The organism is Paeniglutamicibacter selenitireducens, from assembly GCF_051550675.1.
Classification (GTDB): domain Bacteria; phylum Actinomycetota; class Actinomycetes; order Actinomycetales; family Micrococcaceae; genus Paeniglutamicibacter.
In genome coordinates this window covers 1-179,556 of the sequence record NZ_JBPULF010000010.1, presented here as the reverse complement: position 1 = coordinate 179,556, position 179,556 = coordinate 1, and the positions used below count along the sequence as shown (strand labels likewise).

The following is a 179,556-nucleotide window of genomic DNA, read 5'->3' as shown; positions in this document are numbered from 1 at the left end:
CACGCAGGGGGGGGGGGGGGGCCCCCAACCCGGCCCGGGGGCGGTGTGGGGCCCCACACCCGTCTCCGGGCCTGCCGGCAGCGCGCTCGACCGGCCCTGCCCGAACACCGGCAGCCGTGCCATGCCGACGCGGAGGCATTCGTCACCTTCACCGTGGGCCCCGGGAAACACCTGCGAGAATGGAAGGCGTGAAACTCAGCGCCTTTGCCGATGTGTGCCTGCGCATCATGATGCTGCTCGGGTCCCGCCGCGACGAACAAATCACCACACGGGACATTGCCGAGGAAATCGGCGTGCCCTACAACCACGTAGCAAAAGCCGTGCTGGAGTTGCGAAACCGCCAAGCCATCGAGGTGGCCCGCGGACGCTACGGCGGGTCGCAAATCACTCCCACCGGGCTGAAGCTCACCGTCGGAACGCTGATGCGCGAGCTGGATGTCAGAGACGACGTCGTCGACTGCGTATCCGAGGCCGGCGTACCCTGCCCGCTGATCGCCCAATGCACCCTTCGTTCAGCGCTGCGGCGCGCCCGCGAGGCGTTCTACGCGGAACTCGACCTCCTGCGCATCGAGGACCTCACCGGTTCAGTGGCCTCGAGACTCCTGCCTTTCCCCGTCGTGCGCTGAGGGGATTCCGGCGCACCCCGCCGCGGGTAAGTGCCTGCGCCCCCGCCCGGCGTGCATCGCCCTCCGCCCGGTCCTGGACCATTCTGCGCATCAAGCCTCCTCGGTAATCCGCGGAATCACGGTGCCGTACACCTCCGATTTGCATCATCCTTCTACCTGGCGTAGAACTTAACCATAAATCTTGCATATCAAATACAAGATAAGTACCTGCATGTTCATCAAGGAGCCACCTATGCTTTCCGAGAAGTCCCGCCCGGTCATCGAAGCCACCCTGCCGATCATCGGCGAACGGATCTCGCACATCACGCCGAAGTTCTACGCGCGGCTGTTTGCGGCCCACCCGGAGCTTCTTGACGGGCTCTTCTCCCGAGCGAACCAGACCAACGGCACGCAGCAGCAGGCCCTCGCCGGCTCCATCGCCGCCTTCGCCAGCCACTTGGTCAACAACCCGGGTACCTTGCCGGAGGCCGTGCTGGCCCGCATTGCCCACAAGCACACCTCGCTGGGTATCGTCGAGGAGCAGTACCCAATCGTGTACGAACACCTCTTCGCCGCGATCGTCGAGGACCTCGGAGAAGCAGTGACCCCGGAGGTCGCAGAGGCGTGGACCGAGGTCTACTGGCTCATGGCCGACGCCCTGATCAAGATCGAAAAGGGCCTCTACTCCAAGCAGGCGAACGACAGGATCTGGACCGACTGGAAGCTCGCTTCCAAGGAAGCGGCGGGCACCGGTTCGATAACCTTCCGCTTCGTCCCGACCGACGACACCCCGGTGACCGTCGCCGAACCCGGCCAGTTCGTCTCGGTCCGCGTCGCACTGGCGGACGGCCTGCGCCAGTGCCGCCAGTACACTCTCAGCGACGCCGTCACCTCCACCACCGAGCGCATCATCACCACCAAGTTCGACGAGGGCGGCGAGGTCTCCCCCTTCATGCACCGAAACCTGAACGTCGGGGACGTCATCGAGCTCTCCAACCCGTATGGCGACCTGACCATCGACACCACCGGAGCCCCGATCGTACTGGCCACCGCCGGCATCGGCTGCACCCCGAGCGCCTCCGCGCTGGCAACCCTCGCCGCGGCCGGATCCGACCGCCAGGTGCTGGTCCTGCACGCCGAGGCCACCGAGGACGCCTGGGCACTGAAGCAGCAGATGCGCGAATCCGTGGCAGCCCTGCCCAACGCGGAACTGAAGCTGTGGCTCGAGGACATCAACGCCAAGGCCGATGGCACCGAGGCAACCGAGGGCTACATGTCCCTGGAGGGCCTGGACCTGCCGGCCGATGCCCGCCTGTACCTGTGCGGCCCGTTGCCGTTCATGCGCGCCGTCCGCTCGCAGGCCATCGATGCGGGTATCCCCGCCACGAACATCCACTACGAGGTGTTCGGCCCCGACCTCTGGCTCGCGGCCTAACCAAGACACCGCCTGCCGCATGACCCGCTCGCGCGCGGCAGGCAGCAGGGAAAGGCACGAAGGGCTGCCGTCGGTTTCGACGGCAGCCCTTCGTGCCTTGGTGCTTCGAGCCCCGCTCCGTGCGGCGGGGCCCCGGAGGGTTCTAGGCCGGCGGTGCCTGCAGCCGCGGGTGGGCCACGCCCTTTTCAACCCAGGACCTGACGGCCGCGTTGAAGAGGATCGGGTCTTCGATGTTCCACTGGTGGTGCCTGCCGACGGCGGTCCTGAACTGCGCCTGCGGCAGCACCCGCTCCAGCACGGGGAAGGACTTTGCCACAAGCTTGGGTTCCCTGCCTCCGGCAACGACAAGCACCGGGCCCTTGTAGCCTCCCAGCTTCTCCGGCAGGCCGCCGGGATCGACCTCGTCCATGATGGCCCGCATGTTGTCGGTGCGCAGCTTGGTTCCGTGGTCGGTGAACATGTCCCGTTCGTCGGCCACCATGCCATAGGCGCCGGCCTGGAAGCGCCAGTACCACTCGCTGCTGAAGAGCTTGAGCTGCATCCGGCTCATGGCGCGCATCGAGGCGGAGACGCCGGCCGCCGGGACGCCGGAAATCATCAGGGACTCGACGAGCTCCGGGTGGCGCGCGGCGACGCGCAGGGCGATGGCGCCGCCCAGCGACAGCCCCACCAGGTGCGCCCCGCCGTTGGAGACCTCGTCCGCGATGACTGCCGCGACGTCGTCCGCCGCACTGTCCAGCCCGGCCCAGTCCTCCTCGGCACGGGCTCCGAAGCCCGGAAGGTGCGGGGTGAGCACCTCGTAGTCGCTGAAGGCCCGCACCTGCGGATCCCAGCTCCAGTTCGCGACGTTTCCGCCGTGCAGGAAGACGATGGTCTGGGCGGCCTTGCCGTCGCGCCGGGCCCGCGTGGGGGCGTGGAACTCCGGGTAGCCGCCCGGGTCGCGTGGCAGCTTCTGGGCCTCGGCAGGGGTTCCGGGAACCTCGGCGGCCGGTTCCGCGGGGGCTGCTGCGGGAGCTGCGGCCGGAGCCGCGGCCGGCTTCACGGCCGCCTTGGAAGTCTTCGGCGCCCGGTGCGGGCGGGCGGGCTTGTCGGTGGCGGCCGACGGGGACGGCTTCACAGGTTCGCCGGCCGGCTCCTTGGCGAGTTCCGTGGACTGCTCCGCTGTCGCGGCCTTCCGCGCCTCTGCGGCCTTGGCCTTGCCAGGGGCCCGGCGTCCGTGGCCGGCCGCCGGAGCCTCCGTGTGCACTGGGGCTTGTCCGGTGGATTCCTCGTCGGCGCCCGCGCCACCGGCGGGTGCAGGTCCATGGTGCCGGTTCATGGCAGGTGCTCCGAGACGGCATCGAGCCACTCGAGCTCCGCCACCGCATGGCGGATGCCGTTGTCGAGCGTTGCGGCCATCAGGAAACTTCGGCGGTCAGCCGCTGCACGCATGTCGATGTCCTCACGTTGGGAAAGGTACTCGTCGAGCAAATCGCGGGTGGCCCGGCGCCTGGCCTCGATCAACTCCACCACGCCGTCGCGCTCAAGCTCCGCCGCGAAGAAGACCCTCGCCAGGAACGGCTCTCGCGGGGTATGCGCCGTGACATCTTCCTCCAGCCACTGCACCAGCGTCTCGCGGCCGCGCTGCGTGATGTGGTGGACCTGCCGGTCGGGGTAGTTTGCCTGCGCGACCGTCACGACGGTGGCCTGGCCGTCGTTGACCAGCTGGGTCAGGGTCCGGTAGATCTGCGCCTTGTCCGCGTTCCAGAAGTGGTTGATCGAGGAGTCGAAGTGCTTCTTCAGCTCGTACCCGGTCATGGGTGCCAAGCTCAGGAGCCCGAGGATCAAACGCGCGAGAATCATGCTTTCATCCTGACACATCCAGCACGCGATTCAACTCGTAGCCACGCATCCCGGCCGTCACACCCCTTGCCAGTTCGACATGGCGGGGGTATACGCGGAAGGTACCGGTGCGCCGGGTGGCCAGAGCAACGGGACAAGGAACAACGCGACCACCGCGTAGAGCGCCATCACCGCCAGGCCGAACTTCCAGTAGTCCCCGAACCGGTACCCGGCCGGCTGCATGATCATCATGTTGGCCGGGGTCGCCACCGGTGTCAGCAGCGCCGCGGAAGACGCCACGGAAATACACATCAGGACGGTGATCGGGTTGATGCCCGACTCACCCGCGATCGAGAGTCCGATCGGGATGATGATCAGCGCGGTGGCGGTGTTGCTGATCAGCTGCCCAAGCACCGCCGTGACGGCGAAAATCGCGGCAAGCAGCGGCAGCGTGCCCGCGTCCCCGACGGCCGAGACCATGCCCTCGGCGATCATCGAGGCGGTGCCGGTGGAGGTGATCGCCAGGGAGAGCGGGATCATCCCGGCGACCAGGATCAGTGTCTGCCAGGCCATCGAGCGGTGCGCCTGCCCGGGGGTGATGACGCGCAGCAGCACCATGGCGATGGCGGCGAGCATGGCGGCCATCGGCGCGGGGATGAGGTTGGTGGTCAGCAGCAGCACCATCGCCCCGAGCACCGCCAGGGCAGGCACCGCCCCCGGGCCCAGCGGTACCGCCTGGCGCCGCACGGCATCGGGGGAATCGACGAGGATGACCTGCCGGTCGGCAGTGTGCTTGTCGAGGGCCGACCAGGTGCCCTGCAGCAACAGGGTGTCCCCCGCACTGATGCGGGCCCGGCCGGGCGACGATGGGCGGCCGGGCCGCTGGTGGGAGAGGACCACCAGGGTCCCGCTCTCCGTCACCATGCCCGGGTAGGCCTCGGTGCCCACCAGGCCCGAGCGCGGCGGCACCACCACCTCGGCAACGCCGAAGGAGCTGCTGATCAGCCCGCAGGTGGAATCCGCCGACTGGACAAGGCCGTGGCGTGCGGCGAACGCATCGATGGTCCCCTGCCGGCCGCGCACGATGACCTGGTCGCCCGCCGCCAGCAGCGGCGCACTTACGGGCTTTCCGGAGCGGTCTTGCACGCCGATCAGGTACAGTCCCTCCGGGTGGTCGGCGAGCGGGTCGATGCGCGGTTGCCCGATGAGGTCGGACCCGGCGGGAACCTCCAGCCGGCTGAGTCCGTCATCGCCCAGGTGGTGGCGCCGCAGCGTGTCCCCGTGGGAACTGAGGTCGCGCGGGAGCGTGTCGGGGTCGCGCCGCGGGATCAGCTTCGGTCCCAGCCAGAGCGCCAGGGCGATGGTGCCGACAAGCAGCGGCAGGCCCACCAGCCCGAATTCGAAGAAGCCGATGCCGTGGCCCGTGGAGTCCAGGGCCGCCTCGAGGATCAGGATGTTCACCGGCGACCCGGTGAGCACCAGCAGGGAACCTGCATGCGCGGCAAAGGCCATGGGCATCAGCAGCTGCGCGGGTTCGCGCCCCAGCCGCACGGCCAGCACCACGACCATCGGCAGCAGCGCCGCCACGGCGCCGTTGACGCTGATGAAGGCCGTGAGCAGCGCGGTGATGGCCATGGTGAGCACCATCAGGCGGGTGCGGCTGCTTCCGGAGAAGCGGATCAGCAACCCGCCCAGCCAGGTGGTGATGCCTGCGGCGTCGATGGCCTCGGCGACGACGAACAGCGAGGCGATCAGCACCACCGTCCCGCTGCCGAACCCCGAGTAGGCTTCCTCGGCGCTGACGATGCCGGTGCCGAAGAGCGCCAGCGCCACACCGAGCGCGACGACCTCCACCGGAAGCTTGTTCCAGATGAACGCGGCCACGGCCAAGGCCAAGATGACCAGTGTGGTTGTGACCTCGTCCATGGGGCAAACACTAGTGCACGCGGCCGGTTTTCCGGAGGGCCACTTCCGGCACCGGATGCACAAACGGCGGGCCGGGGCGCGGAATCCAATCCGCACCCCGGCCCGCCGGGTGATGCCTGTATGCCGGGGCTAGGCGCCCAGACGTTCCTTCAGTCCGTCGAGTTCGGCCTGCAGCGACGCGGGGAGGGCCTCGCCGAAGTTGGCGTACCATTCCTCGATGCTGGCCAGCTCGGCGGTCCATTCGTCCTTGTGGACTGCGACAGCGGCCTCGACCTCGGCCGCGGTCATGTCCAGGCCGGCGAGGTCCATGGAGTCACCGGTCGGAACGTAGCCGATCGGGGTCTCGCGGGCGTCGGCCTTGCCTTCGATGCGGTCGATGGCCCACTTCAGGACACGGGAGTTGTCCCCGAAGCCAGGCCAGGCGAATCCGCCCTCGGCGTTGCGGCGGAACCAGTTGACCAGGAAGATCTTGGGCAGGCGTGCCGGGTTGGCCTTGGACTCGATGGAATCCCAGTGGTTCAGGTAGTCGCCTGCGTTGTAGCCGATGAACGGCAGCATGGCCATCGGGTCGCGGCGGACAACACCCACGGCACCGGCTGCTGCAGCAGTGGTCTCCGAGGACAGGGTCGAGCCCATGAAGATGCCGTTGGTCCAGCTGCGTGCCTCGGTGACCAGCGGGATGGTGGTCTTGCGCCGGCCGCCGAAGAGGATTGCGTGGATTTCCACGCCTTCCGGGCTGTAGTACTCCGGGGAAAGCATGTCGATCTGGTCGATCGGCGTGCAGAAGCGGGAGTTCGGGTGTGCCGCAACGCGACCGGACTCCGGGGTCCAGTCGTTGCCCAGCCAGTCGGTCAGGTGCGCGGGAGCCTCGTCGGTCATGCCTTCCCACCACACGCCACCGTCATCGGTGAGGGCAACGTTCGTGAAGATGGAGTTGCCCTTGGTGATGGCACGCATGGCGTTCGGGTTGGTGGACCAGCCGGTGCCCGGCGCGACGCCGAACAGGCCGTATTCCGGGTTGATGCCGCGAAGCTCGCCTTCCTTGCCGATGCGCATCCAGTTGATGTCATCGCCCAGGGTCTCGGCCTTCCAGCCCTCGATGGTCGGGTCCAGCAGGGCCAGGTTGGTCTTGCCACAGGCCGACGGGAAGGCGGCGGCGACGTTGTAGCTCTTGCCTTCCGGGTTGGTCAGCTTCAGGATGAGCATGTGCTCGGCGAGCCATCCCTCGTCGCGCGCCATGACGGAGGCGATACGCAGGGCGTAGCACTTCTTGCCCAGCAGGGCGTTTCCGCCGTAGCCCGAACCGTAGGACCAGATGGAACGCTCTTCCGGGAAGTGCACGATCCACTTGTCCTCGTTGCACGGCCAGGCGACATCCTCGTCGCCCGGGGCCAAGGGGGCACCCACGGTGTGCAGGGCAGGAACGAAGAACGCGTCCTCGGCCTCCATCTTGCGCAGCACGTCGTTGCCGATGCGGGCCATGATGCGCATGGACGTGACAACGTAGGCCGAGTCGGAGATCTCAACGCCGTACTGCGGCTGCTCGGCGTCGAGCGGGCCCATCACGAACGGAATGACGTACATGGTGCGACCACGCATGGAGCCGGCGAAAAGCCCGTTGAGCTTTTCCTTCATGACGGCCGGGGCCATCCAGTTGTTGGTGAAGCCGGCGTCGTGCTCGTTCTCGGAGCAGATGAAGGTGCGCTCCTCGACGCGGGCAACGTCCTTGGGGTCGGAGAATGCGGCGAAGGAATTCGGGAACGATTCGTGCGTGAGCTTCTTCAGGGTGCCCGCGGCAACGAGCTCAGCGGTCAGCCGGTCGTTCTCTTCCTGCGTGCCATCTACCCAATAGACATGGTCAGGCTGCGTCAGTTGCGCGACTTCCTGCACCCAAGCTGCCAGCTTTGAATGCGTAGTCGGTGCTGCATCGATGACCTTCTGGTCCGAGCTCTCGCTCATGTCCATTCCCTCCATTGGGCTGAATTTGCAATAAGTCGATGCTAGGTTGCGGACCAAAATGAATCCTGTGACTCAGGTCGCGAAAATTCGCCTCGCCGGGTTAAGCTCAAACTAAAACCGCCATTTTTCGCGGCTTGAACCCGACGAAAGACACAACTTAAGTGACGAAGGTCACGTAGACCGGTATACCTCAATATTTGAGACACCGCGCAACCAGCGCCATCGACCCGGGCGATTTTGCATGGGCCCCGATCCTCTGTATAGTTGTTCGAGGTCGAGCCGCAAGGCACGGACCGAATTGAATATGCGCCCATAGCTCAGCTGGATAGAGCGTCTGTCTACGGAACAGAAGGTCAGGGGTTCGAATCCCTTTGGGCGCACCAACAAGAAAAGCCACGAGAAATCGTGGCTTTTCTGCTGTCCGGCGTCAGACTCGGGAATGGCCGGCACCTACGGCGGCGCCGCGCCCCGATGCGGGGCTCAATTCCCACCCCGGGCGGGCGGCGGCACCGCCGTGCCACGCTCCGACCTTAGTGCGAGCCGCGCTCGATCAGTACGGTATCGATGATGGTGCGTTCCGGAACCCGACCTCCGGCGATCAGCTCCACCAGCAGCCGGGCCATGACAGCACCCTGCCGTTCGGCGGGCTGTTCGATGGTTGTCAGGGGCGGGGAGGCACTCTGTGCATAGGAATCGTTGTCAACAGTCGTGATCGAGATATCCTCCGGGACCCGGATCCCACGTTCATGAAGGACCTTCAGGGCGCCGAAGGCCATTTGTGCACTGGCGATGAAGATCCCGTCGATCCCGTCGTTCCGTTCGAGCAAGGCAGCCATCGCCGACTCTCCCCCGGGCGGGGTGAAGTCTCCGTACTCAACGAGGTCCGTCTTCTGGCCCGCCGCCTCCAGGGCATCACGCCACCCCTGCAGGCGGTCCTGGCCAGCTCCCATGTTTTGCGGGCCGGCGATCGTGGCCACGCGGTGGCGCCCCGTACCAAGGATGGTCCGGGTTGCAGTGGCGGCCGCGGCGACGTTGTCCACGTCGACCACGTGCAGCTCTCCGCTTTCGTTGCTCATGGGCCGGCCGCCGAAGACCATCGGCAGGGAACCTGCCAGCTCCACGTACGAGCGGTCGTCGCTGTGGTGCGAAAGGATCAAGGCGCCGTCGACATTGCCTCCGCGCAGGTACCTGCTGGTCTTGGCAGGGTCGGCTTCGGTGGCAATGAGCAGCGTGAGGGTGAATTCCGTGTCGGCCAAGTACATGGCGGCACCTTGGATCACTGACGCGAAGTAGGGGTCCGCGAAGAACTTGGCAGTGTTTTCCGGGATCACCAAGGCTATGGAATTGGTCCGCCCGTTGGCCAGCGAACGCGCGGCCCGGTTCGGAACGTACTTGAGTTCGACGATGGCCCTGTTGACCTGTTCGATGACCTCGGCGCTGACCTTCGGGGAGCCGTTCACGACGCGTGAGACGGTTGCCCGCGAGACCCCTGCCCGGGCCGCCACCAGCTCGAGGGTCGGCTGTGGTTTGGCGCTCTCGTCCATTCGCTTTCCGGCTTTCCCTTTCGTGTGCGGATCATGTCCCCCGTCGCGGTGACGGAGAGGTGCCGCGGAACTCGAAGCGTTCCGCGGCACCCGGTTATGCCAGTGTACGGCTCGAGGAGATCAGCTTCGCGTAGGCGAGACCGCTGTCCTTGATGGTTCTCTCCTGCGTTTCGTAGTCGACCCTGACGATGCCGAAGCGCTTGGCGTAACCCCAAGCCCATTCGAAGTTGTCCAGCAGGGACCAGACGAAGTAGCCGCGCACATCCGCCCCGTCCGTGATGGCATCCGCGACGGCCGCGATGTGCCCCAGGATGTAGGCGGTGCGCTGAGTGTCGGCCACCGAGCCATCCGGTTCCACGGTGTCCTCGTAGGCCGCGCCGTTCTCGGTGATGTACAGCGGTGGCAGGTTTGTGTAGTCGGCGGTAAGCCGGTTCAGCAACGTGCGGAGGCCCGCGGGGTTCACTTCCCAGCCCATCGCGGTGAGCGGCAGGTCCCGCGCGGGGAAGCTGACATGCTCGCTGCCGACGAAGGGAGAACTCTTCGGGCTGTCCGTGGGCACGACCGCGGGCGCTGCGTCCGGTGCCGCCGGATGTCCGCTGACGTTGTCGTCGTGGTAGTGGTTCACGCCCAGGAAATCGATGGGCTGGTGGATGATCTCCAGGTCGCCGGGCTCGATGAGTTCGGCAAGCCCGTGGCCCTTGAGGTCCTCGAGCAGGTCGTCGGGATAGGACCCCCGCAGGATCGGGTCGAGGTACATGCGGTTCCACAAGGCGTCGATCCGCCTCGCTGCGTCCAGGTCCACCGGGTCGTCCGGGTCGTTGGGCACGGCATTCGTCAGGTTCAGCGTGATGCCGATGGTTTCGACCCCCAACTCGCGCAGCCTGCTCGTGGCCATGCCATGCGCCAAGTGCTGGTGGTGCATCGCGGCCAGCGCGGCGCGCGGTTCCCGGCGGCCCGGCGCATGCTCGCCCGCGGCGTATCCGATCAGCGAGGAGCACAGGGGTTCGTTGAAGGTCGTCCAGTGCGCAACCCTGTCGCCGAGCACCCGATGGACAGCCTCGGCGTACTCCACGAAACGGTGGGCCGTGTCCCTGTTGGCCCATCCGCCACGTTCCTCCAAGGCCTGTGGAAGGTCCCAGTGGTAGAGCGTCAGCCACGGCAGGATGTTTGCCTCGAGCAGTTCGTCAACCAGCCTGCTGTAGAAGTCCAGGCCCTTGGCATTGACGCTGCGGCCGCCGGGGACAACGCGGGCCCACGAGGTGGAGAACCTGTAGGAATCCAGCCCCAGGGTCTTCATGATGCCCACGTCCTCGGCGTAGCGGTTGTAGTGGTCGACCGCCACCTCCAGGTCGTGGCCCCCGGCGATCGCATTGGGTACCCGGGCGAAGGCATCCCAAATGGAGTCCTCCTTGCCGTCCGCGTGCGCGGCGCCCTCGATCTGGGCCGCCGCGGTGGCCGACCCCCAGAGGAAGCCCGATGGCCAGGAAAAGTCGTGAATTGTGTTGACGCCCATTAGCCTTTTACCGCTCCTGCCATGATTCCTGATACGAGTTGTTTTCCGGCCAGCACGAAGAGCAGCAACAAGGGGATGGTCGCCATTACTGCGCCCGCCATCACGATGGTGTGGTCAACGTACTTTGCCGACTGAAGCTGGCTCAGCGCCACCTGCAGCGTGGGGTTTTGCGGGGCCACCAGCAGTGGCCAGAGATAATCGGTCCAGGCGGTCATGAACGTGAACAGGCCAAGGATGGCCATGGCCGGACGCGCCGCTGGAACCCCCACGTGCCAGAAGGTCTGGATCATGCTGGCACCATCGACACGGGCCGCCTCGATGAGTTCGTCGGGGATGACATCGACCAGGTACTGGCGCATGAAGAACACCCCGAACGCGGTGACCAACGTGGGGACCATGATGGCTCCCAGGGAGCCGGTCCAGCCGAACTCCTTCATCATCATGAACAGCGGGATGATGCCGAGCTGGGTGGGTATGGCCAGGGTGGCGATGACGAAGACCATCAGTCCCTGCTTGCCTCGGAAGCGCAGCTTTGCGAAGGAGTACCCGGCGAGGGTGGAGAAGCCGACCACCGAAACGGTGATGACGCTGGAGACGACGATGCTGTTGCCCAGCGCTGCCCAGAAGTCGATCGTCGCGAACACCTCGGCTACATTGGAGAGGAAGGCCTCCCCGGGGAAGATCGGTGGCAGGGAGCCCTCGAAGGCAGCTCCGGAGCTGGAACCCACAACGAACGACCACCACAGCGGATAGGCGCCGCCGAGGAAGAATGCCAGAAGCAGGCCGTAGGTGAGGAACCCCGGGCGCCGATCGAGGCCCAGGGAACGCTTGCGGCCCCTGGGCGGGGAGACGGCCCCGCGTTCGGGTGCCGGGTGCGACGTGGTTTGCTGGTTCATGACCGGTCCTCCTTCGGGTTCTCCGGTGCGGCATCCCGGACGGGTTGCCGTGCTTTGACGCTTGCTGCCCTCCGAGCCGCGCGGCCGGGTTTTCCCCGGCCGTTCTCGCCGGATGATGCGATGGACCGGGAGATGAAGAAATTCAGGAGCCCCACGGCAACGATGATCAGGAAGAGCAGCCAGGCCACCGCCGAGGCCTTGCCGAAGTCCCCGCGGTTGAAGGCAAGGTCCCAGAGGTAGAGCACCGTGGTCTGGTACTCGCGGTTCGGCCCGCCGAGCGTCGAGCTGCTGGGGTTGAAAAGCTTGGGCTCGGTGAAGATCTGCAGGCCGCCGACGGTCGCGGTGATGATCACGAAGATCATGGACGGACGGATGCCCGGCAGGGTGATGGAGAAGAACCGGCGGAAGGCACCGGCACCATCCAGTGCGGCCGATTCGTGCAGTTCGCGGGGAACGGCCTGCATGGCTGCCAACAGGATCAGGGCGTTGTAGCCGGTCCAGCGCCAGTTCACCATGGAGGCGATGGCAAGGTGGGAGGGAAGGACCTCTGATTTCCAGGCAACGGGATCAAGGTTGAGCGTCTGGAGGAGGTTGTTGATCAGCCCGTATTTCTCGTCGAAGGCGCTGGAAAAGATCAGGGTCACCGCCACCGGGGTGACGACGTAGGGCAACAGGACGCCCATGCGCCAGAACGTCTTGGCCCGCAGGTTCTGGTCAAGGATGGCGGCGATGAAGGTTGCCGCGACAAGCTGCGGGATGGCCGATAGCAGGAAGATGCTGAAGGTGTTGAACAGCGAGTTCCAGAAGTAGGGGTCCTTGAGCTCTGCCGCGTAGTTCTCAAGGCCCACCCAGTCCCCCGGCCCCGCGAGCAGGTCCCAGTCGTTGATGGATACGACGAAGGTGTAAACCAGCGGGAAGAGTCCCACCAGGGCAAAGAGGATGAAGAACGGCGCGATGTACAGGTACGGGGATGCTTTGACATCGAGTGCGCCGAGCCTGGCCCGGAGCGGGAGACGCGGCCGGGCTCCCTGTCCGGGATGGCCGACGCTGCGGGAGGCTGGCTCCCCGCGTTCCTGCCGTGGCCCCGAGGGCGGGCTGATGGTGCTGGTCATTGTTTTCTTCTCCCGGTGGGAAGGGGCCCGGCTCGGCGAGCGTGCCGGGCCCCGAAACTGCTGGGTGGATTACTTGAGATCGAGGTTCTTCAGGGTGGTCAGCGCGTCGTTCCATGCGCTCTGCCCGTCGGTTCCCTTGTCCAGGGCGATGGTCGCCGGCCCGAAGACCTGCTCCTGGATCACCGAGTCGTTGGGGCCCTTGAACTGGGCCTTCACACCTTCGGAGCGCGAGGCCAGGATTTCGCCGACCGGTGCGTCATTGAAGAACTTGCTCAGCGCGTTGCTGCCGGTGACGCCGGGGTCGGTCTGGGCGGCCACCACGCTGGGGAAGGTTCCGGCTTCCTGGAATGCCGCGACCTGGGACTTCGCGTCGGTGAGCCATGCGGCGAGTTCCGCAGCCTCGGCCGGGTGCTTGGACTGGGTGGGAACTGTCAGGAAGGTTCCGCCCCAGTTCGTGGCGCCGCCCGGAAATACGTCCGCGAAGTCCCAACCGGAATCCGCCGTGCCGCCTGCGGCCTCGACCTGGCCTTGGACGACGCCGAGCATCCATCCCGGGCAAACGAACGTGGCGAAGGAGCCGTCGACAAAGGCTTTGCCCTTGCCCCAGTCCCACTGGGTCTGGCCCGAGGAAAGTCCCGCGGCCGCGGCGTCGGCCAGCTCTCCCCAACGCTCGGTCAAGGCGGTGTTCCCCTCGACGTTCAGGGTACCGTCTGCCTTGTAGTAGCCCTCGGGCAGCTGGTTGACCATGGAGTTCCAGACGAATCCGGACTGGTCGTACCAGGCTTTTCCGGTTGATTCCTTGTACTTCTTGCCGGCATCGAAGTAGTCGGCCCAGGTTGCGTCGTCGCCGCCGAGAGCGGTTGCGACCTCGGCGCGGTCGGTGGGAAGCCCGGCTTCCTTGAAGAGGTTCTTGTTGTAGCACAGGCCAACGGGCCCGATGTCGGTGCCGTAGCCGATGATCCGGTTCTTGGCATCCGTAGCCTGCGCGGTCTTCCACGGCACCCAACGGTCCTTGATATCGGCTGCTCCGTATTCGCCGAGATCGGCAAAGGAGTCCGAGACTGCCATGACTTGGCCGAGCCAGCCTTCTTCGACGGCCTGGACGTCGGGCAACCCGGCCCCTGCCGCCTGCTTCGTCTTCCAGTCGGTCAAGGCGTTTCCGCCGGTATCGATGTTCGTGGCCTTGATGGTGATGCCCGGGTGTTCGGCCTCGTACTGCTTGTAGAGTCCGTCAAGTCCCATGGTTCCGAAAGTCGTGACGGTCAGGGTTACCGGGTTGTCGCTCGAGGCCGGCTCCGCCGAAGTGGCTCCGGAAGAGCAACCTGCTGCCAAGAGCGCGAGGGCCGCGACTCCGGCGACGGCCGTGGCGGTCCTAGTCTGACGTGAGAGCTTCACGTTCACTCCTTTGTGTGCGTTGGTGGTGCTGCGTGTGATTTGAGTTGAACCAAAATGAGAGCGCTCTCATTTTGTGTCGACGAACACCCATTGCATAAATCTCCAGGGGGACCGCCTAGTGGCGTGATCGCGTTCACTTGGGTGTGTGAGCGCTCTCACAAGATCGCTGAATATAAGATTCCACGGCTCACCACAAATGTCAACACCACACACCTCGCGGAATTGGCCCTGTGGATCGCAACGCTGACGCATCGATCCGATCCGGCGGATCCAGCCGGATGAAGGCGTGCCGCTCTCGCGGAACGGAAGAAGCTGGGACCGACGAGCCCGCAGTGCGGACATGCGAAAGGGCCGCAGCAGGGCGGCCCTTTCGCATGCGGATAAAGGACGGGCCAACTTCAGGGGGTTGGCAGGACAACCAACCCGTCGATGATCTCCAGAGGGATCGGGCCGTAGTCACGGGAGTCGATGGACCGTTCCCGGTTATCCCCCATGACGAAGACGGTCCCGGCGGGAACCTCTGTGCGCGGATAGTAGGTGCCATCGATCGTCGACAGATCGACGAACGGCTCTGCCACCGGTGATGAATCGACGTACAACACCGCATCCTGGACTTCGACCTGCTGGCCACCGACAGCCACCACGCGCTTGATCACGGGGGTGCCGTCCGCCGGGGACGGGAAGACGACCACGTCCCCGGCATGAACGCCGGAGAGTCCTGGCCCCGGCTTGAAGACGAACACGAGGCCACCGGCACCGACTGTGGGTTCCATGCTGTCCGATTCCACGGCGACTGGTTCCAGGATCCAGAGCCGGCATGCCAGCGTCAGCAGCACGATGAGAATTGCAACCATGAACGCCGCCCTGCCCCGATACCGCTTCGAAGGAGGCAGCGTATCGGCCCGTTCCGCTCCGGACGCACTCACTCCGGCCCCGTTTCGGGATCCTTCTTGGCCGGCGCGGCAAGGATCGGGTCGTTGGGGTCGGGGTCATTGACGCCCAGGCCGACGCGGAACTGGAACATCATGGAGTGGTCTTCGTGGACGAGGTTGTGGCAGTGCACCATGTAGCGACCCTTGTGTGGCCCGAACTGCATGATGACCTGGATTTTCTCGTTCTCGCCGATGTACATCACGTCCTTCGGCCCGCGCTCCCAGGCCGCAGCGGGCTTTCCGTTGCGACTCAGGATCTGGAAATCGATCAAATGGATGTGGACAGGATGGAACCAGCCTCCCGACTTGTTCTCGATCTCCCAGATCTCGATGCCGTTGAGCTTGGGGTCTGCCCCGGCGAGCTTGAAGTTGCTCGCGATAACGTCTTCCCACGTCATGCCGCTGATGTTCCAGGGGCCGTCGGGATCTCCGCGCTGGACCCTGAACTGGCGCTTCTTCTCAGCGTCGTTCTTGGTCAACCGCATCACTGGGCTGTCCACCAGCGTGGTGGGGATGAAGTTCCACTTCGGATCCTGCTTCATCTCGGCTTCGCTCGGTGGCGCAACAACGTCGAAGGCCATGATCTTGTTGGTGTTGTCGAAGTCCCTGTTGTTTTCGTTCGACAGGTTCCGCAGCTCGATCCGCCGGCCAGGTGCGTACTTGCTGAAGTCGATCAGCACCTCGTACCGTTCGGCCGATCCGTGCCGCCAGTACCTGACAGCCTCGGCCCGCGGAACCAGGCCCCCATCGGTGGCGACCACGTAGACCGGGTCACCCGTGCTCAAGGTCGGACGGTACGAGCGGGAGACCGAGGCATTTAGAATCCGAAAACGGTACACCCGGGGCTGCACCTTCATCACCGGCCAGGGTCGGCCGTTGACTAAGACCACATCGCCCCAGAGTCCCGAATGGTCACGGTCGTCGTAGCCCAGGCTGCCGTCGGCCGCGAACATTGCGTCGCTCATGATCAGCGGCACGTCGAAGGCTCCCTGCGGCAGCAGCTCACGTTCGAATTCGTCGTGCAGGATATACATGCCAGCCAGGCCGGAGTACACGTTTTGGGCAGTGAAGTGCACGCCATGGTCGTGATACCAGAGCGTGCGGGCAACCTGGAAGTTCGGGTAGAAATAGTCCTTGTAGAAACCGGGCAGCGTCACGTCGCTGGCATATCCGTCGTACTGCGGCAGCGAGGCCGATCCGTGCAGGTGCGTGGAAGTTGCCAACAGGTGGCCGAGCGTCGGGTGGTTCTTCGGAAGCTGGTTGCGCATGTGCACCATGGAGCGGGTGCCTTGTTCCAGTTCGATGGTGGGACCGGGGAAGGTTCCGTTGAAGCCCAGGATGTTCGTCGTCTTGCGCGGCAGGATCTGCGCTGCGGCCTGGCGCATGGTGATCCGGTAGTGGTTCACCTTGGCACCGTCCGGATCAGTCGAGACGGAAAGTGGCGTCAAGACCGGTGGCCTGACGAAGGTGGCCGCGTACGGCCGCGGCATGTCGCTCGAGCGTAGTTGGCTCGCGGACTTCGCGGAGACAGTGGAAATCGGCACTGTCACCAGACCAGCGCCGATGAATCCAAGACCCCCCAAACCCCCAAGCTTGATCAGGTCCCGCCTAGTTACTGACATTTCGAGTCACCTCCCAATTGATGACTGGTGTTTCGTGAAATGCAGGCGTTCACCCACCGGCGTGGTGCTCCTTGCCGAGTGAGAGCCGACTGCCGGTAGGGCTTTCAAGGACCAATGAAATAGCTTTGTTCGGCAACTCGAAAACCATCGTGACGCTGACGGATTCGCCTTCCTCCACGACGGTGGAGTCGGGCGAGGACCACAGCGGCCCAGGGCGACCGGAACCCAACCCGTCGACGACGAACCCCGCCGGGTCCAAACTGATGCCACCCGGATCCATGGCAGTGAACTGCACCTCGATCCGAACCCTGTGGGCACCTTCCTGAACCTCCTGTTGGAGGACCGCAATGGTCGTTGGCGGCTGCCACCCATCCACTTCCAGCGGAACGATTCCCGTGATCATGGCAATGCCGCCGGGAATCTCGGCCGGAGCGCCCAACTGCGTGCTTGGCTTGGCCTTGGCCGTGAGAATCAAATAGCCGAGGCCGAGCGCGAGTATCAGCAAGAACGCAAGCGGAATGGCCAAGAAGCGTCGCCGCCGGCTCAATGCAGGCAGAGCCTTGCCCTTCACACCGGTTCCCATGCCCGTGATTTTCCGGGTAAGACCTTGGGAAAACCCTGTCACGCCCGGACCGAGGGCCTAAAGTCGGGCCCAGCGGCAAGTTTCCACAGGTCAAGCCCATGTGGCGAGTCTCGGCAACGACCCTGCCACCGTCGTCCGAACCTGGGTTTCCTTGCCTGGCGACGTGACTTCGAGCACTGTTGGCCTTCCCAGATCGACCAGGGAGCCAAAGCTATGTATAGTTGTTCGAGGTCGAGCCGCAAGGCGCGGACCGAATTGAATATGCGCCCATAGCTCAGCTGGATAGAGCGTCTGTCTACGGAACAGAAGGTCAGGGGTTCGAATCCCTTTGGGCGCACCAACAAGAAAAGCCGCGAGAAATCGTGGCTTTTCTGCTGTCCGGCGTCAGGCCCTGGAAGGGCCGGCAGCACATTCATGCGGAGGCCCTTCGTCAGGAACGACTTGCGCCCGGCCCATTGAAGCCAGCCAGTCGCCGCACCGACTCGTCAACAGCTTCCAACACCGTCCTGGAATGCAGGAGCCTGAAGTGACCGGATACCGGCACCTCGATGTTCAGTGCCCCGGCGAGCGCGCTGCCCCCAGGGATATGCGGATCGAACTCGGGATAGATGGACACCACCCGGCCGTTGAGGGTATCCCTCTCCATCAGCGAGAGCATCACGGCGTCGGTCGGGGAGAAATCGCGGATGGTGCGCGAGAGCATGTACCGGGCATAAATCGAACCGGAGAACGGGGTCCCTATGGCAACCATCCCCTCGATTTCCACCGGGTGGTCGCCACCGGCAGCGGCGTCAAGCATCAGGTGCTTGCCGACCAAACCGCCCTTGCTGTGTGCCAGAAGAATGCAGCGGTCGATGCCGTGTTCCGCGGAAAGTTCCGCAAGCCTTTGCCTCGCGATCTCCGCAGACTCCGGGATCGGGCGCCCGTTGATCCCCAGGCCGGGAACTGTGAACACCTTGTGCCCCGCATCGCTGAGTCGCTTCGAGGGCGGTTCCAGGAACAACCACGTCTCGTAAACCCCGGGTAGCAGGACGATGGCCGGAAGCGACGGGTCGCCGCCCTCGTACGAACCCGGGGCCCCGCGCCTGAAAACGGAGATCACCTGCCGCCGTCCCGCGTACAGGTAATCCAGCAGCCACCACCAGGGGCGGAGCGCCCGCTTCACGTCCGCCCCAGGTATTCCAGATGCTCCACAATGTAGCGGGCCACGCAAGCGCCGTCCTTGACCATGGTTTCGTGGCCGCGACCATCCACTTCCACCATCCGGGCGTCGGGAATCAACGCCGTGACCTCCTCGGCCCATCCATGCGGGCAGACGGGGTCGCGGCTCCCCCGGACCACGAGCGTGTGGGCCTTGATCTGCGGCAGGGTTTCCTCCACATCGTGGTCCATCATGCTTTTGAGCTTCTTTATGAACCAGCGCGGACCGGTCTTCGCGTAGTTTCTGATCCCGATAGCCCACACGCGAGGGTTTTCCCCGAACAGGTCCTGGACCATGCGCCAAGCCTGCTTGGGGATCGACCGCTCATGCAGGTTGACTGTCGGGGCAACCAGCACCACCTCGGGGAACAGGTCCGGACGCTGCGCCGCAGCCTCGGCGACGACTTGCGTACCCATTGAATGACCCACCAGCACGGGCCGACCCAGACCCTCGACCGATACGAAGTCGACGAGGACCCTTCCCATGTCGGCCATGGTCAACGAGTGCTCCGGCTCCGGGGCATCCCCGAACCCAGGGAGGTCTATCGCGACCACCCGGCCGTGCGATTCCAGTTCGTTACTCAGTTGGGCAAAGTACGAGATCCCCATGCCAATGCCATGCACCAGCAGGAACGTGCGCCCTTCTGCATTGTCCGTGTCCGTGGTGACCACCGTGTATCCGCCTGCTTGGACATGTCGCACCGTCATCGTCCCAGTATTGCCGAGATCCACCGAAATCCGCCTGAACACAGACCAGGGCGCGGCGCGGGCCGCCCCGTCCCTAGGGAAGTGCCTGGGCCGCCAAGCAGGTCGGGCTTTCGAGCTTCAAGGAACTCAACCGGCGGTCGGGTCGCCCGTCCTCGGCATTCAGGCCGAACGCCACGATCGTATTGGACAGCTGGTTTGCCACAAGCAACGCCTGCCCCGACTGCACGTGGTGGCGCGGCCAGTCGCCTTCGCACGAATCCTTGCCGATCGGCGTCGGCACACCGTCCCACCCGATCCCGAGCATGGCGATCGAACCGGCACCGCGCACCCCCACGTAGAGCCGGTTGGTGCGCGAATCAAGGGAGATCTCCGACGGGTAGTGCTCCCCCGGGACGAAGTCCTCACCGAGCGCGGTGCGCGAGCGGACCTCGTACCCACCCTCCGGGAGCGGTGCCAGCGCGATGACTTCGACACTGTGCTCGGTCACCACATATATCCAGCCCGAGGGGTGTTCCACGAGGTGGCGCGGGCCATCGCCCTTGTTCAGGACAATGCGTTGGCGCAACACCAGTTGCCCGGCCGCCAGGTCCCAGACACGCAGGCAGTCGTGTCCGAGGTCGGTGGTGATGATGCGCCCGTTGCGCAGTGTGGTGCTTTGGTGCGAGCGCGAGGCCCGCGGCGCGTGCCCGTCCCGCGCATATGGGTCTTCCGAGGGCTCGGCCAGGTACGGGGATCCCAGAGTGCCGTCCGCGGCGATCGGATAGGCCAAGACCCGGCCGTCTCCGTAGCAGCTGCCGATCAGCGTGCCGCCCACGGCGTCGAGGGTGAGGTGGCAGAGCAAGGCACCGGCGGGCACCGGACGCCCCAACGACTCGATCCGGTTGGAGGACACCACCCGGTAGGTCGCGATCTCTCCTCGGTGTTCCAGTGCCGCATAGATGACGGGCAGCCCGGGGTGCGCGGTGATCCACGACGGGGAATCGGCGGGGTGGGCCAATCCAAGATCGTGCAGCGATCCGTTGCGATACTCGATCGCACGGATTCCTTGGCTTGTTCCGCCGCCGTCGGGCGAGTAGGCGCCGACCCAGTACTGGTTACCCATACGGCAATCTTCCCGCTCCAAGCCCCCTCCTGACGTCATCCGTTGTCAATTGATACGTGATTGTGTCGCCGCGGCCAGTCGCATCACAAAAAAGTGTCAAAGCAGACATCGCCACTATTTGAACTGACCGGTCAGTTTGATTTACGCTGGTCTGGTGCTTATCGCAAACTCGCTGGCCATTGCCGGACGCCACCAACCACTGCTGGAACCAACCAGCCTCGCCGCTGCCCGCGGACAGCTCCTGTTGGTGCAGGCCGAGCCCCAGCCCACACGTACCGCACTGGCCCTGGGCCTGAGCGCGCGCATGCGCCCTTCTTCGGGCACGGTGGCCTGGTCGGGCAACGCCGCTCTGCGTGCCGTACGGCGGATCAGCGCCCTGGTCGACTCGCCGGAAATCAACGAGCCGGAGGCCCACCTCAAGGTCCGGGACCTGGTGGCCGAAGACCTCGCCCTGCAGCCCGGTCCGGTATGGCGGCGCAGCAGCATCGATTCGTGGATGGAACGCCACAAGATGGATCACCTGGCCGATGAGTGGCTCGACGTGATCGACCCCCTGGACCGGCTGGCGCTGCTGACGCACCTGGCACTCGAGGACCACCGCGTTGAGCTGGCCGTCTTCGATTCCCCCGACAGGCACGGCATGGCCGAGGAAGCCTGGATCGACTACCTGCAAACGGTGGCCGGCGGGCGCCGGGCTCCCGCCGTTGTTGCCATCGTGACCCGCATCCCCGGCTGGTGGGAGGGCCCGATTGCCTACGCCGGCACGGAGCAGCAGCAATCCGCGGTTGACGAGGCCGTGGTTGAAGCCACCGAACCTGCCACCGACGCCGAACCTTCCGATACCGAGCTCACCGCGGGGGGCGAAGCGGCCCCCGCCGACGCCCCTGCCCAGGATCCCGGGCCGGCACCGGAAACCACAGTCCTTCCACCAGTATCCGAGGAAAACCGATGACCACGCTGCGCCTGGCGCTCTCCGAACTCAAGCGCATGACCTCCGGCCGCCTGCCGCGGCTGGCAATCATCGCCATGTGCCTGGTCCCGCTGCTCTACGGCGCCCTGTACCTCTACGCCAACTGGGATCCGTACGCGCACCTGCACAACGTCAAGGCCGCTATCGTGAACCTCGACACCGGTGCCGAACAGGACGGCAAGAAGCTGCAGGTCGGTGACGACGTCACCGAGGAACTGCTCGACGACGGGACCTTCGGCTGGACCGTGGTGAACTCGGAAGAGGAAGCGGAAGCGGGGGTCTCCAGCGGCGACTACGCCTTCGCGATGACCATCCCCCAGGACTTCTCGGCAAACCTCGCCTCCCCCGGGGACTTCGAAAAGGCACAGCAGGCCATCCTGAAGATCACCACCAACGACGCGAACAACTACATGGTCGGCACCTTCGCCGACAAGCTCGCCGGCGAGGTGCACAACACCGTGGCCAAGGAGGTCGGCACGCAAACCGCCGATGCCCTGCTCACCGGCTTCTCCGACATCCACACCAACATGGTCAAGGCCGCCGACGGCGCCGGGGAACTGCACACCGGAACCGTGAAGCTCTCCGACGGCGTGGGGGCCCTCTCGGACGGCGTGGTCTCCCTCGACGACGGCGCCACCCAGCTGGACAACGGCGCCGGGGAACTGGGCGCCGGCGCGGGCACCCTGCACGAGGGCACCTCGTCGCTCGTCTCCGGGCAGCAGAAGCTGGCCAAGGGCGCCGGGGACCTCGCCGACGGTGCCGGCACCCTCGCCGGCGGCACCAAGGAACTGGACGCCGGCCTGGGCGAGCTCAAGTCCAAGACCAAGGAACTCCCGTCCAAGACCGGCCAGCTGGCCGACGGCGCAGACACCGCCTCCAAGGCCTCGAAGAAGCTCGCGGACGGCGCCGCACAGGTCGCCGCGGGCAACAAGGCCCTGAACGACAAGGTCACCCAGGCCGCGGACACCATCACCGCCCTGGAGCAGGACGCCGACGAGCGTCTCTCCGCCGCCAAGTCCGCACTCGACGCCCAAACCGCCAAGCTCATCAAGGACGGGGTCATCACCCAGGCGCAGGCGGACGACCTCGAGGCCGCGCTGAAGGATGCCGCGGCGTCCACAGGCATCGAATCCCAGGTGGCCGACACCAAGAAGAAGCTCTCCACCGCCCAGTCGCAGATCGCGGCACTCGCCGACGGTTCGGCGCAGGTGGCAGACGGCGCCAAGCAGCTCTCCGGCGGCCTGTCCACCCTGGCCGACGGGACCGGCCAGCTGGCCGGGGCGATGCCGGCCCTGAAGACCGGGATCTCCGATGCCGCGGCCGGCGCCTCGAAGCTGAACGACGGCGCGCAGGCCCTGGCCTCCGGTGCCGGAACGCTGGCCGCAGGCCAGAAAGACGCCCTGGCCGGCGCCAAGAAGCTCGATTCCGGTGCCGGCTCGCTGGCCGCCGGCGCCAACACCCTGCACGAGGGCACCAGCACCCTGGTGGCCGGCGTGAAGGACCTCGGCGACGGCGTCGGGGAACTCGGCTCGGGCGCCACGGAACTCAAGGACGGCGCGGGGGAACTATCCTCGGGCCTTGCCGAGGGCAGCGACGAGGTTCCGCACCCTGACGAATCACAGCGCGAACAGATCTCCACGGTCATGGGCGACCCGGTGGACATCTCGCGCACCGACCAGGCGAAGGCCAGCGTGTACGGCGAGGGCCTGGCCCCGTTCTTCATGACCCTTGCCATCTGGATCGGCGCGTTCATCCTGGTGCAGATCATGCGCCCGATCACCAAGCGTGCGCTGGCCTCCAACGCCTCGGACTGGAAAATCGCGATCGGCGGCTGGCTGCCGTTCCTGGGCATCTCGATGATCCAGGGCACGATCCTCTACGTGGTGGTGCTCTTCGGCCTCGGCCTGGACACCGCGCACCCGTGGATGACCTGGGGCCTGTTCCTGCTGGCCTCCATGGCGTTCACGGCGATGATCCAGGGGATCTGCGCGCTGCTGGGCACCCCCGGCAAGCTCGTGGTGCTGGTGCTCATGGTGCTCCAGCTTGTCTCCTCCGGCGGCACCTTCCCCTGGGAAACCACACCCGACGCCCTGCACGTGGCGCACCGCTGGCTGCCCATGGGGCACGTGGTCACGGGCCTGCGCCACCTGATGTACGGCGCGGACCTCTCGGTGCTCGGCCCGATCGTCCTGGGCCTGGTCGGCTACACGGTCCTTGGTCTGGTGGCCAGCACCATCGCGGTGCGCATGCACAAGACATGGACACTGAAAACCCTTCACCCGGAGCTGAGCGCATGACCCAGGCACCGAACCCGCGTACCCGCACACGGGTCACGGACTCCAAGCACCGGCTCTTCAGCGCCTCCATGGAGCTGATCGGCACCCGCGGGCACCGGGAGGTGAGCGTCGACGAGATCGCCAAGGCCGCGGGCGTCTCCAAGGGAACCGTGTACTACAACTTCGGGTCCAAGGGCGAGCTGATCGGCGAGCTGCTGGACTTCGGCGCGGCGATCCTCTTCGAGCGGCTCGCGGCCGGCGCCCGGGAGCCGGAGGCCGACCGCGGCCTGCGGCTGATGGTCACCGGGGCGCTCGAGTTCATTGCCGAGTACCCGTCGTTCGCGCAGCTGTGGAATTCCGAGCAGTGGCAGGCCCAAAGCGAATGGGCCGAATCGCTGGCCCAGCTGCGCCACGAGGTCATCTCCCTGGTGCGCACGGCGCTGGGGCGGATGGCCGCCGAGGCTCCGCCGGCACAGGGCTCCCCCGCGGTGGACCTCGACGCCCTGGCCATCGCCGTCTTCGGTGCCGCGCTGATCCTGGGCCGGGACCGGCAGGTCTTCCACCCGGAGCGCACCGTGGAAACCTGTGTGGAGGCCGTCATGGCCTTCACCGCGCCGCTGCGGCAGGCTCCGGCGCACTAGGTAGCGGCGTTTCCGGCGGGGTCCTTTCCGACGAGGTCCTTTCCGACGAGGTCCTTTCCGGCAGGGTCCACGGCCTGTAGCCGGAACACCAGTCGGCCTCCGAGCAGACGACGACCACTCCGGGGTATGCCGCGAGCATGTCCGCGAGCCGTTCGCGGCTCGCGGCGTCGAGCATCGAATCGATACCCTCCATCAACAGCAGCGGCGGGTTCCCCAGCATGGCCCGGGCCGCCAACAGCCCCGCCCGCTGGGACGCGGACAGCTGGATCCCGCCGCGGCGCAGCTGCGTGTGCTCGCCCTGCGGCAGCGTGCGGACATCGAGCCCCAGGGCCAGCGCCAGCTCCAGGGCCGCCGCCGGGTCCGCGCCCGGGCGCCTGTAGCGCAGGGCCCGCAGCACCGTGCCGCGCTCGGGCACCATCGACCCGAAGGCCGCCCCCACCAGCTTCCGGCGCTGCCGTTCCCCGAGCGCCCCGGGGATGTGCCCGCCCACCACCAGGTTCCGCTGCCGCAGGGTCACTGACGGCTCCAGCCCGCCCAGCACCGGGCCTTCCGCGGTGCGGGCCGTGGCCAGCGCGGCCAGCAGACCGGCGCGCATCCGCGCGTCGCCGCCCTCCAGCCGGATCCGTTCCCCAGGTTCGGCACGCAGTGCCGGGATGGCGGTGCCCTCGATCTCCAGCCCGTTCACCCACACCCCGGCAACCCGGCCGGCCTGGATCTCGGCGGCGGCCCGCGGTGCGGCGTCGGGGATCCCGGGCCCGGCGGACAGGGCCCGCCCCTCCTCCAGCAGGGGTGCGACGATCCGGGCGGCGGCGCGGTGGTTCTGCCGGTATTCCACGATGCGCCCCCATTCGCCCACGGGAGCCGCACACAGCCCCAGCACGGTCAGCGCCGTGGCGACCTGGCCGGCGTCGAGCGCCGCATGGCGGGCCACCAGCACCACGGAGGCGGTGGCGACCAGCGGCATCCCGAGCGAAAGCGCGCGCATCAGCGCGGCAGGTCTGGCCCGCGCCACGGCTGCATCCATGACCTTGGCGCCGCTGGCCCGGACCCGGGACATCTCGCGCGACACCCCTCCGGAGGCCACCACGGCGCTTCCCGCGGCCGCGGTGTCGGCGATGCGCGCGGCAAGGTTGCCGCGGTGCCGCCGCAGGATGCGCGCCCGCTCGTAGGCGGGCCCGGAGAGCGCCAGCAGCGCACCGGCCAACAGCAGCACCGGCACCGCCAGCGCCGGGACCAGCGCCGGGTGCAGCATCCAGAGGCCGATCCCGGAGACCAGCAGCAGCGGGATGCCCGCCAGCAGCGGGGCGATCCCCTGCGAGACCCAGTTGCGCACCGAGGAGAGATCGTTGCTGGCCCGGGCCACCGTGATGCCCACCGAGGGCGGCCTGCCGGCCAGCAACGCGTGGGAGACAAGACCCAGGCGCAGCTGCGCCACGTAGTGCTGGCCCAGCTTCTCGGCCAGCACCCGCTCCAGGTAGCGGCCCAGGACCAGCAGCGCGACAAGCGCGGCGATCCCCGCGGCCGTCGGCACCACGGCTCCCCCGGAAACCAGCGCGCCGGCCAGCATGGCCACGCCCACCCCGAGCAGGCCGCAGGCCAGGGCCAGCGCCAGCAGCGCGGCGAAGAGCACCCTGCGCCTTCCCGCGACAAGCCGGGGCAGCCGGGGCGGTCCGCCGGCTGCCTTCGCGCGGATCACGAGATGCCCGCGCGCACCGGCAGCAATCCGGTGGCAACCCCGGGGTCGCACAGCGAGTAGGTGTCGATGACCGGGACCTCGAGCTGCGCGGCCGCCTCCGCGGCCGCCAGCGGGGACGCGGTGAGCAGGCCGGAGACCGCGGCCACCGGGACCCCGGCTTCCTGCAGCACGTCGAGCCCGGCGCGGGCGCCCAGGGCGTCCTGGGCGGAGAACACCACGGAGTCCACGCACGCTGCGAAGAGCGGGTCGCGTAGCAGCCGGGAGGTCTCCCCCTGGTAGAGGCCGTCGGCGATCTCGATGACCACCACGTCAGCCCCGGAGGCGGCCTGTTCGTCGACCATGGCCCCGAGCAGGTCGCGGACCTGCTCGTAGGCGAGCTTGAAGGTGGTGGGATAGCCGAAGTCGGTGAAGTCGCAGACCGGGAAGGCGCCGGCGTCGGTGAAAAGGTTCGGGTCGTTGCCGGCACCGGTGCCCGTCGCCTTGCCGGCCGCCACATGCAGCCCGGCGTTGGCCAACCCGTTGACCAGGCAGCCCAGGGTGGTGGACTTTCCCGAGTTCATCGAGGTGCCAAGCACCGCCACGACCGGCGGCCGCGGGGTCCCCACGGCGCTCACGGCCGCCAGCGACGGGCTGCCCACCCGCAGGGGCGCGAAGTCGGCAAGGTTCACCACGCCGTCGGCCGTGGCCAGCAGCCCGACGGGCTCGATCCGCGTGGCGGCGTCGATCGAGGCGTGCATCTGCGTGACGTACCCGGCCACCCCGCCGCCTGCGACAAGGTGGCAGGGTTCCAGGGTGTCCGGCACGTGGGCCAGGAACTGGTCCGGGGCGTAGCGGTTGCCGTAGGCGACCATGATCTCCTGCCCGACGAACATCAGCTGGCGCCGGGAGACCGGGGATTCCAGGCGGGTGTGCTTGCCGATCTCGACGACCCGGGCGACCACCACGTCCCCAGGTCGCGGTGCGGCCTCGGCCCCGGCCAGCAGGTGGAAGTCCCCGGGGCGCTTGGCGAAGCCGGAGGCGACAAAGCGGGTCGTGTAGGCGGCGCGGATGCGCCGGGCCCGCCCGGGTTCGATCTCCAGCCGGCGCAGCGGGCCGGTGTCGGCGCCCGTGCGGGGCAGGAGGGTCTCGATCGCGGTGTCGGTGCTGGTGTCCATCTCGGAACTCCTTGTCCAGTGGTCGGGCGAACGCGGTGCCCGCGCTGCGCCCGGCAGCTCGGCGAGCTACCTTTCCACTAGTCAAGGTCGGAAACATGTCTTTTTGGTGAACGGCAGATGAGGCCGCTCTCATCTTCGGACGCGCGTTCTCATTTTCGCGCCCGGCACCTGCGGAACCCCGCGTTTTTACCTCCGGCAAACTCTCATGATTCGTCTCCCGCGACACGTCCCGACCGCGCTTCCCCGGCACCCTCCCGCCCGGAGGCATCCGGCGCGGGGCCTGCGACGGGGATCCCGGCCCTCCGCGGGCGCAGGGTGCCGACGGCCACGCCGAGCACCAACACCGCGCCCCCGGCGATTTCCAGCGCGTTGGGGTACTCGTGGAGCACCAGCGCGGCGCTGGCCATGCCGATCCCGGGGATCAGCAGCGTGAAGGGAACCACCTTGGCGGCGGGGTAGCGCCCCAGCAGGGTGTTCCAGATGCTGTAGCCCACCAGCGAGGCCACCAGCGCGGTGAAGGCCACGCCCCACCAGGTCTCCGGCCCCATGGTGGCCAGCGCGTCGCCCACTGCCGCGGGCCCGTCGAGCAGCAGCGAAAGCCCCAGCATCGGCAGCGGCACCCAGAGCGCCGAGTGCACCACCAGGCCCAGCCCGGAGGCGCCCGCGGCGGAACGCGAGATGACATTGCCGATGCCCCAGCTGAACCCCGCGGCGACGCAGATCAGCAGTGGGACCAGCACGCTGCCCAGGGCGGCTCCCTCGGGCAGCGAGGCCACCCGGCCGAGCCCCACCACTCCCAGGCCCGCAAGGCCCAGCGCCGTCCCGGCCAGCTGCCGGCGCGTCGGGTATTCATGCAGGAAGAGCGCCCCGAGCCCGATCGTGAAGAACATCTGCGACTGCAGGACCACCGGTGCCAGGCCGGCGGGCAGCCCCAGGTGCATGGCGGTGAAGAGCAGCCCGAACTGCCCCGCGCTCATGGCCAGGCCGATGCCCGCGATGACCTTCCAGCCGACGGCGGGCCGCGGAACGAAGAAGACCAGCGGGAAGGCGACGGCGGCGAAGCGCAGCGCCACGAAGACCAGCGGCAGGGTGTCGCGCAGCCCCAGGTCGATGAACAGGAAGTTCAGCCCCCACAGCAGGGCGACGAGCAGGGCCAGGAGCGTATCGCGCGGTTTCACACCTCCACTGTGGCACCCGCAGACCATGTAGCACCAGCTTCGAATCCTTCAGGGTTTCTTGTAGCATCGCTTCATGATCGATGTGCAGGCACTGCGTTCCCTGGTGGCCATCGAGCGCTACGGCTCGGTGGTGGCCGCCGCCGAAGCGCTCGGCTTCACCGCATCCGCCGTCTCCCAGCAGGTCAAGAAGCTCGAGCGCACCCTGGATGCCCCGCTGCTCGAGCGCCAGGGACGCGGCGTGCGGCTGACCGAGCGCGGCCGCCTGCTGGCCATGGAGGGCGGGCCGCTGCTGCGCGAGCTGGAGCGCGTGACGACGCTCGTCGAGTCCCCCGCGGTGGCCAGGCGCAGGCTGCGGGTCATCGCGTTCTCCACGGCGATGCGCGGCCTGGTGGCCCCGGCGCTGGCCCTCCACCGCGCGGGCGGGCCCGGCCGGGCCCCGCTCGACACCCGCCTGCGCGGCGTCGAGCCGGAGGCCGCCGTGCTGCAGGTCGCGCGCGGGGATGCAGACCTCGCCGTGGTCCACAACTGGAACTCGATCCCGCTGGCCATCCCGCCGGGCGTGCACACCGAAACCCTGGGGTACGACGAGGCGGACGTGGTGCTCCCCGCGGGCCACCGGCTGGCGCCCCTGCCCGCGCTGGAGCGCAGCGAGCTGCTCGGGGAGCCCTGGGCAGCAACGCCGGCCGGCGCCATCTGCCACGAGGCACTCATGCGGCTCTTTGCCGACCTGGGCGTGGTGCCGCGCGTGGTCGCCGAGGACCCGGAATTCGCAACACTCATCGCCCTGGCGTCCGCCGGGGTGGCCGTCGCACTTGTCCCGCGGCTGGGCCGCGGCCCCTTGGACCCCTCGGTGGTGGCCCGCCCGCTGCGCGACGTGCCGCAGCGGCGTGTCATCCAGGTGATCTACAGGGATTCGATGGCCGGCTCCCCGGCCATCGCCGAGCTCACCGCCCTGCTGCGCGAGGTGTTCGAAAGGACCGGCGGCATGCTCGGCGACCCCGGAACCGCCTAGTTAGCGCGGCACCACGAAGTTCGTCACCCGCATGTCGCGGCCGTCGACCTCGGCCCACGGCTTGTCGGTTTCCAGGACCGTGAGGCCCAGCGTCGGGTAGTCCATGGCCAGCTCGTAAACGGCCTCCTCGTCCGAGTCGACGCTGGCCAAGCGCATTGCGAGTTCCTGCAGGACCGGTTGGTGCCCGATCACCAGGAGCGTGGTGACGGTTTCAGGGGTTTCGTTGACGATCGCGCACAGCCTGGCGGCCGAGGCGCCGTAGACCCGCGAGTCCAGGTACGGGGTCGGGGCCTTTTCGCCCAGCTCGGAGATCACCCAGGCACAGGTAGAACGCGTGCGCAGGGCGTCGGAGGTGACGATGTAGTCCGGCACCACGCCGTGCTCACGCAGCCAGGCCCCGGCCGCCGGCGCCTCGCGGTTTCCGCGCGCCGCCAGCGGGCGGTCGTGGTCGCCCACCCCCATCGGGTAGTCGCTCTTGGCATGGCGCAGCAACACGAGCCGCTTCAGGTGGTGGTCACTCATGCTACCCAGCTTAGGCCGGTTAAACGCCGCGGGGCGCCGCATCCGATGATGCAGCGCCCCGCGGGATGGAACCTGGAACTAGATGGTGTATTCCGGGGCAGCCCAGACGACGACCTCGGGGTGCTCGTAGAAGCGGTATCCCTGGCCGCGCACGGTGCGCACGGTGTTGGCCAGACGACCCAGCTTCGAGCGAAGACGGCGGATGTGCACGTCGATGGTGCGCTCGTTGGGCACCTCTTCGGCGTTGCGCCACAGGTTGGTCAGCAGTTCGTCGCGGCCCACGGTGCGGGTGCCGTTCTCCACCAGGTAGTTCAGCAGCTCGAATTCCTTGAACGTGAGGTTCAGCGTCTCGCCATCAAGGTGGACCTCGCGGCGGGACAGGTCGATCAGCACGCCGGAGGGACGCGGTGCCGCGGGACGGGCGTCGGCACGCGGGCGGCGGTTGACCGTCGGGTCGCCCAGCGCGTGGCGGACCACGTCGATGTTCTCGCCCTGCGCACTGGCCGGGGCCAGGGCGACTGCCGCGTGGGTCTGCGCCTCAGGGGAGAGCGTGGCCAGGAAGGCGCGAACCTGGGTGGCCAGCTTGCCCAAGGAGGTTCCCTGAGCCTGCGCCACCGATTCGTCAAGGCCAACGTAGAGCACGAAGCCGCGGGCCGTGGTGTCGTTGGCCACCGGCTGAGGGCCCGGGGTGCCGGCCGGGGCAACGATCGGGGTCGGCGCCGTCATCGGTCGAGTTTCATGGGTAGCCGGGACCGCATGGAGCTGGCGATAGCCGGCCGGGGCGTAGCCGCCGGGAGTCGTCGTGCGCTGCGCTGCTGCGGCGCGGGACTGGGCGTTGCGGATGGAGACATGGACGTATCCGGACGTAACCGACATGCTGCTTTACCTCTAACTCGTGTGAATGCCACGGAATGGCGCGAATGCTTAGATGCCCCAGACCACCTGTGCGGAATCGGGGCGGATGCGAGTTTCACTGAGCGTCGAAATAGGTTCGACGCTCAGCTGGGCATTCGACAACAGCTGTGGAGGTGAGTGGTCACCTTGCCTCCGCGGAGGCCCCGAGTTGCTGTTGCTGCGCTATTCACAAGGTTCAGTTTCCTCGTAATAATCGGAACCCGCAAGTAACAAACTTCGGTAAGGTCCACATAGTGAGACAAAACGTACCGAAAGTGACGATCATCACATTGCACAGATAGGCAACGGGAGAGCTGCGCGTGGCACGGTATGCCCGGCCATTTGCAAAACCGTGCGCAAAGTGATCAATTAAGCGCATAACGTTGGAATCGTGGGCAGCCTTACACCCGGATGCTGATCCATACAACGGGCAATTCAACAGCCCGCGTGGGGAACGCCGCGCAAGCCCCGCCCGGCAGGCAATAAGCTGTAGTCAACATGGTTCACAGGCCGCTCACAGAGTGATCACAGTCGCGACCTACGCCCCGGATGGAAAGTAGAAACATGCCAGCCTCACGCTTTTCTCCCACCCAGCTGCCCCGACTCACCCACCCGGACGGAACCCCCATCCGGGTTCTGGTGGTCGACGACGAACCGTCGCTTGCCGAACTGGTCTCCATGGGCACCCGCATGCTCGGTTGGGAAGCAACGGTTGCGCACGACGGCCCCAGCGCCGTCGAATCGGCACGCGCCTCCGCGCCCGATGTCCTGGTGCTGGACTGGATGCTGCCCGGCTTCGAGGGCCCAGAGGTCCTGCGCAAGGTCCGCATGTTCCTTCCCGAAGTTCCGGTGCTGTTCCTGACCGCCAAGGACGCGGTCGAGGACCGCATCGAGGGTTTGGGCATCGGCGCCGACGACTACGTGGCCAAGCCCTTCAGTCTCGAGGAAGTCCTGCTGCGGCTGCACAAGCTGGTTGAGCGCTCCGGCGCCAGCGCCGCCGACACCGCCGAGCTCGTGGTCGGGGACCTGGTCCTGAACACCGACTCGCACGACGTCACCCGCGCCGGCGTTCCCATCAGCCTGACCGCCACCGAATTCGACCTGCTTTCCTACCTGATGCTCAACGCGCGACGCGTGGTCTCCAAGTCCCAGATCCTGGACAACGTGTGGCACTACGATTTCGGTGGCCAGGCCAACATCGTGGAACTGTACATCTCCTACCTGCGCAAGAAGATCGAGGCAGACTGGCCCCCGATGATCCACACGGTGCGCGGTGCTGGATACATGCTCAAGCCCGCATCATGAGCGAGAGCGCAGTACCCCGCCCGAACCGGGCCAGCGAGCCCGATTCCGCCGCCGGCCCAAGCACGGCGCCCCCTGCGGCTCCGCCGGCTCCGGCCCATCCCCCGGTGTTGCCCGGCGCAACGGCCGACCCCGGTGGGACCGTCGGGGAGACGACAGACCAGACATCCGGGGATGCCCCCCATGCGGCAGCCGACGAGGGGCGTTTTCGCTCAGGGCGCCTTGGGCACCTGACCCTGCAGCGCAGGCTGCTGCTGGCCCTCATCGGATCCCTCGCGATGATTTGCGCGGTGATAGGCCTGCTCCTGAACGCGGGCATGCGCCAAACCCTTTCCGTCCAGCTCAACGAACAGCTCAGCAACGCGGCAGACCGCGCCGAGGCCTACTCCCGCACGCAAGGCCACCCGACCAAGCCGGCACCCTTGTTCGCGCCAGGCCAGGCGTCGGGCACCCTCAACGCCAAGATCGTCTCCGGCTACCTCTTTGCCGCCGGCGTGCTGGATGAGAAGACCGGCGAGCGCAAGGACCTCGTCAGCACCGACGCGCTGCCGCTTTCGCAGCTGGAAGTCGACGCCCCTCCCGAGGTCAAGCACCTGAGCATCGGCGACTACCTGCTATCCGCCCAGTCGGATCCCGCCAACGGCGGCATCCTGATCACCGGGCTCCCCCTGGCACCCAACGAGCGGACCATCGCCTCCCTGACATGGCTGACGATCATCATCTCTGTGGCTGGGCTCGCCGCCACCGGGCTTGTCGGGTCGATCATCATCCGCCGCTCGCTCGCCCCCCTGAAGCGCGTTTCGGCGGTTGCCTCGTCGGTGGCCAATGCGGAGCTCGATTCGGGCACTGCGGCTCTGGAAGTCCGTGTCGCGCCCGAAGACTCGGTTCCCGGCACCGAGTCCGGCGATGTCGGCAACGCCCTGAACGCACTCCTGGACAACGTGGCCACCGCCTTTGCCGCCCGCGAGCAGTCGGAGGCACAGATGCGCCAGTTTGTTGCGGACGCCTCGCACGAGCTTCGCACCCCGCTCTCGGCCATCCGCGGCTACACCGAACTGATCAGCGCCACCGAGCATTTCAGCGACGACGGCCAGCGCTCGCTGGGCCGCGTGCTGGAGCAAAGCACCAGGATGAGCTCGCTGGTCGAGAACCTGCTGCTGCTGGCCCGGCTGGATGAGAAACACCAGCTCAAGAAGACCCCCGTGAACCTGGGCCAGCTGGCCTCGGAGATCACCGAGGATTTCCGCATCACCACCCCCGACCACCATTGGGTCACCCAGGTGCCGGACGAACCCGTCGTGGTCTCGGCGGACGCCGGCTCGCTGCGCCGGGTCATCACCAACCTGCTGGCCAATGCCCGCAAGCACACCTCGGCAGGAAACACTGTGACGGTGGCACTCGATCGCGACTCCGACGCCCGTGAGGCGGTTCTGCGGATCGAGGACACCGGCGAGGGCATCGATGCGGCGTTCCTGCCGCACGTCTTCAAGCGCTTCACCCGCGCCGACTCTGCCCGGTCAGGTGCAGACGGCACCACGGGGCTTGGCCTGCCGATTGCACAGGCCATTGCGGAGGCCCACGGAGGCACCATCGCCGTCGCATCCCGGCCCGGTCGCACGGTCTTTACCGTCCGCCTGCCATTGGCCTTGAAGGAACCATCCAAGCCGGTTGCTCCGCCCAAGCCCGCGAAATCCCCCAAAGCCCCCAAGGGATAAATCCCGCCAAGTGTGGGAGGACCACGGAATCGGCCACGAGCCCGAACTAGAATCCGGCCATGAGCGTAAATCTCCAGCCGATGTCCGCGTCCGACTCAGAGGACGTCATAGCGTTCCTGGCCTCAAACAGGTTTCCTTTCCATGTCCAGGCCGCGCCACAGGCCGACTCCGTGCGGTCGGGGGTGGAGAACGGCAGGTTCTGGAACGCGGAAACCCAGGGCTACTGGATACTCCGAAACGGCCAACGACTCGGCATCGCTGTCCTTGAAGACCTTCAGGATGCCGCCCCCTTGTTCGACTTGCGGCTGGACGAAGGGCAGCGCGGCATGGGCTTGGGAGTCGAGGTCCTCCGTGCGCTCTGCGACCTGGTCTTCACCACGATGCCCGGTGTCCTGCGCTTCGAGGGGCAAACCCGCGAAGACAACATCGCCATGCGCAAGACATTCCTCCGGTGTGGCTTCCTCAAGGAGGCCCACTACCGCATGGGCTGGCCGACCGAGGACGGCGGGCACGTGGCTTCCCTCGCCTACGCAATCCTGCGCCAGGACTGGCAGCACGGAACATTGACCACGTTCGATTGGGAAGAACCCCATATTCGACCGTCCTGAAGCAGGATCGCCGCTTAAGCACCGCGGCGTCCGTCCCTGCCCCCTGTCCGGGGAGCTGGAACGGACGCCACGGTCCAAAAACTGCGGTGTTAGTGGGCCACTCCGTACAGGCGGTCGCCGGCATCGCCAAGGCCCGGAACGATGTACGAGTTCTCGTCCAGCTTCTCGTCCAAGGACGCAAGCACCAGGTGGACCTTTTCGTTGTCTCCGTAGGCCTCTTCCAGGCGGGCCAGGCCCTCCGGTGCGGCGATCAGGCAGATGCACGTGACATCCTCGGCGCCTCGGTCAAAGAGGAACTTGATCGATTCGATCAGCGTTCCGCCGGTGGCCAGCATCGGATCAAGCACGAACACCTGGCGGCCGGTCAGGTCGGATGGAAGGCGTTCGGCGTAGGTGATGATGTCGAGGGTTTCCTCGTTGCGGGCCATGCCCAGGAAGCCGACCTCGGCGGTCGGAACCAGGCGGGTCATGCCTTCAAGCATGCCCAGGCCGGCGCGCAGGATCGGCACCACCAGAGGGGTCGGCTTGGCGAAGGCGATTCCCGTGGTCGTTGCCACGGGGGTCTCTACCTGTACCTCGACGGTCTTGACCTCGCGCGTTGCCTCGTAGGCCAGCAGGGTCACCAACTCGTCGGTCAGCTGCCGGAAGACCGGCGACGGGGTGTTCTTGTCTCGAAGGACCGATACCTTGTGTGCCACCAGCGGGTGGTCGACTACCTGTACGCGCATGAAGCAAAATCTACCAGCCGTGATGGTCCAAAAATCCGTTTTTGGGCCGATTTATCCCGTGATTCCCACCATTGACCGCCATTGGGACCGGACGGACAATGAGCTGGAAGCCTGTCTATCGAACCGGACACGAATCTAGGCGAATCTCATGGGCACACCCGAATTGCCGCAACCTTTCGAAGTCAAGGCGCTGGCTGACAAGATCCAAGGCTCCGTCCTCACGGCAACGGACCCCGGGTACGACGAAGCACGTTTGGTCTGGAATGCCATGATCGACCGAAGCCCGGCGCTCATTGTCAGGGCCACCGAGGTGTCGGACATCCCCGTTGCCCTGGCCTTCGCACGCGATCATTCCCTCCCTCTGGCTGTCCGCGCCGGAGGCCACAACGTTGCGGGTCATGGCACGGTGGAAGCCGGGCTCCTCCTGGACCTCAGGGCTTTCAACGACGTCACCGTGGATCCGGAGAGGCGGCTGGTGACCGTGGGCGGGGGCGCCACCCTCGGCGAGCTCGACAGGGCGACCAGCGCCCATGGTTTGGCTGTCCCCGTCGGTGTCATCTCGCAAACCGGCGTTGCGGGTCTTTGCCTCGGCGGTGGCTTCGGGTGGCTCACCCGAACCTGCGGGCTGACGGTGGACACGCTTGTTGCCGCCGATCTCATCACTGCCGAAGGCGAGGCCGTACGTGCGGACGCGGACACCAACCCTGAACTGCTGTGGGGCCTGAGCGGCGGAGGCGGCAATTTCGGTGTCGTCACCTCGTTCACGTTCAAGGCGCACCCCCTGCCGCCAACACTTTTTGCCGGCAACCTGATCTACCGCCGAGCCGGCTGGCACAGGGCCCTGGTGGCGCTACGAACCTGGGCAATCGACCTGCCCGATGAAATGACCGTCATCGCCAACGTCATGGTGCCGCCGCGCGAGTGGGAAATGGGCGATGACCCCCTCCTCATCGTCGGATTCCTCTGGGCGGATCCGGACCACGATGCCGGCGCCGCATGCGTGGGGCGATTCACCCACTTGGCGCCACCCGATGTCGAAGACGTTTCTGCGGTCACCTGGCCGGAGTGGCAATCCGTTTCCGATTCCATATTTCCCAAGGGAGTTCGCGCGTACTGGAAGAACACCGCATTCGACAGCCTCGACGAGGAGGTGATCAACGTCCTGGTCGCCCGGGGATCCGAACAGACGTGGCAGGGCACAGCATTCGACATCCACGTCATGGGCGGGGCCATGGGCCGGGTACCTCCCGATGCCTCCGCATTCCCCGATCGTTCCTCCGCGTTCTGGCTCAACATCTACGGTTTCTGGACAGATCCCCGCGAGGACGAACACCATGTGGCCTTCGTGCGTGGTTTCGCGCATCAAATGCAGCGCTTCGCCACCGGCGGGCAATACGTGAACTTTTCAAGCGCAGATGAGCGGGCCGCACACGGGTTTGACGCGTTGGGCGTATACGGCGCCGCGAAGCTGGCCCGGCTCACAGCGCTCAAACAGCGTTACGACCCGCGGAACCTTCTGCGGTTGAACCACAATATTATCGTCCCGGACACCGACGCCGACCAGGTTGTCCCCTGAGGAATGGGCTTCTTCCGATCGACCGAACTAAAGTTGGCATCGTGATCGCCCCAAATGCCGCCCACCATGCCCTGATGGGTATCGCCCTGGATGAAGCACATGCCGCCCTGGCCACGTCGGACGTCCCCATTGGCGCCGTCATCCTGGGCCCGGACGGGCAGGTCCTAGCCACCGGACGAAACGAACGCGAAGCACACGGGGATCCCACCGCCCACGCCGAAGTCATTGCGATCCGTGCCGCGGCCGAGGCACTGCGTGCTTCCGGAAACGACGACGGTTGGCGGCTCGAGGACTGCACGCTGGTGGTTACCCTTGAACCCTGCGCCATGTGCGCCGGGGCAATTGTCCTTTCCCGCATCCCGAAGGTCGTCTTCGGCGCTTGGGACGAGAAGGCCGGTGCCGTCGGTTCCGTCTTCGACATCCTTCGCGAGCCGCGTCTCAACCACTGGGTCGAGGTCTACCCCGGCGTGCGTGAAGAAGAATGCGCCAAGCTGCTCACCGATTTCTTCCGCGCCAAGCGCTAGGTATCCAAGCGTCCCGGCCCGCACCTGCGGGGCTCATGCCGTCCGCAGCCTGTCCAGCATGACGATGTTCTTTTCGCGTGATTTCGGCGAATCCAGGCTGAAGGACCGGAAGTCCCCCAGGTCCTCCGCGATCCAAGCCTGTACTTCGTGGATGCGCTTCAGGACCTTTTCGCTCGCCGGTTCGAAGGTCCACCAGGCGATTCGTTCTTTCTCCGGATCGTACTGCCACAACCCGATGATCCGCCCCCGGTCCACAATCGGGTGGTCCGACAAGTCTGCGGCCAAGGCCGATCCGCTCATTCCGGCGACCGCGGCCCGCCCAACAGCATCGAACGCGTCAGCCGAGTTCCGGCGGAGCAGCACCAAGGAATCCGACCCTGCCAGCAGTTGCACGTCTTCCTCGTCCGGAACCTCGAACGTCGACATGAAGGCCACGTCCCTGGGCATCATCCACAAAATATCTTCGCCCGCGGTACCCACTGCCACCGCACCGATCGCGGCCAACGCTGCCTTGGTCTGCGCCACGGTGAACGCGGTAAACCAACGGATCTGTCCCGTGGTCGCCCCTCCGGTCCAGCCCAGGAACCTCTCCACCATTCGCGCCCTCACAGTTGCATCGTTCTCCCCAGTCGCGGGAAGTTCCCATGCCACGTACGAGTACCGCTGTTGGTCCAATCGGCCGTTCACCGGGATCCTCCGGATTCGTCCGTGGGCCTGAAGCAAACCCAAAGCCGCGGGCAAGGTGGTGGTGGCACCCTTCTTCTTGCCCGCCTCGCCCAGGTTCCTGACTTGGTCGCCCACGACGTCCTTGAGCTCGCGGGGGTCCATTGGCGGTCGGCCCGATTCCTTGGCGTGCTGCAGGGCTTCCATCACGGATTCGGCCAGGCGCTCGACTTCTTCCCGCCCGACTCCCAATCGCAACAAGACTTTCACTGCGGCCTCTGCGGAGGCTCCGCCCAATTGTAGCCCCCAGGCGAAATCTCCGGCCGGCAGGACGTAGGTGCATCCTCGGGCCGTGGGCAACTCGTGGATCGCCTGCGTTGCCACCAACTGGTCGGCGGATTCACGCCCGATGCCGGCCCGGGCAAAGAGTGACAGGTAGGTATTGGCGCCTCCGATTGACCGCGCCCAGCCCGCGCGATCCAGCACCCTTGCGGCTCCCTGCCCCGCAAGCGATCCATCGAGCCCCTGCCGATGCCACGACCACGCGCGGAGGAACTCCGGGGTGAGCTGTTCGACGGGAATGGTCGGCACATCGGTCTTCGGCAACATGGCTTCATTCTGCCCCGCGGGCACCTCGTTTTTGTTGTACGCCATTCTTCCGATAGAGTATTCAGGTCTGGTGACGTGTCCGAGCGGCCGAAGGTGCAACACTCGAAATGTTGTGTACGGTAACCCCGTACCGAGGGTTCAAATCCCTCCGTCACCGCCAAATTGAAGGGTTCCAACTCCTTGCGGAGTTGGAACCCTTCAGTCGTTAAGGCTTCGATGCCATATCGGCCGCGTCCTTTAGAACTTTGTAGTGAAGATGCGCGACACCATTCGGGAATGTGCGTTGCCCCAGTAGCGCCAGGTTCAGCCGAATGTCGTGGGGCAAGGCACGCTTTCCTCCTCCGACCATCACCGGGGACACGAAGAATCGGACCTCATCGACCAGTCCGGCCTTCAGTGCCTGGCCGGCCAGATCAGCACCACCAATGCTGAGGTCGGCAGTCGCTTCGGCTTTCAATTGTTCGATTTCCCCGGGATCGAAGGTGGATTCAATCTTCGTCCGTTCGCTGTCGGTCTTCCGCAATGTCCTGGAATAGACGATCTTCTCGGTATCGTGCCAAATCTTGGCATATTCTTCGATGAATTCGGGCAGATCTGGTTGCCAGTGAAGCGGCTCCCAAAACAACATGACCTCGTAGAGTTTCCGTCCCAGGAGCTGCGTCCCGACGCCCCGTTCGAGGTCATTGATGAATGAATGAATCTCGGGGTCTGGCATGCTCCAGTCGAAGTTCCCTTCGGCATCGGCAATGTAGCCATCAAGGGAGGTTATTGCCGTATAGATGAGCCTGGCCATGGGACCTTCTTCGTTTGATTCGGGCTAACAACTACTCAAATATCGAGGCACATCCGGGACCTTCCGGTGTTGCCTGACAATTTTCGGCGACCAGCACCTTCTTGGTTCGCCACACGCTCATGGTCACCGACGTACTTGGCACATTGGCTATCCCGGGGATCGGGGTCCAAGGACCACCTTCGGTGGAATACTCGCCACGGAATCTCGTTGTGAGGCCGACACCAAAGTCTCCCGTTTCCTTGTAGACATGGCTGGTGGAAGTTGGGGAATCGAAACCACGGTTGGCTTGTGGCTCTCCGGGGAAGCTAAAAGTTCGAGACGAGCCATCTCCGTAGTTCCAAGCATAGGAAGTCGGAATGGCGCGCACCCGCACGTCTTGGTCGAAAATGACAATGTCGAAATCCTGGTTCTCCGACTCTGCATACAAATGTGCGTGACCATTTCGCAGTGAGAAGCTCTCTGGCTGGCTGATGATGGTCGAAGCCAAGATCGGGAGTTCACGGAAGCGTTCAGGAGTCACTTTCGCAACGTCTTGTTCAGCACCGGGAATATCGATCGCCGGTTCGACTGTGCAATAGGAGCTTGATCCCACGAGCTGGCCTTTGCGCGGTCCGTTAAGTGCGTAGATCATGCGAATAAGTGGGTAACTTCCGTCGGCGCAGGGTGGATCCACATTCGCGTCACAGCCCATGAGATCCACGAGCGACGGTTCACATTGTCGGAGGTACTCAACTTTGTATCTTAGTTTTGGGCCGTAGGATATTTGCTTTGCCTTCGACGGATCTTTGAAGTACCCGGGGCCAACCGCCGTCTGGTGGTCTTTGCATTCACCTTCATAGGTATGACCACTACTTCCCCCAAAAGTAACCTCTGACGAGCATGACGTTTGAGAAGCAGACGCCGGCTGAAATCCGGCACCTAGGAAAGCACCAATAAGGATGAGCGTGAGGAGCCCCGCCATTCGCGACATCCCGGCTACTTTCCGCCCGGATCGACAAACTCAACATCCGTGACTTTCCACCCATCCGCAAATTTCAACTGAAGAGTACCAGCAACAGGCTTTGAGACTTCCGGAATCGTTCCTTGAAGAACCTGATCTGGCCTGTAGACGGTTGTTTTTTCGCGTATGAACGTAAATCCGGCTACACCACTTTCCTTTACTAGCTTGGCAAAATTCACGGTCAAAGTAGTCTCTCCGCCGACGTGCCACCCGCCCTGTTTCCGATTCGCATCTGACGGATCAATAACCTGTTTGGCACATAAATAGCACGAACGCTCAGTCACTGCCTTGATAGGTTTCGTATCGTAAGTCAGCACCGTGTAGTCAACGAGCTCAAAGTAGTACTTGGTGAATGCGACAACTCCAGCCTCGGTTTTCTCCTTGGCAGTGTCCGGCATCTTGGGAACGGGCCAGTTTTGCGCCGGACCCTTCGAACTTGCCGGAACCGGTGTCGGAGTCGGCTTGGCGCTGGCGGTAGCCGATTGACTCGGTTGGCTTGCAGACGCAGTCGGCGGTGAAGTGGACGGCAGAGGGTCGGCCGAGGCGGTGCAGCCCGATGCCCCCAACACGAGGGCGCCCGCACAGACGATGAGAATGACACTTTTGGTTCTGCCGATCATGCCGGGCCTACGATTCAGGTCGGAGTCATTTGATCGACATCGTAGACCGGATCGACCGTGCATGGCAGTGGTTATCCACAACCCGGTTTACCTCAAGGGAAGAACTGACGCTCGGCACGCGACCGTCGCAAAGCACCGTCGCCCTGCCTGCATGCGGCCCACCGGCCGTGTGCCGCGGCTATGCGGTTCGCCCGTTGGCCAGCCATTCCTCGAACAAGGTCGGGTCCGTTGCGATCCCTGCTCCCGGCAGCAGCCCGCCGTTCAAGACCTTGAGTCCGGGCACCGGAACGGGGATTACCCGGGGATGCGCGGCGCCGTTGCGGAGCACAGCGTTGTTCCGGGCGACAAGGCGTGCCAGCTTCGCGAGGTCCCGGGTTTCCGGGCCCGCCAACTCGACGCCCGCGGGGGCATCGACCCCCAGTTCCACGACAGAAGCCACAAGCCGCGCTACGGCGTCGGCGGCCACGGGCTGGCTCATCATGCGCGGAACCACGGAAACGGGTCCGACCTTCATCTGGGCGATGAGCGTCTCCGCGAGTTCAAACCACTGGGTTGTACGGACGATCGTGGTGGGGATCCGGGCGTTCTGGTACATCGCTTCCTGCGCCGCCTTGCCGCGGTAGTAGCCCATGCGACGGTTGACCTCGGGGTTGCGCGCGTTCACGATCGACACGCACACCAGGTGCGCCACATGGGCCTCCTCGGCCGCCCGGATAACGTTCCGGGCGGTGGTCTCGTGGAAGTCGACGCAGGCGTCGGCCTTCATCGAGTCGATGTTCAGGCAGTCGACCACCGCACCGGCACGCTCGAACGCGCCTGCCAGCCCGGTTCCGGCATAGGCGTCGATGCCCGTCGACCGGCTGGCCGCAACGACCTCATGCCCCGCACGTTCCAGGAGCCGGACGACGCGGGTTCCCATCGTTCCGTTTCCGCCAAGCACCACGACCTTCATGCCCCGAGACTACCCGTGAAACGCCCACGGTTCGAGAGGCGGTGGCCGCTGCGCTCACCGCCGGCCTGGGCTGCCGGCTGCGGACCGGGCTACACCGCGATCCAGTGCGCGAACCGCCGGTTCTTCAGCACCGTGAAATGGTGCAGCACCATGACGATGGCGGCCCAGGCGCCGCCGATCAGCAGCCCCTCCAGCACATCGGTCAGCCAATGGTGGCCCAGGTAGATGCGGCTCCAGCCAATGGCCAGGACCAGTGCCCCGAGGGAGACCAGGAACGCGATGCGCGCCAGCCGGCTCCGCAGGACCAGGAACAGGAGGTAGCCGATGATCCCGAGGATCGCCGTGGCATTGAGCGTGTGGCCGCTGGGAAACGCGTACGAGGCCGGAGCCGGCTCGATGGCCTGCACCAGCGGCGGGCGGGCACGGGCCGTCAGGTTCTTCAGGAACACCGTCAGTGCCACGGAGCCGGCGGCGGTGACGGCGACCAGCAGCAGCGGCCAGTAGCTGCGGGTTCGCCAGACCAGCAGGCCGCAGGCGACAAGCGCGATGACCGTCATGCCCCACGTGCTGCCGAGGGCCGAGAAGAACCAGGCGGCATTCGTGGCGACGGGTGTCCGGTGCTCAACCATCCATTCGAGCACCGGGATGTCCCAGGCTCCGAGGCCGGCTCCCAGCGATGCCGAGACCCACACGCGCCGTGCCACGCCGAAGAGCCCCAGCAGCACGGCGAGGACCAGGAAGATGATGGAGCCGGTGCCCGGGGTGCGTCCGGATCCGCGGCGTTTGCTGGCGTTCATGCATCCCAGCGTATCTTCCGGACCTGTCGCCGGCTCGAAGCCCGCTGGGAGGACGCCCGGATGCGGCGGCGGACGGCGCATGCGGGAAGATGGATGCATGAGTATCCGCGTGCTGGCCATCGGCAAGAAACACGAGTCCTGGGTGATCGAGGGCATCGAGCGCTACGAGAAGCGCATGAAGAAGCCCTTCGACGTGAAGTGGCAGTTGCTGCCGCATTCTTCCCGCGACGGGGACGCCGCGCGCACCGAGGAATCCGAGCGCATCCTTGCGAAGGTCGACGCGAAGGACTTCCTGATCCTGCTCGACGAGCGCGGCAAGAACATCGACTCCCCCGCGCTTGCCGCCACGCTGCAGCGGCCGCTGGACACCTCGCGCAACATCACCGTGGTGATCGGCGGGGCGTACGGCGTCGATGCCTCGGTGCACCAGCGCGCCGACTTCACCTGGAGCCTGTCCAAGCTGGTCTTCCCGCACCAGCTGGTGCGCCTGATCCTCACCGAGCAGCTCTACCGCGCACAGGAGATCGCCGGCGGCGGCAAGTACCACCACGTCTGAGCCCGCCCGCCGGTGACGCCGCGGCGCATTTTGGCGGCGCCGGCGCTTAGGCTGGGAAGCGATGGCCACGCAACCCGATCCACGCACGGTCCTCGACCGGTTCACGCCCGCAACGCGGGCCTGGTTCGAGGGCGCCTTTGCCGCGCCGACCCCCGCCCAGGTCGGCGCCTGGGACGCGGTATCCACCGGGCGGCACGCCCTGGTCATCGCCCCGACGGGGTCCGGCAAGACGCTCTCCGCGTTCCTCTGGGCGCTGGATTCCTTTGCGCGCACCGCCACCGAAACCACGGCGCCGGCGCTGCCCGGGCTGGAGGACGGCGGCACCCGGGGCGGCCGGAAGCCCGGCACCCATTCCGCCGGGACCCGGGTGCTCTACATCTCGCCACTGAAGGCGCTGGGCGTCGACGTCGAACGCAACCTGCGCGCCCCGCTGGCCGGCATCAAGGCCACCGCGGCGCACCTGGGACTGGCCGTCCCGCAGGTCTCCGTGGGCGTGCGTTCCGGGGACACCCCGGCCAACGAGCGCCGCAAGCTGGTCACCAACCCGCCGGACATCCTGATCACCACCCCCGAGTCGCTCTACCTGATGCTCACCTCCCGGGCGCGCGAGTCCCTGGCGGGGGTGCACACCGTGATCCTCGACGAGGTGCACGCGGTGGCGGGCACCAAGCGCGGGGCGCACCTGGCGCTGTCCCTGGAGCGGCTCGACGCGCTGTTGGCCGCCCCGGTGCAGCGTATCGGGCTCTCGGCGACCGTCGAGCCGCGGGATGAGGTGGCGCGCTTTGTGGGCGGCGGCGCCCCGGTGTCGGTGATCGCCCCGCCGATCACCAAGACCTGGGAGCTGAGCGTGCGGGTGCCGGTGGAGGACATGACGGACCTGCCGGCCGCGGCCGCCGCGCACGACCTGGGTCCCGGGTCCGGGCTGGCGCCACAGGCGAGCATCTGGCCGCATGTCGAGGAGCAGATCGTCGATTTGATCGAGGCGAACCGTTCCACGATCGTGTTCGCCAATTCGCGCCGGCTGGCCGAGCGGCTGACCGGGCGGCTGAACGAGATCCACGAGTCTCGCGTGACGGGGATCGACGCCGCATCGGGATTCGCCCCGAACGGGATTGGCTCCACCGGCGCGGAGCTGACAGGCGGGACCCCCGCCAAACGCATCCAGCCGGGCAGCGGCATGCCGGCGGCGATGATGGCGCAGGCCGGCATGGTTTCCGGGGCCGGAGGGCGGGCCGACGGGGAGGAAGGCGCCGTGGTCCCGCTGGCCCGGGCCCACCACGGGTCGGTCTCCAAGGAGACCCGCGCCCAGATCGAGGACGACCTGAAGACCGGGGTGCTGCGCGCCGTGGTCGCCACCAGCTCCCTGGAACTGGGCATCGACATGGGCCTGGTGGACCTGGTGGTGCAGGTCGAGTCCCCGCCCTCGGTGGCCTCCGGCCTGCAGCGCGTGGGCCGCGCCGGGCACCAGGTCGGCGAGACCTCTATCGGCACCTTCTTCCCCAAGCACCGCGCCGACCTGCTCTCCACCGCGCTGACCGTCTCCCGCATGCGCGAGGGGAAGATCGAGAAGCTGCACATCCCCGCCAACCCGCTGGACGTGTTGGCCCAGCAGACGCTGGCCGCCTGCGCGCTGGAGGACCTGGACGTGGAGGCCTGGTACGACACCGTGCGCCGGGCCGCGCCCTACGCTTCGCTGCCGCGCGCCGCGTTCACCGCGACGCTGGAGATGCTCGCTGGCAAGTACCCGTCCGACGAATTTGCCCAGTTGCGCCCGCGCATCGTCTGGGACAGGGACAGCGGAACGCTCACCGGGCGCCCCGGCGCCCAGCGGCTGGCCGTCGTCAGCGGCGGCACCATCCCGGACCGCGGGCTCTTCGGCGTCTACCTGGCCGGGGCGGAGTCGGACTCCGGGGCCAAAGGCGGGCGCCGGGTGGGCGAGCTCGACGAGGAAATGGTCTACGAGTCCCGGGTCGGGGACGTGTTCGCGCTCGGGGCCACCAGCTGGAAGATCGAGGACATCACCCACGACCGCGTGCTGGTCTCCCCCGCGTTCGGCCAGCCGGGCAAGCTGCCGTTCTGGAAGGGCGACACCCAGGGCCGTCCCGTGGAGCTCGGCGCCGCGCTGGGGCGCTTCACCGACGAACTGGCCAAGCTGCCCGAGCCCCGGGCGCGCGAGCGGCTGGGCGAGATAGGGCTCGACGGCTTCGCCGCAGGCAACCTGCTGAACTACCTGGGTGCGCAGGCGGAGGCCACCTCCGTGGTGCCCAGCGACAAGACCATGGTGGTCGAGCGCTTCGTCGACGAGCTCGGCGACTGGCGCGTCATCCTTCACTCGCCCTTCGGCCTGCCCGTGCACGCGCCGTGGGCGCTGGCCGTCGGCGCCCGGCTGCACGAACGCTACGGGCTCGACGGCTCCGCGATGGCCGCCGACGACGGGATAGTGCTGCGCGTCCCGGCGATGGACGACACACCGCCGGGGGCCGAGCTCTTCGCGTTCGAGCCCGAGGAGATCGAGGACCTCGTCACGGCGCAGGTGGGCAACTCCGCGCTCTTCGCCTCCCGCTTCCGCGAATGCGCTGCCCGCGCCCTGCTGCTGCCGCGCACCAACCCGGCCAAGCGCACCCCGCTGTGGCAGCAGCGCCAGCGCAGCGCCCAGCTGCTGGACGTCGCGCGGAAGTACCCGGACTTCCCGATCATCCTGGAGACGGTCCGCGAGTGCCTCAACGACGTCTACGACCTGCCCTCGCTCAAGGACCTGTTGGCCCGGATGGGTTCGCGCGGCATCTCCGTGCGCGAGGTCCAGACCCGCCTGCCCTCCCCCTTCGCGCAGTCACTGCTCTTCGGCTACGTGGCCCAGTTCCTCTACGAGGGCGATTCGCCGCTGGCCGAGCGCCGAGCCGCCGCGCTGAGCCTGGATCCGGCACTGCTGAACGAGCTGCTGGGCCGCACCGAGCTGCGCGAGCTGCTTGATGCGCAGGTCATCGAGCGCACCGAGGCCGAGCTGCAGCGCCTGGCCCCGGGCCGGCAGCTGGCGGGGCTCGAGGGCGCCGCGGACCTGCTGCGCATGCTCGGACCGCTGTCGGCCGGGGAGGTGGCCGCGCGCCTGCGCGACGAGACCGCCGGGCCGGAGGATGCCGTGCCGGAGGATTCCCACCTGGCCCTGGTCGAGACGCACCTGCGGGGGCTGGTGCGCGCGAACCGGGCACTGGAGGTGAGGCTCGGCGGCCGGGTGGTCTTTGCCGCCATCGAGGACGCACCGAGGCTGCGCGACGGGCTGGGCGTGCCGCTTCCGCATGGGGTTCCGCTGGCCTTCATCGACCCGGTCGAGGACCCCGTCGGCGACCTGGTTTCGCGCTTCGCCCGCACCCACGGGCCCTTCACCGCCGCGGATGCCGCCGCGGCACTGGGCCTGGGTGTCGCCGTGGCCAGGGCCGCGCTGGACCGGCTGGTCTCCGAAAACCGCGTCATGACCGGCGCGTTCAGGCCCGCCGAGATGCTCGGCGAGAGCACCTCCGCGACCACCGGGATCGAATACTGCGAATCCGGGGTGCTGCGGATGATCCGCGGCCGCTCGCTCGCGGCCCTGCGGGCGGAGGTCGAGCCCGTCGACCAGCCGGCGTTCGCCAGGTTCCTGCCGGCCTGGCAGGGCATCGGCCAAGGGCTCTCGGGCATCGACGGGGCGCTGGCCGTCATCGAGCAGCTGGCCGGGGTACCGGTCCCGGCGTCGGCCCTCGAGTCATTCGTGCTGCCGGTGCGCGTGCGCAACTACGTCCCCGGCATGCTCGACGAGCTGATGAGCGCCGGGGAGGTCCTGGTCTCGGGCGCCGGCGCGCTGGCCGGCACCGACGGCTGGGTCGCGCTGCACACCGCGGAAAACTCGCCGCTGAGCCTGCCGCAGCCGGATACCGGAAACCTCGGGCCGCTGGCCCGCAGGCTGCTGGTGGTGCTCGAGGCCGGCGGGGCGTACTTCGTGCCGCAGCTGGTCCGGCTGGTGGCCGCGGTCCCGGGCCCGGCGGACGGCGGCGTGTACGCGGCCGAACCGCGGACCGAAGAGGTGCTTGAGGCCCTCTGGGAGCTGTTCTGGGCCGGCGCCGTCTCCCCCGACACGCTCGCCCCGCTGCGTGGGCTGCTCTCCGGCGGCAAGTCCGCACACCGCGCCCCGGCGCTGCCTGCCCGGGCCCGCACCGCACGGCTCGGGCGAATGGCCATGCTGCGCCAGGGACGCTCCGGCCTGGAACCCGCCGGTACCGGCGAATCAACGGTCATGCGCCTGCACGGGCGCGAGCTGGGGCCGCGCTCCGGCTTCGGCGGTGTCCCCGAATCCGGCACCGGGCGCTGGGCGGCCCTGCCGCACCCCGTCGCAGACCCGACGGTGCGGGCGCACGCGAGTGCCGAGTTCCTGCTCGAACGCTACGGCGTGGTGACGCGGGGCTCGGTCGCCGCCGAGTCGGTGCCCGGCGGATTCGGCCAGCTCTACCGCGTGCTCGGCCGCCTGGAGGAGGCCGGCCACGCCCGCCGTGGCTACTTCGTCGAGCGGCTCGGGGCCGCGCAGTTCTCCACCTCCGCCACGGTCGACAGGTTGCGCACCTTCGTGCGCGACGCGACAACCGAAGTCTCGGCCCCCGCCGCCCTTGCCCTGGCGGCCACCGACCCGGCCAACCCCTACGGGGCCGCGCTCGCCTGGCCGCAGGCACCGGGCGGGCACCGCCCGGGACGCAAAGCCGGGGCCATCGTCGTGCTGCTGGACGGGCGGCTGGCCCTGTACGTGGAGCGCGGCGGCAAGACAGTGCTCGACTTCACCGGGGCCTCGAGCGCCGGGCCGCCGCTTGAGACGGCGGCGGCGGAGCTCGTTGCCGCCCTGCGCCGGGCAGGCATCGAGAAGCTCGCGGTGCTCAAGGTCAACGGCGAACCGGTCTCGGATTCACCGTGGGGGGCCGCGTTACGTCGCGCCGGTTTCTATTCCACCCCAAGTGGATTGCGCTTTAGGAGCTAGCCACTGCAGATTTTCCCCCCACCCGTCGGAATCTCGGGCTAGTCTAGTGACCAGGGTCACCCGGCTATGGGGGTCGAGTGCCCGCCTGAGCGATTGGTGGTAAGACAATGCCCGAAGGGGATACGGTTTTTCGCACGGCACGTCGGTTGGAAGCAGCGCTGGCCGGCCGGCGCTTGAGCGTGAGCGACTTCCGGGTTCCGGAGCATGCGACGCTCTCCATTGTGGATTGGTTGGTCGAGTCCGTGGTCTCCCGCGGCAAGCACCTGCTGATCCGCGTCAAGCCACCGGCCAAGGTCGCCGCGCCGCCGCTGAGCATCCACTCGCACCTGCTCATGGACGGCCACTGGGATGTCTACGCCTCCGGCGAGCGCTGGCGCACCCCGGCCTTCAAGGCCCGTGCGGTGCTGGGCAATCCCGCCTTCACCGCCGTCGGCTTCGACCTGGGGTTCCTGCACGTGCTGCGTACCAGCGACGAGGTCGAGGTGATCGGGCACCTCGGGCCCGACCCGCTGGGCCACTCGTGGGATCCGGACGAGGCGGTGCGCCGCCTGAGGGGCAACCCTGAGCGGCCCATCGGCCTGGCGCTGCTTGACCAGCGGCTGATCAGCGGGCTGGGCAACGTCTACCGCTCGGAGCTGCTCTTTGTCACCCGCGTGCACCCGCGGACGCCGGTGGGCGCCGTTGAGGACCTGGGCCACCTGGTGGACATCGCACACCGCCTGCTGCACGCCAACAAGGACCGGGCACGCCGCGTGACCACCGGTACCGACGGCATGAACCCGTACTGGGTGTACGGCAGGGACGGCCAGCCGTGCATGCGCTGCGGCGGCCTGCTGCACAAGGACTCGCTGGCCGAATCCCCGCGCAGCGCCGAACGCGACGTGTATTTCTGCCCGGAATGCCAGCACGTCTACGTCCCGACGAGCGAAACGGCGCACTAGGCCGCGACGCCGTGCAACGGTGCGGCCCCGGTTCCCCCGTTGCGGGTTCCCGGGCTGCACCCTTCCGTTTCCGGGACGCACACCCGCGGCATGACAGACTTGGTTCCATGGCCATGCTCTCCCCCCTGCCCGTCCGCAACGGCGTCAACGCCACCCGTCTCCGCATCCCCTCCGCCGGGGAATGGGAGACCGTCTGCGACTACATGCTCCACCGCTTCGGGCACGTGGACGCCGCCGGCATCGTGCGGCGCTTCGAGTCCGGCGAGGTGGTTGGCTTGGGCGGGGTACCCCTTGAACGCTCCACGCCGCTGGGAGCGCACGAATTCATTTGGTACTACCGCAACCTGCCCGTCGAGCCGGAGATCCCGTTCACCGAATCGGTGCTGCACCACGACGAGCACCTGTTGGTCATCGACAAGCCCCACTTCCTGCCCACCACCCCCGGCGGGCGCTTCATCCAGCAATCGGCGCTCGTCCGCCTGCGCAACAAGCTGGGCAACCCCGATCTGATCCCCATGCACCGGTTGGACCGGGCGACCGCCGGCGTGCTGCTCTTCTCCACCAACCCGCAAACCCGCGGCGACTACCAGACCCTCTTCGAGCGCCGCGAGATCACCAAGACCTACGAGGCAGTCAGCGCCCTGGAAACCGTTGACGGACGCCCGGCGGGCGAGGTCATGGGCGTCGGCGGGCTCGGCGGGCGGGCGGAAGACCGCAGCGGCAATTTCGTCCCCGGCACCGCGGGCCCGGGCAATAGCCTGCTGGATGCCGCGGGGCTTGCCGCGGCGCTGGAGGGACTGCCACTGGTCTACCGGAACCGCATGAGCAAGATCAAGGGGCAGCTGCGCTCGCTGGTCGAGGCCGGGGAACCGAACGCGGAATCGCTGGTGGAGCTGCTGGCCACCGGTCCCTCCACGGGAACCTTCACGGGGCTGCAGGTCGCGAAGTTCCGCCTGAGCCCGCATTCGGGCAAGACCCACCAGTTGCGCGTGCACCTTGCCGCCTTGGGCCTGGGCATCCTGAACGACCCGTTCTACCCCACGCTGCTGGACCTGGCGCCGGACGACTACACCCGGCCGCTGCAGCTGCTGGCCCGCTCCATTTCCTTTGTCGATCCGATCAGCCAGGAACCCGTCACCTACACCTCCGGGCTTGAGCTCTCCGAGTCCCCGGCCGCGTAGCCGCGACCCGCGGAGGCACGGAGTCCACGACCGCCCGGCACGGGGAGCCCGGCACCGGGGTCCGGGATTTCCCTTTCGGGGATCCACCAACGCGGGCCCGATCTTCGGTACGCTGGTCGAAATCGTACTGGCCGGAATGCCACCGGCCGGGTCACTGGCTTTGCACAGGCGACGAAGGGGCTGAGCATGAGCACATCGGACACCCACACCACTGCCGCGTCCGCGGCCCTTGCCCGTCTTCGAAACGACACGTCCGGCGCCGAAGACGGGTCCACGGATCCGGCGTTTCCCTTGGCCGCGGGCTCCGGGGCACGTGGTCCCGCCGGAACCGCACCGGAACCGCCGTCCCCTGAAGCCCCGGCAGCGCCCGCACCGCCGGCCACGGCCCACCCCGCGCAGCCGCCTGCTGAGCACCTCTCCGAGCGCATCGCCCACCCCGTGCCGCGCCACCGCGGGGAAGAACCACGGGACCTCGACGAGCTGCTCCACCCCGACAGCCCGCAGCCGCGCACCGGCCCGCCCTTCAGGCACCTGGACAGCGAAGACTGGTCGGGTGCCGATCCCGCCGGCCAGCCTGAACCCCCGCGGGAACCATCCACCGCACGGGCCGCGGCGACTCCGCCCAAGCCCTCCACGGCTCCCCGGGTTCCCGGGGCACCGGCCGCATCCGTTGCAACTGCCGTTCCTGCAGCGGCAAGCACGGCAAGCACCGCCGCCCCGGCAGACGGGCTCGAATCTGTTGCCGTCTCCGGGGGTTTCCGGTCGGTCAATGGCTGGCTCGATGCCCTCCCCGAACCCGAATGGGAACGGATCGGCGACAAGATCTACTCATCCCCGGCCACATTCAAGGCCAGGATGCTCAGGGCGAGGGTCGAACGCGCACGGGCCGCCGAGACCCGCGAACGAACCCGTCTGGTGGAAGCCGCCCACACGGAGGCCCTGGCCGAGGCCGCCCAACGTGAGGAGGCCGAACACGCGGCCCGTTTCCGCGCCGAGCAGGAAGCCGTTGAACGCCAGCTCCTCGAGGAGGAGCGCCGGGAGCGGCTGCTGGAGCAACAGCGCTCCGCTGCGCGACCCACCGAACCACGCCGGCCCGCAAGCCCCGAGGCACTCGCAGCCCTGGTGGCAAGCGCCAAGGCCGCCATCGACCGCCAGCAGGCGCTGGCGGAACCCCTCTACGTCGCCCCCTACACCCTGCCGGACGACTCACCCAACCCGGAACCCACGGCCCAGGACACCATCCGGCGCTGGCTTTTCACCTTCGCCGCGGCCGCCCTCGGAATCGCGGTGATCCTCGGCCTCGACGCCCCGGCCTCCGGCGCCTTCCCCGGCCAAAGCACCACGTTGTCCCTGGCACCCGCGGCCTTCACGGTGGTTGCGGTGATGGCGGTTTGGGCGTTGGCCGGCTCGCTCTTCGCCTGGCATCCCGCGCAGGCCTCCGCGCTACGACAGCGCGCCGTGGGCCGCACCTTCCCGGCGGCGCTGCTCGCCTGCCTGCTGTGGCTGGTGTCCGTAAACGCGGGATCCCGGTTCCTTGCCTTTTGCACCGCGGCCGTGGCCGCCGGGTTGCTGTTGGCAACGGTACGCGAACTGAACAGGTACACGGCCCGGAACAGGCTCGAGCGCATGCTCACCGATGCGCCGGTGGGGCTGATGGCAGGGTTCTTCCCCATTGTGGCCGCCGCGTCGCTGGCGGAGCTGCTGCAGTCCTGGAACGTCTTCGCGTTCCCCGTGGTGCTGGCCTCTCTGGCGGTGCCGGGGCTGGGCTACCTCGCCCTCGCGTTCACGCGGACCGAACGAGGGCGCATCGTGCTGGCCCTGGGGTTCGTCTGGGGCATGTTCTGGTTGATGATGCCGCGGCTCGTGGGCCCGGAGCGCTCGGTCCTTGTGGCAGTGCTGGCCGCGATGACGGGGTTCGTGGTGCTGGTGGCCACGGAGAACCGGCGCTACCAGATCAACCACGCCGAGCACCGGGCGGCGCTGGGCAAGCGAACGGTCTTCTAACGCCGGGGTTCCGGCGCACGTGTTCCGCCCGCGGCGGCTAGCGCCGCAGCACCACCCAGCGGCCCTTGACCCGGCGCAGCACCACGAGCTTCTCGCTCACCGCCACGGACTCCACCGCCGCTCGCATCAGCGCGGCCGATTCGATGCCCGTGGCATCGGGCCTGCCGTCGTCGTCCACCGTGTAGCGCACCGTGATGCGCGGGACCCCGGCAATGACGTCAAGCTGGTTGGCATCCACGTGGTGGCGTTCGGCCAACGCCGCCACCGCGGAATCCATGACGGCTTCCGGGGCGTGTCCCGGGCGAAGGCCCATGATGTTCAGCTGCGCGCGGTAGGAAGGCATGCCTCCCAGCCTAGTGTGCGGGCCCGTCCGGGGCCCTGTCCCCCGGGCCGTCCACCCTGGCGTGGCAGACTGGATCCATGAGTGCACCAACGGAATTCGCCCTGTGGCGACGCATGCGCAACGAGGGCCTGGCCGTCGAGTTCGGCTGGCTGACGCTGAGCAGCTACCAGTGGCTGCCCGGCACGCCCGGGCCACTTGACCTGCTGCCGGGCCTCTGGAGCGCCGACGCCGACGCCGCCCGTGTCGTGTTTGCCCCCGGGGACGGTGTCACGGACACCGACGGCCTGCCGCTGTCCGGAACGCTGGAAAAGCGGCTGGACGAGGGCGAGTCGATCCACTGGGTGCGCTTCGGCGACGTCCTGGCCGAGCTGGGCGTGCGCGATGGGCGGTACATGGTCCGCACCCGCAACCGCAGCCACCCCACGCTGCGCGGGTTCACCGGTGTGCCGGTCTTCGAGTACGATCCGGCATACGTTCTCCGGGGCCGCTTCACAGCGTTCGAGACCCCGCGCACCGTGCCGATCGGCAGCTTCCGCGAGGACGCGAACTTCACCGCGGAGCTGGCGGGCGAGGTTGCCTTCGAGCTGGCCGGGCGGGCGCATCGCCTTGCGGCGACCCGGAACGACGACGGATCGCTGGTGCTGGCCTTCGGCGATTCCACGAACGGCGCGGGAACCGCGGCCTGGCGCTTCGTGGGCGTCCCGGCGCCGGCCGCCGACGGGTCGGTGGACATCAACTTCAACCGCACGCTGAACTACCCGATGGCCTTCTCCCCGTACGCGGTGTGCCCGGCGCCGGCGGCGGGGAACCGGCTGGATGTCCCGGTCCGGGCCGGGGAAAAGCAGCCGGAACAGCTGCCCGGGTAGCCGGTTCCCGGCCTGGCCCACACTTGTTCCCGGCCGGGCCGGTCGCCCTACTTCGGCCCCATGCGGATGGCGCCGTCGAGCCTGATGGTTTCCCCGTTGAGCATCTGGTTGGCCACGATATGGGTGACCAGGGACGCGTACTCCGCGGGCCTGCCCAGCCGGGCCGGGTGCGGCACCTGCGCGCCAAGCGAGGCCTGCGCCTCTGCGGAGAGCGAGGCCATCATCGGGGTCTCGAAGATGCCCGGGGCGATGGTCATGACGCGGATGAGGTGGCGGGCCAGCTCCCGGGCCAGCGGCAGCGTCATGGCGGCGACGGCGCCCTTGGAGGCCGAGTAGGCGGGCTGGCCGATCTGCCCGTCGAAGGCTGCCACCGAGGCGGTGTTGATGATGACGCCGCGTTCCTGCGTGCCGGTGACGGAATCGGTGAGTGCCTCCTGGGCGGCCATGGCCTCGGCGGCCAGCCGGATGACGTTGAAGGTGCCCGTCAGGTTGATGGCGATGACCCTCTCGAAGTTCGCCAGCGGCAATACGCCCTCGCGCCCCAGCACCTTGCCCGGGGTGGCGACGCCGGCGCAGTTCACCACCACGCGCAGCGGGCCCAGTTCCAGGGCCGCGGCTATCGCGGCACGCACGTCGTCCTCGTTGGTGACGTCCGCGGGCACGAAGCGGGCCCGTTCCCCCAGCGCCGCGGCGGTGTCGGCGCCCCTGGAGCCGGGCAGGTCCAGCAGGACCACCGAGGCTCCGGCGTCGTACAACGCCTTGGCCGTTGCCGCCCCCAGGCCGGAGGCCCCGCCGGTGACAAGCGCTACGGAATCGGTGATCAGCATGGGCCCTCCATCAGGGGTACGTTCCAGGGGTGCCCCGGGACGGCAATTTGAGTTAGAAGTTGTTAACTCATGCCAGCCTAGACCGGGAACCGCCCGGACAGAAGGGCACAGGGCCGAAGGGTGCCGGACATAGAATGTGGCCATGAAGCGCTTCATCCTTCTTTCCACCCGCGAACACGAGCTGGCCGCGGCCGACGAGGTGCGCGGGGTCCTGGCCGCCGGCGGACTGCGCGAGGAACAGCTCCGGGTTATCAGCCTGGCCAAGACCCCCCTGGGACCCATCGACGAACTTGATTTGGGGAACTGCTCGGGAGTGATCCTCGGCGGCAGCCCGTTCAACGCCTCCGACGACCGCGCGAGGAAATCCGACCTGCAGAAGCGCTGCGAAGCCGATCTCGACTCGCTGCTCGATGTGCTCGTCGCCGAGGACTTCCCGTTCCTCGGTGCCTGCTACGGGGTCGGCACCCTCGGGGTCCACCAGGGCGGGGTCATCGACAGGACGTTCGGCGAACCCGTGGGAACCTCCCGCATCAGGGTCCTGGAGGCCGGGCGCGGGGATCCGTTGCTCGCGGGGATCCCCAATGAATTCGATGCCTTCGTGGGACACAAGGAGGCGGTCTCGGTGCTGCCCGCGGCGGCAGTGCTGCTGGCGGATTCCGAGGCCTGCCCGGTGCAGATGTTCCGCATCGGGTCAAACCTCTATGCCACGCAGTTCCACCCGGAACTGGATCCCGCAGGCCTGGCCCAGCGCATCATGGTCTACCGGGATGCCGGGTACTTCCCGCCGCACGAGGCACAGGAACTGCATGACCGGGCCCTTGCCTCCCGGGTGGATTGGCCGGAGAAGATTCTCCGGAATTTCGTGGGGCGCTACGGGGAAGACGGGGCGGCACATCCCCCGGGCGGCAGCTAGAAGATTCCCTGGCCGGCATCCAGCTTCGCGATGAATTCGGCGATCTTCTTGCGCCGGGTTTCCTCGCGCTTGACGGTGTGCAGGCGGAAGTAGATCGCAAAGATTTCGCTGCGGCCCAGGGTCGCCAGCTTCTCCTGCGCCGCCGGGTGCCCCTCCAACGCGGCAACGAAGTCCTCCGGCAGTTGCGCGTCCTTCTGGCCCGCGTAGGCGCTGTCCCAGCGGCCGTCGGCCTTGGCCGAGTCGACGGCCGCCAGTCCGGCGGGCACCATCAATCCCGCCTCCGTCAGGCGCGCGATGGTCTCCACGTTCTTGGCCGACCAGGTGCTCCTGGTGGTGCGCGGGGTGAACCTGTTGCTGAAGCTCTCCGCGTCGCGGCCGTTGCGCCGGCCGTCGATCCAGCCGAAACACAGCGCCTGCTCGACGGCCTGGGCGTAGGTCAGTTCGGTGACGCTGCCGCCCTTCTTGTGCAGCACCAGCTGCACCCCCGGGTGCGAGGCATGGTTCTCATGCAGCCAGGACCGCCATGCGTCCTCGTCGGGCACCAGGAGTTCTTCGAGTTCAATCGCCATAGAACCATCCCACCACACCACGGGCCCGAAGCAACAGGGAATGCCGCCGGGCTGTGGGCGGGCTCCTGAACGCCTACAGCACCTGCATGCCCTGCATGAACCCCTGCCGCGCCCGCACGACCCGGCGGGGATCCCAGCCGGGGCCGGGCGTTGAGGCAACCAGCAACTCCGTGTACGGGTGCTGCGGGGTGGAGAGCACCTGCGAGGTCGGCCCCTGCTCCACGATGGCACCCCGGAACAGCACCAGCGAACGCTGGCACAATTCCTGGATCACCGCGAGGTCGTGACTGACGAACAGGTAGCTGACCCCGGAGTCGCGCTGGATCTCCCCCAGCAGCTCGAGCACCTGGGCCTGGACCGAGACATCCAAGGCCGAGACGGCCTCGTCGAGCACCACGAGCTTCGGCTCCAGCGCCAGGGCCCGCGCGATGGCGATGCGCTGGCGCTGACCGCCCGAAAGCTCGTGCGGCTTCGCGTTTCCCTGGTTCCCGGTCAACCGGACCCTGTCCAGCAGCTCCGCCACCCGCGCCGTTGCCTCGGCCCGGGTGGAGACCATGCGGTGGGCCGCAAGCGCACGGCGCAGTGTCTCACCGACCGTCAGGTGCCGGTCGAGCGTTCCGTTGGGGTCCTGGAACACCATCTGCACGGCGCGCGCCCGGCGCATCCGCTCGCGGCGTCCGCGGGCCGGGGACAGGCGGTCCTCGCCGTCGATGGACACCGAACCGGAATCGGCCCGCTCCAGGCCCATGAGGATGCGGGCGATCGTCGACTTGCCCGAGCCCGACTCGCCGACAAGGCCCACGGCCTCCCCCGCCTCGATGGTGAAGCCCACCTTGTTGACGGCGACAACGTCCCTGACGTCGGTCGCGCCGCGGCGCATGTGGAACACGCGGTGCAGGTCTTTTACTTCAACGAGGCTCACGAGTCGACCTTCTTCTTCATGACGGGCGCGGTCTCGATGAGGCTCCGCGTGTAGGGGTGGACGGCATCCGCGAACAGCCCCGGCGCACGCAGGGTTTCCACGATCTCGCCGCGCCTGAGCACATAGATCCTGTCGCAGATGGCGGCCGCCAGGTGCAGGTCGTGCGTGATGAACAGCATGCCCAGCCCGCGCTCGCGGATCTGTTGCTGGAAGATAGCGAGCACCTCGGCCTGGGTCGTGACATCCAGGGCGCTGGTCGCCTCGTCGGCGAGGACCAGGCTCGGGTCGGTGCTCAGAGCTGCCGCGATCACGACGCGCTGCAGCATGCCGCCGGAGAGCTCGTGCGGGTACTGGCGCACCCGCAGCTCCGGCTGCGTGATGCCCACGGAGCCGAGCAGTTCGACGATCCGGGCCATGGCCCGCTCCCGCTTCCAGCCGTGCACGCGCACGAGCCGTTCGGCGAGCGAGTCCCCGATGCGGCGCACCGGGTTCAGCGCGGCCCGCGGGTCCTGCTGCACGAGGGCCGCCTTGGCGGCACGCACCTCGCGCACGGTGCCGGGGTCCGCGCCCATCATCTCGGTGCCGTCCACGCGGATGCTGCCGGACAGGGCCACCTCGTCCCCGTAGAGGCCCAGGGCCGCACGGATGCTCGTCGACTTGCCCGAGCCCGATTCCCCGACCAGCCCGACGAGTTCGCCGGGTGCCACGGAGAGGCTGATCCCGTGCAGGATCTCGACGGGTTCGCCGTCGCGTTCGAAGGCGAGCCGCAGGTCGCTGATTTCCAAGAGCATGACGCTATCCCCTTGCCTGGAGCCGGTCGGCAATGCGCACCCCGACGATGTTGACGGCCACGACCACGAGTGCGATCGCGAGGCCCGGGACCAGCGTCGGCAGGAAGTACCCCTGCGCGATGCCGGCTTGCCCTTCCTGGACCATGAGGCCCCATTCCGAGCTTGGCGGCTGGGCGCCGAAGCCGAGGTAGCTCAGCGTCGCCAGGCCCATGAGCACCTCGCCGAACTGGACCACCAGGAACCCCACGAGCGCCGGAAGCAGGTTCGGGACCACGCCGCGCACGCAGATGGTGAAGCCTCCGAGCCCCTGGGAGCGGTACGCATCGATGTAGGGCCGCGCCATCTCGCTGAGCGCAATGCTGCGCGTGTACTTCGCGATCACCGGGGCGTAGGCCAGCGACAAGGCGATGATCGCCGTCCACTTGCCCTTCCCGAAGACCGCTATCACCAGGACGACGAACAGCAGTCCGGGGAACGCGAACATGACATCGGTCAGCCGGGCCAGCACGGTGTCGACCCATCCCCCGCGCCATGCGGCACCCACGCCGATGGCGACGCCCAGCACGGTGGCCAGCGCGAGCAGGAGCACCGGCCCCACCAGGGTCTCCCCGGCGCCGATCAGCAGCCTGGAGAAGAGGTCCCGGCCGAGTTGGTCGGTGCCCAGCAGGTGCCCAGGACCGGGCCCGGCCCAGATGGCGGAGAAGTCGATCTCGTCCGCGGCGTGCGGGGCTAGGAACGGGCCCGCGAGGGCCGCGAGCACCGCCAGGGCCAGGAAGCCCGCGGCGATCCAGAAGCCGGGCGGATTGCCCTTCCTTTTCCCCCGCCGCACCGGGGTGCGCGGGGCCATGGCCACGCTCATGATGTCACCGCCTGTTCCTTGATTCGGGGGTCCAGCAACGGCAGGCAGAGGTCCACGAGGGTCGTCACAGCCATGTAGGCGACCACCATGAAGAGCAGCACCGCCTGGACGAGTGGAAAGTCGTGGGTGTTGATGCCCTCGACGAGCAGCGACCCGATGCCCGAGATGCCGAAAACGGTCTCGACCGCGACCGTGCCGGCGATCATGCTCGCCGTCACCAGGGCGACCATCGTCAGGATCGGGCCCCAGGCACCGCGAAGCACGTGGTCCCGGACGATGTAGCGCTCGCGCAGGCCGGTGGCCCTCGCCGCCTCGACGTGCTCGGAATCGAACTGCTCCACCATCGACTGCCGGGTGACCCGGCTGATGATGGCCAGCGCCCCGAGCGAAAGCGTGATCGCCGGGAGCGTCAGGGCATGCAGCCGGTCAAGCCCGCCACTGCCGGCGCCCGCGACGGGGAACCATTGGAGTTCCACCGCGAAAAGCGCCACCAGGGCGATGCCCAGCACGAAGGCCGGGACACTCGCCGCGAGCGTCGTGCCACCGACGATCAGCGTGTCGGTGGTGCGCCGGCGCCTGACCGCGGCAAGGATTCCCAGGCCGATGCCGAAGACGCACATCAGCACCGCGGCATAGGCCACGAGCGAGAGCGTGACAGGCACGCGCGAGGCAAGGATCATCGCCACGGGCTGGCGGTACTTGAAGGAGTCGCCCAGGTCGCCGGTGAAGACGCCCGAGGCCCAGTGCCAGTACTGCGCAACCAGCGGCTCGTTGAGGTGGTACTGGGCCCTGACGCTCTCGATCCGCTCCGGGGTGACGTCCTCGGAGCTGCCGATGAGGAAGGTCACCGGGTCTCCGGGTGCCGCGAACATCGCGGCGAAGATCACGAAGGAGGCGATCACGAGGGTCAGCAGCAGCCCACCGGTTTTTCGGATCATGCGGGACATGGCCGGTTACCCCTTCTCGCTGCCGATGTCTGCGGCCCACGGGTAGTAGAGGTAGGCCGCGGAGGAGGGTGCGCCGGTGACCTGGTTGGACATCACCAGCGTGGCGGGTGTCGCGACGACCGGCAGCCAGACGGCGTTCTCCACCCACTTCTTCTCGAGCTCGACGGTGATCCCGGCGCGCTTGGCGTCGTCGGTCGCCGCGTAGCCCGCATCAACGAGGGCGTCGTACTCGGGGTCGTTGTAGCCGACGAAGTTCCGTGCCGAGTCGGACCGGCCGTTCTTGTAGAAGCCCAGCGGGTCTGCCTTGGAGATGTAGTAGACATCGGGCCACAGGTCCGCCGAGTTGCGCAGCTGCTCGTCGTTGTAGAAGTCGCCGTACTGCACCTCGGGCACCGCGAGGATGCCGGCCTCGAGGCCGATCTTCTTGGCGGCGTCCATCAGCGCACCGGCGATCACGTTGTGCACGGGCGACCCGTTCGACGCGATGACCAGCGGTTCCTGCGGGGCACCGGCCTCGGCCACCAGCTTCTTCGCCGCCTCGAGGTCCGCATCGCTTGGTTTCGCGGGGGCGCCCTGGAGCTGGTCGTACGCAGCCTTGAACGTCTCGAGCTCGTAGCCCCAGGCGCCGGATCCCACGGGGGTCTTCCACGGCTGTGCGAGCCCGCCGAAGGCGGCGTTCGCGATGCCCTCGCGGTCGATGGCCAGGGACAGGGCCCGGCGCAGGCGCACGTCCGTGAGCGCGCCCTTCGGCGTGGCCTCGGCAACCCACGCGTTCGTGGAGGGTCCCTGGAACACCGAGTTCGTGGTGCTGGAAACGAACGGCCGGGCGGCGGCGGGGTTTTCGAAGTACGCGCCCTGGACCTCGCCGGCAGTCAGGCTGTTGATTGTCGCTGCCTCGTCGGCCCAGCGCAGCACCACGCGGCCGGTCTTGCCGATCCGGTCCTTCTGCCAGTAGTCCTCGTTGCGCACCAGCGTCAGCTGCTGGCCGGGGGTCCATTCTTCCACCTCGTAGGGGCCGCCGCATGCGGAGGCCGAGGTCGGGCTGCCGAACTTGTCGCCCTCGGCCTCGATGACGCGCGGGTTCCAGACGATGCCGCCGTCCCCGGCCATCGCCTGCAGGAAGATCGCGTCGGGTTGCGTGGTGGTCACGGTGATCTGGTCGTCGGCCGTCTGGTCGATCGAGACGACGTTCTTGTATTCGTCCGATTCCCCGGCGCCCTCGGCCGCGTGGCGCTTCATGCTCCACAGGACGTCGGCGGTGGAGACCTTGCTGCCGTCGTGGAAGGTGGCGTCCTGGCGGATCGTCAGCAGCAGGTGCGTGTCGTCCTTCCACTGCGCGTCCGAGGCGACACCGTGGCCGAGCGACAGGTCAGGCCGGACCTGCATCAGCCTGTCGCAGGTGTTCGCCAGGATCATGTCATCGGGCGTCGTCGCGTCGATGTCGGAGTCCAGCGTCGTCGGCTCGCCCGGCAACATCCATGTCACTGTCTCGAGGGAACCCGCCGCCGTCGGCGACGAGGGGTTGAACGGGACCTTGAGTTCCTGGCCGGCGGAACCCCCGTTTGCGGGGTTTCCCGACGCGCAGGCGGTCAGGCCGAGGGAGGCAATTGCCGCCATGCCGAGCGCCGAGGCAAGCCATCGGTTCTTCGTGTTTGTCATCTGGATACGTCTCCTTGCGTTAATGGTGGGTTGTTGCAGGGAATACTGAAAGGGACAGGGAGTTATCGGCGCCGCCCGGGCCGTCGTAGATGTTCCAGGGGAGGCGGGTGTACGGGGTCTGGCACGGGTAGCCGGCGGCCACGTGGTACTCGCCGCTGGTCAGGTCGACACAGCTGGAAAGCAGGGTCGACCACTGCTTCAGCGGGTCGGCGGAGGGCACGGGGTGCGTGCAGACGCCCTCCGGGTATCCCAGGTGGTCGGACATCGCAGCGCGGACAAGTTCGCGGCCCTCCTCGGCGGTCGTCGCTGCAGCGACCTTGCGCAGCCCCGAGCTCACGCGCGGGAGGCGGATGAGCGAGTCGACGGAGGCGGGGCGGTAGCGGCCGGCGAGCTGCGGCGGAACCGACGCCTGGTAGTGGTTGGTGTGCGCGATCATGTCGCCCTCGGGGTAGATCCAGTCGATGCCGTGGGGCGTGGTCTCGATGTCGACCCCGAAGCCGCTGCGGTGCGCCAGCAGGGCGTTGCTGGCAATGTGGGGCTTTGTCTTCACGAGCGTCTTGAGTGCCGAGGCGAGATCGGACTGGTCCAGCACGAGGCGGCGGATGAGGGTCTGCGGCAGGCCGCGCTCCGAGCCGAAGGTTCCGCCCAGGCCGTTTGCGTTGAGGGCGATGCCTGCCGAGTTTGCGCCATGCCGGCCCACCTGGCCGGCTTCCACCTGCATCACGATGGTGGGCAGCGGATCCTGCTTGATGCGCAGCACCATTGTCGTTTCGGCGGTCAGTGTCCGCCAGTCCCAGTTCTGGCCGATCAGCGTGTGGCCGGTTCCGCTCGCGGCGCCGGTGAGGAAGAACGAGGTGCAGCCGTCGACCGAGCTGCGTTCCTCCTCGTCGATCTCGTGCGCGTCCAGTGCGGCGCCGTGGCCGGCCTGCCGGGCGCGGTGGCTGTGCACGAATTCACCGCGCAGGTTCAGCGCCAGGATTTCCTCGTAGGCGACGCCCGCTCCTTCGGCGATGCCGCGCATTTCTTCCACCAGGTGCGGTGCCAGCTGCTCGCACAGCTCCTGCCAGGCGAGAACCGAGCGGGTGATGTCCGGCCAGGCCATGCCTGTCTGCTCTCCCAGCGCGGCGGCGTAGTAGCCGATGGCCTTGCCAATGAGATCGCGTGCTTGCTCGCCGTACTGCTGGCCGCGCTGGCGCGGCGTGCCGCTGATCTCGACTAGTCGGATGGGTGTGGTGCTCACGCGAGCGTCCTCTCTATGTCCCGGCAAACCGGGTAGTGTATGGAACAACCATTACAGAAGTTCGTGAACATGAATGAGATCTTACACACATGGATGACTTTGTAACAACCGATACAGCAAATCCGTCGATCACGCGTCTGCGCGACAGGATCGCCCGGTCCTGGGACGGGCTTTCCCGCGCCGAACGCGCGGTTTGCCGGGCGCTCTCCGCCATGTCCGCCGAACACCTGCTGTACTCGAGCGCGGCGGACCTCGGCCAGCAGAGCAAGACCTCAAACGCCACCGTGGTCCGCACGCTCCAGTCCCTGGGCTACTCGGGGCTCTCCGAACTCAAGCAGGAGATCGCCGCACCCCTGACCTCGAGCGTTGCCCCGGCAGTGCGCCTGCAGCAGCGCATCGACCACCTGGGCCAGGACATCGGGCGGATCCAGCACGAGATCTGGTCCGAGGCCCAGGGGCTTGTCGAGCTGGGCCGAAGCGCGAATTCCGACGAGTCCCTGACGCAGGCCATCAACCTCCTGATCCGCTCACGCACGGTGTATTGCTACGGGCTCGGTTCCTCGGCCGCGGCATCCGACCACCTGGCGATCCGCCTGGGCCGCACGGGGATCAACACCCGGCGGCTCACCAGCGACGGATTCCGGCTGGCCGACGAGATCCTGCACTTCGAGGCCCAGGACACGCTCGTGGTCTTCTCGCCGGGCCGCAAGACCCGCGACATCGAGGCGCTGGTCGACCAGGCCCAGCTCGTGGGGGGAAACATCATCCTTGTCACCGACCACCTGCACGAGAAACTCCCGCAGAGCGTCTCGGTGGTGCTTCGCGCACCGCTGACGCCCACCGGCCTCACCTCCGACGGGTTCACGGCCATCCTCGTCAGCGACATCCTCGCCCAGGGGATCACGGCCGTCGGGCCGGACATCGCCCTGCGTTCCTCGCACGTGCTCAACGACATCCGGGCGCGCCTGGGCTACTGATCCCCGCCTTCCCGGTACCGCCGGACCACCACACAAAACCCCGCATTTCCCCCAGGAGGAACACCGATGTTGCGCGTCAGGCCGATCCTGCACACCCCGCATGCCACCGAATGGGCGGCGCTGCTCACCGCGCTGGGACTCCGGGAGCTCCGGGTTCCCGCCGGCGACCTCGCCTCAGGCCTCGGCGTGGCGGCGGGCCGGTGCCTGGCCGCCGATGCCGGACGCATCCTGCTGGTCGATGCGGACACGTTCGGCATCCGGCTGGGGTTCGAGGTGCGCGACGTGCTGAAGTTCGCGCAGTGGACCATCGGCGACGGGACCCCGGTGCGGATGCGCACCGAAGGGGTCGGCCACATGGCGGTGGAGGTTGCTGACATCGTGGCACCCGACGGGACAGCCTTCGACGCCCGCCCCGTCGACCCCCTGCACACCGACGGGACCCCGGGACCCGGGGGCCCGGCCGCGGGCGGCACCGCGGTGGTGGCGCACTGGGGCACCACGGACGTCGCCGGCGCCGAATCCACCCTGGCCAACATCGGGGCCAAAACCGAGGCCGCGCAGGCTTCGGGGGACGGAGAAACCAGCAGGTACCGGGCCAAGCACGGCGGATACGTCGAGGTGCGGGCAAGCGGCGAACCCACCCTCGGGCTGCACCTCGAATACGCCGGAACCGCCGCGGACCTGGAACGGCGGCTGGCCCTGGCGGGGTTCGACGTCCGGCTGCCCGGTGGCGGACGGCACGCGGTCCTGTCCGTGGCACACCCCGATTCGGGCCGGCTCCGGGTCACCTGCACAGGTCCCACGGGGAATAGCGCTCCCGGCGAACAGGTTGCCCACTGACATGAGCAAACTGTTTACCGCGGCCGTCCTGGGCACCCCCGACGGCGGCGGGCTGGAACTGCGCAACCGCACGGTGCTGGCACCCATGTGCCAGTACTCGATCACCCGGCACGACGGGGTGCCGCACGCCTGGCAGCTGGCCCACCTGGGTGCCCGGGCCGCCGGCGGGTTCGGGCTCGTGTACACCGAGGCCACGGCCATCACCGCCCAGGGACGCATCAGCGATGCTGACACCGGGATCTGGAACGACGAGCAGGCCGCGGCCTGGGCCCCCATCGTCGACTTCATCCACTCCCAGGGGGCCGCAGCCGGGATCCAGCTGGCCCACGCCGGCGGCAAGGCCTCGACCTACGCCTGGTTGCCGGCCCATGCGTCCGCCGGGCAACGCGGAAACCTCAGCGCCCGGGACGGCGGCTGGGAAACCATCGGCCCCTCCGCCACCGACGCGATGGGCCTGTCCCCGGCGACCCCCATGACGCAGGAAATGATCGACGCGTCCCTGGCCGACTGGGCCGAGGCCACCCGGAGGGCGGACGCCGCGGGGTTCGACGTCGTGCAGATCCATGCCGCCCACGGCTACCTGGTCCACCAGTTCCTCTCCCCGCTCACCAACAAGCGCACCGACGCCTACGGGGGCAGCTACGAAAACCGCACACGCTACCTCCGCCAGGTCATCGCCGAGGTGCGCGGGGCCTGGCCGGCGCACAAGCCGCTGGCCATCAGGCTTTCGGGCGACGACTGGGTCGAGGGAGGCTGGCGCATCGCCGACACCGTGCGTTTCGCCGCAGAGGCCTTCGCGCTGGGCGTTGGCGCCTTCGACCTCTCCAGCGCCGGGATCGGCGCCTACCGCGGGCCCGGCGGCCCCGGTTTCCAGGTGCCTTTGGCCGCCGCGGTCAAGGCCGTGGTTCCCGATGCGTTCGTCACGGCCGTGGGCCTGATCACCGAACCGGCCCAGGCCGAGCAGATCCTGGTGACAGGTGCCGCCGACGGGGTCTCGATCGGCCGCGCAGCCCTGAAGAACCCGAACTGGCCGGCGGTCGCCGCAGCCGAACTCGGCGAGCCGCACGAGAACATCCCGTTCCCCGCCCAGTACTGGCGCGCCAACTGGTAGGATCCCGCCCTGGCACAGCCAAACCGGGCCAACAAAAACCGGGCACCCACCCCCTGCGGGGTGGATGCCCGGTTTGCTGCCGTCGGGGGCCGGTGCCGGCGCACAATCAGGCGTGCAGCTCCTTGCCCGCCGATTCCGGCAGCCGGTAGGCGGTGAACGCACTGACCAGCAACAGGACCATGGCGTAAACGGAGAAGACCATCGCTCCGGCGGCCATGCCGAACCAGGCGGCGAAGCCGGCCTGCAGGAAGGCCGCGGTGCCGCCGAAGGCCGCCACGCAGATGGCGTACGGGATCGCCACGCCGACGGTGCGGATCGCTGTCGGGAACAGTTCGGCGTACACGGCCGGGACGATCGAGGCGGAGGCGGCGATGAAGATGAGCATGACCGACATCGAGATGAACAGCTGCCAGGCCTCGCCGCGGACAAACGCCGTCATCGGGATCTGCAGGGCTGCGGCGCCGACGCTGGAGATCACCAGCACCGGGCGGCGGCCGATGCGGTCCGAAAGCCTGCCCCAGAACGGCAGCGCCACCATGAAGACGATGTTCGCCGCCACCCCGGTCCACAGGGCCGCTGCCGGATCCATCTTCAGCGCGGAGATCGCGTAGGCGGGGGTGGACACCGACCAGATGTAGTAGACCACCGTGAGTCCCACGGTCAGGCCGATGACCTGCACCGCCTTGCGCCAGTTGGCGATGACCTGCGAGAACACCGAGGGTCCGCGGTCCCCCAGCTCGGCCTTGGCGGCCTTCTGCTCCTCGAACTGCGCGGTCTCCTTCAGCCGCGAGCGCATGATCAGGGTGTACAGGCCCATCAGGGCGCCGATGGCGAACGGGATGCGCCAGCCGAAGCCCGCCATCTGCTCCTTGCTCAGCGTCATGGTCAGGATCGCGCCGAGCAGTGTGCCCGCGACGATGCCTGCGGTTCCGGAGAAGTAGATCAGTGTGGAGTACAGCCCGCGCTGGCGGGCCGGCGCCATCTCGGCCAGGTAGGTCTGCGCGCTGGGCATCTCGCCGCCGTGTGCCAGCCCCTGGAGCAGGCGGGCCACCAGCAGGATCAGCGAGGCCGCGGCGCCGATGGAATCGTACGTCGGGGTGATGGCGATGATCAGCGACCCCACCGAGGCCAGCGCCACCGCGAAGGTCATGGCGGCCTTGCGCCCGACCTTGTCCCCGATCAGACCGAAGAACAGTCCGCCGAAGGGCCGTGCCACGAAGCCGACGGCGAAGATCGCCATGGTGGCCAGGAACGCCGATGTCGCATCGGCCTTGGAGAAGAGCTGTCCGGAAATGAAGGAGGCGAACGTCGCGTAGATGGCCCAGTCGAACCATTCCACGGCGTTGCCGGCGCCGATGCCCATCAGGGCCTTCGCCTTGGACTGCGGCGCCCCGCCGTGCGGGGACACGGGCTCGGCCGGGGCCGGGACGGCGGGGTCGGTGCCTACCCCGGTGGCCGGGGGAAAATTCTCTGTGACGCTCATGATGTGGGGTTCCTTCTGTGCTGGCCTGGGAGAAGCGGGAGGGTGCGGGCTAGTGCGCCGCGGATGCACGAAGTGCTTGAAGTCGGCTGACGGCCAGGTGCGTGTAGAGCGCGGTGCCGCTGGGGAGCACCGAGTCGTCGAACCTGGCGTAGGGCGAGTGGTTGTACTCGGCGGTGGCCGGATCCGCTCCGGGGGTCAGCGCGGAGAGGAAGAGGAAGGAGCCCGGAACCTCGTTCAGGACTCGGGAGAAGTCCTCGCTGCCGGCCAGCGGATCGCGCATGGCCTTGAACCTTGTGGCATCAAAGAGTTCCTCGACAGCGTTGCGCGCGAAGAGCGTCTCAGACTCGTCGTTGATGGTGGTGGGGTACTCGGTCCGGTAGTCGATAGCGACCTCGAGTCCGTGGGCCCGGGCGATGCCCTGCAGCAGCTGCGGGACGGAGGTCTGGAGCTTGTCGTGGGCCTCGGCGCTGAACGAGCGGATGGTCGCCTCGAAGTAGGCGGAGTCCGGGATGATGTTGCGCACCGTGCCGGCCCGCAGCACACCCACGGAGATCACCACCGGGTCGAAGATGTTGAACTGCCGGGTGACCATGGTCTGCAGCGCAGTGACCATTTCCGCCGCCGCTGTCACCGGGTCCTTGGCGGCGAATGGCGCCGAACCGTGGCCGCCGGCCCCGCGGACCGTGACATAGAGGCCGTCGCTGGCGCTCATGACGGGGCCGCCCTTGGCGGTAAACACGCCGGTTTCCTCCATGGCACTCATGACATGCAGGCCGAAGGCGGCATCGACCTTCTTGCCCGAGGCCTCGAGCACCCCCTCGCGCACCATGTAGGAAGCGCCGTCGTAGCCCTCCTCGCCGGGCTGGAACATGAGCACGACGTCCCCTGCCAGGGAATCACGGCGTTCGGCCAGCAGGGTTGCGGCGCCGGCAAGCATCGAGGTGTGCAGGTCGTGCCCGCAGGCGTGCATGGTGTCTCCGGTCTGCGACGAATACTCGATCCCGGACTTTTCCGTCAGCGGCAATCCATCCATGTCACCGCGCAAGAGCACCGCGGGGCGCTCGCCGACCGGGAGATCTGCCGCGGCACCGCCACGCAGGACCGCTGTCACCGAGGTCAGGTCCTGTCCCAGGGTGACTTCGTAGCCCAGCGGCTCCAGCCATTCCAGCACCCGTTCCTGGGTGCCGGGCAGCTGCAGCCCAACCTCGGGTGCCCGGTGCAACGCGTGGCGCAGCTCCGTGATTTCCGGAGCCAGTTCCAGCGCGTCCTGGAGGATTGAGGTTGATGTGTTGCTCATGCCGGGGTCGCTTCCTGTAGATCGGTGACGGCGGCCTACGCTTCGTGAGCCGCATCACTTTCGATAGTGGGGCACGTGCAGATCAATGGGGTAAAATTCGATAAAAATTGCGCAAGGTGGGCAGAAAACCGCGATCCTGTGCACGGAGAACCGAAAGGTGAGCATGGAACTGCCCGTCGAGGACCTGCAGCTTGTTAATGCGCTGCAAATCGCGCCGCGGGCCAGCTGGGCCGAGTTGGGTGCCGTCCTGGGCAGGCACCCCGCAACGCTCTCCGCGCGGTGGAACAAATTGCGCGAGGACCGCATGGCCTGGGTGCTGGGACACTTGGGAGGCTTTCCCGAACAGCATTGCACGGCCTTCGTCGAGGTGCAGGCGAACCCGGGACTCCTCGAGCAAGCCTGCAAGGACCTCTGCGCCATCTCCCAGGTGCTCACCGTCGACGATGCGAGCAGCGCCGCGGACTTCCGGCTCACCTGTCTGGCTGCGGACTGGGTCACCATGGCCCGCGAAGTCCTTCCCCAAATCCGCAACGCCACGGGAGTCCAACGCATCAAGGTCTCGCTGTGCACCAGGCTTTTCGCCACGGGAAACGTCTGGCGCCTGGATGTACTCTCCCCCGCCCAGACGGCGTCCCTGCAACGGCTGGTCCAACCACCCGTGGCCCGACCGACCCTCATCCCGGACACGTTCTGGCCCATGCTGCACGTGCTGATGCGCGACGGGCGGGCCACCGCATCCGAAATCGCCCAGACCACCGGGCAGCATCCCTCCACGACGGGACGCGCACTGAAAACGGCGCTTGAAACGGGCATGGTGACGCTGCGCTGCGAACTGGCGAGCCACTACACCGGGCACCCGCTGACCGTGCAGTGGTTCGCACGCGTGCCGGCGGGCTCCGAGGATGCGGTTGCCGCATTCCTTCTGGAACATCGCACACTGCGGTTGTGCGCCTCGACCACCGGGGCGGCGAACTTCACCTTCACCATGCAATTGCGCATACCCGCCGACATCGCCGACATCGAGGCCAAGCTTGCGGCCCGCGTCCCCGGTGTCGCCATCGTCGAATCATGCGTGGGGGTGCGCTCGTTCAAGCGCATGGGCTGGATGCTGGACGTGGAGGGACGCCCCACCGGGGAGGTCGTCGTCTGAGGGGTCCCCCGGCCCCGCCACGCCTTAACGCACCGATGCCCCGACCAGGAGGTCGGGGCATCGGCGGAACCACAGGTGTTGCCGTGCCGGCGGCTAGTGTACGTTCGCCTGTTCCGAGGGTTCCTCGGCCGAGACCTTGGTCAGGAACAGCGCCACGACGACCATGCCCAACGCGCACATCGCGGCCACGGTGAAGCCCGCGGAGAAACCGGAAATCTGCGCGGCGATCGGGTCGGTTCCGGCAGCGGCTCCCGCGGAAATCCGCGAAGCCAGCACGCCAACCAACAGGGCAGTGCCCGCGGCGCCGCCCAGCTGCTGCAGGGTGCTGAGCACCGCCGAACCGTGCGAGTGCAGCGAGTGCGGCAACGGGTTCAGCGCGGTGGTGAACGCCGGGGTGAAGATCAGCGCCAGGGACAGCGACATGGTCAGGTGCAGGCCGATGATCACGGGGATCGGGGTCTCGGCGCCGAGCAAGCGTGAGTATCCGAAAAGCACCAGGGACAGGATGACCGAGCCGGGAATCACCAGCGGGCGCGGGCCGACCTTGTCGTAGGCACGGCCCACGAACGGGGCCAGCAGGCCCATGAGCAGGCCGCCGGGCAGCAGCATCAGGCCGGTGGCCAGGGTGTCGAGGCCGCGCACGTTCTGCAGGTACATCGGCAGCAGGATGATGACGCCGAACATTGCCACCATGGCCAGCACCATCAGCACCAGCGAAAGCGTGAACGGGCGGTAGGTGAACGGACGCAGGTCCAACAGTGCGTGGTCCTTGCGCTGCAGCTTCAGCTGCAGCATCACGAAGCTCACCAGGGCCAGCACCGCAACCACCAGCACGGCCAGCGTGGTGGCATCCAGCCCGCTGGAGGAGAGCTTGCTCAGGCCGTAGACCAGGCCGCCGAAGGCCGGGACGGACAGGATGATCGAGGGGATCGAGAGCGGGGTGCCGGAGGCCTCCGCGTTCTTGTTCAGGCGCGGGGCGCCGATGAACAATGCGGCGATCGCGATCGGCGCGACGATCAGGAACATGAAGCGCCAGTTCAGGAACTGCAGGATCAGCCCGGAAAGGGTCGGCCCGATGGCCGGTGCCACAGAGATCACGATCGAGACGTTGCCCATGATCACGCCTCGGCGGTGCGCGGGCACCAGGTCGAGGATGGTGGTCATCAGCAGCGGCATCATGATCGCTGTGCCGGAAGCCTGGATCACGCGGGCACCAAGCAGTACCCCGAAGCTCGGGGCCGCCGCGGCCAGCAGCGTGCCTGTGGAGAACAGGCCCATGGCCAGCAGGAAGACCCCGCGGGTGCTGAAGCGCTGCAGCAGGAATCCCGTGGCGGGGATGACGACGGCCATGGTGAGCATGAAGATCGTTGCCAGCCACTGGATGGCTTCCTCGCTGACCTTGAACTCGTGCATCAGCACGGGCAGGGCAACGTTCATGATCGTCTCATTGAGGATCACGATGAAGGCGGAAATGATCAGCACCGTAATGGTGGCCAGGTCCTTGGGATTGAGCCGGGTATTGGTCTCGGTCACGTAGTGTGGCCTCTTCCATGAAGTGTTTGGTGGTTGGTGAACATCTGAGTCTAGCGTTCGGCACAGTCATTTCATTCCCGTACGGTGGTTAATTCTCGGCATCCTGCGGGACAACACGACGACACCGAGATCGCCATTGGGGCACCCATGCGCCAAGATGGAGAACATGAACGTACGCACTCCGGATCCACATCCCGGCTGGTTGTCCGACGAAGACCTCTACGAGGCTCGTGCCCGCCTGCCGATGCTCTACGTCGAGGCGATCCCGGTACGGCTGGATCCCCTCGGCTACGTCACCGAATTGGGGCTGCTGCTCACCGCAGACCCGGAGGGCAGGATGCTCCGCACCTTCGTTTCGGGCCGCGTCGTGTACCGCGAAACGATCCGTGCGGCGCTCATCCGCCACATCGAGAAGGACCTGGGTCCGATGGCCATGCCGCAGCTCCCGCCAAGCCCGGCCCCCTTCACCGTCGCCGAGTACTTCCCGTCCCCGTCCGAGACGGGTCTGACCGACGAGCGCCAGCATGCCGTGGCGATGGCCTACATCGTTCCGATGCGCGGCGAATGCTCCCCGCGCCAGGACGCGTTGGAGCTGACGTGGCTGACACCTGAAGAGGCGCTGAGCCCGAACATCCAGGACGAATTCGCCGGCGGTCGCGGGAACCTGGTGCGCCAGGCCCTCGCCCACGTGGGCTATATCCGCTAACGCTCCGGGTTCGCTGTTCGGCGCCTGTACCAGGTGCCGAACAGCGAACCCAGCAACACCACCGCGATGCCGACCGCCGAGCCGATCAGGGTTTCCAGCACCCTGTCGTAGAGCAGTCCGGTGCCCAGGCCCGTGCCGATCGAGGCCCCCATCAGGGCCAGCGGGGTCACGAAGATCTGCGCAATGAAGTAGTTCCGGGCGATGAACAGCTCGGCGCATACCTGCAGCAGGCCGACCAGGACCAGCAGCACCCATACCGGCGGCTGGAACGCGATGATCGCTGCCATCAGCACAATGCCGGTGAGTGTGCCGAGCACTCGGTGGATGCCCCTGCGCACCCGGTGCCGGGTGGTGTGCCCGACCAGCGGCACCACAGCAGCGACCATGGCCCAATAGCTGTGACCGGTCAGGAGTGCCGGGGCCAGCAGCGTGGCGATGCTTCCGGCCAGGCCCGCGGCAACCAGATAGAAGAACGCCTCCCACCAGATGGCCGTGCGCATGTTCCGGGACAGTGCGGGAGGCTGCGTGAGCCGTCCCCATCCCCCGGAACCGGGAACCAGCATGCCCGAGAACCCGATCACGATGGCCAGCAGCACCACGGCCAGTGCGGCGCCCAGCGACTGGGCCACCGGCGGCTGGTTCGGCATCGAGGCGATCGCCGCGAAGGCGAAGATGTGGAAGAGCGATCCGCCGGGACGCAACTGCAGCAGTCCCGCGGCCACCGCGCAGATGCCCGACACAGCGGTGGTCAGCAGGACAATCATCCAACCTGCGCGCACCGGATCCGAGTGGTCCACCAGGTGGGTCGAGCTCAGCGCGGCCGCCAGGATCACGGCCAGGAACAGCCCGCCAGCCTTGGATTGAGCGGCCAACCGGTTGGCATAGCCCGGCACCCGGCCGTAGACGCCGGTAAAGGCGCCGAACACCACGAACGGCACCAGGTCCAGCCGGCCCAGGGCCAGCAGCGCCAACAGGGGCACGAACACACCCATGCCGGTGCGCAAGGCAATCCAGTGGTCGTCCCGTGCCGGGCCCAGCGTCAGCAGGCCCCCGAACTTTTCGCCCATCTGGCAGCCCCGTTTCGAATCGCGGGCCCGCAGGAATCCGTTTCCGGGCCTCGGTTATCCACGCTACGCCCGCGGGAGGTGTCCGATGCACGATTGCGGCCCGGCGCCCGGGGTCGGGTCCGTCACGGTTGCCGCATTTTCCGGCTGCCTCGTGCCGGCCTCTGCGCACCATCACCCGGCGGCGGGGGCTTCGCCGCTAGACTCAAGCAACCTGCCGGCCACACAATGCGGCCGCGGATGCGTTGACTGGGGGACCGATGGGATACAAGATCTCGAAGGCCGACTTCTTTTCCGAGTCGGCGGTGTACGGGCTGGTCGTGGTTTCGGCCCTGCTGCTGGTCACCAACCAGTACGAGGCCACCTCGGGCCAGGTTTTCCTGAAGGTCGCCGGAACGGTCGTTGTCTTCTGGCTCGCTCACGTCTTCGCGATGGCCGTTTCCCGCATGGGTTCGGTCTCCGATGCCAAGTCGCCGTTCGGCGAGTCCCTCCGCTACGCCTTCGCCCACTCGGCGGGGCTGCTCTTCGCCGCTGTCGTTCCGCTGGCCATCGTGCTGCTGGGCGTGCTGAACCTTGTCAGCGACGACACCGCCCTGTGGACGGCCCTCTGGGTGGATGCGGGCCTGCTGGGGTTGCTCGGCTATTTCTCGGCCGGAACATGGACACGCAACACGTCGCTACGCCTGCGGGTGGGGCTCGGGACCGCGCTGCTGGGCGTGGGCGTCGTCTTGCTCAAGGCGTTCATGCACTAGTTGTCCCAGTCTCCCGCGAACGCGGTGAGCCAGCGCACTTCGGGTTTTTCAGCCGTTTCACGGAGCATGCGGCACACTAGATAGGTGCCCCACGATTCTTTTGACCCCACAGCGCCCCATCCACGCCAGAGCGATTTCTCCTTCGAGGTCGGGACCCGGCTGAAAAACGCCGACGGCTCCACGGCCCGCGGGCGCACCGGTGTCATCAAGACCCCGCACGGCGAGATCAAGACCCCCGCATTCATCGCCGTGGGCACCAAGGCGACGGTCAAGGCGATCCTCCCGGAGGCCGTGGCGGAGCTGGGCGCCCAGGCAGTCCTGGCCAACGCCTACCACCTGTACCTGCAGCCGGGTTCGGACCTGCTCGACGCCGCGGGCGGCCTTGGCAAGTTCATGAACTGGCCCGGCCCCACCTTCACCGACTCCGGCGGATTCCAGGTCATGAGCCTGGGCTCCGGGTTCAAGAAGGTCATCGACATGAACCTGGTGGACCAGTCCGGCCCGGACGACGCCGTGGCCCCGGGCAAGGAGCGCCTAGCCAACGTCGACGACGACGGGGTCTGGTTCAAGTCCCACCTCGATGGTTCCAAGCACCGTTTCTCCCCCGAGATCTCCATGAGAGTCCAGCACGAGATCGGCGCGGACATCATGTTTGCGTTCGACGAGCTGACCACGCTGCAGAACTCCCGCGGATACCAGGTCGAGTCGCTGGAACGCACCCGGCTGTGGGCCGAGCGCTGCGTCCGCGAACACTTCAACCTCACCGACGAGCGCACCGGCAAGGAATACCAGGCGCTCTTCGGCGTCATCCAGGGCGCCCAGTACGAGGACCTGCGCCGCAAGGCCTGCCAGGACCTCGGCGCCATGTCCTTCGACGGCTTCGGCATCGGCGGCGCGCTGGAGAAGGAGAACCTTGGCACCATCGTGGGCTGGTGCGCGGAGGAGCTTCCGGAGAACAAGCCGCGCCACCTGCTGGGCATTTCCGAGCCCGACGACATCTTCACCGCCATCGAGAACGGTGCGGACACCTTCGACTGTGTCTCCCCGACCCGCGTGGCCCGCAACTCGGCCTTCTACACCCCGTACGGCCGCTTCAACCTCTCGGGCCGCCGGTACAGGACGGACTTCACCCCGCTGGCCGAGGGCTGCGAATGCTACACGTGCAAGCACTACACACGCGCCTACATCCAGCACATGTTCAAGTCCAAGGAAATCCTCAGCCACACGCTGATTTCCATCCACAACGAGCACTTCGTGGTGAAGATGGTCGACGACGCACGCCAAGCCATCGAGGACGGAACCTTCCACGAGATGAAGGCCGACGTCATGGCCAAGTACTACGCGGGCCAGCCTGACCCGCAGGGCCTGCCGGACCCGGTCCCCGCAGCCTAGGTCAAAAACGGGGGGATGCCGCGCCGGAAACCCGGCGCGGCATCCCCCCGTGCTTTCCCTCCCGCCGGGAGGTCCTAGTCGTCGGACACCACGACCGTGACCTCGATGTTTCCGCGGGTGGCGTTGGAGTACGGGCAGACCAAGTGCGCCGCGTCGGCGAGCTCGCGGGCCTGTTCGTGCGGCATGTCCGGAATGACCACCTCGAGCACGACGGCCAGCTGGTAGCCGCCTTCCCCGTTGCTGCCGATCGAGACGCGGCCACCCACGCTCGAGTTCTCGACCTTGGTCTTCCTGCTACGCGCCACGGCATGCAGCGCCGAGTGGAAGCAGGCCGCGAATCCGGCGGCGAACAGCTGCTCGGGGTTGGTTCCGGTGCCCGCCCCGCCCAGCTCCTTGGGGGGAGTCATGGCCAGGTCGATGCTTCCGTCCGGGGTTGCGACGCGGCCCTCGCGCCCTTGTCCGGTGGAGAGGGCTTCGGCTGTGTACAGGGCGTTCATGGTGTATACCTTTCCAAGGTCGTGGGTGTGGCACTGTGGCGCCACGGTGAAAACGAAAATCAGGGGGCGTTTCCGCCCGGTTGGGCGGCGTCTAGCCGTTGTCCTTGCCCAGCCGGCCCATGGCCGCCGTCAGCTTCTGCAAGGTGTCGATGAGTTCCCTGGCCGTGGCCACGTCCGGCAGGCCCGTGGCGCAGGCGATGCTCATGGGGATGTGTCCCAGTTCCCCGCGCAACTTGCCGGCCTGCTCGGTCGGGGCAATGGTGACCACCCTGTTGTCCTCGTGGACCCGCTTGCGTTCGATCAGGAGCTTTGCCTCCATCCGGCGCAGCAGCGGCGACAGGGTTCCCGAATCAAGCTGGAGCATCTCGCCGAGTTCGTTCACCGATTTGTCGCCCTCAGACCAGAGGACCACCAGGACGAGGTACTGGGGATAGGTGAGGCCCCACGGGGCCAGCAGTTCGGCGTACGCCCTCGTGGTGGCCCGGGTGGCCGAGTACAACGAAAAGCAGACCATTTCATCGACGATTGACATGCTTAACATGGTTGCACACAACTTAGTTGTACACAACCAATTATCGAAATATGCCGGAAATCACCAGGGATCGGGGCCTGCACGTCGACGCTTACGTCGGGAACCGGCAGTGGCCCCTCGGGCGCCCTTCTACCGCTGCGCCGAAGGACGGCGCCGCATGACCAGATACACACCCAACGCCACGCAGGTGGCGTAGGTCAGCGCGACGGCGGCCCATCCGGCCGCGAAGCCTCCCGGCGATCCGACCAGCGCCCCCATGGCCAGCGGGCCGATCGTGAAGCCGCCGAACTGCCCGGCCGACACCCACCCGGTGGCAGATCCCATGGAGGAGGCCGGCACGCTGCGCAGCAGGGCGGCCATCAGCACCACCGACACGCCCAATGCCGAGGCCCCGTGCAGCGCCACGGCCAGCCAGAGAAGCGGGGCATGGCCCGTCGCGCCGGCGGCAAGGAACGCCACGGCGCCGCAGACGGCCATCGCCGCCAGAAGCAGCATCAGCTTGGGCGCGGCAACCCCGCGACTCATCATGCGGCCCCACCCCACGCGGGCACCGACGCCTATCGCCCCGGCAGCGGCCGCGGTGAGCCCACCCAGCACCAGCGAGAAGTCGAGTTCACGCACCGCAAAGAGCGGCAGGTACACGTTCGTTGCCTGCACGCCCATGCCGTTCACGAAGCCAAACACGGCAAGCGCGGCGATGATGAACCTCGTGCTGGCCACCGGGGAAGCCGGCTGGCCATGGGCTCGCGGGGCAGCCGAAGCGCCCGGCGCAGGCGCCGGGGGAAGGAGCGGGACGGCCGCGAGCGACCGCAGGGCGAGGAAGCCGAGCAACCCGGCAAGGACGGCACCCGCCGCGCTGGCACCGTGCCAGCCGATCCACGCGGCCAGCGCGGGAAACCCGAGGCTTGCCACCAGCTGGCTGACCTGGACGCCCGACTGCTTCACGCCGATCCACCCGATGCGGTACTCGGCGGGAACCCTCTCGGCGAGGATCCTGTTCGTCACCCCGTTGGGGAAGGACTGGGCGAGCCCGGCGAAGCCCGAGGCCACCAGCAACAGGATGTAGCCACCCGGGATCGCGGCCAGCAACAGGGCCATTGTCGCCAAGCCGAAAACCGCCAGCAACAGTGTCCGGTCCGGCTGCCTGTCGGCGAACCTCCCGAAGACCGCGTTGCCGATCGCCGCACAGGCAAAGCACACGGTGGCCAGCAGCCCGAACTGCGCGGTGCTGATGCCAAGATCGGAAATGACAAGGTCGCTTGTGGCACTCAGGCCGTAGGTCAGCAACGGGGCGATCCCCACTGCGGCCAGGAGCGTGCCCAGCAGGCTCAGTGGCGGGCGCTTGGCCGGGATCTCCACGGCGGTCCTTTCGGCTCATCCAACGGTGGCGTCCGGATCACGGCCGGCACATCCTCCAGCTTTGCACGCGCGGGCCGAAGCCCGGCGATAGGTGTCGCCCGTGTTAACCACCAGCGCACGTGGACTTCCTCCGCACCCTAAGCGGACTTTCCGTCAATCCCATGGACCTTCGAGTTCACGGCCACCGAGGTTCCGACACCCCAGCAGATGGCTGCCACGACCGCGGCAATAACCACCAACGTGGGCGGCAGCGGATCCAGGAAGAGCCCTGCGACAAGGGCGATCATTGAAACCACCATGACGTCGTACCCATGCGTGAAGTGCTGGATCATGGGACCTGTCGCATTCCCGAGTGTCGCAAGCAGCATCACCGACCCCCAGTCCAGGGGTGGCCGGTAGGCCAAGCGCACCGCGCCGGCGGCCAGTGAAGCTCCGGCGAGCGCACCCAAGCCCAGAAACACCGGCAGTGACGAGGCATCGACGGAAACCGCCCACGCCAACAGCGCAGCCAGCCCAACACCCCAGGGAACCAACAGCATTGCCGCCACCGCAGCATGGGTCTGCCGCATGGCACCGCGACCCAGCGGGATGATGGATTCGAGCGCCGGAACGTCGGAGGCCTGGGAGGCTGCCGCCGAAGCCGCCTTGGCTGCCACGCAGGAACCCACCAAAACCAGGGTCCCAAGGACCAGCGGCTGCCCGCCTTGGACGGCAAAGATCCCGGCCGCGGGGATTCCCCAACCAACCAGCAGGCCACGGCGAACCTTTGGCGCGCGCAGCAGTACCAAGGCATCGGCCCGGACCAGCGCGGAAAATGGGCCACGCACGAGGGACGCCGGGAGCATGCGTGAAAATGCATCGCCCCCTCGTTTGCGCATGCGCTCTCGCCGGGCTGCGCTTCGCCTGGTTTCGCGTTCCCCGGCCTGATCGATAGCGACCGACAAGGATTTGTCATCCATCAGCGCCAAGGCGGCACCGGCATGCGCGCTGGCGGCGCCCTTGGAAACCAGATCGCGGCTTGGGATGCGCTGAAGGTGTCCCCGTATGCCCATGGACGCAGCTGCGACAGTGGCCAGCAGGACCGCCGGAATCCACCAAGCCCCCTCCTGCACCGTGGCGGGAATGGCTGACGGCAACACCGCCCAGGTTTCCTCCAAGGAGCCGGTACCCGTGAGACGCAACAGGACATCGGCCCCGTAGGCAGCCGCAACGGCCAGGTAGAGGGCATTCACCACGCTATGGAACTGCGGTGCCCAGCCGCGGGTTTGCACCAGGGCCGCCAGCAACGACAGCAGCACAAAGAGCAACCCCAGACTCAGCGCCCCCAACAACACGCCCGCGGGACTTCCCTGCGAGAGACCTCCCAGCACCGAGCCATACCCGATGGGAAGCCACAAGAGCAGGCCGTAGAGGCAGGTGGCGATAAGCCGTTGGCGCAGCAGCCGCGAGAGGAACGGCGTCCGGTCCACGGGCAGGCCCAGCCACCAAAACCCCTGGGCACTGTCCACCGCCACCGGCCCCAGCCTGGACATCAGCGAAAGGCCGGCAAGCAGTCCCAGCAGAACCAGCGCGGAAGCCGCGGATTCACCGGGAACAACACCGATTCCGTCGCCGACCACCCCTCCTTCGGCACCCACCCGGAACGAGGCGGAAAACGCGTGTGCGATGCCTGCCGCGTAGGCCACGGCGATCCCCGCCGCGAGCATGGAAATGTAGGCATCCCCCATGCGCTCCCAGAAGTCTTCCCTGCGGATTTTCTTCTCCACGACCCGGTGCCGCTTCCACGGGTCGAAGTCGACAGGCACCCCGTCGGGCACGGCCACGGGGTCAGGCATGGGCGATCGCCGCCGCACCTTCGGCAACGGTGGACGCAATGACGCGCCCGTCGGAAACCACCAGGACGGAGTCGGCAACGCTTGAGAGGAATTCCGCGTCGTGGGTGACCACCAACATCGCTGTCCCGGAATCCACCTGCCGGCGCAGGCGCGAAGCCAACGCGGCACGCATCGTCGGGTCCAGCCGCTGTTCGGGCTCGTCCAGCACCAGCAGTTGGCACGGGCGCAGCAAGGCGGCCGCCAGAAGCAACCGCCGGCGCTGCCCGGAGGAGAGCCGCTTCGGAAGTTCTGTCCTGGCCGCGGCGAGGTCGAAGAATTCGAGTTCCCGGTCCACCGCGGCCTGCGGGTTGGCGACCGCATGCCCGCCGGCGATGAGCTGCAGGTGTTCCTCGACGCTGAGCGAGGGGAAGAAGGCGTCCTCGTCGAGGACCACCGAGACGGCCTTGCGGTAGATGAAGCTGGAGTCGTCGGTAAACGACCCCAGGATGACCGATTCCCCGCTCACGGGTTCCTGGTAGCCGACGAGGGTGCGCAGCAGCGTCGATTTGCCCGCGGCGTTGAACCCGACGATGCCCAGCGACTGGCCCGGCTCGACCAGCAGGCTGATGGGCCCACAGACGTCCTGCTGGCCGTATCCGGCCACCAGGTCGGTGGCCCTGAGCAATTCCCTCGAGGTGCTGTCCATATTCTCGAAGGTATCCCCAACCCGCGCCCGGGCCCTTCAGCACAATTGATGATTTTCGTCAGGCGACGCGGGTCCTCCACCGGAGGCAAAACCAAAAGGGGCGGCAGCATGCCCACCAGTGCTGTGGGTGTGCTGCCGCCCCGAGGCGTTGCCTGGCTATGCGGCCGCGGTTTCCTTCTGCCCCAGCGAGTAGCTTGGCTCGCGGCGCTTGAACCAGCGGATGACAAGTGCCGTCACGGGAACGAAGGCGAACTCGACAAGGGTCTTGTAGAGGAATCCGACAAGCACGTAGTTGATGAACGTTGGCACGTCGGCGATCCCGATGACCGACGCCGCGATGGAGCAGAAGATCAGGGTGTCTGCGAACTCGCCCACGCCCGTGGATCCCATCAAGCGTCCGACCAGGCCGCGTTCGCCGAAACGCTCCTTCATCTTCACCAGGACCAGGGAGTTCAGCGTCTGCCCGACCAGGAAGCCCAGCAGCGAGGCAAGCACGATGAGCCAGATCGGGCCGAGGGTGCGTTCAAGGGCTACCTGCCCGTCGTACCACTCGGCGGCGGGCAGCTCGATCATGATCCAGAAGCAGAGCGTGGAGAATGCCGCCAGCACAAAGGTCGTGATGATGGCCCTGCGTGCGACCTTGAATCCGTAGACCTCGGAAATGACGTCGCCCAGGATGTATGCCAGCGGAAAGAGGAAGAACCCTCCGTCGGTGACGATCGGACCGAAGGTGACGCCCTTGGTGGCACCGATATTGGAGAGGATCACGGTCACCGCCATCAGGGCCAGGACGGTGGAGAAATAGGGGCTTCCCGCAGCCGCGAAAACCGCGCGCGAAAGCTGTGGACGTTGTGATGTTGAGGCGGAGATTTCGCCCATGGTTATACCCAATCGAAGAAGTGGTTCGCCAAGTCACCCCCGGGCAGCATTCTCCCCCGCGATTCGAGCAACGATCGGCGGGTCGATTGCGGGCCTCAGGGAGCACTCGCTGTATTAGCACTTGAGGTTCAAGTATCCCACGGCGCTTTCCGGCGCCCACTGCGCTTTCCAGCCGCTGCGCGCAACTTTGGTCACGCTTGCCCCACTCGAACGTGATCCGGGCCACTAAATTCGCATGTTGAACATGTTCAAAAACCACTATGATGGTCTACATGCCTACTGATTCAAGGGCTCGCGTGGCTCAGCAAACCGCAAAGGGCGCCGAAACTCGCCAATTGCTGCTAAACACCGCACTGCGCCTCTTCGCGGAGGACGGCTTTTCCGGCACCACGATGCGCGCCATTGCAAGGGAATCCGGGCTTTCCTTGGGAAACGCGTACTACTACTTCGACTCAAAGGACGAGATCGTCCACGAGCTCTACCGGGGCCTGGCAGAGGAGCACCGGACAGCCACTTGGCCGCTGTTGGTCGAGGGCAACAACCTCGAGACGAATGTGCGCCTGGCGCTGGAGAAGAACCTCGAAATCCTGGCTCCGTTTCACGAGTTCGGGCCCTCGTTCATTCGCACGGCATTTTCCGGGCCGCAGGGCGAACCCGGGGACATCCACCGGTCGCAGGAGCTGGGGTTGTGGCGCCAGGTCGTGGCCGCTTCCCGACCGCTGCCCCCGCTGGCCATCAGGCAGGACCTTCCGCAGCTCCTCTGGCTGATCCAGCGCGGCGTTTTCCTGTTCTGGGCCCACGATTCATCCCCCGGGGCGAAACGCAGCTTCAGGTTGGTCAAGAACGTGGCACCTGTGGTGGCCCGCCTGACCGTTCTCTCGCGCATGCCGGTGGTCCGGACGATCCTTGATGACGTGCTGTCACTGGTGCGCACCGCGAACTAACCCGTGCGCACTTAGGGGGTGTGCCCGCGCCGGCGGGCGCCGCGACCTCGAGCCGATCCCGGGACTTCGGGCATGAGGCGTAGAGTCGGTCTTGACGACAGGCGGGGAAACCCTGAAATCGTATCCAGGGACCTCGGTTCGCTTCGGGGCCTTCGCCGGTTCCGCGGTTTGAGCAGATATCAGGAGGAGACGACAAATGCCATCCGAACACAAGAATCTTCCCAACTGGGTCCGCGAACTTGCGCCGCTGAAGGATCGCACGATCACCCACGAGAGCCCCTACGAACTGCACAGCGTGGGAACCACCAACGGCGACATCGAGGTCCTGCGCTGGTGGCCGACCAGCGACGAGGTTCCGTCCCTCGACAACCACCTGTCCGAAAGCGCCCAGGGACGGGCCGCCCACCTGACCTTGCTCGGAACCCCGGATCCAACCGTCGTCAGCGAACTGGAAACCCGCGGATGGAAGGCCCGGGGACACCACGTCCTGCTGGCGGCCACCACCGACGACGTCGAGCAGGTGGCCAGCATCCCGGAAACCGCAACGTTGTTCGAGGCCCCCATGGACGCATACGACGTCGTGGAAATCGCGGATTTCGATGCACCCGCCGGTCGCGGGCGCATCCGCTTCGCCGACGGTTTCGCACTGCTGAGCGAGCCCGAAATCATGGCCGCCACCGATGCGGAACAATTCCGGAACGCCGTCATCGCCAACCTGGCTGCATCGGCCTCGAGGCAGGGCCTGCCGTGGCTGTTCATGGTCGCGGAAGCCGACAATGCCGCAGGGACCCGCTCGCGTCGCGGTTCCGGCTGGTCCAACGCAACATTGATCACCACCTTCGCCCGCAACTGAACCCTGCTCGCCAGGGGATGGCGGCAGCTGCCGCGGATCCGGACGGATCCACGGATGAATTCGGCACCCGCGGATCGCCCTAAGCTTGAATCATGACTTCTGCCTCCAACGGGACCCGTCCCGCCATTACTTTGACCATCGCAGGCTCCGAGGCCACCGGCGGCGCCGGTGCGCAGGCCGACCTCAAGACCTTCCAGGAATTGGGCACCTACGGCATCACCGCCCTCACGTGCATCGTGTCGTTCGATCCCAAGGACAACTGGAACCACCGCTTCGTTCCAGTGGAAACCCAGGTCATCGCCGACCAGCTCGAGGCAATCCAGACCTGCTACGAGCAGGACCTCAAGACCGTCAAACTCGGCATGATGGGTTCCCCTGCGACCATCAACACCGTGGCCACCGCGCTGCGCAACCAGGATTGGGACAACATCGTCCTTGACCCCGTGTTGATCTGCAAGGGCCAGGAACCGGGCCACGCACTGGACACCGACGAGGCGCTCAAGGCCAACCTGCTGCCGCTGGCAACCTTCGTCACACCCAACCACTTCGAAGCCGAATCGCTCTCGGGCATCACCATCAACAACGTGGATGACCTGACCGCAGCCGCAAAGAAGATCCACGAACTCTCGGGTGCCGCAGTGCTGGCCAAGGGCGGCGTGCGCCTGTCCGGCAGCGAAGCCGTGGACGTTTACTACGACGGCGAGACCCTTGAGGTGCTGTCCGCACCCAAGGTCGGCGAGGTAGCAGTCTCGGGCGCCGGCTGCTCGCTTGCTGCGGCAATCACCGCCGAATTGGCCAAGGGCGCCACCCCGCTTGAAGCGGCGCGCAACGCCAAGGCCTTCGTCACCGAGGGCATCAAGAACCGGGTTTCCTCGGCCGCTCCGTTCGACGCCCTGTGGCAGGGTGGCGCACGCTAAATCCCGCGCCTCTAATCGAATACCCGGTTCCCCGGGAACCAATCGGCTTCGGCCTTTGGCGGTGGCCTCATTCAGAGAATGAGGCCACCGCTTCGTGTTTCCCCCAGTACGCACGGAACCGCCTGTCGCAGCCGGTGCCCTTGCCCGGTACCGCACGCGACGGGCAGCCCGCCCGGAGGGCGATTCCCCCAAGGAATGTGCCCCACCGCAGAGACTACTTATCAACTCCGATATTTTGCCCGCAGGATCCCTCCGCCGGTCTATCGGGTATGTACAAAAGTACATATTTCGAAAAGTTCTCAAACAACTCCTTGAGATATGGGCCAACTCACATAGGATTTCGCTAGTGACTTGCAGGCTCTCCGGCCACACGTCCCACTCATCACTCCCACTGGAATGAAGGAGCACCATGACCAACCCGCGTCGCCCCAAGATTGCGCGGACGATACTGGCATCGGCCACAGGGCTAGCCCTGGCCGTGACCATGTCCGTCCCCTCAATGGCGGCATTGCCCACTGCCGACCCGTCACCCGGGGGTGACGCCGCATCCCTTGGCGGTCTCACCACCGAAAACCTGAAGTCCCTCAAGGTCGCAGGTTCCCTGAAGAAGGCACAGGGAGAGGTGTCGGTCTTCGTCCAGTTCGAAGGCGAGGGCGCCTTCGAGGCCACCCAGCCCGCCGCCGCTGCAGAGTCGTCCAGCGCATTGGTCAAGGATCCCGCCAAGGTCAAAAAGATCCGCTCCGACATCAAGGCCAAGGGCAAGACCGTTGCCAAGGTCGCCGACGCCGAGGTCATCTACACGACCTCCAACTCGATCCCGGGCGTGGCGCTGCGCGGCGACGCCGAAGACCTTCGCGCACTCGCTGCCCGCAGCGACGTCAAGAAGATCACGGCCATCGTGCCCAAGACCCCTGACAACAAGAACGCCGACATCGACACCAAGGCGCTTGAAACCTGGAGCGCCCTGAAGCAGACGGGCAAGGGCGTCACCATTGCCGTGCTCGACACCGGCATCGACTACACCCATGCCGGGTTCGGCGGCCCCGGAACACTGGAAGGCTACGAGGCGGCGCAGTCCTCCTCGACGATTCCGGCCAAGGATTCGGGCCTGTACGACCCGAAGAAGTTCATCGGCGGATGGGACCTGGTCGGCGACGACTACAACGCCGATCCCCGCTCGCCGGGCTACCAGCCCGTCCCGAAGCCCGATGCGAACCCGCTTGACTGCTCCTCCGCCGGCCACGGTTCCCACGTTGCCGGATCGGCAGCCGGTTACGGCGTCAACGCCGACGGCAGCACCTTTAAAGGCGATTTCACCGGCCTGACCGCCGACGACGTTTCGGGCATGCGCATCGGACCGGGCAGCGCGCCGGAAGCCGCCTTGGTGGGCATCCGCGTTTTCGGCTGCGAAGGATCTTCCGACGTCGTCGGCCAGGCGCTCGACTACGTGCTGGACCCCAACAACGACGGCAACTTCGATGACCGTGCCCAGATCATCAACATGTCCCTGGGTTCGGACCAGTCCCCCGCCGATGATCCGGAAACCGACATCGTCAACTCGCTGGCCAAGCTCGGCATCCTCTCGGTGGTCTCCTCCGGAAACTCCGGGGACATCACCGATGTCGGTGGCGCCCCGGGCAACGCCCGCTCGGCCCTCACCGTGGCCAACTCGGTGGGCTCCAAGGTCACCCTCGACGGCATCACCGTCGAGGCACCGTCCGACGCCGCAGGCACCGCGGCCGGGCAGTACTCGTCCAACTTCAACTACGCCGCGGCGGACCCGGCCAAGCTCAGCGGCCAGGTGGTCATGGGCCCTGCGGGCAACCCGTTCGGCTGCTCCCCGTTCGCCCCCGGCTCGCTGGAGGGCAAGTGGGTCTGGCTCAAGTGGAGCGAGAACCAGGTCTTCCCGTGCGGTTCGGCAGTCCGCTTCAACAACGCGCAGGCCGCAGGCGCCACCGGCGTCATCCTCGACTCCGAGGTTTCGGTCTTCGAGGCCGGAATCGGTGGCAACACCACCCTCCCGGGCGCACAGTTCACCAAGGCATACTCGGATTCGCTGCGTCCGGCAGCCGAGGCGGGGACCCTGAAGGTCACGCTTGACCCGGCACTCGTGGGCACCGCGGCGGCCGAATCGGGGAAGGGCGACACCCTGAACTCAGGGTCTTCCCGTGGCGTCCACGGCTCGGAAGGCATCGTCAAGCCTGACGTTGCGGCTCCGGGCACCCTGATCGGCTCCGTCGGCGTCGGCACCGGCAACGGCCCGGCAGTCATGTCGGGCACCTCGATGGCCGCACCGCACGCGGCAGGCATCGCCGCCCTCGTGGCAGGCAGCGGCAAGTACAGCGCCTACGAGATCAAGTCGATCGTCATGAACACCGCCTCGGCGGATGTGCTGGCAGCCAACGGCAAGGCCTACGGCCCCAACCGCGTCGGCTCCGGCAGGGTCATCGCCTCCGCTGCAGTGGAGACCCCGGCCTACGCCTTCGCCACCGATGCACCGGACCTGACCTCGGTCGTCTTCGGAGTCATCGAACTGGACAAGAAGAAGTACAAGTCCACGAAGTCCATCACCGTTGTCAACAAGTCTTCCAAGACCCAGACCTACAACGTGAAGTACGTCCCGGCCACCGAGATCCCGGGTGCCAGCTACTCCTTGAGCGAGCGCAAGGTGACGCTCAAGGCCGGCAAGAGCACCAAGATCAAGGTGACGCTGAACATCGATTCCCGGAAGTTCGCAAAGACCCTGGACCCGACGATGGACCGCACCCAGCTGGGCGTCCCGCGCGCCTGGGTCAGCGATGTCTCGGGCCGCGTCGAATTGACCAGCTCCTCGGCACCGACGCTGCGCGTTCCCGTGCACGCCGCACCGAAGCTGGTCTCCGACATGGAAGTTGATGACGAGATCGAGTTCAAGAAGGGCGCAACCACCGCAAAGGTGGAGCTCGAGGGCAAGCACGTGCTGGCCGGCACGGGCGACTCCCGTGTCCTGTCGCTGGTCGCGGGCTTCGAGTTCGGTGCGGCATCCCCGCGCCAGGGCCAGGACCTTGACTCGACCCCGGGCGGTCGCGAGATGGACCTGCAGTACGTTGGTGCGGCCTCCACGGCCCCGACCAGCGGTGCCGCGGACGGCCTGGTGAACTTCGGCGTCAGCACCTGGGGCAACTGGGCGCACCTGGCCGGCGGAACCGAGATCGACATCGAGATCGACACGAACAACGACGGCCGCGCCGACTTCCTCGCGTACAACACCACGGCCGATGGCCTGGACCTGGACGTCGTGGCGACCTACGACCTGAGCACCGGCAAAATGGTTGACCAGCAGTTCCTCAACGGGCTGCCGGGCAGCGTCGATTCCAACACGTTCGACACCAACGTGGCCACCTTCCCGGTCTCGCTTGCGGCACTGGGCCTGAGCGGCTCCAGCGCCCCGATCAAGTACCGCGTGCTCACGTACTCGCAGTACAACACCGACGAGACCGGCGCGAACGTGCCGGTGGACGGAACCAAGTGGATCGGCTTCGACGCGATCGCCCCGGCCCTGTCCTTCGACGGCGACGGAACCGTGTTCGCCGACCTTGATGACACCAAGCTGACCGCCCGGTTGAAGGCAGGCACCAAGGAGGCCCAGGCATTGTTCCTGCACCTCCACAATGCCACCGGCGACCTCAGCGGCAAGAACAAGCACGCCACGGGCGACCGTGCCGAGCTGGTGAAGGTCGAGATCAGCAACAAGAAGTAGGTCCCCAGGGGACCTGGCCGGTGCGGGTGCAAACCCGCACCGGCAGCACGAATGCGGCGCGGCCGGATTCGCGGCGGAATCTTTCCGCAGCGGAGCCGGCCGCGCCTTTCGCGTTCCGCGCCGGCACCCTGGAGGCAACGCACGCGCTGGAACACCTGCGGGGATGGTCCCCGGAGGCCCTGTCGCAGCCGGGGCCTAGCCCTGCCGGTCAGCGTCCTTGGCGTTCAGGACCCTGAGGGCAGCCTGGTCGATCCGCCCGGCAAACCCCGGGTCCTTCGTGGCCTTGGCGGCCAGGGCCTCGGCCATCGTCGCGGTCTTGGCGGTGTCGACGCACAGCAGCATGGTTCCGCCGGCCTCGAAGAAGCGCACCGCCCGTTCCCCCACGCCCCAGGGCGAGAGCTGGTTTGCCTCGCACACGTCGTCGGACACGATGATGCCCTCGAACCCCAGGTCCTCCCGGAGCATGCCCTCCATGATGGCCGGGGAAAACGGTGCGATGTTCTTCGCGTCGATCCGCGAGTAGTAGGCGTTCGACACCATGACCCAGTCGTTCCCCGCCTCGATGGCGTCCCGGAACGGCAGCAGGTACGGGTCCTGCCGCGTCGTTTCGGTGTCCGTCACCCCGGAGGCGACATCGGTGTTTTGGGTGACCCGGCCCAGGCCGGGAAAGTGCTTGACGACCGGGTCGACGCCGGCCTCGAGCATTCCCGCGGAGAATGCCGACGACGAGTCCGAAACCGCTTGCGGGGTGAACCCGAATTGCCGGCCGAAATGGCCGATGGGCGCATTGGACGGCGCGAAAGCCGCACCCGGAACGGTGTCGGCAACCGGTGCCAGGTTGACGTTGATGCCGGCGCCGGCCAGCTGCCCGCCCCACGCTGTGGCCTTGGCCTTCAGCTCGTCCGGGTCCCAGCTACCCTGGACCTTCGCGGAGGGCATCGTGTCGAAACCGCTGCCCTTGAGCACCTGGACGAGGCCGCCCTCCTGGTCCGTGGCGACGTACGGGGCGATTGCTACGTCCTGGGACGCGGCAATCGTCTTTTTCACGCGGTCGACCTCGGCCTTGGTGGCTTTGGCGCCCTCGGTGCTGCGGCCCTTCAGGAAGACGTTCCCGAGGGAGTGCTCGGCGATCGCAGAGCGGTCCAGGGCACTGCTGCCGGTGGCCGGGAATCCCGCCATGAGGACCTGCCCGATCTTCTCCTCGAGGCTCATCCGCTGCAGCAGGGCCCGCGCGTTTCCGGGTGCCGGCGTTTCGCCGGTTCCGGACGCCGTTGCGGGTCCGGTCGGCACGGTGGGTGCAGGCGATCCGGCGGGCCCGGGCGACCCGCTTCCGGAGCCGGGAGCCTGGGACGCCCCGGGCTCCGGGGCCGGACTCGGGGTCTGTTCCGGGGGCATACCGGACGTGCAGCCCGACACCGCCAGACACGGGATGGCCAACCACAGCATCGCCCGGTGTTTTGCTGAAACCGTCCTGCTGAAACCCATCACTGCCTGTCTTCCGCTTGCATCCGTCTTCTTCCAGACTGCCAGATATTTGGCGGGATTGTTCCCCCGTGGTCGGGACCGGCGGGCAGGATCAGGCCCGTGCCACGGGAAGTTCCGCCCATTCGGTGGTGAATTTCGGCGAGGAGTACTCGCGCTTCATCGACCACTTCGGTTCCACGGCGAGTCCGCCGGACCCCAGCCCGATGGCCTTGTCCCCGAACTTCGCCTTGACCGCCCCCAGCACGTCGCCGACGTGGTGTGCCGGGGCATCGTCCTCGAAAATGCCGAATGCTTCCTGTCCCGGGTCCGGTTGGAGGCCGGAGAGCACGACGCCGCCACGCACGTAGGACGCCCCGGGGCTCATGATCTCGCGCATTGCCGCGCTGGCCAACCGGGTCAGCAGGATGGGGTCCTGGGTGGGCCGGGGCAGCTTGAGCGTCACCGAAGGGAAGGAGGCCTCGCCCGCGGCGAACCGGCTGGTTCCGGCCGTGACAGTGAGCAGCGTCGCCCACAACCCGTCGCCCATCAGCCGGGCCGCGCCGCGCTGGGCGTAGACCGACATGACTTCCTGCATGGCGTCCAGGGTGGTCACCGGGCTCGAGAACGAGCGCGAGTACATGACCTGCTGCTTGTCCGCGCGTTCCTCGTGGTGGGCGATGCACGGGGTGCCGTTCAGCTCCAGCACGGTGCGCTGAAGGACCACAGAGAACTTCTTGCGGATGGCGGCGGGATCGGCCCGCTTGAGGTCTGCGATGCTGTTGATGCCCAGGCCCGCCAGCTTGGTGCCGGTCTTCCCGCCCACGCCCCACAGGTCCGTCACCGGTACCCGGGACTGGATCCGCTCGACCACTTCCGGGTCCATGGAGTCCATCGAACAGACGCCGCTCAGGTGGGCGTTGTGCTTGGCCACGTGGTTGGCGAACTTGGCCAGCGTCTTGGTCGGTGCAACCCCCACGCACACCGGCACGCCGACGCTGCGGCCCACGGTGGCCCGGATGCGTGTGGCCAGTTCCCCGAGCTGGTCGGGACTGCCCTGCACGCCGAGGAAGGACTCGTCGATGGAGTACACCTCCTGCCAGGTGCCGAAACGCGAGAGCACCTCCATGACGCGGGCGCTCATGTCCCCGTAGAGCTCGTAGTTGCTGGAGCGGGCGACCATGCCGTGGCTGCGCATGAACTGCTTGACCTGGAAGAACGGTGCCCCGGTGGTGATGCCCAGGTCCTTGGCTTCCTGCGAGCGCGCCACCACGCAGCCGTCGTTGTTGGAGAGCACGACGACGGGGCGCCCGGCGAGCGCGGGGTCGAAGACGCGTTCGCAGGACACGTAGAAGTTGTTCACGTCGATCAGCGCGATGCGTTCGGGGCTCATGGAAGCCGCGATCCGCGGCCGGCCGTGCGCTGGAAGGGGGGTCGACATCCGCGGGCCTTCCGTTGGTGGGCAGGGACTCAAGCTTAACGGAGACGCCTCACGGGTTGCCCTCCGGGTGCCCGCCGCGGGTGCGGTTCAGCTTGCAGCGGTGGCCTGCGTCCCGAGGCCCACGGTTCCGGCATCGCCGTCCACGGTGATCATGTCCCCGGTGCGGATCCGCCGGGTTGCGACGCCGGTTCCCAGCACCGCGGGGATCCCGTATTCCCTGGCCACGATCGAGCTGTGGCTCAACGGTCCCCCGACGTCCGTGACCACCGCGGCGGCCATCGCAAAGAGGGGCGTCCAGGCCGGGGTGGTCATCCGGGCCACCAGCACTTCCCCGGGTTGCATCGTGGCGAAATCCTCCGGCCCGGCAAGCACCCGGGCCGGGGCGCGCACCGTCCCGAGGCTGGCACCCACCCCCTTGATCACGTCCCCGGTCTGCGTCTGCAGCCCGGCGGGCATCATCCCGGACAGCGCCTTGTCCGCCCAGCGGTAGGCCGGAAGCATCTGCGGGGCATCGGCCCGGCGTTGGGCTTTCCACAGGGCCCGGCGTTCGGCCACGGCGCCGGCCCGCACGGGGCCCGTCGTGCCGGTGATCCTGACCGGTGCGGGTGCGTCGCCGTCGGCTGCCGGGTCGGCCAGGCCGAAGCCGGCGGCGGCACGCAGCTCGCTGCCCCGCAGCCAAAAGACGTCCTCGGCCGAGCCCACGACACCTGCCGCAGTGAGGCGCTCCCCCAGTTCCAGGAGCATGGCCCGCAGCAGCGGCCAGGCCAAGCCGATGTCCCAGAGTGCGTCCTCGCGCATCGGCGCCGCCTTTTGCGCCCAGGCGAGCAGGCGCCTGAACGTGCGGGCCTTGCGTCCCGCAAGCCGGGCAGCAATCCGCGCGGTGCCCTCCTCGCGGCGCAGTGCCGAGTTTCGCTGGCGTTCGTGCGGGTTCCCGCCCTCGCCGCGCAGGTTGAATTTCAGGGTCTCCAGCAGCTGGGCGGGGGAATCGGCGGGCACTGGCGTCGCGAAGTCGAGGTTGTAGACAGTGTGCCCGAATCGTTGCAGGTGGGCACGGAAGCGCTCGAGGAACTCGGCGCGTTCGGCATCGGGCGACGGTTCACCCTCGTGTGCGCCGGGTTCCAGTACCTCGCCGGCGAGCGCCACGCTGTCCGTGGCCAGCAGGCGCTCGGCAAGGCCGGGCCGGCCCCGGGCCCAGGCGGCGAGGTCGTACAGCGAGTACTCCGCCCGGATCGGTTCGCTCTCGAATCCCAGCAGGAAGGTGTCGGCCGCGGGGTCCCCCGGGGCCCGGACCAGCTTGCCGTAGAACGCCCGGAAGGCGATCTCGCTCGCCGCGGACACCGGCACCACGGACTGCACCGCGGTGTAGTAGCGGGTCCCGGCGTCGAGCAACTCGATGGCAGCCCCCAGCAGCTCCTCTCCTGGCAGCGACTTCCAGTCCCGCGCTGCCCAAGCCTCGATGGCGGCTCGGTACGCGGGGTGGGACACGTTCTTCCAGCCCTCGAGCCCCATTCCCGCCCGCGCGCGACCCAACCTGGCCACGGCCAGCGGGGAGATTGCGAGCACCCGGAGGAACCCGGAGTTCCGGTAGAAGTAGTAGGCGTAGCCGTTCACCGTGGGCAATCCGATGTCCCCCTCCCGTATGACATTCCGGCCGAATGCCGTGGACATCAAGGACCCCAGGGATGCTGTCACGGACGGGTCGATCAGGTCGGCGAAGAGCGGGGTCAACGGGTCGGGCAGCTGCTCCACGATGCTGGCACGGAAGTAGAGTCCATGCTCGTGCGGAAGCGGCCAGGTCTCCGGCACGGCGATCCCGGCATCGGGCAATGCGGTGGCGGGGCGGGCCTGGAGGATGCGGAACACGCCGCCAGAGCGGGCCCATTCGATGTCCTGCGGGACCCCGAAGTGCCGTGCGATCCTCAGCCCCAGCACCGCCAGCCGTTGCGCTTCGCCGGTGCCCAGCACGGCCCGGTGACGCAGTTCTTCGGGAACGGCAACCTGCTTTGTCCGGTTGCCCGCGTTCACCGTCATCGTGTCCTTGGCGGCGATGCTGCTGGAGAGGACCTTCAAGGTCCCGGCATCCACTATCAGGTCGTCCGTGCTGACCAGGCCACCCACCACGGACTCCCCCAGCCCCCAGGCAGCGCCGATGGCCACTTCTCCCCGGTTGCCGGTGGCGGGGTTGGCCGTGAACATGACACCCGCGGCATCGGTGTCGACCATCTCCTGGATGACAACAGCCAGGGCGACATCCCTCGGTGAGATGCCCGCCCGCGCCCGGTAGGACATCGCCCGCTCGGTCCACAGCGATGCCCAGCAATCCTGGACGGCAACCACCAGCTCATCGGCGCCCACGACGTTCAGGTAGGTGTCCTGCTGGCCAGCGAAACTGGCTTCCGCCAGGTCCTCGGCCGTCGCGGAGGACCTGACCGCTACCGGAATCCCGGCCCCGGCCCCGGCGCCCATGAGCCTGTAGGCCTCGCGCACTTCCCAATCCATCTCCGCCGGGAGCGTGCCTGCGGAGAACAACCCGGCAATGGCCCCGGCGGAATTTGCGCCTTCACCAGGCAGCGTTGCGGCGAGCTCCAGGATCCTCTCTTCGAGGCCGTTCGCGGCGATGAAGGCCGTGTAGGCGTCGGTGGTGAGCACGTACCCGCGCGGCACCGGGAATCCCGCTGAGATGAGTTCGCCGAGGTTCGCCGCTTTTCCGCCGGCCAGATCGAGGTCCGATGCCCCGACGGTGTCCAGGTTCCTGACGTAGCGCATCCCGTATGCCCCTCTCGCGTTCCTCCTGTTGCCGCCGTCGCCCCGTGCGGCTGCTTGAAGTCTTGCACCGGGCGCGCACCGTGGCTAGGCGCATGGCGCCGGTTCACGGAATATTGCCGGGCACCGCCGCCGCTGCCGGATCGGTGCCACCGGTGGCCGGCGATGGGGGCGAGCTATGCCTCCGGGCCCTGTACGGCAGCGACCTGTTCGTAGTGCTCCACGGTGGGGAACGGCGAGTAGAAACGGTGCAACAGCCCGCGCCATTCCTGGTATTCGGCGGATCCCCGGAACCCCTGGGTGTGGTCTTCCAGGGTTCGCCATTCGACCAACAGCAGGTAGGTCGAGGGGCTCTCCATGGATCGCGAAAGAGTGAGCCCCTGAAAACCGGGCATGGACGAAATGATGGATTTCGCCTTGCCGAAGGCCATCTCGAATTCGCCTTCCAGACCCGGCCTGACCGGGAGCAACGCATGTTCTGTGATCATTCGGCCATTCTCCCCCGACACATCGGATCCGCCGCAATGTTCGGTGGACTCCGGACCATGGATAGGATGACCCCGGCAGTGAAACCGAAGTGGAATGACCTTCATTCCAGGCAGGAAGAATCAATGGTGGGTCCCGGGGATGACGCGGCACATGATTTTCGGGTGGTTTCATGGGAAGCGCTCACCGACCCCGTCAGCCGGCGCGAAGTCCGCGCCTACCTCCGGAACCAGCCGCGCATCCGCCGTTCCTCCTACATGTCGTGGTTTGAGATCAGCTGGGTTGCAACCATGTGTCTCGCCGTGGCCACACTGATCTTCTCCCTCGCCGCGGACGATGCCCAGGAAGCCGCTCGATCCGCGGTGTTGCAGGCCGCCTGCGCCGCCGTCGTCATGGTCATGGCGGTCTGGACCTACTTCCACCGCCGCAAGCCACACTTGGATTCCATCCGGCTTGCCCGTTTTGCGGCAGCGAATGGATTCACCTACTTGTTCGAAAACAAGGCCCCTGCCTTTCCTGCCACCGGGTTCGGCAATGGCCGCGACGGAATGACCTACGACGTGATCACGCGTGGGCCGCGGCAGGAGCTGGAGATCGGCAGCTACCGCGCATTGGTCGGCTCGGGTGACAATACCCGGACCCATACCTGGAGATACGCGCAGGTGCGCCTGCGTTCCGCACTGCCGCATATCGTTCTCGATGCCAAGGCCAACGGCTCGAATCTCCAGGAGGATTTCGTGCGTCGCGGACAGAAGCTGGACCTCGGAGGGAACTTAGGCAAGAACTTCGCCGTGTACTGCCCGACGGGCTATGAGGACGACGTACGGCGGCTCTTCACTCCGGAAACCTGCAGGCACCTCGCCGCGGAACTGCGCTCGTGGGACCTGGAAATTGTCGATGACCGGTTGTTCCTCTTTTCCGGCGCCCGCGCCGCGCAAGCCCCTTCCGCAGTTCGCGGCCTGTTGGAGGGTGTCACCGTGCTCGAGCGCTACGTGGAGGAGTGGGGCAGGTGGAGGGATCCACGACTAACGGCCACAACCGGCCCCTTCACGACGACAGCCAACGAGGCCATCCCCGGGATGCCGGCTGTGGCTCCGCAGGGGCGCAGGCTCAAATCCCGCATGGGTTGGGGGCCATGGATCATTCTTGCCATGTCGGCTGCCGGAATCGTGCTGGGCATACTCAAGTCCCTGGGTATCGTCGAATACTGAAAGCGGTCGACCGGCGATTCCGTCCTAGGCGTCGGGAAACCTTCCGGCCGGAAAAACACCGGTTACACGTGGTGCAGGCAGCGCGTGACGACACCCCAAATACTGGTTTCCTCAAGGACCGCTTCGGCGTCGGCTGCCGATTGCTCGTCGCTGCACAGCACCATGGAACCCTGGTGAAGGACCAGGCGCCGGATGACGAGTTCTCCCTCGTGGATCGCGATAACCACCGACCCGTCCTTGGGCGTCAGCGAGCGGTCCACGATGACCTCGTCCCCGTGGGTGATGCCCGCCGAAGCCATGGAGTTGCCTGAGACGCGCATCAGGAATGTCGAGGTGCGGTCGCGAATCAACAAGCGGTTCAGGTCGATGCCGCCGTTGTAGTAGTCGCGGGCTGGCGAAGGGAAGCCCATCGCCTCGACGGCGCCGACGGGCCCCTGCGAGTCGGGGCCGGGCGAAGGAGGTTGCGGCAAGTTGATCCCGAACACCACCGCACCTCCTAGAACACAGATTCGACCATCAGCCTAGCAGTGCTGCTATGCCAGCGTTACCCGTTGGCGTCGGCTCGGCCGCCCTCCAACGCGTTTGCGTCCTGTGCATCCTCCGGAATGCCTGCTTCACCGCTTCTGCGGATGGCCGCACGTAGCCACCACACCATGAGCAGGACACCCACCAGGAGTGTCCAGACCCAGGCCGGGACGAAGGAATCGATCCACTGGGCCGAGCTTTCCATGAAGGCGGTCCAGCTGGCGGGGAGCAGCTCGGGGACGGAGGCCATGCCGTTGGTGAAGATCATGAGGCAGCCGACAATAATTGTCACGGCGCCGATCAGCAGCGACGTGGTGTGGAATGTCAGCGGCCCGACAGAGAACCTGCGCCCGCGCATCCAGCGCACGGATCCGTGCCCGGTCTTGCGGATCAGCAAGGCGATGAGCAGGATCGGGATGACCATTCCCACCCCGTAGAGCCCCAGCAGCAGGCCCCCGCGGGCGGGACTTGCCGAGGTCAACGCGAGGGTCAGGATGGCGCCGAGCACCGGGCCGGTGCAGAACCCCGCAATGCCGGACACCGCGCCGAGGGCAAAGGTGCCGACCAGCGACCCGGCCGCCGGTGCCGGCCTGCCGCCGGGGATGAACCGGGAAAAATCGAACCCTCCGCCCAGCGCCGTGACAAGGCCCAAGCCGATCAGCACCCATCCGGCGCCGGTCAGCAGGACGCCGCGGTCGATGCTCAGCGTTCCGCCCAGCCAGCCCAGCCCCAAGCCCAACGGCACCAGGGTGACGAGCAGGCCCGTCAGGAAGACCGCCCCGAGGCTTAGAAGCCTGGCGCGCGACGCGGCGATGTTGGCAAAGAAGGCAGGCAGCAGCAGGGCGTTGCACGGGCTGAACACCCCGAGCATCCCGCCGACAACCGCGTAGGCAAACCCGACCTCCATGCGTTCGGCCTTCCCCTAGCCGGCGAGTTCGGCGTCGATGGCCTGGATGAACACCTCAAGCGGCTGCGCCCCCACCACGGGTGTGCCGTTGATGATGAACGTCGGGGTTCCGGTGACGCCGAGGTTCTTGGCCTCGTCGTGGTTCTTCTGGACCAAAGCGGAAGTTTCCTCCGATGCGGCATCTGCCACGAGCTGCTTGTGATCGACACCGATCTTCGCGGCGAGTTCCTTGACGCCCTCGGCGGAGAAGTCAGCATTCTTGGCCGTGGCCCCGTCCGCGAAGATCGCGTCGTGGAATTCCTGGTACTTGCCCTGCTTGCCCGCTGCGACAGCGAGCTCGGCGCTCTGGCGCGAGTTCTCGCCGAAGAACATGATGTCCCGGTACTCGATGCGCAGCTTGCCCGAGTCCACGTACTTCTGCACGATCGTCGGCAGGGAATCCGCTGCCCACTTGGCACAGTAGCCGCACTGGAAATCGGAGTAGGTGACCATGGTGACCGGGGCGTCGACGGCTCCGACGGCTGTCGGGTCGTTGGCCTCGCGGCGTTCGACATTGATCTTCTGTTGCGCGGCCCCTGCGTCCTGCGTTTTTTCGGGTGCCGGCGCGGTGGCCGACGGCGCCGCGGCCACGGAGTCCCCCGGGGTGGGGATCTGCATGCCGATGATGATGCCGATCAGCAACGCCACGGGGATCGGCATGATCCAGAACCAGGGCAGCTTGGGCTTGGCTGGTGTTTTGGTTGCTTCTGACATCACAGAGACGCAGGGTCCTTCCATCGGGGCATTCCCCGCCGGGCTTCGGCGACGCAGGTGGCCGGTGCGCGGCAGGAGGGTCTACCTAGAAACGTATCGGAGCCACCGGCACAAGGTGAAATCGCGGCCCCCTGGGCAGACGGAATCCGGTTGAACGACGGACGTCCTCGCGGGATCTCCCACTGGGTACAGATTTCCCCATGTCAAGTTCATTTTTCTGCAGACCGACGCTGATGCGGGACCCCGGCCACCCCTCCGGGTTTCCCCCCGGCGGGCTGTGGCCTCAGGCGTTCCCTTCGGGGGATCCCGGGGTGCCTCCCGGGAGGCCGTGGGACCGTCGGTGCAGCTCGCGCACCAGGTCCACGAGCTCATCCGCCGGGCCGTCAACCGCAACCCCGGGCACCACCACCCCCACCGGCAGCGGCGCCACCGGCGCGGGTGCCACGCCCCACTCCCGCAGCCAGCCATCGAGCATGGCGCCGGAGGCGGCAAACACGATCCGTCCCAGACCCGCCCAACCATGCGCCCCGGCGCACATGGGGCAGTGTTCCCCCGAGGTGTAGACGGTGCAGGCGGCCCGCCGGGCAGGGGTGAGGTTCCTGAAGGCCCACTGCGCGATGGCCAGCTCCGGGTGGGCTGTTCCGTCGCCCGATGCCACCTCGTTGTGCCCCTCGAATAGCATCGTCCCGGTCTCGTCGACGAGGATCGAACCGAATGGTTCGTCCCCTTCGTCCAGGGCCTGCCGCGCCAGGTCGATGCAGCGGCGCAGGTGTCCGATATCGGTCCCGTTGATTCCCATAGACCCATCATCCATCGGGAATCGCCCGTTGACCATGGACTTCCTGCAGCCCTGCACCCCCGTGGATCCGGTGAAACCCGCTCCCCGGCCAGCGGCGAATGCGCGGGCGGCACAATCGGCGTAGGCTCAGGGGTAGGGCGAAAGGTGAATAATGAGCCACTCCGAGTACTTTGAAGAACAGCTGGGCAAGGTGGAGGACGATTCCATCGCCGAACTCACAGCATTGTGTCGCAAGTTGCAGGAACAGCAGCCCGGGTCACGGGTCCCGCTGATAGACCCGGTTCACGACGTCGACGAGGCCAGGGTCATCTCCCTGCAGATCGCGCCGGGTCCGGGCACCTCTTCGGGGTTCCTCTCGCTGCGCAACGACGATCCGACGGCAGCCCGGCTCGCGGCGGTCTACGACGCTGCCGGGCTCGATCCGCGTTACGGCATCCCCTGGAATGTCTTCCCGTGGGAGCTGCCCGATGGCGGGACCAAGCTGACCCCGGAGCAGGTCAAGGCCGGCATCCGCCCGCTCAAGGAACTCATGCGCATTGCGTACCGGACCTCCGCGATCGTGGCCCACGGCACCGAGGCCAAGCGCCTGGTGCAGGCCTGGATCAAGGCCGGAGGCCAGCAGGTCGTCAGCCAGCGCGGCATCAAGGTCTACGAGGTGCGTTCCACCGCGGACCGCGCGTTCTTGGGCTCGGCCGAGAAGCAGCAGGCCTGGTTCGATGAAATGGTTGCCGCCTACACCGACGCCATGGCGCGCGCCGGGGTCCGGCCCACGGAAAAGTGAAGGTCCTGATCCTTGGTGCCGGAGACCTTGGCACCGAGGCAGGGCTTCGCCTGGTCGCCGCCGGGCACCAGGTCACCGCATGGCGCCGGCGCGCCGGGGTGCTGCCCGGTTCCTTCACCGCGGTGTCCGCCGACCTGGCCGATACCGGGGTGGAGCTTCCCACCATCGATCCGGACACCGGGCTCGTGGTGTTCACGCCCGCCGCGCCCGAGCGCAGCGCCGAGGCCTACCGGCGCACCTACCTGAGCGCCGCACAGCGGGTTGTTGAGGCGTTGGAACGCGATGGCGTGCACCCCGCACGCTTCATCATGGTTTCCTCCACCGCCGTCTACGGCGATGCCGCCGGCGGCCTTGTCGATGAGGCCACCCCGATCGACCCGCGCACCGAGACGGCGCAGATACTTGCCCAGACCGAGCAGCTGGTGCTGGGACAGGACGGGACCCCCGTCGTCCTGCGCCTGTCCGGGATCTACGGACCGGGCCGGAACCACCTGGTCAACCAGGTCAGGGACGGCAAGGCCCGCACCGCCTCGCGGGTGGTGTGGACCAACAGGATCCACCGCGACGACGCCGCGGCGGCGATCGTCCACCTGGGAACCATGGCAGCGACCCCCGAACCGCTCTACCTGGGGGTCGACCACGAGCCTGTCGACCTCGCCCGGGTCCAGGAGTTCCTGGCCGGGCAACTGGGCGTCACCTCTCCCCCGTCCGGCGAGGCGGCGGTGAACCGCGGCGGGGACCGCAGGCTGTCCAACGCCCGGCTGCTGGCCAGCGGCTTCGAGTTCACCTTCCCGACCTACCGGGAAGGCTACGCCAGCGTGCTGGCCGGCGAAGGCGTGCGGCACCCCTAGGCACCGGGGAACGCCGCGAGGTGTCTTCCGGCCTGGCACGGGGCCTGCCGGAAGACACCCCCGGGTGGAACGCGGCTAGTTGTTGACGTAGCCGTTCGGGTTCAGCACGTACTTCGTGGCGGCCCCGGCGTCGAACTCGGCGTAGCCGCGCGGCGCGTCAAGCAACGAGATCGCCTTGGCGTTGACGGCCTTGGCGATCTGGATCTTGTCGTGCAGGATCGCCATCATCAGCTGACGGTTGTACTTCATCACCGGGCACTGGCCCGTGGTGAAGGACAGCGACTTGGCCCAGCCCGTGCCCAGGCTCAGCGACAGGCTGCCGCGCTTTGCGGCATCGTCGACGGCCCCCGGGTCGCCGGTGACATAGAGCCCCGGGATGCCCAACGCGCCGCCCGCTGCGGTGATGTCCATCAGCGAGTTCAGCACCGTGGCCGGGGCCTCCTGCGCCCCCGTGCCGTGGCCGTGGCCGCGCGCCTCGAAGCCGACGGCGTCGATGCCGCAGTCGACTTCCCGCACGCCGAGGAGCTGCTCGATCTGGTCCGCCGGGTCGCCGTTTCCCACGTTGATGGTCTCGCAGCCGAAGCTGCGCGCCTGGGCCAGGCGTTCCTCGTTCAGGTCCCCGACGATCACCACCGCGGCCCCGAGCAGCTGGGCCCCTGCCGCAGCGGCCAGGCCCACGGGGCCGGCACCGGCCACGTAGACCGTCGAGCCAACACCCACGCCCGCGCTCACTGCGCCGTGGAACCCCGTGGGCAGGATGTCGGAGAGCATTGTCAGGTCCATGATTTTTTCCAGCGCTTGGTCCCGGTCCGGGAACTTCAGCAGGTTCCAGTCCGCGTAGGGCACCAGGACGTACTCGGCCTGGCCGCCGACCCAGCCTCCCATGTCCACGTAGCCGTAGGCGCTTCCGGGGCGGTCGGGATTGACGTTCAGGCAGATGCCGGTCTTTCGTTCCTTGCAGTTCCTGCAGCGGCCGCAGGAGATGTTGAAGGGAACCGAACAGATGTCGCCGACCTTGATGAATTCGACGTCCGGGCCCACCTCGATGACCTCGCCGGTGATCTCGTGCCCCAGGACCAGGTCCGCGGGGGCGGTGGTCCGGCCGCGGACCATGTGCTGGTCGGAGCCGCAGATGTTGGTGGTGACAGTGCGCAGGATGACCCCGTGCGGGACCTTCCTGCCGATGTTGGCCGGGTTTACGCCCGGCCCATCTTGTAGTTCGAAGGTGGGAAACGGCGTATCGATAACCTCGACGATTCCAGGCCCCTTGTACGCAACAGCTTTGTTACCTGACATGAGATTTCCTTCCTGTGACCAAAAGGCCGGGGCAAGCGCCTCGACCTCCGGACAGGCTATCGACGAATATGGCGATTGGCCATAGCTAATCAGTCAGGCCTGCCTGCCGATGCCACGGACGCTCCAACGGACGCCGTGGGCCACGAAAAAACCCGGCATCCCGAACGGAGTCTCTCCGTGGGGGATGCCGGGTTGTTCCAAGAAACACTGCCTAAGGTCAGAAACCCTTGCGCAGCGGGTTGAAGTGGCGGGCCACCGCAGGCTTGTCCTTGCCCACGATGCCGGCGGCAAGCAACTTGCCGGTCAGCGGGCCCAGGGCCACGCCCCACATGCCGTGTCCGCCGCCGACGTGTACGCGCGGGGACTTGGTGGCGCCGACCAGCGGCAGGCCATCGGCGGTGCAGGGACGCCCGCCAACCCACTCCTCCTTGCGGTTTTCCCAGTTGATGCCCTTGTAGACAGGAGTCGCCGCGGCCACGATGGCCTCGATGCGCTTGGGTTCCAGCGCGTGGTTCGCGTCGCGGAACTCCATCGTGCCGGCGATGCGGAAGCGGTCCCCGAGCGGGGTGCAGGCCACGCGCTGGGTCGGGAAGTAGATCGGGTGCGTCGGCATGACCTCGGGCTGCACGGTGAAGGAGTAGCCACGGCCCGCCTGGACCACGACGTTGACACCGAACTTCTTGGTCAGGTCGTTCAGCCATGCGCCGGTGGCCATCACCACGTGGTCGGCGGTGATCGAACGGCCCTCGGAACCGATGACGGTGACCGAGCTGCCGTTGTCGCGGATGTCGGTGACGTTGAACGCGCCAACGATGTCGCCGCCGCGGGCAATGACAGACTCCGCCAGGGAATCCATGTACTTCGGCGGGTTGAGGAAGCGCTGGTTCTTGATGGCTACGCCGGCCGCGACGCTGTCGGAGAGCGTCGGTTCGATGGCGCGCAGCTCGTCGCCGGTGAGCAGGTCGAACTCGACGTTGCCGCCGGTCTTGTGGATCATGTCGAACTCGTGGAGCAGCCCGTCGCGGTCCTTCAGAGACTTGAAGCCGGTGAGGAACGGATTGGCGGGCTTGGTCTTCTCGACCACGCCGGGGCCGGCGTTGGTGCCTTCCGCGATCTCGTCGAAGGCGTCCAGGCCGGTGGTGCCGATCTCAGAGTAGATCCGCATGGCTTCCTGCCACTTCTTCGGGGTGCTGTGCCAGGCGAAGCCCACCAGGAAGCGCAGAAGCTTCGGATCCGCCTTCAACGGAATGTAGAGCGGGGAAGCCGGGTCGATCATCATCTTCAGGCCGTTGGTGAAGACCGCGGGCTCGGCGATCGGAAGTGTCAGCGCCGGAGTCAGCCAGCCGGCGTTGCCCCACGAGGCACCCGATGCTACGCCGCCCCGGTCGACAACCGTAACCTTGACGCCCTCTTCCTGCAGGTACCAGGCAGCAGACAGCCCGACGAACCCGGCGCCGACGATTACAACATGCTCAGGCGTCGTTGCGCTGGCCATGGTTCACACTCCGATTCAAAAATTTCTTAACAGTTGACCTCAACTTTGACGCTGAAATGCGCACGAATCAACGGCATTTCGCATTTCATCGGTGACGCAGGCCACACGACCGTTTGAGCTGCAATAAATGCGGGTAAAAAGATATTCGGCAGTATTTTCTGCGGCCTGAATTGGCGTCCGCCATACTTCAAGCCGCCCGCTCCGGCAATACCCACTCCGGCCTGCCCGCATACCCGGTGCGTAGCCGATACGGCCGACCCAAGGTGTCCGGTTCCTGGCGTCTTTGGGCACGAATTCGGGGGGCGCAGGGCCGGGAGGTGGCGCCGCGGGGGATGGCTCCACCATCGCGGTCGGACGCCACGTGCCGCACGGCCCATCCCGCAGCTTCGCGTGGGCTCCCCCGCCTAGACTGGTTCCATGACTTCCGCTTTCCCCACGCTTCCTTCGAGCTCATTGATTGCCGAGCTCGTGGGCCCGACGAGCATGGACCGGGGCGCGGAATACGCCAGCACGGGTCGGGTCCTCGACACCACGTGGATTCCCCCCATGAGCATTGTGCGAGGCAGCGTCGTGGGGTCCGGAAACAAGATCTACCGCACCGCGATCCACTCACAGGTACGCAACGGGTACCTCTACCCGCAGCACGGCATCTGCACCTGCCCCGTCGCGAACAACTGCAAGCATGCCGCTGCAGTCCTGCTCGCCTTCATGTGGGAGGAATCCAACTTCGAAGAGCCAGATCCCCGCGCACCGTGGGAACGCTCCCTGCTGGCTTTGATGGGCGAAGGTGAACCCCGCAACGAAAAGAGGCAGGCACGAACCCTGGGCGTGCAGCTTGAACTGCGCCCCAAGGCCGCTCCGCGCTACTACGCAAGCGCCCTCGAAAAGATCAACGCCGGTGAAATCCCGCATACTTCCAAGCTCGAGCTCACCATGCGCCCGGTGCAGCTAAATGAGAAGGGCCGCTGGGTCTCGGGCAACCTCGCCTGGCAGCACTTTCGGTACACCAGAAGCGGCGAGGTCCCGACGCTCCCCTTCGACACCGAATACGAACCCTCGCAGGTCGAGTGGTTCTGCACGCTCCTGCAGCTGAATTCCTTTGCGGCATGGAACGGTTCGCACCTGCTCACCAGCGACTTCCTGAGCCCGATGGTGTGGAGCCATTTGGCCCAGGCAACCGCCCTCGGCATCGAGTTTCGTGCACTGTCGTCCAAGTCGAAAGTCACCGTGCACGACGCCGTGGGCGTCCGCGCGGACGTCGTTTCCGAGGGCAAAAAACTCCGTCTTCGACCCCTGATCGATGGAACCCCCGACGGATTCGACACCGACTTCGCAGGGACCGTTGCGGACCACGGGGTCTACTGGTGGGACAGCACGAGCACCCTCAAGAACGCGAACATCCACCTGGCACCGACCAAGGAGCGCCTATCGCCGATCCTCACCGGACTGCTGCGTTCGGACAAGAAGATTACGGTCCCCGCCAACGGCCGTGAGAACTTCGAACGGGAATACCTGCCAAAGATCGCACGCGCCACACCACTGGTCTCCTCGGACCACTCCATATCGGTTCCGGCCTCCGTCCTCCCGACGATGGTCCTGAAACTCACCCACCTCGCAGGGGACGCAGGAAAGACCCGGAAATCGAAACAGGACAATTCCGCCACACCCGGCGTGAAGCTGGCCTGGGGCTACGACTACGCCGGCACGTTCGTGCCCATGGGGCGTCCGGCAGTGGAACCCGACCACAAGGCCGAAGCAGCGCTGCGCCGCGCGGTGGCCGCAGCACTGGGCGACTTCCCGGAGGCATTCGCCGACCTGTTCACAGGCGCGAACCCAGCCGGGGAAGCACTGAATGACACCGCCACCCTGACGGGGGTCCCGGCCGCCCGGTTCGTTTCACTCGCACTGCCGGTGCTTGGGCGCCTTCCCTCACTGGACATCCGCGAGGAGGGCAGCGCCACAGAATTCGAGGAACTGACGGCCGACCCCCTGATCACTGTCTCGGCCCAGAACACCGAGACCAACGACTGGTTCGACCTGGGCGTCGAAGTCCAGATCGACGGGAACAAGGTTCCCTTCACTGACCTCTTCCAAGCCCTGGCTCACCACGAAAAGCACCTCATGCTGCCCAACGGCAAGTACTTCGAGCTCGACAGGCCCGAATACGAGCAGCTTCGCCGTCTCATCGAGGAAGCCCGCTCGCTCTCCGATGTGCGCGGCGAGGACACCGTCCGAATCTCAAAGCACCAGGCTTCACTCTGGGAAGACCTGAAGGACTTGGCAACGAATGCCGAGGCCACGGTGGAATGGAAGGCCTCGGCCGGGAGCTTGGCCAACATCTCCACCGTCGAGCATGCCCCGGTGCCCGCAGGTATCGACGCCACCCTCCGCCCCTACCAGCGTGAGGGCTTCGAATGGCTCTCGTTCCTCTTCGACCACTCACTCGGCGGCGTGCTGGCAGACGACATGGGGCTGGGCAAGACCCTGCAGACCTTGGCCCTCATCCAGCACGCCAAGGACCGCCACGATCCCTCGGCCGGGAAGATGCCCCCGTTCCTGGTAGTCGCACCCACCTCCGTCGTCTCGAACTGGGCGGCCGAGGCCAGGCGTTTCGCCCCCGGCCTCAACACCATCTACCTCACCGAAACCATCAAGCGCGGCGGTGTCCCGGTGCGCGAAGTGGCGCACGAGGCAGACATCGTCGTGACGTCCTACGGCCTCTTCCGCATCGACCAGGACGAGTACCGCGACGCCGAGTTCTCGGGGCTGGTACTGGACGAGGCCCAGTTCGTGAAGAACCCCGCAACGCAGGCCGCCAAGCAGGCCCGCGACTTCCCCACGACCTTCAAGCTGGCCATCACCGGCACACCGATGGAAAACAACCTCTCCGAACTGTGGTCGATGTTCGCCATTGCCGCACCCGGCTTGTTCGCCACGCTCAAGCGCTTCGACGAGACTTACCGGAAACCGATCGAGAAGGACGGCGACACCGAGGCCCTCACCCGTCTGCGCCGACGCATCCGCCCGCTGATGCTACGCAGGACCAAGGAACTTGTCGCCACGGACCTGCCCGAAAAGCAGGAGCAGGTCCTGGAGCTGGAGCTCAGCCCGAAGCACCGCACCATCTACCAGCGCCACCTGCAGCGCGAGCGGCAGAAGGTGCTGGGCATGCTCGAGGACATGGACAAGAACCGCTTTGCCGTGTTCTCCTCGCTCACCAAGCTGCGCCAGCTCTCGCTCGATGCGTCGCTGGTCGACGACCAATACCATTCGGTGCCCAGCAGCAAGCTCGAGGCCCTGCTGGAGCAGCTCGAGGACCTCACCTCAGAAGGACACAACGCCCTGGTCTTCAGCCAGTTCACCTCGTTCCTGGGCAAGGCCAGCACAATGCTCACCGAGGCCGGCATCGAGCACGCCTACCTGGACGGCTCGACCACCAACCGCGCCAAGGTCATCGAGTCCTTCACCTCCGGCAAGGTGCGGGTCTTCCTGATCTCACTGAAGGCCGGCGGCTTCGGGCTGAACCTCACGCAGGCCGACTACTGCTTCCTCATGGATCCGTGGTGGAACCCCGCATCCGAGAACCAGGCCGTCGACCGCGCCCACCGCATCGGCCAGAAGCGCAATGTCATGGTTTACCGCATGGTTTCGAAGAACACCATCGAGGAGAAGGTCATGGCGCTGAAGGAGAAGAAGGCCAAGCTCTTCACCGCCGTCCTGGACGACGATGCCGCCTTCGCATCAGCGATCAGCGCCGACGACGTCCGCTCCCTCTTCGAGGAATAGCCCGGCCACATGCGTGCCGCGGCAGGGAATCCTCTGCCGCCCGCCACAATTGTCAATAGCACCCAGCCCCCGTCGACCCCGAGGAAGCAACGCCATGTCGAAATCCAAGTCCAAGTCCACCGCCGGCAAGCCACGCGGTGGACACCCGGCACGCCGCGCAAGCGACGGGGCTTCCGCCTTTGAGCAGCCGGTCCGCCAAGCCATGGCTCGTTACGCCGCGCAGCTGCTGGCGTTCTTCAACGAACGCCACACCGCGGCGGACACCGAGGCCGGCATCGAGGGCCTTGCCACCCTGCTGACGGTGCACTCGCGACTGCGCAACCAGGTCTCGGTGACGGAGCTGGACCACGACGCCCTGGCCATCCAGTTCGGCGACTTGCGCGCCATCGGCGAGGACGTCGCCATTGCCTGCGCCAGCATCCTTAAGGAGTTTGTCCTCTTCCTGGCCGAGACCGGCTTGTGGAGCGGAACGGTGGAAGGCTTCAAGGCCGTGTTCGACCTGATTTCCGCCCAGAGCGGCGAGTCGCCCATCGTGGTCCCCGAACTCGACGAGGCGACGGCCGACGAGAAGTGGTCGAAGGTACCCATGGTCGCCACGGCCCGCCAACTCCTGGGTTGGGTCGGCGAGGGCCGGGCGGTCCAGCCGAACGGTCTGCTCCTGGAATCCGAGCTCGTTTCGGCGGCAGCTGCCATTGGCATCGATGTCGTTTTCGACGCCGATGCCCAGCCCGGGTCGCTCCGCTGGGTGCCGGAACCCGGGACCTCAGTGGGATCCCTGGCCCACCTCCCCAAGCTCGGGGCCTACTGGGATGCTTTGCTGCGTGCGGGCATGCTCACCAAGCAGGACGACAAGGCCGTCCCCACGCCCGTGGTGGCCGAGGCGCTGGCAGCCGACGCGGGGTTCAGCGCCCGCGGTATCAAAGACATCATTGCGGAGGGCATCTACGCCCACGTACTGCTCAACGCGATAGGTCCGGACAACGACCACACGGTCACCCAGATGGCTGCGGCACTGATGAGCAAGGCCGGGTCGAACAACCCGCCGCGCACCGAAATCGCTTTCCAGGTGCCGGCCGTCGGTGATCTTGAACCCGAGCAGGCCCACCTGCAGCCGCTGTTCGCGAAGACCATCCCGGGCGCAGAGTCGATCCTGCGCGCCCTGGAGTCCGAGGGAATGGTCCGGATCGGCAAGCACCTGCGAGTGCCCCGCATTCTCCGCGCGCCGCTGGAACGGGCGCTGACGCGCGTCGCCGAAGAAGTCCTCGGCTAGTTCCCCCCTGCCAAGACAATGGGGCCGTGCCCGCCTTCGTCGGCGGGCACGGCCCCATTGCATTGCGGCTTCAGGTTCGAAGCCATGAACCGCCTAGAGGCTGTTGGTGGCGATCTCCGCACCGAGACGCGGCAGGCGGTCGAACCAGGGGTTCTCGCCCGGGGTTCCGACGTTGACGATCAGGAACGAGTGGTGGGCCTTGTCGACGTTGACCACGGTGTCGACACCTGCGGCGTTGAAGCCGCCCATTGGTCCGGCGTGCAGGCCGGCGGCGCGAACGGCCATGATGAAGTAGCCTGCCTGCATCCAAGCGTTGTTCTTGGCGATCTCGGCGCGCATCACGGCGTCACCATCGAACATGGCCTTGCGCTCCGGTGCGTGCGGGAAGAATTCCGCAAACTTCTCGTGCCAGTCGGCGTCGTAGCTGAGGACGGCCAGCGCCGGGGCGGTCAGCGACTTTGCGCGGTTGCCTTCCATCATGTGAGCCACAACCGCTTCGCGGGCTTCCTGGCTCTTGATCCAGGTGATGCGCAGCGGCTGGTTGTTCATCATGGTCGGGCCCATCTTGGTGAGCTCGTAGATGGTCTCCAGTGCTGCGTCTGAAACAGCTTCGTCGGAGAAGGTGTTGGCCGTGCGCCCCTCGAGGAACAGCTTGTCGGCGGTTTCGCTGTCGATCGCCAGGTTCGAGTAGATGGATTCGGTGGTTTCCAGGCTCACGGAAATTCTCCTTGTGATTCGTTTGGGGTTTCCCTTAGATGAACCCGCGCAACAGCCCGAATCATTCCCGCTCACAATGTGAGGCCCGTCACTCGATCGACACTGGGTCGAGAGTGCCCATTAAAGTCATCAGCACGCCTGACGACGCCGTGGGCTGCTGCACTTGGGGTTGCAGCAACCCGGGGAATCATTCGCAAAAGTACTGCTTGGGGGAAAGTACTTGTGCGTATCCCGGGTGCGAACCAGCTTGGGGGAATGGTTCGCAGTTTGGCGTCGTCTGGCGTGCTGGATAAAAAGTCTTTGGAACGCCACTCGCAAAACGTTCCTGAGACTTCCTAAGACCAACCGTTCCGTCGATCTACACATAACTTTATAGATTGGTCCCGCGTTGCACATTGGACTTTTGACTATAGTTGCTGAGGTTGCCTCAGCTATTTCGGGTGGTCGGCATCACGTCGGTAAATCCGGCGCGCTCGAGGTCGATAATGTCTGCCGGAAGTTCGGCCCTGACGACCCAGTCGCCCCGTTGGCGCCGGGCCGTCAGGGTACCTCCGAAGGCCGCCATGCGGTCCGTCATTCCGACGATCCCGGAGCTGTGTTCGCTGCGTGCGCGCCCGTCGAACGTCGTGTTGCTGGGCAGCTTGTTGGCGACTTCAAGCCAGACGCGACCGTCGGCGATGAGCGCTTCAATGCGGCACACCGAATTGCGCTCGGCATGCTTGACGATGTTCGTCGTCGACTCCTGGAGGATCCGGTACAGCGCGGCCTGCGCCGACTGCGGCAACCCGGAGAGCCTTGGGTCCACCGCGGTCGTCGTCGGATGACCGAGGTCAACAAGGCGTTCCGCGAAGATTTCGACGCCAATAAGAATTTCGAGACTGCTGGCGGCATTGCCGGCGGAGTCAACAAGGGAGCCATCAACCCGGGTCGCGGTGCCGTCGCTGCGCAACACGTTGAGCATCACGCGGAGGTCCTGGAGCGCTTCCTTCGAGGTGGCACCAATGACCTTGAGCGCGGCCTGCGCCACCAGCGGATCCCCGGAGAATTCCGCGGCCTTGGCCTGCATGGAAATGACGGTGATGTCGTGAGCGACGATGTCGTGAAGGTCCCGCGCGATCGCCTTGCGTTCGGCCTCCACCGCTTCCTGCTGTTTGCGGCGCAATTCTGCCATGCGAACCCTGTCGGCTTCGCGCTGGGCTTGGATCTTCCGTGAAAAGTAGGCAATTGAGTAGGCAAGAGCAAGCAACGGCAGGATCAGGATCAAGAAGCCTACGTCTTTCGGCCTGACCACAACCACCGAAGCCGTCCATGCCACTGCCACACCCAAATATCTCAACGAATATTTGCGATCGGCGGAGAGAGTGATCATGCCCACGAGGAACGGGACCACCAATACCGCAAAGAGATACGAGCCTGCCCAAACACTGGCGACCATGGCTATGACGGAGGCGATTGCAGCATAGGTTGTTCGGACCCACAGGAGGCCCATAGAAGCAACATACAAAGCACTGACTAGCACTGCAATACCGGCACGCTGACCCACCACGGGATCAGTGGCACCCAAGAAAGTGACGAAATCAGTACCCAGGAGAAGCACAGCTATGCCGCTCGCAACCAAAAGGATCTTTCGTCCGATGGGATACGTCGAAGCAGCTTCTGCAGGTCCGGACAGGAAGGGCAACGAAAGTTTCACCCCTCCATTGTCGCCGAGTTGGGAGCCCAAACTAGAGGGCTCCCAACTGAAGAGTCGTTAGCGGCACAAAGCCCCAAGGTTGCGGCAAACCCAATCGTTGAATGCATCCGTCATTCCAAGGGTGCTAACACCTGGGTTGTTGGCGCCCTGCGAGATCGGACCCGAAACCACCAAATTGGAGATCGGAGCGGCCTGGGCAGGGATAGCTGCTGGAATCAGCAGGGCAGCGGACATGGCTACAGCGGCGAATATGCGAGTTTTATGCGTCATGTGCCCCATTGTTCCAGCTATTTTCCGCTGTCAATAGGTACTTTTGTACACATTTTCATGCCAATTTCGCGTCTGCGCAGATGGAGTCTGAGTTCCTTACTAAACTCGGAAATGTGACGGATATACAAGTTCTAGTTGTCGACAACGAACCATTGATGCGGCAGGCCATCCGGATCATTCTCGACGCAGCTCCGGGGTTCCATTGGATGGGCGAAGCCACCAATGGAATTGAGGCCGTCAACTTCTGTGCCGGAAACACACCGGATGTCATTCTCATGGACATGCAGATGCCCCGCATGAACGGTGTCGATGCGACGGAAATCATCACCACGAACTACCCCGGCATCGGAGTACTCGCAATCACCGCGTTCTCCTCCGAGGAATACCTGGTGCCCGCCCTGCGCGCAGGAGCCGCCGGCTACATGGTCAAGGACTCGGAACCAGCCGAACTTCTTGCCGCAGTCAAAGCCGTCTACGACGGTAGCGCAGCCATCTCACCTTCTGTTTCCCATGACCTCATCAAGGCTATCCGCGAGGCTCACGAGGTGAAATCGAGTGCGCAGGGTGGAACGTCGCCCATCGCCCTCTCGGAACGAGAGCTTGAGGTACTCCGCCTTCTGGCGCGAGGAAGAAACAACCCTGAGATTGCAGCCGAACTGCATGTAGCCGAAACCACTGTCAAAGCGCATCTCAGCCGAATCATGGCCAAATTCGGTGTCCGCGACCGCGTGCAAACGCTTATTCGGGCAACCCAGTTCGGCCTCGTTGAACTCAGCATGGACTGATTCCACTGCCGCAGTTTGTTTTCGGGGATTCATGCTCCTCCGAAGTGGCCGCACAGTAAGCACGAATCGACGCTGAACCGAGCTCAGCCCGTTACCTAGCCGGCACAGATTTCTGGCTCCCAAGCAGGGCTTAGTCCGGTCCGGGGACCACCAGGACCCTTGCGGCGCAGGAGCCCGCGTCTCCGATATGCCCGTTGCCTGCGGGTGGACCCTGCCACGGACAGATCCCAACCCTTACCTCGCGGCGTCCGGCGGAGTATCTTCAATCCGATACATAGTGCAAAAACACATTCCATATCTTTTTCACAAATTTGGTGGGCAAAACCACGTTTCTTGGAGGTTGCCCCCTTCAATCGCATAGGCTCGGCAGATGACAACGGAACAGAAAACGGAAACTTCGTCACCCCGCGTCCATCGGTGGGTGTTCTGGCCCGCCGCCCTAATCATCACCATTTTTGTCGCTTTCGCGATGATCGCACCGGACACCGCAGAGGCACTTTTCGCCTCAATCCAGTCCAAGATCATCGGTTACTTCAATTGGTATTACGTACTTATTGCCACGGCATTTGTGGGTTTCAGCCTGTGGCTGGGATTCGGAAAGTTCGGAGACATCAAGCTCGGCAAGGACGAGGATGAACCCGAGTTTTCACTGGGTTCTTGGTTTGCACTGCTCTTCGCCGCAGGCATGGGCATCGGCCTGGTCTTCTACGGCGTCAGCGAGCCACTGAGCCACTTCGCGTCGCCGAAGCCAGGTGTCACGGGGACCCCGGAGCAGCTTGCCCAGCAGGCGCAGGCACAGACATTCCTCCACTGGGGCGTCCATGCATGGTCGATCTACGTGGTGATCGGATTGGCCCTGGCCTACGCCATCCACCGCAGGGGCCGTCCGATCTCCATCCGTTGGACCCTTGAACCGCTTTTGGGCCGCAGGGTCCGCGGTGGGCTTGGCAACGTCATCGACGTCATCGCCCTGGTTGGCACGATCTTCGGCGTGGCAACCTCGCTGGGGTTCGGCGTCCTGCAGATCAGCGCCGGGCTCCAGAGCGTTGGGCTGATCCAGGAATCCGCGGCCCTCGACCTCGTGATCATCGCGGCCGTCACCGGCATGGTGCTCTTCTCCGTGCTGTCCGGTGTTGGCAAGGGCATGAAGTGGCTTTCCAACACCAATCTCATCCTGGCGGGGGTCTTCGTGCTGTTCCTGCTGGTGGTCGGCCCAAGCCAGTTCCTGCTGCGCAACATCGTCCAGTCCACGGGCAACTACCTGCAAGAGTTCTTCGCCCTGTCGTTCAACGTCAGCGCCTTCACCGGCGAAGAGGGCGAGGCCTGGCAGGGACTCTGGACCACCTTCTACTGGGGCTGGTGGATGTCCTGGGCCCCGTTCGTGGGGATCTTCATTGCGCGCATCTCGCGTGGCCGCACCGTGCGCCAGTTTGTTGGCGGAGTCATCCTGGTGCCGACCGCCGTGACGGTCCTGTGGTTCTCGGTGCTCGGCGGAACCGCGATCTACGGCCAGCTGCAGGGCACCGGAAACCTCATCGGGCCCAACGGAAGTGTGGACACGGCCGGAGCGCTCTTCGGCATGTTGGACCAGCTGCCCGCGGGTTCGGTCCTCACCATCGGGGCGATCATCATGATCGTCATCTTCTTTGTCACGTCTGCTGACTCCGGCGCGCTGGTCATGGGCATGATCGCCACCGGCGGAGAGGTCGAACCCAAGAACTGGATCCGGATCTTCTTCACGCTTACCACCTCCCTGCTGGCGGCATCGCTGCTGCTTTCCGGCGGTCTGGAGGCCCTGAAGACCGCGGCGATCATCATCGCCCTGCCGTTCAGCGTGGTGCTGATCCTGATTTGCTGGGCGACCTACCGGGCGTTCTCGCGTGAGGTACGCGTCTACGAGAAGGCCCGTCGAATGGCCTTCGTCGACCACATCGGCGACTTCTACGGGTTGGAGGTCGAGGCGGCCAACCAGGAATCGCAGTTGCTGGACCTGCGGAGGTTCACGGCCAGGTTGCGCCGGGCGGTTCCCTCGGCACAGCGGCAACACGGGCCGATGTCCCGCGTGAAGCCCACTCCCCCGCCGGGTTCCCCGGACGGTGAAAACACACCCGAGTAGCGCATCTGCTTCCCCGGGGACATGAAATCCGGAAAGCCTGGAACTTCGAGGGGCGCCATCGTGATCGATGGCGCCCCTCGACCTGTCCAGAGCGCTACTTCTTCAGGTTTACCTGGTCCACCGTCCAGAAGGCGCTGTTGGTGCCGGTGTAGCGGAAGGAGACCTTGGCGCGCTTGGCCTTCTTCGGGACCTCGACCGCGATCTCCTCGACCCCGTTGAAGTTCTGGGTGTAGGACTTCACCAGGACCGGATCGCCTCCGTCGAAGCTGATGAACACCTCGCCGCTCTGCGGTCCGTCGATCCGGTAGTTCGAGGCGAAGCCCAGCGTCGCCGTCTTGCCGCCGCGGACCTTGTAGCTCGGGCTGACCAGCGTCGAGTCGAACTGCCCTGCCGCATGTGCCTTGTCATCCCATTCGTCGGAATCGGCCACGGCGAAGACGTTGCGGTTGTGAACACTGGTTTCCCGCCCCTGGTTCAGGTCGGTATTCGTCCAGAACTCGTCGGTGGCGAACGACCAGCCCCTCCATTCCGTCACGCCTCCGGAGGGCATCGCCGAGTTGTCGATGCTCCAGCCGCTCGGGGCCGTCGTGGTCCACCCCGTGGTCGTCGCGCCCGGCCTCGTTTCATCGACCCCGGTCTTCAAGTGCGGGCGCAGCGAATCGAAGTCATCGGCCTTGAGGGTTCCGATTGCCTTGCCATCCAGCGCCCATTCGTCCTCGATGCGAACACCCTGGTGCTTCAGGACCGTGGGGGCGATGTCGGAGATCTTGACGTCATGACGCACGGAGCCGGCCTCGATGCCCTTGCCCTGGGCTATCACGAAGGTCGCCCGTTCCCCGGTGCTGCTGCCGCCGTGCCCGCCGCCGGGGGTGTGCCCGTGGTCCGCGGTGATGACAACCAGCCAGTCCTCGCGCTTCTTGGTCTTGCGTTCATCGAGTGCCGCGAGGATCTGCCCGATCTGCGCGTCGGCTGTCGCATGGGCCTTGGCATACGCTGCCGAGGAACTTCCGCTGCTGTGGCCGGCCCCGTCGATCTCGTCGAGGTGCACGAAGGTGCTGTCCGGGTTGCCGTTCCTGAGGTAGTCGACGGCCTTGGCGGTGGTGCCCGCGTCGTTCCCGCCGGCAATGCGCAGGTCGGTCTTCTCCCCGAAGACCTTCTGCGGGATCGGGGACCAGGTGCCGATCACCAGGGTGGAGCTCTGGGCGCGGGCGGTTTCCAGACGCGTCAGGTAGTCCGGGTACTGTGCGTAGTTCGGGTTGGAGAACGAATTGTCCGGGACCTTGTGCTTGTCGGGCCAGACGCCAGTGGCAATCGTCGACCAGCCGGCGCCGGAGACCGTGGGGGCCATCGGGTTCGCGTACAGGTTCGAGTTCGCGAGCATCCCGCCCTTGACCAGGCCGGCAAGGTTGGGGGTGTTTTGTTCGCTGATTTGCGCCGCCGCGGCGCCGTCCAGCCCGATGACGAGGGTCTTCTTCTTGCTTGCCCCCGACGGAAGGCCCTTGTAGTTTTCGGTGGTTTTCTTGGCTGCGACGGGAGCCTGGGGTGCCGTGGGAACGGCCATCGCCGTGGTGGGGGCAACCACGGCCAGCGCCAGCACGCCTGCAGCAATTGAGGTACGGATTCGTGGGGAAGAATGCACGTTTGATTCCTTGGGTGGTCAGAAGGGAGCTGTCATCGTCGGGATTTTCCCGATCGAACGCGACAATCCTCTCCGCCCGCCAGCCAGCGGTTCAATGCCCCCGCGCGCTTGTTCAGACAACGTTCATTCTTGATCGCGTCTTGCCCCGCCACGTCGCCGGAAGTACATGAAAAGTTCCGCTGATTTGGTCCGAAGCACCCCGCGGAATCCTGTATATGCGCGAGTTTCGCGGATCGGACTATCGCGCGGCCCGGCCCCGACGCTGTACAGACAGCCGGAGGGACCTGTAGCAAATACCTGCCGCAAACATGGCCAGACCGCCTGCCACAGCATTCAGGGGAAGCGTGGCCACCAGCGCGCCGCAGCCGATGGCGCCGGCGATACCCAGCCAACGCGGATCCCGTCGTTCCCCGGCCGGTTGCCTGAAGGCCGCGATGTTGGCCACCAGGTAGTAGATCAGCACGCCGAAGGAAGAGAACCCGATCGCGGTGGTCAGGTCGGCGAACGCGACAAGCACCAGCACTGCCGCGCCGACCGCCAGCTCGGCCCGGTACGGCGTGGCGAAGCGGGGATGGACCGGGGCAAGCACCGGTGGCAGGTCGCCTTCCCTGGCCATCGCCATGGCCGTGCGCCCGATGCCGGCGATGAGCGCCAGCAGGGCCCCCAGCGAGGCAAGGGCGGCCGCGACCTGGACCAGCGGCAGTGCCCACGAGGGGCCCACGGCCGCGGCCAGCGGCGTGTCGGTCGCGGCGATACCGGCGGCCCCCAGGCTGTGCAGCAGCACCAGTGCGACGACCGCGTAGAGCACAACGACGATCCCCAGGCTCAGCCCGATGGCCCGGGGAATGGTCTTCGCGGGGTTCCGCACTTCCTCGCCCAGCGTGGCGATGCGTGCGTAGCCGGCAAAGGCGAAGAAGAGCAATCCGGCACCCTGCAGGATCCCCGCGAACCCGGCTGCCCCACCGGCCGTGACGGTCGGCCCCTCCGGGCTTCCGCCGAGGATCGCGGCGAGGACGACTGCCAGCAGCACAAGCACCGTCGTCACGATCCAGCGCGCGGCGGCCGCCGTCCGGGTGACCCCCAGGCAATTGACGCCGACCAGCAGCACGACTGCAGCCGCCGCGACGGGCTTGACCCAGGGTCCGGGCACGGCGTAGGTGGCAAAGGTCAGGGCCATGGCTGCCGCCGAGGCCGTCTTGCCGACTACGAACCCCCAGCCCGCGATGAACCCCGGCCACGGGCCGAGCACTTCCCTGCCGTAGGCGTAAGTGCCTCCCGAGGTAGGGTAGCGGGCAGCGAGCTGGGCACTGGACCGGGCATTCGCGTAGGCCAGCGCGGCGGCCACCACCAGCGACGCCATGAGGGCGGAGCCGGCTGCCGCGGCCGCAGGCGTGAACGCCGAAAAGAGCCCGGCGCCGATCATCGAACCCAGCCCGATCATGACCGCGTCTCGGGTCCCCAGCCTGCGCTGGAGCCTGGAACTCACTGTTTCCCCGCCGGATTGTGCATCAGCCATCATAACCACCGCCAGGTTAACGCCCGGGGTTCCTGCCTCTACCGCACTGCCACATCCACGGCACACTCCGGCGTCGACGGCGCCCGAACGAGCCGCGGCCGCCCCAGGGGCGGAACCACCGACTCGACGGCCGCGGCCACCCGGAACGCCATTGCCTCGTCGAAGGGGTGCCCCACGACCTGAACGCCCGTGGGTACCCCGCCTGCGGAGAAGCCGCTGGGAACCGACAGCACCGGGCAGCGGTTGGCCACGTTGAAGGGGCTGGTCATGTGTGCCTCCCAATAGTGGCCCAGATGGCGCTCCGGCGTGTCGATCCCGTCCAGGTAGTCGCCATCGGCGGCCAGCTGCCCCACGGCCGAGGTCGGGCACAACAGGGCGTCGAGCCCGGCCATGGCCGCCGCCAGCTCGCCCTGCAGGCGCGCATCCATCCCCAGCGACTCCACCATGGTGTGCCGCTTGGCCGCGGCCGCCGCATCCTCCATGAAACGCGTGGTGTAGGCGGCCAGCGGCCCGTCGCTGCCGGCGGTCTCCACGGCCATCGCCGGGCCCAGGATGTGCCCGAAGTGGGCGAAGATCGTTTCCGCGATGCGTCCCGTGGTCCAGGGCAAGTCCACCGGGACGATGGTCGCGCCGGCCGCCTCCAGGGCACGCGCCGCGGCAAGGGTGTTCTCGCGGACCGCCGGGTCCACCGGGTAGTCCCCGAGGGTGATCGACAGGCCGATCCGCAGGCCCTCCACTCCTCCGCCGGCCAGCGGGTTGATGCCGTTTTCCCCCCACGATCCGTGGTCGGCGACGTGGCGTCCGGAGAGGACAGCGGCCAGCAGCGCGGTGTCGGCAACGGTCCGTCCCATCGGCCCGTCCCCGCGGTACCAGTCTGCGGCAAGCGGCGGGAGGCCCGGGATCCGGCCGTAGGGCGCCTTGTAGCCCACCGTCCCCGTGAAGCCGGCGGGGATCCGGGTTGACCCGGCGATGTCCGAGGCCGTGGCCAGCGTGGTGAAGCCGGCGCTCAGAGCGGCGCCGGCCCCGCCGGAGGACCCGCCCGGGGAGGCCTGAAGGTTCCACGGGTTGCGGGTGATCCCCCACATGGGCGAATGCGTGGTGGTGGCACAGCTGAATTCGGGGCTGGTGGTGCGCGCATGGATGATGCCGCCCGCCCGCTTCAGCCGTTCCACCACCGGGTGGTCCGCCGCCGCGAGGCGCCTGCGGTGGGCCGCCAGGCCCTGTTCGAGCCGGAGCCCCGCGATGCCGTGCTTCTCCTTGGTGGCAACGGTCAGGCCCAGCAGCGCGGGAACCGGTCCCCCGTCCCGGGCCAGTCGCACGTAGGCGTCGGCGGCACCGGCGGCCTCCCGTCGGGCCGTGTCGAAGAGCGTCTCGGTGAAGGCGTTGATCCCGGTCTCCCGGTCGCCGTTGCAGGCCTCGATGCGTTCGATCTGCGCCTCGAGGACCTCCACCGGGGAAATCTCCAGGGTGCGGAACCCTGCCAGTGCCTCGGAGGCTGTGAGCCGGGCCAGCCGATCCGCATCCGCGCGGGCGGGGCCGGAAGCGCCCGGGTTCATGCCGCACCCGCAGTGGCACGGTCCTGCGCCTTGGAGGGCGCGCCGGCCAGTGCGCCGTTGACCATCTCCCAGGCCACCTCGCCCAGTGCCTGCACGCCGGAGACCATGTCCGCGTCGGTCGTGAATTCGCGTTCGCAGTGGCTGACCCCGTCCACCGACGGAATGAACATCATGACGGTGGGCACTATCCGGTTCATGGCCACCGAGTCGTGTCCCGCCATGGTGCGGATGCGGCGCACGCCCAGGCCGAGGTTCGCTGCGGCCTTCTCCGTCAGTTCCAGTCCTTCCTCCGGGTAGCGCTGGATCCCGCGGACGTCGAAGTCATTTACGTTGATGCGGATGTCGTGTTCCTTGGCGACCCGGGCGATGTCCGCCAGCAGCGAGGCCCGCGCCTCGGCGACGATCTCCGGGGAGGCCGAGCGGAGGTCAGCCACCAGGTGCACGCGGCGCGCCACCACGATCGGCGAGTTGGGTTCCAGGGTCAGCCTGCCCACCGAGGAGACCAGGGCCTCGTCGTCGAACCTTGAGGTGACGTCGTGGACCAGCAGCACCACCTTGGAGGCGGCAACCAGGGCGTCGTGGCGGTCAGCCATGGCCGTGGCGCCGGTGTGGGACTGCTCCCCCAGGACCTCGATGTCCAGCTTCTGGGTGTGCCAGGAGTAGTCGACGGCTCCGAGCGTGATCCCCTCGCGTTCCAGGATCCGGCCCTGCTCGATGTGGATCTCGGCATAGCCGGCGACCTCCGGGCGCTCGTCGCTGCCCAGGTAGCCGATCGCCTCCAGCGCCTCGGCGACGGACGTTCCGCCCAGGTCCCTGACCGCGAGCATCTCCCCCTGGTCCATGAGCCCGGCGAAAACCGAGGATCCCATGATGGAGGGGGCGAATCTCCCGCCTTCCTCGTTGAACCAGTTCGCCACCGCGAGGTTGAACTCCGGGACGCCGTCCCCGGCCGCCACCCGCTCCGCGACGCGTTCGGCTGCGTGCAGCCCCGCCACCACGCCGTAGGCCCCGTCGAAGCGCCCGCCGAGCGGCTGGGAATCCAGGTGCGAACCAAGCAGGATGTACGGGGCTCCCGGAACCAGCTCGAGCAACGCGAACATGTTCCCGATCCCGTCGACGCGCACCTCCCAGCCGCGCTCTCCGGCGAAGCCGGCGAACCAGTCGCGGCTGAGTTTGTCCTCGGGCGTGGCCGCTTGGCGCTCGACGCCGTTGTTGTCCGTGGCGCCGAAGGTGGCCACGTGGTGGAAATCGGTGAGGAATGTCGTGTCGCTCATGGCGGTGGTGCTCCTAGCGGTGGTTCGGGGGATCGTGCGGGTGGTTCGTGTGCGGTCAGCCGACGCGGCGGCGGGTTTCGGGGACCTTGGTGAGGGTCAGCAGCAGGAAGACGATGACTGCCGCGGCCGCCATGTAGTAGCCCGGCGCCGCGCTCATGCCCGTTTGCGAGACCAGGAAGGTGCCGATGAACGGGGCCGATCCGCCGAAAATCGCGTAGGCGACGTTGTAGCTGATGGCCGCCGAGGTGAAGCGGGTGCGGGTGGTGAAGATTTCGACGAAGAACGTGTACGCGCCTCCGCCGTAGATGCACATCGGAACGACGAAGAGCAGCTGTCCGGCGATCGCCAGCGGCAGCGACCCACTGGTGACAAGCATGAAGCAGGGGATCGCCAGCAGCGCCAGCGCCGCGGCACCGGCAATGAGCATCGGCTTGCGCCCGACCCTGTCCCCTATCAGCCCGCCGACGGGCAGCAGCAGCGCGTAGAGCAGCATGGCCGCGGCATTGGCCAGCAGCGACTGCTCGCGGCTGAGGTTGCCGGTCACCTGGACGTAGGAGACGAAGTAACCGGAGAGGAAGTAGAAGCCCATCGCGGTCAGGCCCATCACGAAGATCACCTGCAGCATGCGGACCTTGTTCTCGGCGAAGGCCTCGCGGATCGGGCTGTATTCCTTGGACTGCTCCTTGGCCAGCACCGCCTTGAATGCCTCCGATTCCTCGGTCCGCGAGCGGATCCACAACCCGAACAGGGCCATGGGCAGGGCGATGAGGAACGGGATGCGCCAACCCCAGGACATGAACGCCTCGGACGGCATCGAGCTGGAGAGCACCAGGATCAAGGCGCCGCCGAAGACCGAGGGAAGCGCTGTTGCGGCAAGGGTGATGTTCAGCCAGAAACCGCGCCTGTTGATGGGCGCGTGCTCGAACACGAAGGCCGGGGCACCCACGGATTCACCGCCGGCGGAGAACCCCTGGACCATGCGGCAGAGCACCAGCAAGACGGGTGCCATCGCACCGATGGCAGCGTGGGTGGGCAGCAGGCCGATCAGGGCCGTCGCCCCGCCGATGGACAGCAGCGTGATGAACAGGACCTTGCGGCGACCGATCCTGTCACCCAGCGCGCCGAAGAACAGCCCGCCCAGCGGCCGGACGAGGAAGGCCACGCCGAAGGTGGCAAACGTGGCCAGCAGGCCAGCCAGGGCGCTGGTCCCGGGGAAGAAGAGCTGGGACAGGACCACTGCGGAAAGCCCGTACAGGGTGAAATCGTAGAATTCGATGAACTGGCCGATGCTTCCGCCGGCCAGCACCCGCTTCTGCATGCCCGAGGCGGGAGCGCGGCCTTCGCTCGTCGATGGTTCAGCGCCGTGAGGTTGGGTCGTGGTTTGCATCGTCGCTCCTGGATCTGCGCTACCGGGAAAGGCGGGTGCCTCCCGGTGCGGTGTCTGAGGTTCCTAGTTCCATTTTCGTGACCCCTCTCACATTGTTCCAACGGAGAATTTCGGTTGGTCCCATCGAGAAAAACGATCGAAGCCGGGCGCGCCCCTCAGGCTTCCTCCCTCTGCCCGTACAGTTCCCCGCAGATGCGCTCGAAGGCCAACGATTTCTTGGTGGGCTTCGCCCCCGCCGGACGGACCAGCGACACCTCGATCGACGGGAGGTCCTCAAGGATGCGCAACGGGACGACCGAACCCCCGGCATACGTCGAGTCGTGGAGCAGGCGCTGGTTCAGCAGCGAAAACCCCTGTCCTCTGGCCACGTACGAACGGACCGTCTCATACCCCGATACCTTGTGCCTGACCACAGGGTTGATCCCGACGCGCTTGAACATGTCGAGGTAGTATTCCCGCGTGTGCTTCATGTCCAGCAGGATGAACGGCTCGCTGGCGAAGTCCATCAGGCTCACCGGCGCCCCGGGTGTCGCCGCCCGGGGGTGCTCCGCCGGCACCAGCACATGCGGCGGGACTCGTTCCAGGACCCGGCGGTCGAACTCCGGGCCGACGCCGAGGTCGTACATCAGCGCCAGCTCGCACACCCCATCCAGCAGGGCCTGGCGCAGGGATTCCTGGTCGCCCTCGTGGAAGCTCACCTTCACATCCGGGTGGGTGGCTTCGAACGCCTGCAGGATCACTGGTGCCTTGAAGGGGGCCAGCGGCAGGTAGATTCCCACCACCAGTTCACCCGCCAGCGACTCGCCCTCGTCCCGCACCGACTGGTAAAGCAGGTCGGCGTCCTCGAGGAAGGCCTGCGACCCCTTCAGCAGCCGCTTGCCGGCAGGCGTCAGCCGCAAACCCTTGCTGGAGAGCCGCGTGAAAAGCGCCGCGCCCAGCTCCTGCTCCAGCCGGCCCAGGGCCGACGAGAGCGTCGACTGGGTGACGTTGAGCTCGGCGGCCGCGGCAGTCATGTTCTCCAGCTTGGCCACGGCCTCGAAATACCGCAGCTGCACCAGTGTGAAAGATTTGGTCATGAGTGCATTATTGCGCGACCCGCCGCCGGTGAACGGTCTGGGCCGCGGCGGAAACGCATTCGGCGGCATTCGCCAATTCCCGACCCGCGGTTCCATCCGCGGGCGCTCGCCAGTACGCTCGAGGCAACGCCGGCCGGACTTCTGGGACGAGCTGGACCACTCCGTTCAACCCGTGGAATGACAATGTCGGACAAAGAACCAGAATCCGCAAAAAACCGAAAGACCCGAGGCGGTTCGCCGGCCGGCCAGCTGAACGACGTCGTGATTTCAATAGACGACATCCGCATCCGGCGCGAGTTGCCGGGGGTACTGAGCTCATTCGGAACGTGGTGCACGCAGGAAAACCTGGGCCTTCCCGAAGAGCTGCTCAGATCGTCCATGACAAATTTCCTGCGCCGCTACGCCGCCGTCAACGGGGACAGGAAACTCAGGGTCCTGGGTCTCTACCCGTTCGCCACGGCCATGGACGACTTCATGTTTTCCATGAAACCCGGTGACTTCCGGGACATGGCCGGCGTCATCGACGCCTACCTCCGTTTCCTCAGCACCACCGGGACGTGGGGCGGAACCGCTGAGGACTACCGCCGAACCAGGAGCTACTTCGACAGGCTGATGCTTCCCGCCCCGGGCCCCCGCTACTCCGGCATCCCCGAACTCCAGTCCGCGCTCATCAGGGTTCCCGTGCTCACGGGAAGCCAGGCAGCGTCCGCGATCGAACAACTCGAAATCACCTCCCGAATGCGTTCGTTCCTCACGTGGTTGGGCAACAAGCGCGAGATCACCTCCACCAGGGCCCTGCCCCGTAAACACGTCCAGGCGGCGGCCGCGAGCCTCGACGTCCTTGCCGTGGACGTTGTCGACGGATCCGGAGCGGCGCTGGTCCCCGGCACGGGACCAGAAACCGGCCCAGTATTCTTCAGGAACGCCAGCCACGTCCCCCGGCTCAAGCTGTATTGGGATGCGCTGGTCGGCGCGGAGTTCATCCGCCTAACCCCGACACGCGCCTACCCGACCGAACGTTGCGGGAAGTTCCTGGCGGGCGGCCACGCAGATGCCACGGCGGGAGTGAGGACCGTGGCCAGGCACATGTACAAGTCCGTGGCCGAGGAAAGCGGCGGCCGCGACGTCGTTCCGGAACTGGGTTACCTCACCCGCTACTTCCTGCTCGAAGCCGGCGTCGAACCCCTGAGCGTGGAAATCCTCAGGCATCCGGTACGCGGCCTCGACGACGTGGATCCGCGCGGACACCCGCCAGCCATCGAGGCGGCCTGGCGGCGGCTGGAAAGCCTCCGCGACGAGGGGCTGGTCTCCATTGGGAACATGTTGTCGATCCCTGAGGTCCTGCTCGAACCGCTGGTGCTCGAGCTGGCCGAGCCCTCCGGCGTTTCCTACGAGTTTGCCGGGCCCGGGGACCGGGATGACACCCCGACCTAGGTTTTGCACGGATCCATGTTCGATGCCCGGGCGGCTTCCCCCCGCTCGGCGCAACGCAGCCGATGGCCGGGCGATGACGCCCGCGGTGCCATAGGGTGGGACCATGGTTCAGTGGTTGGCCGACGTGCTCGGTCCCGGATTCGAACAGCACACCCTGCTGCTGCCAGGCGGCGACGAGGCAACGCTTGTCCGTTGCACCGATGCCCCGACGGCCGCGGTTCCCCTGTTCGGCGACGTCGATGTGCTCTACATCCACGGGTGGTCGGACTACTTTTTCCAGAAGGACCTCGCCCGGTTCTGGACATCGCGTGGCGCCAGGTTCTTCGCGCTCGACTTGCGACGTTACGGGCGCAGCCTGCGCCCGGGGCAGGTCCCCGGATTCATCACGGACCTCGAGGACTACGCGGAGGAAATCGACGCGGCCTTGGAGGTCATGGGAGGGCATGCCGAGGGGGACGACGGACGGGAGCTCGTCCTGCTGGGACATTCAACCGGCGGGTTGACGGCTAGCCTCTGGGCGGGGAACAACCCCGGACGTGTCAGCGCGCTGGTGCTGAACAGCCCGTGGCTCGAGTTCCAGGCCAGTGGAATCATCCGCTCCGCCGTGGCTCCGTGGCTGGCTGCCACGTCTTTGATCAACCCCCGGCGCCCACTGCCTACCATCGACCCAGGGATCTACACCCGGGCCGTTTCAACGGCGTTCGACGGCGAATGGGACTACAACCTCTCCTGGCGGCCGGAACAGGGATTCACCCTGACCCCCGGCTTCCTGCACGCGGTCTTCACCGGCCAGGCACAGGTGGCACGCGGCCTGGAGCTGGATTGCCCGGCCCTGGTGATGCTCTCGCGCAAGAGCTACCTGCAACCACGTTGGAGCGAGGACGCCAAGGCAGCCGACGTGGCATTGAACGTCCAGGCGGTCGCGGCCCGCGCCGTAGACCTCGGGCACGACGTCTGCATCCGCCGCATCGAAGGGGCCTTCCACGACATCTTCCTCTCCCCGAGGGACATCCGCGACGTGGCCTACTCCACGATGGGCAGGTGGGCCCAAGACACCTTGGATGCTACACGCCGCGATCTGTGGAGCAATTTGTCGCACGCCCAAACCCCCGGCATCTGAAGCAACCCAGCCGGGCCCGCCGGGAGCCTCGGGGCGATTGGCCCCGCACTTGGCCTTGCCTTACGGCGTCCCGCGGCTTTGTGTCGCCATCAATGCACGGACCGATCCGCCGTTCTGGAATACTGTCCGGGTGCAGAAGTCGTCCCGTTCAGATCGTGCGTTGAGAGGTGCCGTTGCCGCGTTGTTCGCGACAACGGTGGCCCTGTGCTCGCATGTGCTGGCCGGCGGGTCGGTGCCGGACCTCCTGGGCATCATGTTGCCGTTGGCGGTCTCCGCACAGGTCTGCATCCTGCTCAGCGGCCAACGGTTCTCGCTCCTTCGTTTGTCCATTGCCGTGGCGTTCAGCCAATTCTTCTTCCATGGGCTCTTCTCCATGGGCGCCGGCCACGGCGGCGGCGCGTCAATGACCGTCAACACCCAACACGGGCATCTCATGCATGCCACGCTCGCGGCATCGTCCGAAAGCCCCGTGTCCGGCCAGCTCCCACACGGCGGCCCGATGCTCGCGGCCCACGTGATCGCCGCCATCGCCACGGTGTTGGTGTTTCACCGCAGCGAATCGATCCTCTTCAGCCTGGCGGGTTTGCTGGAGCTGTTTTCCTTCGGCTTCCTGTGGCTCCTGCTCGCGGCATTTCGCGTTCCGACGCTGCCTCCGCGCCGACCCGTTCGCCGGACGGAACCGACGGCCTTTGCCTCGGCCGTCTTTGTAAGTTGCGTGGCCAGACGAGGGCCTCCCGCATCGTCGATGGTGTGATCCGCCCGGCGATGCGCCGGTGATGCGGCAGGGGTTTCCCCATGCCCGCGAAACGTCCTTCACCCGTGCCCGCAGAAGCAGCAGCAACTGGATGGGCCCGGCGTAGTCGCTTGCCAATGCAGTGTCATGTGCCGATTCCTTAGGCGGTGATCCGCCGTCGTTTCGGCATGCCCCGGCACCCGTCATGGACGTTCAAAGCCGCCTCTCCGCACGATTCCCCGTCCTTCACCGCCGCGATGCGGAGCGGCGCAGGGCGTCACGGATTCCACCTATCCACCCCATTCCCGCAGCGGGCGACAACCGCTTGAACGCGTCGTCCTTCGCCGGCCGCCCACTGAGGGCCCACAGCGCAGTGCCTCCGCGAGCCGTCCGATGGTTCTCAACGGTCCCCCGGTGCGCTGCCCTCGTTTGGCCCCGCCCGGATGCGCCGGCGAAACCCAGTTACCCATGCTTTCCCATCCCAAGGAATACCCATGTCAATTAATGAAAAAGAGACCCCACGGCTCGGGGCAATGCACCATGCGTCACCTGCGCAGCTTCCGCACAAGGGTTGGTTCGGCCAGTTCCTGCTGCGCCTGCATTTCTACGCCGGAATCTTCGTCGGCCCCTTCATTCTCATAGCCGCGATCAGCGGGGCACTCTACGCACTGGCCCCGCAGGTCGAGCAGGTCGTCTATGCCAAGGAGCTTCATGCACCCGCCGCCGAGGCCTACTTGCCCTTGTCCGACCAAGTCCGGGCAGCCAATGCCCATATCGGCACCGCGGAAAGCCCCGTTGCTGTGCGTCCCGCACCGGAACCTGGCGACACCACCCGGGTGATGTACGCCGGGGAAAACCTCGGCCCCAGTGAAACCAGGGCCATCTTCGTAGACCCCGCCACCGGCGAGGTTCGCGGAGACCTCACGGCCTACGGATCCAGCGGGGCACTCCCGCTGCGAACCTGGATCGACCAACTGCACAGCAACCTGCATCTCGGTGAACCCGGCCGCTTGTACAGCGAACTTGCCGCTTCGTGGTTGGGTGTCATTGCCTTGGCCGGCCTCGGCCTTTGGGCCACGCGCTTTGCCAGGACCAGCAGGAAAAAGGATCTCCTTCGCCCCAACACCAAGGCCAAGGGGTACCGCCGTCTGGCCAGCTGGCACGGATCGCTCGGACTCTGGGTGCTCGCGTTCGCGCTTTTCCTCTCGGCCACGGGAATCACTTGGTCCACCTATGGCGGCGCAAACGTCAGCACTCTCCGCACGGCACTGGGCTGGAAGACCCCTTCGGTGAACACCGCCCTTTCAAAGCTTCCCGAAGCCGCAGGAGGAGACCACTCGCACCACCAGCCGCAAACGGCCCCCTCAACCGGGCTGGCAAGCCCAGCGGGCTTTGACACGGTCCTTGCCGTCGCCCAAGAAGTGAATGTGAATACCGGCCGCGTTGAGATCAAACCTCCGGCCTCCGAGGGCACCGCCTGGGTGGTCCAGGAAATCCAGCGCTCCTACCCCACCGAGGTCGACGCGGTCTCCATCGACGGACAAACCCTTGAGGTTCTCGACCGTGTCGACTTCAAGGATTTCAACCTCGCATCGAAACTCACACGGTGGGGCATCGACACCCACATGGGGTCGATGTTCGGGCTCCCGAACCAGATCATCCTTTTCCTCGTGGCGTCCACCGTTGCAGCCATGGTCGTATTGGGATACCGCATGTGGTGGAAGAGACGCCCCACGAAGAACCTGACCCAGCGCATGGGGAACCCGCCCGCGCGCGGTTCCCTGCGACGGGCACCCTGGTGGGGCATCGCGCTTGTCCTCGTGGCGGCACTGGGGCTCGGGCTTTTCCTACCACTCATGGGCATCAGCCTCGCGGCTTTTGTCGTCGTGGACCTCATCCGTGCGCAAACCGCTCACCGGAAGCGCTCGCTGTTGGTTTCGGCAGAAACCGCCAAGTAGTGAAATAGCCCTATCGCGAGATCTATGGGTGCCGTTGGCCTGAATGCAGTGTGGATCAACGGCACTCTCGCGAGCGTGACGGGCGGTGTAGTCGATTCGTGGATTTTGTCGCAGCACCCTCGAACCTTGTCCGGATGCTGTAGTCACCCGCTCGACCGATTGCCTAACCGCTGGGCAATGGGCGCCAACAGCCTTTTCGGCGATACGCGGATCCCCTCCGTCGGCAGGGCCTTTAAATTGTGGCTTGCCGAACTCCCGAGAAAGACGGTTGGGCAAGTGCGGGACCTGGCGAGTGTGGTCTGCCTGGATTCAGGGTTGGTTCATTCACGTTTGGAGTGCCGCGACCCGAGCCATGGGTGCCCCGCTCTCAGGAGAGGTTGCTCCATGGATTCAGTCGGGCCGGCTTCCGGCCACAACCGTGAGGATACTGGATTGCCCTGTCGGCGCATCGCCAGATGAAACCTGAACCGGGTCGTGGACGCCGTTGACGTTGCGTTACGGGGTGGCGCCGCCACAGAGGCGTCACCACCCCGACGCATCCGACCTTAGAAAGGCCAGTTGTTGTACGTGGAGACCTGGCCGAAGCGGCCGGCCTGGCTTGCGCCGTCCTGCTGGTCAGCCTGTGCTGCCGATACGCCACCGAGGAACACGCCGCCTGCCAGAACCATGGTTGCCAGCGCTGCGCCAATGAGCTTCTTCAAAGGGAACTCCATTTCTGTCGATATTGTGGGCAACTTCAGGGCTTTGCCCGTTCCACCGACACTTAGCAAGGTCGGCCACCCCAAAATCAGATTCTAGCTCCCACCTGAACATATGGAGTGTTAATCACAAAAATTAATCATGATTACTCGCCTGCTCTGAGAATCCGAATCTGGAATGAAGCCCTGGAAAGGACGTAACTGTTCCGACCTCATCGCCGTGCAGCCCGATCATGGACCATAATTGAACCATGCACCCCCGCTCCCTAGAGGCCGAAGCATTCCGATGTGAGGCTCTCCTCCGCAAAGCTCGGATGGCCGAGGATCAGCATCTTATTGCCGATGCTGCCAAAGCCTGCGCCCGCGCCTATGCGGCAATGGGGGAGGCATCCAAGGAATGGGATTTCATCTACATTCTCGGGCAGTCAGAGATCCTGTCCGGTTCGTACAGCGCGGCCTTGCGAACATCCGAACTACTCATAGAATCTCCTATTTCCAGGGTCAACCCCGACTTGAGAGTTCGCGCATTGCTCCTGCGGGCATCCGCACTACGCAACAAGTCCCAGCATGCTCCCGCAATAGCTGCCGCCCGGGAAGCCTTGACCGCGCTCAATACGCTCGACGGCCACCTCGAGATCCACGCGGAGGCCTACCAAGGACTCATCGCCAGCCTCGTGGAAGCCGGCATGATCGATGATGCCTGGAACCTCAGGGACGACCTGAAGGTGGTCCTGGACCGCATTACCGACTCCAAGGTTGCAAGCAGCGGATACTGGACCCTGGGCAATCTAGCCTTCGCCCACGGTCGGCATTCCGAAGGCCTGGCCTACCACGACCGTGCGAGCGAACTTCTTGCCCCGACCAACGACATGCATGCATGGGCTCGCTTCAACAAGGCCACGGCCGACGTACAGCTTCAAGCAGGGATAGCCAACGACCAGACACTTCATTGCATTGACCGGGCCCAGCTTGCCTACGACATCATCGGTGGCAGCGAACCGGAATTGATGGGCTTGGCCGTCACACGGGCGCGCTGGAACTTGGCCACGGGCGAGCCACTCAAGGCCTCGGGGATCCTGCAGCGGGCCTTCGACGCGGCCACCGGATCCGACGAATCAGAACACATTGCGGCCCACCTGCTGTGGTCTGAAATCTTCACCAAGCTGGGCCGCGAGGCTGAAGCCCAGGGCCAGCGCGACGAAGCCGATCGCATCAGGGCTTTGGCAGACCAGGGACGAACCTAGACCGAAGTGCTACGGCGATTTGGTCGCGGCCCCGTCAATCGCATCCTGCAGCTGGGAGTTCGACAAGCGCAGCCACGGGGAGTTCACGGCACCCTGCAATGCCGCCTCGGGGCTCTCGCCCTGATTCCACCATTTGGATTCAAAGACGCGTTCGCCATAGATGATCCTGTCCGACTTCTCGTAGACAGTCTCGGCTGACCACTCCGGATACAGACCCGAAGGGGCCGTCGGGATCGGTTCCGGCTTGTCTCCGGGCAACACCGGCCCAATCAACAACCACGGAGTGGTTCCAGCATCCGCGACCGGTTGATCCGGGACATCGCCTTGGGTCCACCATTTGGCTTCGAAGACATTTCCACGCCAAACAACCCGCTCGGACTTCGGGTATGCGGCATCGACATTCCAGACAGGGTACGGGCTCTTGGCAGGATCGTCGACGATCGCGGTTTCTTCCGGCACCGGGACCGCCGACGGCCTGGCGTCCTCGGTCGAAGAGCCGGATCCCAGGCCGAGCGAGAGCAACTTGCCGAATTCCCCCTTGGCTTGCTTCGTTCCGCTGCAATTGTTTGAGACTCGCTCGCTTTCAGGCATGTTGGGTCCGCAGTCGGCGTCGCGGTTCGCCGACCACATGGATATCCGACCCAGCCCGTTTTCCTTAGCGAAGGTGTTCAGGGAAACAGCGTCCTCAAGCGTGAATATCTCGCCACTCAAGTCGTTCTGCCCAATCATGGGGGTCAGCCCGATTTTTGACCACATCGTTTGCTCGCCGGTGGCCTTGTTCAGGCTCTTGTAGAGTTCCAGCAATTGTCGGTGCGCACTGGTGGCTGCCTGTTCCGAGGCTGCAGCCATGGACTGGTTGGCTTCCCTGGTCTCGCCGAAATTCATGGTCATCAAGTTGATTCCGGCAAGGTCCACTCCGCCCTCGAGCAGGCGGCGAACCTCGCCGAGCCCGCTGGCCGTGAGTCCCCTGGTGTCCACCGGCAGAGTCACCCAAACCTCGATGTTTCGCCCTTCTCCCGCTGCCCGCTTTTGCATCTCGGCAACGGCGGCTGCCCTGCGCAAGCCCGAATCGGAATCTTCCAGGTCGTCACCTTCAACGTCCAAATCCAAAGTCGTCGATTCGTAGCGCTCCAGCAGACTCTCGTATCCGGAAACCACCTTGCCGATGTCGGTGCATGCCGTCGCCAGTTCATCGTTAAGCAGTCCGCCCGTGGAAATGACCACCTCACCGCCCTGCTCGCGCACACGGGCCACCTGGCGATCCAGATCGAATGTCTCGTTGGCGGCATCCATTGAGTAGTAGCCACCCCAGGACGGGGAGCATGCTTCCTTGGGGTCGGCAACGGCAAAGCCAAGCACCACGCGTTCGCGTTTCCCGACGTCTTCCGCAATCGGGTAAAAGGGGGTGGAAGTGGTGTCGACGTAGGCCCCGAACCAATGTCCGGATTCTGCCGCCCTCGCCGCATCGCGGTTGGAGGTCCAATAGTGGAGCCCCGCCCACACCGCCGCACCAACGACTGCAACCAAGAAAAGCAGGCGACCCCAGGAGAGGCGCCTTCCATCGGTACGACTCAACTGTGCCCCCATAGCCGCACCAGCGAACGGCATCTTGAATGATTGATTCGGATTCACGGTGGTCGATGCCCGGTGAGCCACGGGATCCGCGACCGAAAATCCGCTTTCATACGCCGCATGAAGAGCTTAAATGTGACGTATCTTGCAAGCATAGAGCACTAATATAGAATCAATGAACTCTGCGAAAATGTGGCGTTGACTACACTTCGTTCATCATTCACCACCGGGGGCAGGAGAATCTTGACGGTACGAGAAGAGGAATTGCTGGTCGTCGAAGCTGACGCGCAATGCACTTCCGCCGAAGCCCCCGCGGGCCCCGAACCGATCCGGAAACGACAGTGGGGTTCGGAGAAGCGCTCCGAGCCGCTGTCGATTGTCCACCCGGCCCCGTCAAGACGAAAGATCGTCTGGGGTCGAGTCGGCATCGTAGTCACCATCTTGGCGTGGGTGACATACGTCGTATCGACGATTTTCCGTCAGCTGGCAAACAACCCGGAAGCCGGATTCAGGTTCCAATTCGAAGCCGTGATGTACCTGACCGTGGTCTCGTTCCTGACGTTCTCCGCCCTCATGTACCTCACCGCGCGGCAAGCTGCGCTCCACCGTTTTGCCGAACACCGCAGGGTGCCGCGTGGCGAGCTGGACCGCCATTTCCGCGTGTACGAACGATCCATCACCACGCTTGTGCCCAGCTACGCCGAGGAACCCGGCGTCGTGCGGCAGACACTGTGGTCGGCTGCCCTGCAGGAGTTCGCGGACCTGCGTGTGGTGCTGCTGATCGACGACAACCCCAATCCGAACGATCCCGCAGTCCTGGCCAGGTTGGAAGCAACCCGCCGTCTGGTGGGCGAGATCGGTGATGCGCTGGAAACGCCGCGTTCCGCCGCCGAAGCGGCGCACCGGCGCTTCGAAGTGCGCTTGGCCGAAGGAGCCGCGCCGGCGGAACTTCTTCTGGGCACATCCGCTGCCTACCTCGAGGCCGCATTGTGGATTGAATCGATGAGCGAATCCGAACAGATCAACGACCATGTCGACGAATTCTTCGTTGACTCGGTCCTGATGGGCCTGGCCCGGGAATTGCGCCTGACGCTACTCGCGCTCACGGCGGCACATGCACAAAATGCAGAGCTGGAACCGGAACGACTCACGGAGCTGCACCTCCGGCTGGTCAGGATATTCTCCGCCCGCCTGAGCAATTTTGAGCGCAAGCGCTACGCGAACCTCTCGCAGGAGGCGAACAAGGCGATGAACCTCAATTCCTACATCTCGCTGATGGGCACCCGGTGGGTGCCTGACCAGCGGGGAGATGCCACCGTGCTGCGGCCGGTGGACTCCGGCACCTCCGCGTCGCCGGACGTCCCGGCCCTGGACATCCCAGACTCCGAGTACCTGCTGACCCTTGACGCGGATTCGTTGCTGCTGCGGGACTACTGCCTGCGCCTTGTCTATTTCCTGGAATCGGATGAGAACTCGCGCGTTGCCGTGACCCAGACACCGTACTCCTCATTCCGAGGGGCGCCCACGCGCATCGAACGAGTGGCAGGTGCTACCACCGACATCCAGCACATCCTCCACCAGGGCATGACCCGCTATGGCGCAACCTTTTGGGTCGGTGCCAACGCAATCATCCGCAAACGGGCGCTCATGGACATCCGCGAGACCCAAACGGTCGGCGGTTACGAGATACACACCTACATCCAGGACCGCACCGTCATCGAGGACACGGAGTCCAGCATCGACCTCGGAGCCCACGGGTGGACCCTGTCCAACTACCCGGAACGCCTGAGCTACAGCGCCACTCCCCCGGATTTCGGTTCGCTGGTCGTCCAGCGCCGACGCTGGGCGAACGGCGGGTTGCTGATCCTGCCGAAATTCTGGCGCCAGCTCAATGAACGCCGGCACCGTCGGGAACGGTTCAGCCTGCGCGAGGTCCTCCTCCGGGTCAACTACATGGCCTCCATCTCCTGGGCGAGCTTGGGCCTGATCTTCCTTCTGGCCTATCCCTACGACGGGCGCCTCCTCAGCCCGCTGATCTTCATCGCGGCCCTTCCGTATTTCCTGGCCATGGGCAGCGACCTTCGCGCCTGCGGCCACCGTTTCACGGACATCTTCCGCATCTACGGGTTCAACCTCGTCCTCTTGCCGGTCAACGTCGCAGGGGTCCTGAAATCGGTGGAACAGGCGTTCACCGGGGAAAAGATTCCCTTTGTCAGGACGCCGAAGGTCCGAGACCGAACCGCGGCGCCCGGCCTCTACGTCGCCATCCCCTATGTCATCGTGGTCTTTTCCCTGGTGACCCTGTGGCGTGATTTCCAGGAACAGAACTGGGGAAACGTCGCGTTCGCCGCCCTCAACGCGATCCTCGCAAGCTTTGCGATCCGCGCCTACATAGGGGTCAAGAATTCACTCGTTGACATGGTGCTGGGTGTCGTCAACTGGCTGTACGTCGAACCCCGCAAGCCCAAGGCAAAACCGGCGCCGTACCCCGTGGCAACCCCGGAAAATACGGATTGGTCAACCATGCTGTACCAAGGTGACCGCAGACTGAACCGCGACCTTCGCGGCAGTGAAGACCGACGGAGGCGCATCGGTGTCAAGTAGTCTTTCAACGTGGGAAGCCGTTGGTGAGCCGTTGGCCGATGGAACTTTCGACCGACACGGCGCTGCGTTGTGTCTCTGGACCTGGTCCGGGGACCTGTCCAGAATGACGTTCTTCGAGGACCACATCCTCGAAGTCCAGTTCAAGACAGGTACCACCCTGACCCTCGCAATGTTGGTGGAGATGCTGGAACAATTCGAAAGCCGGTCAAGTGGTTTGGCTGCGCGCCTGATCATCGACATTTCAGGGCTCGACGACATTGGGTCCGATGTGCCTGCATACTTCAACGACCTGATCCGAAACCTGCGTGTGGGCGTGCTGGGTTCGGGACCGGCCGACCAGGTCCTGGCCCGCTTCTTCATGCGCAAGCTGGATGAGGACCACACGTGTGCCTACTTCGAACGCCGGAACGACGCCGTGGAATTCGTGTTGCCCAGTGCCTGACGAGCTTCACACGACGGACAACGATCCCCGCCTCGACCAGATTGTTTCGGCCATCCTGAAGATCGCCGACATGGACTTCGACACCGGGCTGCGCCCGGGCCCCCGCCGCGACGAGATCGATGCGATCATCATGGGCATCAACGCGATGGCCGCCGAGCTCAAGCTGACCTACTCGACGCTGGACCGGCGGGTGGAGGACCGGACAGTCATGCTCGAAAAGGCCCGGGACCAGATGGAGCTGTTGGCGTACACCGACCCGCTGACCCAGCTGGCCAACCGTTCTGCGCTGATGAGGGACATCGAAATCGCACTCAAGGGCATGGAGGAAGGCGGCCCCGCGCCGATCCTGCTGCTCCTGGACCTGGATGCCTTCAAGAGCATCAACGACACCCACGGCCACGCGGTCGGGGACCAGGTCCTGCGCCAGCTCTCCGCCCGGCTGCGTTCCGGCATTCGCGCACAGGACCTGATAGCCCGCTTGGGTGGGGACGAGTTCGCCATCCTGCTCTGCGCCCAGGAACACGGGGCCTACGAGCTTGGACAGCGGATCGTCAGCACCGTGAACGAGCAGATGGTCGTGGACGGCATCAGCCTTGCGCCCGGTGCCAGCCTGGGCATCGCCATTGCCGCGGCGGGGTACGACGCCGACCGGCTGCTGCTCGAGGCGGACACCGCCATGTATGCCGCAAAGCACTCGCGCACCTCCAAGGTCCACGAATTCGAGCCCTACATGCTTTTCGAGCGGCAGGAGAAAGCCGCAATGGTCGCGGACCTGCGCAGGGCCCTGGGCACCGACCAGATCCTTCCGTACTACCAGTCGCTGGTTTCCCTGCAGGACGAGGCGATCGTCGGCGCCGAGCTGCTGGTCCGGTGGGAGCGCCCAGACTACGGGTTGACGCCTCCGGGCGAATTCCTCGCCGTTGCCGAGGAAGCCGGCATGATGGGTGCCATCACGGAACAGCTGCTGGACGAGGCGCTGAAGGACCTCGTCCGCTGGCGCGCGCTCGGGGTGGCGGACGAGGCTTTCACCGTCCACCTCAACGTGAGCTCCCGGGAGCTCCACCTGCTGGGCTTCCCGGACATCATCCGCGACGCACTGCGCCGCCACGGGCTGCCCGCCTCCACCTTGGCCCTGGAGATCACCGAGGACAAGCTCATGACGGGCGACAGGCTCCACAAGTACACCATGCTGGCCCTTCGGCAGATGGGCGTGGAGGTGTACATCGACGACTTCGGAACCGGGTACTCCTCCATCAGCTACCTGCGCCAGCTGCCCGTTGCGGGGGTGAAGATCGACAAGTCGCTCGTCGACGACGCGGACACCGATCCCCAGCAGGAGAAGTTGCTGATGGCCGTCGCCTACCTGATCGAGGCGTGCGCGCTGGAGTGCGTCGTGGAAGGCGTCGAAACCCGGGGCCAGGCAGACAAGCTGCGGGCCATGGGCTTCGGGCACGCCCAGGGGTATCTCTTCGGACGGCCCATGGGCAGTGCTGACTTCACTGCCGTGCTGTCCGCCCGGCCCCGCGCCAAGGATTCAGGCGCTGCCGGCGATCCGGCGAAACTGGGGCACGGGGCCGGCTAGCTAGCGGTCCGCGTCCGGATGGATGCTGCGTGTTTCCGTGCGCCGGTTGCGGCCGTGGAACCAGTCCGACGGGTAGATCTTCGGCAGGATCTTGGAGATCGACAGCGCCGCGTACATCAGTGTGTTGATGGCGACGAAGGTCGCCCACACGGCAAACCACTCGCTGTGCAGCAGGGATTCGGGCAGGACCAGTCCGGTGGATGGGACGAGTGTCATGGCGCGTCGGCCTCCGCTTCGGTTTTTGCCTCGTGCTGCAGGTGCGTCCAGGCCGCGCGCCGTCCCACGGCGCTGTCGATGATTCCCTTGACGTACACAAAGTTCAGGTACATGTCGAAACAGAGCTCGGGGATCAGCAGCACCGCCAGCATCCTGGCGCGCCAGCCGCCCTTCCACACCGTGACGACGCGCTCGATGGAGAACACCGCACCGAGCCCCAGCCAGAACGGGAACCAGATCCAGGTATCCAGGGCCAGCGCCATGACCAGCAGCAGGGCCAGGTAGGAGAACAGCGCAATGACGCCGTAGCCGATGCCCAGTTGCTGCGCCCAGTAGCGCACGGTCTGTGGCGTCATGCCGTAGGCACCGAGGTTCTCCAGGGCCCCGCGCTGCCAGCGCAGACGCTGGTTCCACAGGGTGCGCCAGGTCGGCATGAGCTCGGTGACCACTGTGCATTCGGACGGAGAGATGGTCAGTGCGCCAAGCGACTTCAGCGCAATCGTCAGCTCGTTGTCCTCGGTCAGGGCGGCGGTGTCGTAGACGTCGCCCGGGATGCCGGGCAGCGCGGTGCCCCGGTTCGCCGCCACTTCGCGCAGGGCCACGGGCCTGAACAGCGAGGCGGTGCCGGTCAGGACGAACACGCGTCCGCGGCGGCGCTTCAGCTCGCGCGAATACCTGATGTACTCGTTGCGCTGGAACTGCCCGATCAGCCCGTGGCCCGGTTCCCCGTAGAACAGGCCACCCACGGCCATCAGGGCCCGGTCGTTCGTGAAGCGGGCGGCGGCGGCCTCGAGGAAGCCGTCGTCAAGCTGGGTGTCGGCATCCATGATCATGACGACGTCGTTGTCGCCCTGTGCGGGAAGGATGCGGGCGAGCACCTGGTTCAGCGCACCGGCCTTCTTCAGCGTGTTGCCCACGCTGGGCATGACCTCGACACCTCGCTCCGCGGCGATGCGTTCTGTCGCGTCGGTGCAGTTGTCCGCCACCACGATGACCCGCTCCGGCGGGTGGGACTGCGAAAACAGGGAATCCAGCGTGCCGGGAAGCGAGGCCTCCTCGTTGTGTGCCGGAAGCAGCACGGTGATCGTGACGGGACCGGCGAACACGCCCCGGGTCTTGTTCATGATCAGCTTCGGGGCCAGCGGGGTCGCCGTCCCGTCGCCGGAGCGCCGGTAGCGGGTGGCGATCCGCCGCTCGACGATGGCAATGCCTGCCGCGAGCAGCAGGGCCAGCGCGATGGCCGTGTACATGACGGCCTGGTCCGGCGCCTGGGAATCGTAGAGGACGTTCCACAGGCCGAACAGCGTGCCCTGGGAGGTGATTCCCGTGTCGACGTGTATCCGGGTTGCCACGGCAAACACCAGCAGGGCGGCGGCGGCAACGACCAGCAGGGCGATCACGACTCCGGCCCAGCGGCTGAAATTCGACTTGTTCACGCGAGGAATCCTAACGGAGGACGCGCACTTTCCCGCGCCCACGCTCCGCGTTGACCAGCGGTTACTTGAAAAATGACACAAAAAGCCGCGGTTTCCCGGGCAGGATCGCGTTCTGTCGTAGATTGGGTGCATGAGCACACTCGGGCAATCCCTGTCGGTGGACGTCGGCGAATCAGCGGTTTCGGCCGTGTTCTCCGAACCGCCGGAATCCGCCGCGACCGTCGTGGTGGCGCACGGCGCCGGGGCCGGCATGGAGCACCCCTTCCTGGTCGGCTTCACCGAGGCGCTGAACGAACGCGGCATCGCGACGATGCGCTTCAACTTCCCCTACATCGAGGCGGGCAAGAAGTTCCCCGACCGGCCGCCTGCCGCGATCGCGACCTGGAACGCCGCCATGGATGCGGCCCGGCAGCGAAGCGGCGGGCGACCCGTCTTCGCCGCCGGCAAGTCCTTCGGCGGACGCATGGCGTCCATGGCGGTGGCCGAGGGCATGGAGAGCGACGGGCTGGTGTTCCTGGGCTACCCGCTGCATGCGCCGGGCAAGCCCGAGAAGCCCCGCGACGCCCACCTGTACGGGCTCGGGATCCCGATGCTCTTCCTGCAGGGAACCCGCGACCCGTTCGCCCTGCCCGGCGAGCTGGACCCGGTGGTGGAGCGCATCGGCCCCCACGCGGCCCTGGCCTGGTTCGAGGGCGGGGACCACTCCTTCAAGGTGGCCCGCTCCAAGCGCACCCCGGCGGAGGACGGCGCCTGGCTGGCAGACACCGTGGCTGGTTTCATCCGCGCCAACGGCTGACCGGTCGGCGAGGCAACCGGGCTGGCTAGGGCTGCTGCAGGACCATGTCCCGGACCTGCTTGCGCAGGATCTTGCCGAGCATCGAGCGCGGCAGCTCCTCGACGGCGACGATCCGCCGGGGGACCTTGTAGCCGGCGAGCGCGCCGCGGCAGTGCTGGCGCAGGGCCGCCTCGTCCAGGGTCGCACCCGGCGCGAGCTCCACGGCGGCCACCACCATTTCCCCGCCGCCATCCAGCGGCCGGCCCACGGCCGCTGCGTCCTTCACCCCCGGGTGTTGGCGCAGCACGGCCTCGACCTCGGTGGGCGAGACGTTGAAGCCGCCGGTGATGATCAGTTCCTTGACCCGGTCCACGATCGTGGCGAACCCGTCGGCATCCATGACCACCACGTCCCCGGTACGCAGCCAGCCGCCGGGAAGCAGCACCGCGGCGGTTTCCTCCGGGTTGTTCCAGTAGCCCGTGAACACCTGCGGCCCCTTGACCAGCAGTTCGCCGGGCTCCCCCGGGGCCACCTCGGTCTCCGGGTCCTCCAGTTCAACGACCCTGACCAGGGTGGAGGGGAAGGGCACACCGATGGTCCCGGGCTTCCGGGTGCTGTGCAGGGGGTTGCCCAGGGCCACGGGAGAGGACTCGGTCATCCCGTAGCCCTCCACCAGGGGCCCTCCGGCCACGGACTCCCACAGTTCCGCGACCTCCGCCGGCAGGTTCATGGCCCCGGAGATGCAGTACCTGGCCGAGCGCAGCGACACGCCCCGCTCCGCGGCCGCCTGCATGGTTCGCTCGTAGACCGGCGGCACGGCGCTGAAGATCGTCACGGGCGACTTCTTCATGGCGTCCAGGACCAGGTCCGGGTCGAACTTCGGGAAGAGCACCAGCAACCCCTGCTTCAGGATGCCGAACGTGAGGTACATGGTCATGCCGTACGCATGGAACATCGGCAGGACGGCATAGAAGACCTCCCCGCGCGGCAGGGCCCCGGGCATCCACGCATCGCCCTGCAGGGCGTTGGAGTACAGGTTGGAGTGGCTGAGCATCGCGCCCTTGGGCCGCCCGGTGGTCCCGGAGGTGTACTGGATGACGGCCAGGTCGTGGACGTCGGGGTGGGGGTGGCCGGGGTCCAGCGACCCGCGGCCCAGCAGCGAATTCCAGGGGGCGGTTCCCGGCGCCGGGGCCGTCAACGCGTTCCTGCGCGCGCGCAGCGACTTCACCGGCAGCATCAGGGCCAGCCGCTTGGGCGCGGGGAACGCTGCCAGCAGGTCGACGGCGACCACGTGGTCCGGGGCGATGTCCGCCGGGAAACCGGCGAGCGCCGCAGCGGCCTTGTCCCAGACGATGGCCACCCGCGCGCCGTGGTCGGCGAACTGGGCGGCCAGCTCGCGGGAGGTGTAGAGGGGGTTGTGTTCGACGACCACTGCACCCAGGCGCAGCACCGCATAGAACGCCACCACGTGTTGCGGGCAGTTCGGCAGGACCAGGGCAACCCTGTCCCCCGCCTTCACGCCGAGCTTGCGCAGGCCCTCGGCCGCGCGGGCCACCTGTTCGCCGAGTTCGCGGTAGCTGGTGCGACGGCCGAAGAACTCCATGGCGGGGCTCTCGCCCGCCTCCGCGACGGAACGCCCGAACATCACGGAGAGCGGTTCGGCGGGGAGCTCGATCCGCGCGGGGACGCCCGGCTGGTAGTTCTTCACCCAGGGCTGCGCTTCGTCGGTCTCCATCCCCCCATCATCCCACCCTTCTCTGGACGCCTCGTCCGCGTGATCCCAGGGCACCGCGGCAAAAGCTCGTGCAAATTTTCGAACAATTGCACCGGGAATCAGGCACAATGGGAACGTGACGACGCACCGGACAGGTCCCGTCCAGGACCAGCTGCCGATTTCGGATGACGACGCCCCCGCCGCCGGCCACCTGCCTCCGGGTCGGGAGCTGGAGGAACTGCGCGCCGAAAACGCCAGGCTCCGCCGGCTGCTGGAGATCACCGAGCAGGAATCGCGCGCCGCACGCGAGGCCCAGCCCGAACTGGCGCTCCACACGGGAGGACCTGTGACAAGCCGCTCCCCGGCCGAAACGAAGGTCGCGTTCTACCGCTCGCTCTTCGGCGCCTGCACCGACATCTACGCCCTGCGCTGGGAAAACGCCAGGGCCGGGACCTCGGGGTGGGTGCCCGCCGTCGCCGGGGGCTGGCGCAAGTGGATGGACCGGGAGACCGCCGACTACCTGCCCCTGACGCCCGCCGCCATCGAGGCGCACCTTCGCGGCTCCGAACACCTGGGCCTGTACTCGCTCACTGGCAACGACGGCTGCCACTTTGTCGCCTCCGACTTCGACGGCGCCGCAGCCCTGCTCGACGCCTTGGCCTACACCAAGGCTGCCCGCCATTTCCAGGTCCCTGCGGCCCTGGAAATCTCCCAGTCCGGGCGCGGGGCACACGTCTGGATCTTCTTCACCCAGGAGGTCCCGGCCGCCGACGCCAGGGCGCTGGCCAGCGCGCTGCTCGCCGAGGCCATGGACATCCGCGGCTCCATGTCGCTGAGGTCCTACGACAGGCTCTTCCCCTCCCAGGACCGCCACACGGGCAAGGCCATGGGCAATCTCATCGCCGCACCGCTGAACGGGAAACGCCGGCAGCACGGGGCCACGCTCTTCCTTGACACCTCCACCCTTGAGCCCTATGCGGACCAGTGGGCCTACCTTTCGACGTTGGGCCGCGTGACCCCGGCCGAGCTGGGCCGGCTGGTCCGCAGGCTTCCGGCCCCGGTGACCGGCGCGAAGACCCGCTTCCGGGCGCCCACCGCCACGCGGATCGTGCCGCGCACCGCTGCGCTTGTGCATGCGGAGATCGGCTCCCGCATCACGGTCCGCTCCGGGGACCTGGGCCCGGCCATGGTCAGCGCCCTGAAGCACGCCGCTTCCCTGCCCAACCCGCTGTTTTTCGAGAAGCAACGCCAGCGCCGCTCCACCTGGGACACCCCGCGCTTCCTCACCAGCTACGACGAGACCCTCGAAGGGGACCTGGTCCTCCCCCGCGGGGTGCGCCCGCTGCTGGAGGACCTGGTGCACAGCGCGGGCAGCACCCTGCAGCTCGAGGACGTCCGCGAACGTGGCACCGCGCAGGAATTCGCATTCACCGGGGAACTGCGAGAGGGTCAGCGACAGGCCGTGGACCACGCGCTGGCCCACGAGCTTTCGCTCATCGTCGCGGCCCCGGGTTCCGGGAAGACCGTCATGGCCCTTGCCGTCGCCGCGACACGGAACACCAGCACGCTGATCCTCGTGGACCGCAATGCGCTGGCCGACCAGTGGCGCGCCCAGGTGCTTGCCCTGCTGGGCGTCAAGGCCGGGCAGCTCGGCGGTGGGCGCACCAAGCTGCGCGGCGTCGTCGACGTCGCACTGCTTCCCACGCTGGCCCGCAAGAAGGACGTGGCCCGGCTGTGCACCGGCTACGGGCAGGTCATCGTCGACGAGTGCCACCACGTTCCGGCCGCCGCATTCACCCACGTGATGAACCAGATCCCTGCGGCCTATTGGCTCGGCCTGACGGCGACGCCGTACCGCCGGGACGGCCTGGAGGAGCTGATCTTCCACCAGCTGGGCACAGACTCCCACGAGTTCGCCAAGTCCCGGCCCGGGCAGTTGCCACATGCCCCCGGGCAGGCCCCGGCCCCCGCGCTGGAGCTGCGCCTGCATGAGACAGCCTACGACTATGCCGGCGACGCCGTGGCGGGGGATCCCGGCGGGCTGCACGAGATCTACCGAGATCTCATGGCCGACCCCGGGCGCCTGGCGCAGGTCGCCGACGATGTATGCGCCGCGTACGCCGGCGGGGCCAAGGCGTTGGTGCTTTCCACCTGGAAACGCCACCTCGACCTGCTGGCCGGCGCCCTGCGGGAGCGGGGAATCGAGCCGGTGCTCCTCACCGGCGCGCTGACGGGCAGGGAGCGCACGGCCGCGATTGCCGCGACCGAGGCGACGGCATCCGGCGCGCCGATTGTCGTGCTGGGGACCGGATCGCTCATCGGCGAGGGGTTCGATGCCCCGGTCTTGGACACCCTGTTCCTGGCCGCACCCATTTCGTTCAAGGGTCGGCTGGTCCAGTACGTGGGCCGCGTGACACGCAGCCACCCGGGCAAGGAGGTCGCCGTCGTGCACGACTACCACGACGTGCTCACCCCCGTACTGGCTTCCTCCTGGGCCAAGCGCCGGGCGGGTTACGCGGACATGGGGTTCACGCTGCCCAAGGCCTGAGCGCAACCCCGCGGCCCGTCTTTGCCCCCGTTCGCGTTCCAGGGGTCCAGCCGGCACAACCGGATCCGGGACTTCAGCTCCGACGTGCCGTGGGGCAGCAGGGACGCCTTGTGGCTTTCCGTGGCAGCAGTCCCCCGCACAGGGCCGGTGGGTCTTGTGTCCCTACAGTGGACTTCCGTCCGACGAATCCCTATGCCCCGGGCCCAATGGCTCGTCGTTGACGCTGCGCACCGTCCAGTGGCCGTCGGCATCGTCCACCAAGGCGACCGAGCCGTTGTGGATCTGGTCGAGCTTGTAGCCGGCAATCGACGAAAGCGTGTAACGGATGATGGTTCCGTGGCAGACGATCGCGACGTTCTTCCCGGGAAACTCCGCGGCGATCAAGTCGATGGCCTGCCGCCCCCGGGCCACCACGGAGTCGAGCGGCTCGATTCCGCCACCCGTCCGATTCGGCCAGTGCTTTTCCGACTCCTCGAGGGTCATCCCCTCCGCCTGCCCGTAGTCGCGCTCAATGAGCTCGTCGTAGCTGCGGCCCAGTTCAAGACCGAGATCAGCGGCCATGATGCTGGCCGTTTCCCGGGCACGGGACAACGGTGAGCTGACGATTGCCTCCCACTTCCCGTGTCCCAAGGCGGCCGCCGCTTCATGGGCCTGCCGGCGACCTGTATCGTTCAGCGGGATGTCACTGGATCCCTGGAGGAAGTCCTGTGCGTTCCAGTCTGTCTGTCCGTGGCGAATGAATCCGAGTTCCATGCTTCAATCCTCTTGGCTGCTGTGGGTCTGCGGCGATCAGGTGGTTCGGGGCTATTTTTCCTGCGAGTGCAGGGACAGGAACGAATAGACTTCCGTCTCGTCCACACCGGGGAATGCGCCCTGCGGCATGGCGGCGAGCAAGTGGGTTTGCGCCCTGGCACTCGGCCACGCGAAACCCGCCCATTCTTTCTGCAGGGCCAACGGCGGCCGGCGGCAGCACGATTCATCAGGGCACGTTGACGTTGACCGTTCGGTGGTGTCCCTGCCTCGGAACCACTTCACGTGCACGTAGGGAACGCCGATGCTGAGCGAGAATTTGCCGGCCGTGGATCGTTCGGTGCGTGCGGTGCACCAGAAGGTCCCGGCTGTGGTGTCGGTGTACTGGTTGTAGGCGCTGAACTGGTCCGCCACATCAAAGACCTCGCGGCTGGTCCAGTAGCGGCAGACAGCCTGGCCTTCGATGGCCCCGAGGTGGTCCATGGGGAAGTTGACCCCATCGTTCTCATAGGCCTTGTGGATGATCCCCGACTCATGGACCTTCTGGAAGTGCACCGAGATCCCCAGGTGCTCGGTGGCCAGGTTGGTGAACCGGTGCGCGGCGGTTTCATATGAGACGGAGAAGGCATCGCGGATGTCCTCGACCGCCAGCTCGCGGGCACTCTTGGCCTTCTGCAGGAAGTCGACTGTCGCCTTTTCGGGCATCATCAAGGATGCGGCAAAGTAGTTCGTCTCGACGCGTTGGCGCAGGAACTCCGCGTAGTCGCGCGGTGTGGCGTGCCCCAAGACGCGGTGCCCGAACGCCTGGAGCAGCACCGAGCGCGTGGAATAGTCCGAGCGCTGGGACTGGGTGAGGTAGACACGCATGTTCTTCAGATCCGTCACGGACCGGGTGGAGTGCGGAAGGTCCGAGACGTTGTGGAGCGAAAATCCGAGGTGCGAGGCAATGTCGGTAATCTGGTGGTGCGAAAGCGGCCCGGATGCATGCCCGATGGCCTTGAGGACCTTCGCCGATTCCTTTTCGATCTCCGGGTAGTAGTTGTTGCGTTCGCGCATTTCCCCGCGCAACTCCGCATTGGCGCGGCGTGCTTCTTCGGGGGTCGCGGACTGTTCGTTGAGCCGGCGTTCGAGTTCACCTTGGAGGCCGACCAGCGATTCGAGCACGTCCATGGGAAGCCGCGATGAAATGCGGACCTTGGGCAGGCCCAGGGACTGGTAGAGGGGTCCGCGCTGGGCGCGTTCCAGTTCGATCTCCAGCGCGGCCCGCTTGGTCGGCGGCGCAGCACCGAGCAATTCGTCCAGCCCTACCCCGAAGACTGCAGCCAGCGACTTGAGCATGCTCAACTTGGGTTCGCGTTTGCCGTTCTCCATCAATGACAACTGGCTCGGTGCCGTGCCCACGGCTTCGGAGAGGTCGTCAAGGGTCATCGACTTGGCCTTGCGCAGGTGTCGGATCCGCCGGCCAAGGGAAATGATGTCCAGCGCTTCGGCATCTTCCGGCGAGAGGACACTCTTCTCAGGCAACGCCGGCCGGTTCCATGTGGGGGTGCTCACGTTTTCAGAGTACGGGAAGAAACAGAATACTTTCCAACATGTGACCCTGTTTTTCGGGCGCAGAAGTGCCGCAATGCGCCCATTGGGAAAAGAAACGTCGTTCGCTTGGCCCCGCCCCCGGAATTTCCGGCCTGGTTCCAACCTCCATCGGCGCCCGAAAATCTAGAATTAAGATACCGACCGAAGGAACGGTGAGCACCATGAAAAACATGCGATTCCGCCCGAGGAGCCCGTCAGCGAATATCTCCCGGCTGGGTTTCCCCGCGCTTCACGGATCCGCTTCAAGCCCCGGCCTTCCACACCTGGCGGGAGCCCAGATTCCGGGCCCGGGGACCGGCCACGTCCTATGCGGCGAAGACGGCCGGCCAGCCGATGCCGCCGCAGATCCATGGGAGATTGAAGGCCACCAAGCACACCGTGGCGGGTTCCAGAGCTTCCTGAGGCGTGTACTGGGCCGCTGAACGGCACAAACAAGACCACCTCGATAGGCCCGCCACCTTCTGGTTTTGTGACGGGCACCGGTTGCGCGTCCTGGCTGTGCCCCATCCCTGAAAACGTTGAAGCCCCGGCTCGGTAAGCTCGTGACATGATCGATTTCGACAATTCCTCCATCTTCAAGCTCAGCCCGTGCAACCCCGGTGACGTTGCAGGCGAAATCATTCCCCTCTTTGTACAGGGTGAAGAACTACTCGCAGCATTCAAGGGGGTGCGCGACTACGTGGTCTTCACCAACAAGCGGCTCATTGCGGTCAATATTCAGGGCATCACTGGCAAAAAGCGCGATTACACGTCGCTGCCCTATTCCAAGGTTCAGGCGTTTTCGGTGGAAGCCTCCGGAACATTCGACCTCGACGCCGAGCTGGACCTGTGGTTCAGCGGCCTGGGCAAAGTTCGGCTTGAATTCAAGGGAAATGTCGACGTTCGAGCTCTCTCGCAGCTCATCGCTTCCTACGTCCTGTGACGTGGCAGGCCGGGGCCCAACGGGATCTGGCTACCGTACCAACAGCATCGCAGTAGTTTGGTAGACGACCTCCGGAATCATTGCGGGTATCGGGCAAACAGACGTCGGGGCCGCACCCATTGGGTGCGGCCCCGACGTCTTGCATCATTGGATTGAGCCAACTGCTACTTAGCGACCGACTCCGGGAATTCCGACTCCTCGACGCCAAGCCCAGAATTGAAAGCCGCAGCTGCCTGCCGCTCTTCCTCGACCTTCGCAGAGTGCAGTACGCGCAACGCTGCGTGCTGCGGGTTGCGACGCAGCAGGCCGTATCCGATACCCAGGGCCACGAACCAGAGCGGGGTGAAGAGCAGCGCTGACAAGGTGTCCGGCTGCGTGGTCAACGCCCACAGGATGAAACCGAAGAACGCCAGGACCACGTACGGCATGAACGTTCCACCGGGCATCTTGAATTTGCTCGCCGCGTGCAGCTGCGGGCGGCGCTTGCGGTAGACCAGGTAGCTGATCAGGATGATCGACCAGACGAACATGAAGCACAGCGCAGACACGGTGGTGACCAGGGTGAAGGCCTCAGCCACGCCACCCTCTGCGTAAAGCAGCACTACGCCCGCAAGCAGGAACGTGCAGGAGAACAACAGTGCGTTGCGCGGGACCTTGGTCCGCGAGAGCTTTGCAAAGGCCTTGGGTGCGTCGCCGTCCTCGGCCAGCCCGTGGATCATCCGCGACGTCGAATAGATGCCGGAGTTTGCACTCGAGGTTGCCGAGGTGAGCACCACGAAGTTCACGATGCCGGCGGCACCCGCCAGGCCGGCCAGGGCGAACATGGCCACGAACGGGGACTCCTCGGCGCTGAAAAGGTTCCACGGCTGGACAGCCATGAGGATGACCAGCGCACCCACGTAGAAGAAGAGGATGCGGACCGGGATGGAGTTGATGGCACGCGGCAGCGTCTTTTCCGGATCCTTGGTCTCGGCGGCGGTGGTTCCCACCAGCTCGATGCCGACGAATGCGAACACCGCGATCTGGAAGCCGGCAACGAAGCCCATGAAGCCCGTCGGGAACATCCCCTCGCCGCTCCAGAGGTTCGTGAAGGACGCGGTGACGCCGTTGTGCTCGAAGCCCGTGATGACCATGACCAGGCCGATGACGATCAGCGCGCCGATGGCGACGATCTTGACCAGGGCAAACCAAAACTCGGTCTCACCGAAGTTCTTGACACTCGGCAGGTTGAGCGCGATCAGCAACAGGATGCAGCCTACGGCCGGGATCCACAGCGGCAGGTCCTTCCACCAGTAGGCCACATAGTGGGAGATCGCCACGACATCGGCGATGCCCGTGACCACCCAGCAGAACCAGTAGGTCCAGCCGGTGAAGAACCCGGCCCAGGGCCCGAGGATGTCACCGGCGAAGTCGGAAAAGTTCTTGTAGTTGGTGTTGCTCAGCAGCAATTCGCCCATTGCCCGCATCACGAAGAAGAGCATGAAGCCGATGATCATGTATACGAAGATGACGGAGGGTCCGGCGACGGAGATGGTCTTGCCCGAACCCATGAACAGGCCGGTGCCGATGGCCCCGCCGATGGCGATCAGTTGGATGTGGCGGTTGGAGAGCCCTCGCTCAAGATGGGGCGTGGAACTGTTGTTGCTCATGCTGTTGCCTTCCAGATGGGTGCTGGTGCTTCGGTGGCGGGACGTGGGCGTTTCGCACCATCAAGTCCGCGGCATTGTTCTCCGAGGCCACCGTTTCCGCGCCGACGCACTTGCAGGAGAGCGCACAGGGTGCGCGCGGCGGACGCCGGACCGGTCGGTGCCGGATCCAGGGTACGGCCCGCGGGCACGCCAATGTACAACCGGGCAGTGGCTTGGGTGGGTGGCATCTTGGAGGAACTCCCGAATCGCGTGCGGGCGATGCCGCACTGTTCTTGGATCCTCCCCAATCTGTTGACGTACCTGAGAGTTTCCATCCCGGCCCTCGAGGGGGGGACTTGCTCCTTCGGTGAGCACGGATTCCACCGTGCTGCTTTCCAGATTCGCCTCTTCGTGGCGGTGCGGGGGCCTGAGAGTTTCCTGGGGAGGAATTGCTCCTACGGCGCCCGTCCATGGCGTGAACGGGACTCTCCCGCCACGTGTTAGCGGCGATAGCTTGTGACTGCTGTCACAACGTACGCCTGTTGCGGCCACGAACGCAACTTGTTACGCCGACGCTCCGGCAACTGCAGCGGAAACAATTTTCCGACTTGGCGTGAAGAAGATTCGTGGCGACTTCACATTCCGGGCACGATTCGTCCATTGCGACGCAGTCCGATCGGCGATGGCCTTCCAGACGCGTGGCGACAACTCGCCGGAGGTGCGCTTTCCGGTCCTGGCAACTACGCGGTGATCAAAGTGCGGTGGCCGCCTCCCAACAACGGGGGGCGGCCACCGAGAGCTTTTGCTGCTGGCTACTTCGTAGCCCAGAGCGCGGACTCGTCATCGAACGACAGGGTTTCCGTCACGCGTACCTTGGCATCGACAACCGCGGCCGCCGGAACATCGAACACCACTTGGTACGTGCCCTTCCCGCCATTGCGCAGGGTTGGCATGTCGGTTGCAGGCTTTGGCGCAACTGCCATCGAAGCGGAGGAAGTGTCATAGATACGAGCATCGGAACCGAGCAGTTCAGGCGACAAATCGATCCAGGCGTCACCCTCCTCGTCACCGTTGTAGACAACCGAAAGTTCGACGAGCACGTACTGGCCATCGGCCTTTTCGTTGAACTGGTTGGCCTTCGCGATTTGCTTCGCAGCATCGAGCACCACGGAATCCACCGTCACCGTGTACTCGCCAACCTCACCCGACTGCCCGAGCGCAAGCACATTCGATTCATCGGCGGCCTGTTCAACCACTTTTTTCGGTGCTGCAACCTCACCGTCCGATGCATCCTCGATGGCAGTCGCGACGGAATCCAACGCGGCAGAATAGGCCGCCTGGGTGATGAATACCATGGCGATCGAAACTACCGCAATGATGGTGGATGCGATTCCCAGCCCCTTGCCGCCGTTGCGCTTGATGGCGAAGACCAGCGAGAAGATGCCAAGGGCCAGGGCAACAATCCCGAGGACTGCAGCGAAATTGTTGATGATCGGCACCCAGGACAGCGTCAGGGCCACGATGGCGATAACCAACGCGGCAACACCCAGCCCCTTCCCTGCTGCTGATTTCGGAGCGGGTGCTTGCGGTTGAGGCGCCGGTGCAGGCGCAGGTGCGAGCTGATTTTCCATAGACATGTTCCCCCATGTGAATGAGGCGCCGAACGGCGCCGGAATGTTGACTGCCGCCTCGGGTACGTACCTGCAGCGCCGGTCTGGATCGTTAGTTGACCCTTCAATAAGGGTAGTGGTGGCCGCCCACGATTTGGATTGGCGACTCGATCCAAAGACCAGTTCTTCCCAAGCCAGTAACAGATTCAACCCATAGCGGGTACGACCTCGCCCTCCTTGAGACCACAAGCGTTGGGCCATCTGGATGACCACAGACCCATTCAGGACCCTTCATGGAAAACCCACAGCTGCTTTCCTGCATCGAATCAGTCCGTTTGTTCGTTGGACCAAATATAGACAACCTCACGAGACACTAACGGAGTCCCTTGCCCTTGTTCCGAACTGCACCCAAGGCCTGCGCCGACACAACCTCGAAGGCTTTGCTCCCCAATGCCTCGTCGAGCACGTTGTCGCGCCGCAGGACTGTTGTGTTGTTGGGAATCGACGGGGCCGGCAAGACCACCGCCGCAAATGCGCTCGTTGCGGGGATCCGGGAGAGCGGCGGGCGCGCCCAGCTCTTGCGCAATCCCGCAGGACGACGTTGGATGTCCCGCATGGCATCGCGGTTCGGTACAGCGTTGTCACCAACCTGGGCCAACCGACTTGAATCGTTGATTCGATCCGTCAACGTACTCATCGCCCAGGCACGCGCCTTCGTGTATCCCGGCGCCACTGTCATGGACCGGCATTTGGCCTGCCAGCTCGTCCTGCGCTCGGTTCGCGGCTTGCCGCAGGGCCGTCTCCTGCAATGGATCATACGAGTGCTTCCGCGCCCGGACTCGGTCATCCTGATCGACGTCCCAGCAGAGGTGGCGCATGCCCGAATCGTCTCGCGCGGCGAAGACAGCGAAACGATGTCGTACCTCACCTCTGCCCGTGCGGCGTACCTGGAGATTGCCTCAGTCAGAGGCTGGAACATTGTCGACGGCTCATCCACTCCGGACCAGGTCGCCCGCGACGCGCTTCGGGCCGCACTGCACGACGCCTGATCCGCAGCCGCCCGGTCGCCTCCAGGCCCGGCCTAGCCGCAGTGGCTGCCGGCATTCCCACCAAGGATGACCAACCCTTCCCTGCCGACCTGGAAAAGTGCAGATCAGGGATTCTTCAGTTCTCAGAAATTTCCTCCGGTTCTTCGGCTGGTTCGTGAGCCAAACCACTCGTTTTCGGTTTCGTCCGATGAATCCCGGGACGAGTCGCCTCATTTTTCGCAAACGCGAAGAACTGCAAATCTTTCCTCCAAAACCCTCTGGCAGGGGCTGGCAAAGTGCGGAAATGTAGTTCCCACGCAGAAAGAACGCCGGAACAACCTACCGGGCTCGACGAAGATGTCGACCCCGAACCGGCACCGGCAACCAGCAAGGAGAAGGCAATGACCGAGCAGAACTCGACCGAGAACCGTATCGCAGCAATTGAACAGGATTGGGCAACCAACCCCCGCTGGAACGGCGTTACTCGTGATTACTCGGCAGCAGACGTAGTGAAGCTGCAGGGATCGGTGCAGGAAGAGCACACCCTGGCAAAGCGCGGCTCCGAAAAGCTCTGGAAGCAGCTCACCGAGGAAGCACCGACCGGCGGCTACACCAACGCACTGGGCGCCCTGACCGGCAACCAGGCCGTTCAGCAGGTCAAGGCCGGCCTCCGCGCCATTTACCTTTCCGGTTGGCAGGTCGCAGCAGATGCAAACCTTTCCGGCCACACCTACCCGGACCAGTCGCTCTACCCGGCCAACTCGGTTCCGCAGGTCGTTCGCCGCATCAACAACGCACTGCTCCGTGCGGACCAGATCGAGCACGCCGAAGGCATCAAGTCCGTTGAGGACTGGCTGGTACCGATCGTGGCCGACGCCGAGGCCGGCTTCGGCGGCCCGCTGAACGCCTACGAACTGATGAAGTCGATGATCTCCTCCGGCGCCTCGGGCGTCCACTGGGAAGACCAGCTCGCTTCGGAAAAGAAGTGCGGCCACCTTGGAGGCAAGGTCCTCATCCCGACCCAGCAGCACGTTCGCACCCTGAACGCAGCTCGCCTGGCCGCGGACGTCGCCAACACCCCGTCCGTAGTCATTGCACGCACCGACGCCGAGGCAGCAACCCTGATCACCTCCGACGTCGATGACCGCGACAAGGAATTCATCACCGGCGAGCGCACCGCGGAAGGCTTCTACAAGGTCCGCAACGGCATCGAACCGTGCATCGCCCGCGCCAAGGCCTACGCACCGTACTCCGACCTCATCTGGATGGAAACCGGCACCCCAGACCTGGAACTTGCCCGCAAGTTCGCGGAGGCAGTCAAGAAGGACTTCCCGGACCAGATGCTCTCCTACAACTGCTCCCCTTCCTTCAACTGGAAGAAGCACCTGGACGATGCAACCATCGCCAAGTTCCAGCGCGAACTCGGTGCCATGGGCTTCACCTTCCAGTTCATCACCCTCGCCGGCTTCCACGCCCTGAACCACTCGATGTTCGACCTGGCTCACGGCTACGCCCGCGAAGGCATGACCGCCTACGTCGACCTCCAGGAGCGCGAGTTCGCTTCCGAGTCCCGCGGCTACACCGCAACCAAGCACCAGCGCGAAGTGGGCACCGGCTACTTCGACGACATTGCAACAGTTCTTAACCCGAACGCATCCACCCTGGCTCTGGTGGGATCCACCGAAGCCGGCCAGTTCCACTAAGCACACCACGGCGGTTTCCGCCCCGGTGTCCCGTGGGGCCGGCTGAACACAGCCGGCCCCACGGGGTTAAACCCGTTTCAATGACACCCCAGGCACATCGCCACCCACCATTCTTGATTTTCGAAGGAGTCCAGCCATGAACGATCCCATCACCCTGAACGGTATTACTTTGGTCGCTGCGCCGGTTCGCCGGCAGGAAGAGGTCCTCACGCCTCAGGCGCTGGACTTCCTCGCCCAGCTCCACAAGGCATTCGACGGCCGCCGCGCCGAACTGATGCAGACCCGCCAGCTGAACCGTGCCCGCATCGCCAACGGCGCCGATCCGAAGTTCCGCCCGGAAACCAAGCACATCCGCGAGGACAGCTCCTGGCAGGTCGCCCCCATCGCCCCGGGGCTCGAGGACCGCCGCGTGGAAATCACCGGCCCGACCGACCGCAAGATGACCATCAACGCCTTGAACTCCGGCGCCAAGGTCTGGCTCGCCGACATGGAGGACTCCTCCACCCCGAGCTGGTCCAACGTCATCAACGGCCAGCTGAACCTGCGCTCCGTGCTGGACCGCAACATCGATTTCACCTCCCCGGAGGGCAAGGAGTACAAGCTCGCCGGCGAGAAGCTCACCGACCTGCCCACCATCGTTGTCCGTCCCCGCGGCTGGCACCTCCCGGAGAAGAACCTGCTGGTTGCCGGCAAGCCGATGTCCGGCGCCCTTGTCGACTTCGGCCTGTACTTCTACCACAACGCCCAGCGACTGATCTCGCAGGGCCGTGGCCCATACTTCTACCTGCCGAAGATCGAAAACCACCTCGAGGCCCGCCTCTGGAACGACGTCTTCGTCCTGGCCCAGGACCTGGTCGGAATCCCGCAGGGAACCATCCGCGCCACCGTCCTGATCGAGACCATCACCGCGGCCTTCGAGATGGAGGAAATCCTCTACGAACTGCGCGAACACGCAGCGGGCCTGAACGCCGGCCGTTGGGACTACATCTTCTCCATCATCAAGAACTTCCGTTCCCGCGGCCCGCGCTTCGTCCTCCCGGACCGCGGCATGGTGACCATGACGGCACCGTTCATGCGCTCCTACACCGAGCAGCTGGTGCGTGCATGCCACCGGCGCGGCGCCATGGCCATCGGCGGCATGGCGGCCTTCATCCCGAACCGCAAGGACCAGGCCATCAACACCGTGGCCTTCGAGAAGGTCCGCGCCGACAAGACCCGCGAGGCCAACGACGGCTTCGACGGTTCGTGGGTTGCACACCCGGACCTGGTTCCGGTGGCCCGCGAGGTCTTCGACGCAGTCCTGGGTGACAAGCCGAACCAGCGCGACCGCACCCGTGAGGACGTCACCCCCGACGACAAGGAACTGCTGAACGTTGCAGGCACCGAAGGCAAGATCACGGAAGCCGGCATCCGCAACAACATCGAGGTCGGCATCCGCTACATGGAAGCCTGGCTGCGCGGCAACGGCGCCGTGGCCATCCACAACCTCATGGAGGATGCCGCCACCGCCGAGATCTCGCGTTCGCAGATCTGGCAGTGGATCCAGCAGGCCGCCATCACCGATGCCGGCGAACTGATTTCCCGCACCTGGGTGGAGGACCTCACCGAGGAGGAGTTCGACAAGCTTTCACGCTTCGAGGGCGACCGCTTCGACGAGGCACGCGAGATCTTCGAGGCTTGCGCCTTGCGTGAGGATTTCCCGACCTTCCTCACCGTCCAGGCCTACAACCGCTACCTGCACGAGGCCAAGGCCCCGGAAAAGGTCAGCGTCTAACCCACCGGATCTTTGGCGGCGGGGTCGAGGGGCAAGCGCAACGACGCGACAACCCCTCCGATCCCGCCACCAGGACACAACTTCATAAACTTCGATAGTCCCCACCGGCAGAGCTGCTTAGTGCGGGGACTTTCGTTCTTAACGACGTGTCTGCCCGCTGGTCCGCGAGTTTCAGCGGACATCGCAGAAACCCGGGCCCGCGGCACGCCCGAACGAGGGGTGCCGGAAGGCAAGCCACATCGCCGGGACAGCTCCCCACCCCGTCTCGGGTCATCCCGTCATCGCGGAAAGGCGCCGGACGGAACGGCCCTCGAGAATCGCCCGGGCGGCACCTCGACCCGCCACATGGAACAGCAAGCCGGAACCGCCCCTGGCGCGCGCCGGGGGACGGGAATTTCCGGCACGCAGCCTGCGGGATCCCGGCTGGGTGTCCGGCTGGGTGTCCGGCCCGCGACACCTTTCCCGGGCATCGTCCGCCCCTACCTGCGTGGACGTGCCGTCGACGTCCGGGCCGGTCCCGGCGGGGTTGGATGGGTTGGGACCGGAAGGTAGGGGCCGGAGCCGTGGAACCGCGTGGTGGGCGTTGCCTGGGCACAAGGCGGCAGGGGCCGGGCTGCAATTTCTGCAACCCGGCCCCTGCCGTCTCTTGTTGTTTAGCGGGCTCCCGTCCTGAAGTTCCAGGACTTGGCAGTCAGCTTGTTCGACCGGGAATCCTTGATGCTGCTGGACACCTTCACCGTGTAACGGGTGTTGGCCGCGAGCTGGGACCTCGGATTGATGGTTGCCGTGCGCGTGCTGGCCTTGTAGCTCACCACGGCCGACACGGTGGAACCGGAGGACGTCGTCAACCGGACGCTGCCGGAATTGACGCCGCTCACTGCTTCACTGAACTGCACCGTGACGTTGCCGCTGCGCGAGACGCTGGTGGCGTTGGCGCCCGGCGTCTGGCGTGCGATCGTCGGCACGGGATCGGTGGTGAAGCTCCAGGTCGTTGCCGCCAGGGAGTTGCCACCTGCATCCCGGATGCCGCTCGAGAGCCGCACCGTGTAGCGGGTGTTGGCCGCCAGGGTTGCCGACGGGTTCAGCGTCGCGGTCCGCGAGGCGCTGTTGTAGGTGACAACGGCCCCCACTGTCGCGCCGCTCGGGCTTGTCAACCGAATGTTGGTGCCGTTGGCCCCGGTTACTGCCTCGCTGAACGTCGCCGAGATGTTGCCGGTGCGCGAGACGTTCGTGGCGTTGGCCGCCGGCGTCCGGCCCGTCACCGTTGGCACGGCGTCGGTGGTGAAGCTCCAGGTGGTGGTGGCCAGGGCGTTGCCGCCTAGGTCCCTGATGCCCCCGGAGAGCCGCACCGTGTAGCGGGTGTTGGCCGCCAGCGTCGCCACCGGGTTCAGCGTCACGGTGCGGTTGAGCGCGTTGTAGGTGACAACCGCCGTCACCGTCGCGCCGCTCGGGCTTGTCAACCGAACGTTGGTGCCGTTGGCCCCCGTCACTGCCTCACTGAACGTCGCCGAGATGTTGCCGGTGCGGGAGACGTTCGTGGCGTCGGTGCCCGGCGTCCGACTCGTCACCGTGGGCGCAGCGTCCGTGGTGAAGCTCCAGCTGGTCGCCGCCAGTGCGTTGCCGCCCCCGTCCTGGATGCCGTTGGTCAGCGACACCGTGTAGCGGGTGCCGGTGGCCAGGTTGGCATTCGGGTTCAGCGTGGCGGTGTTGGTTGCCCCGTTGTAGCTGTAGGTGGCCGCCAGCGGTGCCCCGTTCGGGCCTGTCAGCTGCATGGTGGCGCTGCCGGTGCCCGTGACCGTTTCGCTGAAGGTTGCCGTGACGTTGGTGCCCACCGCGACGTTCGTCGCGTTGGTCGCCGGCGTCCGGGCGGTGAGCGTCGGTGCCGGGTCAACCGGTGCCGCCGCCGTGGTGAACGACCACTCGGTGGCCACCAGTGCGGTGCCCCCGGCGATGCCGATGCCGTTGGTCAGCTTCACCGTGTAACGGGTGCTGAAGGCCAGGTTGGCGTTCGGGTTCAGCGTGGCCGTCCCGTTGGCGTAGCCGACCGCCGCGGGGATGGTGTCGCCGGCCGGGTTGACCAGCGTCATGGTGCCGGTTCCGACTCCGGTGACGGCCTCGCTGAAGGTCGCCGTGACGTTGGTTCCGACGGCAACGTTTGTCGCGTCGGCTGCCGGCGTCCGTCCGGTCACCGTCGGGGCAGACCCGGCGATGGTGAAGGACCAGCTGGTGGCCTCGAGCATGTTGCCCTTGGCGTCGCCGATGGTGTTGGCCAGGGCCACCGTGTAGCGGGTGTTTCCGGCCAGGTCGGCGTTCGGGTTCAGCGTGGCGGTGCGGGTGGCGGAGTCGTAGCTGACGGCCGCCGGGATGGCGGTGCCTGCCGCGTCGGTCAGCGTGACAGAGGTGCCGTCGACGCCGTCGACGTCCTCGCTGAACGTTGCCGTCACGTTGGAGCCGGCCGCGATGTTCGTCGCGTCCACTGCCGGGGTCCGCTCCGTCACCGTCGGGCTCGTGGTGTCGTTGAGGACCACCGTCTGGTCGGTGAACTTCAGCTGTTCCACGTTGGTGATGCGGTCGGTCCCGTCATCGCCGGTGCCGCCGCTGTGGACGACCGTGGTGACGCCGTCGGGCGCGGTGGTGATGGTGTATTCGGAGCGTGCACCGGAGAAGTTCGCGGTGTCCACATCCAGGTCCGCACCGGTCGAGGTGAGGATCTCCCGCACGATGGCCACCTTGCCCGGGTCGATCTCGCCGGACATGATGTCGGCCTGCAGCTCCTTGAGCGAGGTCGCCGTCCGGGTTTGGGTGGCCGGGTCGTTGACGTCGGTGCGGACGCTCAGGCGGACGTTGAGCCACTTGTCGCCGTCGATGACGTCATCCGCGCCGTTGCCCCAGATCTGGTCGCTGCCGGAACCGCCGATGATGATGTTGCCTTCACCGAAGGTGATGGTGCCCGGGGGCAGCAATTCACGCAGGCCGTCGATCCTGGCGATGCCCTCGGGGCTCAGCACGTTGCTGGCGCCCGGGACAGCGACTTCCGCGTCGGGTTCGGAGGGAACCACGTCGTTGCCGCGCAGGATGTCGTCCTTCTCCCAGCCGGAGAGCGCCTCGACCAGCAGGAACCTGTCCTTCAACTGGTTCGGGCCTTCGACGATGATCATGCGCATGTCGGAATCGCCGCGCTCCACGGACCGGGCGTGGGTGACCCAGTCGAAGCCGTAGACGCCGTGGTTGCGCTCGATGCCGGGGCCGGCGACCATCACGTCGTCGCCGCCTTCGGCGTCGTAGTCGTCCTCGCCGCTGTCGCCGATGAGTACGTCGTGGCCGGGGTTGTTGACGTCGTCGAAGAACGGTGCGCCGGAGTCGCCCTGGAGCAGGTCGTTGGAGTTGCCGCCCTCCTCCCAGTCGTCGCCGCCGCCGCCGAACACGGTGTCCGGTCCGTCGCCGGCGAGCACCAGGTCGTTTCCTTCGGCCGCGAAGTGCTCGTTGCCGTTCAAGCCGCCGTTGGAGAAGTCGTCCCCGTCGCCCGACATGATGATGTCCAGGCCGGGGCCGGCGTCGATGGCGTCGTTGCCGGGACCGCCCTTGAGGACGTCGTCGCCGTGCGAGTCGGTGATGATGTCACGGCCCTCGCCGCCGAGGACGGTGTCCGCGCCGTCGTTGCCCTCGACGACGTCGTTTCCGTCGTTGCCCCAGACGGTGTCGTTGTCGATGCCGCCCCAGATCCTGTCGTTGCCCGCGGTGCCGTTGAACGTCGACTGGGCGTTGAGGCCCGGGCGGTCAACGGTGTTCGAGACGCGGTAGCGGATGGTTCCGTCGGCCATGCGCATCAGCAGTGCCGATTCGTCGCAGACCGAGGCGGGGTCGTCTGCCACGGCGTTGGAACCCGCGGTTCCGGTGCCGAGGTTGTCCAGTTCGAACTCGCAGTCGGCGACCGCGAAGACGTCCGCCTTCAGCGCCTTGGCGTCGGTGTTGCGCATGATCAGCTCGGCGAAGGAGTTTCCTTCGAGCTGGGTGCGCAGGTTCAGGCCCGAAGTGCGGGAGAGGTAGTACAACCGGTCCCCGTCCTGCAGGTCCGTCATCTGGCGTTCGAAGATGTAGTTGAAGGTGGAGCCGAGCAGGCCGCCGAAGAGGTTCTGCGACTCCGCCAGGCCACCGACCCACAGGTCGATGCCGTCGACGCCGGTCTTCGACACGCCGCCTGTCGTTGCCCATTCCCCGGAGCTGTTGACGAAGTCGTAGGCGTCCACCGGGGTGGCGGCGTCGGTCGGCTTCATGTCGAAGAGCAACTGTGCCGCGGCGCGCTTTGCGTCGATGGTCGTGGCGCCCTTGATGCTCGGGTGGGTGCCGTAGGCGGCCATGAAGTTGACCACCGAATCGGGGTGCTTCATGCCCTGGCCGAAGTCGACCCAGCTGGTGTACGGCTTCAGCGAGGACTCGCCGCTGGTGCGGTAGAGCTCCTTGCGGAAGTTGTTCAACGACGGGACGCCGGTGTCGCGTCCGCGGGCGATGTTCAGCGTGGCGAGGTCAAGCGGCAGGCCCAGCACGTTGTTGCGCAGGGTGTCGGTGACGAACTCGTCGAGCTCCGCGCCGACCTGGTCCGACATGCCCATGGCGATGGCGCCGGCGGCCTGTTCGGGGCTCAGTGTCGCGTCCCCGTTGGCGTTGTAGGCGGCCGGGTTCAGGAAGGCCTCAAGCAGCGGCATGCCGATGTCGGTCCCCGAGTTTGTCGTCCGGTCCACGGTGTCGGTCAGCATCGAGTGGCCGAACCGGTAGGTGGCATGCGCGAACTCGGCCTTGATGGCCGGGTTGATGCCGGTGTCGGACTGGGTGAACACGTTGAATGGGTTGATGCCCGGCTGGATCTTGCGGGCGAAGTCCTCGAAGACGATGTGCTGGTATTCCATCTCCGTGACGAAGCGGGCCGCCTGGAAGATGCGCTCACCGTTCCATTCGCCGTTGGCGAGTTTCCATTCGTTAAGGTCCAGGTTCAGCGAGGCCAACAGGTCCTTCATGTAGCCGGTGAGCCGGTTGTGTTCGGAGTGGAAGACCTGGTGGATCGCCGTCAGGCCGATGTTCTCGTTGACGCGGCCGTCGCCTGCGATGAAGTGGATGTCAAGCATCTCGTCGTCGTAGGTCCCCGCCGCCATGGGCGAGGTCGGCGTCCCTGCGGTGTCGTTTGCGTCCGCGGTCAGCGCCGCACCCGTCTGCCCGTTGAAGGGGTTCGCGTTGTGGGCGATGTCGTCGAGGAAGGCGATGCCGATGCGCTGGACGTTGGCGGGGGGTGCCACCGGGGTGGCGAGGTTGCCCTCAACCAAGTCGTTGTCCGTCGTCACGTACTGGGGCAGGCCGTTGGGTCCGCGCAGGAACCGTCCGTACTGGTCGGTGGCAAGCATCGGGATGTCCGCGATGTCCCCGTCAGAGAGCTGCAGGCCGAGCGTCGATGCCGCCTGGGTCTTGATGCCGGCCCATGTTGCCATGCCGCCCGCCGCGCCCTCGATCATCTTGCCGGTGGATACCGGCTTGCCCTCGAACAGCTTGTATTCGCGCAGGAACACCTGCTGCGAGGAGTGCGAGCCGTAGGTCTGGCTCTGGTCGACCCACGGGGAGTCGGTGTTGGTGGAGTCCTGCACGTCGTCTTCGGTACCCAGCACGCCGTCCGGGCCGGGCTGGTTCTCTGCCCGGTTCAGGATCATGAAGCGCTGGTTGGCCGGGACCTTGCCCTCGAGCACCAGGGGGTCGTCCGCAGCCAGCGGGACCATCACGATGTTCTTGGTCTTCTTGGTGAAGTCGACGCCGTGGTCGAAGAACTGGCCGAACAAGGCGAACATGCCGTTGTACGGCGGCGAGAGGCCGAAGTCGGTGGTGATGTTCGGGATGTCGAGCGTCTCGCCCTCGGGCACGCAGTTGGCCGGCACACCGGGGGCCTCGCAAGGAACAGCCGTCGGGCCGTCGTTGACGGTGCGGTGTGCCTTGCCGGCGGCAGCGATGGCCGCGGGGTTCGACGGGGTCTGGTCAACGATCACGTTGCTGATGAACCGCGGTTCCGCGTCGCTCAGGCTGGTGTTGACTGACTGATAGGAACCCTCACCCAGGCTCGTCCCGTTGGGGGCGATCTTTGTCGCCATGCGCCACTGGGGCGGAGCCAGTCGCGGCATGGCCAGGCTGGCCGCACCGAAGTGGCCCTGGTTTGGAACCAAGTTGTTCTCGGAGCCGTCAACCGCACGCAGCCCGTAGGGCAGCAGCGCGTTGGCGATCTGGTTCGGGCCCGAGCCCACCAGTGGCTGGCCTGCCACGGGGTTGCCCTGGGCGTCTTCCTTGGTGGCGTGGTTCTCAGCAATCTTGATTTGCTTCAGGATGAAACGCATGTCCCCTGCGTTGAGCGTCAGTCCTTGGCCCACGGGTGCGGCCCCTGCAGCCGGGGCCCCCACGACCGGCAGGACGCCGGCCCCCAACAGGATTGCGGTCAATCCCGCGACAAGTTTCCGCGGCGGGGACGGATGCCCCCTCTTCGCTTTCCGTGTCCCGTCGTGGCGGTTGCGATGCACAGCATGTGTAGACATTGCGTCTCCCCCAATAAATTGAATTGCGTAAATGCGTGAGTGTCCACAGCTTCTGCCGGGCACCTTGGAAAAACCTTGCCTGTGCCGGGGCCGTCCCAAGGTTTCACGAGGGCCCTCCACAGGCTTCCCCGAGATGGGCACGGAAGCCCCTGCCTCGTGCACAAGCCGTGGTCCACTACCCCCTTGGGGTCGATACCTTTCCCGGATTCCCCCTGCAGGAACGGGCCCGGGGCGAGCACCGGCGAATCCGTGCCGTGCTGTCTGGCCGCGGCGCCGACTGTCGCCAATCGCACAACAGCTTGGCCCCCGTTTGCGGCGGGCCGCCCGCGAAGCGGGTCAATAATGGAAAGCGGGCCTCGACGGGGTCCGCGCACGTGAAGACGAAACGCAAGGAGCCAGGTGAGCACCCCACACAATCCGCCAACGAAGCTATTCAGCAGGGATTTTGTGCTCGCCGCCGCCGCCAACCTCTTCATTTCCATGGTCTTCTACCTGCTCATGACCTCGATGGCGCTGTATGCGGTCGACCGCTTCCAGGCCTCGGACAGCGCCGCGGGCCTGGCCTCCAGCGCATTCATCATCGGTTCCGTCGCGGCCCGTCTCGTTGCCGGAAAGCTGTTGGCCCTCTGCGGCCGCAAGCCGCTGCTGGTCGTTTCCCTGGCCGTTTTCGTGCTGGTTTCCGTGCTGTACATCCCGGCAGGGTCGCTGTGGCTGCTTCTTGTGCTGCGGTTTGTCCACGGCATGGCCTTCGGCGCGGGAAACACCGCACTTGCAACCGCAGTCCAGGCACTCATACCTCCGGCGCGGCGCAGCGAGGGAACCGGATACTTCAGCCTTTCCAGCACGCTCTCGACGGCCGCGGGCCCTCTGCTGGCAGTGCTCCTGGCGGCGAGCGGCGACTACTTCACCGTGTTCGTCTTCTGCGCCGTTTCGTCGGTGGTTGCACTGCTGATCGGGATTCTGCTGAAGTTGCCGGAGCCTGCCAAGGCACCCGCGCACCCGCAGCACGGAGCCCGACTCGGAAGTATCCTGCGCTCGATCGTCAGTCCTGCGGCGCTGCCCGTCTCGCTGGTGATCCTCGTGTGCGGCGTCGCCTATTCGGGGATCATTTCCTTCCTGGCGCCGTTCCTGCTGTCCCGTTCGATGCCTGCCGCGGCCAGTTGGTTCTTCCTCCTCTATGCGGCAACGGTGCTGCTCTCCCGGCTGTTTGCCGGTCGTGTCCAGGACCGGCACGGCGACAACGCGATCATGTATCCCTTGCTGGCGGTGTTTGCCCTAGGCATGGCCATGCTGTCCTTCGAACCCAGCACCCTCACCGTCGCGCTTGCCGCGCTGCTCACAGGGCTTGGCTTCGGGGCGCTGATGCCCTGTGCCCAGGCGATTGCGGTGTCCGCGGTGTCGCCCACAGACATGGGTGTTGCCACCTCGACGTTCTTCCTCATGCTCGATCTGGGTGTCGGCTTCGGCCCCGTCATCCTGGGCCTTGCAATTCCGATGCTGGGATACACCGGCATGTTCGGAATCCTCGCCGCTGTGGCCGCCTTGGGAATCTGCCTGTACTACATGGTTCACGGACGGCATCGGTCCGGAACAGCCGCGGTTTCCTCCTGACGAACCGGCCGCCGACGCCGAAGCCCCTGGCCCTGGCCCTGGCCCTGGCAGGACGTACTACCCCTTGACAGGATTCCCTGCCGTTGCAGTCCGCATTCGGCCCCGGGAAACCGCCCACCACGGCGCTTGACCGCTTCACACAGGTCCGGCAGGATTTCTCGTCCAACCGCTCCAGAATACGGCGCTCATGCGGGGCGTGATCCGCACCACCGGATACCGTTGGGGCCGGGCCGCAGACTTACCATGGGATAAGCCCCTTCCACCCTAAGGTTTACTTTCGTGCCCCAATTTTCCCAGGCGCTAGCCCGCGGACTCAATGTCCGCCACGTCCGGTTCATGGCCCTCGGTTCGGCCATCGGAACCGGTCTTTTCTATGGTTCCGCAGCAGCCATCCAGGCCGCCGGTCCAGCCGTACTTCTGGCCTACATGATTGGTGGCGCGGCCGTCTTCATGGTCATGCGCGCCCTGGGAGAGATGGCAGTGCGCCATCCGGTGTCCGGATCCTTCGGCCAGTACGCCTCGAAGTACCTGGGGCCATTTGCGGGGTTCATCACCGGCTGGACATTTGCCTTCGAAATGGCCATCGTCGCCATCGCCGACGTCACAGCATTCGGCATCTACATGGGCTTCTGGTTCCCGGACGTGCCCCGGTGGATCTGGATCCTGGCGATCATCTTCTTCATTGCCGCCTTGAACACCATGAAGGTCAAGGTCTTCGGCGAAACGGAATTCTGGCTTTCCCTCATCAAGGTTTCCGCGATCATCGCCATGATCGCCGGTGGCGCCTTGATCGTTGCCTTCGGCTTCGGACTTCCGGCCGAGGCAAACCCGGGCATCGGGACGATGCTCGCGTCCGGCGGGTTCTTCCCCAACGGCTTCTGGGGCCTTCTGGCGTCGTTCTCGATCGTGATGTTTGCCTTTGGCGGCATTGAAACCATCGGCATCACGGCGGGCGAGGCCGAGAACCCGAAGAAGGTCGTTCCCGCGGCTATCAACACCGTGCCTGTGCGCATTCTGCTCTTCTACGTGTGCACCCTGGGCATCCTCATGATGATCTACCCGTGGAACCAGATCGGCACCGAAGGCAGCCCCTTCGTGCAGATCTTCGACAACCTGGGCATTCCCGCCGCGGCACACATCCTCAACGCGGTAGTCATCACGGCGGCGATCTCCGCCATCAATTCAGATATCTTCGGCGCAGGGCGCATGATGTTCGGTCTGGCTCAGCAGGGCCACGCCCCGGCTTCCTTCGCCAGGATTTCGCGCAACGGCGTGCCCTGGATGACGGTATTGGTCATGGGCATCGTCCTGCTACTGGGCGTGTGGCTCAATGCGGTGATGCCCGAATCGCTGTTCCTGATCATCGCATCGATCGCGACTTTCGCAACCGTGTGGGTGTGGGTCATGATCCTGCTCTCGCACATTGCCATGAAGCGAGCGATTGTCCGCGACAACCTTCCGGCCTCCGAGTTCCCCTCGCCATGGTGGCCTGCGGCCTCCTACGCTGCGTTGGCCTTCATGGGCTTTGTGATTGTGCTGCTCGGCATCGTCCCGGACACCCGAGTCGCACTGATCGTGGGGACCGTCTGGATCGGATTGCTCTTCGTCGCCTACAAGCTGTGGGTCCGCGGCAAGGGCCACCAACGGGCGGAGCTCGTTGACGAAACCGGGCTCGAATATGCCTCCGGGGACGCTCGTTAGCATCCCCAACGGGACGAGAGCAAACGATGCCGCCCACGGCCAGTGGGCGGCATCGTTTGTTTGCGCGGGATCTCAGGGAATTTCCTTATAGTTCGCCTCGGGAATATATGTTGTCAATGGCGCACCGTCGAGCTGCGCCATGGTTTGTTGTTCTCCACACAGGTGGGAATAGGCTTCGGCCACCGGCTGTTGACGAAAACATGACAGATACCCGCCTCAGCGTTGACATTTTTTCCGATATCGCCTGCCCCTGGTGCTTCATTGGCAAGCGCCGCTTCGAAAAGGCCGTGGAGGCTTTGCCGTTCGGCGCCAACATCGACGTGAAATGGCATGCCTTCCAGCTCGATCCGTCGCTGCCGGACCACTACGAGGGAAGCGAACTAGACTACCTGGTCAAGGCCAAGGGCATGCCGGCAGACCAGGTCGCCGGCATGCTTGAGCACGTGACCGGCCAGGCCGCAGCAGAAGGCTTGAAGTACGACTTCGACGCCCTGCGCCCAGCGAACTCTTTCACGGCCCTGCGCCTGCTGGCGTTGGCCAAGGAGCGCAACATGGGCGACGTGATGAAGGAAGCATTGCTGTCGGCCCACTTCGAAAAGGGCCTGGATACGGGAGACAAGGAAACCCTCCAGCGTATCGCCGATCAGGTGGGACTCGACGCCGCGGAGTCGGCGGAGGTCCTGTCCGGGGACAGGTACGCAGCCGAGGTCCGTGCCGATGGAACCCGGGCCCGGGAAATAGGTGTCACCGGCGTTCCGTTCTTTGTCCTGGACAACAAGTACGGAATTTCCGGCGCCCAGCCGTCCGAGGTATTCGAACAGGCGCTCAGCCAGGTATGGAAGGAAATCGGCGGAAGCCAGTTGCAGATGATGGATACGCCATCTGCCGACGGCGAGGTCTGTGGCCCCGACGGCTGCAACTAGCCGCTACTCCTTGGCCGACTTCGACGGCTCCGGCTCGGCCGGGGCCGTCGATTTCTTTTTGCTGGTGCATCCAAGCTTCCCGGGATTGGTGTTGACCTTGGTTTCCTTGACCAGCTTTTTGTACTTGGTGCCGATCACCAAGTCGACGGTCTTTCCTTTTCGCTTGGGATCAAACACATAGGTCAACCCCTTGATATGGCGCTGAACCGTCATTGCCTGCGCATACCCTTCGGGGCCCGAGGTCACCGCGCCGACGACATTGGTCTTGGACAGCCGGGCATTTCCTACTTCCCCCACCTTGAATCCCCGTTGCCCGAGTTTCGTGGCAGAGGCACCTGCAAGCCCCGCAATCTGTGTTCCGTTCATGACGTTGACCTTCATCTTGGACGGTTCAACGTAGTCGAATTGGTCCCTTGGACAGGCGCTGTTCGGTGCTACCGGGGCCTCGGCCACCGGCTTGGGTTCGAGGGCGTCGATGACGATGACACGTGTATTCACCAGGTAGGCCAGCACCAAGGCCCCGGCAAGAAGCACGAGCGCCACGGAGAGAATAACGCCGTGGCGTATGATTCGATGCCTTTTTGTCTTGGGATCGGCGCTGAACTCCGGGCTGGCCAGCTCGTCTTCGGTGACGATGTGGTGCCCATGCCATTCATTCGGGTTCGAATCACGCGCCATGTCCGTTTAGTCCTCGATCACCAGTACGCGGGCGTGCAGGATAGAACGCTGGTGCAGTGCGGTGCGCACGGCCCTGTGCAGTCCGTCTTCGAGATACCGCGTGCCTCGCCATTGGACCACGTGCGGGAAGAGGTCGCCGAAGAATGTCGAATCCTCGGCCAGCAGCGCAGCCAAATCTAGGGTGCTCTTGGTGGTCACCAACTCATCCAATCGAACTTGCATGGGAGGCACGGCCGCCCAGTCCTTGGGCGTCACGTAGCCATGGTCCGGATAGGGGCGAGAATCGCCGACAGATTTGAAGATCACCTGACCAGCTTAGGAAACTTCTGTAGATAAGTGGCAAGATTCGGCCAAGAATAATTCGAGTCGTTGGCTTTCTAGGTATTTTCAAAGCTTCCGTCAAGGCTCTCGTCTCATGGATTCACACTACGGAACTTGAGGTAACGCAAGCTGTCACATTCAAGTAAACCGGGTGCATTCTTGTGTCATGAATACAGTTCTTACTTCGGTACCGGTCTTGGATATGTCATCTGCCCGTCACGCCGACGGTAGCTTCAACGAAGAATTCATTTCCGGTCTGCGCGATGCCGCGCACAACGTCGGTTTCTTCCAGATCACCGGATACGGTGCGGCACCTGGGACTTCGCAGAAGCTGCTTGACACGATCGCCGAGTTCTTTGCGCGACCTGTCGAAGAAAAACTGGAGCTGGACAACCGTACCTCACCCCAATTCCGTGGATACACACGGCTGGGCGCAGAGGTCACCCGTGGCCGCGCAGACTCTCGGGAACAGATCGACTTCGGGCCGGATCTGGAGCCCCTGCCGGACGTACCGGAGGACAAGCCCTACTTGAAATTGCAGGGCCCGAACCAGTGGCCCACGGCGTTCCCGCAGCTCAAGACGGTGGCCATGGAATGGTCCGACTTGATGCAGAAGGTCGGCGCCGAATTGTTGGCCGCCCTAGCAGTGGGCATGGGGCTGCAGGAAGACTACTTCGCCCAGGCATTTGCCCCCGATCCAGCGTGGATGGGCAAGCTTGTGCACTACGTCGGCGGCGGCGTCGTCCCGGCTGCAGGCAACCAGGGCGTTGGAGCCCATGCCGACTACGGTTTCATCACCCTGTTGCTCCAGGACTCGGTGGGAGGCCTGGAGGTGCAGCCTTACGGCCACGAGGAATGGATCTCCGTCAAGCCGATTGACGGTGCCCTGGTGGTGAACCTTGGAGAAATGCTGGAGGTCGCAACCAACGGATACCTGATGGCAACCATCCACCGAGTCACTGCGCCTCCGGCGGGCGTCGATCGCTATTCGGTTCCCTTCTTCTATTCCCCGCGCCTCGATTCGGTGATCGACCCGGTGCAGCTGCCACCCCAGCTCGCCGATCAGGCGCGCGGGGTGTCAGACGACCCGGAAAATCCGATGCTGGCTTCGTACGGTGCGAACGTGCTCAAGGGCTGGCTCCGTGCACATCCGCAAACGGCGCAGGCACACTACCCGGATCTGGTGAAATAGGGTCCACCGCCGGCTTCGGGTGCCCTCGGATGTTCTGCGGGTCCCCGAGGCACCAAGGCCGGGGCACATGGCTTCGGCTTCCGGTCCACGGCACCCGACAGAGCGGTTGCCGTGGAACCGTGGTGGCAGCCGGGAAGCAGCACGTCCCTGCAGAACGGCACCCGGTTCTTCACGTGGGCTCTGCTCCATCGCATGTGGCCAACGCCGACCCGAATCAGTCACTATGATTTAGAGCATGACCGCTACACGTCCAGCCGATGTATCACGCCAGGAAGCAACTGGCGTGCTTAACCGCATCGGACTGAAAGTCACTGGCGGCAAACCCTTCTCGGATCTTCCAGTACAGCGCAAAGTCGCACTTTCGCAGTTGCCGATGTTCATCGCTGTGCTTTTCGCCTGCACGTTTGCCTTGTTCTCCAACTCCAAGGAAATCTACGGCGATCCATTTTTCAACGCCGGCGTGATCCTGGTGCTGCTTAACACCGTCGCAGCGTTCATGGTGCCGTGGCAAAGGTTCCGGTGGGAATTCACGTACCTGGCCGTCCCGGCATCCGGGTTGGTCGCAGCATCCCTCATCGCCATGGGCGGCTACTACTGGCTCAGCGGGTTGGTGCTCCTGATCGCCTTCCCGATTTTTTGGCTTGCCTGGTCCGGGGCCGCCCCCCGGTTGACGTTGCTGCTTTCGTTCGTGCTGCCGTTGGCAACAACAATGCTCCAGCTATGGCACAACGGCATACCTTTCACGGCAATGAACGTGGTTCGTCCGTTGCTCATACCGTTGGTGATCCTGGCACTGGCCGGCGTCACCGTGATCGTCGAGTACAACACCTCGCTCACGAACCGGAGGCTTCAGGAGTCGTTGACCAACAGCCGACGCCAGGCGCACCTGCTCAATGCCGTGCTGAACGCCGCAAACGTGGGCGTCGTTGTCGTCGATCGCGACGGGAACGACGTGTTGATGAATGAAATCCAACAGTTCCAGCATCGCCACGCGATTCCCGCGGAACTCCCCGATCCCACCGAGGACAAGCTCCTGGTGCGAGCCGTCTCCCAGAATTTCGAAGCCAGCCCGGAACTCATGCCGAGCGACCGCCGGCCGGTGCTGCGTGCCATCCGCCAAGAGGAATTCACGGACGAACTGATCGCGCTGGGCCCGCTCAACGACCCCATCTACAGCTCCACCTCGGCACGGTCCCTTTTCGACGATTCCGGCACCTACGACGGTGCGGTGATCATGTTCAAGAACGTCACCCCGATGATCGAGGCGTCGAAAACCAAGGACCGGATCCTGGCAAATGTCAGCCACGAGTTGCGCACGCCGTTGACCTCGATCCTCGGGTATCTCGATCTCCTCGAAGACGAGACGCAACTGAGCACCCAGACACGGAAATCGCTGGAAATCATTTCACGAAACACCAACCGGCTTTTGAGCATGGTCAACGACCTATTGGCGGTGGCTGCCGGGCGCCACCAGGTCCGGGTCGCCGATCTGGATTTCGGGGCCGTCGTACAGGCCCACGTTGAATCGATGGCTCCCCGTGCCGCGGCAGCCGGCATCGACCTCGTTCAGGGGAATCTCTGCCACGAACAGGTTTTGGGAGACTCGCTGCGTCTGGGGCAGGTTGTCGATAACCTCGTCTCCAACTCGCTCAAGTACACCGACCGGGGCGGTTCGGTGACGGTGGCGATGGAAAGCACCGACGACGAAATCTGCCTGCACGTCGTCGATACGGGGCACGGAATCTCCGAGGCGGACCTCAAACAACTATTCGTCAGGTTCTTCCGCAGCAGCGATGCACAGCAGTCCGGGTTGCCCGGGGTCGGCTTGGGCTTGGCCATTACACGAGAGCTGGTGATGGCTCACGGGGGGACCATCAGCGCGGTAAGCGAAATTGGACGCGGGACCACGATGACGGTCCGGATGCCGCTGAAGGCCGCAAGCCCCCATGTAGCTTCCTCGATCGACCTGCCGAAGGCGACCACCGATCTTAACTAGCGAGGCGGGTTGTTGATCCCCAAGATCAGCAACCCGCCTCGCTAAGAACCGCTTTACGCTCTCGCCCCCAAGACGCTAGCGATAGTTGTCCGGCTCTTTCGGTTCACTCAATGTGCCCGGCTCCCCCATTCAGTCGGTTACCCGCTGTACTGGCTTGGTTATTACTATTCCGTGTGAGTATCAAGTTCTCCATCAGAGTCAGGACAACTTTTCCACAATGATGGCGCAGGTTCGATTCGTCAATTCTTGAGGTTGTCTTGAGGGTTTCTTGGGGGCGATCATGAGCTTGGCCATCCATGATGGACAATATGACGATGCCATTGAGTTCACTAGATTCTGTGGTGTGTACACAGACCCTGGACAAGCTCATTGAAGACTTGGGCCGTGACTGCACATCCAGATTTGTTGCGCAGTTCTGCTCCATGTGGCCGACGCGGCTCAAACGACTTGAAGAAGCGCTGGGAAGCTGCAACAGCGATGCCGGGCAAGATGCAGCATTGTCGTTGAAATCAGGTGCGGCAATGGTGGGTGCCAGGGAACTGGCGGAGCTTGCCGAATGGTTGCACGGCGCATTTCGGGACGAGGTCGTCGATGTGCAGCGCAAACTGATCGCCATGATTCGCGACGTCGGTCGCCGCTCCATTCAAGCCCTATCAGCCCTGGAATTTGGCTAAAGCTCCAGCTTCCCGAAGTTATCGCCGTGGTTAGCGCTTCGCTGCCGACCGGTAGCCGACACCGCGAACCGTTTCAATCCACCGCGGGTCCTGGGTAGAGTCACCCAGTTTCCGGCGCAGGTTTCCCAGGTGGACCTCCACGGATCGTTCATCGGCGGAAGACACGTAGGTCCCCGAATCCGATTCCTCGTCCCGCAGCCGGCGAACGAGCTCCGTCTTGGTACGGATGTGTCCCTTGGAACCCAGCAGCACATCCAGCAGCGTGAATTCGGTTGGCGTGATGTTCTTTGCTTCCCCGTCCACCTCAACCGTGTAGGTCGACTGGTTGAGCACGAGCCCGTTCAGCGAACGGACGAAATCCTGCTCGGCCTGGGCCGGCTGCTTGTCAGGTCCGGCCTCGACGCGAACCACCGGGGAGTTGTTCGTCGATGCCGCTTGGCTGTTGCGTCGGCGCATGATGGCATCGACGCGCGCACGAAGCTCACGCGGCTTGAAGGGCTTGGTGACGTACTCGTCAGCCCCGGCTTCCAGCCCCAGGATCGTATCGATCTCGTCGGAACGGGCGGTCAGCATGACGATGTGGGCGTCGGAGATGGTCCGAATCCGGCGCGCCGTTTCGAACCCGTCGATGTCCGGGAGACCCAAGTCCAGGGTCACAAGGTCGGGGCGACGGGATTCCACCAGGGCGACGCCATTGACTCCTGAATGCGTGGAGTGAACGTCAAATCCCGACTGCAGCAGGACCACTTCGAGCAGCCCTCGAATGTCGTCGTCGTCCTCGACGACAACTGCAACACGGCGATCGCTCATCACATACACCTTTCACGGAGTCGACGCGCGGTCCAGGGACGGCGCAGGCCTCCCGCAAGTCTATTGAAAGTTGCCCGTTTGACCATAAAGCCGGTCCCGAGTGAGTCGTAGATCTCACTAAAAGACGCGCAAAACCCCATGTCCGAGTAGTTCTTGGTGCTTGCATAGGACGCAAGAAACGCCACTTTCCGCCATTCTCCGACCCGATCGACCGCTGCGGCATTCCGAAAAAGGATTCCGGGGTCCGGACCGAGCATTCCCGGTTACTTGGGGAATCCAGCAGTTAAAACGAAATCGGCCCTGACCTGATTTCTCAAGTCAAGACCGATTCCGTATCCGCGGAGGATGGGGGATTTGAACCCCCGAGGGCGTGAACCCAACACGCGTTCCAGGCGTGCGCCATAGGCCGCTAGGCGAATCCTCCAGCTTGCCCTATTCGGGCAGGTTCAAGCATAGCGGACATTTCCGGAGACGACGAATCGGGGTTTCACGAGCGTGTTGCCGACATGACGCAGGAGACTGCTTGGTCACCGCGATTGCCGCTGCTTCCGGGAGTGCCGTGTTTTCCACAAGCCCCGCACGGGCCAACGCCCGCCAAGGGGCCCGTGGTGCAATGAAACATGGGAAAACTCGCCGCTCACCAGATGAACATGGAGCCGGAGAGCGCCGGCATACCACCTGCCGGATCGCGCATTTTCTGCGGCGACGACGGAACGTGGATTGCAGGCGTCGAGCGGTTCCTCGCCACGGAACCCCTGCAATCCGCGGTTACCAAGGTCACATCGCAGCCATACCCCATGACCCCTTCCGAAGGGTTGGAACAATTGCGGCAAATCGGCCGCATACGGTCAATGCTCGATGGCCTTGAGGCAATGCTCCTGGCCGACACCAGTGAAATGGTCCAGCGCGGCCTGCCGACTCCCCTCTCGGAAGAAAACCCGACGCTTTTTGACTACAAGCGGGAAGTGGAGGAACACGGCTACCCCATCTCCCGATTGGACCAGGACCTGAACCGTTCGTCATTCGTGGCGGAGGCCGCCATGGTCACCCGGACCTCCGAAAGAACCACATTCAACCGTCTCGCCACGGCAGAAGGCCTTCGATACGTCCATGACAAGTCACTCTTCGAACTTTGTCGGGGAAGCATCACCGGCCGCACTGCCGGCGCCCTCGTCAAGCAAACCCAGGGAATCCCTGCGAGCACCGCCCGGCAAATCGAAACGTCGATGCTACCTTCGGCCCTGACCGCCTCGGATTCCTCCATGGCGCTCCGGATCAAGCGTCAGCGCGAGCGCCTCCATCCCGAACCCGCTGCCCACCGACGTTCGAGGGCGGAGGGCGGACGTTCGTTGATGTGGTGGCCGGAATCCGACGGAATGGCGGTCCTTCAGGCATACCTGCCGGCGGAAGACGTCCTGGCGATCTACAACACCGTTAATGCCCATGTCGGGCGCCTCATGGACGCCGAGGAAGTACGGCATGTCGGGCAGCTTCGTGCGGACGTGTTCCGTGACAGCCTGATCGACGGCTGGCCGGGCGGAAAGCGCCAGTGCGCGGGCATGTTTGTTGGCCTGACAATCCCCGCCCTAGAGCTATTGACGAACCCGGAGCGGGGCATCGCCGACCTTGAAGGCTACGGCCCCGTCCCACTGGGGGTAGCCCTGAGGCTTGCCGCCAAGGCTCCCTCCCTGAAGCCAATCCTCACCGATCCATGGACCGGTTCCATCCTGGATCTCGGACGCAAGCGCTACAAGCCGTCCAAGGCGCTTCGGGATTTCCTGCGGGTTCGCGACGGACACTGCAGATTCCCGGGATGCCGCCGCGCCCCGCTGCTATCAGAAGTCGACCACATCGAAGCCTGGGCCAAAGGCGGTGAGACGTCCCGGGAAAACGCCGAGTACCTCTGCAAACGGCACCAGGTCTACAAGCACGTGCTGGGCTGGGAGGCCGTGCACTTGGGCAACGGGTCAATCAAGTGGCGAACGCCCCACGGGATCACCCAGTTGGAACTGCCTGATGGCCTGATCCATCCCGGGCCGCTGAATCCCGAGCCCGAGCCGCGGCAGCTCATGCTGCCCCCGCTGCCCCTTGACCAGCAGACCCGGCGCCTTCTGGGGTGGGGCGATTCCGAGGCGATCCCGGGTTTCCCGGAGAACGAGCCAGGCTCTTAGGCCGATTTTCAACCACGGGCAATCCTCGGGTAGACTTTTCAACGGCCCCTCATGTGGTGTCATCCTGTTGAACTCCCCCAGGACCGGAAGGTAGCAAGGGTAGATGGGCTCTGGCAGGTGCATGAGGGGCTTTTACTGTCTGCCCGGGGTTGCGGTTGCTGCCTGAGGGATTGAAAAGGAGTAGTCATGGGTGCCGGTCGATTCGCTCCCAGCCCTTCAGGGGAGCTCCACCTCGGCAACCTCCGCACAGCGATCCTGGCCTGGCTGTTCGCCCGTTCCACGCAACGCGAATTCCTGATGCGTGTCGAAGACCTGGACCGTGCCCGGGCCGGGGCGGAAGAACTCCAGCTCGCCGACCTGCGCGCCATCGGCCTTGAGTGGGATGGGCCTACTGTCCGCCAAAGCGAACGCATGCCCCTCTACGCAGCAGCAATCGAGGAACTGCGTTCCCGCAACCTGCTCTTCGAGTGCTTCTGCACCCGGCGGGACATTGCCGAGGCCGGCAGCGCGCCGCACGCCGCACCCGGAACCTATCCCGGCACTTGCCGCAACCTGACCGAATCCGAGCGGGACGCCAAGCGCCTGACACGCCCGGCCGCCCTGCGCCTGCGCAGCGAAACCATCGAGTTCACCATCACCGATGCCTTGCACGGGCCCTTCACCGGGGTCGTCGACGACTTTGTGGTTCTGCGCAACGACGGTGTTCCCGCGTACAACCTGGCGGTCGTTGTCGACGACGGCGTGCAGGGCATCGACCAGGTCGTGCGCGGAGACGACCTGCTTTCCTCGGCACCGCGCCAGGCCTACCTGGCTTCGCTCCTGGGGTATGCCGCACCGAGCTACGCCCACGTCCCACTGGCCCTGAACGCCGAGGGGAAGCGGCTGGCCAAGCGCGACGGGTCTGTCACACTGGGCCAGCTGTCCGCCCACGGCGTCGACCCGGAGGAAGCGAGGTCCATGATGCTGGCCTCGCTGGATCTGCCGACCACGTCGCTTGATGCCGCATTGGCGGCCTTCGACCCAGCACTTCTGCCCACGGAACCGTGGGTCTTCACAACCGATCCGGGTGGACGGCGCGGGATGCGCTCGGCACCGGAAAACCGATAGGGTGGCCATCGTGAGTACAGCCCTTTACCGTCGCTACCGTCCCGACAATTTCGCGGACGTGATCGGGCAGGAACATGTCACCACACCGCTGATGACGGCCCTGGACAAGAACCGGGTCAATCATGCCTACCTCTTCTCCGGTCCGCGCGGTTGTGGCAAGACCACTTCCGCCCGCATCTTGGCGCGCTGCCTGAACTGCGCCCAGGGCCCGACGCCGACCCCGTGCGGCACCTGCCCCAGCTGCGTCGAGTTGGCCAGCGGCGGACCGGGTTCGCTCGACGTCATCGAGATCGATGCCGCCTCCCACGGCGGCGTGGACGACGCCCGTGACCTGCGCGAGCGTGCCACGTTCGCCCCGGTGCGCGACCGCTACAAAATCTTCATCATCGACGAGGCCCACATGGTCACCTCGGCCGGCTTCAACGCCCTGCTGAAGATCGTCGAAGAGCCGCCGGAGCACATCAAGTTCATCTTCGCGACGACCGAGCCGGACAAGGTCATCGGCACGATCCGTTCGCGCACCCACCACTACCCGTTCCGCCTGGTTCCGCCCGAACCGCTGATCAAGTACCTCGAGCACCTCTGCGAGGCCGAGGGCGTCGCCGTGGCCCCCGGCGTGCTCTCGCTGGTCATCCGTGCCGGCGGCGGATCGGTACGCGACTCGCTCTCCGTGCTGGACCAGCTGATCGCCGGTGCCGGACCCGACGGCCTGGACTACGAGCTGGCGGTGTCGCTGCTTGGCTACACGCACGCCTCGCTGCTTGACGACGTCGTCGATGCCCTGGGCGCCGGGGACGCAGCCACCGTGTTCGGCGCGGTGGACCGCGTCATCCAGACCGGGCACGACCCGCGGCGCTTCGTCGAGGACCTCCTGGAGCGCTTCCGCGACCTGATCATCGTGCGCGCCGTCCCCGAGAACGCCTCGCAGATCATCCGGGGCCTGCCCGAGGACCAGCTGCACCGCATGCAGGCCCAGGCCGCGGGGCTGGGCCAGGCCGAGCTCAGCCGCTGGGCCGATGTCACGAACACCGGACTGACCGAAATGTCCGGTGCCACCTCGCCGCGCCTGCACCTCGAGCTGCTCTGCGCCCGTTTGCTGCTGCCTGCATCCGACGCCAGCGAGCGCGGATTCAACGCGCGCATGGACCGGGTCGAACGCCGCCTGGCTTACGCCGGCGACGACCTCCCGCCGGCACCGGTCGGGGATTCCGGCCACGCCGGATACGCATCCGATGCTTCTTCCGGCATGGAGTCGGACAACCAGGGCCAGGGAGCCGCAGCGGTGCGCGAGGCACTGCGTGCTGCGCGGGCCCAGAAATCGGGCGGTGCCGCAGCTCCGGCACCCGCGGCACCGGCAACCCCGGCACCTGAAACACCCGCTCGGGAGTCCGCTCCCGTTCCGGCTGCTTCCGCCCCGGAAACCCCCGCGGCTCCTGCAGCCCAGGCACCCGCAACCCCAGCACCGACGGACGACTCCGAGAATTCCGCCGATTGGGGAGGCACCTGGGGACCTGTGCCCGATGCGCCTGCCAACCCCGTGACACAGCCCGTTGCACCCGCCCACAGCACGCCGGTGAACCCGCCGGCGGACGTGCCGCCGTTCAGCATCCTGCCCGATCGCGAACGAGAGTCCGGGGACGACGTACCCGCGCCCGCCGCGGCGCCCGCACCGATCCAGCAGAACCAGGCCATGGCCGAGTTCACCAAGCGTGCCATGGAGGAAAAGGCCGCGAAGGAACGCGAGGCCCAGGAGCGGGCCCGCCAGGAGCAGGCTGCCCGCGAACAGGCCGCAGCCGAACAGCGAGCCGCCCAGGAACAGGCCGCCCGCGAATCCGCGGCCCGGGAACAGCGCGCCGCCCAGGAAGCCGCCGACCAGGAGCGCGCGGCCCAGCAGCAGGCTGCACAACAACTGGCGGCGCAACAACAGGCCCAGCAGCAACGCCAGCAGCAGTCACCGTCCCAGCAGCAGCAACGCCCTCCGCAGTTCCAGCAGGCGCCAACCCAGCAGGGCGCGCCGCAGCAGCACCCGGGACAGGCCCAGCAGCCATCCGCCGAGCAGGTTTCCCAGGCACCCGGAGCAGCGGCTCACGCCGGCGGCGCCGGGTCGGTGGAGATGTTCCGCCGCGCCTGGCCTGACATCCTCGAGGAGCTCAAGAACGCCAAGCGGTTCCTGTGGATGACGGTGGCACCGCATGCCGCGGTCACCGGCTTCGACGGCCGTACGCTGACTGTCAGCTTCGCCAACCCGGGCGCGTTGACCGCGTTCACCTCGCGGCCCGAGCACATCTCCATCCTCGGCCAAAGCATCCAGAAGGTCCTGGGTGTCCAGGTCGAGTTGGCCATCGTCGCGGGAGGGTCCGCACCGGCGGGTGGTTCGGGCCCAAAAGCTGATCGCCGGCCCGAGCCGGCGGTGACCCCGAGTCCAGCTGAACCCGCACCACAGCAGCACGCCGCCACTTCCTCCCCCGGTGCAAGCGCACCCGCTTCATCGGGTTGGGGAACCCCGCACGCAGCACCGCAGCCGGCGGCCCCCGCCCCGGTCCGGGCTGCCGCGCCCGAACCTGCCCAGGACCGGGTTGCCCAGCAACCGTCCCGGCCGCAGCCGACGGCCACCGGTGTGCCCGTGTTCCCCCGGGAACCCGCGGCGCCCGCCCCTGCCGCACCGGCACCCGTGGCCCCTGCGCCGGCGGCGCCCGCCCCGGCGCCCCGTACGGCACAGTCAGCTTCGTCGCCCGCTTCCCCCGCGCAGTCGTCGCCTCCCTTTGGCGACGACGACCCGGGATACGGCCCGGAACCCACCTACGACTCGGAGCCGTGGGACGACGCCGGCGGGGACTGGGACGCCTCCTCGGTCCCCGTGCCCGAATGGGATGCCGAGGTCGGCACCGCTCCTGCTTCCCCGGAACCCGCCTGGGGCTCGGGAACCGCTGCCCCGGCACCGCGTGCGGCGGCGGAATCACTCGCCCCGATCGCACCTCCGGCGACCCCCAAGGGGTACGTCGCACCGGCTCCCTCGCTGGGTGCTGCCGACAGGCCCGTTGCCCCACCGCCGGGCGCACCGGCCGCCACGTGGGGCATGCCGGTGCCCGCGCCGGCCGCCGTTCCCGGCACAAGTACGGCCCCGGCATCGAACGCACCGGGACCTGACGGGAAGCTCAGCCGCTACCAGCGGCTCATGAACCGCGCCGCTGGCGTACCCGATGCCCCGGGCAGCTCGTATGCCGCACCGCAGGTTCCCACCGACCCCGCCGCCGGGGCCTGGGGCAACCCCGCGGATGCCCCAGATTTCGCGCGCCCTCGCCCCACCCCGGAGCCGGCCCAACCCGCTCCTGCCCAGCAGGCGCCGGTAGAATCGGAGGATACGGAATTCGTTCCCAGCGACGACGACATCGCCATCGAGGACTCGTCGCTGATCGGTGTTCCGGCCATCGAGCGCATCCTCAAGGGCCGGGTCATCGAGGAGCGCGATCCGCAGGGCAACGTGGTCGACCGCCCGGACAGGATCCGCTAGTCCCCGCGGGCGCCTTCACGTAAGTGTCGCGCGGGACGTGTAGTCTCACCCACGGTCAGTTATCGCGAACAGCAACATTAGGCAGTGTGAACGCAAGTGTACGAAGGCGCAGTCCAGGAACTCATTGACGAGTTGGGCAGGCTTCCGGGGATCGGCCCGAAGTCCGCGCAGCGCATCGCCTTCCACATCCTCGAGGCGGACCCCGAGGACATGAAGCGCCTCTCCGAGTCCATCCGCGTGGTCAAGGAACGCGTGAAGTTCTGCAGCGTCTGCTTCAACGTCTCCGAATCCGAGACCTGCGGGATCTGCCGCGACGAGCGCCGCAGCGACTCGGTGATCTGCGTGGTCGAGGAGTCCAAGGATGTCATGGCGATCGAGCGTACCCGCGCCTTCACCGGGCGTTACCACGTGCTCGGCGGGGCCATCAACCCCATTAACGGGATCGGGCCCGAGCAGCTGCATATCCGCGAACTCGTGGCCCGGCTGGGCGACGAGCGCATCACCGAGATCATCCTGGCCACGGACCCGAACCTCGAGGGCGAGGCCACGGCCACGTTCCTGACCCGCACATTGCGCCCGCTGGGCATCGAAATCACCCGCCTGGCCTCCGGGCTCCCGGTGGGCGGGGACCTGGAATACGCCGACGAGGTGACCCTTGCCCGGGCCATCGAGGGACGCCGCTCGACGGCTCCGGCCGCCCCTGTGGTCCCGCCGGTCCGCTCGGCACCGGCTGCGGCTCCGGCTGCCGCGGCAAGCACCCCGGTGTCCGGAGCACCGGTCCCCGACGCCCCGGGCACTGTCTCCGCCGGCTGAACCACGCTCGGCTGAACCGGGTTTTGCTCAACCCGCTCGGCTGAACTCTCCCGTTTCAACCCCGGCCGGCGAAAACGGCGGCCGGGACTAGGCGATGCGCGTTCCCGAGGCCAGCCGTCCGGCAGGGGTCCGCAACTTGCGGCGGCCCGCCAACAGCAGGCCGCCGGCCAGCAGCAGCTGCAGGCCCAGGCCCAACGGCCACAGCGGGACCGAATCGGCCGGCGCCTGCACCTCGCTCTTGACGCCGTTGAGGCACGGCGTGTTGTAGGTCTGCCCGCCCTGGGACATGCGCACGCCTTCGCTGATGGCGCCCATCGGCCCCATCGCGTTGAACGAGTCGTCCCCTGGGTCCACCGCCGGGCGCGGCACCGCATCGGCCACCACCACGAACGGGTTGGCGGCCAGCAGCCAGGTGTTCCGCTCGGTCGCGTAGGTGGTCTGCGGATACAGCGCCGACCCGCAGGTGTAGTTGTTTTCGTCCCACACGACAGCGCCTTCCCCGTTGATGTATTCATCGGGCCAGACCTGTTCGGAGACCATGACCTCGCTCCTGACCAGTTCCATGCTCAGTCCGTAGCCAATCAGCGTCCCGAGGCCAAGCATCGCGACCAGCAGGTAGGAGACCATCACGGCGAAGAGGGTCCGGTTGGCCAGCGCCGAGACGCCGACGCCTATCGCGCAGACAACCGCCAGCTCCAGGGCCAGCATGCCCAGGAGCACCGGCGCCCCGGGCAGGTACACGTCCCCGTAGGTCATGGCCCAGCCGATCAGCGGGATCGTCACCGCCAGGAAGCCCAGCGAGGCGACCCATGCGGCAAGCCACTTGCCCACGAGCAGCTGCCCCGGGGTGAGCAGGGTGTTCTGCAGGATCGCGAGGGTGCCGTTGGCCCTGTCTCCGGTGATGGAGTTGGAGCTCAGCGCCGGGGCAATGAGCATCCCGAAGAACAGGACGAACGCGACGACCAGCTCGAACATGACCTGGCCCTGGCCGAAGGACTCGGCACCGACCGTGGCCGCCGACAGGGCCACCACTGAGGCAATCACCGCGAACCAGATCGCCAGCATGATGTACCAGCCTCGGCTCCTCACGCGCTGGAGGATTTCCAGCCTGAAGATCGTTCCGACGCCGGCAAGGAAGCCCAGGGCAGGGCCCGCTTCGGCGGGGCGTTGCGTGACGGGGGCGCTCATGGCGCTCCTTCCTCGAGGCTCAGGTAGGTTTCTTCAAGCAGGCCGGCTGACGGGGCGAAGGCCGTGACAGGCACGCCCGCCGTGACGAGCACGTTGAGCAGTGACGCCGCTTCGGTCTCGGAGGCCAGGGTGGCCTTGGCGCTGCCGCGGGGCGAGTCGAGGTCGTGCTGGTAGGTGGCCTGCACCTGGTTTTCCTCGAGCACCCGGCGCAGCGCGGGGACGTCGAGCGTGGCGATGGTGTAGCCGCGGGCCTGTTCCCCGGCCTCGGCCAGCGTCTGGCTGCGCACGGTGCGGCCCTTGGAGATGAACACCGCGGCATCGGCCATCTCGTCCAGCTCCGCCAGCACGTGGGAGCTGATCACCACGGTCTTCCCGGCATCGGCAAGCTGCCGGAGCAACACCCGCAGCTGGACCCGGGCTCCCGGGTCCAGCCCGCTGGCCGGCTCGTCGAGCAGGAGCACTGCGGGGTCGTTGATCAGTGCGCGGGCCAGCGACAGCCGCTGTGCCTGGCCCCGCGAGAACACCCGGGCGGGGGCGTCGGCCAGGTCGCCGAGGTCCACCAGCTCGAGCAATTCCGCCGCACGGACCGCAGCGCGCTGCTTGTCCATGCCGTAGAGCGCGGCAACGGTCTTGAGGATCTCGCGGCCGGTCAGCGCCTCCCAGGCGCCGAGGGTGTCCGGCATCCAGCCAAGCACCGCACGCACGGCGCGCGGGTTCGTCGACGGATCGAGTCCGGCGACGGAGATGGATCCGCGGTCAGGGTGCAGCAGCGAGGCGAGCATCAGCAGCAGCGTGGTCTTCCCGGAACCGTTGGGTCCGATCAGCGCCGTGACCTCTCCGGGTTCCGCCCGGAAGTCGATGTTTTCGACGGCCTGCACCGGCCCGAACGAGCGTGCGAGGCCGCTGGCGAGGATGCCGCCGGGGCGTGGGTCTTCTGGTTCCATGAGCTGCTGCTTCCCCGTTTCAGGACGTGAACGTTGCCCCCAACCCTACGCACCATGCCCTGTCACGTCCGGTTTGACGGAGTTTCGTTATCGAATCGACGTAATCGCTGATTCCGGGACGGGCCATTGGGCACGAAGTGACCCACGCGACATTCGACCAAGCAATCAGACCAGCGCGTGCGTCGTTTATGACCCATCGTGGTCATCTATTGCCGGGGTCGTGCACCACAATGGCTAAACTGAATCCGATGCCGCGCCTGCGGTGTCCTTCCCAGATTTGAGAAACCCCCCACCATGGAGTGTGCTGACGCATGAGCCTGATTGTCCAGAAATTCGGCGGATCGTCCGTTTCCGATGCCGAAGGCATCAAACGTGTTGCCCGCCGGATTATTGACACCAAGTCCGCCGGCCACGAAGTCGTCGTCGTTGTCTCCGCCATGGGCGACACCACCGACGACCTGCTGGATTTGGCCGGCCAGCTGACCGAAGAGGCGCCGGCACGCGAAATGGACATGCTCCTCTCCGCCGGCGAACGCATCTCCATGGCCCTGCTGGCGATGGCCATCGACGGGCTGGGCGCCAAGGCCGCGTCGTTCACCGGTTCCCAGGCCGGCGTGATGACCGACTCCATCCATGGAAAGGCCCGCGTCATCGAGGTTTCCCCGCAGCGGGTGCGCCGTGCGATCGACCGCGGCTACGTGGCCATCGTCGCCGGGTTCCAGGGCATGAGCAAGGAATCCAACGACGTGACCACCATGGGCCGCGGCGGATCCGACACCACCGCGGTGGCCCTGGCCGCAGCCCTGGGCGCCGACGTCTGCGAAATCTACACCGACGTCGACGGCGTGTACACGGCCGATCCACGCGTGGTCTCGACCGCCCACAAGATCGACACGATTTCCAGCGAGGAAATGCTGGAAATGGCGGCTTCAGGCGCCAAGATCCTGCACCTGCGCTGCGTTGAATACGCACGTCGCTTTGGGGTTCCATTGCATGTGCGCTCGTCCTTCAGCAGCAACGAAGGGACCTGGGTCCTCCCCAGCCCCGATGACCAGATCAAGATCCAAGAAGGAGAACCCTTGGAACAGCCCATCATCTCCGGCGTAGCCCATGACCGTTCCGAAGCCAAGGTCACCGTCGTCGGCGTTCCCGACATCCCGGGCAAGGCCGCCCAGATCTTCGGTGTGATCGCCGGTGCCCACGCCAACATCGACATGATCGTGCAGAACTTCTCGACCTCCGGGTCCGGGCGCACCGACATTTCCTTCACCCTGCCCATGGTTGACGGCAAGGACGTGCAGGATGCCCTGCGCGCCGCGCAGGAGGAAATCGGCTTCGAGGACATCTCCTACAACGAGAACGTCGGCAAGCTGTCCCTGATCGGTGCGGGCATGCGCTCGAACCCGGGCGTCTCCTACACCTTCTTCGAGGCCCTGCACCAGGCCGGCGTGAACGTCGACATGATCTCCACCTCGGAGATCCGCATCTCGATCGTCACCGACGCCAACAAGCTGGACACCGCGGTCCGCGCCATCCACGCCGCGTTCGACCTGGATTCCGACGACGAGGCAACCGTCTACGGCGGCACCGGCCGCTAGGCCCAAACGAGGCACCGTGGTGGGGGGGGGGGGGGGGGGGGGGTGTGGGGCCCCCCCCCGCCCCCCCCCCCAATTTTTTTT

141 protein-coding genes, 4 tRNA genes, 1 other RNA gene, 1 pseudogene and 1 riboswitch are annotated in these 179,556 nt (G+C 66.1%); of the genes and pseudogenes, 66 read left to right on the top strand and 81 right to left on the bottom strand.

Features of this window, described 5'->3' with window-relative positions:
• The first annotated feature begins 179 nt into the window (after positions 1-179).
• Together ACSYDW_RS16345 and ACSYDW_RS16340 are read left to right on the top strand one after the other, a co-directional pair.
• On the top strand, positions 180-626 hold the full coding sequence (locus tag ACSYDW_RS16345; protein WP_438339785.1) for an RrF2 family transcriptional regulator: 447 nt from the start codon (positions 180-182) through the stop codon (positions 624-626).
• Positions 627-858: 232 nt separating this feature from the next.
• Positions 859-2,040, top strand: coding sequence for a globin domain-containing protein (locus ACSYDW_RS16340; protein ID WP_438339784.1), 1,182 nt, complete (start codon positions 859-861; stop codon positions 2,038-2,040).
• A gap of 142 nt (positions 2,041-2,182) precedes the next feature.
• On the opposite strand, the gene ACSYDW_RS16335 is transcribed toward ACSYDW_RS16340, so the two are convergent.
• The 4 genes from ACSYDW_RS16335 to ACSYDW_RS16320 all read right to left on the bottom strand — a co-directional run bounded on the left by ACSYDW_RS16335 (position 2,183) and on the right by ACSYDW_RS16320 (position 7,746).
• Positions 2,183-3,358: an alpha/beta fold hydrolase gene (locus ACSYDW_RS16335; RefSeq protein WP_438339783.1), complete on the bottom strand. Its 1,176-nt coding sequence runs from the start codon at positions 3,356-3,358 to the stop codon at positions 2,183-2,185.
• Positions 3,355-3,882, bottom strand: a complete 528-nt coding sequence (locus tag ACSYDW_RS16330) for a PadR family transcriptional regulator (protein ID WP_438339782.1) — start codon at positions 3,880-3,882, stop codon at positions 3,355-3,357. Before ACSYDW_RS16330 ends, ACSYDW_RS16335 begins: the two co-directional genes overlap by 4 nt.
• A gap of 57 nt (positions 3,883-3,939) precedes the next feature.
• Complete coding sequence (locus ACSYDW_RS16325; protein ID WP_438339781.1) at positions 3,940-5,787, bottom strand: SLC13 family permease; 1,848 nt, start codon at positions 5,785-5,787, stop codon at positions 3,940-3,942.
• 129 nt (positions 5,788-5,916) lie between these two features.
• On the bottom strand, positions 5,917-7,746 hold the full coding sequence (locus ACSYDW_RS16320) for a phosphoenolpyruvate carboxykinase (GTP) (RefSeq protein WP_438339780.1): 1,830 nt from the start codon (positions 7,744-7,746) through the stop codon (positions 5,917-5,919).
• Between the two features lie 306 nt (positions 7,747-8,052).
• Here ACSYDW_RS16320 and ACSYDW_RS16315 point away from each other — a divergent pair.
• A tRNA-Arg gene (locus tag ACSYDW_RS16315) sits at positions 8,053-8,129 on the top strand.
• A 147-nt stretch (positions 8,130-8,276) separates the two neighbouring features.
• Here ACSYDW_RS16315 and ACSYDW_RS16310 read toward each other — a convergent pair.
• The 8 genes from ACSYDW_RS16310 to ACSYDW_RS16275 all read right to left on the bottom strand — a co-directional run bounded on the left by ACSYDW_RS16310 (position 8,277) and on the right by ACSYDW_RS16275 (position 17,343).
• Positions 8,277-9,290: a LacI family DNA-binding transcriptional regulator gene (locus ACSYDW_RS16310; RefSeq protein ID WP_438339779.1), complete on the bottom strand. Its 1,014-nt coding sequence runs from the start codon at positions 9,288-9,290 to the stop codon at positions 8,277-8,279.
• Between the two features lie 94 nt (positions 9,291-9,384).
• Positions 9,385-10,803, bottom strand: coding sequence for a GH1 family beta-glucosidase (locus ACSYDW_RS16305; protein WP_438339778.1), 1,419 nt, complete (start codon positions 10,801-10,803; stop codon positions 9,385-9,387).
• Positions 10,803-11,699, bottom strand: a complete 897-nt coding sequence (locus tag ACSYDW_RS16300) for a carbohydrate ABC transporter permease (protein WP_438339777.1) — start codon at positions 11,697-11,699, stop codon at positions 10,803-10,805. The genes ACSYDW_RS16305 and ACSYDW_RS16300 overlap by 1 nt, the downstream gene beginning before the upstream one ends.
• Positions 11,696-12,811, bottom strand: a complete 1,116-nt coding sequence (locus ACSYDW_RS16295) for a carbohydrate ABC transporter permease (RefSeq protein ID WP_438339776.1) — start codon at positions 12,809-12,811, stop codon at positions 11,696-11,698. The genes ACSYDW_RS16300 and ACSYDW_RS16295 overlap by 4 nt, the downstream gene beginning before the upstream one ends.
• 69 nt (positions 12,812-12,880) lie before the next feature.
• Positions 12,881-14,206 (bottom strand): ABC transporter substrate-binding protein, encoded by a 1,326-nt coding sequence (locus ACSYDW_RS16290; RefSeq protein WP_438339775.1) that lies wholly within the window; start codon positions 14,204-14,206, stop codon positions 12,881-12,883.
• Between the two features lie 398 nt (positions 14,207-14,604).
• Positions 14,605-15,060, bottom strand: a complete 456-nt coding sequence (gene lepB / locus ACSYDW_RS16285) for a signal peptidase I (RefSeq protein ID WP_438339774.1) — start codon at positions 15,058-15,060, stop codon at positions 14,605-14,607.
• Between the two features lie 68 nt (positions 15,061-15,128).
• The gene (locus tag ACSYDW_RS16280) at positions 15,129-16,586 is read right to left on the bottom strand and encodes a multicopper oxidase family protein (RefSeq protein WP_438339773.1); all 1,458 of its coding nucleotides are present in this window, start codon (positions 16,584-16,586) and stop codon (positions 15,129-15,131) included.
• Positions 16,587-16,809: 223 nt separating this feature from the next.
• Positions 16,810-17,343: a hypothetical protein gene (locus ACSYDW_RS16275; RefSeq protein ID WP_438339772.1), complete on the bottom strand. Its 534-nt coding sequence runs from the start codon at positions 17,341-17,343 to the stop codon at positions 16,810-16,812.
• Positions 17,344-17,606: 263 nt separating this feature from the next.
• On the opposite strand from ACSYDW_RS16275, the gene ACSYDW_RS16270 reads away from it, so the two are divergent.
• A tRNA-Arg gene (locus tag ACSYDW_RS16270) sits at positions 17,607-17,683 on the top strand.
• A gap of 90 nt (positions 17,684-17,773) precedes the next feature.
• On the opposite strand, the gene ACSYDW_RS16265 is transcribed toward ACSYDW_RS16270, so the two are convergent.
• The 3 genes from ACSYDW_RS16265 to ACSYDW_RS16255 are packed head-to-tail and all read right to left on the bottom strand — an operon-like array spanning position 17,774 to position 20,353.
• Positions 17,774-18,508 carry an esterase/lipase family protein gene (locus ACSYDW_RS16265; RefSeq protein WP_438339771.1) on the bottom strand — a complete coding sequence of 245 codons (735 nt, stop codon included), beginning with the start codon at positions 18,506-18,508 and terminating at the stop codon, positions 17,774-17,776.
• On the bottom strand, positions 18,505-19,275 hold the full coding sequence (locus ACSYDW_RS16260) for an alpha/beta fold hydrolase (protein WP_438339770.1): 771 nt from the start codon (positions 19,273-19,275) through the stop codon (positions 18,505-18,507). Before ACSYDW_RS16260 ends, ACSYDW_RS16265 begins: the two co-directional genes overlap by 4 nt.
• Before the next feature lie 49 nt (positions 19,276-19,324).
• A complete protein-coding gene (locus ACSYDW_RS16255) occupies positions 19,325-20,353 on the bottom strand; it encodes a lactonase family protein (protein WP_438339769.1) in 1,029 nt (342 codons plus the stop codon).
• 154 nt (positions 20,354-20,507) lie between these two features.
• Here ACSYDW_RS16255 and ACSYDW_RS16250 point away from each other — a divergent pair, with 154 nt between their 5' ends.
• The 3 genes from ACSYDW_RS16250 to ACSYDW_RS16240 are packed head-to-tail and all read left to right on the top strand — an operon-like array spanning position 20,508 to position 24,240.
• Positions 20,508-21,305: an ABC transporter ATP-binding protein gene (locus ACSYDW_RS16250; protein WP_438339768.1), complete on the top strand. Its 798-nt coding sequence runs from the start codon at positions 20,508-20,510 to the stop codon at positions 21,303-21,305.
• Positions 21,302-23,620: a YhgE/Pip domain-containing protein gene (locus tag ACSYDW_RS16245; RefSeq protein ID WP_438339767.1), complete on the top strand. Its 2,319-nt coding sequence runs from the start codon at positions 21,302-21,304 to the stop codon at positions 23,618-23,620. The genes ACSYDW_RS16250 and ACSYDW_RS16245 overlap by 4 nt, the downstream gene beginning before the upstream one ends.
• The gene (locus ACSYDW_RS16240) at positions 23,617-24,240 is read left to right on the top strand and encodes a TetR/AcrR family transcriptional regulator (protein WP_438339766.1); all 624 of its coding nucleotides are present in this window, start codon (positions 23,617-23,619) and stop codon (positions 24,238-24,240) included. The genes ACSYDW_RS16245 and ACSYDW_RS16240 overlap by 4 nt, the downstream gene beginning before the upstream one ends.
• Here the strand turns inward: ACSYDW_RS16240 and ACSYDW_RS16235 are convergent.
• The 3 genes from ACSYDW_RS16235 to ACSYDW_RS16225 form a co-directional block, all read right to left on the bottom strand.
• Complete coding sequence (locus tag ACSYDW_RS16235; protein WP_438339765.1) at positions 24,206-25,936, bottom strand: ABC transporter ATP-binding protein; 1,731 nt, start codon at positions 25,934-25,936, stop codon at positions 24,206-24,208. The two genes, ACSYDW_RS16240 and ACSYDW_RS16235, sit on opposite strands and share 35 nt — an antisense overlap.
• A complete protein-coding gene (locus ACSYDW_RS16230) occupies positions 25,933-27,090 on the bottom strand; it encodes a DUF1611 domain-containing protein (RefSeq protein ID WP_438339764.1) in 1,158 nt (385 codons plus the stop codon). Before ACSYDW_RS16230 ends, ACSYDW_RS16235 begins: the two co-directional genes overlap by 4 nt.
• A gap of 203 nt (positions 27,091-27,293) precedes the next feature.
• Positions 27,294-28,268, bottom strand: coding sequence for an EamA family transporter (locus ACSYDW_RS16225; RefSeq protein WP_438339763.1), 975 nt, complete (start codon positions 28,266-28,268; stop codon positions 27,294-27,296).
• Between the two features lie 73 nt (positions 28,269-28,341).
• Between ACSYDW_RS16225 and ACSYDW_RS16220 the strand changes: the two genes are divergently transcribed.
• Entirely contained in the window at positions 28,342-29,280 is a 939-nt protein-coding gene (locus ACSYDW_RS16220) for a LysR family transcriptional regulator (RefSeq protein WP_438339762.1), read from the top strand.
• On the opposite strand, the gene ACSYDW_RS16215 is transcribed toward ACSYDW_RS16220, so the two are convergent.
• Together ACSYDW_RS16215 and ACSYDW_RS16210 are read right to left on the bottom strand one after the other, a co-directional pair.
• On the bottom strand, positions 29,281-29,802 hold the full coding sequence (locus ACSYDW_RS16215; protein ID WP_438339761.1) for a SixA phosphatase family protein: 522 nt from the start codon (positions 29,800-29,802) through the stop codon (positions 29,281-29,283). It lies immediately after the preceding gene.
• A 78-nt stretch (positions 29,803-29,880) separates the two neighbouring features.
• On the bottom strand, positions 29,881-30,678 hold the full coding sequence (locus tag ACSYDW_RS16210) for a winged helix-turn-helix domain-containing protein (RefSeq protein ID WP_438339760.1): 798 nt from the start codon (positions 30,676-30,678) through the stop codon (positions 29,881-29,883).
• 582 nt (positions 30,679-31,260) lie between these two features.
• On the opposite strand from ACSYDW_RS16210, the gene ACSYDW_RS16205 reads away from it, so the two are divergent.
• From ACSYDW_RS16205 to ACSYDW_RS16195, 3 genes are read left to right on the top strand one after another with little or no spacing between them, the layout of a single operon-like run.
• A complete protein-coding gene (locus ACSYDW_RS16205) occupies positions 31,261-32,001 on the top strand; it encodes a response regulator transcription factor (protein ID WP_438339759.1) in 741 nt (246 codons plus the stop codon).
• Positions 31,998-33,713 carry a sensor histidine kinase gene (locus ACSYDW_RS16200; protein ID WP_438339758.1) on the top strand — a complete coding sequence of 572 codons (1,716 nt, stop codon included), beginning with the start codon at positions 31,998-32,000 and terminating at the stop codon, positions 33,711-33,713. The genes ACSYDW_RS16205 and ACSYDW_RS16200 overlap by 4 nt, the downstream gene beginning before the upstream one ends.
• Positions 33,714-33,772: 59 nt before the next feature.
• A complete protein-coding gene (locus ACSYDW_RS16195) occupies positions 33,773-34,321 on the top strand; it encodes a GNAT family N-acetyltransferase (protein WP_438339757.1) in 549 nt (182 codons plus the stop codon).
• An 89-nt stretch (positions 34,322-34,410) separates the two neighbouring features.
• On the opposite strand, the gene upp is transcribed toward ACSYDW_RS16195, so the two are convergent.
• On the bottom strand, positions 34,411-35,049 hold the full coding sequence (gene upp, locus ACSYDW_RS16190; RefSeq protein ID WP_438339756.1) for a uracil phosphoribosyltransferase: 639 nt from the start codon (positions 35,047-35,049) through the stop codon (positions 34,411-34,413).
• 148 nt (positions 35,050-35,197) lie between these two features.
• On the opposite strand from upp, the gene ACSYDW_RS16185 reads away from it, so the two are divergent.
• Both ACSYDW_RS16185 and tadA read left to right on the top strand, forming a co-directional pair.
• Complete coding sequence (locus tag ACSYDW_RS16185) at positions 35,198-36,625, top strand: FAD-binding oxidoreductase (RefSeq protein WP_438339755.1); 1,428 nt, start codon at positions 35,198-35,200, stop codon at positions 36,623-36,625.
• A 74-nt stretch (positions 36,626-36,699) separates the two neighbouring features.
• Entirely contained in the window at positions 36,700-37,149 is a 450-nt protein-coding gene (gene tadA / locus ACSYDW_RS16180; RefSeq protein ID WP_438339794.1) for a tRNA adenosine(34) deaminase TadA, read from the top strand.
• A gap of 33 nt (positions 37,150-37,182) precedes the next feature.
• On the opposite strand, the gene ACSYDW_RS16175 is transcribed toward tadA, so the two are convergent.
• Positions 37,183-38,421 (bottom strand): DNA glycosylase AlkZ-like family protein, encoded by a 1,239-nt coding sequence (locus tag ACSYDW_RS16175; protein ID WP_438339754.1) that lies wholly within the window; start codon positions 38,419-38,421, stop codon positions 37,183-37,185.
• A 69-nt stretch (positions 38,422-38,490) separates the two neighbouring features.
• Here ACSYDW_RS16175 and ACSYDW_RS16170 point away from each other — a divergent pair.
• A tRNA-Ser gene (locus ACSYDW_RS16170) sits at positions 38,491-38,581 on the top strand.
• 45 nt (positions 38,582-38,626) lie between these two features.
• Here the strand turns inward: ACSYDW_RS16170 and ACSYDW_RS16165 are convergent.
• The 5 genes from ACSYDW_RS16165 to ACSYDW_RS16145 form a co-directional block, all read right to left on the bottom strand.
• Positions 38,627-39,214 carry a dihydrofolate reductase family protein gene (locus ACSYDW_RS16165; protein ID WP_438339753.1) on the bottom strand — a complete coding sequence of 196 codons (588 nt, stop codon included), beginning with the start codon at positions 39,212-39,214 and terminating at the stop codon, positions 38,627-38,629.
• A gap of 31 nt (positions 39,215-39,245) precedes the next feature.
• Complete coding sequence (locus tag ACSYDW_RS16160) at positions 39,246-39,845, bottom strand: hypothetical protein (RefSeq protein ID WP_438339752.1); 600 nt, start codon at positions 39,843-39,845, stop codon at positions 39,246-39,248.
• Between the two features lie 344 nt (positions 39,846-40,189).
• A complete protein-coding gene (locus ACSYDW_RS16155; RefSeq protein WP_438339751.1) occupies positions 40,190-40,834 on the bottom strand; it encodes a DUF6318 family protein in 645 nt (214 codons plus the stop codon).
• A gap of 178 nt (positions 40,835-41,012) precedes the next feature.
• Positions 41,013-41,786 carry an SDR family oxidoreductase gene (locus ACSYDW_RS16150; protein WP_438339750.1) on the bottom strand — a complete coding sequence of 258 codons (774 nt, stop codon included), beginning with the start codon at positions 41,784-41,786 and terminating at the stop codon, positions 41,013-41,015.
• A gap of 89 nt (positions 41,787-41,875) precedes the next feature.
• Entirely contained in the window at positions 41,876-42,583 is a 708-nt protein-coding gene (locus ACSYDW_RS16145; protein WP_438339749.1) for a phosphatase PAP2 family protein, read from the bottom strand.
• A gap of 97 nt (positions 42,584-42,680) precedes the next feature.
• On the opposite strand from ACSYDW_RS16145, the gene ACSYDW_RS16140 reads away from it, so the two are divergent.
• The 5 genes from ACSYDW_RS16140 (at position 42,681) to ACSYDW_RS16120 (ending at position 52,258) form a co-directional block, all read left to right on the top strand.
• Positions 42,681-43,139: a 23S rRNA (pseudouridine(1915)-N(3))-methyltransferase RlmH gene (locus ACSYDW_RS16140; protein WP_438339748.1), complete on the top strand. Its 459-nt coding sequence runs from the start codon at positions 42,681-42,683 to the stop codon at positions 43,137-43,139.
• 61 nt (positions 43,140-43,200) lie between these two features.
• Positions 43,201-48,132: an ATP-dependent helicase gene (locus tag ACSYDW_RS16135; RefSeq protein ID WP_438339747.1), complete on the top strand. Its 4,932-nt coding sequence runs from the start codon at positions 43,201-43,203 to the stop codon at positions 48,130-48,132.
• 107 nt (positions 48,133-48,239) lie between these two features.
• The gene (locus ACSYDW_RS16130; protein ID WP_438339746.1) at positions 48,240-49,073 is read left to right on the top strand and encodes a DNA-formamidopyrimidine glycosylase family protein; all 834 of its coding nucleotides are present in this window, start codon (positions 48,240-48,242) and stop codon (positions 49,071-49,073) included.
• A 113-nt stretch (positions 49,074-49,186) separates the two neighbouring features.
• Complete coding sequence (locus tag ACSYDW_RS16125; protein WP_438339793.1) at positions 49,187-50,254, top strand: pseudouridine synthase; 1,068 nt, start codon at positions 49,187-49,189, stop codon at positions 50,252-50,254.
• Between the two features lie 186 nt (positions 50,255-50,440).
• On the top strand, positions 50,441-52,258 hold the full coding sequence (locus ACSYDW_RS16120) for a hypothetical protein (protein WP_438339745.1): 1,818 nt from the start codon (positions 50,441-50,443) through the stop codon (positions 52,256-52,258).
• A gap of 37 nt (positions 52,259-52,295) precedes the next feature.
• Here ACSYDW_RS16120 and ACSYDW_RS16115 read toward each other — a convergent pair whose 3' ends face one another.
• Positions 52,296-52,601 (bottom strand): hypothetical protein, encoded by a 306-nt coding sequence (locus ACSYDW_RS16115; RefSeq protein ID WP_438339744.1) that lies wholly within the window; start codon positions 52,599-52,601, stop codon positions 52,296-52,298.
• Positions 52,602-52,678: 77 nt separating this feature from the next.
• Here ACSYDW_RS16115 and ACSYDW_RS16110 point away from each other — a divergent pair, with 77 nt between their 5' ends.
• Complete coding sequence (locus ACSYDW_RS16110; protein WP_438339743.1) at positions 52,679-53,467, top strand: DUF1684 domain-containing protein; 789 nt, start codon at positions 52,679-52,681, stop codon at positions 53,465-53,467.
• Positions 53,468-53,514: 47 nt separating this feature from the next.
• Here the strand turns inward: ACSYDW_RS16110 and ACSYDW_RS16105 are convergent, their stop codons facing one another.
• Positions 53,515-54,294 carry an SDR family NAD(P)-dependent oxidoreductase gene (locus tag ACSYDW_RS16105; RefSeq protein WP_438339742.1) on the bottom strand — a complete coding sequence of 260 codons (780 nt, stop codon included), beginning with the start codon at positions 54,292-54,294 and terminating at the stop codon, positions 53,515-53,517.
• 142 nt (positions 54,295-54,436) lie between these two features.
• Here ACSYDW_RS16105 and ACSYDW_RS16100 point away from each other — a divergent pair, with 142 nt between their 5' ends.
• The gene (locus ACSYDW_RS16100; RefSeq protein WP_438339741.1) at positions 54,437-55,207 is read left to right on the top strand and encodes a glutamine amidotransferase; all 771 of its coding nucleotides are present in this window, start codon (positions 54,437-54,439) and stop codon (positions 55,205-55,207) included.
• Here ACSYDW_RS16100 and ACSYDW_RS16095 read toward each other — a convergent pair.
• The 7 genes from ACSYDW_RS16095 to ACSYDW_RS16065 all read right to left on the bottom strand — a co-directional run bounded on the left by ACSYDW_RS16095 (position 55,204) and on the right by ACSYDW_RS16065 (position 62,194).
• Positions 55,204-55,776 carry a YdeI/OmpD-associated family protein gene (locus ACSYDW_RS16095; protein ID WP_438339740.1) on the bottom strand — a complete coding sequence of 191 codons (573 nt, stop codon included), beginning with the start codon at positions 55,774-55,776 and terminating at the stop codon, positions 55,204-55,206. The genes ACSYDW_RS16100 and ACSYDW_RS16095 overlap by 4 nt on opposite strands.
• A gap of 73 nt (positions 55,777-55,849) precedes the next feature.
• Positions 55,850-56,698, bottom strand: coding sequence for an ABC transporter ATP-binding protein (locus tag ACSYDW_RS16090; RefSeq protein WP_438339739.1), 849 nt, complete (start codon positions 56,696-56,698; stop codon positions 55,850-55,852).
• Positions 56,695-57,489 (bottom strand): ABC transporter ATP-binding protein, encoded by a 795-nt coding sequence (locus ACSYDW_RS16085; protein WP_438339738.1) that lies wholly within the window; start codon positions 57,487-57,489, stop codon positions 56,695-56,697. Before ACSYDW_RS16085 ends, ACSYDW_RS16090 begins: the two co-directional genes overlap by 4 nt.
• Before the next feature lie 4 nt (positions 57,490-57,493).
• Complete coding sequence (locus ACSYDW_RS16080; RefSeq protein WP_438339737.1) at positions 57,494-58,348, bottom strand: ABC transporter permease; 855 nt, start codon at positions 58,346-58,348, stop codon at positions 57,494-57,496.
• Positions 58,345-59,295 carry an ABC transporter permease gene (locus tag ACSYDW_RS16075; RefSeq protein WP_438339736.1) on the bottom strand — a complete coding sequence of 317 codons (951 nt, stop codon included), beginning with the start codon at positions 59,293-59,295 and terminating at the stop codon, positions 58,345-58,347. The genes ACSYDW_RS16080 and ACSYDW_RS16075 overlap by 4 nt, the downstream gene beginning before the upstream one ends.
• Before the next feature lie 6 nt (positions 59,296-59,301).
• Entirely contained in the window at positions 59,302-60,954 is a 1,653-nt protein-coding gene (locus tag ACSYDW_RS16070; protein WP_438339735.1) for an ABC transporter substrate-binding protein, read from the bottom strand.
• A gap of 19 nt (positions 60,955-60,973) precedes the next feature.
• Positions 60,974-62,194: a C45 family autoproteolytic acyltransferase/hydrolase gene (locus ACSYDW_RS16065; protein ID WP_438339734.1), complete on the bottom strand. Its 1,221-nt coding sequence runs from the start codon at positions 62,192-62,194 to the stop codon at positions 60,974-60,976.
• Between the two features lie 89 nt (positions 62,195-62,283).
• Here ACSYDW_RS16065 and ACSYDW_RS16060 point away from each other — a divergent pair, with 89 nt between their 5' ends.
• The 3 genes from ACSYDW_RS16060 to ACSYDW_RS16050 all read left to right on the top strand — a co-directional run bounded on the left by ACSYDW_RS16060 (position 62,284) and on the right by ACSYDW_RS16050 (position 65,122).
• Complete coding sequence (locus ACSYDW_RS16060; RefSeq protein WP_438339733.1) at positions 62,284-63,171, top strand: MurR/RpiR family transcriptional regulator; 888 nt, start codon at positions 62,284-62,286, stop codon at positions 63,169-63,171.
• A 66-nt stretch (positions 63,172-63,237) separates the two neighbouring features.
• Entirely contained in the window at positions 63,238-64,011 is a 774-nt protein-coding gene (locus ACSYDW_RS16055; RefSeq protein WP_438339732.1) for a hypothetical protein, read from the top strand.
• 1 nt (position 64,012) lies between these two features.
• Positions 64,013-65,122 (top strand): NADH:flavin oxidoreductase/NADH oxidase, encoded by a 1,110-nt coding sequence (locus ACSYDW_RS16050; RefSeq protein WP_438339731.1) that lies wholly within the window; start codon positions 64,013-64,015, stop codon positions 65,120-65,122.
• A 106-nt stretch (positions 65,123-65,228) separates the two neighbouring features.
• On the opposite strand, the gene ACSYDW_RS16045 is transcribed toward ACSYDW_RS16050, so the two are convergent.
• Both ACSYDW_RS16045 and ACSYDW_RS16040 read right to left on the bottom strand, forming a co-directional pair.
• Positions 65,229-66,485, bottom strand: a complete 1,257-nt coding sequence (locus tag ACSYDW_RS16045) for an MFS transporter (protein WP_438339792.1) — start codon at positions 66,483-66,485, stop codon at positions 65,229-65,231.
• Between the two features lie 169 nt (positions 66,486-66,654).
• Entirely contained in the window at positions 66,655-67,902 is a 1,248-nt protein-coding gene (locus ACSYDW_RS16040; RefSeq protein ID WP_438339730.1) for a M20 metallopeptidase family protein, read from the bottom strand.
• 163 nt (positions 67,903-68,065) lie between these two features.
• Between ACSYDW_RS16040 and ACSYDW_RS16035 the strand changes: the two genes are divergently transcribed.
• Positions 68,066-69,052, top strand: coding sequence for an Lrp/AsnC family transcriptional regulator (locus tag ACSYDW_RS16035; RefSeq protein WP_438339791.1), 987 nt, complete (start codon positions 68,066-68,068; stop codon positions 69,050-69,052).
• Positions 69,053-69,145: 93 nt separating this feature from the next.
• On the opposite strand, the gene ACSYDW_RS16030 is transcribed toward ACSYDW_RS16035, so the two are convergent.
• The gene (locus ACSYDW_RS16030; protein WP_438339729.1) at positions 69,146-70,585 is read right to left on the bottom strand and encodes an MDR family MFS transporter; all 1,440 of its coding nucleotides are present in this window, start codon (positions 70,583-70,585) and stop codon (positions 69,146-69,148) included.
• 166 nt (positions 70,586-70,751) lie between these two features.
• Between ACSYDW_RS16030 and ACSYDW_RS16025 the strand changes: the two genes are divergently transcribed.
• Positions 70,752-71,291, top strand: a complete 540-nt coding sequence (locus tag ACSYDW_RS16025) for an NUDIX hydrolase family protein (protein WP_438339728.1) — start codon at positions 70,752-70,754, stop codon at positions 71,289-71,291.
• Here the strand turns inward: ACSYDW_RS16025 and ACSYDW_RS16020 are convergent.
• Complete coding sequence (locus tag ACSYDW_RS16020; protein ID WP_438339727.1) at positions 71,288-72,358, bottom strand: FUSC family protein; 1,071 nt, start codon at positions 72,356-72,358, stop codon at positions 71,288-71,290. The genes ACSYDW_RS16025 and ACSYDW_RS16020 overlap by 4 nt on opposite strands.
• Positions 72,359-72,615: 257 nt before the next feature.
• Here ACSYDW_RS16020 and ACSYDW_RS16015 point away from each other — a divergent pair, with 257 nt between their 5' ends.
• Positions 72,616-73,107: a hypothetical protein gene (locus ACSYDW_RS16015; RefSeq protein ID WP_438339726.1), complete on the top strand. Its 492-nt coding sequence runs from the start codon at positions 72,616-72,618 to the stop codon at positions 73,105-73,107.
• 84 nt (positions 73,108-73,191) lie between these two features.
• Positions 73,192-74,499 carry a tRNA guanosine(34) transglycosylase Tgt gene (gene tgt / locus ACSYDW_RS16010; RefSeq protein WP_438339725.1) on the top strand — a complete coding sequence of 436 codons (1,308 nt, stop codon included), beginning with the start codon at positions 73,192-73,194 and terminating at the stop codon, positions 74,497-74,499.
• A gap of 74 nt (positions 74,500-74,573) precedes the next feature.
• Here tgt and ACSYDW_RS16005 read toward each other — a convergent pair whose 3' ends face one another.
• The 6 genes from ACSYDW_RS16005 to ACSYDW_RS15980 form a co-directional block, all read right to left on the bottom strand.
• Positions 74,574-74,996 (bottom strand): organic hydroperoxide resistance protein, encoded by a 423-nt coding sequence (locus ACSYDW_RS16005; RefSeq protein WP_438339724.1) that lies wholly within the window; start codon positions 74,994-74,996, stop codon positions 74,574-74,576.
• Positions 74,997-75,087: 91 nt separating this feature from the next.
• A complete protein-coding gene (locus ACSYDW_RS16000; protein WP_438339723.1) occupies positions 75,088-75,528 on the bottom strand; it encodes a MarR family winged helix-turn-helix transcriptional regulator in 441 nt (146 codons plus the stop codon).
• Positions 75,529-75,657: 129 nt separating this feature from the next.
• Entirely contained in the window at positions 75,658-76,887 is a 1,230-nt protein-coding gene (locus ACSYDW_RS15995) for an MFS transporter (protein WP_438339722.1), read from the bottom strand.
• 137 nt (positions 76,888-77,024) lie between these two features.
• Entirely contained in the window at positions 77,025-78,722 is a 1,698-nt protein-coding gene (locus ACSYDW_RS15990; protein ID WP_438339721.1) for a DUF6297 family protein, read from the bottom strand.
• The gene (locus tag ACSYDW_RS15985; RefSeq protein ID WP_438339720.1) at positions 78,715-79,407 is read right to left on the bottom strand and encodes an ABC transporter ATP-binding protein; all 693 of its coding nucleotides are present in this window, start codon (positions 79,405-79,407) and stop codon (positions 78,715-78,717) included. The genes ACSYDW_RS15990 and ACSYDW_RS15985 overlap by 8 nt, the downstream gene beginning before the upstream one ends.
• 156 nt (positions 79,408-79,563) lie before the next feature.
• Positions 79,564-80,286 carry a queuosine precursor transporter gene (locus ACSYDW_RS15980; RefSeq protein ID WP_438339719.1) on the bottom strand — a complete coding sequence of 241 codons (723 nt, stop codon included), beginning with the start codon at positions 80,284-80,286 and terminating at the stop codon, positions 79,564-79,566.
• A 296-nt stretch (positions 80,287-80,582) separates the two neighbouring features.
• Here ACSYDW_RS15980 and ACSYDW_RS15975 point away from each other — a divergent pair, with 296 nt between their 5' ends.
• The 4 genes from ACSYDW_RS15975 (at position 80,583) to ACSYDW_RS15960 (ending at position 86,739) form a co-directional block, all read left to right on the top strand.
• Positions 80,583-81,230 carry a TetR/AcrR family transcriptional regulator gene (locus ACSYDW_RS15975; RefSeq protein WP_438339718.1) on the top strand — a complete coding sequence of 216 codons (648 nt, stop codon included), beginning with the start codon at positions 80,583-80,585 and terminating at the stop codon, positions 81,228-81,230.
• A 196-nt stretch (positions 81,231-81,426) separates the two neighbouring features.
• A complete protein-coding gene (locus ACSYDW_RS15970; protein WP_438339717.1) occupies positions 81,427-82,083 on the top strand; it encodes a hypothetical protein in 657 nt (218 codons plus the stop codon).
• 92 nt (positions 82,084-82,175) lie between these two features.
• The gene (gene thiD, locus ACSYDW_RS15965) at positions 82,176-83,000 is read left to right on the top strand and encodes a bifunctional hydroxymethylpyrimidine kinase/phosphomethylpyrimidine kinase (protein ID WP_438339716.1); all 825 of its coding nucleotides are present in this window, start codon (positions 82,176-82,178) and stop codon (positions 82,998-83,000) included.
• Positions 83,001-83,409: 409 nt separating this feature from the next.
• On the top strand, positions 83,410-86,739 hold the full coding sequence (locus ACSYDW_RS15960; protein WP_438339715.1) for a S8 family serine peptidase: 3,330 nt from the start codon (positions 83,410-83,412) through the stop codon (positions 86,737-86,739).
• A gap of 195 nt (positions 86,740-86,934) precedes the next feature.
• On the opposite strand, the gene ACSYDW_RS15955 is transcribed toward ACSYDW_RS15960, so the two are convergent.
• The 4 genes from ACSYDW_RS15955 to ACSYDW_RS15940 form a co-directional block, all read right to left on the bottom strand.
• Positions 86,935-88,029 (bottom strand): glycoside hydrolase family 3 N-terminal domain-containing protein, encoded by a 1,095-nt coding sequence (locus ACSYDW_RS15955; protein WP_438339714.1) that lies wholly within the window; start codon positions 88,027-88,029, stop codon positions 86,935-86,937.
• 286 nt (positions 88,030-88,315) lie between these two features.
• The gene (locus ACSYDW_RS15950; RefSeq protein ID WP_438339713.1) at positions 88,316-89,593 is read right to left on the bottom strand and encodes a Y-family DNA polymerase; all 1,278 of its coding nucleotides are present in this window, start codon (positions 89,591-89,593) and stop codon (positions 88,316-88,318) included.
• Between the two features lie 135 nt (positions 89,594-89,728).
• Complete coding sequence (locus tag ACSYDW_RS15945) at positions 89,729-92,407, bottom strand: PEP/pyruvate-binding domain-containing protein (protein ID WP_438339712.1); 2,679 nt, start codon at positions 92,405-92,407, stop codon at positions 89,729-89,731.
• Positions 92,408-92,580: 173 nt separating this feature from the next.
• Positions 92,581-92,892 carry an antibiotic biosynthesis monooxygenase family protein gene (locus ACSYDW_RS15940; protein WP_438339711.1) on the bottom strand — a complete coding sequence of 104 codons (312 nt, stop codon included), beginning with the start codon at positions 92,890-92,892 and terminating at the stop codon, positions 92,581-92,583.
• A gap of 162 nt (positions 92,893-93,054) precedes the next feature.
• Between ACSYDW_RS15940 and ACSYDW_RS15935 the strand changes: the two genes are divergently transcribed.
• On the top strand, positions 93,055-94,101 hold the full coding sequence (locus tag ACSYDW_RS15935; protein ID WP_438339710.1) for a hypothetical protein: 1,047 nt from the start codon (positions 93,055-93,057) through the stop codon (positions 94,099-94,101).
• A gap of 62 nt (positions 94,102-94,163) precedes the next feature.
• Here the strand turns inward: ACSYDW_RS15935 and ACSYDW_RS15930 are convergent, their stop codons facing one another.
• The 4 genes from ACSYDW_RS15930 to ACSYDW_RS15915 all read right to left on the bottom strand — a co-directional run bounded on the left by ACSYDW_RS15930 (position 94,164) and on the right by ACSYDW_RS15915 (position 97,085).
• Complete coding sequence (locus ACSYDW_RS15930) at positions 94,164-94,511, bottom strand: LexA family protein (protein WP_438339790.1); 348 nt, start codon at positions 94,509-94,511, stop codon at positions 94,164-94,166.
• Positions 94,512-94,645: 134 nt separating this feature from the next.
• Positions 94,646-95,533, bottom strand: a complete 888-nt coding sequence (locus ACSYDW_RS15925) for a cytochrome c biogenesis CcdA family protein (protein WP_438339709.1) — start codon at positions 95,531-95,533, stop codon at positions 94,646-94,648.
• A gap of 15 nt (positions 95,534-95,548) precedes the next feature.
• Positions 95,549-96,286, bottom strand: coding sequence for a DsbA family protein (locus ACSYDW_RS15920; RefSeq protein WP_438339708.1), 738 nt, complete (start codon positions 96,284-96,286; stop codon positions 95,549-95,551).
• Between the two features lie 283 nt (positions 96,287-96,569).
• Positions 96,570-97,085: a nucleoside deaminase gene (locus tag ACSYDW_RS15915; RefSeq protein WP_438339707.1), complete on the bottom strand. Its 516-nt coding sequence runs from the start codon at positions 97,083-97,085 to the stop codon at positions 96,570-96,572.
• A gap of 151 nt (positions 97,086-97,236) precedes the next feature.
• On the opposite strand from ACSYDW_RS15915, the gene ACSYDW_RS15910 reads away from it, so the two are divergent.
• Positions 97,237-97,866 (top strand): uracil-DNA glycosylase family protein, encoded by a 630-nt coding sequence (locus ACSYDW_RS15910; RefSeq protein WP_438339706.1) that lies wholly within the window; start codon positions 97,237-97,239, stop codon positions 97,864-97,866.
• Positions 97,863-98,717 (top strand): NAD-dependent epimerase/dehydratase family protein, encoded by an 855-nt coding sequence (locus ACSYDW_RS15905; RefSeq protein ID WP_438339705.1) that lies wholly within the window; start codon positions 97,863-97,865, stop codon positions 98,715-98,717. The genes ACSYDW_RS15910 and ACSYDW_RS15905 overlap by 4 nt, the downstream gene beginning before the upstream one ends.
• 75 nt (positions 98,718-98,792) lie before the next feature.
• Here the strand turns inward: ACSYDW_RS15905 and fdhA are convergent, their stop codons facing one another.
• Both fdhA and ACSYDW_RS15895 read right to left on the bottom strand, forming a co-directional pair.
• Complete coding sequence (fdhA, locus tag ACSYDW_RS15900) at positions 98,793-100,013, bottom strand: formaldehyde dehydrogenase, glutathione-independent (RefSeq protein ID WP_438339704.1); 1,221 nt, start codon at positions 100,011-100,013, stop codon at positions 98,793-98,795.
• Positions 100,014-100,230: 217 nt separating this feature from the next.
• Positions 100,231-101,508 (bottom strand): NAD(P)/FAD-dependent oxidoreductase, encoded by a 1,278-nt coding sequence (locus ACSYDW_RS15895; protein WP_438339703.1) that lies wholly within the window; start codon positions 101,506-101,508, stop codon positions 100,231-100,233.
• Between the two features lie 546 nt (positions 101,509-102,054).
• Between ACSYDW_RS15895 and ACSYDW_RS15890 the strand changes: the two genes are divergently transcribed.
• Entirely contained in the window at positions 102,055-105,294 is a 3,240-nt protein-coding gene (locus ACSYDW_RS15890; RefSeq protein WP_438339702.1) for a DEAD/DEAH box helicase, read from the top strand.
• Positions 105,295-105,388: 94 nt separating this feature from the next.
• Complete coding sequence (locus ACSYDW_RS15885) at positions 105,389-106,564, top strand: hypothetical protein (RefSeq protein ID WP_438339701.1); 1,176 nt, start codon at positions 105,389-105,391, stop codon at positions 106,562-106,564.
• Positions 106,565-106,657: 93 nt separating this feature from the next.
• Here the strand turns inward: ACSYDW_RS15885 and ACSYDW_RS15880 are convergent, their stop codons facing one another.
• Both ACSYDW_RS15880 and ACSYDW_RS15875 read right to left on the bottom strand, forming a co-directional pair.
• Positions 106,658-107,281 carry a malonic semialdehyde reductase gene (locus ACSYDW_RS15880; RefSeq protein WP_438339700.1) on the bottom strand — a complete coding sequence of 208 codons (624 nt, stop codon included), beginning with the start codon at positions 107,279-107,281 and terminating at the stop codon, positions 106,658-106,660.
• Positions 107,282-107,708: 427 nt separating this feature from the next.
• Positions 107,709-108,974, bottom strand: coding sequence for a sensor histidine kinase (locus ACSYDW_RS15875; RefSeq protein ID WP_438339699.1), 1,266 nt, complete (start codon positions 108,972-108,974; stop codon positions 107,709-107,711).
• Between the two features lie 350 nt (positions 108,975-109,324).
• Between ACSYDW_RS15875 and ACSYDW_RS15870 the strand changes: the two genes are divergently transcribed.
• Both ACSYDW_RS15870 and ACSYDW_RS15865 read left to right on the top strand, forming a co-directional pair.
• Entirely contained in the window at positions 109,325-110,029 is a 705-nt protein-coding gene (locus tag ACSYDW_RS15870; protein WP_438339698.1) for a response regulator, read from the top strand.
• 370 nt (positions 110,030-110,399) lie between these two features.
• Positions 110,400-112,145, top strand: coding sequence for a BCCT family transporter (locus ACSYDW_RS15865; RefSeq protein ID WP_438339697.1), 1,746 nt, complete (start codon positions 110,400-110,402; stop codon positions 112,143-112,145).
• 94 nt (positions 112,146-112,239) lie between these two features.
• Here ACSYDW_RS15865 and ACSYDW_RS15860 read toward each other — a convergent pair whose 3' ends face one another.
• From ACSYDW_RS15860 to ACSYDW_RS15835, 6 genes are all read right to left on the bottom strand, one after another.
• Positions 112,240-113,784: an alkaline phosphatase family protein gene (locus ACSYDW_RS15860; protein ID WP_438339696.1), complete on the bottom strand. Its 1,545-nt coding sequence runs from the start codon at positions 113,782-113,784 to the stop codon at positions 112,240-112,242.
• Between the two features lie 238 nt (positions 113,785-114,022).
• The gene (locus tag ACSYDW_RS15855) at positions 114,023-115,300 is read right to left on the bottom strand and encodes an APC family permease (RefSeq protein ID WP_438339695.1); all 1,278 of its coding nucleotides are present in this window, start codon (positions 115,298-115,300) and stop codon (positions 114,023-114,025) included.
• A gap of 38 nt (positions 115,301-115,338) precedes the next feature.
• Positions 115,339-116,856 carry an amidase gene (locus ACSYDW_RS15850; RefSeq protein ID WP_438339694.1) on the bottom strand — a complete coding sequence of 506 codons (1,518 nt, stop codon included), beginning with the start codon at positions 116,854-116,856 and terminating at the stop codon, positions 115,339-115,341.
• Positions 116,853-118,163, bottom strand: a complete 1,311-nt coding sequence (locus ACSYDW_RS15845) for a M20 family metallo-hydrolase (RefSeq protein ID WP_438339789.1) — start codon at positions 118,161-118,163, stop codon at positions 116,853-116,855. Before ACSYDW_RS15845 ends, ACSYDW_RS15850 begins: the two co-directional genes overlap by 4 nt.
• A gap of 22 nt (positions 118,164-118,185) precedes the next feature.
• Complete coding sequence (locus ACSYDW_RS15840) at positions 118,186-119,517, bottom strand: MFS transporter (protein ID WP_438339693.1); 1,332 nt, start codon at positions 119,515-119,517, stop codon at positions 118,186-118,188.
• A gap of 155 nt (positions 119,518-119,672) precedes the next feature.
• Positions 119,673-120,593: a LysR family transcriptional regulator gene (locus ACSYDW_RS15835; protein ID WP_438339692.1), complete on the bottom strand. Its 921-nt coding sequence runs from the start codon at positions 120,591-120,593 to the stop codon at positions 119,673-119,675.
• On the opposite strand from ACSYDW_RS15835, the gene ACSYDW_RS15830 reads away from it, so the two are divergent.
• The 5 genes from ACSYDW_RS15830 (at position 120,592) to ACSYDW_RS15810 (ending at position 125,838) form a co-directional block, all read left to right on the top strand.
• Positions 120,592-120,774 (top strand): hypothetical protein, encoded by a 183-nt coding sequence (locus tag ACSYDW_RS15830; RefSeq protein ID WP_438339691.1) that lies wholly within the window; start codon positions 120,592-120,594, stop codon positions 120,772-120,774. The genes ACSYDW_RS15835 and ACSYDW_RS15830 overlap by 2 nt on opposite strands.
• An 80-nt stretch (positions 120,775-120,854) precedes the next feature.
• Positions 120,855-122,027: a hypothetical protein gene (locus ACSYDW_RS15825; RefSeq protein WP_438339690.1), complete on the top strand. Its 1,173-nt coding sequence runs from the start codon at positions 120,855-120,857 to the stop codon at positions 122,025-122,027.
• A 103-nt stretch (positions 122,028-122,130) separates the two neighbouring features.
• Complete coding sequence (locus ACSYDW_RS15820; protein WP_438339689.1) at positions 122,131-123,147, top strand: alpha/beta hydrolase; 1,017 nt, start codon at positions 122,131-122,133, stop codon at positions 123,145-123,147.
• A 160-nt stretch (positions 123,148-123,307) separates the two neighbouring features.
• Positions 123,308-123,901 (top strand): hypothetical protein, encoded by a 594-nt coding sequence (locus ACSYDW_RS15815; protein WP_438339688.1) that lies wholly within the window; start codon positions 123,308-123,310, stop codon positions 123,899-123,901.
• Positions 123,902-124,374: 473 nt separating this feature from the next.
• Positions 124,375-125,838, top strand: coding sequence for a PepSY-associated TM helix domain-containing protein (locus ACSYDW_RS15810; protein ID WP_438339687.1), 1,464 nt, complete (start codon positions 124,375-124,377; stop codon positions 125,836-125,838).
• Positions 125,839-126,383: 545 nt separating this feature from the next.
• Here the strand turns inward: ACSYDW_RS15810 and ACSYDW_RS15805 are convergent.
• Entirely contained in the window at positions 126,384-126,539 is a 156-nt protein-coding gene (locus ACSYDW_RS15805; RefSeq protein ID WP_438339686.1) for a hypothetical protein, read from the bottom strand.
• A 311-nt stretch (positions 126,540-126,850) separates the two neighbouring features.
• On the opposite strand from ACSYDW_RS15805, the gene ACSYDW_RS15800 reads away from it, so the two are divergent.
• A complete protein-coding gene (locus ACSYDW_RS15800) occupies positions 126,851-127,780 on the top strand; it encodes a hypothetical protein (RefSeq protein ID WP_438339685.1) in 930 nt (309 codons plus the stop codon).
• 9 nt (positions 127,781-127,789) lie between these two features.
• Here ACSYDW_RS15800 and ACSYDW_RS15795 read toward each other — a convergent pair whose 3' ends face one another.
• Positions 127,790-129,355, bottom strand: a complete 1,566-nt coding sequence (locus ACSYDW_RS15795; RefSeq protein WP_438339684.1) for a chitinase — start codon at positions 129,353-129,355, stop codon at positions 127,790-127,792.
• Between the two features lie 570 nt (positions 129,356-129,925).
• Between ACSYDW_RS15795 and ACSYDW_RS15790 the strand changes: the two genes are divergently transcribed.
• From ACSYDW_RS15790 to ACSYDW_RS15780, 3 genes are all read left to right on the top strand, one after another.
• Positions 129,926-131,956 carry a glycosyltransferase family 2 protein gene (locus tag ACSYDW_RS15790; protein WP_438339788.1) on the top strand — a complete coding sequence of 677 codons (2,031 nt, stop codon included), beginning with the start codon at positions 129,926-129,928 and terminating at the stop codon, positions 131,954-131,956.
• 103 nt (positions 131,957-132,059) lie between these two features.
• A complete protein-coding gene (locus ACSYDW_RS15785) occupies positions 132,060-132,398 on the top strand; it encodes a DUF7793 family protein (protein WP_438339683.1) in 339 nt (112 codons plus the stop codon).
• Entirely contained in the window at positions 132,391-133,980 is a 1,590-nt protein-coding gene (locus ACSYDW_RS15780; RefSeq protein ID WP_438339682.1) for a putative bifunctional diguanylate cyclase/phosphodiesterase, read from the top strand. The genes ACSYDW_RS15785 and ACSYDW_RS15780 overlap by 8 nt, the downstream gene beginning before the upstream one ends.
• On the opposite strand, the gene ACSYDW_RS15775 is transcribed toward ACSYDW_RS15780, so the two are convergent.
• Positions 133,981-134,196, bottom strand: a complete 216-nt coding sequence (locus ACSYDW_RS15775; protein ID WP_438339681.1) for a hypothetical protein — start codon at positions 134,194-134,196, stop codon at positions 133,981-133,983.
• A complete protein-coding gene (locus ACSYDW_RS15770) occupies positions 134,193-135,632 on the bottom strand; it encodes a glycosyltransferase family 2 protein (protein ID WP_438339680.1) in 1,440 nt (479 codons plus the stop codon). Before ACSYDW_RS15770 ends, ACSYDW_RS15775 begins: the two co-directional genes overlap by 4 nt.
• Before the next feature lie 130 nt (positions 135,633-135,762).
• On the opposite strand from ACSYDW_RS15770, the gene ACSYDW_RS15765 reads away from it, so the two are divergent.
• Positions 135,763-136,428 carry an alpha/beta hydrolase family protein gene (locus tag ACSYDW_RS15765; RefSeq protein WP_438339679.1) on the top strand — a complete coding sequence of 222 codons (666 nt, stop codon included), beginning with the start codon at positions 135,763-135,765 and terminating at the stop codon, positions 136,426-136,428.
• Positions 136,429-136,453: 25 nt separating this feature from the next.
• Here the strand turns inward: ACSYDW_RS15765 and ACSYDW_RS15760 are convergent, their stop codons facing one another.
• A complete protein-coding gene (locus ACSYDW_RS15760; protein ID WP_438339678.1) occupies positions 136,454-138,142 on the bottom strand; it encodes a long-chain-fatty-acid--CoA ligase in 1,689 nt (562 codons plus the stop codon).
• A 115-nt stretch (positions 138,143-138,257) separates the two neighbouring features.
• On the opposite strand from ACSYDW_RS15760, the gene ACSYDW_RS15755 reads away from it, so the two are divergent.
• Positions 138,258-140,669: a TOTE conflict system archaeo-eukaryotic primase domain-containing protein gene (locus ACSYDW_RS15755; RefSeq protein WP_438339677.1), complete on the top strand. Its 2,412-nt coding sequence runs from the start codon at positions 138,258-138,260 to the stop codon at positions 140,667-140,669.
• Between the two features lie 162 nt (positions 140,670-140,831).
• On the opposite strand, the gene ACSYDW_RS15750 is transcribed toward ACSYDW_RS15755, so the two are convergent.
• Positions 140,832-141,422, bottom strand: coding sequence for a histidine phosphatase family protein (locus ACSYDW_RS15750; protein WP_438339676.1), 591 nt, complete (start codon positions 141,420-141,422; stop codon positions 140,832-140,834).
• Between the two features lie 51 nt (positions 141,423-141,473).
• A complete protein-coding gene (locus ACSYDW_RS15745) occupies positions 141,474-142,973 on the bottom strand; it encodes a helix-turn-helix domain-containing protein (protein WP_438339675.1) in 1,500 nt (499 codons plus the stop codon).
• A 586-nt stretch (positions 142,974-143,559) separates the two neighbouring features.
• On the opposite strand from ACSYDW_RS15745, the gene ACSYDW_RS15740 reads away from it, so the two are divergent.
• Positions 143,560-143,934 (top strand): PH domain-containing protein, encoded by a 375-nt coding sequence (locus ACSYDW_RS15740; protein WP_438339674.1) that lies wholly within the window; start codon positions 143,560-143,562, stop codon positions 143,932-143,934.
• A 164-nt stretch (positions 143,935-144,098) separates the two neighbouring features.
• On the opposite strand, the gene cycA is transcribed toward ACSYDW_RS15740, so the two are convergent.
• From cycA to ACSYDW_RS15725, 3 genes are all read right to left on the bottom strand, one after another.
• A complete protein-coding gene (gene cycA, locus ACSYDW_RS15735) occupies positions 144,099-145,583 on the bottom strand; it encodes a D-serine/D-alanine/glycine transporter (RefSeq protein WP_438339673.1) in 1,485 nt (494 codons plus the stop codon).
• A gap of 384 nt (positions 145,584-145,967) precedes the next feature.
• Positions 145,968-146,065: riboswitch (glycine riboswitch) on the bottom strand.
• Positions 146,066-146,374: 309 nt separating this feature from the next.
• The gene (locus ACSYDW_RS15730) at positions 146,375-147,193 is read right to left on the bottom strand and encodes a DUF4190 domain-containing protein (RefSeq protein WP_438339672.1); all 819 of its coding nucleotides are present in this window, start codon (positions 147,191-147,193) and stop codon (positions 146,375-146,377) included.
• A gap of 352 nt (positions 147,194-147,545) precedes the next feature.
• On the bottom strand, positions 147,546-147,830 hold the full coding sequence (locus tag ACSYDW_RS15725; protein WP_438339795.1) for a hypothetical protein: 285 nt from the start codon (positions 147,828-147,830) through the stop codon (positions 147,546-147,548).
• On the opposite strand from ACSYDW_RS15725, the gene ACSYDW_RS15720 reads away from it, so the two are divergent.
• The 3 genes from ACSYDW_RS15720 to aceB all read left to right on the top strand — a co-directional run bounded on the left by ACSYDW_RS15720 (position 147,721) and on the right by aceB (position 151,677).
• Positions 147,721-148,221 carry a nucleoside/nucleotide kinase family protein gene (locus ACSYDW_RS15720; RefSeq protein WP_438339787.1) on the top strand — a complete coding sequence of 167 codons (501 nt, stop codon included), beginning with the start codon at positions 147,721-147,723 and terminating at the stop codon, positions 148,219-148,221. The genes ACSYDW_RS15725 and ACSYDW_RS15720 overlap by 110 nt on opposite strands.
• 380 nt (positions 148,222-148,601) lie before the next feature.
• Positions 148,602-149,903, top strand: a complete 1,302-nt coding sequence (gene aceA, locus ACSYDW_RS15715; RefSeq protein WP_438339671.1) for an isocitrate lyase — start codon at positions 148,602-148,604, stop codon at positions 149,901-149,903.
• A 136-nt stretch (positions 149,904-150,039) separates the two neighbouring features.
• On the top strand, positions 150,040-151,677 hold the full coding sequence (aceB, locus tag ACSYDW_RS15710) for a malate synthase A (protein ID WP_438339670.1): 1,638 nt from the start codon (positions 150,040-150,042) through the stop codon (positions 151,675-151,677).
• A gap of 653 nt (positions 151,678-152,330) precedes the next feature.
• Here the strand turns inward: aceB and ACSYDW_RS15705 are convergent.
• Positions 152,331-158,144: an Ig-like domain-containing protein gene (locus tag ACSYDW_RS15705; RefSeq protein ID WP_438339669.1), complete on the bottom strand. Its 5,814-nt coding sequence runs from the start codon at positions 158,142-158,144 to the stop codon at positions 152,331-152,333.
• 492 nt (positions 158,145-158,636) lie between these two features.
• Here ACSYDW_RS15705 and ACSYDW_RS15700 point away from each other — a divergent pair, with 492 nt between their 5' ends.
• The 3 genes from ACSYDW_RS15700 (at position 158,637) to ACSYDW_RS15690 (ending at position 162,472) form a co-directional block, all read left to right on the top strand.
• Entirely contained in the window at positions 158,637-159,848 is a 1,212-nt protein-coding gene (locus ACSYDW_RS15700) for an MFS transporter (RefSeq protein ID WP_438339668.1), read from the top strand.
• Positions 159,849-160,184: 336 nt separating this feature from the next.
• Entirely contained in the window at positions 160,185-161,549 is a 1,365-nt protein-coding gene (locus tag ACSYDW_RS15695) for an amino acid permease (protein ID WP_438339786.1), read from the top strand.
• Between the two features lie 200 nt (positions 161,550-161,749).
• The gene (locus ACSYDW_RS15690) at positions 161,750-162,472 is read left to right on the top strand and encodes a DsbA family oxidoreductase (protein WP_438339667.1); all 723 of its coding nucleotides are present in this window, start codon (positions 161,750-161,752) and stop codon (positions 162,470-162,472) included.
• 3 nt (positions 162,473-162,475) lie between these two features.
• Here ACSYDW_RS15690 and ACSYDW_RS15685 read toward each other — a convergent pair whose 3' ends face one another.
• Positions 162,476-163,150 (bottom strand): LytR C-terminal domain-containing protein, encoded by a 675-nt coding sequence (locus ACSYDW_RS15685; protein ID WP_438339666.1) that lies wholly within the window; start codon positions 163,148-163,150, stop codon positions 162,476-162,478.
• A 6-nt stretch (positions 163,151-163,156) separates the two neighbouring features.
• Entirely contained in the window at positions 163,157-163,456 is a 300-nt protein-coding gene (locus tag ACSYDW_RS15680; RefSeq protein ID WP_387530487.1) for a type II toxin-antitoxin system VapB family antitoxin, read from the bottom strand.
• A 181-nt stretch (positions 163,457-163,637) separates the two neighbouring features.
• Here ACSYDW_RS15680 and ACSYDW_RS15675 point away from each other — a divergent pair, with 181 nt between their 5' ends.
• From ACSYDW_RS15675 to ACSYDW_RS15665, 3 genes are all read left to right on the top strand, one after another.
• Positions 163,638-164,663, top strand: coding sequence for an isopenicillin N synthase family dioxygenase (locus tag ACSYDW_RS15675; protein ID WP_438339665.1), 1,026 nt, complete (start codon positions 163,638-163,640; stop codon positions 164,661-164,663).
• 283 nt (positions 164,664-164,946) lie between these two features.
• Positions 164,947-166,659 carry a sensor histidine kinase gene (locus tag ACSYDW_RS15670; RefSeq protein ID WP_438339664.1) on the top strand — a complete coding sequence of 571 codons (1,713 nt, stop codon included), beginning with the start codon at positions 164,947-164,949 and terminating at the stop codon, positions 166,657-166,659.
• 308 nt (positions 166,660-166,967) lie between these two features.
• Entirely contained in the window at positions 166,968-167,333 is a 366-nt protein-coding gene (locus ACSYDW_RS15665) for an Hpt domain-containing protein (protein ID WP_438339663.1), read from the top strand.
• A 30-nt stretch (positions 167,334-167,363) separates the two neighbouring features.
• Here the strand turns inward: ACSYDW_RS15665 and ACSYDW_RS15660 are convergent, their stop codons facing one another.
• Both ACSYDW_RS15660 and ACSYDW_RS15655 read right to left on the bottom strand, forming a co-directional pair.
• Entirely contained in the window at positions 167,364-168,143 is a 780-nt protein-coding gene (locus ACSYDW_RS15660) for a response regulator transcription factor (RefSeq protein ID WP_438339662.1), read from the bottom strand.
• Positions 168,144-168,482: 339 nt separating this feature from the next.
• Positions 168,483-168,567: transfer RNA gene (locus ACSYDW_RS15655), tRNA-Ser, on the bottom strand.
• Between the two features lie 427 nt (positions 168,568-168,994).
• Between ACSYDW_RS15655 and ACSYDW_RS15650 the strand changes: the two genes are divergently transcribed.
• The 5 genes and pseudogenes from ACSYDW_RS15650 to recR form a co-directional block, all read left to right on the top strand.
• Complete coding sequence (locus ACSYDW_RS15650) at positions 168,995-170,314, top strand: HNH endonuclease (RefSeq protein WP_438339661.1); 1,320 nt, start codon at positions 168,995-168,997, stop codon at positions 170,312-170,314.
• Between the two features lie 40 nt (positions 170,315-170,354).
• Positions 170,355-170,451, top strand: an RNA gene (gene ffs / locus ACSYDW_RS15645) — signal recognition particle sRNA small type.
• Positions 170,452-170,500: 49 nt separating this feature from the next.
• Positions 170,501-171,421, top strand: a complete 921-nt coding sequence (gluQRS, locus tag ACSYDW_RS15640; RefSeq protein ID WP_438339660.1) for a tRNA glutamyl-Q(34) synthetase GluQRS — start codon at positions 170,501-170,503, stop codon at positions 171,419-171,421.
• 10 nt (positions 171,422-171,431) lie between these two features.
• Positions 171,432-174,932, top strand: coding sequence for a DNA polymerase III subunit gamma and tau (locus ACSYDW_RS15635; RefSeq protein ID WP_438339659.1), 3,501 nt, complete (start codon positions 171,432-171,434; stop codon positions 174,930-174,932).
• 96 nt (positions 174,933-175,028) lie between these two features.
• A pseudogene (gene recR / locus ACSYDW_RS15630) lies at positions 175,029-175,616 on the top strand (recombination mediator RecR); the annotation flags it as partial.
• A gap of 216 nt (positions 175,617-175,832) precedes the next feature.
• Here recR and ACSYDW_RS15625 read toward each other — a convergent pair.
• Together ACSYDW_RS15625 and ACSYDW_RS15620 are read right to left on the bottom strand one after the other, a co-directional pair.
• Complete coding sequence (locus tag ACSYDW_RS15625; protein WP_438339658.1) at positions 175,833-176,933, bottom strand: ABC transporter permease; 1,101 nt, start codon at positions 176,931-176,933, stop codon at positions 175,833-175,835.
• A complete protein-coding gene (locus ACSYDW_RS15620; RefSeq protein WP_438339657.1) occupies positions 176,930-177,877 on the bottom strand; it encodes an ABC transporter ATP-binding protein in 948 nt (315 codons plus the stop codon). The genes ACSYDW_RS15625 and ACSYDW_RS15620 overlap by 4 nt, the downstream gene beginning before the upstream one ends.
• 311 nt (positions 177,878-178,188) lie before the next feature.
• On the opposite strand from ACSYDW_RS15620, the gene ACSYDW_RS15615 reads away from it, so the two are divergent.
• Complete coding sequence (locus ACSYDW_RS15615; RefSeq protein ID WP_438339656.1) at positions 178,189-179,475, top strand: aspartate kinase; 1,287 nt, start codon at positions 178,189-178,191, stop codon at positions 179,473-179,475.
• The last annotated feature ends 81 nt before the right edge of the window (positions 179,476-179,556 follow it).

What these genes read in the sequence shown, in the direction of transcription:
- ACSYDW_RS16185 (WP_438339755.1), top strand. Translation starts at nt 35,198, where the DNA reads ATGGGCACACCCGAATTGCCGCAACCTTTCGAAGTCAAGGCGCTGGCT.
- ACSYDW_RS16095 (WP_438339740.1), bottom strand. Translation starts at nt 55,776, where the DNA reads ATGGCGATTGAACTCGAAGAACTCCTGGTGCCCGACGAGGACGCATGG.
- ACSYDW_RS15660 (WP_438339662.1), bottom strand. Translation starts at nt 168,143, where the DNA reads ATGAGCGATCGCCGTGTTGCAGTTGTCGTCGAGGACGACGACGACATT.
- ACSYDW_RS15690 (WP_438339667.1), top strand. Translation starts at nt 161,750, where the DNA reads ATGACAGATACCCGCCTCAGCGTTGACATTTTTTCCGATATCGCCTGC.
- ACSYDW_RS16045 (WP_438339792.1), bottom strand. Translation starts at nt 66,485, where the DNA reads ATGGGCATCGGCGCCGGCAACGCCGTGGAATGGTTCGACTGGGCCATC.
- ACSYDW_RS16305 (WP_438339778.1), bottom strand. Translation starts at nt 10,803, where the DNA reads ATGGGCGTCAACACAATTCACGACTTTTCCTGGCCATCGGGCTTCCTC.
- ACSYDW_RS15820 (WP_438339689.1), top strand. Translation starts at nt 122,131, where the DNA reads ATGGTTCAGTGGTTGGCCGACGTGCTCGGTCCCGGATTCGAACAGCAC.
- upp (WP_438339756.1), bottom strand. Translation starts at nt 35,049, where the DNA reads ATGCGCGTACAGGTAGTCGACCACCCGCTGGTGGCACACAAGGTATCG.
- tadA (WP_438339794.1), top strand. Translation starts at nt 36,700, where the DNA reads ATGGGTATCGCCCTGGATGAAGCACATGCCGCCCTGGCCACGTCGGAC.
- ACSYDW_RS15740 (WP_438339674.1), top strand. Translation starts at nt 143,560, where the DNA reads ATGATCGATTTCGACAATTCCTCCATCTTCAAGCTCAGCCCGTGCAAC.
- ACSYDW_RS15835 (WP_438339692.1), bottom strand. Translation starts at nt 120,593, where the DNA reads ATGACCAAATCTTTCACACTGGTGCAGCTGCGGTATTTCGAGGCCGTG.
- ACSYDW_RS15650 (WP_438339661.1), top strand. Translation starts at nt 168,995, where the DNA reads ATGCTCGATGGCCTTGAGGCAATGCTCCTGGCCGACACCAGTGAAATG.
- ACSYDW_RS15790 (WP_438339788.1), top strand. Translation starts at nt 129,926, where the DNA reads ATGTACCTCACCGCGCGGCAAGCTGCGCTCCACCGTTTTGCCGAACAC.
- ACSYDW_RS16215 (WP_438339761.1), bottom strand. Translation starts at nt 29,802, where the DNA reads ATGAGTGACCACCACCTGAAGCGGCTCGTGTTGCTGCGCCATGCCAAG.
- ACSYDW_RS15685 (WP_438339666.1), bottom strand. Translation starts at nt 163,150, where the DNA reads ATGGCGCGTGATTCGAACCCGAATGAATGGCATGGGCACCACATCGTC.
- gluQRS (WP_438339660.1), top strand. Translation starts at nt 170,501, where the DNA reads ATGGGTGCCGGTCGATTCGCTCCCAGCCCTTCAGGGGAGCTCCACCTC.
- ACSYDW_RS16140 (WP_438339748.1), top strand. Translation starts at nt 42,681, where the DNA reads ATGAGTATCCGCGTGCTGGCCATCGGCAAGAAACACGAGTCCTGGGTG.
- ACSYDW_RS16335 (WP_438339783.1), bottom strand. Translation starts at nt 3,358, where the DNA reads ATGAACCGGCACCATGGACCTGCACCCGCCGGTGGCGCGGGCGCCGAC.
- ACSYDW_RS15810 (WP_438339687.1), top strand. Translation starts at nt 124,375, where the DNA reads ATGTCAATTAATGAAAAAGAGACCCCACGGCTCGGGGCAATGCACCAT.
- ACSYDW_RS15775 (WP_438339681.1), bottom strand. Translation starts at nt 134,196, where the DNA reads ATGACACTCGTCCCATCCACCGGACTGGTCCTGCCCGAATCCCTGCTG.
- ACSYDW_RS16220 (WP_438339762.1), top strand. Translation starts at nt 28,342, where the DNA reads ATGATCGATGTGCAGGCACTGCGTTCCCTGGTGGCCATCGAGCGCTAC.
- ACSYDW_RS15625 (WP_438339658.1), bottom strand. Translation starts at nt 176,933, where the DNA reads ATGAGCGCCCCCGTCACGCAACGCCCCGCCGAAGCGGGCCCTGCCCTG.
- ACSYDW_RS15940 (WP_438339711.1), bottom strand. Translation starts at nt 92,892, where the DNA reads ATGATCACAGAACATGCGTTGCTCCCGGTCAGGCCGGGTCTGGAAGGC.
- ACSYDW_RS16300 (WP_438339777.1), bottom strand. Translation starts at nt 11,699, where the DNA reads ATGAACCAGCAAACCACGTCGCACCCGGCACCCGAACGCGGGGCCGTC.
- ACSYDW_RS15675 (WP_438339665.1), top strand. Translation starts at nt 163,638, where the DNA reads ATGAATACAGTTCTTACTTCGGTACCGGTCTTGGATATGTCATCTGCC.
- ACSYDW_RS16105 (WP_438339742.1), bottom strand. Translation starts at nt 54,294, where the DNA reads ATGCTGATCACCGATTCCGTAGCGCTTGTCACCGGCGGGGCCTCCGGC.
- ACSYDW_RS16245 (WP_438339767.1), top strand. Translation starts at nt 21,302, where the DNA reads ATGACCACGCTGCGCCTGGCGCTCTCCGAACTCAAGCGCATGACCTCC.
- ACSYDW_RS15915 (WP_438339707.1), bottom strand. Translation starts at nt 97,085, where the DNA reads ATGGGAATCAACGGGACCGATATCGGACACCTGCGCCGCTGCATCGAC.
- ACSYDW_RS16050 (WP_438339731.1), top strand. Translation starts at nt 64,013, where the DNA reads ATGAGCAAACTGTTTACCGCGGCCGTCCTGGGCACCCCCGACGGCGGC.
- ACSYDW_RS15830 (WP_438339691.1), top strand. Translation starts at nt 120,592, where the DNA reads ATGAGTGCATTATTGCGCGACCCGCCGCCGGTGAACGGTCTGGGCCGC.
- ACSYDW_RS15950 (WP_438339713.1), bottom strand. Translation starts at nt 89,593, where the DNA reads ATGAGCCCCGAACGCATCGCGCTGATCGACGTGAACAACTTCTACGTG.
- ACSYDW_RS16055 (WP_438339732.1), top strand. Translation starts at nt 63,238, where the DNA reads ATGTTGCGCGTCAGGCCGATCCTGCACACCCCGCATGCCACCGAATGG.
- fdhA (WP_438339704.1), bottom strand. Translation starts at nt 100,013, where the DNA reads ATGTCAGGTAACAAAGCTGTTGCGTACAAGGGGCCTGGAATCGTCGAG.
- ACSYDW_RS16035 (WP_438339791.1), top strand. Translation starts at nt 68,066, where the DNA reads ATGGAACTGCCCGTCGAGGACCTGCAGCTTGTTAATGCGCTGCAAATC.
- cycA (WP_438339673.1), bottom strand. Translation starts at nt 145,583, where the DNA reads ATGAGCAACAACAGTTCCACGCCCCATCTTGAGCGAGGGCTCTCCAAC.
- ACSYDW_RS15620 (WP_438339657.1), bottom strand. Translation starts at nt 177,877, where the DNA reads ATGGAACCAGAAGACCCACGCCCCGGCGGCATCCTCGCCAGCGGCCTC.
- ACSYDW_RS16200 (WP_438339758.1), top strand. Translation starts at nt 31,998, where the DNA reads ATGAGCGAGAGCGCAGTACCCCGCCCGAACCGGGCCAGCGAGCCCGAT.
- ACSYDW_RS16155 (WP_438339751.1), bottom strand. Translation starts at nt 40,834, where the DNA reads ATGATCGGCAGAACCAAAAGTGTCATTCTCATCGTCTGTGCGGGCGCC.
- ACSYDW_RS16020 (WP_438339727.1), bottom strand. Translation starts at nt 72,358, where the DNA reads ATGGGCGAAAAGTTCGGGGGCCTGCTGACGCTGGGCCCGGCACGGGAC.
- ACSYDW_RS16115 (WP_438339744.1), bottom strand. Translation starts at nt 52,601, where the DNA reads ATGCCTTCCTACCGCGCGCAGCTGAACATCATGGGCCTTCGCCCGGGA.
- ACSYDW_RS15970 (WP_438339717.1), top strand. Translation starts at nt 81,427, where the DNA reads ATGCCATCCGAACACAAGAATCTTCCCAACTGGGTCCGCGAACTTGCG.
- thiD (WP_438339716.1), top strand. Translation starts at nt 82,176, where the DNA reads ATGACTTCTGCCTCCAACGGGACCCGTCCCGCCATTACTTTGACCATC.
- ACSYDW_RS16005 (WP_438339724.1), bottom strand. Translation starts at nt 74,996, where the DNA reads ATGAACGCCCTGTACACAGCCGAAGCCCTCTCCACCGGACAAGGGCGC.
- ACSYDW_RS15985 (WP_438339720.1), bottom strand. Translation starts at nt 79,407, where the DNA reads ATGGACAGCACCTCGAGGGAATTGCTCAGGGCCACCGACCTGGTGGCC.
- ACSYDW_RS16000 (WP_438339723.1), bottom strand. Translation starts at nt 75,528, where the DNA reads ATGTCAATCGTCGATGAAATGGTCTGCTTTTCGTTGTACTCGGCCACC.
- ACSYDW_RS15840 (WP_438339693.1), bottom strand. Translation starts at nt 119,517, where the DNA reads ATGCAAACCACGACCCAACCTCACGGCGCTGAACCATCGACGAGCGAA.
- ACSYDW_RS16330 (WP_438339782.1), bottom strand. Translation starts at nt 3,882, where the DNA reads ATGATTCTCGCGCGTTTGATCCTCGGGCTCCTGAGCTTGGCACCCATG.
- ACSYDW_RS16025 (WP_438339728.1), top strand. Translation starts at nt 70,752, where the DNA reads ATGAACGTACGCACTCCGGATCCACATCCCGGCTGGTTGTCCGACGAA.
- aceA (WP_438339671.1), top strand. Translation starts at nt 148,602, where the DNA reads ATGACCGAGCAGAACTCGACCGAGAACCGTATCGCAGCAATTGAACAG.
- ACSYDW_RS15910 (WP_438339706.1), top strand. Translation starts at nt 97,237, where the DNA reads ATGAGCCACTCCGAGTACTTTGAAGAACAGCTGGGCAAGGTGGAGGAC.
- ACSYDW_RS16230 (WP_438339764.1), bottom strand. Translation starts at nt 27,090, where the DNA reads ATGGACACCAGCACCGACACCGCGATCGAGACCCTCCTGCCCCGCACG.
- ACSYDW_RS15750 (WP_438339676.1), bottom strand. Translation starts at nt 141,422, where the DNA reads ATGGAACTCGGATTCATTCGCCACGGACAGACAGACTGGAACGCACAG.
- ACSYDW_RS16205 (WP_438339759.1), top strand. Translation starts at nt 31,261, where the DNA reads ATGCCAGCCTCACGCTTTTCTCCCACCCAGCTGCCCCGACTCACCCAC.
- ACSYDW_RS15960 (WP_438339715.1), top strand. Translation starts at nt 83,410, where the DNA reads ATGACCAACCCGCGTCGCCCCAAGATTGCGCGGACGATACTGGCATCG.
- ACSYDW_RS15980 (WP_438339719.1), bottom strand. Translation starts at nt 80,286, where the DNA reads ATGGGCGAAATCTCCGCCTCAACATCACAACGTCCACAGCTTTCGCGC.
- ACSYDW_RS15865 (WP_438339697.1), top strand. Translation starts at nt 110,400, where the DNA reads ATGACAACGGAACAGAAAACGGAAACTTCGTCACCCCGCGTCCATCGG.
- ACSYDW_RS16195 (WP_438339757.1), top strand. Translation starts at nt 33,773, where the DNA reads ATGAGCGTAAATCTCCAGCCGATGTCCGCGTCCGACTCAGAGGACGTC.
- ACSYDW_RS16080 (WP_438339737.1), bottom strand. Translation starts at nt 58,348, where the DNA reads ATGAGCGTGGCCATGGCCCCGCGCACCCCGGTGCGGCGGGGGAAAAGG.
- ACSYDW_RS16255 (WP_438339769.1), bottom strand. Translation starts at nt 20,353, where the DNA reads ATGGGTAACCAGTACTGGGTCGGCGCCTACTCGCCCGACGGCGGCGGA.
- ACSYDW_RS15930 (WP_438339790.1), bottom strand. Translation starts at nt 94,511, where the DNA reads ATGGGCTTCCCTTCGCCAGCCCGCGACTACTACAACGGCGGCATCGAC.
- ACSYDW_RS16320 (WP_438339780.1), bottom strand. Translation starts at nt 7,746, where the DNA reads ATGAGCGAGAGCTCGGACCAGAAGGTCATCGATGCAGCACCGACTACG.
- ACSYDW_RS16175 (WP_438339754.1), bottom strand. Translation starts at nt 38,421, where the DNA reads ATGTTGCCGAAGACCGATGTGCCGACCATTCCCGTCGAACAGCTCACC.
- ACSYDW_RS16325 (WP_438339781.1), bottom strand. Translation starts at nt 5,787, where the DNA reads ATGGACGAGGTCACAACCACACTGGTCATCTTGGCCTTGGCCGTGGCC.
- ACSYDW_RS16345 (WP_438339785.1), top strand. Translation starts at nt 180, where the DNA reads ATGGAAGGCGTGAAACTCAGCGCCTTTGCCGATGTGTGCCTGCGCATC.
- lepB (WP_438339774.1), bottom strand. Translation starts at nt 15,060, where the DNA reads ATGGTTGCAATTCTCATCGTGCTGCTGACGCTGGCATGCCGGCTCTGG.
- aceB (WP_438339670.1), top strand. Translation starts at nt 150,040, where the DNA reads ATGAACGATCCCATCACCCTGAACGGTATTACTTTGGTCGCTGCGCCG.
- ACSYDW_RS16135 (WP_438339747.1), top strand. Translation starts at nt 43,201, where the DNA reads ATGGCCACGCAACCCGATCCACGCACGGTCCTCGACCGGTTCACGCCC.
- ACSYDW_RS15890 (WP_438339702.1), top strand. Translation starts at nt 102,055, where the DNA reads ATGAGCATTGTGCGAGGCAGCGTCGTGGGGTCCGGAAACAAGATCTAC.
- ACSYDW_RS15870 (WP_438339698.1), top strand. Translation starts at nt 109,325, where the DNA reads ATGGAGTCTGAGTTCCTTACTAAACTCGGAAATGTGACGGATATACAA.
- ACSYDW_RS16150 (WP_438339750.1), bottom strand. Translation starts at nt 41,786, where the DNA reads ATGAAGGTCGTGGTGCTTGGCGGAAACGGAACGATGGGAACCCGCGTC.
- ACSYDW_RS16075 (WP_438339736.1), bottom strand. Translation starts at nt 59,295, where the DNA reads ATGTCCCGCATGATCCGAAAAACCGGTGGGCTGCTGCTGACCCTCGTG.
- ACSYDW_RS15990 (WP_438339721.1), bottom strand. Translation starts at nt 78,722, where the DNA reads ATGCCTGACCCCGTGGCCGTGCCCGACGGGGTGCCTGTCGACTTCGAC.
- ACSYDW_RS16060 (WP_438339733.1), top strand. Translation starts at nt 62,284, where the DNA reads ATGGATGACTTTGTAACAACCGATACAGCAAATCCGTCGATCACGCGT.
- ACSYDW_RS15850 (WP_438339694.1), bottom strand. Translation starts at nt 116,856, where the DNA reads ATGAACCCGGGCGCTTCCGGCCCCGCCCGCGCGGATGCGGATCGGCTG.
- ACSYDW_RS15765 (WP_438339679.1), top strand. Translation starts at nt 135,763, where the DNA reads ATGAGCACACTCGGGCAATCCCTGTCGGTGGACGTCGGCGAATCAGCG.
- ACSYDW_RS15785 (WP_438339683.1), top strand. Translation starts at nt 132,060, where the DNA reads ATGACGTTCTTCGAGGACCACATCCTCGAAGTCCAGTTCAAGACAGGT.
- ACSYDW_RS15615 (WP_438339656.1), top strand. Translation starts at nt 178,189, where the DNA reads ATGAGCCTGATTGTCCAGAAATTCGGCGGATCGTCCGTTTCCGATGCC.
- ACSYDW_RS15855 (WP_438339695.1), bottom strand. Translation starts at nt 115,300, where the DNA reads ATGGCTGATGCACAATCCGGCGGGGAAACAGTGAGTTCCAGGCTCCAG.
- ACSYDW_RS16015 (WP_438339726.1), top strand. Translation starts at nt 72,616, where the DNA reads ATGGGATACAAGATCTCGAAGGCCGACTTCTTTTCCGAGTCGGCGGTG.
- ACSYDW_RS16160 (WP_438339752.1), bottom strand. Translation starts at nt 39,845, where the DNA reads ATGATCTACGCACTTAACGGACCGCGCAAAGGCCAGCTCGTGGGATCA.
- ACSYDW_RS15760 (WP_438339678.1), bottom strand. Translation starts at nt 138,142, where the DNA reads ATGGAGACCGACGAAGCGCAGCCCTGGGTGAAGAACTACCAGCCGGGC.
- ACSYDW_RS16070 (WP_438339735.1), bottom strand. Translation starts at nt 60,954, where the DNA reads ATGACAAACACGAAGAACCGATGGCTTGCCTCGGCGCTCGGCATGGCG.
- ACSYDW_RS16240 (WP_438339766.1), top strand. Translation starts at nt 23,617, where the DNA reads ATGACCCAGGCACCGAACCCGCGTACCCGCACACGGGTCACGGACTCC.
- ACSYDW_RS15925 (WP_438339709.1), bottom strand. Translation starts at nt 95,533, where the DNA reads ATGGAGGTCGGGTTTGCCTACGCGGTTGTCGGCGGGATGCTCGGGGTG.
- ACSYDW_RS16295 (WP_438339776.1), bottom strand. Translation starts at nt 12,811, where the DNA reads ATGACCAGCACCATCAGCCCGCCCTCGGGGCCACGGCAGGAACGCGGG.
- ACSYDW_RS16110 (WP_438339743.1), top strand. Translation starts at nt 52,679, where the DNA reads ATGAGTGCACCAACGGAATTCGCCCTGTGGCGACGCATGCGCAACGAG.
- ACSYDW_RS15945 (WP_438339712.1), bottom strand. Translation starts at nt 92,407, where the DNA reads ATGCGCTACGTCAGGAACCTGGACACCGTCGGGGCATCGGACCTCGAT.
- ACSYDW_RS15695 (WP_438339786.1), top strand. Translation starts at nt 160,185, where the DNA reads ATGGCCCTCGGTTCGGCCATCGGAACCGGTCTTTTCTATGGTTCCGCA.
- ACSYDW_RS16040 (WP_438339730.1), bottom strand. Translation starts at nt 67,902, where the DNA reads ATGAGCAACACATCAACCTCAATCCTCCAGGACGCGCTGGAACTGGCT.
- ACSYDW_RS15730 (WP_438339672.1), bottom strand. Translation starts at nt 147,193, where the DNA reads ATGGAAAATCAGCTCGCACCTGCGCCTGCACCGGCGCCTCAACCGCAA.
- ACSYDW_RS16275 (WP_438339772.1), bottom strand. Translation starts at nt 17,343, where the DNA reads ATGGGAACCGGTGTGAAGGGCAAGGCTCTGCCTGCATTGAGCCGGCGG.
- ACSYDW_RS16085 (WP_438339738.1), bottom strand. Translation starts at nt 57,489, where the DNA reads ATGCTCTTGGAAATCAGCGACCTGCGGCTCGCCTTCGAACGCGACGGC.
- ACSYDW_RS16310 (WP_438339779.1), bottom strand. Translation starts at nt 9,290, where the DNA reads ATGGACGAGAGCGCCAAACCACAGCCGACCCTCGAGCTGGTGGCGGCC.
- ACSYDW_RS15665 (WP_438339663.1), top strand. Translation starts at nt 166,968, where the DNA reads ATGACGATGCCATTGAGTTCACTAGATTCTGTGGTGTGTACACAGACC.
- ACSYDW_RS16100 (WP_438339741.1), top strand. Translation starts at nt 54,437, where the DNA reads ATGAAGCGCTTCATCCTTCTTTCCACCCGCGAACACGAGCTGGCCGCG.
- ACSYDW_RS16165 (WP_438339753.1), bottom strand. Translation starts at nt 39,214, where the DNA reads ATGGCCAGGCTCATCTATACGGCAATAACCTCCCTTGATGGCTACATT.
- ACSYDW_RS16210 (WP_438339760.1), bottom strand. Translation starts at nt 30,678, where the DNA reads ATGTCGGTTACGTCCGGATACGTCCATGTCTCCATCCGCAACGCCCAG.
- ACSYDW_RS16120 (WP_438339745.1), top strand. Translation starts at nt 50,441, where the DNA reads ATGAGCACATCGGACACCCACACCACTGCCGCGTCCGCGGCCCTTGCC.
- ACSYDW_RS16340 (WP_438339784.1), top strand. Translation starts at nt 859, where the DNA reads ATGCTTTCCGAGAAGTCCCGCCCGGTCATCGAAGCCACCCTGCCGATC.
- ACSYDW_RS15895 (WP_438339703.1), bottom strand. Translation starts at nt 101,508, where the DNA reads ATGGCCAGCGCAACGACGCCTGAGCATGTTGTAATCGTCGGCGCCGGG.
- ACSYDW_RS15800 (WP_438339685.1), top strand. Translation starts at nt 126,851, where the DNA reads ATGGCCGAGGATCAGCATCTTATTGCCGATGCTGCCAAAGCCTGCGCC.
- ACSYDW_RS15885 (WP_438339701.1), top strand. Translation starts at nt 105,389, where the DNA reads ATGTCGAAATCCAAGTCCAAGTCCACCGCCGGCAAGCCACGCGGTGGA.
- ACSYDW_RS15920 (WP_438339708.1), bottom strand. Translation starts at nt 96,286, where the DNA reads ATGTCAGAAGCAACCAAAACACCAGCCAAGCCCAAGCTGCCCTGGTTC.
- ACSYDW_RS16145 (WP_438339749.1), bottom strand. Translation starts at nt 42,583, where the DNA reads ATGAACGCCAGCAAACGCCGCGGATCCGGACGCACCCCGGGCACCGGC.
- ACSYDW_RS16130 (WP_438339746.1), top strand. Translation starts at nt 48,240, where the DNA reads ATGCCCGAAGGGGATACGGTTTTTCGCACGGCACGTCGGTTGGAAGCA.
- ACSYDW_RS16125 (WP_438339793.1), top strand. Translation starts at nt 49,187, where the DNA reads ATGCTCTCCCCCCTGCCCGTCCGCAACGGCGTCAACGCCACCCGTCTC.